Source organism: Peribacillus frigoritolerans, from assembly GCF_030676415.1.
GTDB classification, from domain to species: domain Bacteria; phylum Bacillota; class Bacilli; order Bacillales; family DSM-1321; genus Peribacillus; species Peribacillus frigoritolerans_A.
In genome coordinates, this window is the sequence record NZ_JAUUTW010000001.1 from 173,015 (window position 1) to 400,083 (window position 227,069).

Annotated in this window: 229 protein-coding genes, 1 tRNA gene, 1 rRNA gene, 1 other RNA gene, 6 pseudogenes and 4 riboswitches (1 of these 242 cut by a window edge); of the genes and pseudogenes, 156 read left to right on the forward strand and 82 right to left on the reverse strand. The window is 41.5% G+C overall.

Annotated features, from left to right (window positions below):
• From rnr to Q8G36_RS00790, 4 genes are all read left to right on the forward strand, one after another.
• On the forward strand, positions 1 to 1,350 hold the 3' portion of the coding sequence (rnr, locus tag Q8G36_RS00775) for a ribonuclease R (RefSeq protein WP_305158528.1). Its footprint begins 1,008 nt before the window's first position; only the last 1,350 of its 2,358 coding nucleotides appear in the window; its start codon lies off the left edge, out of view; it ends in the stop codon at positions 1,348 to 1,350.
• A gap of 67 nt (positions 1,351 to 1,417) precedes the next feature.
• The gene (gene smpB, locus Q8G36_RS00780) at positions 1,418 to 1,885 is read left to right on the forward strand and encodes an SsrA-binding protein SmpB (protein ID WP_305158529.1); all 468 of its coding nucleotides are present in this window, start codon (positions 1,418 to 1,420) and stop codon (positions 1,883 to 1,885) included.
• A 123-nt stretch (positions 1,886 to 2,008) separates the two neighbouring features.
• Positions 2,009 to 2,370, forward strand: a transfer-messenger RNA (tmRNA) gene (gene ssrA / locus Q8G36_RS00785).
• A gap of 355 nt (positions 2,371 to 2,725) precedes the next feature.
• Entirely contained in the window at positions 2,726 to 3,472 is a 747-nt protein-coding gene (locus tag Q8G36_RS00790) for a nuclease-related domain-containing protein (protein ID WP_370694009.1), read from the forward strand.
• Positions 3,473 to 3,759: 287 nt separating this feature from the next.
• Here the strand turns inward: Q8G36_RS00790 and Q8G36_RS00795 are convergent, their stop codons facing one another.
• Together Q8G36_RS00795 and fdhF are read right to left on the reverse strand one after the other, a co-directional pair.
• Positions 3,760 to 4,236 (reverse strand): DUF1641 domain-containing protein, encoded by a 477-nt coding sequence (locus Q8G36_RS00795; RefSeq protein WP_305158530.1) that lies wholly within the window; start codon positions 4,234 to 4,236, stop codon positions 3,760 to 3,762.
• Between the two features lie 18 nt (positions 4,237 to 4,254).
• Positions 4,255 to 7,194: a formate dehydrogenase subunit alpha gene (gene fdhF / locus Q8G36_RS00800; RefSeq protein ID WP_305158531.1), complete on the reverse strand. Its 2,940-nt coding sequence runs from the start codon at positions 7,192 to 7,194 to the stop codon at positions 4,255 to 4,257.
• A gap of 335 nt (positions 7,195 to 7,529) precedes the next feature.
• On the opposite strand from fdhF, the gene Q8G36_RS00805 reads away from it, so the two are divergent.
• From Q8G36_RS00805 to Q8G36_RS00885, 17 genes are all read left to right on the forward strand, one after another.
• Positions 7,530 to 7,892, forward strand: coding sequence for a DUF2294 domain-containing protein (locus tag Q8G36_RS00805; RefSeq protein ID WP_063234138.1), 363 nt, complete (start codon positions 7,530 to 7,532; stop codon positions 7,890 to 7,892).
• A 55-nt stretch (positions 7,893 to 7,947) separates the two neighbouring features.
• Positions 7,948 to 8,745, forward strand: a complete 798-nt coding sequence (gene fdhD / locus Q8G36_RS00810; RefSeq protein ID WP_305158532.1) for a formate dehydrogenase accessory sulfurtransferase FdhD — start codon at positions 7,948 to 7,950, stop codon at positions 8,743 to 8,745.
• A gap of 147 nt (positions 8,746 to 8,892) precedes the next feature.
• Positions 8,893 to 9,765 (forward strand): LysR family transcriptional regulator, encoded by an 873-nt coding sequence (locus tag Q8G36_RS00815; RefSeq protein ID WP_305158533.1) that lies wholly within the window; start codon positions 8,893 to 8,895, stop codon positions 9,763 to 9,765.
• Positions 9,766 to 9,920: 155 nt separating this feature from the next.
• The gene (locus Q8G36_RS00820) at positions 9,921 to 10,847 is read left to right on the forward strand and encodes an AEC family transporter (protein ID WP_305158534.1); all 927 of its coding nucleotides are present in this window, start codon (positions 9,921 to 9,923) and stop codon (positions 10,845 to 10,847) included.
• Between the two features lie 405 nt (positions 10,848 to 11,252).
• Complete coding sequence (locus Q8G36_RS00825; protein WP_305158535.1) at positions 11,253 to 12,275, forward strand: Bug family tripartite tricarboxylate transporter substrate binding protein; 1,023 nt, start codon at positions 11,253 to 11,255, stop codon at positions 12,273 to 12,275.
• 57 nt (positions 12,276 to 12,332) lie between these two features.
• Positions 12,333 to 12,788, forward strand: coding sequence for a tripartite tricarboxylate transporter TctB family protein (locus Q8G36_RS00830; protein ID WP_305158536.1), 456 nt, complete (start codon positions 12,333 to 12,335; stop codon positions 12,786 to 12,788).
• An 18-nt stretch (positions 12,789 to 12,806) separates the two neighbouring features.
• Complete coding sequence (locus Q8G36_RS00835; RefSeq protein WP_305158537.1) at positions 12,807 to 14,333, forward strand: tripartite tricarboxylate transporter permease; 1,527 nt, start codon at positions 12,807 to 12,809, stop codon at positions 14,331 to 14,333.
• Between the two features lie 79 nt (positions 14,334 to 14,412).
• Positions 14,413 to 16,002: an ATP-binding protein gene (locus Q8G36_RS00840; RefSeq protein WP_305158538.1), complete on the forward strand. Its 1,590-nt coding sequence runs from the start codon at positions 14,413 to 14,415 to the stop codon at positions 16,000 to 16,002.
• On the forward strand, positions 16,003 to 16,710 hold the full coding sequence (locus tag Q8G36_RS00845; protein WP_305158539.1) for a response regulator: 708 nt from the start codon (positions 16,003 to 16,005) through the stop codon (positions 16,708 to 16,710). It begins immediately after the preceding gene.
• A 312-nt stretch (positions 16,711 to 17,022) separates the two neighbouring features.
• On the forward strand, positions 17,023 to 18,075 hold the full coding sequence (locus Q8G36_RS00850; RefSeq protein WP_133351158.1) for a fatty acid desaturase: 1,053 nt from the start codon (positions 17,023 to 17,025) through the stop codon (positions 18,073 to 18,075).
• A 94-nt stretch (positions 18,076 to 18,169) separates the two neighbouring features.
• A complete protein-coding gene (locus tag Q8G36_RS00855) occupies positions 18,170 to 19,291 on the forward strand; it encodes a sensor histidine kinase (RefSeq protein WP_305158540.1) in 1,122 nt (373 codons plus the stop codon).
• A gap of 12 nt (positions 19,292 to 19,303) precedes the next feature.
• Complete coding sequence (locus tag Q8G36_RS00860; RefSeq protein WP_034310044.1) at positions 19,304 to 19,912, forward strand: response regulator transcription factor; 609 nt, start codon at positions 19,304 to 19,306, stop codon at positions 19,910 to 19,912.
• 119 nt (positions 19,913 to 20,031) lie between these two features.
• Positions 20,032 to 20,553 (forward strand): peptide-methionine (S)-S-oxide reductase MsrA, encoded by a 522-nt coding sequence (gene msrA, locus Q8G36_RS00865; RefSeq protein WP_305158541.1) that lies wholly within the window; start codon positions 20,032 to 20,034, stop codon positions 20,551 to 20,553.
• A gap of 528 nt (positions 20,554 to 21,081) precedes the next feature.
• Positions 21,082 to 21,777, forward strand: a complete 696-nt coding sequence (locus tag Q8G36_RS00870; RefSeq protein WP_305158542.1) for a response regulator transcription factor — start codon at positions 21,082 to 21,084, stop codon at positions 21,775 to 21,777.
• Positions 21,774 to 23,129, forward strand: a complete 1,356-nt coding sequence (locus Q8G36_RS00875) for a sensor histidine kinase (RefSeq protein ID WP_305158543.1) — start codon at positions 21,774 to 21,776, stop codon at positions 23,127 to 23,129. The genes Q8G36_RS00870 and Q8G36_RS00875 overlap by 4 nt, the downstream gene beginning before the upstream one ends.
• Before the next feature lie 65 nt (positions 23,130 to 23,194).
• Entirely contained in the window at positions 23,195 to 23,743 is a 549-nt protein-coding gene (locus Q8G36_RS00880; protein ID WP_305158544.1) for a PepSY domain-containing protein, read from the forward strand.
• 315 nt (positions 23,744 to 24,058) lie between these two features.
• Entirely contained in the window at positions 24,059 to 24,541 is a 483-nt protein-coding gene (locus Q8G36_RS00885; RefSeq protein WP_305158545.1) for a tetratricopeptide repeat protein, read from the forward strand.
• 227 nt (positions 24,542 to 24,768) lie between these two features.
• On the opposite strand, the gene shc is transcribed toward Q8G36_RS00885, so the two are convergent.
• The 3 genes from shc to Q8G36_RS00900 form a co-directional block, all read right to left on the reverse strand.
• Positions 24,769 to 26,664, reverse strand: coding sequence for a squalene--hopene cyclase (gene shc / locus Q8G36_RS00890; protein ID WP_305158546.1), 1,896 nt, complete (start codon positions 26,662 to 26,664; stop codon positions 24,769 to 24,771).
• Positions 26,665 to 26,833: 169 nt separating this feature from the next.
• Positions 26,834 to 28,483 carry a M14 family metallopeptidase gene (locus tag Q8G36_RS00895; protein WP_305158547.1) on the reverse strand — a complete coding sequence of 550 codons (1,650 nt, stop codon included), beginning with the start codon at positions 28,481 to 28,483 and terminating at the stop codon, positions 26,834 to 26,836.
• 223 nt (positions 28,484 to 28,706) lie between these two features.
• A complete protein-coding gene (locus tag Q8G36_RS00900) occupies positions 28,707 to 29,048 on the reverse strand; it encodes a DUF1450 domain-containing protein (protein WP_305158548.1) in 342 nt (113 codons plus the stop codon).
• Between the two features lie 271 nt (positions 29,049 to 29,319).
• Here Q8G36_RS00900 and Q8G36_RS00905 point away from each other — a divergent pair, with 271 nt between their 5' ends.
• From Q8G36_RS00905 to Q8G36_RS00925, 5 genes are all read left to right on the forward strand, one after another.
• Entirely contained in the window at positions 29,320 to 30,270 is a 951-nt protein-coding gene (locus tag Q8G36_RS00905) for an ABC transporter permease (RefSeq protein ID WP_252268000.1), read from the forward strand.
• Positions 30,263 to 31,210, forward strand: coding sequence for an iron chelate uptake ABC transporter family permease subunit (locus Q8G36_RS00910; RefSeq protein ID WP_305158549.1), 948 nt, complete (start codon positions 30,263 to 30,265; stop codon positions 31,208 to 31,210). The genes Q8G36_RS00905 and Q8G36_RS00910 overlap by 8 nt, the downstream gene beginning before the upstream one ends.
• On the forward strand, positions 31,204 to 31,962 hold the full coding sequence (locus Q8G36_RS00915) for an ABC transporter ATP-binding protein (protein WP_305158550.1): 759 nt from the start codon (positions 31,204 to 31,206) through the stop codon (positions 31,960 to 31,962). The genes Q8G36_RS00910 and Q8G36_RS00915 overlap by 7 nt, the downstream gene beginning before the upstream one ends.
• 209 nt (positions 31,963 to 32,171) lie before the next feature.
• Positions 32,172 to 33,116, forward strand: a complete 945-nt coding sequence (locus Q8G36_RS00920) for a siderophore ABC transporter substrate-binding protein (protein WP_423806837.1) — start codon at positions 32,172 to 32,174, stop codon at positions 33,114 to 33,116.
• A 1,064-nt stretch (positions 33,117 to 34,180) separates the two neighbouring features.
• On the forward strand, positions 34,181 to 36,148 hold the full coding sequence (locus Q8G36_RS00925) for an LTA synthase family protein (protein WP_305158552.1): 1,968 nt from the start codon (positions 34,181 to 34,183) through the stop codon (positions 36,146 to 36,148).
• A gap of 61 nt (positions 36,149 to 36,209) precedes the next feature.
• Here Q8G36_RS00925 and Q8G36_RS00930 read toward each other — a convergent pair whose 3' ends face one another.
• Both Q8G36_RS00930 and Q8G36_RS00935 read right to left on the reverse strand, forming a co-directional pair.
• The gene (locus Q8G36_RS00930) at positions 36,210 to 36,830 is read right to left on the reverse strand and encodes an RraA family protein (RefSeq protein WP_305158553.1); all 621 of its coding nucleotides are present in this window, start codon (positions 36,828 to 36,830) and stop codon (positions 36,210 to 36,212) included.
• A 548-nt stretch (positions 36,831 to 37,378) separates the two neighbouring features.
• Complete coding sequence (locus Q8G36_RS00935; protein WP_034310080.1) at positions 37,379 to 37,558, reverse strand: hypothetical protein; 180 nt, start codon at positions 37,556 to 37,558, stop codon at positions 37,379 to 37,381.
• 118 nt (positions 37,559 to 37,676) lie between these two features.
• Here Q8G36_RS00935 and Q8G36_RS00940 point away from each other — a divergent pair, with 118 nt between their 5' ends.
• The 7 genes and pseudogenes from Q8G36_RS00940 to Q8G36_RS00970 all read left to right on the forward strand — a co-directional run bounded on the left by Q8G36_RS00940 (position 37,677) and on the right by Q8G36_RS00970 (position 44,659).
• Positions 37,677 to 38,006 (forward strand): DUF948 domain-containing protein, encoded by a 330-nt coding sequence (locus tag Q8G36_RS00940; protein WP_305158554.1) that lies wholly within the window; start codon positions 37,677 to 37,679, stop codon positions 38,004 to 38,006.
• 130 nt (positions 38,007 to 38,136) lie between these two features.
• Positions 38,137 to 38,416 (forward strand): annotated as a pseudogene (locus Q8G36_RS00945) (DMT family transporter).
• A 54-nt stretch (positions 38,417 to 38,470) separates the two neighbouring features.
• The gene (locus Q8G36_RS00950) at positions 38,471 to 39,019 is read left to right on the forward strand and encodes a YhcN/YlaJ family sporulation lipoprotein (RefSeq protein WP_305158555.1); all 549 of its coding nucleotides are present in this window, start codon (positions 38,471 to 38,473) and stop codon (positions 39,017 to 39,019) included.
• Between the two features lie 161 nt (positions 39,020 to 39,180).
• Complete coding sequence (locus tag Q8G36_RS00955; protein ID WP_370694002.1) at positions 39,181 to 40,692, forward strand: spore germination protein; 1,512 nt, start codon at positions 39,181 to 39,183, stop codon at positions 40,690 to 40,692.
• Between the two features lie 23 nt (positions 40,693 to 40,715).
• Complete coding sequence (locus tag Q8G36_RS00960; protein WP_305158557.1) at positions 40,716 to 41,816, forward strand: GerAB/ArcD/ProY family transporter; 1,101 nt, start codon at positions 40,716 to 40,718, stop codon at positions 41,814 to 41,816.
• Complete coding sequence (locus Q8G36_RS00965) at positions 41,813 to 42,895, forward strand: Ger(x)C family spore germination protein (protein WP_305158558.1); 1,083 nt, start codon at positions 41,813 to 41,815, stop codon at positions 42,893 to 42,895. Before Q8G36_RS00960 ends, Q8G36_RS00965 begins: the two co-directional genes overlap by 4 nt.
• Before the next feature lie 84 nt (positions 42,896 to 42,979).
• Positions 42,980 to 44,659: a glycoside hydrolase family 13 protein gene (locus tag Q8G36_RS00970; protein ID WP_305158559.1), complete on the forward strand. Its 1,680-nt coding sequence runs from the start codon at positions 42,980 to 42,982 to the stop codon at positions 44,657 to 44,659.
• Between the two features lie 50 nt (positions 44,660 to 44,709).
• On the opposite strand, the gene Q8G36_RS00975 is transcribed toward Q8G36_RS00970, so the two are convergent.
• Both Q8G36_RS00975 and Q8G36_RS00980 read right to left on the reverse strand, forming a co-directional pair.
• Positions 44,710 to 46,161, reverse strand: coding sequence for an amino acid permease (locus tag Q8G36_RS00975; protein WP_305158560.1), 1,452 nt, complete (start codon positions 46,159 to 46,161; stop codon positions 44,710 to 44,712).
• A gap of 96 nt (positions 46,162 to 46,257) precedes the next feature.
• A riboswitch (Lysine riboswitch) is annotated at positions 46,258 to 46,442 on the reverse strand.
• A 230-nt stretch (positions 46,443 to 46,672) separates the two neighbouring features.
• Entirely contained in the window at positions 46,673 to 47,635 is a 963-nt protein-coding gene (locus tag Q8G36_RS00980; protein ID WP_305158561.1) for a LacI family DNA-binding transcriptional regulator, read from the reverse strand.
• A 742-nt stretch (positions 47,636 to 48,377) separates the two neighbouring features.
• On the opposite strand from Q8G36_RS00980, the gene Q8G36_RS00985 reads away from it, so the two are divergent.
• From Q8G36_RS00985 to Q8G36_RS01005, 5 genes are all read left to right on the forward strand, one after another.
• Complete coding sequence (locus Q8G36_RS00985; protein ID WP_305158562.1) at positions 48,378 to 49,301, forward strand: metal ABC transporter solute-binding protein, Zn/Mn family; 924 nt, start codon at positions 48,378 to 48,380, stop codon at positions 49,299 to 49,301.
• Positions 49,302 to 49,313: 12 nt separating this feature from the next.
• Positions 49,314 to 50,069, forward strand: a complete 756-nt coding sequence (locus Q8G36_RS00990) for a metal ABC transporter ATP-binding protein (RefSeq protein WP_305158563.1) — start codon at positions 49,314 to 49,316, stop codon at positions 50,067 to 50,069.
• Positions 50,070 to 50,079: 10 nt separating this feature from the next.
• Positions 50,080 to 51,003, forward strand: coding sequence for a metal ABC transporter permease (locus Q8G36_RS00995; protein WP_305158564.1), 924 nt, complete (start codon positions 50,080 to 50,082; stop codon positions 51,001 to 51,003).
• Positions 51,000 to 51,863, forward strand: coding sequence for a metal ABC transporter permease (locus Q8G36_RS01000; protein ID WP_305158565.1), 864 nt, complete (start codon positions 51,000 to 51,002; stop codon positions 51,861 to 51,863). The genes Q8G36_RS00995 and Q8G36_RS01000 overlap by 4 nt, the downstream gene beginning before the upstream one ends.
• Before the next feature lie 164 nt (positions 51,864 to 52,027).
• Entirely contained in the window at positions 52,028 to 53,200 is a 1,173-nt protein-coding gene (locus Q8G36_RS01005) for an FtsW/RodA/SpoVE family cell cycle protein (RefSeq protein ID WP_305158566.1), read from the forward strand.
• A 79-nt stretch (positions 53,201 to 53,279) separates the two neighbouring features.
• Here Q8G36_RS01005 and Q8G36_RS01010 read toward each other — a convergent pair whose 3' ends face one another.
• Positions 53,280 to 53,615 carry a spore coat protein gene (locus Q8G36_RS01010; RefSeq protein ID WP_095394034.1) on the reverse strand — a complete coding sequence of 112 codons (336 nt, stop codon included), beginning with the start codon at positions 53,613 to 53,615 and terminating at the stop codon, positions 53,280 to 53,282.
• Between the two features lie 13 nt (positions 53,616 to 53,628).
• Entirely contained in the window at positions 53,629 to 53,907 is a 279-nt protein-coding gene (locus tag Q8G36_RS01015; protein ID WP_305158567.1) for a hypothetical protein, read from the reverse strand.
• 148 nt (positions 53,908 to 54,055) lie between these two features.
• Here Q8G36_RS01015 and Q8G36_RS01020 point away from each other — a divergent pair, with 148 nt between their 5' ends.
• Positions 54,056 to 54,973 carry a proline dehydrogenase gene (locus Q8G36_RS01020; RefSeq protein WP_305158568.1) on the forward strand — a complete coding sequence of 306 codons (918 nt, stop codon included), beginning with the start codon at positions 54,056 to 54,058 and terminating at the stop codon, positions 54,971 to 54,973.
• A 49-nt stretch (positions 54,974 to 55,022) separates the two neighbouring features.
• Here Q8G36_RS01020 and Q8G36_RS01025 read toward each other — a convergent pair whose 3' ends face one another.
• The gene (locus Q8G36_RS01025; protein ID WP_072273724.1) at positions 55,023 to 55,157 is read right to left on the reverse strand and encodes a YuzL family protein; all 135 of its coding nucleotides are present in this window, start codon (positions 55,155 to 55,157) and stop codon (positions 55,023 to 55,025) included.
• A gap of 201 nt (positions 55,158 to 55,358) precedes the next feature.
• Here Q8G36_RS01025 and Q8G36_RS01030 point away from each other — a divergent pair, with 201 nt between their 5' ends.
• The 11 genes from Q8G36_RS01030 to Q8G36_RS01080 all read left to right on the forward strand — a co-directional run bounded on the left by Q8G36_RS01030 (position 55,359) and on the right by Q8G36_RS01080 (position 67,192).
• A complete protein-coding gene (locus tag Q8G36_RS01030) occupies positions 55,359 to 57,749 on the forward strand; it encodes a 3-hydroxyacyl-CoA dehydrogenase/enoyl-CoA hydratase family protein (RefSeq protein ID WP_370694003.1) in 2,391 nt (796 codons plus the stop codon).
• Between the two features lie 72 nt (positions 57,750 to 57,821).
• On the forward strand, positions 57,822 to 59,000 hold the full coding sequence (locus Q8G36_RS01035) for an acetyl-CoA C-acetyltransferase (protein WP_048688201.1): 1,179 nt from the start codon (positions 57,822 to 57,824) through the stop codon (positions 58,998 to 59,000).
• 69 nt (positions 59,001 to 59,069) lie between these two features.
• Positions 59,070 to 60,857, forward strand: coding sequence for an acyl-CoA dehydrogenase family protein (locus Q8G36_RS01040; protein ID WP_305158570.1), 1,788 nt, complete (start codon positions 59,070 to 59,072; stop codon positions 60,855 to 60,857).
• A gap of 139 nt (positions 60,858 to 60,996) precedes the next feature.
• Complete coding sequence (locus Q8G36_RS01045; protein WP_063234020.1) at positions 60,997 to 61,353, forward strand: arsenate reductase family protein; 357 nt, start codon at positions 60,997 to 60,999, stop codon at positions 61,351 to 61,353.
• A gap of 95 nt (positions 61,354 to 61,448) precedes the next feature.
• Entirely contained in the window at positions 61,449 to 61,832 is a 384-nt protein-coding gene (gcvH, locus tag Q8G36_RS01050) for a glycine cleavage system protein GcvH (RefSeq protein WP_305158571.1), read from the forward strand.
• 93 nt (positions 61,833 to 61,925) lie between these two features.
• Entirely contained in the window at positions 61,926 to 62,291 is a 366-nt protein-coding gene (locus Q8G36_RS01055; protein WP_305158572.1) for a toprim domain-containing protein, read from the forward strand.
• A gap of 3 nt (positions 62,292 to 62,294) precedes the next feature.
• Complete coding sequence (locus Q8G36_RS01060) at positions 62,295 to 62,603, forward strand: thioredoxin family protein (protein WP_063596108.1); 309 nt, start codon at positions 62,295 to 62,297, stop codon at positions 62,601 to 62,603.
• A 145-nt stretch (positions 62,604 to 62,748) separates the two neighbouring features.
• Positions 62,749 to 62,855, forward strand: a riboswitch (SAM riboswitch).
• 99 nt (positions 62,856 to 62,954) lie between these two features.
• On the forward strand, positions 62,955 to 64,265 hold the full coding sequence (locus Q8G36_RS01065; RefSeq protein ID WP_305158573.1) for an O-acetylhomoserine aminocarboxypropyltransferase/cysteine synthase family protein: 1,311 nt from the start codon (positions 62,955 to 62,957) through the stop codon (positions 64,263 to 64,265).
• A gap of 117 nt (positions 64,266 to 64,382) precedes the next feature.
• A riboswitch (SAM riboswitch) is annotated at positions 64,383 to 64,495 on the forward strand.
• A gap of 149 nt (positions 64,496 to 64,644) precedes the next feature.
• On the forward strand, positions 64,645 to 65,679 hold the full coding sequence (locus tag Q8G36_RS01070) for a methionine ABC transporter ATP-binding protein (RefSeq protein WP_305158574.1): 1,035 nt from the start codon (positions 64,645 to 64,647) through the stop codon (positions 65,677 to 65,679).
• Positions 65,672 to 66,340 carry a methionine ABC transporter permease gene (locus Q8G36_RS01075; RefSeq protein ID WP_305158575.1) on the forward strand — a complete coding sequence of 223 codons (669 nt, stop codon included), beginning with the start codon at positions 65,672 to 65,674 and terminating at the stop codon, positions 66,338 to 66,340. The genes Q8G36_RS01070 and Q8G36_RS01075 overlap by 8 nt, the downstream gene beginning before the upstream one ends.
• A 15-nt stretch (positions 66,341 to 66,355) precedes the next feature.
• Positions 66,356 to 67,192 (forward strand): MetQ/NlpA family ABC transporter substrate-binding protein, encoded by an 837-nt coding sequence (locus Q8G36_RS01080; RefSeq protein ID WP_305158576.1) that lies wholly within the window; start codon positions 66,356 to 66,358, stop codon positions 67,190 to 67,192.
• Positions 67,193 to 67,306: 114 nt separating this feature from the next.
• Here the strand turns inward: Q8G36_RS01080 and Q8G36_RS01085 are convergent.
• Positions 67,307 to 67,642, reverse strand: a pseudogene (locus tag Q8G36_RS01085) (IS5/IS1182 family transposase); the annotation flags it as partial.
• Between the two features lie 1,038 nt (positions 67,643 to 68,680).
• Here Q8G36_RS01085 and sufC point away from each other — a divergent pair.
• From sufC to Q8G36_RS01145, 12 genes are all read left to right on the forward strand, one after another.
• Positions 68,681 to 69,466 (forward strand): Fe-S cluster assembly ATPase SufC, encoded by a 786-nt coding sequence (gene sufC / locus Q8G36_RS01090; protein WP_034310141.1) that lies wholly within the window; start codon positions 68,681 to 68,683, stop codon positions 69,464 to 69,466.
• 15 nt (positions 69,467 to 69,481) lie between these two features.
• Positions 69,482 to 70,783, forward strand: a complete 1,302-nt coding sequence (gene sufD, locus Q8G36_RS01095) for a Fe-S cluster assembly protein SufD (RefSeq protein ID WP_305158577.1) — start codon at positions 69,482 to 69,484, stop codon at positions 70,781 to 70,783.
• A complete protein-coding gene (locus Q8G36_RS01100) occupies positions 70,783 to 72,012 on the forward strand; it encodes a cysteine desulfurase (RefSeq protein WP_305158578.1) in 1,230 nt (409 codons plus the stop codon). The genes sufD and Q8G36_RS01100 overlap by 1 nt, the downstream gene beginning before the upstream one ends.
• Positions 72,002 to 72,430, forward strand: coding sequence for a Fe-S cluster assembly sulfur transfer protein SufU (gene sufU, locus Q8G36_RS01105; RefSeq protein WP_034310148.1), 429 nt, complete (start codon positions 72,002 to 72,004; stop codon positions 72,428 to 72,430). The genes Q8G36_RS01100 and sufU overlap by 11 nt, the downstream gene beginning before the upstream one ends.
• 55 nt (positions 72,431 to 72,485) lie before the next feature.
• Positions 72,486 to 73,883, forward strand: a complete 1,398-nt coding sequence (sufB, locus tag Q8G36_RS01110) for a Fe-S cluster assembly protein SufB (RefSeq protein ID WP_061465485.1) — start codon at positions 72,486 to 72,488, stop codon at positions 73,881 to 73,883.
• Between the two features lie 192 nt (positions 73,884 to 74,075).
• A complete protein-coding gene (locus Q8G36_RS01115; protein ID WP_305158716.1) occupies positions 74,076 to 74,924 on the forward strand; it encodes a DUF72 domain-containing protein in 849 nt (282 codons plus the stop codon).
• Between the two features lie 84 nt (positions 74,925 to 75,008).
• Positions 75,009 to 75,836 (forward strand): sulfite exporter TauE/SafE family protein, encoded by an 828-nt coding sequence (locus tag Q8G36_RS01120; protein ID WP_305158579.1) that lies wholly within the window; start codon positions 75,009 to 75,011, stop codon positions 75,834 to 75,836.
• A gap of 16 nt (positions 75,837 to 75,852) precedes the next feature.
• Positions 75,853 to 77,238 carry a bifunctional metallophosphatase/5'-nucleotidase gene (locus tag Q8G36_RS01125; protein WP_305158580.1) on the forward strand — a complete coding sequence of 462 codons (1,386 nt, stop codon included), beginning with the start codon at positions 75,853 to 75,855 and terminating at the stop codon, positions 77,236 to 77,238.
• A 61-nt stretch (positions 77,239 to 77,299) separates the two neighbouring features.
• Complete coding sequence (locus Q8G36_RS01130; protein ID WP_305158581.1) at positions 77,300 to 77,602, forward strand: YunC family protein; 303 nt, start codon at positions 77,300 to 77,302, stop codon at positions 77,600 to 77,602.
• A 434-nt stretch (positions 77,603 to 78,036) separates the two neighbouring features.
• Complete coding sequence (locus Q8G36_RS01135; RefSeq protein ID WP_305158582.1) at positions 78,037 to 78,243, forward strand: hypothetical protein; 207 nt, start codon at positions 78,037 to 78,039, stop codon at positions 78,241 to 78,243.
• A 31-nt stretch (positions 78,244 to 78,274) separates the two neighbouring features.
• Positions 78,275 to 78,391 (forward strand): hypothetical protein, encoded by a 117-nt coding sequence (locus Q8G36_RS01140; protein ID WP_305158717.1) that lies wholly within the window; start codon positions 78,275 to 78,277, stop codon positions 78,389 to 78,391.
• Positions 78,391 to 78,675, forward strand: coding sequence for an HD domain-containing phosphohydrolase (locus Q8G36_RS01145; protein WP_305158718.1), 285 nt, complete (start codon positions 78,391 to 78,393; stop codon positions 78,673 to 78,675). The genes Q8G36_RS01140 and Q8G36_RS01145 overlap by 1 nt, the downstream gene beginning before the upstream one ends.
• A 215-nt stretch (positions 78,676 to 78,890) precedes the next feature.
• On the opposite strand, the gene yunB is transcribed toward Q8G36_RS01145, so the two are convergent.
• Positions 78,891 to 79,640 carry a sporulation protein YunB gene (gene yunB, locus Q8G36_RS01150; protein ID WP_305158583.1) on the reverse strand — a complete coding sequence of 250 codons (750 nt, stop codon included), beginning with the start codon at positions 79,638 to 79,640 and terminating at the stop codon, positions 78,891 to 78,893.
• An 86-nt stretch (positions 79,641 to 79,726) separates the two neighbouring features.
• On the reverse strand, positions 79,727 to 80,719 hold the full coding sequence (locus Q8G36_RS01155; protein ID WP_370694004.1) for a M23 family metallopeptidase: 993 nt from the start codon (positions 80,717 to 80,719) through the stop codon (positions 79,727 to 79,729).
• Positions 80,720 to 80,906: 187 nt separating this feature from the next.
• On the opposite strand from Q8G36_RS01155, the gene lipA reads away from it, so the two are divergent.
• Positions 80,907 to 81,821 (forward strand): lipoyl synthase, encoded by a 915-nt coding sequence (lipA, locus tag Q8G36_RS01160; RefSeq protein ID WP_063234033.1) that lies wholly within the window; start codon positions 80,907 to 80,909, stop codon positions 81,819 to 81,821.
• Between the two features lie 39 nt (positions 81,822 to 81,860).
• Here the strand turns inward: lipA and Q8G36_RS01165 are convergent, their stop codons facing one another.
• Complete coding sequence (locus tag Q8G36_RS01165; protein ID WP_305158584.1) at positions 81,861 to 82,523, reverse strand: YhcN/YlaJ family sporulation lipoprotein; 663 nt, start codon at positions 82,521 to 82,523, stop codon at positions 81,861 to 81,863.
• Positions 82,524 to 82,636: 113 nt separating this feature from the next.
• Here Q8G36_RS01165 and Q8G36_RS01170 point away from each other — a divergent pair, with 113 nt between their 5' ends.
• Positions 82,637 to 82,912, forward strand: coding sequence for a YutD family protein (locus Q8G36_RS01170; RefSeq protein ID WP_305158585.1), 276 nt, complete (start codon positions 82,637 to 82,639; stop codon positions 82,910 to 82,912).
• Between the two features lie 30 nt (positions 82,913 to 82,942).
• On the opposite strand, the gene Q8G36_RS01175 is transcribed toward Q8G36_RS01170, so the two are convergent.
• On the reverse strand, positions 82,943 to 83,230 hold the full coding sequence (locus Q8G36_RS01175) for a cytosolic protein (RefSeq protein WP_370694005.1): 288 nt from the start codon (positions 83,228 to 83,230) through the stop codon (positions 82,943 to 82,945).
• A 70-nt stretch (positions 83,231 to 83,300) separates the two neighbouring features.
• Complete coding sequence (locus Q8G36_RS01180; protein ID WP_098371475.1) at positions 83,301 to 83,567, reverse strand: DUF3055 domain-containing protein; 267 nt, start codon at positions 83,565 to 83,567, stop codon at positions 83,301 to 83,303.
• A 418-nt stretch (positions 83,568 to 83,985) separates the two neighbouring features.
• Here Q8G36_RS01180 and Q8G36_RS01185 point away from each other — a divergent pair, with 418 nt between their 5' ends.
• Positions 83,986 to 84,423, forward strand: a complete 438-nt coding sequence (locus tag Q8G36_RS01185) for a DUF86 domain-containing protein (protein ID WP_305158586.1) — start codon at positions 83,986 to 83,988, stop codon at positions 84,421 to 84,423.
• 23 nt (positions 84,424 to 84,446) lie between these two features.
• Positions 84,447 to 85,214, forward strand: coding sequence for a TIGR01457 family HAD-type hydrolase (locus Q8G36_RS01190; protein ID WP_305158587.1), 768 nt, complete (start codon positions 84,447 to 84,449; stop codon positions 85,212 to 85,214).
• A gap of 60 nt (positions 85,215 to 85,274) precedes the next feature.
• Here the strand turns inward: Q8G36_RS01190 and Q8G36_RS01195 are convergent, their stop codons facing one another.
• The gene (locus Q8G36_RS01195) at positions 85,275 to 85,772 is read right to left on the reverse strand and encodes a phosphatidylglycerophosphatase A family protein (protein ID WP_063234039.1); all 498 of its coding nucleotides are present in this window, start codon (positions 85,770 to 85,772) and stop codon (positions 85,275 to 85,277) included.
• A gap of 200 nt (positions 85,773 to 85,972) precedes the next feature.
• Between Q8G36_RS01195 and yutH the strand changes: the two genes are divergently transcribed.
• The 6 genes from yutH to thrB all read left to right on the forward strand — a co-directional run bounded on the left by yutH (position 85,973) and on the right by thrB (position 91,318).
• Positions 85,973 to 86,974 carry a spore coat putative kinase YutH gene (gene yutH, locus Q8G36_RS01200; protein ID WP_305158588.1) on the forward strand — a complete coding sequence of 334 codons (1,002 nt, stop codon included), beginning with the start codon at positions 85,973 to 85,975 and terminating at the stop codon, positions 86,972 to 86,974.
• A gap of 105 nt (positions 86,975 to 87,079) precedes the next feature.
• Positions 87,080 to 87,478, forward strand: a complete 399-nt coding sequence (locus tag Q8G36_RS01205; RefSeq protein ID WP_305158589.1) for a hypothetical protein — start codon at positions 87,080 to 87,082, stop codon at positions 87,476 to 87,478.
• Between the two features lie 117 nt (positions 87,479 to 87,595).
• The gene (locus tag Q8G36_RS01210; protein WP_423806835.1) at positions 87,596 to 87,829 is read left to right on the forward strand and encodes a hypothetical protein; all 234 of its coding nucleotides are present in this window, start codon (positions 87,596 to 87,598) and stop codon (positions 87,827 to 87,829) included.
• A 191-nt stretch (positions 87,830 to 88,020) separates the two neighbouring features.
• Positions 88,021 to 89,319, forward strand: a complete 1,299-nt coding sequence (locus tag Q8G36_RS01215; RefSeq protein ID WP_305158590.1) for a homoserine dehydrogenase — start codon at positions 88,021 to 88,023, stop codon at positions 89,317 to 89,319.
• Complete coding sequence (gene thrC, locus Q8G36_RS01220) at positions 89,316 to 90,377, forward strand: threonine synthase (protein ID WP_305158591.1); 1,062 nt, start codon at positions 89,316 to 89,318, stop codon at positions 90,375 to 90,377. The genes Q8G36_RS01215 and thrC overlap by 4 nt, the downstream gene beginning before the upstream one ends.
• Complete coding sequence (thrB, locus tag Q8G36_RS01225; protein WP_305158592.1) at positions 90,374 to 91,318, forward strand: homoserine kinase; 945 nt, start codon at positions 90,374 to 90,376, stop codon at positions 91,316 to 91,318. The genes thrC and thrB overlap by 4 nt, the downstream gene beginning before the upstream one ends.
• A 196-nt stretch (positions 91,319 to 91,514) precedes the next feature.
• On the opposite strand, the gene Q8G36_RS01230 is transcribed toward thrB, so the two are convergent.
• Entirely contained in the window at positions 91,515 to 91,751 is a 237-nt protein-coding gene (locus tag Q8G36_RS01230; RefSeq protein ID WP_305158593.1) for a NifU family protein, read from the reverse strand.
• 167 nt (positions 91,752 to 91,918) lie between these two features.
• Here Q8G36_RS01230 and Q8G36_RS01235 point away from each other — a divergent pair, with 167 nt between their 5' ends.
• Complete coding sequence (locus tag Q8G36_RS01235; RefSeq protein ID WP_305158594.1) at positions 91,919 to 92,248, forward strand: YuzD family protein; 330 nt, start codon at positions 91,919 to 91,921, stop codon at positions 92,246 to 92,248.
• A gap of 95 nt (positions 92,249 to 92,343) precedes the next feature.
• Here the strand turns inward: Q8G36_RS01235 and Q8G36_RS01240 are convergent, their stop codons facing one another.
• Positions 92,344 to 93,411, reverse strand: coding sequence for an NAD(P)/FAD-dependent oxidoreductase (locus Q8G36_RS01240; RefSeq protein ID WP_305158595.1), 1,068 nt, complete (start codon positions 93,409 to 93,411; stop codon positions 92,344 to 92,346).
• A 286-nt stretch (positions 93,412 to 93,697) separates the two neighbouring features.
• Here Q8G36_RS01240 and Q8G36_RS01245 point away from each other — a divergent pair, with 286 nt between their 5' ends.
• Positions 93,698 to 93,934, forward strand: coding sequence for a YuzB family protein (locus tag Q8G36_RS01245; protein ID WP_305158596.1), 237 nt, complete (start codon positions 93,698 to 93,700; stop codon positions 93,932 to 93,934).
• Between the two features lie 179 nt (positions 93,935 to 94,113).
• Here Q8G36_RS01245 and Q8G36_RS01250 read toward each other — a convergent pair whose 3' ends face one another.
• Positions 94,114 to 94,242: a DUF2225 domain-containing protein gene (locus Q8G36_RS01250; protein WP_336622943.1), complete on the reverse strand. Its 129-nt coding sequence runs from the start codon at positions 94,240 to 94,242 to the stop codon at positions 94,114 to 94,116.
• 201 nt (positions 94,243 to 94,443) lie between these two features.
• Here Q8G36_RS01250 and Q8G36_RS01255 point away from each other — a divergent pair, with 201 nt between their 5' ends.
• Entirely contained in the window at positions 94,444 to 94,806 is a 363-nt protein-coding gene (locus Q8G36_RS01255; RefSeq protein ID WP_305158597.1) for a HesB/IscA family protein, read from the forward strand.
• Between the two features lie 259 nt (positions 94,807 to 95,065).
• Here Q8G36_RS01255 and Q8G36_RS01260 read toward each other — a convergent pair whose 3' ends face one another.
• The 3 genes from Q8G36_RS01260 to Q8G36_RS01270 form a co-directional block, all read right to left on the reverse strand.
• Positions 95,066 to 95,455 carry an NAD(P)H-binding protein gene (locus Q8G36_RS01260; protein WP_305158598.1) on the reverse strand — a complete coding sequence of 130 codons (390 nt, stop codon included), beginning with the start codon at positions 95,453 to 95,455 and terminating at the stop codon, positions 95,066 to 95,068.
• A gap of 36 nt (positions 95,456 to 95,491) precedes the next feature.
• A complete protein-coding gene (locus Q8G36_RS01265; protein WP_305158599.1) occupies positions 95,492 to 95,659 on the reverse strand; it encodes a hypothetical protein in 168 nt (55 codons plus the stop codon).
• Positions 95,660 to 95,862: 203 nt separating this feature from the next.
• A complete protein-coding gene (locus Q8G36_RS01270) occupies positions 95,863 to 96,855 on the reverse strand; it encodes an NAD(P)/FAD-dependent oxidoreductase (protein ID WP_305158600.1) in 993 nt (330 codons plus the stop codon).
• Positions 96,856 to 97,330: 475 nt separating this feature from the next.
• Between Q8G36_RS01270 and Q8G36_RS01275 the strand changes: the two genes are divergently transcribed.
• A complete protein-coding gene (locus Q8G36_RS01275) occupies positions 97,331 to 98,545 on the forward strand; it encodes an NAD(P)/FAD-dependent oxidoreductase (RefSeq protein ID WP_305158601.1) in 1,215 nt (404 codons plus the stop codon).
• On the opposite strand, the gene Q8G36_RS01280 is transcribed toward Q8G36_RS01275, so the two are convergent.
• Positions 98,542 to 98,691 carry a hypothetical protein gene (locus Q8G36_RS01280; RefSeq protein ID WP_305274906.1) on the reverse strand — a complete coding sequence of 50 codons (150 nt, stop codon included), beginning with the start codon at positions 98,689 to 98,691 and terminating at the stop codon, positions 98,542 to 98,544. The genes Q8G36_RS01275 and Q8G36_RS01280 overlap by 4 nt on opposite strands.
• 91 nt (positions 98,692 to 98,782) lie before the next feature.
• Here Q8G36_RS01280 and Q8G36_RS01285 point away from each other — a divergent pair, with 91 nt between their 5' ends.
• The 3 genes from Q8G36_RS01285 (at position 98,783) to Q8G36_RS01295 (ending at position 100,510) form a co-directional block, all read left to right on the forward strand.
• Positions 98,783 to 99,262 carry an NUDIX domain-containing protein gene (locus Q8G36_RS01285; RefSeq protein WP_305158602.1) on the forward strand — a complete coding sequence of 160 codons (480 nt, stop codon included), beginning with the start codon at positions 98,783 to 98,785 and terminating at the stop codon, positions 99,260 to 99,262.
• 107 nt (positions 99,263 to 99,369) lie between these two features.
• Complete coding sequence (locus Q8G36_RS01290; RefSeq protein WP_305158603.1) at positions 99,370 to 99,687, forward strand: YuiB family protein; 318 nt, start codon at positions 99,370 to 99,372, stop codon at positions 99,685 to 99,687.
• 130 nt (positions 99,688 to 99,817) lie between these two features.
• Positions 99,818 to 100,510, forward strand: a complete 693-nt coding sequence (locus Q8G36_RS01295; RefSeq protein WP_305158604.1) for a 3D domain-containing protein — start codon at positions 99,818 to 99,820, stop codon at positions 100,508 to 100,510.
• Between the two features lie 88 nt (positions 100,511 to 100,598).
• On the opposite strand, the gene Q8G36_RS01300 is transcribed toward Q8G36_RS01295, so the two are convergent.
• Both Q8G36_RS01300 and Q8G36_RS01305 read right to left on the reverse strand, forming a co-directional pair.
• Complete coding sequence (locus Q8G36_RS01300) at positions 100,599 to 101,387, reverse strand: cobalamin-binding protein (RefSeq protein ID WP_305158605.1); 789 nt, start codon at positions 101,385 to 101,387, stop codon at positions 100,599 to 100,601.
• A gap of 9 nt (positions 101,388 to 101,396) precedes the next feature.
• Positions 101,397 to 101,879: a divergent PAP2 family protein gene (locus Q8G36_RS01305; RefSeq protein WP_034310222.1), complete on the reverse strand. Its 483-nt coding sequence runs from the start codon at positions 101,877 to 101,879 to the stop codon at positions 101,397 to 101,399.
• A gap of 270 nt (positions 101,880 to 102,149) precedes the next feature.
• Here Q8G36_RS01305 and Q8G36_RS01310 point away from each other — a divergent pair, with 270 nt between their 5' ends.
• On the forward strand, positions 102,150 to 103,655 hold the full coding sequence (locus Q8G36_RS01310) for a leucyl aminopeptidase (RefSeq protein ID WP_305158606.1): 1,506 nt from the start codon (positions 102,150 to 102,152) through the stop codon (positions 103,653 to 103,655).
• A gap of 60 nt (positions 103,656 to 103,715) precedes the next feature.
• Here Q8G36_RS01310 and Q8G36_RS01315 read toward each other — a convergent pair whose 3' ends face one another.
• Complete coding sequence (locus tag Q8G36_RS01315) at positions 103,716 to 104,105, reverse strand: hypothetical protein (RefSeq protein ID WP_305158607.1); 390 nt, start codon at positions 104,103 to 104,105, stop codon at positions 103,716 to 103,718.
• A 250-nt stretch (positions 104,106 to 104,355) separates the two neighbouring features.
• On the opposite strand from Q8G36_RS01315, the gene Q8G36_RS01320 reads away from it, so the two are divergent.
• The 6 genes from Q8G36_RS01320 (at position 104,356) to Q8G36_RS01345 (ending at position 109,259) form a co-directional block, all read left to right on the forward strand.
• Positions 104,356 to 105,105: a GTP cyclohydrolase II gene (locus Q8G36_RS01320; RefSeq protein WP_305158608.1), complete on the forward strand. Its 750-nt coding sequence runs from the start codon at positions 104,356 to 104,358 to the stop codon at positions 105,103 to 105,105.
• A 13-nt stretch (positions 105,106 to 105,118) separates the two neighbouring features.
• Entirely contained in the window at positions 105,119 to 106,213 is a 1,095-nt protein-coding gene (ribD, locus tag Q8G36_RS01325; protein WP_305158609.1) for a bifunctional diaminohydroxyphosphoribosylaminopyrimidine deaminase/5-amino-6-(5-phosphoribosylamino)uracil reductase RibD, read from the forward strand.
• Positions 106,214 to 106,236: 23 nt separating this feature from the next.
• Positions 106,237 to 107,334 carry an FAD-dependent monooxygenase gene (locus tag Q8G36_RS01330; protein ID WP_305158610.1) on the forward strand — a complete coding sequence of 366 codons (1,098 nt, stop codon included), beginning with the start codon at positions 106,237 to 106,239 and terminating at the stop codon, positions 107,332 to 107,334.
• A gap of 15 nt (positions 107,335 to 107,349) precedes the next feature.
• On the forward strand, positions 107,350 to 107,913 hold the full coding sequence (locus Q8G36_RS01335; protein ID WP_305158611.1) for a 5' nucleotidase, NT5C type: 564 nt from the start codon (positions 107,350 to 107,352) through the stop codon (positions 107,911 to 107,913).
• Between the two features lie 128 nt (positions 107,914 to 108,041).
• Positions 108,042 to 108,440: a hotdog fold thioesterase gene (locus tag Q8G36_RS01340; protein ID WP_305158612.1), complete on the forward strand. Its 399-nt coding sequence runs from the start codon at positions 108,042 to 108,044 to the stop codon at positions 108,438 to 108,440.
• Between the two features lie 99 nt (positions 108,441 to 108,539).
• Complete coding sequence (locus Q8G36_RS01345) at positions 108,540 to 109,259, forward strand: MOSC domain-containing protein (protein ID WP_305158613.1); 720 nt, start codon at positions 108,540 to 108,542, stop codon at positions 109,257 to 109,259.
• A gap of 53 nt (positions 109,260 to 109,312) precedes the next feature.
• Here Q8G36_RS01345 and mnhG read toward each other — a convergent pair whose 3' ends face one another.
• The 7 genes from mnhG to Q8G36_RS01380 are packed head-to-tail and all read right to left on the reverse strand — an operon-like array spanning position 109,313 to position 115,041.
• Positions 109,313 to 109,651, reverse strand: a complete 339-nt coding sequence (mnhG, locus tag Q8G36_RS01350) for a monovalent cation/H(+) antiporter subunit G (RefSeq protein WP_048687653.1) — start codon at positions 109,649 to 109,651, stop codon at positions 109,313 to 109,315.
• Complete coding sequence (locus Q8G36_RS01355; RefSeq protein ID WP_370023645.1) at positions 109,635 to 109,907, reverse strand: Na(+)/H(+) antiporter subunit F1; 273 nt, start codon at positions 109,905 to 109,907, stop codon at positions 109,635 to 109,637. Before Q8G36_RS01355 ends, mnhG begins: the two co-directional genes overlap by 17 nt.
• A gap of 11 nt (positions 109,908 to 109,918) precedes the next feature.
• A complete protein-coding gene (locus Q8G36_RS01360; protein ID WP_305158614.1) occupies positions 109,919 to 110,395 on the reverse strand; it encodes a Na+/H+ antiporter subunit E in 477 nt (158 codons plus the stop codon).
• 6 nt (positions 110,396 to 110,401) lie between these two features.
• Positions 110,402 to 111,883 (reverse strand): Na+/H+ antiporter subunit D, encoded by a 1,482-nt coding sequence (locus Q8G36_RS01365; protein WP_305158615.1) that lies wholly within the window; start codon positions 111,881 to 111,883, stop codon positions 110,402 to 110,404.
• A complete protein-coding gene (locus Q8G36_RS01370; RefSeq protein WP_305158616.1) occupies positions 111,876 to 112,217 on the reverse strand; it encodes a Na(+)/H(+) antiporter subunit C in 342 nt (113 codons plus the stop codon). The genes Q8G36_RS01365 and Q8G36_RS01370 overlap by 8 nt, the downstream gene beginning before the upstream one ends.
• A complete protein-coding gene (locus Q8G36_RS01375; protein WP_053536727.1) occupies positions 112,217 to 112,639 on the reverse strand; it encodes a Na(+)/H(+) antiporter subunit B in 423 nt (140 codons plus the stop codon). Before Q8G36_RS01375 ends, Q8G36_RS01370 begins: the two co-directional genes overlap by 1 nt.
• Complete coding sequence (locus Q8G36_RS01380; protein ID WP_305158617.1) at positions 112,636 to 115,041, reverse strand: Na+/H+ antiporter subunit A; 2,406 nt, start codon at positions 115,039 to 115,041, stop codon at positions 112,636 to 112,638. The genes Q8G36_RS01375 and Q8G36_RS01380 overlap by 4 nt, the downstream gene beginning before the upstream one ends.
• 418 nt (positions 115,042 to 115,459) lie before the next feature.
• On the opposite strand from Q8G36_RS01380, the gene Q8G36_RS01385 reads away from it, so the two are divergent.
• Complete coding sequence (locus tag Q8G36_RS01385; RefSeq protein ID WP_305158618.1) at positions 115,460 to 115,651, forward strand: DUF5366 family protein; 192 nt, start codon at positions 115,460 to 115,462, stop codon at positions 115,649 to 115,651.
• A gap of 513 nt (positions 115,652 to 116,164) precedes the next feature.
• Here Q8G36_RS01385 and Q8G36_RS01390 read toward each other — a convergent pair.
• The gene (locus Q8G36_RS01390; RefSeq protein WP_305158619.1) at positions 116,165 to 116,407 is read right to left on the reverse strand and encodes a transglycosylase domain-containing protein; all 243 of its coding nucleotides are present in this window, start codon (positions 116,405 to 116,407) and stop codon (positions 116,165 to 116,167) included.
• Positions 116,404 to 116,649 (reverse strand): transglycosylase domain-containing protein, encoded by a 246-nt coding sequence (locus Q8G36_RS29110; RefSeq protein ID WP_370694010.1) that lies wholly within the window; start codon positions 116,647 to 116,649, stop codon positions 116,404 to 116,406. Before Q8G36_RS29110 ends, Q8G36_RS01390 begins: the two co-directional genes overlap by 4 nt.
• 521 nt (positions 116,650 to 117,170) lie before the next feature.
• Here Q8G36_RS29110 and kapD point away from each other — a divergent pair.
• A complete protein-coding gene (gene kapD / locus Q8G36_RS01395; protein WP_305158620.1) occupies positions 117,171 to 117,794 on the forward strand; it encodes a 3'-5' exonuclease KapD in 624 nt (207 codons plus the stop codon).
• 40 nt (positions 117,795 to 117,834) lie between these two features.
• Here the strand turns inward: kapD and Q8G36_RS01400 are convergent, their stop codons facing one another.
• The gene (locus tag Q8G36_RS01400) at positions 117,835 to 118,221 is read right to left on the reverse strand and encodes a kinase-associated lipoprotein B (RefSeq protein WP_305158621.1); all 387 of its coding nucleotides are present in this window, start codon (positions 118,219 to 118,221) and stop codon (positions 117,835 to 117,837) included.
• 179 nt (positions 118,222 to 118,400) lie between these two features.
• On the opposite strand from Q8G36_RS01400, the gene Q8G36_RS01405 reads away from it, so the two are divergent.
• From Q8G36_RS01405 to Q8G36_RS01420, 4 genes are all read left to right on the forward strand, one after another.
• Positions 118,401 to 118,991 carry a peptidylprolyl isomerase gene (locus tag Q8G36_RS01405; protein WP_305158622.1) on the forward strand — a complete coding sequence of 197 codons (591 nt, stop codon included), beginning with the start codon at positions 118,401 to 118,403 and terminating at the stop codon, positions 118,989 to 118,991.
• Between the two features lie 134 nt (positions 118,992 to 119,125).
• A complete protein-coding gene (locus tag Q8G36_RS01410) occupies positions 119,126 to 119,350 on the forward strand; it encodes a hypothetical protein (protein WP_063234074.1) in 225 nt (74 codons plus the stop codon).
• A gap of 168 nt (positions 119,351 to 119,518) precedes the next feature.
• The gene (locus tag Q8G36_RS01415; protein WP_305158623.1) at positions 119,519 to 119,995 is read left to right on the forward strand and encodes a GNAT family N-acetyltransferase; all 477 of its coding nucleotides are present in this window, start codon (positions 119,519 to 119,521) and stop codon (positions 119,993 to 119,995) included.
• Between the two features lie 40 nt (positions 119,996 to 120,035).
• A complete protein-coding gene (locus tag Q8G36_RS01420; protein ID WP_305158624.1) occupies positions 120,036 to 120,653 on the forward strand; it encodes a PH domain-containing protein in 618 nt (205 codons plus the stop codon).
• A gap of 40 nt (positions 120,654 to 120,693) precedes the next feature.
• Here Q8G36_RS01420 and Q8G36_RS01425 read toward each other — a convergent pair whose 3' ends face one another.
• The gene (locus Q8G36_RS01425; protein ID WP_305158625.1) at positions 120,694 to 121,551 is read right to left on the reverse strand and encodes a manganese catalase family protein; all 858 of its coding nucleotides are present in this window, start codon (positions 121,549 to 121,551) and stop codon (positions 120,694 to 120,696) included.
• A gap of 143 nt (positions 121,552 to 121,694) precedes the next feature.
• Here Q8G36_RS01425 and Q8G36_RS01430 point away from each other — a divergent pair, with 143 nt between their 5' ends.
• On the forward strand, positions 121,695 to 122,450 hold the full coding sequence (locus tag Q8G36_RS01430; protein WP_305158626.1) for a TraR/DksA C4-type zinc finger protein: 756 nt from the start codon (positions 121,695 to 121,697) through the stop codon (positions 122,448 to 122,450).
• 41 nt (positions 122,451 to 122,491) lie between these two features.
• On the opposite strand, the gene Q8G36_RS01435 is transcribed toward Q8G36_RS01430, so the two are convergent.
• Positions 122,492 to 123,667: a MalY/PatB family protein gene (locus tag Q8G36_RS01435; RefSeq protein WP_305158627.1), complete on the reverse strand. Its 1,176-nt coding sequence runs from the start codon at positions 123,665 to 123,667 to the stop codon at positions 122,492 to 122,494.
• Positions 123,668 to 123,769: 102 nt separating this feature from the next.
• Here Q8G36_RS01435 and Q8G36_RS01440 point away from each other — a divergent pair, with 102 nt between their 5' ends.
• Positions 123,770 to 124,030 (forward strand): DUF1871 family protein, encoded by a 261-nt coding sequence (locus Q8G36_RS01440; protein ID WP_305158628.1) that lies wholly within the window; start codon positions 123,770 to 123,772, stop codon positions 124,028 to 124,030.
• 40 nt (positions 124,031 to 124,070) lie between these two features.
• Here Q8G36_RS01440 and Q8G36_RS01445 read toward each other — a convergent pair whose 3' ends face one another.
• On the reverse strand, positions 124,071 to 124,913 hold the full coding sequence (locus Q8G36_RS01445) for an alpha/beta fold hydrolase (RefSeq protein WP_305158629.1): 843 nt from the start codon (positions 124,911 to 124,913) through the stop codon (positions 124,071 to 124,073).
• Between the two features lie 304 nt (positions 124,914 to 125,217).
• On the opposite strand from Q8G36_RS01445, the gene Q8G36_RS01450 reads away from it, so the two are divergent.
• Both Q8G36_RS01450 and Q8G36_RS01455 read left to right on the forward strand, forming a co-directional pair.
• The gene (locus tag Q8G36_RS01450) at positions 125,218 to 125,718 is read left to right on the forward strand and encodes an Lrp/AsnC family transcriptional regulator (protein WP_305158630.1); all 501 of its coding nucleotides are present in this window, start codon (positions 125,218 to 125,220) and stop codon (positions 125,716 to 125,718) included.
• The gene (locus Q8G36_RS01455) at positions 125,715 to 126,884 is read left to right on the forward strand and encodes an aminotransferase (RefSeq protein ID WP_305158631.1); all 1,170 of its coding nucleotides are present in this window, start codon (positions 125,715 to 125,717) and stop codon (positions 126,882 to 126,884) included. The genes Q8G36_RS01450 and Q8G36_RS01455 overlap by 4 nt, the downstream gene beginning before the upstream one ends.
• Positions 126,885 to 127,045: 161 nt before the next feature.
• Here the strand turns inward: Q8G36_RS01455 and Q8G36_RS01460 are convergent, their stop codons facing one another.
• Positions 127,046 to 127,399, reverse strand: coding sequence for a helix-turn-helix domain-containing protein (locus Q8G36_RS01460; RefSeq protein ID WP_305158632.1), 354 nt, complete (start codon positions 127,397 to 127,399; stop codon positions 127,046 to 127,048).
• A 140-nt stretch (positions 127,400 to 127,539) separates the two neighbouring features.
• Positions 127,540 to 128,883 carry a sodium-dependent transporter gene (locus Q8G36_RS01465; protein WP_305158633.1) on the reverse strand — a complete coding sequence of 448 codons (1,344 nt, stop codon included), beginning with the start codon at positions 128,881 to 128,883 and terminating at the stop codon, positions 127,540 to 127,542.
• Between the two features lie 345 nt (positions 128,884 to 129,228).
• Here Q8G36_RS01465 and yugI point away from each other — a divergent pair, with 345 nt between their 5' ends.
• A complete protein-coding gene (yugI, locus tag Q8G36_RS01470) occupies positions 129,229 to 129,633 on the forward strand; it encodes a S1 domain-containing post-transcriptional regulator GSP13 (RefSeq protein ID WP_034310304.1) in 405 nt (134 codons plus the stop codon).
• A gap of 154 nt (positions 129,634 to 129,787) precedes the next feature.
• On the opposite strand, the gene Q8G36_RS01475 is transcribed toward yugI, so the two are convergent.
• Entirely contained in the window at positions 129,788 to 130,021 is a 234-nt protein-coding gene (locus Q8G36_RS01475) for a DUF378 domain-containing protein (protein WP_305158634.1), read from the reverse strand.
• Between the two features lie 207 nt (positions 130,022 to 130,228).
• Between Q8G36_RS01475 and Q8G36_RS01480 the strand changes: the two genes are divergently transcribed.
• From Q8G36_RS01480 to Q8G36_RS01490, 3 genes are all read left to right on the forward strand, one after another.
• On the forward strand, positions 130,229 to 131,392 hold the full coding sequence (locus Q8G36_RS01480) for an iron-containing alcohol dehydrogenase (RefSeq protein WP_305158635.1): 1,164 nt from the start codon (positions 130,229 to 130,231) through the stop codon (positions 131,390 to 131,392).
• 147 nt (positions 131,393 to 131,539) lie between these two features.
• Positions 131,540 to 132,886 carry a glucose-6-phosphate isomerase gene (locus tag Q8G36_RS01485; protein ID WP_305158636.1) on the forward strand — a complete coding sequence of 449 codons (1,347 nt, stop codon included), beginning with the start codon at positions 131,540 to 131,542 and terminating at the stop codon, positions 132,884 to 132,886.
• Between the two features lie 218 nt (positions 132,887 to 133,104).
• Complete coding sequence (locus Q8G36_RS01490; protein ID WP_305158637.1) at positions 133,105 to 133,509, forward strand: YugN-like family protein; 405 nt, start codon at positions 133,105 to 133,107, stop codon at positions 133,507 to 133,509.
• Here Q8G36_RS01490 and Q8G36_RS01495 read toward each other — a convergent pair.
• Positions 133,506 to 134,498, reverse strand: coding sequence for a potassium channel family protein (locus tag Q8G36_RS01495; RefSeq protein ID WP_305158638.1), 993 nt, complete (start codon positions 134,496 to 134,498; stop codon positions 133,506 to 133,508). The two genes, Q8G36_RS01490 and Q8G36_RS01495, sit on opposite strands and share 4 nt — an antisense overlap.
• Before the next feature lie 253 nt (positions 134,499 to 134,751).
• On the reverse strand, positions 134,752 to 136,038 hold the full coding sequence (locus Q8G36_RS01500; RefSeq protein WP_305158639.1) for a glycoside hydrolase family 18 protein: 1,287 nt from the start codon (positions 136,036 to 136,038) through the stop codon (positions 134,752 to 134,754).
• 165 nt (positions 136,039 to 136,203) lie between these two features.
• Here Q8G36_RS01500 and Q8G36_RS01505 point away from each other — a divergent pair, with 165 nt between their 5' ends.
• Positions 136,204 to 136,413, forward strand: coding sequence for an alpha/beta-type small acid-soluble spore protein (locus Q8G36_RS01505; RefSeq protein WP_034310322.1), 210 nt, complete (start codon positions 136,204 to 136,206; stop codon positions 136,411 to 136,413).
• 60 nt (positions 136,414 to 136,473) lie between these two features.
• On the opposite strand, the gene Q8G36_RS01510 is transcribed toward Q8G36_RS01505, so the two are convergent.
• The gene (locus tag Q8G36_RS01510) at positions 136,474 to 137,223 is read right to left on the reverse strand and encodes a glycerophosphodiester phosphodiesterase (protein WP_305158640.1); all 750 of its coding nucleotides are present in this window, start codon (positions 137,221 to 137,223) and stop codon (positions 136,474 to 136,476) included.
• Between the two features lie 147 nt (positions 137,224 to 137,370).
• Here Q8G36_RS01510 and Q8G36_RS01515 point away from each other — a divergent pair, with 147 nt between their 5' ends.
• From Q8G36_RS01515 to Q8G36_RS01530, 4 genes are all read left to right on the forward strand, one after another.
• On the forward strand, positions 137,371 to 138,198 hold the full coding sequence (locus Q8G36_RS01515) for an undecaprenyl-diphosphate phosphatase (RefSeq protein ID WP_101223595.1): 828 nt from the start codon (positions 137,371 to 137,373) through the stop codon (positions 138,196 to 138,198).
• 374 nt (positions 138,199 to 138,572) lie between these two features.
• Positions 138,573 to 139,895: an APC family permease gene (locus Q8G36_RS01520; protein WP_305158641.1), complete on the forward strand. Its 1,323-nt coding sequence runs from the start codon at positions 138,573 to 138,575 to the stop codon at positions 139,893 to 139,895.
• 149 nt (positions 139,896 to 140,044) lie between these two features.
• Entirely contained in the window at positions 140,045 to 141,238 is a 1,194-nt protein-coding gene (locus tag Q8G36_RS01525) for an MFS transporter (RefSeq protein WP_305158642.1), read from the forward strand.
• Positions 141,239 to 141,336: 98 nt separating this feature from the next.
• Positions 141,337 to 141,666, forward strand: a complete 330-nt coding sequence (locus Q8G36_RS01530) for a hypothetical protein (RefSeq protein ID WP_305158643.1) — start codon at positions 141,337 to 141,339, stop codon at positions 141,664 to 141,666.
• Positions 141,667 to 141,773: 107 nt separating this feature from the next.
• Here the strand turns inward: Q8G36_RS01530 and Q8G36_RS01535 are convergent, their stop codons facing one another.
• Entirely contained in the window at positions 141,774 to 141,917 is a 144-nt protein-coding gene (locus Q8G36_RS01535) for a hypothetical protein (RefSeq protein ID WP_305158644.1), read from the reverse strand.
• A 145-nt stretch (positions 141,918 to 142,062) separates the two neighbouring features.
• Here Q8G36_RS01535 and Q8G36_RS01540 point away from each other — a divergent pair, with 145 nt between their 5' ends.
• The 4 genes from Q8G36_RS01540 (at position 142,063) to Q8G36_RS01555 (ending at position 144,453) form a co-directional block, all read left to right on the forward strand.
• Positions 142,063 to 142,926, forward strand: coding sequence for an STAS domain-containing protein (locus Q8G36_RS01540; protein ID WP_305158645.1), 864 nt, complete (start codon positions 142,063 to 142,065; stop codon positions 142,924 to 142,926).
• A gap of 180 nt (positions 142,927 to 143,106) precedes the next feature.
• The gene (locus Q8G36_RS01545; protein WP_305158646.1) at positions 143,107 to 143,544 is read left to right on the forward strand and encodes a hypothetical protein; all 438 of its coding nucleotides are present in this window, start codon (positions 143,107 to 143,109) and stop codon (positions 143,542 to 143,544) included.
• A 316-nt stretch (positions 143,545 to 143,860) separates the two neighbouring features.
• Positions 143,861 to 144,226: a hypothetical protein gene (locus Q8G36_RS01550; RefSeq protein ID WP_305158647.1), complete on the forward strand. Its 366-nt coding sequence runs from the start codon at positions 143,861 to 143,863 to the stop codon at positions 144,224 to 144,226.
• Positions 144,217 to 144,453, forward strand: coding sequence for a penicillin acylase family protein (locus Q8G36_RS01555; RefSeq protein WP_305158723.1), 237 nt, complete (start codon positions 144,217 to 144,219; stop codon positions 144,451 to 144,453). The genes Q8G36_RS01550 and Q8G36_RS01555 overlap by 10 nt, the downstream gene beginning before the upstream one ends.
• Positions 144,454 to 144,527: 74 nt before the next feature.
• On the opposite strand, the gene Q8G36_RS01560 is transcribed toward Q8G36_RS01555, so the two are convergent.
• Positions 144,528 to 144,746 (reverse strand): hypothetical protein, encoded by a 219-nt coding sequence (locus Q8G36_RS01560; RefSeq protein WP_305158648.1) that lies wholly within the window; start codon positions 144,744 to 144,746, stop codon positions 144,528 to 144,530.
• Complete coding sequence (locus Q8G36_RS01565) at positions 144,739 to 145,362, reverse strand: sigma-70 family RNA polymerase sigma factor (RefSeq protein WP_305158649.1); 624 nt, start codon at positions 145,360 to 145,362, stop codon at positions 144,739 to 144,741. Before Q8G36_RS01565 ends, Q8G36_RS01560 begins: the two co-directional genes overlap by 8 nt.
• 156 nt (positions 145,363 to 145,518) lie before the next feature.
• Here Q8G36_RS01565 and Q8G36_RS01570 point away from each other — a divergent pair, with 156 nt between their 5' ends.
• From Q8G36_RS01570 to Q8G36_RS01590, 5 genes are all read left to right on the forward strand, one after another.
• The gene (locus Q8G36_RS01570) at positions 145,519 to 145,683 is read left to right on the forward strand and encodes a YvrJ family protein (protein ID WP_081088496.1); all 165 of its coding nucleotides are present in this window, start codon (positions 145,519 to 145,521) and stop codon (positions 145,681 to 145,683) included.
• Positions 145,684 to 146,097: 414 nt separating this feature from the next.
• Positions 146,098 to 146,925, forward strand: a complete 828-nt coding sequence (locus Q8G36_RS01575) for a GNAT family N-acetyltransferase (RefSeq protein ID WP_305158650.1) — start codon at positions 146,098 to 146,100, stop codon at positions 146,923 to 146,925.
• A 41-nt stretch (positions 146,926 to 146,966) separates the two neighbouring features.
• Entirely contained in the window at positions 146,967 to 147,425 is a 459-nt protein-coding gene (locus tag Q8G36_RS01580) for a DinB family protein (protein WP_305158651.1), read from the forward strand.
• Positions 147,426 to 147,742: 317 nt separating this feature from the next.
• Entirely contained in the window at positions 147,743 to 151,561 is a 3,819-nt protein-coding gene (locus tag Q8G36_RS01585; protein WP_305158652.1) for a bifunctional 2',3'-cyclic-nucleotide 2'-phosphodiesterase/3'-nucleotidase, read from the forward strand.
• Positions 151,562 to 151,976: 415 nt separating this feature from the next.
• Positions 151,977 to 152,840: a DUF4349 domain-containing protein gene (locus Q8G36_RS01590; RefSeq protein WP_305158653.1), complete on the forward strand. Its 864-nt coding sequence runs from the start codon at positions 151,977 to 151,979 to the stop codon at positions 152,838 to 152,840.
• A gap of 45 nt (positions 152,841 to 152,885) precedes the next feature.
• Here Q8G36_RS01590 and Q8G36_RS01595 read toward each other — a convergent pair whose 3' ends face one another.
• From Q8G36_RS01595 to Q8G36_RS01610, 4 genes are all read right to left on the reverse strand, one after another.
• On the reverse strand, positions 152,886 to 154,253 hold the full coding sequence (locus Q8G36_RS01595; protein WP_305158654.1) for an amino acid permease: 1,368 nt from the start codon (positions 154,251 to 154,253) through the stop codon (positions 152,886 to 152,888).
• Between the two features lie 313 nt (positions 154,254 to 154,566).
• On the reverse strand, positions 154,567 to 155,724 hold the full coding sequence (locus Q8G36_RS01600) for an endonuclease (RefSeq protein WP_305158655.1): 1,158 nt from the start codon (positions 155,722 to 155,724) through the stop codon (positions 154,567 to 154,569).
• A 206-nt stretch (positions 155,725 to 155,930) separates the two neighbouring features.
• Positions 155,931 to 156,278: a phage holin family protein gene (locus tag Q8G36_RS01605; protein ID WP_305158656.1), complete on the reverse strand. Its 348-nt coding sequence runs from the start codon at positions 156,276 to 156,278 to the stop codon at positions 155,931 to 155,933.
• A 286-nt stretch (positions 156,279 to 156,564) separates the two neighbouring features.
• Positions 156,565 to 157,455 carry a TetR/AcrR family transcriptional regulator gene (locus tag Q8G36_RS01610; protein WP_305158657.1) on the reverse strand — a complete coding sequence of 297 codons (891 nt, stop codon included), beginning with the start codon at positions 157,453 to 157,455 and terminating at the stop codon, positions 156,565 to 156,567.
• A gap of 583 nt (positions 157,456 to 158,038) precedes the next feature.
• Here Q8G36_RS01610 and katA point away from each other — a divergent pair.
• The 13 genes and pseudogenes from katA (at position 158,039) to rpsN (ending at position 169,495) form a co-directional block, all read left to right on the forward strand.
• Complete coding sequence (katA, locus tag Q8G36_RS01615) at positions 158,039 to 159,493, forward strand: catalase KatA (RefSeq protein ID WP_305158658.1); 1,455 nt, start codon at positions 158,039 to 158,041, stop codon at positions 159,491 to 159,493.
• 418 nt (positions 159,494 to 159,911) lie between these two features.
• A complete protein-coding gene (locus Q8G36_RS01620; protein ID WP_305158659.1) occupies positions 159,912 to 161,105 on the forward strand; it encodes a M14 family metallopeptidase in 1,194 nt (397 codons plus the stop codon).
• 624 nt (positions 161,106 to 161,729) lie between these two features.
• Positions 161,730 to 162,890, forward strand: coding sequence for a phosphoribosylglycinamide formyltransferase 2 (gene purT / locus Q8G36_RS01625; protein WP_305158660.1), 1,161 nt, complete (start codon positions 161,730 to 161,732; stop codon positions 162,888 to 162,890).
• Positions 162,891 to 163,564: 674 nt separating this feature from the next.
• Positions 163,565 to 164,185 (forward strand): annotated as a pseudogene (locus tag Q8G36_RS01630) (alkaline phosphatase); the annotation flags it as partial.
• Positions 164,174 to 164,287 (forward strand): annotated as a pseudogene (locus tag Q8G36_RS29115) (alkaline phosphatase); the annotation flags it as partial. The pseudogenes Q8G36_RS01630 and Q8G36_RS29115, both read left to right, overlap by 12 nt.
• A 51-nt stretch (positions 164,288 to 164,338) precedes the next feature.
• Positions 164,339 to 164,986 carry a DUF4352 domain-containing protein gene (locus tag Q8G36_RS01635; protein ID WP_305158724.1) on the forward strand — a complete coding sequence of 216 codons (648 nt, stop codon included), beginning with the start codon at positions 164,339 to 164,341 and terminating at the stop codon, positions 164,984 to 164,986.
• A 103-nt stretch (positions 164,987 to 165,089) separates the two neighbouring features.
• On the forward strand, positions 165,090 to 165,242 hold the full coding sequence (locus Q8G36_RS01640; protein WP_072272311.1) for a YpzG family protein: 153 nt from the start codon (positions 165,090 to 165,092) through the stop codon (positions 165,240 to 165,242).
• A 193-nt stretch (positions 165,243 to 165,435) separates the two neighbouring features.
• On the forward strand, positions 165,436 to 165,816 hold the full coding sequence (locus tag Q8G36_RS01645) for a nucleotide excision repair endonuclease (RefSeq protein ID WP_305158725.1): 381 nt from the start codon (positions 165,436 to 165,438) through the stop codon (positions 165,814 to 165,816).
• Between the two features lie 166 nt (positions 165,817 to 165,982).
• Positions 165,983 to 166,153: a hypothetical protein gene (locus Q8G36_RS01650; protein WP_179086061.1), complete on the forward strand. Its 171-nt coding sequence runs from the start codon at positions 165,983 to 165,985 to the stop codon at positions 166,151 to 166,153.
• Positions 166,154 to 166,584: 431 nt separating this feature from the next.
• Positions 166,585 to 167,778 (forward strand): GTP-binding protein, encoded by a 1,194-nt coding sequence (locus tag Q8G36_RS01655; RefSeq protein ID WP_305158661.1) that lies wholly within the window; start codon positions 166,585 to 166,587, stop codon positions 167,776 to 167,778.
• Between the two features lie 22 nt (positions 167,779 to 167,800).
• On the forward strand, positions 167,801 to 167,950 hold the full coding sequence (rpmG, locus tag Q8G36_RS01660; RefSeq protein ID WP_034310390.1) for a 50S ribosomal protein L33: 150 nt from the start codon (positions 167,801 to 167,803) through the stop codon (positions 167,948 to 167,950).
• 66 nt (positions 167,951 to 168,016) lie between these two features.
• Positions 168,017 to 169,186, forward strand: coding sequence for a SidA/IucD/PvdA family monooxygenase (locus Q8G36_RS01665; protein WP_305158662.1), 1,170 nt, complete (start codon positions 168,017 to 168,019; stop codon positions 169,184 to 169,186).
• A 39-nt stretch (positions 169,187 to 169,225) separates the two neighbouring features.
• Complete coding sequence (gene rpsN / locus Q8G36_RS01670) at positions 169,226 to 169,495, forward strand: 30S ribosomal protein S14 (protein ID WP_144478004.1); 270 nt, start codon at positions 169,226 to 169,228, stop codon at positions 169,493 to 169,495.
• Between the two features lie 205 nt (positions 169,496 to 169,700).
• On the opposite strand, the gene Q8G36_RS01675 is transcribed toward rpsN, so the two are convergent.
• The gene (locus Q8G36_RS01675) at positions 169,701 to 171,344 is read right to left on the reverse strand and encodes an alkaline phosphatase (RefSeq protein WP_305158726.1); all 1,644 of its coding nucleotides are present in this window, start codon (positions 171,342 to 171,344) and stop codon (positions 169,701 to 169,703) included.
• A 190-nt stretch (positions 171,345 to 171,534) separates the two neighbouring features.
• Entirely contained in the window at positions 171,535 to 171,921 is a 387-nt protein-coding gene (locus Q8G36_RS01680) for a VOC family protein (RefSeq protein ID WP_305158663.1), read from the reverse strand.
• A 323-nt stretch (positions 171,922 to 172,244) separates the two neighbouring features.
• Between Q8G36_RS01680 and Q8G36_RS01685 the strand changes: the two genes are divergently transcribed.
• The 3 genes from Q8G36_RS01685 (at position 172,245) to Q8G36_RS01695 (ending at position 174,781) form a co-directional block, all read left to right on the forward strand.
• Positions 172,245 to 172,514, forward strand: coding sequence for a DUF1292 domain-containing protein (locus tag Q8G36_RS01685; RefSeq protein ID WP_305158664.1), 270 nt, complete (start codon positions 172,245 to 172,247; stop codon positions 172,512 to 172,514).
• A 222-nt stretch (positions 172,515 to 172,736) separates the two neighbouring features.
• Positions 172,737 to 173,165, forward strand: coding sequence for a cell wall hydrolase (locus tag Q8G36_RS01690; RefSeq protein WP_305158665.1), 429 nt, complete (start codon positions 172,737 to 172,739; stop codon positions 173,163 to 173,165).
• Positions 173,166 to 173,311: 146 nt separating this feature from the next.
• A complete protein-coding gene (locus Q8G36_RS01695) occupies positions 173,312 to 174,781 on the forward strand; it encodes a PAS domain-containing sensor histidine kinase (protein ID WP_305158666.1) in 1,470 nt (489 codons plus the stop codon).
• 37 nt (positions 174,782 to 174,818) lie between these two features.
• On the opposite strand, the gene Q8G36_RS01700 is transcribed toward Q8G36_RS01695, so the two are convergent.
• A complete protein-coding gene (locus Q8G36_RS01700; protein WP_305158667.1) occupies positions 174,819 to 175,811 on the reverse strand; it encodes an NADPH:quinone oxidoreductase family protein in 993 nt (330 codons plus the stop codon).
• A gap of 162 nt (positions 175,812 to 175,973) precedes the next feature.
• Between Q8G36_RS01700 and Q8G36_RS01705 the strand changes: the two genes are divergently transcribed.
• Positions 175,974 to 176,414, forward strand: a complete 441-nt coding sequence (locus Q8G36_RS01705) for a peptidylprolyl isomerase (protein WP_063234129.1) — start codon at positions 175,974 to 175,976, stop codon at positions 176,412 to 176,414.
• Positions 176,415 to 176,492: 78 nt separating this feature from the next.
• On the opposite strand, the gene Q8G36_RS01710 is transcribed toward Q8G36_RS01705, so the two are convergent.
• Entirely contained in the window at positions 176,493 to 177,431 is a 939-nt protein-coding gene (locus Q8G36_RS01710; RefSeq protein ID WP_305158668.1) for an oxidoreductase, read from the reverse strand.
• Positions 177,432 to 177,532: 101 nt separating this feature from the next.
• Positions 177,533 to 178,303 (reverse strand): sulfite exporter TauE/SafE family protein, encoded by a 771-nt coding sequence (locus Q8G36_RS01715; RefSeq protein ID WP_305158669.1) that lies wholly within the window; start codon positions 178,301 to 178,303, stop codon positions 177,533 to 177,535.
• A gap of 216 nt (positions 178,304 to 178,519) precedes the next feature.
• On the opposite strand from Q8G36_RS01715, the gene Q8G36_RS01720 reads away from it, so the two are divergent.
• Positions 178,520 to 179,302: a TrmB family transcriptional regulator gene (locus Q8G36_RS01720; protein WP_305158670.1), complete on the forward strand. Its 783-nt coding sequence runs from the start codon at positions 178,520 to 178,522 to the stop codon at positions 179,300 to 179,302.
• A 63-nt stretch (positions 179,303 to 179,365) separates the two neighbouring features.
• On the opposite strand, the gene Q8G36_RS01725 is transcribed toward Q8G36_RS01720, so the two are convergent.
• Positions 179,366 to 179,719 (reverse strand): hypothetical protein, encoded by a 354-nt coding sequence (locus Q8G36_RS01725; protein WP_305158671.1) that lies wholly within the window; start codon positions 179,717 to 179,719, stop codon positions 179,366 to 179,368.
• Between the two features lie 183 nt (positions 179,720 to 179,902).
• Here Q8G36_RS01725 and nagZ point away from each other — a divergent pair, with 183 nt between their 5' ends.
• Positions 179,903 to 181,138: a beta-N-acetylhexosaminidase gene (nagZ, locus tag Q8G36_RS01730; protein ID WP_305158672.1), complete on the forward strand. Its 1,236-nt coding sequence runs from the start codon at positions 179,903 to 179,905 to the stop codon at positions 181,136 to 181,138.
• A gap of 92 nt (positions 181,139 to 181,230) precedes the next feature.
• Positions 181,231 to 181,419 carry a hypothetical protein gene (locus Q8G36_RS01735; RefSeq protein WP_305158673.1) on the forward strand — a complete coding sequence of 63 codons (189 nt, stop codon included), beginning with the start codon at positions 181,231 to 181,233 and terminating at the stop codon, positions 181,417 to 181,419.
• A 480-nt stretch (positions 181,420 to 181,899) separates the two neighbouring features.
• Here the strand turns inward: Q8G36_RS01735 and Q8G36_RS01740 are convergent, their stop codons facing one another.
• Together Q8G36_RS01740 and Q8G36_RS01745 are read right to left on the reverse strand one after the other, a co-directional pair.
• Entirely contained in the window at positions 181,900 to 182,301 is a 402-nt protein-coding gene (locus tag Q8G36_RS01740) for an SET domain-containing protein (protein ID WP_192206858.1), read from the reverse strand.
• Positions 182,302 to 182,595: 294 nt separating this feature from the next.
• Positions 182,596 to 184,221 carry a M4 family metallopeptidase gene (locus tag Q8G36_RS01745; RefSeq protein WP_305158674.1) on the reverse strand — a complete coding sequence of 542 codons (1,626 nt, stop codon included), beginning with the start codon at positions 184,219 to 184,221 and terminating at the stop codon, positions 182,596 to 182,598.
• Between the two features lie 443 nt (positions 184,222 to 184,664).
• On the opposite strand from Q8G36_RS01745, the gene Q8G36_RS01750 reads away from it, so the two are divergent.
• The 3 genes from Q8G36_RS01750 (at position 184,665) to Q8G36_RS01760 (ending at position 188,299) form a co-directional block, all read left to right on the forward strand.
• The gene (locus Q8G36_RS01750) at positions 184,665 to 186,146 is read left to right on the forward strand and encodes an amino acid permease (protein ID WP_305158675.1); all 1,482 of its coding nucleotides are present in this window, start codon (positions 184,665 to 184,667) and stop codon (positions 186,144 to 186,146) included.
• A 243-nt stretch (positions 186,147 to 186,389) separates the two neighbouring features.
• The gene (locus tag Q8G36_RS01755) at positions 186,390 to 187,490 is read left to right on the forward strand and encodes a CaiB/BaiF CoA transferase family protein (RefSeq protein ID WP_305158676.1); all 1,101 of its coding nucleotides are present in this window, start codon (positions 186,390 to 186,392) and stop codon (positions 187,488 to 187,490) included.
• A 284-nt stretch (positions 187,491 to 187,774) separates the two neighbouring features.
• Positions 187,775 to 188,299, forward strand: a complete 525-nt coding sequence (locus tag Q8G36_RS01760) for a hypothetical protein (protein WP_305158677.1) — start codon at positions 187,775 to 187,777, stop codon at positions 188,297 to 188,299.
• Between the two features lie 113 nt (positions 188,300 to 188,412).
• On the opposite strand, the gene Q8G36_RS01765 is transcribed toward Q8G36_RS01760, so the two are convergent.
• Positions 188,413 to 188,574 carry a hypothetical protein gene (locus tag Q8G36_RS01765; RefSeq protein WP_370694006.1) on the reverse strand — a complete coding sequence of 54 codons (162 nt, stop codon included), beginning with the start codon at positions 188,572 to 188,574 and terminating at the stop codon, positions 188,413 to 188,415.
• 28 nt (positions 188,575 to 188,602) lie between these two features.
• Positions 188,603 to 189,706 (reverse strand): 5-methyltetrahydropteroyltriglutamate--homocysteine S-methyltransferase, encoded by a 1,104-nt coding sequence (locus tag Q8G36_RS01770; RefSeq protein WP_305158678.1) that lies wholly within the window; start codon positions 189,704 to 189,706, stop codon positions 188,603 to 188,605.
• An 82-nt stretch (positions 189,707 to 189,788) separates the two neighbouring features.
• Positions 189,789 to 189,890: riboswitch (SAM riboswitch) on the reverse strand.
• 175 nt (positions 189,891 to 190,065) lie between these two features.
• Between Q8G36_RS01770 and Q8G36_RS01775 the strand changes: the two genes are divergently transcribed.
• From Q8G36_RS01775 to glpK, 4 genes are all read left to right on the forward strand, one after another.
• On the forward strand, positions 190,066 to 190,485 hold the full coding sequence (locus Q8G36_RS01775; protein ID WP_305158679.1) for a hypothetical protein: 420 nt from the start codon (positions 190,066 to 190,068) through the stop codon (positions 190,483 to 190,485).
• A 170-nt stretch (positions 190,486 to 190,655) separates the two neighbouring features.
• A complete protein-coding gene (locus Q8G36_RS01780) occupies positions 190,656 to 191,198 on the forward strand; it encodes a glycerol-3-phosphate responsive antiterminator (protein WP_076368048.1) in 543 nt (180 codons plus the stop codon).
• 225 nt (positions 191,199 to 191,423) lie between these two features.
• Entirely contained in the window at positions 191,424 to 192,248 is an 825-nt protein-coding gene (locus tag Q8G36_RS01785; protein WP_305158680.1) for an MIP/aquaporin family protein, read from the forward strand.
• A 21-nt stretch (positions 192,249 to 192,269) separates the two neighbouring features.
• A complete protein-coding gene (glpK, locus tag Q8G36_RS01790) occupies positions 192,270 to 193,760 on the forward strand; it encodes a glycerol kinase GlpK (RefSeq protein ID WP_305158681.1) in 1,491 nt (496 codons plus the stop codon).
• Positions 193,761 to 193,920: 160 nt separating this feature from the next.
• Here glpK and Q8G36_RS01795 read toward each other — a convergent pair whose 3' ends face one another.
• Positions 193,921 to 194,187, reverse strand: coding sequence for a hypothetical protein (locus tag Q8G36_RS01795; RefSeq protein WP_305158682.1), 267 nt, complete (start codon positions 194,185 to 194,187; stop codon positions 193,921 to 193,923).
• Positions 194,188 to 194,245: 58 nt separating this feature from the next.
• Between Q8G36_RS01795 and Q8G36_RS01800 the strand changes: the two genes are divergently transcribed.
• Both Q8G36_RS01800 and Q8G36_RS01805 read left to right on the forward strand, forming a co-directional pair.
• Complete coding sequence (locus Q8G36_RS01800; protein ID WP_305158683.1) at positions 194,246 to 195,898, forward strand: glycerol-3-phosphate dehydrogenase/oxidase; 1,653 nt, start codon at positions 194,246 to 194,248, stop codon at positions 195,896 to 195,898.
• A 201-nt stretch (positions 195,899 to 196,099) separates the two neighbouring features.
• A complete protein-coding gene (locus Q8G36_RS01805) occupies positions 196,100 to 197,554 on the forward strand; it encodes an alanine/glycine:cation symporter family protein (RefSeq protein ID WP_305158684.1) in 1,455 nt (484 codons plus the stop codon).
• 186 nt (positions 197,555 to 197,740) lie between these two features.
• On the opposite strand, the gene Q8G36_RS01810 is transcribed toward Q8G36_RS01805, so the two are convergent.
• The gene (locus Q8G36_RS01810) at positions 197,741 to 199,177 is read right to left on the reverse strand and encodes a 4-hydroxyphenylacetate 3-hydroxylase family protein (RefSeq protein ID WP_305158685.1); all 1,437 of its coding nucleotides are present in this window, start codon (positions 199,175 to 199,177) and stop codon (positions 197,741 to 197,743) included.
• Between the two features lie 116 nt (positions 199,178 to 199,293).
• Positions 199,294 to 199,809 carry a cysteine dioxygenase gene (locus Q8G36_RS01815; RefSeq protein ID WP_305158686.1) on the reverse strand — a complete coding sequence of 172 codons (516 nt, stop codon included), beginning with the start codon at positions 199,807 to 199,809 and terminating at the stop codon, positions 199,294 to 199,296.
• Between the two features lie 262 nt (positions 199,810 to 200,071).
• Here Q8G36_RS01815 and Q8G36_RS01820 point away from each other — a divergent pair, with 262 nt between their 5' ends.
• Positions 200,072 to 200,491 carry an RrF2 family transcriptional regulator gene (locus Q8G36_RS01820; RefSeq protein WP_305158687.1) on the forward strand — a complete coding sequence of 140 codons (420 nt, stop codon included), beginning with the start codon at positions 200,072 to 200,074 and terminating at the stop codon, positions 200,489 to 200,491.
• A 186-nt stretch (positions 200,492 to 200,677) separates the two neighbouring features.
• On the opposite strand, the gene Q8G36_RS01825 is transcribed toward Q8G36_RS01820, so the two are convergent.
• From Q8G36_RS01825 to Q8G36_RS01840, 4 genes are all read right to left on the reverse strand, one after another.
• Positions 200,678 to 201,898, reverse strand: a complete 1,221-nt coding sequence (locus tag Q8G36_RS01825) for a PucR family transcriptional regulator (protein ID WP_305158688.1) — start codon at positions 201,896 to 201,898, stop codon at positions 200,678 to 200,680.
• A 144-nt stretch (positions 201,899 to 202,042) separates the two neighbouring features.
• A complete protein-coding gene (gene putP / locus Q8G36_RS01830) occupies positions 202,043 to 203,509 on the reverse strand; it encodes a sodium/proline symporter PutP (protein WP_305158689.1) in 1,467 nt (488 codons plus the stop codon).
• 163 nt (positions 203,510 to 203,672) lie between these two features.
• Positions 203,673 to 205,214 (reverse strand): L-glutamate gamma-semialdehyde dehydrogenase, encoded by a 1,542-nt coding sequence (gene pruA / locus Q8G36_RS01835; protein ID WP_305158690.1) that lies wholly within the window; start codon positions 205,212 to 205,214, stop codon positions 203,673 to 203,675.
• Positions 205,215 to 205,271: 57 nt separating this feature from the next.
• Positions 205,272 to 206,189 (reverse strand): proline dehydrogenase, encoded by a 918-nt coding sequence (locus Q8G36_RS01840; RefSeq protein ID WP_305158691.1) that lies wholly within the window; start codon positions 206,187 to 206,189, stop codon positions 205,272 to 205,274.
• Positions 206,190 to 206,598: 409 nt separating this feature from the next.
• Between Q8G36_RS01840 and Q8G36_RS01845 the strand changes: the two genes are divergently transcribed.
• Positions 206,599 to 206,763, forward strand: a complete 165-nt coding sequence (locus Q8G36_RS01845; protein WP_305158692.1) for a hypothetical protein — start codon at positions 206,599 to 206,601, stop codon at positions 206,761 to 206,763.
• 586 nt (positions 206,764 to 207,349) lie between these two features.
• Positions 207,350 to 207,775, forward strand: coding sequence for a hypothetical protein (locus tag Q8G36_RS01850; RefSeq protein WP_305158693.1), 426 nt, complete (start codon positions 207,350 to 207,352; stop codon positions 207,773 to 207,775).
• 85 nt (positions 207,776 to 207,860) lie between these two features.
• Here the strand turns inward: Q8G36_RS01850 and Q8G36_RS01855 are convergent, their stop codons facing one another.
• The gene (locus Q8G36_RS01855; RefSeq protein ID WP_305158694.1) at positions 207,861 to 208,091 is read right to left on the reverse strand and encodes a helix-turn-helix domain-containing protein; all 231 of its coding nucleotides are present in this window, start codon (positions 208,089 to 208,091) and stop codon (positions 207,861 to 207,863) included.
• 916 nt (positions 208,092 to 209,007) lie between these two features.
• Here Q8G36_RS01855 and speD point away from each other — a divergent pair.
• Together speD and Q8G36_RS01865 are read left to right on the forward strand one after the other, a co-directional pair.
• Complete coding sequence (gene speD / locus Q8G36_RS01860) at positions 209,008 to 210,330, forward strand: adenosylmethionine decarboxylase (protein ID WP_305158695.1); 1,323 nt, start codon at positions 209,008 to 209,010, stop codon at positions 210,328 to 210,330.
• Positions 210,331 to 210,591: 261 nt separating this feature from the next.
• Positions 210,592 to 211,434 (forward strand): hypothetical protein, encoded by an 843-nt coding sequence (locus Q8G36_RS01865; RefSeq protein WP_305158696.1) that lies wholly within the window; start codon positions 210,592 to 210,594, stop codon positions 211,432 to 211,434.
• 46 nt (positions 211,435 to 211,480) lie between these two features.
• On the opposite strand, the gene Q8G36_RS01870 is transcribed toward Q8G36_RS01865, so the two are convergent.
• The 5 genes and pseudogenes from Q8G36_RS01870 to Q8G36_RS01890 all read right to left on the reverse strand — a co-directional run bounded on the left by Q8G36_RS01870 (position 211,481) and on the right by Q8G36_RS01890 (position 215,798).
• The gene (locus Q8G36_RS01870; protein ID WP_305158697.1) at positions 211,481 to 212,014 is read right to left on the reverse strand and encodes a 1,2-dihydroxy-3-keto-5-methylthiopentene dioxygenase; all 534 of its coding nucleotides are present in this window, start codon (positions 212,012 to 212,014) and stop codon (positions 211,481 to 211,483) included.
• 33 nt (positions 212,015 to 212,047) lie between these two features.
• Positions 212,048 to 212,731, reverse strand: a complete 684-nt coding sequence (gene mtnB / locus Q8G36_RS01875) for a methylthioribulose 1-phosphate dehydratase (protein WP_370694007.1) — start codon at positions 212,729 to 212,731, stop codon at positions 212,048 to 212,050.
• On the reverse strand, positions 212,721 to 213,395 hold the full coding sequence (locus Q8G36_RS01880) for a 2-hydroxy-3-keto-5-methylthiopentenyl-1-phosphate phosphatase (protein ID WP_305158698.1): 675 nt from the start codon (positions 213,393 to 213,395) through the stop codon (positions 212,721 to 212,723). Before Q8G36_RS01880 ends, mtnB begins: the two co-directional genes overlap by 11 nt.
• A gap of 2 nt (positions 213,396 to 213,397) precedes the next feature.
• Positions 213,398 to 214,618 (reverse strand): 2,3-diketo-5-methylthiopentyl-1-phosphate enolase, encoded by a 1,221-nt coding sequence (locus tag Q8G36_RS01885; protein WP_305158699.1) that lies wholly within the window; start codon positions 214,616 to 214,618, stop codon positions 213,398 to 213,400.
• Between the two features lie 64 nt (positions 214,619 to 214,682).
• Positions 214,683 to 215,798 (reverse strand): annotated as a pseudogene (locus Q8G36_RS01890) (pyridoxal phosphate-dependent aminotransferase).
• A gap of 198 nt (positions 215,799 to 215,996) precedes the next feature.
• On the opposite strand from Q8G36_RS01890, the gene mtnK reads away from it, so the two are divergent.
• From mtnK to Q8G36_RS01920, 6 genes and pseudogenes are all read left to right on the forward strand, one after another.
• Entirely contained in the window at positions 215,997 to 217,229 is a 1,233-nt protein-coding gene (mtnK, locus tag Q8G36_RS01895; RefSeq protein ID WP_305158700.1) for an S-methyl-5-thioribose kinase, read from the forward strand.
• Positions 217,219 to 218,280, forward strand: coding sequence for an S-methyl-5-thioribose-1-phosphate isomerase (mtnA, locus tag Q8G36_RS01900; RefSeq protein WP_305158701.1), 1,062 nt, complete (start codon positions 217,219 to 217,221; stop codon positions 218,278 to 218,280). The genes mtnK and mtnA overlap by 11 nt, the downstream gene beginning before the upstream one ends.
• A gap of 113 nt (positions 218,281 to 218,393) precedes the next feature.
• Positions 218,394 to 219,608: a methionine adenosyltransferase gene (gene metK, locus Q8G36_RS01905; protein ID WP_305158702.1), complete on the forward strand. Its 1,215-nt coding sequence runs from the start codon at positions 218,394 to 218,396 to the stop codon at positions 219,606 to 219,608.
• Between the two features lie 812 nt (positions 219,609 to 220,420).
• Positions 220,421 to 220,815, forward strand: a pseudogene (locus tag Q8G36_RS01910) (VOC family protein).
• A gap of 24 nt (positions 220,816 to 220,839) precedes the next feature.
• Complete coding sequence (locus Q8G36_RS01915; RefSeq protein ID WP_305158703.1) at positions 220,840 to 221,211, forward strand: MmcQ/YjbR family DNA-binding protein; 372 nt, start codon at positions 220,840 to 220,842, stop codon at positions 221,209 to 221,211.
• Positions 221,212 to 221,549: 338 nt separating this feature from the next.
• A complete protein-coding gene (locus Q8G36_RS01920; protein ID WP_305158728.1) occupies positions 221,550 to 222,752 on the forward strand; it encodes a PLP-dependent aminotransferase family protein in 1,203 nt (400 codons plus the stop codon).
• 452 nt (positions 222,753 to 223,204) lie between these two features.
• Here the strand turns inward: Q8G36_RS01920 and Q8G36_RS01925 are convergent, their stop codons facing one another.
• From Q8G36_RS01925 to Q8G36_RS01935, 3 genes are all read right to left on the reverse strand, one after another.
• A complete protein-coding gene (locus tag Q8G36_RS01925) occupies positions 223,205 to 223,747 on the reverse strand; it encodes a hypothetical protein (RefSeq protein ID WP_305158704.1) in 543 nt (180 codons plus the stop codon).
• Between the two features lie 302 nt (positions 223,748 to 224,049).
• A tRNA-Ala gene (locus Q8G36_RS01930) sits at positions 224,050 to 224,122 on the reverse strand.
• 333 nt (positions 224,123 to 224,455) lie between these two features.
• On the reverse strand, positions 224,456 to 225,163 hold the full coding sequence (locus Q8G36_RS01935; protein WP_305158705.1) for an MgtC/SapB family protein: 708 nt from the start codon (positions 225,161 to 225,163) through the stop codon (positions 224,456 to 224,458).
• A 145-nt stretch (positions 225,164 to 225,308) separates the two neighbouring features.
• Between Q8G36_RS01935 and Q8G36_RS01940 the strand changes: the two genes are divergently transcribed.
• Entirely contained in the window at positions 225,309 to 226,214 is a 906-nt protein-coding gene (locus Q8G36_RS01940; RefSeq protein ID WP_305158706.1) for a DMT family transporter, read from the forward strand.
• Positions 226,215 to 226,246: 32 nt separating this feature from the next.
• Here the strand turns inward: Q8G36_RS01940 and Q8G36_RS01945 are convergent, their stop codons facing one another.
• Positions 226,247 to 226,432 (reverse strand): hypothetical protein, encoded by a 186-nt coding sequence (locus tag Q8G36_RS01945; RefSeq protein WP_034310479.1) that lies wholly within the window; start codon positions 226,430 to 226,432, stop codon positions 226,247 to 226,249.
• 437 nt (positions 226,433 to 226,869) lie between these two features.
• Here Q8G36_RS01945 and Q8G36_RS01950 point away from each other — a divergent pair.
• A 16S ribosomal RNA gene (locus tag Q8G36_RS01950) occupies positions 226,870 to 227,069 on the forward strand; the annotation flags it as partial.

Below are 227,069 nucleotides of genomic sequence, written 5' to 3' on the forward strand. Positions count from 1 at the left end.
CCACAAGTCGATCGTTTTACACTCTCATGTGAAATGGAAATCACGCCAGATGGCCAAGTCGTCAACCATGAGATTTTTGAAAGTGTCATTAAGACGACGGAACGTATGACATATGGCAACGTGAACAAAATCCTTGTGGATAAAGATGAAGAACAGCTCGAACGCTATGAAGCGCTGGTGCCGATGTTCCAGGACATGGAGAAGTTAGCGGCCATCCTTCGTAAAAACCGGATGAACCGCGGTGCGATCGATTTTGATTTCAATGAAGCGAGAGTCATCGTTGATGAAGAGGGCCATCCGACTGATGTGGTTTTACGTGAAAGGTCGGTTGCGGAAAAGCTGATTGAAGAGTTCATGCTTGCGGCTAATGAAACCGTTGCTGAGCACTTCCACCGTCTAGATGTTCCGTTCATTTACCGTATTCATGAAGATCCCAAGCCGGAAAAACTGCAGCGTTTCTTCGAATTCATTACGAATTTCGGATATATTGTACGGGGATCGGCCAATGACGTTCATCCTAAGGCGTTACAGGAAATCATTGAGGCGGTTGCCGGTAAACCGGAAGAAACGGTCATATCCACCGTCATGCTTCGTTCCATGCAACAGGCGAAATATGATCCGGAGAGCTTAGGCCACTTTGGTTTATCTGCTGAGTTTTATACACATTTCACATCGCCGATTCGCCGTTACCCGGATTTGATCGTGCACAGGTTGATCCGGACCTACTTGGTGGAAGGTAAACTAGATGAAGCTACGAAGGAGAAATGGAATGCCATTCTACCTGAGATTGCCGATCATACATCGAAACGTGAACGTCGCTCAGTCGATGCTGAACGGGAAACGGATGATCTGAAGAAAGCGGAATATATGCTGGATAAAATCGGCGAAGAATATACCGGGATCATTGGTTCGGTTACGAATTTCGGGATGTTCGTCGAGTTGCCGAACACCATTGAAGGACTTGTCCATGTCAGCTTCATGACGGATGATTATTACCGCTTCGATGAGCGTCAGCTTGCAATGATCGGGGAACGTACCGGTAATGTGTTCCGGATTGGCGATGAGATCGACGTACGTGTTTCCAACGTCAATAAAGAGGAACGCGCCATCGATTTTGAAATTATTGGCATGAAGGTAAGCCGTCCGCGTCCATCTGGCGAGAAGAAAATATTCAAAGCCAATTCAGGTGAACGTAAACGCGGCCGCGGCGGCAATGGGGGACGTAACGAAGGAAAAGGCGGCGGCCGTAATGGAGAAAAACCTTCTTCTGAGAGAAAACCGAAAAAGAAGAAAAAATTCTTTGAAAATGCGCCAGCTGCCAAGCGAAAGAGAAAACCAAAAAAGAGATAAAGATTGAGGCGGGGGGATGATCATTTCATCCTCTCGCCGCGATTGGATGTAAAAAGGGGAGAGTTAGATGCCAAAAGGCTCAGGTAAACAACTAGCACAAAATAAAAAAGCTTATCATGATTTCTTTATTGAACAAACATTTGAAGCGGGAATCGTTTTAAAAGGGACCGAAATCAAGGCAATCCGTGCGGCCCGAGTGAATTTGAAGGATGCCTTTGCTAAAATAGAAAATGGTGAAATTTATCTTCATAATATGCATGTCAGCCCTTATGAGCAGGGAAACCAGTTTAACCATGACCCATTGCGGACACGGAAGCTTCTTTTGCATAAGAAGGAAATCAGTAAACTGATCGGTGCAACAAAGGAAACAGGTTACACCATCGTCCCGTTGAAAATGTATTTAAAGAATGGCTTTGCCAAGGTTTTAATCGGACTTGGAAAAGGGAAGAAACAATATGACAAGCGTGATGACCTGAAGAAGAAGGAAGCGAAGCGTGATATTGAACGTGCTTTCCGTGATCGTCAGAAGATGTAGAACTGCCAAGACCTTACAATTGATTTTTTGAACCAATCTGTTATAATTAATCCTGTACCGATGACAATTGAATATCAGCCAACTTGCTGACTATTCTTCTCTCGTACGCTCCATTTCTATCATGGGGACGTTACGGATTCGACAGGGATAGTTCGAGCTTAAGTTGCGAGTCGAGGGGATCGGCCTCGTTAAAACGTCAACGCCTATAACTGGCAAACAAAACAACAACCTAGCTTTCGCTGCTTAATAACAGTCGATAGCTGTTCCTCCCTCCATGGCCCACGTGGTAGGGTAAGGGACTCACTCTAAGTGGGATACGCCGGAATCCACCGTCTGAGGATGAAGGAAGAGACCAATCAGACTAGCTGCTCTGCCGCCTGTCGATAGGCTAATGAGTTCGCGAAATGCGAATATATCGACTACACTCGTAGAAGCTTAAGTGCCGTTATGTCTGGACGTGGGTTCGACTCCCACCGTCTCCACCAATACATATATTGGTGGTTTTTTATTTGTTTTTTTTTCGAAAAATCGGTAAATTGAATAATTCGCAGATAAATCAGGAGTTTTCGCTGATATATCTCCATTTTCGAAGATATATTCCCGACTTCGCAGATAAACTGTACAATTTCCATAATTTGCTGTAGAATCCTTTGGGAGAAACCTAGATTGTTGCGATGAAATTGATTGTAAAAAAGCGAAAAGTTCCTCTTGCCATACGTAAATTACGTGCATTAGCGTGCAGGCTTCCTCCGAATCACCCTAAAATCCCCGTAATCATGAACGATCTCAAAAAAAAGGGAAGCGGGCTATAAAGGGGAATGTTAGCTTAAAAGCTATTTCATCTTCCACGATTTAAGGCTGCAGGGTCAATCACGATTTTTTCAACTGGATACCTTATTAATCTCCAAGAATTATGCGCTTATCATTAAAGTGAAGAACATTGCAGGGGTAATCTATTTTGATCCGCATTTCAATCAGCTCATTCGAACGATAGAAGGAAAAGAGATGGCATTTCCAAATCCCATCATACAAGTCAGCCGCCAGGAATCACAGTTAACGGATTGGTTTTTGAAAAATGGTTTTCCCTCATTACTCATCCTTTCTTTAATTGTCATTAGTAGTCCCCAAACAATCATCCGTACATCTTCTGAAAACCATAAACTCCACTATAAAGTTATCCATCGCGATGCACTTCCCTCTAGAATTAAGCAAATGGAAGATTCCATAACAGACTCCAGTTTTAATGAAAAAGATTTGAAGAAAGCAATTCGCGTAATGAATAAACACCAAATCGATGCGGACTTTTCCATTCTGGAACGATACAATCTTACCGAAGAGGACCTAATAAAAGGAGTGTTTTGCGAGAATTGCAAGGGGAATCAGTCTAGAAGGCATGGCACATGGATTTGCAATCCATGCCAACTATCCAGTAAAACTGCACATATCCAGGCTTTACGAGATTATTTTTATCTATTAGGCACAACTATAATGAATCGGCAGTTGAGGGATTTTCTTAAACATTACCTCTGCATCCAGTGCAACGAGGATCTTGCAATCATTGAATCTGACAAGCCGTGGTGCGAATAAGGGGAGGGTGTAAAGCTTGTTTTTTGATGAGTGATTTCTGGGTGACCTGCCCCTCATCTTATATCATTAGAATAATATCTATTACTGGAGAAATGCCATCAGCTTGATATACTGTTTTCCATGCTAATGCTTCATGTTTAACATTATTTAACATAGGTGTAGATTTATCAATTAAAATACTTTATCCCCATTCATGATCTTCAACGTGTTTCATATGTTAGCATTTCATCCAGTACAGAACAAAGACTCAAAAGAAGCATGACTTCTCTTGAGTCTTTGTTCCGATTCTATTCTTTTAATTCCTTGCCCATTCCCTTTAGGAAGTGGATGCCAAAACCGATCGCCCGGTTTATGTCTGGATCATTCAATGTTTTCATTAAATCCATTACACCGATCTTCTTATCGGTCTGAAGGAATTTGTTTCCTTCATCGATTCCTGCAAGTGCACTGTTAAGCAGTTTCGTGGATTGTGCGGCATCGGCGTTCATCAAGGCTCCTGTTGCCCCCATAAGGGTATTGATCAGGTTTGTGACAGGTTGCCTTGTGATTTGTTGAAGAGCGATTTTCGCAATTTGTTCTTTTCCTTGAAGCATGGAGGCTGCGGCTTCAAATACTCCCGAATCATTCAGTTCATTGACGATTTTAAACATATTGTTTAAGGCATCTTCATTATCGGTGATCAGCGTTTTCAGTTCTTCTAGTTTTTGTAGCTTTATTTCTTCCTCAGTAATGGGATTATGGATTTCCGTAATAGGAGCTGCCATGATCTTCACCCTCCCTGTTTATTTATCCGTTAAGTGAACATACCCTGGACGGGCCCACTTACGTTCAACCTCGACACCATTTTTGGGATGACGTTTTTTGTTCCGTGGATTGGTACCCGGTAATGGGATGTCTCCGCTTGCGCTTAATACTTCCATGCGGACCATTGTCTGTTTGTAAGCAGGCGTGCTTGTGCGTTGATCATAGATAGGACCAGTCAGGAAGTTAATGGCAGAGTCTTTATCGACGGAGTTCATCGGTAAAAATAGCTCATTATTTTTAACACGGTCTGTGATCAGGGCTTTTAATTTAACGGCCCCGAATGGAGACACTAAGCGAACGAGTCCGCCATCACTGACTTTACGTTCTTTTGCAAGTTCTGGTGAAACCTCAACGAAAATATCAGGTACTTTCGATTGGATTCCATTGGATTTGTTCGTCATATTCCCTTCATGGAAATGCTCCAGCATGCGTCCATTATTGATATGAAGGTCATATTCTTCTGGGAATTTATGCGGCTCCACCCAGTCAGCCAGTGCAAATCGCGCTTTCTTATCAGGGAAGTTGAAGCCATCCACATAAAGAAGCGGCGTGTTTGATCCATCATGGCTTCCCCACAGGAAGCTGTTCCATCCTTCCAGCACCTCGTAATTCGCCTGGCTGAATATCGGTGACAGGCTTGCCATTTCATCATAGATTTCACTAGGATGAGTGTAGTTCCAATTTGCACCCAAGCGGTTGGCGATCTCTTGAGTGATTTCCCAGTCCGCTTTAGAATCTCCCATAGTGGGAAGGGCTTTATATAAACGCTGCACACGGCGCTCCGTATTGGTGAACGTTCCGTCTTTTTCAAGAGACGGAGCTCCGGGCAATACCACGTCGGCATATTGGGCTGTCCTTGAAAGGAAAATATCCTGGACAACAAAGAAATCCAATCCGGATAACACTTTATCAACATGGTTTGCATCCGCATCAACAAGTGCCATATCTTCACCTACAAGATACATGGCCTTCATGTCGCCTTTTTCTATCGCTTTAAGCATTTCAATATTGTTCAAGCCAGGTTTGCCATCGATTTTCACTCCATAAGCCTTTTCGAATTTAGCACGTGCCTCGTCATCGGTAACATGCTGATATCCCGGAAGCCATGTTGGAAGGGTACCCATATCGCAAGCGCCCTGTACATTGTTATGGCCGCGAAGCGGATAAGCTCCCGCTCCTGGGCGGCGGTAGTTACCTGTAGCTAATAGCAGGTTGGAAATTGCAGCCGAAGTATCGGAAGCACCGGTGTTTTGTGTAACGCCCATTCCCCAGAGAATGCATGTTCCGTCTGCATCGCGAATGGTCTCAGCTATTTGGATCAATGTTCCTTTTGAAATACCTGTGTTTGTTTCTGCATATTCCAGGGTATATTTTTCAAGTACTTCTTTATAATCATCGAAGAAGTTAACATTCTCATTGATGAATTCTTGATCATGCCAGCCTTGATCAATCATATATTTTGTAACCGCCATCAACCAAACCTGGTCTGTTCCTTGTTTTGGACTGATATGGATGTCGGAACGCTCGGCCATTTCGTTTTTGCGAATATCAGCTACGATCAGTTTTTGTCCGTGAAGCTTGTGTGCCCGTTTAACGCGTGTCGCCAGTACGGGATGGCCTTCTGCCGGGTTGGCCCCAACGATGATGACAAGACCTGCTGCGGCGATATCCTTGATCGTACCAGCATCACCGCCCATGCCGACTGTACGGAAAAGTCCGTCTGTTGCCGGGGATTGACAGTAACGAGAGCAATTGTCGACGTTGTTCGTTTCGAACATTTGCCGTGCCAGTTTCTGAATCACATAGTTTTCTTCATTCGTGATCTTGGATGAGGAAATGAAGCCTACTGAATTTCCTCCGTATTGCTGTTTGATCGAACCGAGTCTGGATGCAACCAAATCAAGTGCTTCATCCCAGCTTGATTCAACGAATCTTCCATTTTTCCGAATCAGGGGCTTTGTCAAACGTTTTTCCGAGTTTACGAAGTCCCAACCGAATTTCCCTTTGACACATGTGGAAATCGCATTGACGGGTGCTTCATGAGTAGGTTGGACTTTAAGGATTTTACGTCCTTTTGTCCAGACTTCGAATGTGCATCCTACCCCACAGAACGTACAGACCGTTTTTGTCTTCTTCGTCCGTGTATCACGCATTGCCGCTTCAATCTCCGAAATGGCAAAAATCCCGCTGTATCCAGGTTCCACTTCTTTAACAAGGTCAATCATTGGTTCAAGCATATCGTTTTTCAAACCTGACATGAAGCCAGCCTCACCCAGCATCGATTTTTCCATTAATGCATTACATGGACAAATGGTTACACACTGTCCGCAGCCTACACAGGATGAGTTATTGATTTCCGTTCCTTCATCCCAGATTACCCGAGGGCGTTCTGCTTCCCAGTCGATGGACAGCGTCTCGTTGACCTGAAGGTTTTGGCAGACTTCGACACATTGTCCGCATGCGATGCATTGATTGGCATCATAGCGGTAAAATGGATGGGACATATCGACGGCGCCCAATTCCACTTTCGGTGTGTAAGGATATTTTTGGTGTTCAATTTCCATTAATTCCGCTGTGTTATGCAGTTTGCAATTTCCGTTATTATTATCACATACAGTACAGTATAAAGAATGGTTTTCCAGGATCCGGTCCATGGCTTCGGTTTGGGCTTCTTTTGCCTTGCTAGAGTCCAAGGCTATATCCATGCCGCTCACTGCTTTTGTCGAACATGATCGGACGAGTTTCCCATTAACTTCGACGATGCATGTGTCGCATGTTTGGATCGGATCCACTTCAGGAACATAACAAATCTGTGGATGAGCCATCTCATTTTGGTTGATGACCTCAAGTATTGTCGCTCCTTCATTAGCGGTATAATCCTTCCCATTGATTTTGATGATGATGTTTGAATCGCTCATTATATTTCCCCCTTTTATAGCCAAAGAACACGCAAAAAAACCACCATGATCACACCTCCGGCTCTGAACGGAAATGTAGGTCATGGTGGAATAGTTTAATAGCAAAGCTTGCCAATATACCAATCCATACCATAATGGATAATTTTAAAAAAGATAGGGACACAACAGTACACTATTATGCTCCCAACTTTCATCATAGATATTATACCTTTAATTAAAAAAAGAAACAATCCTGGAAAGAGGGTATCATTCCCAAATTCCTTTCGTTTTTCTTCGCGTTGATTTATGATAAGAAAATTGAGAACTTAATTTTCTTGAATTGGAGTGACGTAACGGTGTCAAAAGTTATCCATGAATTCAATGATATGATTCGTAAGCTGCGCAAGGAACTATTCGGTAAAGGACCAGAACGCATACACACGGTTTTCGTGGAAAATATGGCCGTTTCTACGTTATATGGGAATTTGACTCCTACGGAAATGTTCATATCAAGATCAGAGGAAGGAAGGGATATGGTCCATTCAGCACGAACCAAAATGGTTCAGGATGTGTATTCGGAGAGTCCTCCTGATGGAATGGAAGAACTGGTTGGAGCTAAACTGGTCCATTTGTTTTCAGACATCAAAATTAAAGAGAACATAGCGATTTCCGTATTCGTATTTGATAAGAATATAGCGGACAAACTCAATGGGCATTGACCATGTTCCTTACATATTGGTCAATTGGCTCCTGGATATTTAAAGGAGTGGGAACATGAAAGCGATTGAAAGCAAGAGGGACATCATCCGGATAAGTAAAGGTGACATCGAGCGGACGGAAGATACGATCGTAACGGAGTATCCCGTTACTGTCAAAATAAATGGCCAGGAATTCGTCACGATGGTTTGTACACCTGAATACATCGAGGATATGGTGATTGGTTATTTGGCTTCGGAAGGAATCATCAAAAATTATGATGAGATAAAGGAAATCTGGGTTCAGGAAAAAGAAGGCTTTGTTCATGTGAAGACAGATAAAGTGAATCCCTACTTCCAGGACTTTCAAAATAAGCGGTATATTACATCATGCTGCGGAATGAGCAGACAAGGTTTCGTCTTTGTGAATGATGCATTGACTGCCAAGAAAATGGATAATGTTTCGGTGAAACTGACTCCTGATGACTGCTTCCGCTTGATGAAGGATTTACAAAATTCCGCTGTCACCTTCCAGAACACAGGCGGAGTCCACAATGCCGCTTTATGTGATGTCGATGGCTTCGTATTAAGCAGGATGGACATTGGACGGCATAACGCCTTGGACAAAATATACGGCCATTGCTTGAAAAATGGTATTTCGATAGAAGGGAAAGCTATCGTGTTCAGCGGCCGGATTTCATCGGAAATTCTCTTGAAAGTGGCGAAAATCGGCTGTGAACTGATACTCTCGAAATCCGCTCCAACCGAATTGGCTTTGGAGTTGGCTGAAGGATTGGGAATCACCACGGTCGGGTTCATTCGTAATGATTCACTGAATATCTATACATGCCCTGAAAGAATTCAATTGAATGACTGAGCATCCTTCGCTTGAAAGATGCTTATGGGAAAGTCCTTGCCGGCATGGCCTGGGCTTTTTTTGTACTTGAAAAAGGATATATCCAACAGGCCTTTTATGGTAAAGTTTTATAAAGCAATCAAGGAAAAGCGTATCGGGGGAAGGGTTATGAATGAAAGGGATTGGCATATTTTAAAGGTTTTGCATGAAAACAAGAATATTACTAAAACGGCGCAAAGTTTATATATCTCGCAACCTTCTTTAACGAAACGGATTCAACAAATAGAGAAGGAATTCAATCTGAAGATTGTGGAGCGGGGAACAAGGGGAGTGCAGTTCACCCCTCAAGGGGAATATTTGGCCATCTGTGCAGATGAGATGCTGATCAGGCTCCGGCAGATAAAAGAGACAGCATTCAATATGGGTCAGGAGATCAGTGGAACATTACGGCTGGGTGTTTCCAACTATATTACGCTGCATAAATTGCCAGGCCTGCTGAAAGTATTTCGTGAGCGATATCCTAAAGTGGATTTTCATGTGACAACTGGATGGAGTAAAGAAGTGCTGAACCTCATTTATAAGGAAGAAGTGCATGTCGGGATTGTTCGGGGGGACTATCAATGGTCAGGGTCAAGGCATCACCTTTTTGAGGAAACGATTTGTATTGCTTCCAAGGAAAAAATCGAAGTCCGGAACCTGCCTTTCCTGCCGAGGATCGATTATGGGACAGATGCCCTTTTGAAAACCATGATTGATAATTGGTGGAGAGACAATTTTTCTGGACCTCCTTTGGTGGGGATGGAAGTGGATAAAGGTGATACTTGCAAAGAAATGGTCAGGAATGGCCTGGGATATGGCATCCTACCCAGTGTTTTATTGGAGAAGGACCAAAATCTCCGTCAAATGGACCTTAAGGATAAGCAAGGTAATCCGCTTATCAGGAATACGTGGATGTTATATCATGAAAAATCGTTGGAATTAAAACTGGTCAAAGAGTTTGTCGAATTTGCCAAAGACGTTGATTTCATGAAAGATATTTAAATGGAAGCGCAGAAACCTCTGTGCTTTTTTTGTCATTCCTTTTTTGAATGGTTAACGATAATTTATTGGTATTTTAATTATGGTTATCCCGGCATTATGATAGATGGGAGATGTAAATCATCAGGAATTTGCCTAAGGAATGGAGATGAAGTCAAGTGAGTGTCCTGTTTCTGATCGTATTGAATGTCATTGTGCCGGTCTTTTTCCTTATAGGGGCGGGGGCCATTCTGCATCGTAAATTCAAGTTGGATATGAATACGCTATCTAAATTGAATCACTTCCTGCTCATGCCGGCCATTAGCTTTGTCAATATCTATCAAAGCAAAATGGGCGGGGGGATGATCGTCCAGATATTCAGTTTCCTTGCTCTTCAAGCAGCAAGCCTCATCATCGTGAGTACATTGATTGCTAAACTTGCCAGGTTTGATCAAAGCCTTTCGGCCACGTTTAAAAATAGTGTTGTCCTGAATAACTCAGCCAATTTCGGGTTACCCGTCAGCCAGATGGTTTTTCACGGAAATCCTCTTGGCCTGTCGATCCAAGTCATCGTGATCATTTTTCAAAACCTGTTGACCTATACCTATGGATTAATGAATTCCGTTTCCGTCCATACAAAAAGTGCAAAAGGTGCCATTCGCGAGTTCTTGAAGAACCCAGTCATTTATGCTTTATTACTTGGTTTTCTATTACAGGCCGCTTCTTTCGACATTCCTCTGTTCTTATGGACCCCGATTGATAATATCGCGAGTGCCTTCATTGCCATTGCCCTGATAACATTGGGTGCACAGAGTGCCTATTTGAAAATGACGCATTTCCCGCTTCCGCTTATCCTTAGCTTGGTTGGAAGGCTGATACTTTCACCATCCATCGCATTCCTGATCATCCTCATGCTGGGCTTGGAAGGGACTGTCGCCCAGGGATTATTTATCGCCAGTTCATTTCCAACATCAAGAAACAGTGCATTATTCGCTTTGGAATATGACAACCATCCGGAGTATGCGGCACAGGCAGTCTTGATGTCGACTTTATTCAGCAGTATAACGGTAACGATGGTCGTATATCTATCAAAAATATTATTCTAGCAGGTCTGCTCAAAATTGCAGTCTCTGACTGTAGACAAACTCGATGAAAATCGAGTTTGTCTACAGTTTAAAGTGTTTGTAAAATCGTGATTGGAACGTAGGGCACTCGCTTTCCGCGGGCGGTACGCCCTCGGCGTTCTTTACGCCTGCGGGGTCTCCCTTGGACACGCTTTTCCCGCAGGAGTCTCGCACCTTCCGTTCCAATCACTTTGTTTAATTTAGATAGAACCCCTTTTGTCTACAAACAGGGACTGCTCTGAAGGAGCAGTCTTTTCCCCCTTTTACTGCGATAAAACTTTATGAACAATATGGAAGTTATGGAAGTTATGCATTTTAGTTGGGCAATCAAATAAAAGGAAGATATTTTTGTAGAATTAAGAAAACGCTTTCAAAAGGGGGATTCATATGTTTTCTCGTAAAAAGATTTCAGCGGTCATATTGGCAAGTTCGTTAGCTTTAAGTTTAGGTGCATGCAGCAGTTCGGATACATCAGGAGAAAAGAAAGAAAGTACAGGTTATCCGAAAAAGGCCATAACGATCGTTGCTCCTTCGGGCGCAGGAGGGGGATGGGACTTAACCGCCCGTTCATTTACAAAGGTCTTGGGTGAGACAAAACTGGTGAACCAGCCATTAACCGTCGAAAACAAACCCGGTGGCGGGGGCGCTGTCTTCATGGCGGAATATGCAACACAGCAAGCGGATAACAATGACATGCTGTTCGTGAATTCACCGCCTGTCATCATCAATAACCTCAAAAAAGAAGGCAACAGTCCTTATGGATATAAAAATACGACTCCTTTGGCGCAGCTGACAAAAGATTACGGGGCGATAGTGGTAAAGGCGGATTCTGAATTCAAGGATTTGAAATCAGTGCTGGAAGCGGTGAAGAAAGATCCGCGTAAATTGACCTTTGCAGGGGGATCGGCTCCGGGATCCATGGATCATTTGATTTCCATTCTTCCAGCCTATGAATATGGCTTGAATCCAACCGAACTTAAATACGTTTCGTACGACGGTGGCGGGGAAGCGATTACGGCATTGCTTGGCGGAAATGCAGATGTGATCGGAACGGATGCATCCAGTGTCAGGGAATTTTTAAAAGCAGGAAAGATTAGAGTGTTGGCCGTAACCTCGACTGAACGTTTGGGTGGAGACCTTAAAGACATACCGACGGCAAAGGAACAGGGTGTTGATGCTGAATTCACGATTTGGAGAGGCGTTTTTGGACCTCAGAATATGTCTGGTGAAGCGAAAACCTTTTGGGACGGAACCATTGCAAAATTAGTAGAAACTTCTGAATGGAAAAAGGAAGTGGAAGTTCAAGGATGGGAACAAGAATATAAAAATAGTGAAGAATTCAGCAAGTTTTTAGCAGAACAGGAGAAACAGGTGCAGCAATTATTAGAAGCTTTAGGCATGGAAAAATAATGGAGAAGAAGGAGGTGCTTTCACCTTCTTCTTATTTTCTGAAATGGAGGGATAAGGATGGACGTGAAATTTGATCGCTTTGCATCTGTAGCCTTTCTGGCTGTCGGAGTGCTGTTTATGATAGGAAGCAGGAAGCTGGCCAGTTCTTCTTATGGAAGTTCGGTAGGACCGGACATTTTCCCTTTTGTACTGGGATTCGTCCTTGCTGTTTTAAGTATTCGCCTGTTCTATGAGGCATTTCGGAGCAAGGTACAGGAATCGGGTAAGGGAAAGCTGGAATATAAACCTTTTATCATCATTTTGCTCTCCACCTTGATTTATATTTTGACATTGGAAACGATAGGATATGTCATTACGACCTTTCTCTTTTTGTTTGTTTGCTTTCAAACGATGGAACGGAATAAGTGGGTGACATCGCTCATCATTTCCGCAGGATTTTCAGGGATCATCTATTATTTATTCGTGAAAGTGTTAAAGGGAACACTGCCGGGTTGGCCAATCTGGTTTTCATAAAAGGAAGGGGGATGTGAAGTGGGCACTTTTGATTATTTAATGCATGGATTTGAAACGGCACTAACTTGGTATAACATTCTTTTTGCATTTGTCGGAGTATTGATCGGTACGGCTGTCGGCGTTTTGCCGGGGATCGGGCCGATGAGCGGTGTGGCTCTTTTAATTCCGGTAACCGCTTCGATTACAGGGGGACTTCCACCAGAGCAAGCGGCAACAAGCGCCATCATTTTACTTGCAGGTGTGTATTATGGAGCGATGTATGGAGGGTCGACAACTTCGATCCTATTGAATACACCTGGCGAATCTTCTTCAGTCGTCACCACATTGGATGGCTACCAAATGGCGAAGAAGGGAAGAGCCGGGAGTGCTTTATCCATTTCGGCAATCGGTTCCTTCGTCGGAGGGATAGTCACCCTTATCGCCATGATTGCTTTGGCTCAGCCATTATCGACGATTGCCATTAAATTCGGTCCGGCTGAGTATTTTTCGCTCATGCTTCTAGGGTTGGCGGCAGTCAGCGGCCTCGCGGGAAAATCCGTAACCAAGGCATTGATCATGACAGTTTGCGGTTTGTTGATCGGGACGATAGGCATTGATAATGTATCCGGGATCGCCCGTTTTACATTCGACATTCCTTGGCTGTATCAAGGAGTCGAATTCCTGACGATAGCAGTGGGTCTATTCGCCCTAGGAGAAGTATTCAAGACAATCTTGGAAAAAGAAGAGGATGATGGGGAAATTGCAAAGATCAATAATTTGATTCCTTCCAAAGAAGAATTCAAGGAATCTGCGGGGCCAATTGCGAGGGGGTCGCTCTTAGGTTTTTTTGTAGGGATCCTGCCGGGTGCAGGGGCTACTCTTGCATCTTTCTTCTCATACCTTATGGAAAAACGGATTTCAAAAAAACCCGAGAGATTTGGTACAGGGGCGATCGCTGGAGTGGCTGGTCCTGAAACGGCCAATAACGCGGCTTCTGGCGGAGCGATGATTCCATTATTGACGCTGGGAATTCCCGGTTCCGGTACAACGGCGATTTTAATGGGTGCGCTCATGATGTACAATGTTCAGCCAGGTCCATTATTATTCGAGGACCATCCTCAGGTGGCTTGGGGACTTATCGCCAGTATGTTCATCGGGAATCTGATGCTCCTCATCCTTAATCTCCCGCTCGTTAAGGTTTTTGCGAAAATCATTGAAACGCCAAAGAAATATTTGATTCCGATCATTATCGCGATTTCCATTTTTGGCGTTTATGCGGTACAAGTATCGACTTATGATTTATTGCTATTACTAGGATGCGGGGTCTTGGGATATTTCTTAAGTAAAAATGATTATCCAATCGCCCCGTTGGTATTAGGACTGGTTTTAGGACCGATGATAGAAAATAATATGCGCAGGGCCCTGACGATATCCGATGGTGATTACAGTTTGTTTTTCACTCGGCCGCTTTCCCTGACCTTCCTGATTGTAACGGCGTTATGGCTGCTCATTCCGGTTTTACTTAAGAAGAGAGGTAAGGATGTTGTCATCAATATTGAAGGTTAACCTATATTTTCTGAATGTTATGAAAAAACCTCTTTTTTCAAGGGGTTTTTTTTTATATGATGTAAGTAGAGGTGATTGAATGCGTTTACACACCAAGTTGATGCTGGGCATCTGTACGTTAATCATCTTAATGGGTGGAATACTTGAAGTTATTTTCATAAATATCCTGGAAAATAACCTGAAGCAGGAAACAGGGGAAAAAGCATTGTCGGTTGCCCAGACCATTTCTTTGCTGCCTGAAATTAAACAAGCATTTCGAACGGATAATCCTTCTGTAATCATTCAGCCCATCGCGGAAAGAATTCGCAGGCAGATCGATGCGGAATTCATAGTAATAGGAGATGAGAATGAAACACGGCTGTCGCATCCAGATTCCAACTTGATAGGCAAGAAAATGGTAGGTGGAGATAATGGCGAGGTTTGGAATGGGAAATCCATCATCACCGAGTCCACTGGGACATTGGGACCTTCCATTAGGGGAAAATCCCCGATAATCGAAAATGAAAAAGTCATTGGTGTAGTCTCCGTTGGCTACCTTCAGGATGATATTGAAAAAGAATTGTCCAGTATACAAAGAAAGATAGTCTGGATCATCTCTTTTATATTAATCGGCGGTTTATTGATAGCCTTTTTCATTTCATTCAATATAAAAAAGGCGATATTGGGTCTGGAGCCGAAAGAGATCGCCTGGATGTTTCAAGAGAAGCATGCCATTTTGGAATCGATTCATGAAGGCATCATTGCCATTGATGTTCATGGGAAAATCACGGTCGTCAATGAAACGGCGCATAAAATCCTTCATATCCCTAAAGAAGTCATGCTTCGCGGGCAAAAAATCGAAGAAGTCATAACGCATACACATTTGCTTGATGTAGTCAGCACGGCACGGGCCGAGTATGATCAGGAATTCATGATTGATGGTGAAGTTTTTTTGGCCAGCCGGATCCCCATTTTGAATGGACAGGGTGAAATCATTGGTGCAGTTGCAAGTTTGAGAAATAAATCGGAACTATCCAATCTCCTTCAGGAACTGTCACATGTAAAGGCATATGCAGAAGGGCTGAGGGCCCAGACACATGAATATTCGAATCGGCTCTATACTCTGCTAGGCTTGATTCAACTCGGTTCACATAAAGAAGCGATAGATTTCATATCGAAGGAAGTGGATGTCACCCAAGGCTTCATTCACTTTCTAATGAAGGAAGTACCTGATCCGATTATTGCTGGGTTCATTTTAGGGAAGGTAAGTTTAGCCAGCGAGCTGAAAATTGATTTTACCATTGATAGAGAAAGCAGTTTTAAGGATATTCCGCCCCAAATAGATCGGGATTTATTAGTGACGATCATCGGCAACCTCATCAATAATGCCTTCGAAGCTGTACGGGAAAACGAAAGGGAGGAAAAAAGGGTATCGTTGTTCATCACGGACTTAGGTAAAGAGTTGATCATAGAGGTTGAAGATAATGGAAAAGGGATGAATTCAGATATTACCGAAATGATTTTCCAGAACGGTTTTACGACGAAAAGCCATCAATCCAATTCAGGTATAGGTTTGAGCCTTGTTCAGGAAGCGATTGATGGATTAGGGGGATATATCACTTTTTCGACGAAAGAAGGGGAATATACGATTTTTACTGTTGCCATACCAAAAAAACAGAGGGGTGATTAAATGATGGCCAATCGTGACATAGAAGTCTTAATCGTAGAAGATGACCTGCGGATTGCCGAGATACAGAAGCTATTCATCGAAAAGCTTGAGGGATTTCAAACAATCGGAATCGCGTCAAGCTATGACGAGGCTAAAAGCTTCATTAAAATCATGCAGCCGGATCTATTGCTGCTCGATATGTATTTTCCGGATATGAATGGGCTTGATATCCTGAAAGAAATCAAGCAGCAAAGCAAACAAATGGATGTCATTATGATAACGGCGGCTAAAGAAATCGAAAAAGTCCAGGAAGCCATCAAGATCGGCATATTTGATTATATTATCAAGCCTGTCGCATTTGAGCGTTTCAAGCAGTCCTTACGCCGATATCAAGAGTATCACAACAAACTGTCTGAATTGGAAAAGGGCAATTTTCCCGTAACGCAGCAACAGGTGGATAAGCTTTTGCGAAAGGAAATGAAAGAAAAAGAGAGGGAACAAACTTCACTGCCAAAAGGGATCGATCGGATGACTTTGGAGAAGGTGATGGTTGTGTTGGGGAAATCCTCCCCAGGGTTAACTGCCGAAATAGTGGCAAAGGAAATCGGGGTGAGCAGGACAACGGCAAGGCGTTATCTGGAGCACTTGATGTCAGAGGAAAAAATTGATGCCGATTTAACATATGGCACGGTAGGACGTCCTGAACGGGTTTATGCGATCAAGTTATAAATGGGTTCGCCAAGTGGCGGATCTTTTTTTGTTTGATCGAATAAATGACAGGCATTTTTTTGGGAATCAGATTGGTGGGAATTCATCGTTTTTTTGAAGTGTAAAAATGATGAATGAGGAAAAAATACGTGTGAGTGTTGAAGCAGACAAGTATATGACAAGTGTCATAGCAGGAAATTGACGTTTATGACTATAGAAGATCGGTTATTATTCCTATAATTAAAGAAGAGATGTTGCCAAAGTTTTTCGAAATATAAAACAAAAACCAATCCATTTAAACACTTCATTTTTATATATTATGAGGAGGAAACCATGAGTAATCATAATCAAAAACAATTGAGAAAAGATATTGCCCCTTTTGAAAAATCCAATACTAAATCAAGTGTGAAACAGCTCATAAATACATTTCCGCCATTTTTCCTGTTATGGTTTTTAGCTTATCAAAGCTTAACCATTTCATACTGGCTGACCCTTGCATTGGCCGTCCTGGCTTCAGGATTCGTAGTCAGGATTTTCATCATTTTCCATGATTGCTGTCATCAATCGTTTTTCAAAAGCAGGAAAGCGAATAGCATCCTGGGTACAATCAGTGGAATCGTTACATTATTTCCATATGAGCAATGGAAGCATAGCCATTCCATACATCATGCAACAAGCAGTAATTTAAACAAACGCGGTACAGGAGATATTTGGATCATGACCGTTGATGAATATATCGCAGCTTCATTCTGGGGGCGGCTGGCTTACCGTTTATATAGAAATCCGATCGTCATGTTTGGATTGGGTCCATTTTATCTATTTCTTGTATCGAACCGTCTGAATAAAAAAGGCGCTAAAAAGAAAGAACGGATGAATACGTATTTGACAAATGCCGCAATCGTGGCAATTTATGGTCTTTTATGCTTGGCTATCGGATGGCAGGCATTCCTGATGATTCAGGTACCGATGCTTTTTGTAACGGGATCACTGGGCATCTGGCTGTTTTATGTACAGCATCAGTTCGAAGATTCTTATTTCGAAGAGGAATCGGAATGGGATTACGTGAAGGCTGCCATCGATGGAAGTTCTTATTATAAACTTCCAAAGGTTTTGCAATGGGTAACCGGTAATATCGGTTTTCACCACGTGCATCATCTTAGTCCAAGAGTGCCAAACTATAATCTGGAAAAAGTCCATGATTCCACCCTGCCTTTGCAGCAGGCAACGACAATCACCCTTAGTTCAAGTTTAAAATCGCTTCGCTTCCGCCTTTATGATGGCGAAAACAAGACGTTTGTCAGTTTTAAAGAGATTAAGGAACGTCTAAATGAAACAAAATCAAAGGTGGAAATCAATAATAAACGTCCAAGTCTTCAAGAAAAATAAATAGTTCATCAAAAAACCATTCAATTTCCATTGGGTGGTTTTTTGATGAAACTCCTTAGTATATACTAGGATAAAAAGAAATAGAGGCGGCGCCATGCAAAGTTGGTATCATATCTTTCCGAAAAACACAGGGCTGAGCCCTTATGTCTGGATCATTTTTTGTATCCTTCCTTTTTATTTCATCTTCAAATCTTCTTCGATGTTGGAGATAGTCTTTGGAATCGTCATGATCATTTTGTTTTTCATATCATATGGTCTATCATTCGTTTCGAAGGGATGGCCCGTATACGTATGGACGGCGATACAAATAGTCATATCCATATCCATGACCATATTTTTCAGCTACATTTACTTTTCACTTTTTTTAGCATTCTTTATTGGGAATGTTCAAAATAAGGTTGGCTTTTTCGTCTTATATTCGATCCAGCTATTGGCTACCATCGTGTCTGTCAATATTGGATTCATCATGAAAGACCCTACGTTCTTTTCGCAATTTCCCTTTATGCTCATTTGTGTGGTAGGCGTGATCCTGCTCCCATTCAACACATATAATCGGAATAAACGGGGCAGGTTGGAAGAACAATTGGAGGACGCACATAAAAGAATTTCGGAGCTTGGCAAAATGGAGGAACGTCAGCGGATTGCCCGTGACTTACATGATACACTTGGACAAAAACTGTCTTTGATTGGCTTGAAAAGTGACCTTGCAGGGAAATTGATCGATTTGAATCCGGATTCAGCCAAGAAGGAAATCAAGGATATCCGTCAAACGGCGAGGACGGCACTCAAGGAAGTACGTGAAATGGTGTCGGAAATGCGCGGGGCCAAGCTAAGCGATGAAATCATCCGGGTCAAGCAAATATTGAAAGCGGCAGAGATAGAATTCAATTTGGAAGGCACCACGGAATTGCAAGATACCCCATTGCTTGTTGAAACGGTTTTAAGCATGTGCTTGAAAGAAGCTGTGACCAATATCGTCAAACATAGCGGTGCCGACTGCTGTAATATCGTCATTGAAGAATTACAAACAGGAGTGACGATCACAGTACAGGATAATGGAGTGGGGCTTTCGCATAGATCAGAGTTTTTTAAAGGCAATGGGCTTCAAGGAATGAAAGAAAGGCTCGAATTCGTTAATGGCAGCCTGGATATTAAATCAACAGATGGAACGACACTTTATATAAGAGTTCCGAATGCTATAAAAAATAATGGATAGGAGGGATTAACATTGATTCGAATCGTAATTGCCGAAGACCAGCGGATGCTGCTTGGTGCGCTAGGTTCCATCCTAGATTTGGAAAGTGACATGGAAGTTGTGGGAAAAGCGAGCAATGGGGAAGAAGCAATGAATCTCGTCAATCAATTAAAGCCGGATATCTGCATAACCGATATTGAAATGCCAGTTAAAACCGGGCTCGATGTAGCGGAGGAGATCAAGGATCAGGGCCACCAATGCAAAGTCATCATTTTGACCACCTTTGCACGTCCTGGGTATTTTGAAAGAGCAAGAAAGGCCGAGGTAGGCGGATATCTTCTCAAGGATAGTCCTAGTGAGGAACTGGCGAACTCGATCCGTGTCATTATGGATGGGCGGCGCATTTATGCTCCTGAGCTGGTGGATATGGCTTTCGAAGAAGAAAACCCTTTGACTGAACGAGAGAGCCAAGTGCTCAAATTGATCGCAGATGGTAAGACCACAAAGGAAATCGCAAGCCAGCTTTATCTGACCAATGGAACGGTCCGTAATTATATATCAGTCATCCTTGATAAATTGGATGTAAGCAACCGCGTTGAAGCGATTGTGCGATTCAAGGAAAAGGGCTGGTCAAAAGATTGATCAAAGGGTAAATCCCTTTTGGCGCATTTAATGGCGGCTTCGCAAATCAAAAAAGCACAGTGTCAGGATTGGAGTATGGTATATTAATTTTTATTACTACAGGAAAGGGGATGACCATTATGCAAAAGGCTACATTTGCTGGAGGTTGTTTTTGGTGCATGGTGACACCATTTGAAGAACAACCGGGGATTGGAGGAATCGTATCCGGTTATACGGGAGGACATGTTGAAAACCCGACTTATGAGGAAGTGAAGACGGGAATTACGGGGCATTATGAAGTCGTGGAAATCACTTTCGATCCTCAGTTATTTCCTTATGAAAGATTGCTGGAACTATATTGGCAGCAAATTGATCCAACCGACGATGGCGGTCAATTCCATGACAGGGGAAGCCAATATCGGACGGCCATCTTCTATCATGATGAAGCTCAAGAGAAACTGGCTCTTGAAGCGAAAGAAAAGGTTGCGGCCAGCGGGAAGTTCCAGAAACCCATCGTAACGGAAATCCTTCCGGCCCAAACCTTTTACCCTGCCGAAGAATACCATCAAGGCTATCATAAGAAAAACAAAGATGATTATAAAGCGGACCGTGCGAAATCGGGACGTGATGAATTCATTGACCAGCATTGGAACGGTGAATGAAATGGATCATTATTAAACGTTTCCGTTGATTTCAGAAATCCGCGCCCATTCCGCCGACTGCCTGCCAAGCCTCATCAAAGCAAGCGTTTGTGGGGTCTCGTCTAGCCAGTATTCGGCATGAGTGTCGCAAATTTCTTCAATCTAGAGAGGGTTTGGATCCCATATATAATAGTAAAAAATTATGGAGTTTCGCGCTTTAAAATCATGGTAATAATTTCTCATTTGGGGATGAGGCCGTCCGAGCCCCATTTTGTCGATAAACTGTGACTATGGAAATTTTCCATAGTCTTTTTTTTATGGTTAACCATTGATATATAGGCTTGTATTATTTAGATTCGGGAAATTCTTACGATTGTATGGAATCTCTGCAAGGTGTCTGGCATGGACTTTACACATCCGGTTCTTTTTTGACCTTTTAAAGGCACAAAAATTAAATTCATTATTTCATGGGATTCTTATGCGGAGGGTTCAATTTCTCATGATATTTTCATATTTCTTCAGTACACTAAGGGGTAGGTGGTGATAATCATGAATAAAAGAATTTTAATAATAGAAGATGAAGAAAAAATTGCGAGGGTTCTCCAACTGGAACTTAATCATGAGGGTTATCAAACAGAATCGGCTTTTACCGGAAAGACAGGTCTGGAAAGGGCAGAAGCCGAAGAGTGGGATTTAATCTTATTGGATGTGATGCTGCCCGAGTTGAATGGCATAGAAGTACTTAGGCGTTATCGGAAAAAGAATGAATCTACACCGGTCATCCTTCTAACCGCAAGGGATGCTGTGCCAGACAAGGTGAATGGCCTGGACCATGGTGCGAATGATTATGTAACGAAACCGTTTGAAATTGAAGAGCTGCTGGCACGGATCCGTGCTTGTTTTCGTACCAATGTACTGGAGAGCAAATCATTAGGGGAAGTGGATGAACTTAAGATCCATGATCTGAAGTTGAACCTTGGTACAAGGGACATTCACAGGCAAGGCAAAAGGATTGAGCTGACCTCCCGCGAGTTCGATTTGCTGGTTTATCTTTTGCAAAATAAAAATCAAGTACTTTCGAGGGAGCAAATCCTTACACATGTATGGGGATATGACTTTGCAGGGGATACGAATGTGGTTGATGTGTATATCCGTTATTTACGCAAAAAAATAGATTATCCCTTTGAGCTGCAGCTCATACATACTTACCGCGGTGTAGGTTACAGCTTGAAGGAGCCAGTATGAAGATTCGGACGAAAATCCAATCGTATTCCAGCCTTTTTTTAAGCGTCATGCTTATATTGTTGAGTATCATCGTTTTAATCGCCTTCCTTTGGATATCGGTAGAGAGAGAACGGGATCTGCTTGAAGATCAAGCTTCATTAATCGAAGAAAGTATCCTGACGAAAGATTTGATTTCCGGTGATTCCGATTTAATGGAGCCGTATATCCCGGACGATGGAATGGTGAGGATATTCGACACTGATGGAAGGTTGGTAAAAACATTTACGGATGAAGAGGACCTTAAGGGGCTTGCGGTTAAAGCCATTAACGAGAACGGGTATGATTTTACCAAAGCTGATGGGGAATATGTATTGACCTACCGTTATCTTTATCCTGATGAAGGGAAGAAGCTAGGGATGATCGAGGTTACACAGCCGCAGGATACCCTCCTTGATAATTTATCGACGCTTGCCCTCGTTTTAGGCGGTGCATCCCTTTTTGTCATTCTTTTATCCATTCTTGCCGGTAAGTGGCTGGCCAATCTGATTCTCAAACCCATATCGATCATGAGCGGAACGATGAAGGATATTGAGAAAAGCGGGGAATTCAAACGGATACCGCTATCGGATCATTCAAAGGACGAGCTGCAGGTAATGGGAGTGGCATTTAACAGGATGATAGAAAGGCTGGAGCGGAATTATAACCAACAGCAGCAATTCCTTTCAGATGCTTCACATGAATTGAAAACACCGATTACGGTCATAGAAAGCTACTCCTCTCTATTGAAACGCTGGGGAATGAAGGATGAGGCGATTCAGGAAGAGGCGGTGGAGGCAATCCATCATGAAGCCGTCCGGATGAAAAAGCTGACGGAACATCTACTGCAGTCAGCTTCCCGAACGGAACCTTCAGCAGATGTAGAAGGGGAAATAGAACTTATTTCGTTTTGTGAAGGGATTGCCCAAACATTCAGGAGGACGGGGAATCGTGAAATAACGATAGAATCAGAGTTTAAGGAAATATATGCAATGGCCATTTCCAGTAAGCTTGAACAGGTGATTGTCATCCTATTGGACAATGCAATGAAATACAGTGAATCAAGTATACAGATCATGATAAAACGGCAGTCCGATGAAATTCACATCGGTGTGAAAGATCACGGCACAGGGATATCACCAGAACATCTCCCCCATGTATTTGAACGTTTTTATCGCGTGGATTCATCGAGGGCAAGGAAAACGGGAGGCAATGGACTCGGGCTTTCCATCGCCAGGACGCTTGTCGAGTCATTCGACGGTAAATTGGAGATTCAAAGCGAAGCGGGAGAGGGAACGTTGGTGACTCTTATTCTTTCTCATCAAATTCTAATCTAACGCTCATGTTCGTTTCATGAAGGGTGCTTATTATTAAGGTAACAACTTAAAGGAGGAATTCATTCATGAAAAAACAGTGGAGTACGATAAAAGAAGGTATCATTCAAAGGAAAAAGGTAATCATGACGGTGTCCATAGCTTCCGTATTGCTTTTCGGCGGTGCGGCTGGAACGGCGGTATATGCAGTCAATAAGGGGAACCTATCCGAGGATGAGGCTGTCAAAATGATTTCAGAAAAACTAGGCGGCGAAGTTACTCAATTTGAAAAGGATTGGGACCAGCCGATGACCTATGAGATGACCGTTAAAACTAAAGAAGGCTATCAAGACGTTGACGTTGATGCTGAAAAAGGAGAGATTCTTTCTCAGGAGATGGAAGACGGTGACGATGAGGATATGAGCACACAACAAGCGGCGGAAATGGCAAAAGTCAGCAGTGATCAAGCTGAAAAGATTGCCTTGAAAGCGGTGGATGGCCAAGTGACGGATGCTGAGCTGGATTCGGAGAATGGCACCCTTGTGTACGAACTGGAAATAAAACAAGGACTAAAGGAATATGATGTAGTGGTAGATGCCACCACGGGAAAAGTATTGAAAAACCAGTTGGATGATTAATCATATGTCACGTCGATAGTAGCCTGTGATATAAAAATGATCTTGAATTGAAGTGTATGAAAGGATTTGCCGAGTGGCAGATCCTTTTTTTAATTACCAAGACAGTTAGGAAGTGAAGCTTCCTCATCCTTAACAATCATGCATAAACTAATTGAAATTCCGCCCATTAAATCACCTCCAGTAACAGCCTATTAATTTCTGCCCGCAATAGTGTTTGGAGATGGTGCTTAGGCTACCATTTACGATTAAGAAGGAATTAAAAGGAGGAATCGCGAATAGGGGCAGTAAGGAATCTTATACAATGGAGGAATGGCGATGGAAAATTTGGAAATGGCACTGTCATTAAGGGGAAAGAAAGAATTCGAAAAATCCAACCGATTATTGATGGATCTGGCAAAGCAAAATCCCGGTGATGCAGTCATACAGTATCAGTGTGCCTGGAGTTTGGATATTCTCGGACTTGAGGTAAAGGCGGTGCCCTATTATGAAGCGGCACTCAAATTAGGTTTGCCTGAGGAGGATGCAAAAGGGGCCTACCTAGGGTTGGGGAGCACATATCGCACCATAGGGGAATATGAAAAATCAAGACAGACATTGGAATCCGGGCTGGCGAAGTTTCCTGAGGATAAGGCTTTATTGGTATTCAGGGCCATGGCATTTTATAATTTGGGCCAACATGATCTTGCAATGGAATCTCTATTGAAGATAATTACCGAAACCTCTAAGGATCAAGAAATACAATCTTATGCTAAGGCCATAGAATTTTATAGTGATAAACTGGATAAAGTTTTCACATAATAGTGATCATCCCCAAACTATCCACAAAGCCTGTATAAAACAAGTCATTCTTACATATCCGAAATGAATGAATCAACAAATATGACTTGAAATTTCTTGCATTTAGCACGTTTACGGATAAATGAATGTGGATAACCTCGGATTGTGGATAACTTTCCGGTGTTATTAACTACTTTTCCACAGGTAATCCACATATTCACCTTTATATGATAAAAAAACACTGGCGATTAAGTCTTCAGGAATTTTTTATTGTAATGACTTAAGGCTAAAAGGGGATAAATATAGCGATAGCTATGATAATGGATATACAAAAAATCTGCCATTCCCTGGCCAGCAGGATAATCATTGGTCCAGCTTTCTTGTTGACCTGCACGGATAAGATAGGCAATGCCTTTTTCGATTTCGGCTGTCGGCTTATCAGATGCCGATATCAACGCATCCACAGCCCAAGCTGTATGTGTCAGTGTACTTTCTCCGAGGGGGATATATCGTTGCTTGGTATCACTGTAACAAGATTCACCCCAGCCACCATCTTCATTTTGAATTTTCTTCAACCAAGTTAAGGCTTTCTGGATGGATGGATGTCCAGTGGCTTGCCCTGCTGCCTTCATGCCGGTCAGTGCAGACCATGTGCCATATAGATAGCAGATGCCCCAACGCCCATACCAGGAGCCATCACGCTTCTGGTCTTCCAATAGCCAATCCACCGCTCTTTTACTGACTTCTTCCGGCTTCTTCATATTTGTATAGTTTCCTAGGAATTCCAACGTTCTTCCTGTCAGATCAGCGGTAGAAGGGTCAGTCAGGAGATATTTCGAACCCTCTATAGGAAGAAGGTGCAGCCATTTATGGTCGTTATTCCGTTCGAAGGCTGGAAATCCACCATCATCATTTTGCATGGATATCGTGAATGAGACACCGCGCTGCCAGCTGTCCCGATTATCCGGTTTTGCTTGCAGTTGCTTAGCCAGCGCCCGAAGTGAGGCGGTCGTATCATCGACATCCGGATTCATGGTATTGAAATCCGAGAACCCCCAGCCGCCTGGAATCGCGTTAGGATTATGGATCAGCCAATCTCCATACATATAATGCTGGCGTGACAGTAAGTACTGATTGGCAGCCTTAACCGTTGGGTCTTTGGAAGGTATGCCCGCTTCTTGAAGGGCGTAGCTTATTAAGGAGGTATTCCAAACATGGGGCGTCGTGAACTGGATATGTGTGTGTCCCTTAATGGAGCAGGCCATCCCCTTCAGACCGGCAATGGCCTTTAGAATCACTGGATCCTTTTTCGAATATCCAATTGAAAGGAGGGCAAAGATCAAGAAAAAGGTAGAACCGAAATAATTGTACAGTGTCCCGTCTGGTTCCAGCCTGTCGAGCATGAACCTTTTCGTTGAATCCAAGGCTAAGGAATGCAAATAATCTGGATAACCGATCAAAGTTTTGACGCCTGTTTGTAGTTTGGAGAAGAAGGAACGATATTCTTCGGTACGATACTCTTCCCACATATGCTCTTCTGAACGGTCCTCCCTTGTTTGAAATAAATCTTTTAAACTTGGCGTGTCCTGGGTCTTGATCTGAAACTTTTTATGGCCAAGCAATAGTATGGGAATCATGTTGACCCGCCCATATACGGAAAGATCATAAATGCTGACGAAAAAGGTCGGAGGCAGTAAGACCACTTCGAGAGGAATGGGGAACAGGAGCGGCCATTGATATTGTCCGGTGACAGTAAGCATCATTTTCGTTAACATTTTGGCCTGTTTGATGCCACCCTTGGAAAGAATGAATTGTTTGGCTTTCCTCATATGGGAATCGTTCTTATTGCGGAGTCCACTAAAAAGAAGGCCATAATAAGCCTCGATCGTAACCGTAACATTGCCGTCCTTCTCGTCTTGGAAAAGTTTCCAAGAACCGTTTTCCGTTTGCTTGCTTTCGATTCTTTTTACTAAAGCCTCTATAAGAGGAGCATCTTCCATATCTAAAATTTTCAATAATATGATCATATAGGCATCTGCCGTTATCCCGGTGTCAAAGGGATAATTCCACGAACCATCAGCGGATTGGTCTTGTTTCAAGCGATGAACAAGGCGATTGATTTCCAATTGTACATGTTGGTTCAATGACTTTCCTCCTCTAAAAAACACATTTTCCGTTTATATGTATATTCAAAACTTGTCGTTGCATTCAAGAAATCATGTCAGGCGCATCGTCCCACATGAATAAAGGAGGGTGGAAACTAAAAACGCTTTGGCAATGAAAGCTGCCAAAGCGTCATTTAGATACTATGCATCATTTAACTGGTAAGGAAGATGGCTGCATATAGCGGTAAATCGGCAGTACTTTTCCTGTGTCAGCCGGGATGAAATTGAATGTCACATAGCTGTCTATGCCTTCAGGTTCGAGGGTTAGGGAGATGAAGTTGGCATCAGGCTGGCCCATGTCGAAAACATAGCTTCCTTTTGGGAAATCCCGAGTTGTTGAAGTAACAGCGGTCGTGACTTTCCTTGTGGAATGTCCGCTTTCCAGTTCAGCGGAAACTTTTAAATCCGTGACCCTATAGTTTTCAACAGCTACTTTCAAAGGTTTTTTTAATTTTTTCACTTCTACTCCCAATAGCTGAAGTTTCTTGGCGATATTTTTATATTCGGGTGGAAGGATATAGGCTGTCGGTCGATCTCTGACAAGGGTAGGGTATGCATCGGTAGAATCCAGCCAATCGATGGAGGCATCGACCATTTTAGCTTTCGCCAAATCGACTACTGTCAATTTTTGATCCTTAACCAATTTATTTTCGCTGGTGATGACAATTTTATCGTTATCATTTGCTTTTCGCCCTTTTTGCACGACTTCAGTTTCTGCCTGATTAACGGCCTTTTTCACTTTACTGGCCTGTTCGGCTGTCGTTTTGATGAATGCTGCCTGTGCTGTGACTTGTGCAAAAACACGTCGTTTAAAATCCGTACGGCCGATATTGATTCCCCTTGTTTCTATTAAATAGGTCATTGTATTTTTCAAACCGAGGGCGTTTCGGCCAATCCGGGCTTCTGTGCTTCCTTCTGTCGCGGTAAGGACTCCATCATCAGAAGTAGCCAGTGTATAGTAATCGTGATAGGAAAACTTTTCTTTTTCCAATGTTTTAAAAACATTAGGTAAAAGCAGTTCATCGGAAGCTTTTCGAAGCTGTTCGGGAATATTTAAATTCTTGGCTGAGGAGATGAGTAAATCATAGGAAGCAATCGATCCATTTGTTCCCACTTTTTTCAGGGGGGCGGGATTCACTGTATATTCATGTACATCCAGAATCACTTCTGGTTCATAATCATCGATTGACTGATGAATCGTCTGTACTTCAGGATACTCCACTTTTAAGTAGTCCCTATTCCCATCCATATCATTTGCGGTATATCGTTTGAAATAATAAGAGCCATCAGGATTGACGCGTGGAACGATGGCAACATTCACTTTATCGAGGACATCACCAAGTTTGCCTTCAGCCAGCCATTGTGCAAGGACTAATGTTGATTCACCTGAAGCGGGTTCATTGCCATGGATCTGAGCTTGAATCCATATCAATGGTTTATGGGAACCCTTATTCAGTCTTTTTGAATCCTTGCTGAAAAGAAGCATCGGGATGTCGCGTCCTTCTGTGGATTTACCTATCGTCTTGACCTGGATGTTCTTGTTTTTATGCGAGAGGGACTTAATATGATCCAACATTTCTTCCTGGCTCGTAAAGGCGATCTTGTTTTGTTTAAAGGCAGGGGTTTTGAAAGATACATTAGGGTCAGGGAAAAGGTGGGAGAGGTTATCTGGTTGAATGTAACTTGGACCATTTCCATAATAAGGGGTGAATTCTTTTGCTTCGGCTATGGGGCCAGGCAATCCCGTGACAAGGCCTAGTGTTACGACTGATACGATGGCAGGAATGATTTTTTTCATGGACGTCCTCCTGTCTATCTTTTTCCATAAATTATCATATATTAAGCTATTTATACAGTGAAAACACAGGAAATAGTGAAAAACAGGAAGTAACGACTAGATTAAGTGATTCCATGGCACAATTCGCAATTCCTTTTAATAGATGTTGTTCATCACCTGTATTCTGTATAATTACAGGAGGAAAGTCAAAATGATACGATTCAAGCAATTTGCTTGGCCCGTATCATTTCAATTCATCATGTAACTGATTTAAAAGATCCTGTGAATCTTCGCCGCTCATTATCTGGCCGTTCACTTTCGCATAGGGGGTTTTCTTACAAAGTTTACACTCACTCAAACATTCATATTCCTTATATTGAATCCTTGGATTCGCTAAGAACTTACCATAATCGGCAACTGTTTGTTCATTAAGGAAGCGGTCAAGATTATTTTGGCAAAATTCAATCTGGATTTTCGCCTTTTTTGAGAATACTTTGGATAGCAAATTTTTCATCATATCGCTTCTTTCATTGGAAGAGTAAATATTTGTTATTTTGATTTTATCACTTCCTGTAACGAAATGCATGATTGGTTCATCCAAATTCATTACAATTTGACTATGCGGAGTTTATCAAAGTAATTCCCTTGTATATATTGACACATGTCTATGAAATGATAGAATAAGAATGACTGATAATGATAATGAATCTCATTATCACGAATGGAAGAACCTTGTAACTATTGCAACTTCATGATTTCCATTTCAATAGGTGACTTTGCGATAGTCTTTATTCAAATATATTTAATTACAAATATTATCGCTGTATTAACTGAGATAGGAAGAGTAGGAAATGTAGATGAAGATAAGATATTTAGTCATGGCGTTAATTGTTTTATCATTTACGTCATTATTCATTGGTGTAAAAGATATTACCCCCCTGGATTTATTGGATCTAAGTGATGATAAAGTGCAAATCATGCTGCAAAGCCGTTTCCCCAGAATGGTGACCATAGTCATTGCCGGTATTGTGATGAGTATAAGCGGTCTGATCATGCAGCAATTGAGCCGCAATAAATTTGTATCCCCGACGACTGCCGGAACCATGGATTCTGCAAGGCTTGGACTTCTTCTGGCCATTATCATTTTTCCATCGGCAGCACTTATTGAGAAAATGGCATTCGCTTTCATATTCGCTTTGGCTGGTACATTCTTGTTCATGAAAATTCTTGATCAAGTGAAATATAAGGATACGATCTTCATTCCATTGGTTGGTTTGATGTTTGGTAATATCGTCGGATCCATCTCGACTTTCTTTGCCTATAAATATGATTTGATTCAAAGCCTGAACACTTGGATGAATGGGGATTTCTCGATGATCATGTCGGGAAGGTACGAACTTATATATTTAAGTATCCCTCTAGTCATTCTCGCATACTTCTTTGCCAATAAGTTCACTGTGGCAGGGATGGGTGAGGAGTTTGCTATCAATCTAGGACTCAATTATAAGCTTATAGTCAATTTTGGGTTGATCATCGTGGCATTATCCTCCACTGTCGTTTTGTTAACGGTGGGAACGATTCCTTTCATAGGATTGATCGTACCAAATATTGTATCCCTTTACCTTGGTGACAATTTGAAAAAGAGTCTTTCTCATACAGCATTGCTAGGGGCAGTATTCCTATTGATCTGCGATATTCTGGGCAGGATCCTCATATATCCATTTGAAATCCCGATCGGACTCGTGGTTGGTGTCATAGGAAGCGCCGTATTTATCTATCTGATACTGAGGAGAAAGGCATATGAATAATAAAATTAGGATCATTATATTGGCTGTTCTTGCAGCAGCTTTAACGGCAGGGTATATCTTTTGGGACCTTGGACCGAATTGGGATTATGCACTGCCGAGAAGGGTTATAAAAATCATTGCCATCATCGTGGTTGGTTGTGCAATAGCTTTTTCAACAGTGATTTTCCAGACGGTCACGAATAATAAAATCCTGACACCAAGCATTTTAGGGTTGGACTCGATGTATATGCTGATCCAAACGGGAGTGATTTTCCTCTTCGGTTCAACGCATATCATGATCATTAATAAAAATCTCAATTTCCTGATTACACTTGCGGCCATGCTTATTTTTTCCAGCCTGCTGTTCAAGTTCATGTTCAAGAAAAACCGTAATATTTACTTCCTATTGCTGATTGGTATCATCTTCGGAACCTTATTCGGCAGCATGTCTTCATTCATGCAGGTATTGATTGACCCGAATGAATTTCAAATCATTCAAAATAAAATGTTCGCCAGCTTCAATAATGTCAATACGGACCTGTTAACGTTAGCTATTATCCTCATGATAGCGGCAATGATATATTTCATGAGATTTTTGAAGTATTTAGATGTCATGTCCCTGGGGAGGGACCAAGCCATAAACTTGGGTGTGGATTATGATTTTGTCACGAAGCGGGTTTTAATCGTCGTTACGGTTTTAATCTCCATTTCGACTGCCCTGATCGGTCCGATCACGTTCCTCGGATTGCTTGTTGCAAATGTGGCTTATCAATTCATTAAGTCCTATCAGCATAAACATATCATCCCGGGTGCAATGCTGATCAGTGTGGTTGCCTTGGTCGGCGGCCAATTCATTGTAGAGAGGATCTTTACGTTCTCCACCACATTGAGTGTCATCATCAACTTTGTCGGCGGTGTTTATTTCATCTATCTTCTATTAAAGGAGAATAAATCATGGTAGAAGTTAAAAATTTATTCAAAAAATATAATAGTAAAACGGTTGTCGAGGATGTTTCCATTGAAATAATGAAAGGGAAAATCACATCCTTCATCGGTCCCAATGGAGCGGGGAAAAGCACCGTCCTTTCGATGATCAGCCGTCTCATTACCCGGGATTCAGGAGAAGTCCTGATCGAGGGTAAGGATATGGGGAAATTCAATAGCAATGAACTTGCGAAAAAGATTTCCATCTTAAAGCAGGCTAACCACATCAATATCCGTTTAACGATTCGTGAACTCGTCGCTTTTGGCCGTTTTCCTTATTCACAAGGCAAACTGACCAAAGAGGATTGGAAATACGTCGATGAAGCGATTGAATATATGGAACTTGCTGACATGCAGGATAAGTTTCTTGACCAGCTTAGCGGCGGGCAGCAACAGCGGGCATTCATTGCCATGGTTATTGCTCAGAACACGGAGTATGTACTTCTTGATGAACCCCTGAACAATCTTGATATGAAGCATTCCGTCCAAATCATGAAGGTATTGAGGAGATTGGCCGATGAATTAGGCAAAACGGTCATTATCGTCATTCATGACATTAATTTTGCATCCTGTTATTCCGACTATATTGTTGCATTGAAGGATGGCAAGGTTGTTCATAATGGACCTACCGAACAAGTCATCAATTCCAATGTATTAAAGGAAATCTATGATATGGATATTGAAATCCAAAGTATCAATGACAATAAAATCTGTGTGTACTTCACGTAAGACAATTCCATTTGGTTTTAAATTACTTCAGTATTCGTAGCCGTCCCAGAATCCCCTCGTACGCTTCTTAGGCAGTTAAGAGTTGGCGGGCGCCCAAGACTTTAGCCGCCTCCTGTTCATATGGCAGGGAAAGTGATGAAGGTGAACTCTGTGAAGGTGAGGATTCAATATGTAATTTTAAATAAAAAATTTTCGAGGTGACCATAATGATTAAGAAATTATCTTTACTGCTTTTGGTTGCAATGCTGGCTGTAGTGGCTGTAGCTTGTGGATCAGATAAGGAAAAAGAAGAATCAAGCGCGAAAAAAGAAAGTGCTAAAAGCGAAGAAATTACAGTTAAGCACCAACTAGGCGAAACGAAAGTAAAAACAAACCCTGAAAAAGTCGTTGTATTCGATATGGGTGCTCTTGATACTCTTGATAAATTGGGTGTGGAAGTGGCAGCTGTCCCTCATGATGGCCTTCCAAAATACCTTTCTAAATATGAAGGTACAACTGAAAATGCCGGCGGATTAAAAGAACCTGACTTCGAAAAAATCAACGAAATCGCTCCTGACTTAATCCTTATTTCTGGCCGACAATCTGAAGCGTATAAAGAATTAAGCAAAATTGCCCCTACTGTTTTTGTGGGTGTAGATACAACAAAGTATATGGAATCATTTGAAGAAAACGTAACACTTTTGGGTAAAATCTTCGATAAAAAAGACGAAGCAGCTAAAGAATTGGCAAGTGTTGAAGAAAACATCAATGCTTTGAAAGAAAAAGCTCCAACTGACAAAACTGGTTTAATCGTTCTTGCCAGCGGTGGAAAAGTAAGTGCTTACGGACCTGATTCAAGATTTGGAATCATCCATGATGTATTCGGAGTACCTGCAGTAGATGAAAAATTGGAAGTATCGACACATGGTCAAAGTATTTCTTTCGAATACATTGCTGAAAAGAATCCTGACTACCTATTCGTTGTAGACAGAGATGCGGTTGCCGGTGATGGAGCTGCAGCAAAAGAAACTGTTGAAAATGACATTGTAAAAAATACAAAAGCATTTAAAGAAGGTAACATCATTTATCTAGACCCTAACTACTGGTACTTATCAGGCGGCGGTTTAGAATCTGTTAACGCTATGGTTAAAGAAGTTTCAGAAGGCATTAAGTAATATAAATATGGTTAAAGGAAATCCTGTCCTCGATCGAGGGCAGGATTTTTTATTTTTTATAATAAAGCTGGATGAAACCAATATACTAACAAAGGGGACTAAAAGAATTCTTATAAAACACAGGTAAGCTTATAAGGCGCCCATAACCCAATTAAGGGGAATGAAAAGGACAAGGGCCATATTCAACACCTGTTGCCGCAGCTATGGCTCATATGGGCTCCTAACGAAAGAATATAACCCTTCAGCCAATATGAAAAAATCAGTTTCTTCCTATTATAATGACAAATGTATGGAAACTTGAGACTTTCCGGTTCCAGGAGGGGTTTTTAAATTGTAATTTAAGTGAAATTTGGTAAATTGAATCTTATATGGATGATAAAAATTATCCTGGAAAGTAAAATATAAAAACATTATGATCATCATTTTCAGAAAAAAATTTTTGAAGGGAATGATGTCGATATTACACGAAACTCATTTGTTATTTTATGGGATTTCAGAGCGGCAGGACGCAATAATAAACGGGTCAAACTTTTGCAGGCTTGGATTTTGAATGGGGTAACAAAAGTGCGGAGGAGAGATGCATCCATGTAACCGGCAATCCATTTACAAATGTCGAATTATCGGGAAAGAAATCCTGGGAATTTCAATAGCCTTCAATAATTTAAGGTTTATATCTTTACATATTTTGTAATGTACTGGTTTTTTTATAAAGAGTCGTTTATAATGGAAAAGGCTCAAGGACGTGAAATTAAAAGTGACTGTCATCCGCAGTCACCCTAAAAAGTTACGGTAATATTTATTGGATTAAGACATGGAGTTCCTATATATTTGTTATAGGTGCGCTGAACATTCGAGACGGGCGAAACTCTGTTGTTTTTTCAAAGGCTTTTTCATAAGCTAAAGAAGTGTTCTGGATATAAGAGTTATGGATGTGACAAAAGGTGGTTTTCACAATCTTGACTATCCAAGTGAAAGAATGCTATTATAAGGGTTCCGATTTTCCGTCTTTTGTAAGTTTGTAAAAATTTATATAAATAAACCACTAGATTAATAGAGGTGAAAGCATGAATAATTTTCTTAAAAAAAGCCGGCATTTATTTGCAGATAATATACTAGGCTTTTTCTTTATTGCAGTAGTCTTGTTTTGGATAAAAACTTATATTGGATATCGAATTGAATTTAACTTAGGTCTTGAAAATGGCCTGCAACAGTTCTTACTGTTCATAAACCCGATTAGTTCAGCCATTTTATTCTTTGGCTTGGCACTATTGGCTAGAGGCAAAAAATCGTTTAAATGGATCATCAGGTTGAACCTATTGATGTCCTTATGGTTATTCTTCAATATTGTATACTACCGTTCATTTACCGATTTCATTACATTGCCAACCTTGACGCAAGTGCAAAATGCCGGGGATTTGGGACCGAGTATTTTAGAATTATTTAAAGGTCATGATGTATTTTATTTCCTTGATACGATTCTTTTGATCGTATTGTATAGATTCAAAGACTTTAAAGTGGAAGACTTCAAAGTCAAACGCCGTACAGTTGGATTGGTTTACCTAGCGGGACTTGCAATTTTCGCCATCAATTTGGGACTTGCTGAAAAGGATCGCCCGCAATTATTATCAAGAACATTCGACCGGAACTATATCGTCAAATATTTAGGCATGTTCAACTATACGGTTTATGATGCCGTTCAGAATACTAAAACATATGCTCAGCGTGCGACTGCAAACAGCACGGATATCGCCGAAGTCGTCAACTATACGAAGGCAACAAGCGCTGAACCGAACCCTGAGTATTTTGGTGCAGCCAAAGGTAAGAATGTTATCTACCTGCATTTGGAATCGATGCAGAATTTCCTGATCGATTATAAGTTGAATGGGGAAGAAGTAACTCCATTTTTGAACTCACTTGCAGCAGATAAGTCAGATTTCATGCACTTTGATAATTTCTTCCATCAAGTAGGCCAAGGTAAAACAGCGGATGCCGAATTCATGCTTGAAAATTCCCTGTTCGGTTTACCACAGGGGGCAGCATTTACAAACCGTTCCCAAAATACGTATCAAGCAGCACCAGCGATTTTAGGACAACAAGGATACACATCTGCTGTGTTCCATGGTAATTACAAATCTTTCTGGAACCGGGATAATATGTATAAGTCTCTTGGTTTTAATCAGTTCTTCGATGCAAACCATTATAATATGGAAAATAAAGAGGAAGTACTAAGTTATGGGTTAATGGATAAGCCTTTCTTTAAGGAATCGATTCCAATGTTAGAAACGCTTAAACAGCCTTTCTATACAAAATTCATAACGGTATCTCATCATTTCCCATATACCATGGACCAGGAAAAAGCAACAATCGGTAAGCATACGACAGGCGATGCTTCCGTTGATAGTTACTTCCAAACCGCACGCTATGCCGATGAGGCGCTTAAAGAGTTTTTCGATTATCTAAAGGAATCTGGTCTATATGATAACTCGGTAATCGTTATGTATGGTGATCACTATGGTATTTCCGAAAACCATAAAGAAGCCATGTCAAAAGTGCTTGGCAAGGATGTTGGTGCATTTGAGAATGCCCAATTGCAACGTGTACCATTGTTGATTCATGTTCCAGGTGTTGAAGGTGGGGAAATGCACCAATACGGAGGACAGATTGACCTTCTCCCGACTTTATTGCATCTGTTAGGAATTGAATCTAAAGATTATGTACAATTCGGTTCCGATTTATTGTCAAAAGATCATAATGAAGTGGTACCTTTCAGGAATGGTGATTTTGTAACACCGGATGTCACTTCCATTAAAGGGAAATACTACGATACGGATACAGGGGAATTGGTCGAGGAAAATGATGCCATCCTCAATTATAAAACGAGAGCTGAAACGATGCTCAATTTATCCGACCAAGTAGTGAACGGCGACTTACTCCGTTTCTATACTCCAAATGGTTTTAAACCGATAGACCCTGCTGATTATGATTACACATATGATGAAGAAGGTTCAAAGGAAGATAAAACCGATAAATAATGCTAATGAAAAGAACAGGCAGGAAGCCATCGCTTCCTGCCTGTTTTTTATATGCGTTAGATCATGCTTTATTGGTCATCATGGCAATATACTTTCTTATTTCATCAGGCTTCCCTGCATATTTTTCAGCACGCTGTTCATCTTTCATGATTTTATCTTTTGCTTTGATCAGGATTTCTTTACCCATTGCTTGTGGCACGACCACGACTCCATCTATATCCCCTATGATAATGTCCCCTGGAAATACGGTGACACCTCCACAGGAAATGGGGATATTGGTTTGGCCAACACCTGCCTTGCCGCTTGAGGCAACAGTTGTCCCTTTGCTGAAAACAGGGAAATTCATCTCTTTAATGGCTTCAAGATCGCGAATGACTCCATCGACAACGAGGCCGCCAATTTCCATGGTCTGCATCATGCCGACAACAAAATCTCCTGCTATAGCCCGGTATGTATCACCCTTGCTGTCAACGACTATTATATCCCCAGGCCTTGCTTCGCCGATTGCTTTTAACACGGCTGAATTATCACCGACGGGCATCTGTACAGTCAAAGCTCGTCCGGCCATATGAAATTCTTCCTTTAAGGGTTTAATCACTGAATCCAGATTGCTCAACCCTTCCATTGCATCTGAAATCGCCGTGGTGGGCAAATTCCTGAACTGTTGAATGAGAGTATCCATGACTATGATTCCTCCTTTAGAGTTAACGAATATAGCCTAATTATACACATTTTTTGTAATTTTCTAATAGTATTCCGTTTGATAAAATGGTAAATGTAGTGTAATCAATATATGAAGGGGAGGGAAGTAAAGTTCTGCTGTCACAAGGGGTTCAAGTCAAATTCCTTTTTAATCAATCGATTGATTAAACTTTATAGATCATCGTTATGAAGAAATTGAAATCCCCTAGCAGTAAGGGTGAAATCCAAGTGGGCACATTATTAAACTGCTATCTCAGAAGAGTGAATATAAAGGTGTAATGGAGTTTATGCGACGGCCTTTTTGCCAGCTTGGTTTCCGTATGTACTTCTATATGATAGTTAGCATAGAAGCAGTCCTAGCAAAATTAATGTTCGAGTCTCCATGGCAGTTTGATCCGTGCAGGAACATTCTTCTAAAGCCAAGAGAAGAATGTTGTTGGATATCCTCGGTGTATTCCAGATCTGGATGCCCAATGATAGCGAAGAAATCGATATCTGAACCAGTGTGCTGGAGGTCACTAACAATCCTCAAAGCAAGAGCAGAATCAAGACGGAGGTTGCCAATGTAAGCCAAAGGGGGCTAAAAACTTCTGGATGAATGATTAAAAAAATGATTCCTGCAATAGTGGCAGCCTGCTGTATGGTCATATGTCTAATGAAGTGGATTCCAGCTTTAAAACAGGCTTTAAGCAGAGGCATTTGATTCATTTTCATTCCTCCTTTTTCTTTCAATAATATGACCAGGCATAAAAGAAAATACATGGGGATTCGTTTTCTGCTCAATTATTACGGGTATAGTAAAGGTAAAATAAAAGGAGGAATCTAGGTGGTCATTGTATATATTAGTCTTGCCCTCTTTATCGGATCGATTATCTATTTAGCGTTTTTTGCTTTTAAAACATTTAAGGATTCCAAACCGACAATTGAAAATGTGACTGAAACCGTTACACGTATCCAGGCTAAAACGGACCAGATTAAATCGGAGACGGACCAACTCGCCATGACACAGCAAGAAATCACTGAAGATGTTCAATATAAAAAAGAAGCCGTACAATATACGGTTGATGCGGCTAAAGAAATACCTGAACCCTTTAAAAATATTTGGTTTTCAATAAAAGGTGACAAGTGGAAGCTTAGAAACAGAAGCGATGCATAAGTGAAGTGTTTGATCGATTTAAAATGTACATGATAGAGTATGGAAATAATGAGTTTCTAGGGTTCCTCGGTTGAATTTTACCGGAATGGTCCAAGAGAAACGCGAATCTGCGTACACGGAGGGAAAAAAGATGGCTTGGATTCAATTGGTGATTGCAGGATTATTTGAAGTGGTATGAGCGACAAGTGTAAAGTATACCGAGGGTTTTACGAAATTAGTATCTTCTATCATCGGCGATAAAAACCCTGCCTATGGGAACAGCTTATGCAATTTGGACCGGAATAGGGGCTCTTGGGGCTGTTCTGGTAGGCATCATCGTATTTAACGAGCCTAAGGATGCGGTGCGTTTGGTATTTGTCAGTATTATTTTGGTTGGAATTATCGGATTGAAGGTCACTTCTTCTGAATAATCTATCCTCTCCTCGCAAATAGTAATGGTAAATGATTTTAGAGGAGTGAAGAAAATGAATTATAAAGCGATAGTATCAAGTGCGATGATGGCTTTAGTGATTACAGGTTGTTCACCTAATGATAACGAAGGTGCCAGTGAAAATCTTGGCTTGAATCGTACCCATCAAGATAATTTAGATAATCCGATGAATGTAAACGACACAAGACAAAATGTTAATAATAACAATAATGCTAATAATAACAACAACAATGATAATGACATAAACGATATAAGGGTCTCCGACGATATCTCAAATCGAGTGGAAGCCTTGAAGGAAGTAAATAACGCAAGCGTCATCGTTACTGAAAATAATGCCTATGTAGGAGCTGTATTAAAAGACGGCGGCGGGGATAGGGATATCTCGAATGACCTTAAAGAAAGAGTTGCTGACACAGTAAGGGAAGCCGATCCATCGGTAGACCAAGTTTATGTGTCGACAAACTCGGACTTTGTTCAAAGAATGGAAGGGTATGCGAATGATATTGAGAATGGAAAACCCGTTGCAGGATTCGCTGAAGAGTTCCGTGAACTTGTAACACGCATTTTTCCAAGCCCAAGGTAATGGGTAATCGTTAAAGAATCAAGACGTTTAAAGACTTATCCGGTGGATTCCGGATAGGTCTTTTCCTATTTTAAGGATATCAGTGAATCATGACTAACTTTAAATAGGGTGGTTACAATAATCGAGTGAACTAAAAACTTTGGACAGTGAATGGGGTGGGAATGGTGAGGTTTTTTAAGGGCAGGAGGGAAACGGATGCAGCACCCTTTCAGGTTACTTCCAAGAATTTTCAGGAACTACTTAAAAAGTTTAAAGCATCTAATGATTTTCTTACTTTCCAATTCCCGAATGATGATGGCTATACCATCTCCTACTTCAATTCACTGGTTAGTGCACAACAGCTCCATGAACAAGTACTGGCTGTCATTTCGAATCAACCAAAGAAGGATCTAAAGCAATTAAAAAGCGATATTCCGATGGAAGATATGAAATTGACGACAGATATAAAAGACATTCAAAGGCTGGTATTGGCCGGATCGGTCATGATTCAATACAAGAAAGATAATGAAATGTGTTTGCTGATTCCATGTGTCCACAGTGTGAAAAGGCAAATTTCCACACCCGAGTCGGAGTATACGGTCGTTGGGTCCAAGGAGGCCTTTGTTGAATCGCTTGATTCGAACTTGAATCTGATCCGTAACCGGTTGCCCACTCCTGAATTACAGTCCAAGGAATTTCGGGTCGGGAGCATCTCGCAAACAAGATTAGCCGTTCTCTACATAGATGGGATTGTAAATCAACAGGTCATTAATACAGTCATGCAGAGAATAGAAGATATTGAGTATGATACGATCGTCGATATTTCGTTTGTAAGCCAGATGATCACGGATAATCGGAATTCGATTTTTCCCCAACTGATTGATACGGAGCGTCCTGATCATCTTGCCAGTGTATTATCGGAAGGGAAAATAGGGATTATGTTAGATGGATCTCCTCATGCATTAGTTGGTCCCAATACCATCATTTCATTCTTTTCGTCATTTGAAGATTATTTTCAAATTTGGAATCTTGGTACTTCATTCCGTTTGATTCGTCTTTTTGCAGTGTTGTTTTCCGTTTTGTCTTCGCCTCTGTATGTTGCTGTTTTAACGTATCATTATCAAGTGATTCCAACGGATTTGCTGCCAATCTTAATATCATCCAGGGGAGTGATCCCTTTTCCGCCGATCTTGGAAGCGATCGTGCTGGAAGGGACGATCGAATTGCTGAGGGAAGCAGCGGTCAGGCTGCCTGCTAAGGTTGGCTCTACCATTGGTATTGTTGGCGGTATAGTCATCGGTACAGCCGCTGTGGAAGCGGGTTTTGTCAGTAATGTCTTGTTGATGCTTGTCGCTTTGGCCGCCTTGGCTTCATTTACGGTGCCGATTTACCAAATCAGTAATACGATTCGCCTTATCCGTTTCCCTTTTCTAATTGCAGCCCAGTTATACGGACTGTTTGGAATAGCTTTATGCAGTGCATTCATTTTAAGTCATTTATTGAAGTTGACTTCGCTTGGCAGTCCTTATTTAGACCCGCTTTACCCGTTAAGAATTCATGACTTTAAAGATAGCCTGATTCGCCTCCCTTTTTCAAAGCAGAAAAAACGCCCGCAATTTTTGCGGACGGAAAATCCACTAAGGATAAGGAAGGAGGCAGAAACAAGAAACTCCCATAGTGATATTGATGAATAAGGTGTAGGAAGCGGTGAGAAGGTATGGAAATCAAACCAAATGAAACTAAACTAATATCTCCATTTTTTGTTTTTTTCCTCATGCCCGGCATGCAGATTGGAGTAGGGATATTGGGGTTTGAACGGGTCATAGCGAAAGAGGCTGGTCAAGACGCATGGATATCTGTCCTCCTATCAGGGTTAATCATAAATGTTCTGCTTTGGATGTGTTTCAAGCTTTTAGGCAGGGGCCCCCAAACACTTGATTTGATTGCCATCCACAAGGATTTGTTTGGTAAATGGGTAGGAAATGCTTTCAATATTTTATTCATCCTCTACTTTATAATGATCTCCATCATTCTTATCAGGACTTATTTAGAAGTCATTCAAGTTTGGATGTTCCCTGGTGTTAATATCCTGATGCTAATAACCTTCATTCTTATTCTCGTGTACAGTTTTGTGACGGGAGGGTTCAGGGTCATTACTGGTTTTTGTATAATCGGGCTTATCATCGGATCGCCATTATTCCTGTTGAATTATTTCCCATTGAAGTATGCCCACTTTGAAAATTTGGGCCCTTTTCTTGATCATTCCTTTTTGGAAATCATGAAGGCCTGTAAGAAAATGACTCTGAATTACCTTGGTTTTGAATTACTCCTGATTTATTACCCATTCATTAAAAACCGTGAAAAATCGCAAAAGTGGGCCCAATTAGGGGCGTTATTTACTATGTCGATATATTTGGTATCGATTATTGTTTCATTAGCCTACTATCATCAAGATCAGCTGAAAGATGTAATTTGGGCAACTTTGACGTTATGGAAAATTGTGGACCTTCCATTCATTGAAAGGTTCGAATACATAGGTATTTCCGTTTGGCTGTTCATGGTGCTGCCGAATGTTTGCATAGGGGTTTGGGCAGCAAGCAGGACAGCGAAAAGAGTATTTGGATTTAGACAGAAAAAAGTGTTGGTTTTCATTCTGCTTATCATCTTAGTTTCCTGCATTTTTTTGGATAACCGCTATAGAATCGATAAGTTTAACACGATTAGTTCGCAAATAGGTTTTTATATCATTTATTTATATCTTCCTCTCTTATTCATATGGCAGTCTATCGTCTATAAAGGTAGGGGTCATAAATCATGAAAATCAAACTCATCTTGATTACATTTGCTTGTTTCTTGATGACAGCTTGCGGCGTGGAAAAGCAAATATTAGAAGATATTTTAATTGCTGAAGTCGTAGGTTATGATGATGCCGGAGACAAAAAAATCAAAGGTACGGTCGTTGTCGGCGTTCCCCAGCCTGGGGAGGAAGCAAATTTAGGTAAAGAAGTATATGAAGCGATCTCCCATGATATAAAGGCGGCCCGCCAGCAAGAGAATGCAAAAACACCATACCCGATTGTTGGCGGGAGACTGACAGTCATACTCTATGGTGCAGAATTGGCAGGTGATGGGTTGAATGATTATGTCGATACATATAGGCGTGACCCAATGGTGGGAAGGGATTTGTATTTAGCGGTCGCTCATGGCAAAGCGGAGGATGTAGTTAAAATGGAGCCGAAGTTGATTAAAACTCCAGGGGTCCAAGTGAAAGAGCTGATTGAACAGAATATAAGGACTAATTTGCCTGATGTAGATTTGCACAGGTATTTATATGCGAGTCATGGTAAAGGAATCGACCCGGTCTTGCCCTTATTGGAAACGGCAGAAGGAAAAATACGGGTAAAAGGGATCGCCTTGTTTAAAAAGGATCGTTATATCGGTAAATATATCCCTTATGAGGACGGATTTTTATTTAAAGTCCTTAGTGAAAACTTTAAGCTGGGGAGTTATGAAATTAAATGGAAGGAAAATGATTTTACGGATATCAATAACGTGGAGTCACGTGTCCATTATCATATCTCGAATGCCAATCAAGACCCCAAGGTCAGGATTGAAGTGAAAATGAAAGCGAGTCTGCTAGAGGTCCAAGGCTATGACTTGGGCAAAGCGGTCGACCTGAATAAAATAGAGGCCAGGGCCGAGCATGTCATTGGTAAAAAGTTAAATGAGATGGTAACCATGTTTCAGGAGAACCATATAGATCCGCTTGCACTCGGTGATCACGCTAAAAGTAAAACAAGAAATTTCGATCTAAAACATTGGGAGAAGGCATATCCCGATATTCCAATCGAGGTCGATCTGGATATTGAAATGATTCAAACGGGAATAGCCGAATAAAAGTAGAATATTCTGGAGTTTTCCCCTTTATAATAGGGTATTGGTGTAATGATTGTGTCAATGCGGCTAAAAAGGGGGAAAAGCATGGACAAAGTATGGTGGAAAGAGGCAGTTGTGTATCAAGTGTATCCAAGGAGTTTTATGGATAGTGATGGCGATGGTATTGGTGATATAAACGGGATCTTGATGAAGCTCGATTATTTACAAGAGCTGGGTGTCAACGTGATATGGCTATCCCCCGTTTATCAATCTCCCAATGATGACAATGGGTACGATATCAGTGATTATAAAGCAATCATGACTGAATTCGGGACCCTGGCTGATTTTGATAGGTTGTTGAAGGCGGTTCATGAACGTGGAATGAAGATCATGATGGACCTGGTGGTTAACCATTCTTCAGATGAACATCCGTGGTTCAAGGAATCCCGTTCCTCAAAAGATAATCCGAAACGTGATTATTATATTTGGAAACCTGGCAGGAATGGAAAAGAACCAAATAATTGGGAGTCCATTTTTAAAGGTTCAGCATGGGAATATGATGAAGGAACCGATGAATATTATTTACATTTATTCAGCAGGAAACAACCGGATTTAAACTGGGAGAACCCTAAGCTCCGTGAAGAAATCTACAACATCATGACTTGGTGGCTGGATAAGGGTGTCGATGGCTTCCGGATGGATGTCATCAACTTCCTTTCAAAAGATCAAAGCTATTCAGATGGAGCCGTTCATCATGAGAAGCAGTATGGTGATGGAAGCCCCTTTTTCCTGAATGGCCCGCGCATACATGAGTTTTTGCAGGAAATCAATCAACGGGCACTTTCTGGACATGACGTGATTACGGTTGGGGAGATGCCAGGCGTCACACCGGAGGAAGCACAATTGTTCACAGGTAAAGATCGTGGTGAGCTACATATGGTCTTTCAATTCGAACATATGGATTTGGGGAGCGGACCAGAAGGGAAATGGAGTAACGATAAATGGAAGCTAACCGATTTAAAGCGAATTCTCTCCAAGTGGCAGACTGGTTTGGAGGGGGATGGCTGGAACAGTTTATACTGGAACAACCATGATCAGCCCCGGGTTGTTTCAAGGTTTGGTCATGATGGAAAGTATCGTATTGAAAGCGCAAAGATGCTTGCCGCTTGTCTTCACATGCTTCAAGGTACACCTTATATATACCAAGGGGAAGAACTGGGCATGACCAATGTTGCATTTGAAAGCATTGATGAATACCGGGATATCGAAACATTGAATTCATACGACGAACTCGTCCTTTCACATGGCTGGTCAAAGGAGCGGATGATGTCAGCCATCCACGCCCGCAGCAGGGATAATGCGAGGACACCGATTCAGTGGAATGACTCCCGGAACGCAGGATTCACGAAAGGGACTCCTTGGATTAAGGTTAATCCCAATTTTCCCGAGATTAATGCAGAAATAGCCTACAATGATCCGAATTCCATTTTTCATTTTTATAAAAAGCTTATCCAATTACGCAAGAAACATGAAATAGTCGTTTATGGCCGTTTTGAACTGCTTTGGCCGGATGATGAACGAATATTTGCCTACACGAGATCATTTGAAGAAGAAAAGCTGTTGGTGCTATGCAACTTTAAAGAAGAGCAGGCCTCCTATACTTTGCCTGAAGAGCTGCATGCTCATTCGGCTACAAGGCTGATCGGTAATTATGATCAGGAGGAAGAAGGCATCTCCAGCAAACCCCTGCGTCCATATGAATGCCGTGTTTATCATTTGAAATGAAAAAAAGGACCTGTTCTTCTCCGATTAGAGAAGAACAGGTCCTTTGCGTATTATTTTGATTTAAGGTCACATTCCTCAAGGGGAATGATTTTCGTTTTATGCTTAATTTTATAGCCGAACCATAGGACGAAAAATAGAATCAAGCCAATGTAGGAAACAAACATTGAATTCCAGTCGATCCCATCGCTGCTGAAAGCTTGGTACCCTTGTCCGATGATAATGATTATACAAAGGACAAGGGCGAATATAGGCCCGAATGGGAAGCCTTTTGCCCGGTATGGTAAAGCATTCATATCAAGGCCTTGAGCTGCGTAGGCTTTGCGGAAACGATAATGGGCAATTGCAATCCCGACCCAGGTGACGAACCCCGCCATGCCTGAAGCGTTCAATAACCAGATATAAACGACGCCATCTCCGAAAAACGAAGCTAAGAATGCAACGCAGCCAACTAAAGAAGTCACGATTAGTGCATTTACGGGTACGCCTCTTTTATCTAACTTGCCAAGGAATTTCGGTGCTTTCCCATCACGTGCCAAGTCCCATAGCATACGGGTTGAAGCGTACATGCCAGAGTTACCGGCAGAGAGTACGGATGATAAAATGATCGCGTTCATGATGGATGCAGCAAATGCAAGGCCGGCCCGTTCAAAGACAAGCGTGAATGGACTTACGGCAACATCTTGACTCAATAAACGTGAATCCGTAAACGGAATGATCATTCCAATAACGAAAATGGCAAGGATATAGAACAAGAGGATGCGCCAGAAAACGGATCTGATCGCTTTTGGGATATTTTTTTCTGGATCTTCACTTTCACCAGCCGTCACTCCAAGCAATTCCGTTCCTTGGAATGAAAAGCCGGCAGCCATGAATACGCCTAGAATCGTGAAGAACCCTCCGTTAAAGGGACCTTCGCCCATTGTGAAATTGGAAAAACCAATTGGGTCATTCCCACCCATGATCCCGAGAATGATCAGGACACCCGTGATCAAGAAAATGACGACTGTCACGACTTTGATCATGGCAAACCAGAATTCCGTTTCCCCGAAACCTTTAACGGACATGTAATTGATAAGAAACATAGTGATTAACGCAATGGCACTCCAGATAAATGAAGGGCTATCCGGGAACCAGAACTTCATAATTAAGACAACGGCTGCCAATTCGGCGGCAATGGTGATTGCCCAGTTATACCAGTAGTTCCAACCAATCGCAAAACCGAAAGACGGATCGACGAATTTGGATGCATAGACACGAAACGAACCGGCCACTGGCATGAACGCTGCCATTTCTGCAAGACTTGTCATTAAGTAATAAACCATGATGCCGATTACCGCGTATGCCACCAAGGCACCGCCGGGACCGGCTGAATGAATGGCACCGCCACTTGCTAAAAATAAACCTGTTCCAATCGTTCCACCTAATGAAATCATCATTAAATGACGCGCTTTCAGGCTTCTTTTAAGTTCAGTAGGGCTTGATGCTGATTGTGAATTTGACAATTGATGTTACACTCCTTTTTATTGGAAGGGAACGAAAAATAAAAAAACAGCAGTCGAAAAAGATCGACGGCTGTTTGTAATAAACCCGTTTATCCTTCCGAAGATAGCTCCCCACGCTTTTTGAAAAAACGTGACAGTGGTGTTCCTGTTCGGTAACACCGCCAGCAAGAATATACATGGAATATACCCTAACTTCGGCAACTTATCCTTTCAAACGGAGTCTTTGATTTTCCAGAATCTCGTCCGTCCTACTTTTATAAGCTGCAGCCTCTAACTCATCGGTAAATGAGGAAGTATTCAATTTTCTAATATCGTTGCGTCAGCTTGTAAGTGACGTCGAACGATTATACTCATGAAATCGTAACTAGATTGCTAGTAATTGAGTAAACTTTACTATATCAAAATTATAAAATAACTTCTGTGATATCGCAATGATTATTTTATGTGGTTATTTTTTCCTAGTTAATGAATGATGGCAGTTAGGAAGAATTCAAATGACGATATACAAAAATTAAACGGTCCTCCTTTTTATAAGGGCGTAGTCCAGTTTTACATGTTTGACCACTTCAGGATTCTCAAATAGGTCCACTGCCATTTTCCCAATCCATTCCAGCGGTAAGGAAATGGTCGTAATGTCGAGCATTTCACTCAGGCTATCATTATTGAAACCGAGAATGGCCACATCTTCCGGTACCCTTATACCCGATTTCTTAGCGGTAAGAATGAAGCCTGCCGCGGTGTCATCATTCGTGATGATGAGGGCTTCAGGTTTATCTATCATTGAATTCCATTCCTGAAACAATTGTTCACCGTCTTTGATGTGATAACTGCCTTCAAACAGCCATTCTTTATTGTTTATCAGTTGATGTTTACTCATGATATCGTTAAAGGCCTTTGTACGAAGAGAACTATTTCTGCTCTTTTTACGGCCGAGGCTGTAACCAATTTTCCTATATCCCTTAGCAACCACGTACTCAAGGGCACAGGAGAAAGCTGCATAATGATCAATGCTGATGGATGAGAATTCAGCCTGGGCTGTATCTTCACATAAAATAATCGGTCCGTATTTTTGGTAATCCAAGAGGATTTTCATTTCCGAAATCCTTGAACAAACGATAATGCCATCGAGCTGCTTCATTTGCAGCATATTCAAAGCCTGGACTTCTTTCTCTCTGTCATAATTTGTTTGAAAGATGACGATATGACAGCCAATTGCATTTGCCTGTTTAGTGATTCCGTTAACGATTGCCCCGTAATAGGGGTGATTGTTGAAGGGGATGATGATGCCGATAAGATTTGTTTTGCCTTTTGAAAGATGAATGGCGTTGATGTTTCTCGAATAATTCAAACGATCGATGGCTTCTAAAACACACTTTCTTTTATCGGGGCTTACATAAGGATGATCATTCAATACACGAGACACTGTTGAGACAGATACACCAGCACATTGAGCTATTTCTTTAATATTTGTCATGGTATCACCGTTTTTTCTTTTTTTATATTGTACAGTATGAAACCCATTTCAGGGCAAGAGAACAGTGTGAGGCTGCCGAAGATTTCTTCAAATAAGGTCTTGTTCTGGTATGGGTTTCATCCTTTAAGATTTGTTTAAGTCTTAGAGGAGGAGGAGATCATGATGTTCCAAACTTTATTCACCCTGTTTGTGCTTTGCGGAATCGAATTGGGATTTGCTTACTTGGCCATTTCCTTGAAACAGGAAAAATGAGTGGCAATGCACATGGAATGCCGGTTGCCCGTCAAGAATTCCGCGGCATTACGCGTGAAATCCGCGTTTACTCGTGAATTTTGCCACTTTACTCGTGAAATCCGCGTTTACTCGTGAATTTTGCCACTTTACTCGTGAAATCTGCGCATTTACTCGTGAATTTCCCATCGGCCCGAAATAGCTTCCCTAGTTTATATTCACCATTAAAACTCCGCAATATAAATATAATTTCATCGTTACGTTCCATAGAAATGACTGGCTGTCTGGAAGCTCCCTAGTAGAGATTCCAGACGGTTTTTGTTGTGTATAAAAGTCATTGGCCTTTTTGAAATGTTTAAAAATAGTTGCACTTTTTCCGTATATTTGTGTATAGTATAAAATAAGTTGTGTAGAGGAAACTTTTTAGCATTTACGACAATGTAAAAAAATTTACACTTAGTTTTGCACATGGCAAACTATTTTTGAAAGATGAAAAAGGGAGGGAATATGGATGGGTTTTCTAAAATCTATTGGGGGCGTGCTTGCTGCATTGCTGGTTTTAACAGGGTGCGGCAATGATACGGCCGAAAAGGATAACGGCAATGGCAAGTTGGCCATTGTTACAACGACGGGAATGATTGGGGATTTGGTTGAGAATATCGGCGGTAAACATGTCGAGGTCACCAGTTTAATGGGACCGGGAGTCGACCCCCATCTATATAAAGCGACACAGGGTGATGTGGAGACACTGGATTCGGCTGATATGATTTTTTATAACGGTGTGCATCTTGAAGGGAAAATGACGGATATATTCGAAATGATGAGCAAGGATAAACCGACGATTGCCGTAACGGAGGACTTCAAGGAGAACCAACTTCGCAAAGTGAGTGAAACGGAACATGATCCCCACGTATGGTTTGATGTAAAGCTTTGGATCGTTGCGGCGGAGGCAGTTAAGAAAGAATTGATTGCCAAGGATCCGAAACATGAAGCAGAGTATCGTGAAAATCATGAGGAGTACGTTCTGCAATTGGAGGAACTTGATAAATATGTTCAAGAGGAAATTAATAAAGTACCAGAAGATCAACGGGTGCTCGTTACAGCACATGATGCTTTTGGATACTACGGGCAGTCATATGGCCTGGACGTAAGAGGGCTCCAAGGGATCAATACTTTATCGGAATATGGATCAAAAGATGTGACGGATATGCGGAATTATCTTGTGGAGAACAAAATAAAAGCGATTTTCATTGAGTCAAGCGTACCAAGGAAGGCTATCGAGGCTGTCATTCAAGGAGCAGGTAAGCAGGGCCACAAAGTGGAAATCGGCGGTGAATTGTTCTCGGATGCCATGGGTGAAAAAGGGACGGAAGAAGGAACGTATATCGGAATGGTCCGTCATAATACCGACACCATCGTCCGGGCTTTGAAATAAGGGGGAGAAACTATGAATCAAGCAGCTTTGAAGGTCGAGAATTTAACAATTGCTTATCATAAGAAGCCGGTTGTCGAAGATGTCTCATTTGAGGTGCCGGAAGGGAATTTAATCGGTATCATAGGCCCCAATGGAGCAGGGAAGTCCACTTTGATAAAGGGAATACTCGAATTGATCCCAAAAATATCGGGACAAATCACAATAAAGGGATCTACTTATAAATCGATGAGGAAGAGTATCGGCTATGTACCACAGCGGGAGTCAGTTGATTGGGATTTTCCGACCAACGCACTCGATGTCGTGATGATGGGCAGATATGGTCATCTCGGATGGCTGAAGCGACCAGGTAAGTCCGAAAGGCAGAAGGGGATGGAGTGCCTGGAAAAGGTGGGGATGGCTGAATACGCTAACCGCCAGATCAGCCAGCTATCAGGTGGACAGCAGCAACGGATATTCCTGGCTCGTGCATTGGCACAGGAAGCGGATATTTACTTTATGGATGAACCGTTCGTAGGGGTGGATGCCGCAACAGAGAAAGCAATCATACAATTGCTTATGGAATTGAAGGAAAAAGGCAAAACCGTTCTTGTTGTGCACCATGATCTATCCACCGTGAAGGAATATTTCGACTGGACGATGTTATTGAATAAAAAGGTGATGAAAATAGGTCCGACAGATGAAGTGTTCATTCCCGAATACTTACAGGCAACCTATGGAGGCCGCCTAGCGATACTATCAGACACTAAGTCCGGCCTTTTATTAAAATGAGGTGTACACGATGAACATACTGGATATTATTACTGATCCAAATACAAGGTGGATATTGCTTGGCACGATGTTCCTCGGATTAAGCAGCGGGGTCATCGGCAGCTTTGCCTACCTCAGAAAGCAGTCTTTGCTTGGCGACACGCTTGCACATGCAGCGTTACCCGGTATCTGTGTCGCCTTTATGTTAACTGGAGTGAAATCTACTTCCTACTTTCTAATAGGTGCTGGCCTGGCTGGCTTAGTGGCTGTCTTCTTGATCAGTGTGCTTACGAGATACAGTAAGATCAAGCAGGATGCGGCCTTGGGAATCGTCTTATCTTCTTTCTTTGGCTTCGGAATTGTCATGCTTACGCAGATCCAGCAGAGCGAGTATGGAAACCAGAGTGGATTGGATACGTTTTTATTCGGGCAGACGGCGTCAATGGTCATGTCCGATGTATATATGATGATGACGGTTTCCTTTATTCTCATTTTCACTTGTACCGTATTTTTTAAAGAATTCAAATTACTGTCCTTTGACCCTGGGTTTGCTAAGGGGATGGGATTGCCGGTTGTTTTTCTGGATTATTTCATCATGATGCTGATCGTGGCAGCTGTGGTGATCGGTATCCAGGCGGTAGGCGTCGTATTGATGGCATCTTTACTGATCACGCCTGCGGTTTCTGCGAGGTATTGGACGGAGCGGCTGCATATCATGGTCATCCTGTCTGGTATATTCGGAATGTTGAGCGGTGTGTCTGGAACGTTGATCAGTACATCGGTCAATGATTTGCCAACAGGACCGTTAATTGTCTTATCCGCGACGGTATGGTTTTTCTTTTCCATGCTTTTTGCACCTAAACGTGGAGTGCTTTCATCTATATGGAGAAGGGTATCGACGAAAAAGAAATATTCTCTCGAACAGGATAGAAGGAAAGGGAGCCACTCATCATGAATGATTTTTGGATTATCTTAGTCGGAGCATTAGTGGCGGGTTCTTGCAGTGTATTAGGATGCTTTTTGATAGTCAGGAAAATGACGTTGATTGGGGATGCCATCAGTCATTCCGTTTTGCCGGGAATCGTACTGGCATTTTTAATAACAGGGACCCGTGACTCTGTTCCAATGCTTATCGGTGCTGCTGCGCTCGGTTTGCTTACCGTATTCTTGATCCAGCTTTTCCAATCGTCAGGCGTTCAATCTGACGCAGCGATCGGGATTGTATTCACTTCCCTTTTTGCAATGGGGATCGTACTCGTGAGCTTGTATACGCAACAAATAGATTTTGACCTGGAACATGTCCTTTATGGTGAAATAGCCTATACTCCCTGGAACACGATGACAATCGCGGGAATCGAAGCTGGACCAAAAGCTGTTTGGATAGTTGGCAGTTGTTTTATCCTGAACCTCATACTGATCTTCCTTTTCTTCAAACAGTTTAAACTCGTGTCATTTGACCCATCACTTGCGGCTGCAATGGGAATTCCTGTCCTGTTCTTTCATTATTTATTGATGAGCCTCATTTCACTTACAACTGTAGCTTCTTTTGATAGTGTAGGTTCCATTTTAGTAGTTGGAATGCTCATCATACCTGCGGCAACGGCTTATCTGCTGTCAGACCGTTTAAGCCGCATGATATTGGTCAGTATCGGGGTCGGGGTGCTAAGTTCCGTCACCGGCTATTATTCAGCCACCATTTTGGATGCCTCGATATCAGGTTGCATGGTGGGTTCGGCTGCCATATTATTCGGATTGGCCTTTCTCTTTTCCCCGAGCCATGGATTGGTCAGCAGAATGTTGAACCGGAAAAAATAAAAGGAATCATATGCATAGCTCCCCCTGCCTACAGGCTTCATGGAAATAACTCCATGAAGCCTGTAAACTATTCTTCTATATAGTTGTGATTTTATTTGTTTAAAGTATAATGAATAAGTGTATTTATAGATGTATCGCAGGAGCCTTTTAAGGGAGAGTTAAGTATGGAAGAACAAAATAAATTTTCATCACGAATAGATTTTTCTTTGGTCACAATATTGCTGTTATTATGCGTTGGAAGTTGCTTAGCAATCTATAGTGCCCAAACGACTGGACAGTACGCTGAAAACTTCTTAATTAAACAAATTTTTTGGTATATAGTAGGAATCGGAATCGTATTGGGGTTCATCACCTTGGATTCGGACCAACTAAAAAAAATATCTTGGTATGCCTATGGCTTCGGATTATTTTTGCTTTTTTTGCTGATCATTATGCCAGATTCCATCGTTCCTGTCCGGAATGGTGCGAAAAGTTGGTTCATCATTCCGGGAATCGGTTCGATTCAGCCGTCGGAATTTATGAAGGTTTTCCTGATCTTGGCTTTGGCAAATGTTATCTCAAACCATCATCTCAAAAACACGCTGAAAACGATTCAAACGGATATCTGGCTGCTTATTAAAATCGGTCTTGTGACTGGTGCCCCCTTATTGTTAATCATGCAACAGCCGGATTTGGGTACCTCGCTTGTCATCATGTCAATCATGCTCGGAATGATTTTCATATCAGGGGTATCATGGAAAATCCTGTTGCCGATCGTTTCGGGAGGAATTGTCGTCGCTTCAGTGGTCCTATACTTTGTACTTTGGAAGCCGGAATTCCTGGAAAAATACCTAGGGGTAAAATCCTATCAATTCGGCCGTATCTATTCTTGGCTGGATCCATATAATTATGCCAGCTCCGAAGGGTATCACTTAACCAAATCCTTACTGGCTATCGGCTCCGGCCAGACCACTGGCAAGGGAATCGGTTCGAGGGAAGTGTATTTGCCTGAGAGTCATTCGGATTTCATTTTCAGCATCATCGGTGAAGAATTCGGTTTCATCGGATCAAGCATCATTATTTCCTTGTTTTTCCTATTGATTTACCACATAACAAAAACGGGAATGGACACGAAAAATAACTTCTATACATATATCTGTGTTGGCGTAATAAGCATGTTGACGTTCCACGTTTTTCAAAATATCGGCATGACTGTAGGCCTTTTGCCGATTACGGGGATTCCGCTTCCATTTGTCAGTTATGGAGGAAGTTCGCTAATGGGGAACATGATGGCCATGGGCTTAATATTCAGCATTCGGTATCACTATAAGAAGTATATGTTTTCTACGGATATCTAAATATAAAGCCGGCCCCCATGGGCCGGCTTTTTTTGTAGCACAAAAATAAAAGGAGCAGAATCCCCCCCAGAATGTTTGCTTATTGAATGTTCGTTCCAGATGGAAATTGATTTTTATAACCGGAAAATTGTTGATACGATTGTCCTAAGCTGGTAGCTTGCGCCTTTTCTAAACTATACCAGCCTTTTTCGAACATAAGGTTATAGAGTTCACGCTGCATCTCCTGATTTTCTTTGGAAACGGAGAAAATGTCTTGGAATAATGCTTGGTTACTCATTTCATGCAGGGCAACGGAAAGGGAGTTACAAAAGTACTTTTCAGTTGTAAGCATATCATTTATAAAGTCCCTGTCATTCATTTGCGGTGTCTTTGCCACGGGCGATTCGGGATTTTGGACTTTGTTTTCATTGGGCATCAAGAACCCTCCTTTATTGATATTGTTGTTGACCCTGATTTTGGTCCGGGTTCAAATGTTTCAAAATGGTATCGTAATGGCGTTGATGCATGAGTCCGCACCGATTTAATGCATCAATGATTTGCGGGTCCTTGCATTGCGTGGCAAAAAAATGTGCTTTTTTAACTGCATTCAGATTCCATGCAAGCATATCGGTTAAGTATAAGCTATCTTTCACCGTAACCAATTCCGGCGGCTGTTTCATAAAGCCGGCGGACTGCTGTTGGCTGTTAAACGAATTTTGCTGTTCCATCATTCTACCTCCTTAAGTGTTCTTTAAACGAGCTTAATTTTCCCTTCATGAATTTTTTTATTCTTGATTCTAAATATCTGAAAAATGAATTAAATGGTAAAATAATCTTGTGCATCTATTTTCCAAAATGATTTGGAGGGGAATGCAGATGGAAAGAATATTGAAAAATCTATTCCTTTTTTTATCAAAGAATAAAGGTATGACAAAGGCAGCGAAAAAATACGGGCTGCGGTTTGGAGCATCTCGTTTCGTGGCAGGAGAATCCTTGGATATGGCATGTGAAGTGATTGCGGATCTTAACCGGAAAGGGCTTGCTGTCACCATTGATTATTTAGGTGAATTCATTGAAGATGAACAAGAAGCAGGGAAGATGGCAGATGCGTGCATCGAAGCGATCCGGATGATTGGCACAAATGAGCTCGATTCACAGTTATCCCTGAAGCTGACCTCGATGGGCTTGGATGTGTCCGAACGAGTCGTAATGAATAACATGCGGAGGATCTTAGATGAAGCTAAAGCACATCGTGTTTTCGTGACACTTGATATGGAAGATTTTCCGCGCTGTCAGCCGACTTTGGATGTATTCAAAAAACTAAAGTGTGAATATAATGAATTGGGGACTGTCATCCAAGCTTATCTGTATCGGACTGAGAAGGATATTGAGGAGCTGGATGCATACCATCCGAATCTAAGACTTGTTAAAGGGGCTTATAAAGAACCAAGGAAAGTGGCTTTTCCCGAGAAAAAAGAAGTGGATGAGAATTTCAAGAGAATCATCAAGATGCATTTGCAAAATGGCAATTACACAGCCGTTGCCACACATGATGATAAAATCATAGATTATACGAGGGACTTGGTGAAAGATCAGGGAATTCCCCGGGATCGATTTGAATTTCAAATGTTATATGGCATCCGCAATGAAAAGCAGCTTGAACTTGCTAAGGAAGGATATAAGGTTAGGGTGTATGTTCCTTATGGTACGGATTGGTATGGATATTTCATGCGCCGCCTTGCGGAGAGACCGGCCAATATTGCTTTCGTTTTAAAAGGCCTATTCAAGAAATAGGAAGTGAGAGCCGCCCGGGAAAAGGAACGGCTGCTCAAATTAAGAAGGATTATCTTTTGAACTGATTGTTCTGGCTGTTCACTTTATTGATTCCATGTTGACGTTCAGCTCCAGGGCCGGCATTGCCTTTAACGCTTGCTGCGCTTACAGCTGCTTTAGAAGGATTATCTTTACGCTTCATTATATAAGTCACCTCCTGCCCGATTATTTTTTACTGAATGGAGGAGAAATAACCAAAGGAATTCGGAGAAAAAAATATTTTTTTCCTGTTTAATCATTGCGGAATTTCCAAATATATTCTATATTAGTAATAAGAAAAAATATTCAAAATTTTTTTGAATTAAAAATGAATGAACATTCATTCAATAAATTGCGTAAGGGGGATATGAACTTGGTTCGACAAATACGAAAGGCTGCTGTTCTAGGGTCAGGAGTTATGGGATCAGGGATTGCTGCACACCTTGCTAACATCGGCATTCCGACTTTATTATTGGATATTGTACCTCGTGAACTCACTGAGGATGAAAAGAAAAAGGGATTGACATTAGATAATAAACAAGTGCGTGACCGTATCAGCCAAACTGCGATTACGAAACTTTTAAAACAGAAACCAGCTCCGCTTTCGGCTAAGGGAAACATTGCGTTGATCGAGGCGGGAAACCTGGAAGATGATATAAGTCGTTTAAAAGATGTCGATTGGATCATCGAAGTGGTCGTTGAGAAGCTTGAGGTTAAGCAAAGTGTGTTTGCCCAGGTGGATCAGCATCGTAAACCAGGAAGCATCGTTTCATCGAATACATCCGGAATTTCAATCGAAGCGATGGCAGAAGGCCGTTCGGAGGACTTTCAAAAGCACTTCCTGGGAACCCACTTCTTCAATCCGCCGCGTTATCTAAAATTGTTGGAGATCATCCCTACTAAAGCAACTTCACCAGAAGTGCTCGAATACATGAAAAGATTCGGCGAAGATGTACTGGGAAAAGGTGTCGTCGAAGCTAAGGATACCCCTAACTTCATCGCAAACCGCATTGGAACTTATGGTTTATTGGTCACTCTGCGGGAAATGCAAAAAGGCGGATACAGTGTTGGTGAGGTCGATTCGGTTACAGGTCCGTTGATTGGAAGGGCAACCAGCGCGACTTTCCGGACACTTGATGTAGTTGGATTGGATACCTTTGCTCATGTTGCCAGAAACGTATATGACCAGGTGGACGGAGAAGAAAAAGAAGTTTTCAAAATACCTGATTTCATGCATGAAATGCTTAAGAATGGGTGGCTTGGAAGCAAGTCAGGCCAAGGATTTTTCTTGAAAAAAGGCAAGGAAATCCTTGAACTGAATCCCGAAACCCTTGAATACGATGCACGAAAAAGATTAAAAACGCCTTCCATCGAAATGGCTAAACAGGCCAAGGGCTTGGAAAATAAAATGAAAGCGCTTGTTTATAGCGAAGACCGTGCCGGCCAATTACTTTGGAATGTTTTGAATCCGGCGCTTGTGTATTCTGCCCAGCTGCTTGGGGACATCGCGGATGACATCGTGGCGATCGATCAAGCGATGAAATGGGGCTTCGGATGGTCCACAGGTCCTTTTGAAACCTGGGATGCGATAGGTGTAGAAAAATCGGTAGCCCGAATGGAAGCGGAAGGCATCACCGTTCCGAAATGGGTGAAGGATATGCTCGCTAAAGGCATCACTTCTTTCTATAAAGAAGAAAATGGCATAGTTCACTTTTATGATAATGGTGAATATAAAGAACTTGTCGAAAATCCTAAAGTGATCAATCTTAAAGCGATCAAAAAGCAAAAAGGCGTAATCAAGAAAAACAGTGGTGCAAGCTTGATGGATATCGGCGAGGGAGTGGCTCTTCTTGAATTCACTTCACCGAATAATGCAATCGGTCTGGATATCATACAAATGATCAATGCGTCGGTTGACGAAGCGGAAGCGAATTTTAAAGGCCTGGTCATCGGAAACCAAGGAAAGAATTTCTGTGTAGGCGCCAATATTGCAATGATGCTGATGGAAGCGCAGGATGACAATATTTTTGAACTCGATATGGTCATCAGCCAATTCCAAAAGGCGATGCTTAAGATTAAGTACAGTGCAGTTCCTGTAGTGGTTGCCCCGTTTAATATGACGCTTGGCGGGGGGGCTGAAGTGTCCCTTCCGGCAGCGCGCATCCAGGCAACGACTGAAACGTATATGGGACTAGTGGAAGCTGGTGTAGGTTTGATCCCAGGCGGTGGCGGGACTAAAGAACTTTATGTGAAGACGTTGAGGAATATGCCGAAGGGTGTCGACTTCGACTTGCAGAAAGTCGCCAACCAAGTATTTGAAACGGTCGCCATGGCAAAGGTTTCGACCTCCGCTGAGGAAGCAAGAGGGAATAATTTCCTTAATTCAGCTGATGGAATAAGCGTGAATGCAGATCATCAGCTATATGATGCGAAACAGGCGGTACTTTCCATGCATGAACAAGGGTATACCGCTCCAGCCCGCACAAAGATCCCGGTCGTAGGTGAAACTGGATATGCCGCACTTCTATTAGGGGCGGAATCCATGCGCCTTTCAGGATTCTTATCAGATCATGACCTTGTCATCGCCAAAGAGCTTGCATACGTCCTGGCAGGGGGGAAACTCCCATTTGGCACGGAAGTAGATGAACAGTATATCTTGAACCTAGAAAAACAGGCATTCCTAAAACTGATCTCGACTCCGAAATCCCAGGCAAGGATGCAGCACATGCTTGTTAAAGGTAAACCACTCCGTAATTGATGGATAGATGAAGATATGGCCAAAACGAAGATTAATAGATTGATAGCTTAAAAATGAGTAAGGGGGATCCTCATGAAAGAAGCGGTAATAGTTGCTGGAGCAAGGACTCCGGTAGGAAGAGCGAAAAAAGGTTCTCTTGCCAGTGTACGTCCTGATGATTTAGGGGCTCTTGTTGTAAAGGAAACGTTAAAGCGTGCAGGGAATTATGAAGGCACCATAGATGACCTGATTATCGGTTGTGCAATGCCTGAAGCGGAGCAAGGATTGAACATGGCGCGTAACATTGGAGCATTAGCAGGATTGCCTTATACAGTACCGGCCATAACGATTAATCGTTACTGTTCAAGCGGGCTGCAAAGTATCGCTTATGGAGCGGAAAGGATCATGCTTGGCCAAAGTGATACAGTCATTGCAGGCGGAGCGGAATCCATGAGCCTTTTGCCAATGATGGGCCATGTAACGCGTCCGAACGCGAGACTTGCGGAAACGGCACCGGAATATTATATGGGTATGGGTCACACTGCTGAAGCCGTTGCAAAAAAATACGGCATTTCCCGTGACGATCAAGATGCTTTTTCTGTTAGAAGTCATCAAAAGGCGGCTAAGGCCATTGCAGAAGGAAAGTTTTCCGATGAGATCGTACCGGTTGACGTAACCCTTCGTTCAGTGGGACCAGATCTTAAGTTAAAGGAAAAATCATTTACTTTTACACAGGATGAGGGCGTTCGTCCAGGCACGACTGCTGAAGTGCTAAAAAAACTAAGACCTGCATTCTCTGTTACAGGATCCGTAACAGCAGGGAATTCATCACAAACGAGTGATGGTGCAGCCGCGGTCATGGTCATGGATGGGGAAAAGGCCTCTTCATTAGGGATGAAACCGATGGGGAAGTTCCGTTCCTTTGCTGTAGCAGGAGTACCGCCTGAAATCATGGGCATTGGACCGATTGCAGCCATTCCTAAAGCTTTGAAGCTAGCCGGTCTTGAGTTATCGGATATTGGTTTATTTGAATTGAATGAAGCCTTTGCTTCCCAATCCATTCAAATCATTCGTGAGCTCGGATTGAATGAAGAGATTGTCAATGTAAATGGCGGAGCCATCGCCTTAGGCCATCCACTAGGATGTTCGGGAGCAAAATTGACATTAAGCCTGCTTCATGAAATGAAGCGCAGAAACCAACAGTTCGGAGTCGTGACAATGTGCATCGGCGGCGGAATGGGTGCTGCTGGGGTATTTGAATTAATGGCGTAATCCCACCCCTCCCGGAAGCTGTCATGCTTCCGGAGGGTTTACTATCTTAAACACATAGGAGGAAATGACATGTCCAATCAAACTACAGATAACCTCATTAAAGGCGGAGCCTTTTTAGTAGAAGATATTACGTATGATCAAGTGTTTACACCGGAAGATTATTCTGATGAGCATAAAATGATTGCCAAAACTGCCGAGGATTTCGTAGTGAATGAAATTCTGCCGCAGGTTGAACATTTAGAAAACCATGAATTTGACCGTTCCGTTAAATTACTGAAGCATGCAGGTGAAATCGGTTTACTTGGTGCTGACGTTCCTGAGGAATACAGCGGATTGGGTCTTGATAAAATCAGTTCGGCATTGATTACGGAAAAAATGGCACTTTCAGGCGGCTTTGGAATTACGCATGGTGCACATGTAGGTATCGGATCTTTGCCGATCGTATTATTCGGGAATGAAGAACAAAAGAAAAAATACCTCCCTTTACTGGCAACGGGTGAGAAGATTGCTGCGTATGCCTTAACGGAACCAAGCTCAGGTTCAGATGCCTTGGGAGCAAAAACGACAGCGAAATTGAATGCCGAAGGAACACACTATATTTTAAATGGTGAAAAACAGTGGATTACAAATGCAGGTTTTGCAGATGTCTTCTGTGTATACGCCAAAATCGACGGCGAACAATTCTCCGCTTTCATTGTTGAGCGTGATTATGATGGCGTATCAACTGGTGCTGAAGAGAAGAAAATGGGAATCAAAAGCTCATCTACACGTACATTAATCCTTGAAGATGTACATGTACCAGTCGAAAACCTTTTGGGTGTAGCCGGAAAAGGACATGTCATCGCTTTCAATATCCTGAATATCGGCCGTTATAAATTAGGCGTCGGCGCTGTCGGCGGATCTAAACGTGCCCTTGAGATTACAGCAGCTTATACGAATCAACGTCAACAGTTCAAAACGAAAATTTCCGATTTTAACTTGACGAAAGAAAAACTTGCAACAATGGCATCCAAAATTTATGCAGCAGAAAGCTCTGTATACCGTACCGTTGGCCTTTATGAACAAAGGCAAAGCAAATTGACGGATGAGCAAGTGAAAGATGGGAAATCAATGGCGGCTGCAATCGCTGAATATGCCATTGAGTGTTCATTGAATAAGTTCTTCGCTTCAGAAGTGTTGGATTATGTTACGGACGAAGGCGTACAGCTTCATGGAGGCTATGGTTTCATGCAGGAGTATGAAATTGAAAAAGCATATCGCGATTCCCGGATTAACCGGATCTTTGAAGGTACAAATGAAATCAATCGATTGCTTGTCCCTGGAACTTTCCTGAAGAAAGCACTTAAAGGGGAATTGCCGCTTCTTCAAAAGGCTCAAAGCCTGCAAGAGGAATTAATGATGATGATGCCGGAAGAACCTGGCGATGAGCCATTGGCACAAGAAAAAATGCTTGTTAGAAACGCTAAGAAAATCGGGATTCTGGCAGCTGGCCTTGCTGCACAGAAATACGGCAAAACTCTTGATCAAGAACAAGAAATCCTGTCCAACATTGCTGATATCGCATCCCTTGCCTATGCAGCTGAATCCGTGGTATTGCGTACGGAAAAAGCCATTGCGGCTACAGGTCTGGAGAAGAACAAACAAAAAGTGCTTTACACTGAAATCTTCGTTCAGGAAGCTTTCAATGAAATAGAACAGCACGCAAAGGAAACGTTAATCGCAGTGGAAACAGGCGATACTCTTCGCATCATGCTTGCGTCGCTCCGCAAGCTGACAAGACATAATCCAATCAATGTCATTGCGAAAAAACGTGAAGCTTCCGTCAAGGTAATCGAAGCTGAAAAATATGCTCTTTAAGCAATGAATCAAAATCAGTAAAGGGAATGCCCGTAAAGGCATTCCCTTTATTTCCTTTGATGAAATCATTGGGAATTCAAAAGACATTTCGTTGTATTGCGTGCTGAAAACGGGTATTCTATTGATAGGTGGTGAAATGATGGGCTTAACATTATATTGGTACCCAAAATGCGGCACATGCCGTAATGCGAAGAAGTGGCTGGATAATCATGAACTGCAATATGAAGCGATCCATATAGCGGAAAATCCGCCTTCGCGAACTGAAATAGAACAACTATATAAAATCAGCAATTTGGAATTGAAGAAGTTTTTCAATACTAGCGGTCAAAAATATCGGGAGCTGGGCTTAAAGGATAAGCTGAAAGAAGCTTCTGAAGCAGAGATGCTTGATATATTGTCCACAGATGGCATGCTTCTGAAAAGGCCGATTGTTACGGATGGCACCAAAGTGACGGTAGGTTTCAAAGAAGAGCAATTCGAACAGGTTTGGAACTGAAATTTCACAAAATATTTGGTTAATTCCTTACTTAAACAAACAATCTACCTTATAATGGAATAGATAAAATAAGATGTACATATGGAGGGTTAATAATGACAACAACACCAAAAGAACTTCGTTACACTAAAGAACATGAATGGGTCAAAACGGAAGATGGAACAGTGCGCATTGGAATTACAGCTTTCGCACAGTCCGAGCTTGGGGACATCGTATTCGTTGAGCTTCCGGAAATCGGCGATGAACTGAAAGCGAACGAACCATTTGGAAGTGTTGAATCCGTTAAGACGGTTTCAGAACTTTATGCACCTATCAGTGGCAAGGTTGTTGAAGTAAACGAAGATTTAAGTGACAACCCTGAATATGTAAATGAGTCTCCTTATGAAAAGGCATGGATGGTCGTGCTTGAACCAACTAATGGCAGTGATATTGAAAAACTGATGAGTGCTGAAGAATATGAGAGTTTAATCAACGGTTAAAAAGAAGGAGAGGGGGGGACTGAAAAGGCCTGCTCTCTTTTTCATTTTGTACAGTGGCAGTTGCGCACATAATTCGTGAGATGGAGTGATGACATGGAGTGGGGCGAATTCGATAAAGTGATCATTGTAGAAGGCAGTTCCGATAGAAGAAAAGTTGCCTCCGTTTTAAATGAAGATGTGGAAATAAGATGTACCAATGGGACCATATCATTAACTAAGCTGGATGAAATAGTGGATGAATTGATGGACCGTGATGTTTATCTCCTTTTTGACGCAGATGAATCAGGAGAAAAGCTGCGGAAGCAATTCCGAAGGGAAATGCCCGAAGCGAACCACCTGTATATTAATAAAATGTACAAAGAAGTGGAAAGCTCACCCGAACATCATATCGCAACTGTGCTTCTATCTGCTAATATGAATGTGAAAATGAAATTTTTAAGTCAAAGGGTGAACGACTAATTGATGCAGGAATGGAAAGAAGAAGAGTGTAAGCTTGCTGTTGAAAATGGGGAAACCTTTTGCTTATATTTATATACGCCTTTATGCGGCACTTGTCAGGTTGCCTCCAAGATGCTGACGATATCCTTGGAGCTATTCCCGGAATTGAAGGCAGGCAAAATGAATATGAACTATGTCCAAGCAATTGCTGAATCATATGAAATCGAGAGTGTTCCTTGTTTATTGCTTTTCAAAGAAGGACAGCTGCACAAAAAAATATATGCCTTTCAATCCGTTCCTTATTTGTACGGATTGCTTAAGGAAATCAGCTAAGAAACCAATCAGAACCGTGGTTGGTTTCTTTGTTGCGGACATTTGAAAGTGAGATTGAAATTAAACAAAGAATATTCTAACAATTCATTGACTGATTTATTCTAAAATGCTATATTTTGAATTAAGTAACGGCAGAATTTAATAGTTCTTATCAAGAGTGGCGGAGGGACTGGCCCGACGAAGCCCGGCAACCGGTATAAATTTTATATACGGTGCTAATTCCAGCAGAGTGTTGGCTCTGGTAGATGAGGTGTGTTCTTGAAACCTCTTCTTATTGAAGTGGTTTTTTTGTTTATAAAGGCCAGATATCATATAATTCCAACTAAATCCATAGAAAAAGAGGAGAATCATATGTCAGAGAAAAAGTTGCGTTTCGAAACATTGAGTGTCCATGGCGGTCTGCAAGCTGATGAAACAGGTGCCCGTGCAGTTCCTATCTACCAAAGCAATGCGTACTTGTTTAAAGATACCGACCATGCAGCGAATTTATTTGGTCTAAAGGAGAATGGCTATATATATTCACGACTTCATAATCCCACGGTCAGCGTTTTTGAGGAAAGAATGGCCTTATTGGAAGGCGGTATCGGCGGATTGGCAACGGCAAGCGGAATGGCGGCCATCTCACTTTCAATCCTGAATATTGCCGCTGCAGGGGATGAGATTGTTTCAGCCTCTACCTTATATGGCGGTACGTATAACCTTTTTGAAAATACTCTTCCTAAATATGGGATCAAAGTGAAGTTCGTTTCTCCCGATGACCCTAAAAATTTCAAAAGGGCGATAACGCCAAGAACTAAAGCCATTTTTGCTGAAACGATCGGAAATCCAAGTTTGAGGGTGCTTGATATTGAAGCGGTAGCGAAAATCGCCCATGATGCCGGAATACCTTTGATCATTGATAATACCTTTGCGACACCGTATCTATGCAGACCAATTGATTTTGGAGCGGATATCGTCATCCATTCCGCTACAAAATGGCTTCTGGGAAATGGAACCACGCTGGGCGGTGTCATCGTGGATGGAGGGAGATTCGATTGGAACTCGCCAAATTACCCTGGCTTCACGGAGCCTGACCCAAGTTACGACAATCTGGTATACGCCGAGGCAGTTGGACCTGCCGCATTCATAACGAAAGCCCGAGTCCAGTTACTCCGCGATTTAGGCCCTGCGCTAAGTGCCCAAAGTGCATTCCAGTTTACGCTTGGACTTGAAACGCTCCATGTAAGGATGAAAGAGCATCTATCAAACACCAAGTCTGTCATTGAATATTTAAAAAACCATCCTGCGGTGACTTGGGTTTCACATCCCGGTGATGAGGATCATCCCGATAAAGCCCTTGCGGATAAATATTTGCCAAAGGGAGCTGGATCTGTCGTTACATTTGGGATACAAGGTAATCGGGAAGCTGGGGCAAAACTTATCAATTCTGTGGAATTATGGTCCCATGTAGCCAATGTTGGGGATGCGAAGAGCTTGATCATCCATCCAGCCAGTACGACCCATCAACAATTGAATGAGGCGGGTCTTGCGAAAGCGGGTGTGCGTGCTGACCAAGTCCGTTTATCCATTGGGATTGAAAATGTAGACGATTTAATAGAAGATTTGGAGCAGGCAATTGAAAAAGCGACGAATATCGTCTCCTTGACATCCAAAACGGTTTAAGCAAAGTTTCTGTTCATGCTTGTACTAGAAATATTATACATTGCGCTCCTTTTTTATCTATGATAAAATTTCTCCATACTAAAGAACTTAATGTTGTACAAATATTCTATATATTAGCTCTTATCAAGAGAGGTGGAGGGATGTGCCCGATGAAACCCGGCAACCGACAAGGAGATTTCCTTGGAAAGGTGCCAATTCACACAAAGTTTAATCACTTTGGAAGATGAGAGGAAGGCCTGTTTCTTCACCTGCCTTTCTGCTCATGCAGAAAGGTTTTTTCTATTTTAATAGGGAAAAATGATATGAGAAATAGACTAATAATGTAGAGAAATCAACTAAGTTCATAGGTTTTATTGGATAAAAAAAGAGGTGAGGATTAATGATTACATTGACGAAAGTCAGTAAGCTGTTCCGTACAGGAAAAGGAAACAGTGAGACGATCAAGGCTGTAAATAATGTGAATGTTGAAATAAATAAAGGCGAGATTTTCGGTATCATCGGTTACAGTGGGGCGGGGAAGAGTACTTTGATCAGAATGCTCAATGGATTGGAAACACCCACAGAGGGATCCGTTGTGGTGGCTGAAAAGGAAATTTCAAAAATTAAAGGGGCTCAGCTCCGTAAGGCCCGTCAAGAAATCAGCATGATTTTCCAACATTTCAATCTATTATGGTCAAGGACCGTTCAGGAAAATATTTCTTTCCCGTTGGAAATTTCAGGAATTTCTAAAACTGAACGAACCAAGCGTGTGAATGAATTGATCAAGTTAGTCGGACTGGAAGGCAGGGAAAAGGCCTATCCTTCACAATTAAGCGGAGGGCAAAAGCAAAGGGTGGGGATAGCCAGGGCTCTGGCAAATGATCCTAAAGTGCTGCTTTGTGATGAGGCGACTTCTGCATTGGATCCACAGACTACCGACTCCATACTCGAATTGCTTGTTGACATCAATCAGCGCCTGGGATTGACGATCGTTTTGATAACACATGAAATGCATGTAATACGTAAAATCTGTCATCGCGTCGCCGTGATGGAAAGCGGGCAAGTTGTTGAACAGGGTCCTGTCCTGGATGTTTTCAAGAATCCTAAAGAACAAATGACGAAGCGTTTCGTGCAACAAGTAACGGAACCGGAAGAAACGAAAGAAACGATGGACCATTTGCTCGAACGCTATCCTGCAGGCAAAGTGATTCAATTGACCTTTGTAGGTGATCATGCAGAAAGCCCGTTGATCACCAAGCTTGTACGGAACTTCGAGTTGGATGTCAATATCGTTCAAGGTAAGATATCCCAAACAAGAAGCGGTTCATATGGAACATTGTTTATCCATCTTGATGGCACAGAGGATGAAATGCTCCGCGCAATCGAATTCATTAAAGCACAGCAGGTAGGCGTGGAGGTGATTACTCATGCTTGAAGAATTATTGCCGAATGTTGATTGGGAAGACATTATTGAAGCAACGAAAGAAACGCTTTACATGACAAGCGTCTCTGTAGTGGCAACCTTTTTTATAGGCATAATATTAGGATTGATCCTGTTCCTGACAGGGAAGGGGAATATGTGGGGAAACCGGGCAGTCAACGGGATCATGAGTGCTGTCGTCAATATATTCCGTTCCATTCCATTTCTTATTTTAATCGTGCTGCTCATTCCTTTCACTAAAGCGCTTGTCGGTTCCATGATCGGACAGAACGCTGCACTGCCGGCACTTATTATCGGTGCGGCCCCATTTTATGCACGTATGGTTGAAATCGGCCTTCGTGAAATCGATAAAGGTGTAATTGAAGCCGCTAAATCGATGGGGGCAAAAACGAGCACGATCATTTGGAAGGTCCTTCTTCCAGAGTCGATGCCTGCCCTTATTTCAGGGATTACGGTAACATCGATTGCATTGGTTGGATATACCGCAATGGCCGGGGTCATAGGCGCAGGCGGGCTTGGTAATCTAGCCTATTTGGACGGTTATCAAAGAAATCAAAATGACGTTACGCTTGTAGCGACTATCGTTATTCTCATTATCGTCTTCATAATTCAAATTATTGGAGATGTGATTACATCTAAATTGGACAAAAGATAAGGGGAGATGAATAGGATGAAAAAGTTTTTAGGATTTGCATTAATTTTAGTGTTATCGATCGCTTTGGCTGCTTGTGGAAGTGAAAAGGATAAAAGCGGCAGTGATACGGAGAAAGAATCGAAGAAATTAGTTGTAGGGGCATCCAATGTTCCGCATGCTGAAATCCTCGAGGAAGCTAAGCCGCTTCTTAAAGAAAAAGGAATCGAATTGGAAATCGAAACATTCCAGGACTATGTTTTACCGAATAAGGCGTTGAAGGATAAGGAATTGGATGCTAACTACTTTCAACACATTCCATATTTAGAAGGCCAAATTAAAGAAAATGGATATGACTTCGTCAATGCTGGCGGAATCCATATCGAGCCGATTGCTCTATATTCACAAAAATATAAAAGCATTGATAAACTTCCGGAAGGCGCAACAATTATTATGAGCAGCTCTGTTGCTGATCATGGACGCGCTTTATCCCTTTTGGAAAAGAATGGCCTGATCACTTTGAAAGAAGGCATCGATAAAACGACGGCTACAACTAAAGACATCGTTGAAAATAAGAAAAACCTTAAATTCGATGCCGATTATGAAGCGGCCCTGCTTCCTAAAATTTATGAGAGTGGCGAAGGCGATGCAGTCTTGATCAACTCCAACTATGCAATTGACGCCGGGTTGAATCCGCTTGAAGATTCGATTGCGATTGAAGATTCGGAATCACCATATGTGAATGTCATTGCCGTAAACAAAGGTGACGAAAATAAAGAAGCAATAAAAGCGCTTGTAGAAGTATTGCATTCTAAAGAAATTCAAGATTTCATTCTTGAAGAATACAAAGGTGCAGTTGTACCGGCGGATAAATAATTCAAGAATGGCGACCTGATTCAATTTTGGCCACAGTTTGTAAAAAAAAGGTTTCGGAATGTCTCATTCCGAAACCTTTTTGATTTTTTATTGGATTTGAAGCAGTTAAAGCAATTTGTACTCACGATAGCCCTCTTTATTCTTTGTTGAGTGCTTTAAAATATCGCCTATGGGCAGAGATAACAATCAAAACGTTCATATTACATATAGTCATGATTGCGGAAGAATTCTTCTTTTGTTCGAGGACGTGTATAGGGTAAAGCTGGTGTTTTGCAAGTTGCATCTGCGGCAACAGCTTCAGGTTTTCCAACTTTCTCAATCACTTGTTCAACCAGAGGCTCTAGGATACGACTACCATGAGTATTTCCGTCCCCTACATAAATCCGTTCCGGTCTGCTGCCTTATGAAATGAATAGGCAAACTGTTTGTTCTTTCATCTTTCACATAATGCTTCGCTCATAATTTTCCCCGAACCTAGAGAAAGTGAGGCGCTTTATTGGGAACCGTAACCTAAAAACCAACGGTATCATGCTGATTTCAACTTCTTCAATCGTTTTACGCATGGAACGAATAAAGACTGTAGATAAATGTGGTTCTATCTAATTTTTAATATTAGTGGATTGGAACGGAAGGTATGGCACTCCTGCGGAAAAAGCGAGTGCCTAAAGTGGAAAGTAACGTTCAAATTTAAAAAACCTAAAACTGTAGACAAACTCAATTATCATCCGGTTTGTCTACAGTGTGATCCTGATTTAATTCAGGTCGTTTTTTCATGTTTAATCATGAAAGTGAAGGGTATAGAGAAAATGAAGGTAATAAAATGATACACAAATTTGAAAGGATGGTTCACTATCAATACTCTAGATTTAAATGTAACAAGCGAAATGGAAAAGGCGATGCAGTCTTCACATGGGATTGGCTACAGTGAGTACAGTCGAAACTTAGACCTACGTATCGAGGTTGAGAAAGAACGGGATAGGGAACATGTAAAGTGCAACAAAATGGTCAAGGACCTACAACGCAAAATTCACGGCTAAGCATATAAAAGAGTTCTTTAAAAGATCGGTCTGTAGAGGTAAAATGGAAAGTGGTCCATAAAATAAGGGTTTCCTTATTGGATAAACTTACATAATGCCTGGCAGTCCGATCTTTTTCTTTTTGAAGCGGAACGTTCATACCTTGCAATCGAATTCTTTGAACATATATTAATAAGGAAGAAGATTTGCCGAATAATAAGATAATTTTAACAAAAGCTAAAATAAGTATGATTATGCAGTAAACAGGCTATATCTGTTAGTATTGAAAGAATAGGACAGGTTTTTAACATGGAAGAAGTAGAAACCTCTATCTATTTAGTTGATTCCAAATTGGATTTGTTATAAAATTGGAATGAGAATAAAGTGAGAATGCTTTTACGTAAATTATAGTAAAGAAAGTAATCTTTACTTTCTGGTAATAAAAATGGAATTAGTTCACGGAGGTATTATTATGTCAGCTTCTACATTAACGGTTAAAGATCTTCACGTATCAATTGAAGGTAAAGAGATTTTAAAAGGGGTAAACCTTGAAGTCAAAGGTGGAGAAATCCATGCGATCATGGGACCAAATGGAACTGGTAAATCCACTTTATCATCAGCGATCATGGGTCATCCTAAATATGAAGTAACTAGCGGAAGCATCACATTCGATGGTGAAGATGTATTGGAAATGGAAGTCGACGAGCGCGCTCGTGTCGGTCTATTCCTAGCTATGCAATATCCAAGTGAAATCAGCGGTGTTACAAATGCTGACTTCTTACGTTCTTCCATTAACGCACGCCGTGAAGAAGGCGATGAAATTTCATTGATGAAATTCATCCGTCAAATGGACCAAAAAATGGAATTCCTTGAAATGGACGAAGATATGGCGCAACGCTATTTGAATGAAGGTTTCTCTGGCGGAGAGAAAAAACGCAACGAGATTCTTCAATTAATGATGATCCAACCTAAAATTGCAATCTTGGATGAAATTGATTCAGGTCTAGATATCGATGCACTTAAAGTCGTTTCAAAAGGAATCAATGAAATGCGCGGAGAAGACTTTGGATGCTTGATCATCACTCACTACCAACGTCTATTAAATTACATCACTCCTGATTTTGTACATGTTATGATGCAGGGACGTGTCGTAAAATCAGGTGGTCCTGAACTTGCTGCCCGCTTGGAAGCGGAAGGTTATGACTGGATTAAACAAGAATTGGGCATTGAAGACGAAACTGTTGGCGAAGAAGCGTAAGTAGGAGGATTTGCAATGACTACAGAAACGAAATTACCGTTTGAACAAGAGGATATAAGCTCCTATTCAACTAAAAATAATGATCCAGCTTGGCTATCCGAGCTTCGGATTCAAGCGTTTTCTGAATTAGAAAAGCTCCCGATGCCAAAGCCGGATAAAACGAAAATCGATAAATGGAATTTTACTTCTTTCCAGACTCATACGGTTGAAAGTGAAGCTTTTGCCTCTTTAGAGGAGCTTCCGGAAGAAATTAAATCCATCATTGAAGAAAATGGAAACTTATACATTCAACGCAATAATACGCCGGCACATATCAATCTGTCAGCAAATGTGAAAGAACAAGGCGTCATTTTCACGGATATTTTAACAGCGGCTCGTGACCATGCTGAGCTCGTGCAAAAATATTTCATGAAAGACGGCGTTAAAATAGATGAACATCGTTTAACAGCACTTCATGCTGCATTAGTTAATGGGGGAGCATTCCTTTATGTTCCGAAAAATGTAGAAATCAAAGAGCCGATTCAATCGGTATTCCTGTTGGATAATCCAGATACTACACTTTTCAACCATGTCTTGATCGTAGCGGAAGATAATAGCTCTGTCACATATGTAGAGAACTACTTCTCAACCGTTGAGTCTAACGAAGGGATTGCCAACATCGTAACGGAAGTAATTGCAAATGCGAATGCGAAAGTCGAATACGGAGCGGTCGATACCCTTTCAAAAGGCTTCACGACATATGTTAACCGCCGTGGAGTGGCAGGACGTGACGCTCGTATTGAGTGGGCACTTGGCCTGATGAACGATGGAAATACGATTTCAGATAATACAACATATCTAATGGGCGATGGCTCTCACGGTGATACTAAAACCGTTGTAGTCGGACGCGGGGAACAAAAACAGAACTTTACGACAGCCATTATTCATTTTGGTAAACGCTCTGAGGGCTATATCCTTAAGCACGGTGTCATGAAAGACGCCGCATCCTCCATTTTTAATGGAATTGGGAAAATAGAGTATGGTGCAACAAAGGCTAATGCCGAACAAGAATCACGCGTATTGATGTTAAGTGAAAAAGCACGCGGAGACGCCAATCCAATCCTCTTGATTGATGAAGATGATGTAACGGCTGGTCATGCTGCTTCCGTCGGTCGTGTTGACCCGCTTCAACTGTATTATTTAATGAGCCGTGGTATTACAAAAAAAGAAGCAGAAAGACTTGTCATTCACGGATTCTTGGCCCCTGTTGTTAACCAGCTTCCAATTGAGGGAGTTAAAAAACAATTAGTAGCGGTCATTGAAAGGAAAGTACAGTAATGAACCCATACGAAATTCGTAAGCTTTTTCCAATATTAGATCAAGAAGTCAATGGTCAGCCATTAGTTTATTTAGATAGTGCTGCAACCTCTCAAAAACCGGCTGCAGTGATTGAAGCGATTGAGCAATATTACCGCGGATACAACTCGAATGTTCACCGCGGGGTGCATACACTAGGAACAAAAGCTACGGATGCGTATGAAGGTGCACGTGAAAAGGTACGTAAATTCATTAATGCTACTTCTACAGAAGAAATCATCTTTACCAGAGGCACAACGACTGCTTTAAATACTGTAGCAAAAAGTTACGGTGGTGCAAATGTTAAAGAGGGTGACGAAATCGTCATCTCTTACATGGAGCATCACAGTAATATCATCCCGTGGCAGCAGCTTGCCAAAGAAAAAGGCGCTGTACTGAAGTATATTCCGCTTCAGGAGGATGGAACGATTTCCCTTGATGATGCGAGGGCTACAATTACGGATGCAACGAAAATCGTTTCCATCATGCAGGTTTCGAATGTACTTGGTGTTATCAATCCTGTGAAGGAAATCGCAAAAATTGCCCATGAACATAATGCTGTAATGGTAGTTGACGGGGCACAAAGCACGCCGCACCTAAAAGTGGATGTCCGTGATTTGGATTGTGACTTCTTTGCCTTCTCAGGTCATAAAATGGTCGGTCCAACAGGTATCGGCGTATTATATGGCAAGAAAGATCTTCTTGAAAAAATGGAGCCGATTGAATTCGGCGGAGAGATGATTGATTTTGTAGGTTTGTATGAGTCTACATGGAAAGAACTCCCGTGGAAATTCGAAGGCGGTACCCCAATCATTGCCGGCGCCATCGGCATTGGTGCTGCAATTGATTTCTTGGAAGAAATCGGCTTGGATAATATTGAACGGCATGAACATAAGCTCGCTGCTTATGCAATGGAAAAAATGTCTGCAGTTGAAGGGCTGACCATTTACGGTCCTAAAGATGCAGAAAAGCGTGCGGGTGTAATAACCTTTAATATTAATGACGTACATCCACATGATGTCGCTACCGTTCTTGATGCAGATGGAATTGCTGTCCGTGCCGGTCATCATTGCGCACAGCCATTAATGAAATGGCTTGACGTATCATCGACAGCAAGAGCAAGTTTCTATCTATATAACACGGAAGAAGATATTGATAAGCTTGTGTCCGGGCTTGTTAAAACGAAGGAGTATTTCAGTAATGTCTTTTGATAATCTAGATACACTTTACCGTCAAGTCATTATGGATCACTATAAGAAACCGCGTAATAAGGGCATGCTAGAAGATGGAAGCATGACAATCGATATGAATAATCCAACCTGCGGCGATCGGATTCGTTTAACGATGAAGATTGAAGATGGCAAGGTCAGCGATGTTAAATTCGATGGTGATGGATGTTCGATATCCATGAGTTCGGCTTCCATGATGACTCAAGCCATTAAGGGCAAAGACGTTGATACTGCTCTAGCGATGTCCGAGACTTTTTCCTTAATGATTCAGGGAAAAGAATACGACGATGAGATGGACCTTGGGGATATTGAAGCCCTTCAAGGTGTTTCCAAATTCCCAGCCCGAATCAAGTGTGCGACCCTAGCTTGGAAAGCCATGGAAAAGGGATTGAAGGAATAATTAAATTAAAATGAGCTGTTGTAATTCAGCCATTTGAAATGGAGGAATACGAGCTATGGCAAAGAAAATGCCTGAAATCGGCGATTATAAATATGGCTTTGCGGATAAAGATGTTTCCATCTTCCGTTCAAAGCGTGGTCTGACAAAAGAAATCGTGGAAGAAATTTCTCGAATGAAGGATGAACCGCAATGGATGCTTGACTTCCGTTTGAAATCATTGGAGCATTTCTACAACATGCCAATGCCTCAATGGGGCGGCGACATGCAGAGCCTGAACTTTGATGAAATCACATACTATGTTAAGCCTTCGGAGAAATCAGAGAAGTCTTGGGATGAAGTTCCTGAAGAAATCAAACAGACTTTTGATAAATTGGGAATTCCAGAAGCCGAACAAAAATATCTTGCCGGCGTATCTGCTCAATATGAATCAGAAGTGGTTTACCATAGCATGAAAGTGGAATTGGAAGATTTGGGTATCGTGTTTAAAGATACGGACTCAGCACTTCGTGAAAATGAAGATATTTTCCGTGAGCATTTTGGAAAAACAATCCCGCCCACTGACAATAAATTCTCGGCATTGAACTCAGCAGTTTGGTCAGGTGGATCTTTCATCTATGTACCAAAAGGCGTTAAAGTGGATACTCCGCTTCAAGCTTATTTCCGGATTAACTCTGAAAACATGGGGCAATTCGAACGTACGCTAATCATTGTTGATGAAGGCGCATCCGTTCACTATGTAGAAGGTTGTACAGCTCCTGTTTATACAACTAACTCCCTTCATAGTGCGGTTGTTGAAATCGTCATCAAGAAAGATGCTTACTGCCGTTACACGACAATCCAAAACTGGGCAAACAACGTGTTTAACCTGGTTACGAAACGTGCGGTTTGTGACGCTAACGCAACAATGGAATGGATCGATGGTAACATCGGTTCCAAATTGACAATGAAATATCCAGCTGTCATCTTGAAAGGTGAAGGTGCCCGCGGTATGACATTATCCATTGCCATTGCCGGCAAAGGCCAACACCAAGACGCTGGAGCAAAAATGATTCACCTAGCGCCAAATACATCTTCAACGATCGTATCAAAATCAATTTCTAAACAGGGCGGTAAAGTAACATACCGTGGTATCGTTCATTTCGGACGTAAAGCGGATGGAGCTCGTTCCAACATTGAATGTGATACATTAATCATGGATAATCAGTCTACATCTGATACAATCCCTTACAATGAAATCTTGAATGATAACATTTCCCTTGAACACGAAGCGAAGGTTTCCAAAGTATCTGAAGAACAGTTGTTCTACTTGATGAGCCGCGGAATTTCTGAGCAAGAAGCAACGGAAATGATCGTAATGGGCTTCATCGAACCGTTTACAAAAGAACTTCCAATGGAATATGCGGTTGAAATGAACCGTCTGATCAAGTTCGAAATGGAAGGCTCCATCGGATAATAACCGACTGGCCGGCCTGTAAGGCGATTTAGATAACCATTCATACAAAAGCCTGCCGGGTCTGACTGGCAGGCTTTTTGTTTTGATATTCGGCACCCTTAGTCCAAAGATTAGATATGGCTCAATGAGGGTAAAAAAACAACAAAAGAAGAAGTCAGAAATGGGGCCTGTCCCGAAGGAGTGATGATGCAGATGATTTATGTTGGTGTGACCGGTTGGGGTGATCATGATAGTTTGTATCATGGCGGTGTGTCCCAACGTGATAAACTCAAAGAATATGGGGCTCATTTTCCCGTTGTGGAGGTGGATGCCTCATTTTATGCAATCCAGCCAAAGAGGAACAGTGAAAAGTGGGTATCCGAGACGCCAGCATCATTCCAGTTTGTCGTTAAAGCCTATCAAGGGATGACAGGACATCAGCGTGGGGAAATCCCATTTGAAAGTAAGAAGGAAATGTTCAAGGCATTTCGCGACTCTCTGGAAGCTTATCAGAAGTCCGGCAAGCTCGCGATGGTCTTATTTCAGTTTCCGCCATGGTTTGATTGTAAACGTGAAAATGTGAATTACCTACGGTGGTGCAAAGCTGAAATGGCCGATATTCCAGCTGCCATAGAATTTCGGAATCAAAGCTGGTACAGACCCGGCGTAGTCCAGCAAACTTTGGACTTTATCGAAAAGGAAGGCTGGATCCATACTGTATGCGATGAGCCGCAGGCTGGGGAGGGATCCATTCCTGTCGTTCTGCATGCCACCGATAAAGATAAAACCCTGATACGCTTTCATGGGCGTAACCTGCATGGTTGGCAAAGGTCTTCTTCGGGGGATAATTGGCGTGAGGTCAGGTACTTATATAGATATAATCAGCAGGAATTGATTGAATGGGTGGAGAAAATCAGGATATTGGAAAAGGAGTCCAAGGAGATATATGTCCTGTTCAATAATAACTCAGGCGGAGATGCCGCTGATAATGCCAAACAAATGATTGAGTTACTTGGTATAGAATATGAAGGACTGGCTCCTAAGCAGCTTGGTTTGTTTTAAGAGGAATTATATAATTAATAAATAGATGATGTGACAAGCTAGTAGAGGTAATATCCTCACAAACAGGTAAAGGCGGATTTCTTCATGGTATGGTTAGTATTAGTGGGTATTGGATTATTAGCGGGATCAATCGGCGCTCTTGTCGGTCTGGGCGGCGGCATCATCATTGTGCCTTCTCTTTTATATTTAGGTACATCTACAAATATTATCGATGAGCTGACTCCTCAGGTCGCCGTAGGTGTTTCAACCGTAATCATGATTTTTACCGGCTTATCTTCCACTTTATCTTATTTAAAACATAAAGTGGTGGATTATAAGGCCGGCTTAATCTTTTTTATTGGCAGTGCACCTGGTGGAATAATAGGGGCCTATGTGAATAAAAACCTTAACGCCGAAGCTTTTTCATTGTACTTTGGAATTTTCATGGTGTTCATGGCTATCGTGTTATTAGTGAAAAATCGTTTGAAGCCAATGCTTTTCAAGCCTGGAAAAGGAAAGATAGTGAAAACGTATAAAACTGAAAATGGACATTCATTTTCCTATGGTTACCACCCCTTGTTAGCGGTATTGATATCTTTTGTCGTGGGATTCAGCTCCGGGTTATTTGGAATTGGCGGTGGTGCCTTAATGGTTCCTGTCATGATGCTTCTTTTCTTCTTCCCTCCGCATATGGCTGTAGCAACTTCGATGTTCATGGTATTTCTATCTTCCATCACTAATTCGATTACGCATATTTCCCTTGGAAATGTAAATTGGCCATATGCTTTTGCCCTGATTCCTGGTGCATGGTTCGGTGCTAAATTGGGCGCATTAATAAATACGCGCCTAAAGAGTTCGTCGTTGGAAAATATGTTGAAAATAGTGCTGATAATCATTGGTTTACGTCTTATATATCAAGGTATTACAGGATAAACGAGGAGGAGAAATGATGTCAGAAATCATTCATTTATATCACACCAATGATCTCCATAGTCATTTTGAGAATTGGCCTCGTATTGATAAGTTTCTTAAAGAAAGAAGACAACTTCATCAAGAAACGAGAGAAGAAGCGATCATACTGGATATAGGCGATCATGTGGACCGCTGGCATCCATATACAGAAGGTACATTGGGTAAAGGAAATATTGAACTGCTGAATGAAGCGGGCTACCAATATGTGACCATCGGCAATAATGAAGGGATCACTTTACCTCATGATGCGTTAGACTCCTTATATGATCAGGCAAGGTTCAAGGTCTTGGCAGCCAATATTTATTACGGCAATAATGAAAGGCCGGAATGGGCGCTGCCATATTGGATACATACAACGGTAAAAGGCACCAAAATCGCGATGATAGGTTTGACTGCCTTTTTTCAAAAGTTTTATTCTGCGATGGGCTGGGAAATTACAGAACCATTCGTGGAGTTAAAGGCACAGCTCGAAAGGGTCAAAACAGAGGCGGATGTTATCATCATCCTTTCCCACCTGGGCATCCATGATGATGAGAGGATGGCAGAGGACTTTCCGGAGATTGACATCATACTTGGCGCGCATACCCACCACATCCTCCACCAGGGTAAATTGATAAATGATACACTCCTTTGCGGTGCAGGGAAATATGGTTTCTTTGTTGGACAGGTGGAAATGGCCGTCAATCAGGAAAAGAAAATTACCCAGAAGAGTGCCATTCTTTATGATACCAATGACTTTTTGGAATTGGAGAATGAACGGGCATGGATTGAAGAGATATACCAGGCAGGGGGGGAAACGCTAAAACAGGTTGCAGTGGACTTACCAATAGCGCTGGATAATGATTGGTTCAAAGGAAGTCCTTTGACGGAAATCCTTGGGGAGGCCCTAAGGGAGTGGAGTCAGGCGGATTGTTCCTTTTTGAATGCCGGTCTTCTGCTCGAAGGGCTGCCGAAGGGACCTGTCACAAAAGGGGATATTCACAGAATCTGTCCACATCCCATCAATCCTTGCGTCGTTGAAGTTAATGGGAATGAATTAAAGGAAATCTTAATGCAATCGAGAAATGAGGAGTGGCCCCATATTCAGGTGAAAGGTTTCGGTTTCCGCGGAAAAATCATGGGAGTCATGCGTTATGATCAAATTGAATTTAATGAAATGGAGAATGGAATCGTAAAAGGGATCTTTATAAAAGGAGAGAAACTGCAGACGGATAAGTCCTATAAACTGGCCATACCTGATATGTTCACGTTTGGGCACTTCTTTCCTAGTATCCAGCGCTCCAATCGCAAGAAATACCTATTACCGGAATTCTTACGGGATATCCTTTTATGGAAGCTGAAAAAAATATACACAAACGCCTAACGCTAAATCACGGTTTCGCCCTTTTTCTCATAAAGTATGGGGAAGAAAGGGGCGAAACCAATTGATTAACATGATACCAATAATTCTTGATAATCATACATTCCTAGCCATTTCTGTCCGACTTCCCAAAACGAATTTACTTGCTGTCGCGTCTGAAAAAGGGTATATAATGTGCGGTGCGTTAGATGTTGGACTGCTGAATGATAAATTGAGAGATCGTAAAATCCTTGCAGGGAGGGCCATAGGAGTTAAATCGATTGAAGAGCTATTGGAAGCGCCGCTTGAATCTGTTACCTGGGAGGCTGTGGAAAAGGGCATTCATCCAGGAATGATTGGTAAAGAGGCATTAATCAAAATGATTTGAAAAGGCGGGCTTTCTTTTTCCCAGAAGGGGGCCTTATTTTTTTATCAAAGAAAATGCTGATATTTTTTCAATAAATATGTACAAACAGATCCATTTATAAAGATATTTTCCGATAATCCTTATAAAGGAAATAAACGGTTTGATTGATTTACAAATATTGAATGGGTAAATGGAGTACAAGTATGAGGCTAGCTATTTCAAAGTCCCTAAGTTCTGGAGCAAGGCTCGGTAAAAACTTCTTTAATGAGCGGGGCCATATCCTATTGTGCGAGGGTCTTATATTAACGCAGAAAATGATCAATCGACTGGTGTCCCTTTGTTTACATTCAAGATTCCAGGACGGATGACATTATTCCAATGCCCCCAGTGTCGGAAAACTAAGAAGATAAGCCACTAATACAATTGAAACCACTTTCCTGGACATGAAAAACAAAATGAACCTTGATGGATCATTCACGATAGAGCAGGCTAACGTCAAGTTCACTCAAATAGATCGGAACATTATGGACGAGCTGAAAAGGAATAAAGAGTTAATGACTTTATTGGCCAACGTTTATATATACGATGACTTTATCTTTACCCACTCCTTCAATGTGACCTTATATACCCTGGCGATCGGGATGGAATTGAATATCAATTAATAAGAATCTCGAAGTTCTTGCGCTGGGAGCGATTTTACATGATGTCGGCAAAATGCTCGTGCCTTTGGAAATCCTCCGTAAACCCGGTAAGCTGACGGAAAAGAGTTTGAACAAATCCAAAAACATGCCGATTACGGATTTCATCTAATCAAAAATGTTCATACCGTTTCACTTTTAGTTGCGAATTGTGCCAATCAGCATCATGAAAGGTTAGATGGATCTGGATATCCCCGTGGGTTAAAAGGGGATGAATCCATTATTTCGGCAAGATCATTGCCGTTGCCGATGTGTTTGATGCCGCTACTTCCAATCGGGTTTACCGTAAGTCCATGCTGTCGCATCAGGGATTGGAAGTCCTTTATGCGGAGTCGGGAAAAAGTTCGACAATACGATCATCGAGGCTTTCCGCAGGGCGATTGCCATTTATCCTAATGTTCTATCCGTAGAATTGAATGATGGGAGGAAAGGGGTAGTATCCGCTCAAAATGAGGGGATAGGAGACCGCCCCATGATAAGGATAATTGAAGAAGATGGGGAGCGGATAAAAGAGCCCTATGAAGTGGACTTGAATAAAAACCTGCATTTGCTTATCATGAAATGTCTCAATATACAAGAACCAGCCTAACCTCAAGGATAAGCTGGTTTTTTCATTCCTTGTTTTCCTTCATGATGGCAGGTGCCACCGAACCGTTTCCGTTACTAAAATAACTTGGAACATCACCTTCGATCAGCAGACTTCCGACTGTCACTTCCTGACTCACCTTGGTCTCCTTGGTGAAAGAGGGGATGACGATTTGAATATTGACATCAAAATCCACAATCAATTCATAATAAACATTATTGATGCCTGCGTTTGTCAGTTTTGTCCTCAAATCCGATTCAACATTCCCGATGACTGACATTTTCACTGGGATTTCAGGTCCGTAATTGGAAAGAAGGTTATTCCCGGTTACTACACCAAATGGTATATAATAGACCACACTTTTATATTGTTCATCATTTATTTTGGCTGAACCTGTTTTAAAAGGGTTTCCCTGTTTGATGCCAAGCTTCTTTTGAATATCCTTCGTAATGTTAGCCCGCAATTCACTGTATATGACCGGATTGAAGCTATAGGAAGAACTGGAGTCCTTACCACCCTTGTTGTTGGTGATGATTTTGTTCATATCAACCTTGGCTATATTCTCATCAACCGATTCATGAATCGTTTCCGTTGCAATCCGTTTGATTTCATATTCGGCTACACTCATGATCACGGGTTCGATTGATTTGTCCACGTACCAAAGTGTCATGATGCTGGATATGATAAATAGGATAAATGAATAGAGAAATACTTTTCGGGTGGGAAGGGGCCCCTTTTTTCGGAATTTCTTCGATCGAAATCTTTTTCGGAACACGCTTTAACCCCCTTTACTAATAACTATGCATCAAGTTCAGGGGTTTATGTTCGAATCAAAAAAAAGCAGCGTAAAATTCACGCCGCTCACTTTTGCTTTTTAGCCAGATCTTTCCTTTCCCACAATCTTAAATAGGGGTAAGGGTCAAAGCTCCATTCTGTTATTCCGTTGTCTTTGTACATTCCGTAATGAAGATGAGGAGGGAATTTTCCGGAAGTTCCAGGAGGACCGTAACCCGTACTGCCGACACCTCCGATGACTTGTCCGGGCTCGACGATTTGTCCGACTTTCAACCCTTTGGCAAAGCCGCTTAAATGGGCAAAGTAATGATAGGTATTATTTAAATCCCGTATCCCAATCCTCCAACCGCCGAATTTATTCCAGCCTTTCATTTCAATGATTCCATAGCTAGTGGAACGAACGGGAAGGCTATAATCCGCAAAAATATCAGTGCCCTCATGGATTCTCCTTCCTCCCCATCCACGAGCGCTTCCCCATGTATTTAAGTACGTATAATGGGTCCGTACTGGAACCGGGAAGGCCTTTTCATGTAGATCCAACCGGCCATATTTCTTATAAATCTCGGCATTGCCGATAATGATGCTAACGGCTTTATCTCGTTTATAATAATCCCACAAGCCGATACGGATATTATCTTCATCTGCACCATAAGATTGGAGATGCTTCGAAAAAGCATACAATCGATCGGTATCATTGGTGATATCAGCTTTGCCATCACCATTGCCATCCTGGCCCAGCCCATCAAAAAATGTGATCGTGAACGGGTTCACGTCGTTTAAGTCAGGATTGAGAGCCCCGCTCCACTTTGAAGGCTCGATGTGGATGCCTATTAAACCCTTTGCCGGCTCTAAATCCCTTCGTGCAGCCCTGAGGCTGTGCTCATATTGATCAGCCCCAGCAAGGTAATACCATGGGATTTGGAGGGCAGCCTCCATATTTTTATATAGCTCCATTCTCCCGGCAAAAGCATCTGTGGAGGTATCAGCAGCATTAGCCACTTGGCCTGGTGCATTCAAAATAAACAAACAAGTTATGGTAAGAAGGATTAATTTTTTCAACGGGGCACGCTCCTTTCATGACACTCTCCGTATTTAAAAGACATCAGTCCATCCATCTTTTATAGTTTTGCTGATTTAGCTAGAAACATGAAAAATAAATAATGGGAAACCAACTATAACTTGTATAAATGCTTTTTTATTGTTAAAGTAGGGTGTGTTAATTTCTATAGAATGGAGTGGCATTTTCATGTCTTCTACAAATAAAGAAATTCTTCGTAAACCAGATTGGTTGAAAATAAAGCTTAATACTAACGAAAATTACCTCGGTTTAAAAAATATGATGCGCGAGAAAAATCTTCATACTGTCTGTGAAGAGGCAAAATGTCCGAATATTCACGAATGCTGGGCAGTGAGGAGAACGGCTACTTTCATGATCTTAGGTGAAATCTGTACAAGGGCTTGCCGTTTTTGTGCTGTTACAACCGGACGTCCGAATGAATTGGACTGGGCTGAACCGGAGCGTGTTGCCGATTCCGTTGTTTTGATGAATTTAAAGCATGTCGTCATTACAGCTGTTGCCCGTGATGATTTAAAGGATGGAGGCGCTGAAGTTTTCGCTGAAACGGTCCGTGCCATCCGACGCAAAAATCCATTTACATCAATTGAAGTATTACCGTCTGATATGGGCGGGGTATTTGAAAATATCAAGACTTTGATGGATGCTAAACCAGATATCCTGAACCATAATATAGAGACTGTCAGAAGTTTATCCGACCGTGTACGGGCTCAGGCCAAGTACGAACGTTCATTGGAGCTTTTAAGAAGAGCCAAGGAACTGTATCCGGAAATTCCGACAAAGTCCAGTTTAATGGTAGGTCTGGGTGAAACGCGGGAGGAAATCCTCGAGACCATGGATGACCTAAGGGCTAATAATGTGGATATCATGACGATTGGCCAGTATTTGCAGCCGACTAAAAAGCATTTAAAGGTGCTGAAATACTACACGCCTGAGGAATTTGCCGAACTGAAAGAACGTGCATTGGAAAAAGGCTTCAGCCATTGTGAATCCGGTCCGCTTGTCCGTTCATCCTACCATGCGGATGAACAGGTTAATGCTGCGGCAAAACATAAGCAAAACAAAGGTGAAGAATTATTGAAATAGAGTGAAAAAAAGGACCGAAAAAATTCGGTCCTTTTTTATTCAAGGGTTATCCATTTTTTGATGGATGTTATCGTGATGATCTCTTTTATCGTTAACCATTTCTCCGTTTTCATTTTCTTCGTCACTCATTTTGTATCCTTGAGGCGACTTCAGCATTCTTTTGATGGTTTGTTCGATCGTATAGTCGATCCCTTTGCTGCCGGATTTCAATGTAGAGAAATTCTCGACATCTTGGGCAAGGTTTTGATAATCATCACTGACGTAGACATGATAGTAGCGAGGCACGATGGACATGGCAGTACGTTTAACTTGGTCTGCGGTTTCCGTCCGATCCTTGGTATTGGTATCGTATACGACAAGAACTTCCTCATCAGTAACGAGGGTAGCGGCATCATTGACATTTGGAATCTGAACACTCAGTTTAGAAATGACATCAGAAAGTTGTTCACGGTCAATGGAAGCAGCTTTGTTGGAAATGTTACGGCCGTCAATGGTTGCACTATTGGTGCGGGTAAAACCGAAATCATCACTTTTATTGTCGTTATTACGATAATCCTCATCATAATATTGAGTTGGATTATTTACGTTTGTTGGGTTACCGGCATTGTTTTTTGCACCGAGTCCCTGATCTTCTTCTTTATCAGCACATCCGGTTAGTGCAATAATCGAGCTTAAACCTATCGTTATTATCGTTTTTTTCATCAATAACACCCCCGTAACTTTAGGATGAACATATTTCTCTATTTTTCGCTTAGTAATTGATGGGGAATCAGTTATAATTTAAAGAAGGAATGTATATATGAGAGGTGAAAACAATGATTAACATCAATAACATGACCTATGAAATAATTGAGAATGAAAGGGAAGGCTATAACGAAGAAGCGTTTAAAGCCAGATACAGTGAGATTTTAACGAAGTATGATTATATAGTAGGGGATTGGGGTTACGGGCAATTGAGGCTGCGTGGATTTTTTGATGATTCTAATCAGAAAGCGACTTTTGATACGAAAATAAGCACGCTTAGTGAATATTTATATGAATACTGCAATTTTGGCTGTCCTTATTTCGTCGTGAAGAAAATAAAGAAATAAAAAGGCCAGAATTCACTCTGGCCTTCCATGTTAAGAGTTACCATATCCTTTATATGGAGGCTGTTCATCTTTTTCTGAATCATCATGTGTCGGATGAGCACCAGGATATTGCCGAGGTAAACCTTCATGCAACGATTTATTTTCATAATTAAAGGCACTTTGATATCGTTGCCCTTCCTGCCACGGTGTGTTTTTATTCTGAACTGGTGCAGCTTTTGCTATGGGTGATCCAAAAGGTCCTTCGGGAAATTCTTCAGGAATTAAATAATCCCTCTGTTTTTCGACATTGGAAAAATCGTGGTATTCTTCTTTGTCCAAGATAATCCCCCCTCATGTAATCGATCTTACATTCAGTAGGTTTCCCGTTTAAGATAAAAAACTTCAGCACTCAGACGATTTCCATTAAAAAGTGACGAAGTTCTTCGGCTTCCGCTTCTGACAACTGAAAGGCATGCTCAAGATAGCCTTCCTCTTCTAAATCATCAGGCCCAATAATCGCGAAACGGTTACTCTGCATATTTAAAACAAGCTTCTTTCCATAAAAACGATCGGTAGTCGTAATGGCCAGATCGAATCTTGATTCCTCTCCCATGAAGCTTATGAACCGGGTTTTTGAATCAACGACGTCATTGTATAAATAAAAACGATCTTCCATAGTATCATTCCCTTCTTATCTTCACATTTGTAGTTCCATCATAACAAAGTGACTTCAATAGGGGAACAGACATTTTTACTGGCTTAAGAACCTCGTCCCTCCTCATGAACCTAAAGGAACCTCCAGTAATCATGGCGTTCATCGATTAAATGAAAATGGTAAGAATATAAATGGGATCGTGAATTGGTTTTCTTGGAGTGGACGCCGGGAAATGCCTCCCGTAGGAAAGGCGATGTGTAAGTCACCGCTTCTGTTAGTAATTGGATGGTACAATGGTTGTGGTTGAAGGAATTGAGAGTAAGGGATAAGCTATGGTATTATCAAGGAATAAGGTTGGTTCGGCACAGGGTTTTAACTATGCTGCCCATTCAACCAATGGTTCCCTATATCATCTTAGATCAGAAAGGATCTGGAAAAAATGTACTTTGTAGACCGCCAAAAGATTGAACAAATATTAGTTTTTCTTGAAAAGCAGCTTGGACTTTTTGAAGGGCATGATAATTGGGATGGAGACCTTTCGGAACTTATCGCTGAAAGGCTCATACAAACTTCCATCGATTCCGTGTTGGATGTAGGAAATGCGGTAATTGATGGTTTTATTATGCGTGATCCAGGAAGTTATGAAGATATTATCGATATCCTTCAAGATGAAAAAGTGATTTCAGAAGAAAAAGCGATACAATTCAAAAAGGTTTTGCCATTAAGGAAAATGCTGGTTCAAGACTTCATTGAAGTGGATCACAAAGAACTGCATGCCGTATTTTCAGAAAATATCGAGGCATTCAAGCAATTCCCTGAGTTGGTGAGGAACTATTTAACAAATGAGTTGGGACCTGTATCAGCTTTTAAAAACTAGCAGCGTTAGGAAGGCGAATTCAAATGAAGTCGTATAAAGGATATTTAATTGACTTAGATGGCACCATGTATCGCGGAACTGAACAAATTGCGGAAGCGGCAGGGTTTATTAATGACCTGAGGAAAAGGGATATCCCTTATTTGTTCGTCACCAATAATTCATCCCGGACTCCGGCACAGGTAGCGGATAAATTGAGAAGCATCGGCATATCGACGGAAGATGACCAGGTTTTCACGACAAGCATGGCCACTGCCAATTACATAGCTGAACAAAAGATAGATGCATCGGTCTATGTGGTGGGTGAAGAAGGCATCATCGAGGCTCTTAAGGAAAAAGGAATGAAGCTTGTGGAAGAGCATCCAGACTTTCTGGTAATGGGCATCGACCGCGGCGTCAATTATGAAAAGTTGTCAAAAGCCTGTCTTGCTGTAAGAAATGGCGCTGTTTTCATTTCGACCAATGGTGATATTGCCATTCCTACTGAGCAAGGCCTTTTGCCCGGGAATGGTGCCTTGACCTCCGTTGTTTCCGTTTCGACTCAGGTACAGCCGATTTTCATTGGAAAACCTGAATCCGTCATAGTGGAGCAAGCTCTAAGAGTATTAGGGGTACCTAAAGAAGAGACGATCATGGTTGGAGATAACTATGATACGGATATCCTTGCCGGCATTAATGCAGGAATCGATACACTGCTTGTACATACTGGCGTAACGACCAAAGAACGCTTAAAGCAATATAAGGAGCAGCCTACGCATGTGGTGGACACCCTCGACTTATGGCGCTTCGAATGAAAAAAACCAGGCCTGCGAATGCAGCCCTGGTTTTTTTATGTCGTGAATATCATAAGCGTACTATTCCGCATTTTCGGTCCTATGGGCAAGCCGGCTTGAAGCGGCAGCTGCAATTGCCCCAACGATATCATCTAAAAAGGTGTTCACCTTACCTGTGCTTTTATCGTTTAAATATTTTAAGATACCCGGCTTTTGTTTATCGATGAAACCATAATTGGTAAAGCCGATGGATCCATAAACATTCACAATTGAAAAAGCCAATATTTCATCGACCCCATAAAGGCCTTCATCTATTTCAATGATGCTCAGCAGAGGCTCCTCGAGCAGTTTTTTCTCAGCTAGAATATCCAACTGTATGCCGGTAAGGATGGCATTTTGGACTTCGCGTTTTGAAAGGACCCGTTCGACATTGTGAAGGCAATCGGACATTTGGAGATTTTCATGGTAGCCAGATTGTAAATACATGACAAGCTCAGCGATATCCTCCAATTTCACTCCTCGTTCAATTAGCCATCTTCGAGCCGTTTTTTCAGACATTGATTGTTCAATATTAGCCATGTCATCACCCATTTCTCTATATTTTAAAGGGATAGTTCTAATGCAGGTAGTTTGATTTGATTAAACTGAACACCCATGATGTTGATTGGAATTTCTAATAAGGTTTCGATAATCATTCAGAAAACGGGTTATTCCACATATATATAAGTATATGATGTCCAATATTTCTATTATATCCATTTGATGAAGGGGGCCATTCCATGATAGAAGAAATCATTTTTAATAATTATGGCATACAGGTGGAGCTTGAAGAAGCCAATATCAGGTTTCCAAGCTTCCGTTCAGGGAATATGGTGTACAGTATCGTTCCCATTGAAAATATGGAGCAGGAGGAATTAGTGGAACGGTATAAAATGTCTCAACATCTGATTTCACAAGGTGATCGTCACGTATCCGCCTTTGTCCTTGCCAATCATGGAAGTTATGTTTCGGAAGCGGATGAACAATTATTTATCCTTCTTGCCAATCAGGCATTGGAAGGTCCTAAAAATTTCAACCCAGGAAGACATCTGGCAAGATTCCATCAGCGAGGAAGAACGATTAATGAAACGATTCGAACATGTTCAAGGATCGGTAAATGGAAAGAACTCTGGGAACAAAGGATCGATCAGTTAGAAAAGATTTGGCGGGATAAGCTCAACGCCCATCCTGATAACCAGTTTGAAAAATTATTTATAGAAACCTTTCCCTATTATATGGTCCTGGGTGAAAATGCGATTCAATATTTAGTCGACACGGAAATTGATGATACCCCGCAAATTGTCGATAGTGGAACGGTATGTTATGAACGTTTTTTACATGATACCTGGAAAAGCAATAAGTGGATGAAAAATCCGTTCGATTGGGTATTCGACCACGGAACCAGGGATGTTGCGGAATGGGTGAGGGAACACTATTTTCAAAATGTGCATACCCATCAGCGGGGCATTGGCCATTTTTTTCACGAATATCAATCCATAGAACCGTTCTCCAGTTTTTCAGCCCGGTTGTTATATTCGAGGATGCTGTTTCCCATTCATTATTTTGAAACTGTGGAAGAGTATTTTTCAAAAACGACGGAATCAAGGTCGAATGAATTGGAGGATAAAATATTTTCGATCACGAAATCCTCCCAACAATATGAGTCCTTCCTTAAACATTTTTATGAATTGGCAGAGGTCCCGGCCAAGCAATATGATTTGCCTAAAATTGACTGGATTTAGATAAAAACGGGAAAGAAATATGATTCATCCTTACTTACTATGTTATGATAATAACAAGATTTTTTAGAATAATTAGATATTTAATCACTACGGAAGGATGGGATCATGAAAAGATTGATGATGGCCGCCCTTTTAGCCCGTTTAATCATACAAACGACAAATCTTGTGAAAGCTGAAACGAAAACAAGTTGCGAAACAACTCCATTCAAGATTGTCATGAAGTCTGCTGCGGATGTGAAAGAAAAGGCTTCATCTTCAAGCAAAACATTAAAAACTTATAAGAAAAGTAAAGAATTATCGGCAAGCGGGAGAACTGGAAACTGGTATAAAGTCTGCCAGTCAAAAAAGACTGCATATATCAATATGGCAGATGTAAAAGAGGTTTTCAGTACCGATGAAAAAGCTCTTCTGAAGAAATCCATTCCCCTTGTTTCTTCTCATAAGTTTGAATCTTGGTACGGCCTTTGGAAGCGAAACGAAGCCGGCCGGAATGAAAATGAGTGAGGGTGATGGGAAATCCACGGTTGGAGTTTATTCATTGATGATCAGGCATCCAAGGATTATAACAAGTGGAAAACCTATAAAGGAAATCCTTCAGTTAAATGGAAGTCTTTCGAAAGGATGAATCATGAACTTTATAAGTATGGGGCGGTCATCAATTATAATACGAATCCCATCGTTAAAGGAAAAGGGAGTGCAATCTTTCTTCATATATGGAGAGGGAGTACAAAGCCGACGGCTGGATGTGCAGCCACAGCCGAAAAGAATGTCCTCAGTTTACTGAAATGGATGGATCCCGTGCAAAAGCCACATATTATCATGGGTACAAATGATTCATTGAAGAGCGTTAAGTGATATTCACCAAAATGGTTTTCCCATAAAAAAATTAGCTTTACCCGTTCTTACTCGTTCAAGGGATGAACGAAAAAAGTTCGTGCATCCATCTTTTATAACTATTGATAATTATATGAATTAAACTTATAATGTCTACTATACAAATACAAATGTTTTCTACAGACAAACAGTTTTTAAGGGGGAACCAAAATATGAAAGCCATCTCGATCGGTTTATTGGGGTTAGGTACAGTTGGATCAGGAGTCGTACAAATCATTGAAAGCCATCAGGACAAGCTCATGCATCAAGTGGGCTGTTCCATATCCATTAAGAAGATACTAGTCAAAGACACGACGAAGGAGCGGCTTGTCGAGGTCGATAAAGGTATGTTAACTGACAATCCTGAGGATATCCTTTCGAATCCCGAGATTGATGTTGTAATAGAAGTGATGGGTGGAATCGAAGAAACACGCGGTTATCTGATGGAGGCAATAAAAAATAAAAAGCATATCGTTACGGCCAATAAAGACCTAATGGCTTTATATGGACCGGAATTGCTGGAATTGGCCACCGAGAATCAATGTGATTTGTTCTATGAAGCAAGTGTTGCAGGGGGAATTCCGATTTTGCGCGGTCTTGTCGATGGATTATCTTCTGACCGCATCACGAAAATGATGGGAATCGTCAATGGAACGACAAACTTCATTTTAACGAAAATGAGCAAGGAAGGCAGAGCTTATGATGACGTATTGAAGGAAGCTCAAGAGCTGGGATTTGCTGAAGCCGATCCGACAGCCGATGTAGGCGGATTGGATGCGGCCCGTAAAATGGCGATCCTATCAACGCTCGGGTTCTCAATGAACATTGGCTTGAATGATGTTGAGGTACAGGGCATTACCAAGATATCCGAAGAGGATTTGAGATATAGTAAGAAGCTTGGTTATACAATGAAATTGATCGGCGTCGCTTCCAGGGCAGGGGATAGGGTCGAAGTAAGTGTCCAGCCTGCACTTCTTCCGGAAGCACATCCGTTAGCATCAGTAAATAATGAGTATAATGCTGTATACGTTTATGGGGAAGCTGTAGGGGAAACGATGTTTTACGGACCGGGGGCTGGCAGTCTTCCTACTGCGACTGCAGTCGTTTCGGATATGGTGACGGTCATCAAGAATATGAGGCTGGGCGTAAATGGCCGCAGTGCCGTTTCACCTCAATTCCCGAAACAATTAAAAGATGCCACTGAGATTTTCGCTAAGTTCTTCATTCGATTACATGTTCAGGATGAAGTTGGCGTTTTAGCCAAAATCACGAATTTATTTGCCGAGCATGGGGTAGGATTCGATAAAATCCTTCAATTGCCTCTGGATGAAAAGGAATCTTCCGAAATCGTATTAGTTACGCACACTGCCACAAAGGCTGCATTTGAGCAAATAATACAGAAATTACATGATTACAATATGGTAAGAGAAGTGAAAAGCACATACAGAGTTGAAGGAGAGGACATCAAATGAGCTGGCAAGGACTTATAAGCACGTATAAAGACTTTTTACCCGTTAATGAAAACACACCTGCTCTAACCCTTTTGGAGGGTAATACACCTTTAATCAGACTGAATCGATTATCCGAAGAGTGGGGAATCGACTTACATGTAAAATATGAGGGGGCAAATCCAACTGGGTCGTTTAAAGACCGCGGAATGGTCATGGCCGTCGCCAAAGCTATAGAAGAGGGCAGCGACACGATCATCTGTGCTTCCACCGGGAATACATCAGCAGCTGCAGCAGCTTATGCGGCCCGTGCCAACCTGCGCTGTATCGTTGTCATCCCGGAAGGTAAAATAGCCATGGGCAAGCTTGCCCAAGCCGTTATGTATGGAGCGGAAATCATCTCGATCGAAGGGAACTTCGACCAGGCTTTAAAAATCGTCCGTTCACTTAGTGAGAACTCACCGATAACTCTTGTGAATTCGGTCAACCCATACCGGATTGAAGGGCAGAAGACAGCGGCTTTCGAAATTTGTGACGCTCTCGGCTCTGCACCGGATATTTTGGCGCTACCAGTCGGGAATGCAGGTAATATAACTGCTTACTGGAAAGGGTTTAAAGAATATAACGAATCGAAACAAACGGGCCTTCCTGAAATGAGAGGGTTCGAAGCTGAAGGTGCGGCTGCAATTGTCCGGGATAGCATTATTGAAAATCCAGAAACGATTGCAACAGCCATCCGGATTGGAAATCCTGCCAGTTGGAACTTTGCTGTGGAAGCAGCAAATGAATCCAAAGGCAAAATTGATGAGGTGACAGATGAAGAAATTCTGGAAGCCTATCATTTCCTTGCTAAAAAAGAAGGGGTATTTGCAGAGCCGGCATCATGTGCTTCCATTGCAGGTATCTATAAACAATTAAAAAGCGGTGAAATCAAAAAAGGAAGTAAGATTGTTGCTGTATTGACTGGAAATGGATTGAAAGATCCGAATGTGGCAGTCAATACAAGCACGATTCAACCGACATTGCTGCCAATGGATGAAGAAGTCATTTTAGAACATCTGCAGGGTGTGAAACAGGCATGAGTGCAGAATCAGAGATGTTCTTGATCCGTGTACCAGCAAGTACGGCCAACTTAGGACCAGGATTCGATTCCATAGGCTTGGCGCTAGGACTTTACTTGGAAATACACGGATCTTCTTCAGATCATTGGGAAGTCGTTCCACTTTCAGAGGAAATGTCTGTTTTTCCAAGGGATGATCGTAATTACATCGTCCAAATTGCCAAGGAAACGGCGGCTTCCTATGGAAAGGAACTATCCCCATGCCGGCTATTCGTCTCTAGTGAAATTCCACTGGCGAGGGGGCTTGGAAGCAGTGCCTCTGCCATTGTGGCGGGGATTGAATTGGCGAACATCGTTGGTGAACTTCATTTATCCGATGAGGAGAAGAATAGGCATGCTTCCCTCTTTGAAGGGCATCCGGATAATGCTGGGGCATCTGTGTATGGCGGATTGGTTGTGGGCCTTCATACGGAGGAAAGGACGGATGTCGTGTCGTTTCCGATCGAGGGAATTAAGATGATTGCTGTCATTCCCAGCTTTGAATTGCTTACTGAGGATTCAAGAAATGTCCTTCCGAATTCGCTTTCCTATAAAGATGCGATAAGCGGAAGTGCAGCAGCAAATGTTTTGCTGGCAGGAGTTCTATCGAAAGATTGGAAGCTTGTTGGTGAAATGATGCAAAGTGATCGTTTCCATCAACCATATAGAGCGGAGTTGGTCCCTCATTTAGCGCTCATAGAAGAAGTTGTCCTTAATGAAGGCGGATTTGGTGCAGCCCTAAGCGGAGCAGGACCAACTGTTCTATGCTTGGCATCCGCAGAAAAAAGTGAAAGTTTGCTCACTGGATTGAAGGAAAGATTTCCGGAATTTCTTGTGAAAGAATTGGAAATCGATAATGATGGCAGTTATACGGCAATCCTTTCGGAACAGGAAAAAAAGGAATTGAAATTTTTGAAATCGTGAGCCGTGTTTCATTCACTGCCCATATAAAAAAGCTGACTCGCGTCAAGCCGTATCAATTCATTTGATAGGGCAAAAGCCGAGTCAGCTTTATTTTTATTACACAGTCCAGAAAAGGTTCCGGCCTGCATGAAAAAGGTTGAACGTTTATAGATGAAGTGATCCTTCATCCATACGCTGCATGTTATTTAAAGGGCTATTAGAAAACTTGTTCAACTTCCACTACACCAGGAACTTCTTCTAGAAGGGCGCGCTCAATCCCAGCTTTTAGCGTAATGGTCGAACTTGGACAGCTTCCGCATGCTCCTAGTAATCGTAATTTTACAATTCCATCTTCTACGTCAACTAGTTCACAGTCACCGCCATCACGAAGAAGAAACGGACGAAGCTTATCTAGGACATCTTGAACTTGAACTTCCATTGTTTGTTCAGACATTGCAATCGACTCCTTTCCTACTCATATTATAATGCGAAGGTAGTAAAAAATCCAACTGTAACTTTGCGGAAATATAATCTATATTATTCTGGTAAGATGGAAACAGGTGATTGTTTCTAAAAAGTATTCAAAATGAAGCAAATATACTAAAATGAAGGAGGAAGAGTATGGTTATGAAAGAAATTGAGATAGAAGTGTATGGAGCGGAGCAAATTTGCGCGAGCTGTGTGAATCTCCCCTCTTCGAAAGATACCTGCGAGTGGCTTGAAGCCGCTTTAACGAGAAAGTTTCCTGAGCAGAAGTTCAAAATATCCTATATAGATATGTATAACCCTCCAGAAACGTTGAAGCAAAAGAGCTTTGCTGCGAAGATGATCGAAGATGATTTATTTTATCCACTGGTCCTCATCGAAGGGGAAATCATTGCAGAAGGAAATGTGCGTCTCAAAAAAGTGGTGGAAACTATGGAAAAATATGGATATATTATTCAAGCGTGATATATAATGAAAGAAATAAGAAAAACTGACCCATGAATGAGCTATATGCAGCTCCATGGGCCAGTTTTTAAAAATGTAACATAAATGGGTTGGAATTAACCGTTATGGTATTTATACATCCAAAGAATGCCTGATTTCATCAGGCGTGCCACTCTACCGGTGATTGGACGATTTGCAACGAGACCAAAACCTTGTTTCTTCCCGAGGGAACCTAATGTTCCTTTTAATTTCATTGTAGGGAAGCTTTCTGGAAGTGGTTCATTTGCCCATCTCTTCACAAGAACTTGGACTATTTGCTCAGCTTGGGACTCCGCTAATTGAGCACTAGGTGCATGAGGCAGGCTCGCACAGTCGCCGACCACAAAGATGCTGTCATCATTAGGAAGGAAATGCTGAGGAGTCAGAACAGCTCTTCCTTGACGGTCTTTTTCAATATCCATATCGCGGATGATCTTACTTGGCTGAATTCCAGCTGTCCATACGATGACGTCGCTTTGAACGGCTTCGTCGCCATTATAAAGAAGGTTTGGCTCAACTTTCGTTATATTTGAATGATGGACGATTTCGATTGTATGTTTATCGAACCATGATTCGACAAAGGTACTTAATCTTTCTGGGAAAGCAGATAGAATATGCGGTCCACGGTCGAATAGCTTAACGTTTAAGTCTGAACGGCTTTCAATCAATTCACTTGCAAGCTCAACACCACTCAGTCCGCCACCAACGATAGAAACGGTTGCACCGGCACCTAAATTATTCAAAGCAGAATATGTGCGGCGTGATTTATCGATTGTTTGGATACTGTAAGTGTGTGTGTCTGCACCAGGAATATTGTGGTATTTATCTTCGCAGCCAAGGCCAATGACTAAATCATCATAAACGACAGGATCTTGATTTTCTATAATGACCTGTTTATTTTCCATATCGATGGAAAGTACTTCTCCGTATACGTTCTTCAAGCGAGGATGTTCAGGAAATGCAACACGGATGTGCTGATCTGGAATGGTACCTGCTGCTAAAGCATAATATTCCGTTTTTAAGCAGTGATAAGGATTACGGTCGATAAGCGTGATGCTCACATTTTCAGGAAGCTGATTAGGCAGCAATCTTTGCAACATGCGCATACCACCATACCCGCCACCAAGTATGACTAGATTCTTCATATGATTTTTCCCCTTTATTTGATCTCTTGAAAAATTTGACTAGCTTTTACTATAGGATTCCCCCAAATGGTCCCCTTTAAAGTTTAATTAAATATATATACCCCAATTAGTAGTAAGAATAAAAAATTAGATAATTTTCTTTTTTTACGTACCCCGACAAAAGTATAACGAATATAAAAGGAAATCACAACCGATATCTTGAATTCGGCTGATTTTTTATGCGTAAATATTGACTGTAAATGGGAAAAGTAATAAGATGGTTTGTTAGTAACTGTGAGGTGAAACAATGTACCCGATTATTGAATTTTGTGTAAGCAATCTTGCCAGCGGCGCTCAGGAGGCTCTGGAAAGATTGGAGCGGGATCCGAATTTAGATATCATAGAATATGGTTGTCTGGGATATTGCGGCAAATGCTCCAGTAACTTATATGCGCTTGTAAACGGTGAAGTGGTTTCCGGTGACACTACGGATGAATTGGTAGATAAAATATATAAGTACATTGATGAATTTGAAATGTTTTAATCATCAACGGTGAATACAAAGGCTGTTCCTGAAAGGAACAGCCTTTGTATTATCAGTCGGGAGCTGACTTTTTCCATAATGATTCCCATTGTAGTGGTGTGGGAGTACCGGGAGAAACCCTCGGAATAAGAAAAAATATTATAGTAAAGTGCGTTAACGGCTGAATTAGCATGAAGCGGTCAAAAGTCCGTGTCATATTTAGCTGCTTTTACAAAACGCGACCGTACCTTTTTAGTGGTTGATTTTTGTTTGCATAAAAGGCATTCCATGCTTTTGTCATATAGAGGATGGATACCTTCGATGGAGATTACCCCTTACTGTAATTCGGGATTGGGTCTAATGGAACGGCTCGTTTTACCTATATCTATTATAAAGTAATTTTTGTTGGTAAAATAGGTGGGGGTATATGAATTTTTTCAAGCTGGAAAATTGAGCGTGGGAATTTCTTTGGTATATACTATAAAGAGAAATAGTTGTATCTCACATATCAGAAGAAGGAGGGATTTATTGTGAGTGAAGTTGTTCAAATAACGGAAGCTGCCGCTTTTCAGATAAAAGAAATGATGAAACAAAATGGTGAAGAGGGTTCCTTTTTAAGAGTGGCCGTTAAAGGCGGAGGCTGCAGTGGATTATCCTACGGAATGGGTTTTGAACAAGAGCCCGGAGAAAAAGATAGCCAGCTGGAACAGTTTGATATTAAGATCCTTGTTGATGGCGAGGATGCAGATATATTGAATGGAACGGTAATTGATTATAAACAAACGATGATGGGTGGAGGCTTTACGATCGAAAATCCAAATGCCATCGCTTCATGCGGTTGCGGGTCTTCCTTCAAAACGGCAAAAAACGCCGGTACGCCGGAGAACTGCTAAGAAACTCTAATACTTTAGAAAAGGGGGGCACTTTAACTAGTGCCCTCCTTAGTTTTTAGGAAAAAGGAGTTCGGAATTTTCTCATCCCGAACCATGATCAAGACTAGGTTAGTGAATGGTCGGAATAGTGCTCCAGATGAAAACGATTGGAACGTTTTTTAAAGAAAAAACTGTAGGCAAACTCGCTTTCTTCGAATTTGTCTACAGTCTAGGGAGCACTTTAACAAGTGTTGCCTTTTACATGCTTATATTTGCTGCCTTAAATATTGTTCAGGGCCTCTTTGATTCGGAGGGTGCCACTGAAAATCTTGAATGTTTTATTGAATGTTTTTTCCTCTATGACTGATTGGGCAAGAACGGCGGCGACATCGGTTCTTGGAATGGACTTATTAGTATGATCCACTTTCTCATCCGCAAAGATTTTTCCTATGGCTTGTTCATTTGTCAAAGTAACCGGCCGGACAATTGTGTATGTCAGCTCGCTTGCTTTTAAATATTCATCGGCATCATGCTTTGCTTCGAGATAATGGCGCATTCCTTCTTGGGCTTGTTCCGGATTATCAGAACCGAAAGAGCTTAACATGACAAAACGTTCAATACCATTCTTCTTGGCGGCATCAACCAGTTTAATGGCTCCATTCTTATCCACAGCTGTCGTTTTATCCGGCCCTGTTTTTGGTCCAGATCAGCCGGCAAAAATGTTGGCTTCCATGTTATCCACTGCTTTATCCACATTTCCCTCTAAATCTGCAAGGATTGGATGTCCGCCGAGTTCTTTTATCGTTTGAGCCTGTTCCTCTTTCCGGATCATCCCGTATACAGTCATTTGCGGATTTTTTTGATAATTCCCCAATGAGCTTCTTTCCGGTCGTTCCGTTGGCTCCTGCAATTAAAATGTTTATATAGGTGCATTCCCCTTTCATGGCTTCTCCTACTCTTTACCCTTAGAATGACTAGGGTAAGCACTGTGGATAACTAATGAGAAAAAGTTATCCACAATCATCGGATTGGGGACAACAAAAAACCCGGCTATGAAAGCCGGGTTATTGCGTGATTTTAAAACATGGAAGAACTGTGCATCGGCTGAACTTTTGCTTTTGGGTCAATATATTGTTTGGCGTGATTGACGGCAGTGGGTGCCTCACCAAAACCACTTGCAATTAATTTTACTTTGCCATCATATGTTGCAATATCACCTGCTGCATAAATTCCCGGGATATTCGTTTCCATTCTGGAATTCACCAAAATACTGTTCTTCTGGATATCAAGTCCCCATTCCTTAATGGGACCAAGAGAAGAAACGAAGCCATAATTGACGATGACTGCATCTACCTCCATGGTCTCTGTATCTTCACCATTTGTATCCTTGATGACAATTGTATGAATCCGTCCGTCGGTACCAATCAACTCTGAAGGTATGTAAGGAGTCTTTATTTCAACTTTTGAATTTTTAAGTGTTTCTACACTATGTTCGTGGGCACGGAATTTATCTCTTCTGTGAATGATGCTCACTTTCTCGGCGATCGGTTCCAGCATTAGGGCCCAGTCCACTGCTGAATCCCCACCTCCGAAGACCACCACTTTTTTGCCGGCAAAATGATTGAGGTCGTCGATGAAATAGTGAAGGTTGCCGCTTTCATATTTTTTTGCATCATCAATTTCAATCCGGCGGGGTTGGAAAGCCCCATTTCCAGCTGTGATGATAATCGTTTTGGAGTAATGGATTTCTTTATCGGTCGTTAATTTGAAAACTCCATCGGCTTGCTTTTCGACTTCTTGAACGGCTTGTTCCAGGACAACATCCTGTTCGAACTTTGCCATTTGTTCTTTCAAATTATTCACTAGCTCCTGAGCGAGCACTTTGGGGAAACCAGCGATATCATAGATGTATTTCTCAGGATAAAGGGCCGACAATTGTCCGCCTAATTGTGGTAGGCTCTCGATGATTTTTACGGATGCCTGCCTCATTCCTCCATAAAATGCAGTGAATAATCCAACTGGGCCTCCGCCAATGATGGTAATATCATAAACTTTTTCATTAACTTCCAACGTTATCCCTCCGATATACTAGGTTTGCTGAAATTTATCTTCTTATTTTAACATAGATGATCTTTTAAAAAACGGATAAAGTTTGAAAAATGAGAAAGTTTTGACTATATATGGACAGTTTCATGATGAATGTTCTTTATCCTCTTTCAAAAGTGGGTGAAATTACGGTTTACCAATGTTAAGCATATCGTATAAATATGGTTCGGAACTGGGTGAAAAATACCGTTTTTCGGCTTTATTTTAACCTGAAAAAGTTCGGTTTGTTACTTGAAAAAGGTATGGAAAAAGACTAATATTTACTTAGACATCATTTGGTAAAATTTTTATGAATTTTTTATGACATTTACGAAGTGTTACGTGAAATACGTCACAAATGTATAAGAGTGCTTTTTATAATGGAAATTAATAAGATAGACAATATATTTTAGTTATGGAAAGCATCACAAGAAAATATCGTAAAGGTGGAAGAATACTTTTGAAAAAGCCAACAATCGTTGTTTTAGGAGCAGGTTATGGTGGATTGATGACTGTTACTCGCTTACAGAAGGCATTAGGTCAAAATGAAGCAGAAATCGTATTAGTTAACAAAAATGATTACCACTATGAAACAACATGGCTGCATGAGGCATCCGCTGGAACGCTTCATCATGATCGTGTCCGCTACCCAATCAAAAGTGTCATTAACAGCAAAGTTAAATTCATCCAGGATTCTGTTTTGGAAGTGAAAACAGAGAACAAAAAGGTCATCCTTGAAAACGGCGAAATTTCTTATGATTATTTAGTGATTGGACTTGGACCTGAATCGGAAACATTCGGAATCCAAGGGCTAAAAGAATATGCTTTTTCTATCTCTAACGTGAACACTGCACGAAAAATCCGTGACCATATCCAATTGCAATTCGCTACGTACAGTTCTGAGGTCGAGAAGAATGAAGACCGCTTGACGATCGTTGTTGGAGGAGCAGGATTTACGGGTATCGAATTCCTTGGCGAATTGGCTAACCGTGTCCCTGAACTTTGTAAAGAATACGACATCGATTTCCAAAAGGTCCGTATGTACTGTGTGGAGGCAGCACCAGCCGTCCTCCCTGGCTTCGATCCGGAATTGGTGGATTATGCAGTATCTTACCTTGAGAAAAAAGGTGTGGAATTCAAAATCGGTACACCGATCAAGGGGGCGACTCCTGAAGGCATCATCGTGGCAAAAGGCGAAGATGAAGTGGAAGAAATCAAGGCGGGAACTGTTGTATGGGCAGCTGGCGTACGTGGTAACTCCGTGATAGAGGCTTCCGGTTTTGAAGCTATGCGCGGACGTATAAAAGTGAACCTAGACATGCGGGCTCCGGGTCATGACGATATTTTCATCGTAGGGGATTGCGCTTTGATCATCAACGAGGAGATTAATCGTCCATATCCACCTACTGCACAAATAGCTATGCAGCAAGGTGAGGTCATTGCGAAGAACCTGACTAAATTGGTTCGTAACGAAAGCGACCTTGAAACGTTCACTTTCGAAAACAAAGGAACGGTATGTTCACTCGGTGAAGACAACGCGATTGGTGTTGTATTCGGCAAGAAGGTTACAGGTAAGACTGCATCATTCATGAAGAAAATGGTTGATAACAGAGCATTGTTAATGATTGGCGGAGCTTCCCTTGTTGCTAAAAAAGGTAAATTCAACGTCCTTTAATTTTTCGATAGATCAATAATGGCCATTTGGGGATTGTCCCCGAATGGCTTTTTCATTGGCATTCTCATGCTTGTTGGGTGTGCCATTCGAGGGGAGTATGCACTTTTCTTATGCGGAATATAATGGGGATGACGAAGCTTAATCAAGGAAAGGATCCTTAATCTTTGGCATCATCTTATGCTTTTCTGCTGGTTGGAGTTTACACTAATTATAAGGAATGTAGGGGAAGTGGGTTTTGTGGAACGATGCAAAAATGTTTGGCTGGCAGTGTCCGGCCTTGTGATATCTGAAAATGGTGAGTGGCTGGTCGTGAACAAAAGGTATGGCGGATTGAAAGGGCAATGGTCGCTTCCGGCAGGTTTTGTAAAAAATGATGAAACCGTCGATGAAGCTGTCGTAAGGGAAGTGTTGGAGGAGACGGGGATTCATACAGAAATCGAAGGCATTGTGGGAGTGAGAAGCGGAGTCATCAAAGGGGATATAAGTGATAATATGTTGATATTTTTACTTAAACCGATCAGTTTTGACGTAACCGCTCAATTGGATGAATTATATGAAGCTAAATTTTATGACCCTGATTTACTCATACAGGAGGGGAAGCAATCCTTATTATTGGAACAGCTTTTAGCTTTTAAAAAGGAAAGAATGCAGACGATGCTAGACGGGTTGAACCCGGGAGACCAATTTGGATATACATCATATAAATTATTCATGTGATTTGGGTAATTATCTTTTCTTCGGTATTATTTGGAATAAGTCGTTGACGCAGCAATTATTTTTTCAGTAAACTAAAGATGTCGCTTTTAAGGAGGGTCAAGAATAACATGCCATTGCCTGTTTTAATTATCTCAATACTCTTATTTTTCATATTGTTTTTCGGAATTGGCTTTTTGCTGAATATGCTCTTTCGTTCTTCGTGGATCATGGTCATCTTATTTCCACTCGTCTTCATCATCATTGTCAATGAAACAAAGCTCATAGAATATTTTAGAAATCCGGGAATCTCTTTTTCTAATCTTGGAACGAACCTTACATCCTTGCATACGGCAGACATCATCATTTTATCAAGTGGGCTGCTTGGCGCGGTTTTAGCTGGAGTGGTCATCAGGATTCTAAGGAATAAAGGATATCAAATGTTTTGAAAGTGGGAAGGGCCGTCAATTATGGACGGTCCTTTTTTTGTAAGGAAAATTGGATCTTTTCATGCTTCATGAATACTTTCACTCTGGAAAGGGAACAAATATCCTTGTGAGAGGAGTGGAACTAATACATATGAAGATTGTAAAGGCATTATTTTTGAGGGTTGCTATTATCATATTATTTATCTTGGCCATCGACTCAACCTTAAATCATGTTTTTGGGGCTGTGCTTGAAGATCATCCTTTTGAAGAGGCAATGAGACAACATCGAATGCTTGGTCTCGAATATAAAGCGATCCATAGTGGAGGTCAAGTGGCAACGCTAATGGCATCGGCATCCACTAGCAATGGTCCCACGACGATAGCGGAGGCAATCGAACTCTCGAAATACCCGAAGCATGAAGTTTTGGCTACGGGATATACAGCAGGGTATGAGTCAACCGGAAAGTACCCGGAAAGCCCATCCTATGGAATCACATATTCAGGGGTGAAGGTGAAACGGGATCTGTTTTCCACCATTGCCGCCGATCTTGCCGTATTCCCTCTCGGAACCATCCTTTGGATTCCGGGCTATGGATATGGGGTTGTAGCCGACAAGGGTGGTGCGATCAAAGGGAACCACCTGGATCTATACTACGAAACGGTACAAGATGTGTATGAGAACTGGGGAAAGAAAACCCTTGAAGTATATATTGTCCAAAAAGGGAACGGGGAGTTATCCGAAGAACAGTTAAGCAAGTTGAATGAAACCAAGATCAGGCAGGTATTCAAGCCGAAAATCGCTGAGAAAACACTGAACGAGAATGTATCTTCCTTTGCTTTTTAATGATTGATAGGCAAATCGGAGAAAGTGAAGGTGAAAGGCTGCCTCAATTAAGGCAGCCTTTTTGATTGTCTGTTTCATTGGAACGCCCTTAGGCCATGCTTTTGTAGGCTTCAGGATGCAAGGTCTTTGCCAATTTGGAAAGCCCATCCAGTAAACGCGGGGAAGGCCGGCAGAATAAAGGTTCTTCCATGATGTGAATATTGTTATTCCGGACCGCCTTCATATCGGTCCACCCTTTCCGTTTCTTGACCAGTTCTGGGTTTACTTTTCGTAAAGGGACACCGACCCAAGCTAAGCAAATATGGTCGGGATCCTTTTTTTGGACCTCTTCGGAAGTGACTTGGATGCTTGCCATGTCGACATCTTCGAAAAGGTTATATCCTCCTGCAAGCCGGCTGATCTCGGATAACCAATTAACTCCCCCTGGGCTGAATAAGGGATTAGGCCACCATTCCCAATACAGGGACGGCTTTGTTTCGATTTTGTCGGCGACGTTTTTATATTGAAGGATGGCCTCACGGAATTTGGCAGCCTGTTCCTCTGCTTTTTCCTTAAGATCCATGGCCTCGCCCAAGGTCAGTAAATCTTTTGCGATATCTTCAAGTGATTGCGGGTTGAAGATGATATGAGGGATGTTCCGTTCTTTTAGCCCCTCAACATTTTTTTCCATGCCCGGTACACTCAGTGAAGCCAGCACCAAATCGGGTTTGAGTGATTCTACATGATCAATATCAATCGATAAATCGGGCCCCACCTTAGGAAGGTGCTGTATGGTTTCAGGCCAATCAGAGTAGTCATCGATGGCGATCAGCTGATCTTCAATCCCTAGATATGTGCAAAGTTCCGTATTGCTGGGGCAAAGAGAGATTATTTTCAAATTGAACACCTACCCTTGAAAGATGAAAAAGTGAAGTGCCAGTGCAATGAATACTCCGGTCAAGGCTCCGAAAAATACCTCGATTGGCTTATGGCCCAACAGTTCCTTTAATTGTTGCTGTTTCTGTTTATCTGCTTTTTTCTGCCAGTTTTTTGCTTGCTCGACAAATGTATTGAAGTCGGTAACGAGCTGGTTCAAGACGGCTGCCTGTTCTCCTGCCTGCCGTCTCACTCCTGTCGCATCGAACATCGTGATGATTGCAAAGATCGCGGCAACTGCAAATACAGGGGAATCCATTCCGGTTTCGATCCCTACCGCTACGGTTAGGGCTGACACGGCCGCAGAGTGGGAGCTTGGCATACCGCCTGTGGAGTTAATGAGTGACCAGTTCACTTTACGAAATGCTATGAAGTGGATGGGCACTTTAATGAATTGAGCAAAGAAAATGGCAATCAATGCTGCGATTAAAGGGAAGTTGAGTAATAATTCCAAGAGTATCAGCCTTCTTTCTAGTTATAAGTAAAGATGAAATCCATATATGGGTAAATGCATCCTGCTCGGAATAAGGCCCTTATTATTAGTTCCATTCAGTCCTGTCGATTCCCTGCTGGCATAAGTATAAATATGATCTTTCTTATACTATTACTCTAAAGTCACCCATTCTAAACTATATCCCTTGTTATTATTATTTTCGCGGGCCTTATTCGAAAATTTTTGAAGATTTCGTTATAATGAATGTAATCGAATGGAGGAGGTAGCAGAATGTTCTTAGTAAAAGATTCCTTGAATATAGATTTGATTGACGAATGCTTGATTCTAGGCGTATTTGACAGACCCGTAAAATTTACAGGGATAGGAAAAGAAGCGGATGAACGATTGGACGGCCAGCTAACAGAGTTAGTGAAAGCCGGAGAAATCTCTTCCAAGAGAAAAGCAGTGGTCAAAATACATACATTAGGTAAATTAAGCGTAAAGAGGTTGATTTTTGTAGGGTTGGGCAAGGAAAAGGAGCTATCCTTTGAAACCCTCCGCGAAGCGTTGGGAAAAGCGCGTAAGACGATTAAAGAATCCAAGATTACGACTCTTTCGATCGCTTTGGATACATTCACGACCGAAAACCTGGATGCATTGGACGCAGCGCATGCTTGTTCCGAGGCTTTCGAACTTGCTTCCTATAAATTTGACGGATACAAGCAAAAATCGAACCAGGTCGAAAAAAGCCTTGAATCGATTACGGTTTACAGTGAATTTGATCAAGAAGAGGTCGGTGCCGCGCTTCATGTAGGGAGAATCTTCGGAAGGGCGACGAACTCAGCCAGAACATTGGTCAACACACCAGGCAATTTGTTGACTTCCACGGATATGGCGGATTATTCATCTGCCTTGGGCGAACGTTATGGTTTTGAAGTGGAGATACTCGAAAAGGAAGATATGCTCAAGTTGGGAATGGGCGCACTCCTTGCTGTCAATAAAGGTTCGGTCGAGCCTCCGAAAATGATTGTCCTGAAGTATCAAGGTAAGGATGAATGGAAGGATGTTATCGGGTTGGTCGGTAAAGGCATCACATTCGATACGGGTGGATACTCATTGAAAACGAAGGCTGGAATCGTTGGAATGAAGACGGATATGGGCGGTGCGGCAGCTGTTTTAGGTGCCATGGAAATTATCGGCGAATTGGGACCGGACCAAAATGTCGTGGCTGTCATTCCTTCCACTGATAACATGATCAGCGGTGATGCATTCAAGCCGGATGATGTGATCACTGCCATGAGCGGCAAGACGATAGAGGTATTGAATACGGATGCGGAAGGCCGTCTGGTTTTGGCGGATGCCATGACTTACGCTAAACATCATGGTGCTGACTATCTTATTGACGTTGCCACTTTAACGGGTGGTGTCATAACGGCGCTGGGCATGGATATGACAGGTGCAATGACAAATGACACGGAATTCTATGAACAAGTGGTCAAAGCCTCAGAGGAGGCCGGGGAGCCCATTTGGAGATTGCCGATTACAGAAAAGGATAAAGAGCGGGTACGCAATAGTAAAATAGCGGATTTGAATAATTCACCTGGAGGGGCAGGACATGCGATCATGGGCGGGGCCTTCATCGGCGAATTTGCCGAAGACACTCCGTGGGTACATCTGGATATTGCTGGAACATCCACAACCTCGAGCAGCTCCGAATTGTGCACGGCAGGGGCTACCGGTGTCATGGCACGGACGCTTGCACTATTGGTTGAAACCTTTGAATCGAAAACAAGATGAACCCAAATATCCGAAGCCGAAAAAAAGGCTTCGGTTTTTTTACCAAAAAGGTGTTGGACGTTATGCATCCCTCCATTTCAAGCTGACGATGATATGACAATTTTCTTCCCCTGCTTTAGGATAGAAATCAAAACGAATCCCATCGGGGTTATACGTGATATCAGGTTCGTTCTTAATTCCTATCTGTCGGATCATATCGATCACGACACTCGTTTTCGATGCTTGGGCAGCAGTCATCAACCGGTTCGAGAAAGGCTTGGATGTGGCTAAAGTATCCATGACTTTTTTTACATCAAGCATTAAAGATTGCGAGGTCTTTGCCGATTTAACTAGCAGATCTGGATTGGTTGCCGAGTAGGGACGCAATGTTCCTTCCCGTTCCCGATTCATTACGCCGGCGTGAGGAGGAAATAGGATAGGGTCATATAAAAAATAAGGGAAATCCTCCAAAAGGTTTCCCTCCTTTCCTTAAGTCTGTCTATAGACACATTTTCGTCATACGTTAAAATATGTATAAAGGCCAGCCGATATGATAGCGTGAATGACCTTTCTTCTGCAAAAAAACTTCTTGAAAATTATGATCAAAGACACACTATTGTTTGTAAACTGCTTCATTGACAGGTATAGTGTATAGTAATATACTTACTTACCTAAAGTAAGGAGAAGGCACACTATAAATTATAAAATAGGTGATGTTAACATGAAAATAACCCAGGAAACAAAAGACCTTTTAATAGATAAAATGAATATCATCAAAACCCCGGGGAAAGCTGATATATGCCTTGTCGGGCCTGTGAACCTGCCTGTTGAACAAGGAGATTTCTCAACGGTTTTCCAATGGTATACATGGCTTCAGCTTGACGGCGCGGATAATGACAAGGAGGCGGTGCTTGATTCGCTTTCGGAAGCCAACCTCGCTTTTGGACAACAATCCTCCGTCTTGGTGTATGGTGATTTTAAAAAGTCGGAGGATGCACTTGTCCGGATGCATAGCATCTGTCACACAGGTGATATCTTCGGCAGTAAACGCTGTGATTGCGGCTACCAGCTCCACCAATCGATGAAGATGATTGCCGAGCATGGGTGCGGGGCCATTTTTTACCTTGCGGACCATGAAGGAAGGGGGATTGGCCTATTTTCAAAATCACTTGCCTATTTGCTTCAGCAGGAAGGTTATGACACGGTCGAGGCGAATGAAGCTTTAGGATTCCAAGACGATACGCGATCTTACGAGGGAGCCATTCGCGTGTTAAGGGAACTGCGCGAGGATCCGGTGACTTTAATCACGAATAACCCCAAAAAGCTGGATGCCCTCATGAAGCATGGACTTGCGGCAAAGGACCATATCCCGCTTTGGGGCGGTTTGACGGAAGATAATAGTTTCTATCTGGATACAAAGGTTAAGAAGTCTGGACATATTCCCCAAAAGAAGCCAACTTTGATTGTATAAGGAGAGCTATAGTATGAATGATGATCAATATTACATGAAGCTGGCACTGGATTTGGCGGCCAGTGCAAAAGGAAAGACGAATCCAAATCCAGTGGTCGGTGCAGTCATAGTCAAAGACGGTGTGATAGCCGGGACAGGAATCCACCGTAAAGCGGGTGAACCGCATGCGGAAGTACATGCTTTCAAAATGGCGGGTGAGTATGCAGGAGGTGCAACGCTATATGTGACTCTTGAGCCTTGTTCCCATTATGGAAAGACACCTCCTTGTGCAAATTTGGTGAAAGAATCAGGTGTCCGGCGGGTTGTTGTGGCTACTCAAGATCCGAATCCGGAAGTAGCCGGCAGAGGGATATCGATCCTAAAGGATGCTGGCATTGAAGTGGAAGTTGGCGTCCTGGAAAAGGAAGCTCAAAGGCTGAATGAGCGTTTTATTCACAATATGCTGACGAATCGCCCATTTGTCATATCGAAGTATGCGATGACGCTCGATGGAAAACTTGCAACCCACACAGGCCATTCAAAATGGATAACAGGAGAAGAATCACGTCATTCCGTTCATTTGCTTCGTGATGAGGTGGATGCCATTCTAGTTGGTATCGGGACTGTGTTGGCCGATGATCCATCACTCACGACCAGACTTCCGGAGGGCGGAGGGAAAAATCCGATCCGGATCATTTTAGACAGTGAATTACGGGTTCCCTTGGATGCCAATGTTGTACAAGTATCAGATGCGAAAACCTTGATCGTAACGCAGGAAAATGCACCTGCGGATAAAATGGGCCTTTTACGTGAAAAAGGGATCGAATTCATTTTCGTTCCCAAAAACGAGACGGGACTGAATCTAAGGGCTTTGATGGAAGAGCTGTATAAAAAGGGGATTACGGATGTCTTGCTGGAAGGCGGAAGCGAAGTTAATGCCTCTTTCCTTAGGGAAGGGCTCATTGATAAATACTTGATTTATATAGCCCCTAAACTATTGGGCGGAAGAAACTCACTAACACCGTATACTGGAATGAATGTGGATACGATGGATGAAGCGATGGATGTTTCCTTCTCTGGCGTGGAAACGTTTGGTGAGGACATACGCATCACGGCTTATCCTAAATAAAAATAGACAACAGGTGAAGAGGCATGTTGGTTAAAACAGATGTATGCATAGTCGGATCAGGTCCTGGGGGAGCCCTGCTGGCTTACCTATTGGCCAAGCAGGGCATTTCAGTCGTTTTGCTTGAAAGGCATTCTGAGGTTTCAAGTGAGTTCAGGGGCGAGTTCTTGAACGATGAAGGAGAGGGCATTCTTAAAAAGCACGGTTTATTCGAGAGTGTGGAAAGACTTGGCTTGCTTAGGATGGAACAAATTGAATATTGGAATGACGGCCACATATATAAAAGCATTTACCCTGAATGGCCTGTCGATCATGTTGGGATACATGTCCCTCAAAATCATCTGCTTACAGCTATATTGAATGAAGCCGAAAAGCTGGACTCTTTTCAATTGATGATGAATACGAGGGTTACGGACTTGATACAGAATGAAATGGGCCGTTTTACGGGTGTCAAGGCTCGAAAAGGCGGAAATGACCTGGAAGTGCAAAGTTCATTGATAATCGGAGCGGACGGCAGATTTTCCATCGTTAGAAAAAAAGCGGGAATCCCAGTAGTGATTAAAGATCATGGCTATGATTTACTGTGGGCAAAAATTCCTGCTCCGGAGGGGTGGAAGCCTTCGATCAAGATGACATTGGTAAATGGCTCACAGGTTGCCCTCTTCACTCAGGCTGGAGGTTACATCCAAATTGGCTGGAATATAGAGCATGGTTCATTTTCCCATTTGCGAAAACAGCATTTTGATCCATTCATTGAAGATTTGCTTTTTGCCTTTCCTGAATTAAAAAAGGTTGTGTGTGAAAATATCCGCTCTTGGCAGGACTTCATTTTATTGGATGTTTACAGCAGCTATTGTGAAACGTGGACAAAGGATGGCGTTGCTTTATTAGGTGATGCTGCCCATACGATGACACCTACAGGTGCGTTCGGCCTCAATTGTGCCATGAAGGATGCCGATATATTAGCCGAGCTTATTTCTGGATGCATCCGGCAGGAGGATACTGGCTTCCTTGGACTGAAAATGGCTGAGCCGGAAAGAAAAGCCGAAATTGAAAGATTACAGGCCATTCAGGTGGACAAGGAAATTTCCTTCGCATCACAGTTTGCCGCAGCTTATGTTTAAATAGGAGTGAAGGATATGAAATTCGGTTTTGATATTGACGATACCCTTATTAACTTGAGGGAGTTCGCGTTCCATCTTTATAATGAAAAGCTTAATACGAACATAGAGTTAACGAAATTCAGAGCTTTAAAGACGTTGGAGATCCATGAAGCTTTCGGGCTTGATAAAGAGGCTGGGGGCGAGATGTGGAACAGCCTTGCCGATGAAGTGTACTATTCATCATGTCCAGCCTTCGAGGGCGCAGTGGAAACGCTGCAGGAGCTTGAACGCGATGGCCATGAAATCTACTACATCACCGCCAGAAAAGCGGAGCATGGTGAACGGACGAAGAAATGGCTGATTGAAAATGGCTTTCCGGTTAAGGATGACCATTTTTACTGCGGGATGAAGGATCATGAAAAAATTGATACGATCCGCAAATTGGAATTGGATTATTATTTTGATGATAAACCGGCAGTGTTGGAAACTTTATTGGATATTCCAACGAAAGTGTATGCAATCGATAACTCCTATAACAGGGAATTGGATATCCCAAGACTGACAAGCTGGTTTGAATTAAAAGAAATCCTCTCCAAATAATACAATTCACATTATTGACGGATGACTTGATAGACTTGGGTCATCCTTTTTTTGTATACTAATATGAATAGTGATTCATTTTGTTGATGTAAATAGCAGGAAAAAACATGAGAGTTGGGGGTATTGGGATGGAGAGAAATATTGAAAAGTCATTGATAGGCACGCTGGGGATAGAAATGAAAGAAGTCGGTGATGGGAAAGTCATTGCGACGATGCCGGTGGATGAACGAACTAGGCAGCCGTATGGTTTGTTGCATGGGGGAGCGTCCGTTGCCCTTGCGGAATCTGTTGCAAGCTTTGGCGGAATGCAGCTGGTAGATAGCACAAAACAAGCTGTCGTCGGCCTTGAAATCAATGCCAATCATGTAAGGGGCGTCCGTTCCGGTTTTGTTACCGCTGAAGGGAACATCATCCATCGCGGGAAGACGACGATGGTGTGGGACGTGAAAATCCGTGATGAAGAAGATCATCTTATCTGCATTTCACGCTGTACATTGGCCGTTATCGACTTATCAAAGTCAAAGTGAATCAAAAGAACAATCGCGGATAAAGTGGCGTAATGATTCTACAGTGTCAGGTCTAAGTATAATATGGCAGTAGACTATTGTATGAAAAGAGGTTTTTTTATGCTGGTGGGTCATATACAAGAAATCACCCGTCATCCTGTAAAATCATTCACTGGTGAACAGGTACAGAAAACGAAGGTGATGGACTATGGACTATATGGAGATCGCAGCCATGCCTTTAAAGACAAAAATGGGAAGTTCCTGACGATAACCCAAGTACCGGAAATGGTCCGTTATCAAGCTGTTTTTTCTGGAAAGGAAACGCTTGACCAATATCCGGAAATCAAAGTGAAGACCCCTTCAGGAAGCGTACTGACATGGGGAGAGGAAGCCTTTCAGGAGGAAATGGAACGGTTGTTAAAACAGGAGGCAGTACCCGTTGTTTATCACCCTGCACATATTCCTTTAGGTGCGATTGAAGAAGAAAACATCCTGCTTGTCAGTGATGCTTCGATTGGAGAATTGACAAAGCTTTGGGGAAAAGAACTGGATGGCAGGAGATTCAGACAAAATTTAGTGCTATCCTTAGTGAACAAAACGCCCTTTTTAGAAGAGCAATGGTTCGGAAAAAGGATGCTAATCGGAAATGAAGTAGAATTGGAGATCAAAAGGTATTGTGAGCGTTGTATGATCATAACTGTCGATCCAAGCGACTCCCAGAGAGATCCATCACTCCTGAAAACTGTCGTCAAGGAAAGGGAAAATCATTTTGGCGTATATGCCTCGGTCATGCAAACAGGTGAAATCAGAGTGGGCGACCAGGTATTTTTAAAAGATTGAAACAGAAAAGAGCTGCTCCTGTAATCAGGGCAGCTCTTTTGCAATGGCAGGGATCACCGGGTTTTCTTTAAATCATCCTGGACACTCCGATCCCACATTTTTACGCCAGTATGATAAGCCGAGCGCATGATTAAATGTCCGGCAACAGGACTGGTCATGAAGATGAAGATGATCGCGAGCACGACCCGGAAATCGAAATGGCTATGTTTATAATAAAAATATAACAAGGTGCCGATCAGGATGAACATGATTCCAAGTGTCGAGCTTTTTGAGGCAGCGTGATTTCTTGTATAGACGTCGGGCAGCCGGATGATGCCGAAAGCCGAGACTAAAAAGAGAAAGACTCCCATTAATAGGAATAGGGCCGATAGGATTTCAACGATTGCGGTCATCTTCGATTATCTCCCCTTTCTCAAGGAATTTGGCGAAAGCGACCGTTCCGATGAAAGATAGAATTCCGAGCAGAAGAATAGCTTCCAGATATGCGCTTGTATCCATGACAATGGAGGCAAGTGCAACGATTGCGATAAGATTGATTCCCATTGCATCGAGTGCGATGACCCGATCCGGCACGGAAGGCCCTTTGATTAAACGGTATAAGAATCCAATCATGGAAAGCGAAACACCGAGCAACGCGATTTTAAGCATTAGATCGAACATTATTTGCCCACCTCCATAATCGCTTTTTCAAATGTATTTTTAATGCTGTCAACAGCCTCTTCCTTGTCGGCAATATCCATCGCGTGGATATAAAGAATCCGATTATCTTCCGATACTTCAACGACAAGTGTTCCTGGTGTCAGTGTAATTAAATTCGATAGTATCGTAATTTCCCAATCCTTGGTCAGCACGGTTTCAAATGCGAATATGCCAGGCCTCATATCCAGACTCGGTTTAAGCACGGCCTTAAGGACGCTAATGTTGGAAAGTATGAGTTCCCTTGCGAATATGAGCAGCAATAGAACGACGGCATTCACCCTTTTCAAGTAAAAACGATCATTGAAAAAATGACGGAAGACGAACATGATGCCGAGCCCCAATATATATCCGATGATAAAAGTGCTCCCGTTAAACTCATTTTTCAAAAACATCCAGATAACCGCAAGGAACACATTCAGTAAAATTTGGAATGACATCAGGCACTACTCCTTTAAAACCGCTTTGTTATAAATTTCGGGATTCATTAATGCATCTACAGCTTGTGTAATGAATGGGTAAATCGATTCTGTTCCTACTCCGAATAAAATGGAAATGATCACGAGGAGGGCAGCAGGAACCAGCATTTTATTCACCGTTTCATTAGGTAAGGCATAATCAGCTTTTGGTGTTCCCCAAAAGCCATTCATGAATATTTTCATGACGGAATATAGGACCATCAAGCTTGAAAGCAAGACAACGGCCATTCCGAAGTAGGCTCCTTTTTCTGCAGCTCCTTGAAGAATCAGGAGCTTGCCGGCAAAACCGCTGAACGGGGGAATCCCCGCCAATGATATGGCAGCTATGAAGAAGGTCCATGCAACGGCCGGATATTGCTTGATCAAGCCGCCCATGTCCCGCAAATCATCCGATCCGCTGATTTTGATCATGATGCCAACGAGCAGGAAGAGTGCAGCCTTGATGAGCATGTCATGAATGATATAGAGAATGGACCCCGATAAGCCCTGTTCATTCATGATGGAGATTCCGAATAGGATAACCCCGACGGCGATGATGATATTGTAAATGATGATTTTTTTAACATCCCAATAGGCTATCGCACCAATGACACCGATGATGATAGTCAAGATTGCAAGTATCGCAAGGAAAGTATGGGTGAAATCCTGGTCATGATAAAACATGAGTGTATAAGTCCTGAAAATGGAATATATCCCGACCTTTGTCAGCAATGCCCCGAATAGAGCCATCACTGGAATGGGCGGAGCATAATAGGACCCTGGCAGCCATTGGAAGAGCGGGAAAATGGCTCCCTTCAAACCGAATACGATCAGAAATCCAATCGCTATTACCGAGATGATTCCAGGTTGGTTGACTTCCGTTATCCTTTGGCTGATGTCCGCCATGTTCAATGTTCCTAGAACTGAATAAAGATACGCCACCATGATGACGAAAAAGGAAGAGGAAAGCACATTGACGATAATATACTTCAATGATTCCCTCAGTTGGATTTTCGTCCCTCCCAGTACCAGCAGCACGTAGGAAGCCATCAGCATGACTTCGAAGAATACGAATAGATTGAAAAGATCCCCCGTAAGGAAAGCACCGTTTACTCCAATCAGCAAAAATTGAAATACAGGATAATAATAATGTCTTTCACGTTCTTCCCCTATGGAGTAAAACGAGTAAAGCAGTATAGCCAATCCAATGACATTCGTGGTCAGTACCAGCAGCGAAGAAAGCATATCTGCGACGATCACGATCCCGAATGGCGCCTCCCAGCTGCCGACACCTAAAGTCAAGATCCCTTGAGTATGGACCGTAAACACTAGATAAAGGGAAATTACAATTCCGATAAGAGAGGAAGTAAGGGATATCCCTCTTTGCAGCTTGACTTTTTTTGCAAAGAAAATGAGCAGGATGCCTGTAAAAAGCGGCCATAAAACAGGCATGAAAGTAAGATTATTCATTCGTCTCAGTACCTCTCATTTCTTCCATGTCATCCGTACCAAGTTCCTGGTAGGTCCGATAAGCGAGTACCAGCAGAAATGATGTGACTCCGAAACTGATGACGATCGCCGTCAAGATAAGTGCTTGCGGAAGCGGATCGACATAAGATGCTGCTTTATCACTTAGCAATGGAACGGAATCGCCTTTCAAACCGCCCATCGTCAAAATCAAAAGGTGGGCGCCGTGACTGAGCAGCCCTGTACCGATTATGATTCTTAAAATGCTTTTTGAAAGCATTAAATAGGTCGCACACATAAATAGTATTCCAATCACAATGGCCATTAAAAGTTCCATTATTCACTCTCCCCTATCGTTTGAATAATGGTCATCGTTACACCAACAACCACAAGATAAACACCCAGATCAAAAAGTACCGCAGTATGAAGCGAGATGTGCCCAAGAAGCGGTAAATCAACATATTGATAAACATGTGTCATGAGGGGCACCCCGAAAAATAGCCCGCCGGCTACGGTCAGGCTTGATATGAACAAGCCTGACCCGATCATTAATTTATAGTCAATCGGCAGGATGCCGGTGACGGTTTTAATGTCGAAAGCGAGCAACAGCAGGACAATGGCGGCCGAAGTCATTAAACCGCCGACAAACCCGCCTCCTGGCGAATAATGCCCTCCTAAAAAGATGGCTACCGCAAACAGCAAGATAACAAAGGCGGCGACTTTCGTAACCGTTTGGAGAATCAGGTCATTTTGCTTCATGATTTATCTTTTCCCCCTGTCAAACGCAATTTGATCATCGCGAATATTCCGAGTGCAGCGATGGAAAGGACACTGATTTCAAACATCGTATCAAGTCCGCGGAAGTCAACAAGAATGACATTTACGACGTTTTTCCCGCCTGCTTCCTTATAAGCATTTTCAAGATAGTAATTGGATATGGAATCAAATAGTTTATTGCTATGTGCCGATAAGGCAATCAATGTCACGATGACTCCTACACCAATGGATATCAGGGCATTATTCAACTTGAATGTCATCCGTTCTTCCTTTCTGCTTGCCATTAACGGAAGGTGGAAGAAACAGAGCAAAAACAGCGCTACCGAAATCGTTTCGATGACTAGTTGAGTCAGGGCTAAGTCCGGTGCCCGCAGCAAAACGAAAAATAAGGAAATCGTATAACCGACGGCTCCTAAGATGATAATGGAAGTTAAACGGGATCTTGCAAACAGAATGGCGATCGAGCCAATCACGATGATCGCAGCCAATACCAATTCATATATGCCGATCGGGGCAAAATTCCCTGTATCCAATTTAAATGCATCCTTCCAATAGAGCGTAAAGCCCAAGGAAAGAATGAAGAAAAGGAAGATTGAAAGCAGATACGTCCGAATCGAACCTGTCATTAATACTTTCATGACGGAGGAAGCTGAGCGTTCGAGCCCTCTTACCCCGTTATCATACAAAGCATTCAGGGATATACGTTCAGGAATCCACTGAGTGATCTTCTGCCACTTCGGAAGCATCTTGTATAAAAGAATTCCAAATGCTATGATGCCGATGGTCATCCATACTTCAGGTTGGAATCCATGCCAGAAGGTGATATGGACTTGGAAATCCGGATCCACCAAGCTTGGCTGTATGCCGGCTACCGCAGGTTTAATGATCGACGAAGATAGCAAGTTTGGAAAAATACCGAAAACGATGACCAACGAAGCAAGGATGATCGGAGAAATTAACATTCCGATCGGTGCTTCATGGGGCTTCTTGTCCAATAGGTGTAACTGAAGTTTGCCTGTAAAGGGTTTGAGCACGACGATCATGCTATAAATAAACGTGAATACACTGGCAACCCATGCCAGCACAGGGAACAGCACGCCCCATGTCTCCATATTGAAGATATTCAGTTTCAGTACATCCACCATGCTGGCCAAGAACATTTCTTTACTTAAAAAACCATTGAAGGGCGGAAGGCCGGCCATTGAAAAAGCACCTATTACGGCGACGGTGAAAGTAATCGGCATCAACTGCATCAATCCGCCAAGCTTTCTGATATCGCGCGTACCAGTTTCATGATCAATGATGCCTGCAACCATGAAAAGGCTGCCTTTAAAGGTCGCATGATTAATCAAGTGGAATACTGCTGCAACCGTGGCTGCCAAGTATATATTTTCCCCCAACGCTTCATAGTGGAGTGCCGCCGCACCAAGTCCCAAAAGCGACATGATCAATCCGAGCTGACTGATGGTGGAAAAAGCGAGAATCCCCTTCAAATCAGTCTGCTTGATTGCAGAGAATGAGCCCCAGAACAGGGTGATCAATCCGACGATTGAAACGAGCCAGAACCATAATCCTGATTCCGCAAAAACAGGGCTTAATCGGGCAACCAAATAAATACCAGCCTTGACCATTGTGGCGGAATGAAGGTAAGCACTGACGGGTGTAGGGGCTTCCATCGCATCAGGAAGCCAGATATGGAACGGGAACTGTGCGGATTTAGTGAACGCACCAAGCAGCACAAGCAAAAGTGCAGGAATGAAGAGCGAGTGGTCCATAAGTTCCCCGCTTTGGGCAATCAATTCACGTATGCTGAATGTGTTCCCCATAATGGAAAGGAGAATGATGCCCCCAAGCATGCTTAAGCCTCCAAGCACAGTGATCAGCAGGGATTTCTGTGCTCCATAACGTGAACGCTCCCTTTCATTCCAATATCCTATCAATAGAAAAGATGATAAACTCGTGAATTCCCAAAACGAATAAAGGACAATTAGATTATCGGATAGGACGACACCAAGCATCGCTCCCATGAATAGTAAAAGGAAGACGTAAAATTGGTTCAGCCTTTCTTTCTCTTTCGATAAATAGAAAATTGAATACAGAACGACGAGTGAACCTATACCTGTAATGAGCAAGGCGAACAAAAGCCCCAGTCCATCGACATAGAAATCAATATGAATTCCGAGAGAAGGAATCCATGTTGCCCTTTCCGTAATGATATCCCCTTGTTTGGTCAAGGAAATGATCCTTGAAAAATAGGTGAAAAGGATAATCGGTAAAATCAATACAAACCATCCTGTATGTATTTGTCGAAATAGTTTGTACAATATTGGTACAATAAGTGCTAATAGAAACGGTGATAATACCGCCCAATGAAGTAAAGACATAAACTCCCCCCTTTTTTAAACGAAGTCAGTCGTCTTATTATGCATTTTTCGCGCAATCCTAGACGTTAGGAAATCTTCGTTGAATATGTATTTTTTTATCGAATACTTGTCTCGCTTAAAAGTATAACGCAATTTATGTGGGTTTGCATGGCTTTAAAAACGGTGAAGGCCAACTTGAATGATGTTTATATATAGGTAGAAAAGTAGGGGGAAACGTCCTGAAAAAATTATTAAAAAAAGTTTTTCAAGGGTGAATTAGAGTATCCATTGTGGAATGGTGGATTATCTTGCATTGCATTGTATAGGATAAAAGACCCGTGGATGGAGAAATCATGAAAAACACATATGTACTTAGCTATTTACCAATCATTCCAATCCTATTATTCAGCCTCTCCTTTTCCATTTATGGGAAATGCAAATGCTCAAGTTATTTGGAAATTCGGGAATCTGCCAAGGGATGCTGGAGTTTTTTTCTGAAACCGGCATCAAGCTGGCGCTGCTGATCGTATTGCTCCTATTATTCTTCATGGTTTTTACCGTATTGAAGCTGATCTCTGATACGATATTGGAGCTTTCTTTATTATTATTTTCCAAGGGATCCGGAGGGTAAAGCCCTGAAAAGTGTAAGTAAGGGATCTGTCATATATGTGATTGGCAGTGCCTGTTCATTGTTAAGTGAGCTGCAATAGCTTGCTCCGCTAATGGGCTGATCAAGGTCAGCATCCCTTTCTTCTAATAGGGGGCATAATCGAGTAGCGGCTTAATGGCTGACCCTGGCTGACTATAACTTTGGTATGCCCGATTGAAAGAATTTTTTTTATAATCTTTTCCCCCAATCAAAGAGACAAGCTCGTGCGTATGATGCTGTATAACCACTAAAGCTCCCTCGATATCATTGACACCGATTTTTGATTGTACAGCAGTCTTTGACTGTGTTTGCAGCTTAGTATCGAGTGCGGTATGTGGTTACACCGGAATTCAAAAGCTTTTCGACCTTTTTATCCAGCTCAGCTTCCTCCTTCTTACGTATAGCTACATCAGGCGTTTGCAGAGATTTGTCGAGACCTTCAGAGGATGCCACCAGGTTTTTCAATTCCTGGTGAACATCCGTCACGTAATCGGGTTATAAGTCGACCGGGCTGGACAAGTCTAATTTAATCGTACTTTTGATAAGCTTTTCGTACTCGGCCTGTTCTAAATCACCTTCGGCCACCATTTGTTTCAGTAATCTCTCCTGACGCTCTTTCGTCGCATCGAAATGTTTAAGAGGATTATAGTATTCCGGATTTTTAGGGATTGAGGCCAGGAAGGCAAGTTCTGCATTGGATAACTCTCCAGTCGGTTTACTGAAATATATGGCATTCAAATACAGCTCCATGATTTCCGGTTTTGATTTTTTTCACTCATCTGATAGGCGTAAATGAGTTCACTGGGTTTTCGGTTATACGTCCTATCATGTAAGAGATGAACATTCCTGGCCAGTTGCTGGGTAATGGTACTGCCGCCTTGTTCGATTGTTTTATTTTGTGAATGGATAAGAAGCGCCCTGCTTATGCCGGATAGGTCAACGCCTGCATGATCATAAAATTTCTGATCCTCTGTAACGATGAACGGATTTCCAGGAAAAGGGGGATGTCTTCAAGTTTTAGGTAAGTCCGTTTCTCACCAGTGGAAATTTAACTGATGACCTTTCCATTTGCGGACATCATGTAACTATTCATTCTATCGATTCAATGGGAATTCGCTTGTCGAGTACATGATAGGGAGATTGCGCTAAGGATCACTCCTGATAGGAAAGGAAAATGAAAAGGATCAATACCGGAACTAAGAGGAAAATCGTGATATAACCAAGATACGTGCGCATAGTTCAACTTCCTACCTAATATATTTTTAGTATGTCCTTGGATTGAAGGGATGAAAAATGGTACTTTTGGTCCATTCATCCATCCAAATAGGGTAGACAATAAATGATTTTGGGTAAATTAGGTATGACGGCCAGGAGCCGTATCCGAATGGTGTGTAACGATCCTAAGAAAAAAACTTTCTAAATCTTCTGTTATAATATTCTCGTGAGAAAAAACCACTTTTGTTTATATGTTGATGTCAGGAATATAAAGGGGGTCATAAAAATGGAGGAACAACAGCAATATGTATTCATTGATTTTGAATTTACGATGCCGGAAGGAAAAGCCAATCCAGTAGGGTTTTATCCGGAAATCATTGAGGTTGGTTTAGTCACCGTCATTAATGAGACCATTCAGGAACAATTCTCATCTTTTGTTAACCCATTGAAATTTCCGGTTTTAACGGGAAGATGCAAGAAGTTCTTGAACATTACCCAGGATCAAGTGGACCGGGGGATTTCATTTGAAGAGCTGGTTACTTTATTGAAGAAAATAGATGAGCAGCACCCGACGACGATTGTTACCTGGGGAAATATGGACATGAAGGTGCTTCGCCAGAGCTGTCAGAAAGCAGGATTGGATTTCCCTTTTTCAGGGAAACAAATTGATCTTTGCCTGGAGTATAAACGCTTTTTCGGGGATCAAAATCAAACCGGACTTTGGAAAGCTGTACAGGCCTATGGCAAAGAAGGGACAGGCAAGCATCACAGGGCGCTGGATGATGCGATTACGACATATAATATCTTTAAGTTAGTAGAGAAAGATAAAAGTTATATGAAAAATCATGAACCGACGACAATTGGCGATCGCATTGATTTATCAAAGGTATTGAATCATTTAGCGTTATAAAAGCCAAATCATTTACTACTGATTTGGCTTTTATCATGCTTTATTTGAAATAATCTGCCGCTAGATCTTCAAGCAACTGTAAGCTTTTATCATTCCACTCTGTTTGTCCTTCGCTTAAAGTGCCTTTCATTTTCTCAACGGCTTCTCTTAAGGATTCCTTATACTCAGGAATCTCCTCATCAAAGTTCCTTACCATATTCTTTGGTACATTGGTTTGCTCCCGGAATGCTAGAGCACGCCGTTGATGGAACATCGACACTTCCGTTTGCTTCGGGTTATGAAGATCTCCCTGCATGGGATGCTTCAAGACAGCCAACACTTTAACAAGATATGCAGCAGGTCTGATATCGGTGACTTCCCCGATGTATTTTCCAGTTTTATATATGGCGGTAACCTTATCGCCGATTTTAAAATCCTGTTCTGACATTTCCCTACCACCTTTCTTTTAACTTCCTTCATGATACAAAAGAACAACGATTTTTCACAGCGAATTTGTTCAATTTCGTAAAGATGCTTTTTTTATGAAAATCGTGTAAAGTGTAAAAATGAAGATGGAAAATGGTGTTTCATGCCATTTTTATTTTAAAAAGAAAGAGGTTATGTACAATGACAAACTTTCCACAATTAACAAGTGAAGTTTTGGAAAATGAAAAAGCGGTCATCATGCAAACGACGATGGGCGATATTAAAATTAAACTATTCCCGGAACTGGCTCCAAAGACAGTGGAAAATTTCTTGACACATGCTGAAAATGGTTACTACGAAGGAATCATCTTCCACCGTGTCATCAAGGATTTCATGCTTCAAGGCGGAGATCCGACAGGGACTGGAATGGGTGGAAAAAGTATCTGGGGAACTCCATTTGAGGACGAGTTCTCCATGCAATTATTCAATTTGCGTGGAGCTCTTTCCATGGCAAATGCAGGCCCGGGAACAAACGGGAGCCAATTCTTCGTCGTACAAGCCCAGCATGTGGACAGCAGGATGAGTGAGCAAATGAAGCAAGCCGGTTATCCGGAAGAAATCATCAGTGCTTATATGGAACAAGGAGGCACACCATGGCTGGATCATAAACACTCTGTTTTCGGACAAGTGGTCGAAGGCATGGACGTTGTTGATACGATTGCTAACGTAGAGACAGTTGCGGGAGACAAGCCAGCAGTGGACGTTGTCATTAAAGGGATCACCATTTTATAAATAAAAGAGAAGCGAGGGGCTTAGTGCCTCTCGTTTTTTTAGATTTTAGTGGATTAGGCCCACTAGTGGATTGTTCTGGTAATTGATATAATGGGATAATGCAGTTTAATTCCCTATCAGGAAGGATGTATCGGATGGACTTTCTCAATCATGCTTTACTAGGTTTGTTTCTTTACTTTCCAGAAGACAAGACTGAATATATCTCGGCTGGTATAACTTGCTTCATTTTTTTAGTGGCAGCCGTTTTTACGATGAGGGCAATTATAAGATATTCAAAGAAGGAAGAAATGAAAACCAAGCAATTCGAAGATGAGGTCACCAAAAGGAACCAGCGTATAAAGGATGATACTATTTCTTGATCCCGGAAGATGCCGTGCATCGCGAGCCCCGTTTTTTGATATTGATCATCTGAATATGATTGGTATTATGTTTTGTTAGAAGGTCGTAAAGAATAAAATGTTCCCTTATCAGCATAAGCATTTTATACTATAAGCATAGAGATAGAAATTTTGGGGGCGTAATTGGTTATGCAAATCGTAGCGAAAAGAATGATTGCGGCAGATACGGTTAAGGATTTTTTCATTCAGCACTGGGAGACGACTCAAGTCGTTTTTTCAAGAGGTTTGTTTCATTATGCGGAACTTGAGGGTTTTGGGGTGATGGACGAGAATGAAAAAATCACGGGGTTGGGAACATACAAATTCTCCGACCATGTATGTCAGATCATCTCTTTGAATAGTGAGCATGAGAATCAAGGTGTGGGCTCATCATTGCTTTATGTGATGGAGAATATCGCAAAGGAAAAAAATTGCCATACTATTAAAGCGATTACAACGAACGATAATTTACAGGCATTGAAGTTTTTTCAAAAGCGTGGTTATGTCATTTCGGAAATCGTTAAAAATGCCGTTGAAGAATCACGGAAAATCAAGCCTGAAATACCATTTTACAGTTTTGATGGAATTCCGATCAGAGACGAGATTATACTGGAGAAATACTTATAATAAGGTGAAATTCACCTGGATTTTGATAGGGGGAATAGGAATGTTTAAGAAAATGGCGGCTGATGCCCTTGGCCTTAGTGATATTGGAAGTGTGATTAGTCCTGCAGATTATGACAAGGTGGATGCAGATGACTATATCATGCATGAAGATGGGGAAAAAATTTATTTCCTGATTAAATCGAAAACCGATGAGTACTGTTTCACGAATCAAGCGTTCATACATTTGGACGGCACAAGTGCCATAAGCAAAAAGCGTACACTTACAAGATATAGCTACAGCCAGTATAATATTTCCAACGCCACGCTTGAAACCGCAGGGACCGTGGATTTGGATGCTGAAATTAAATTTTCGATCGGTGGTGCAAAGACCTTCTCCATTGATGTCCATAAGAAATTCATTGAAGAATTAAAAGACTTGTTCAAATCACTCGTGAAAATCTCGGAAATTTGCCATGAGAATGAGTATGCCCTTCAATATGCCCAGCAAAGCGTAAACCTTGCTTCTAGCACTTTGAACCAGGTTCGCACTGATGGAAGCCAAATGGCTGCAAGTTTCAAGGAAATTAATTCTGCAGCTTTCGAATGGTTGATGGACAGCCGGAAAAAGTACCATGTTAAAGATTTTGGCTTTGTTTTTGAGAAATATATCAATAATTAAAAAAGGAGGCGAACACAGAATGTTGTGTCCGCCTTCTTTTTTAATTGTTCAAATCACTCAAGCCAGGGCTATGTTCATTTGGCATATCCGGCATTTCAGGGACAGGGAATCCTTTCGGCGGATCGGTAACGGCGAGGTTTCCGCCATTTCGGCTCGGTGTCTCCCCTTGGAAAATTTCGCTGATTTGAGTTTGATCCATCCTGAAATTGAATTGGGCATTATGATAGCCTAAATCCACATATTTGCGGCATTCAGGATATTTGTTCAGATCATAATTAGGGATAGGGAAGATTTTCCCCCAGTTGACCCCGAGTGTTTCCAATGCCTTGGCAAATGCATTTTGATGGGCATTGTCGCGGATCATTAAAAATGCCAGTGTTTCACGCATTGATTTATTGGAACTCATTTCATAAATCCTCGATTTTTGCAGGACACCCGTGGATTCGAGGATGACATTATTCAAAAGGTTCGCCACAAGATTACCGTGATCATAAACCCATGATCCATTCCATGGATTGCCGCCAGCATCGACGGGCAGGGACGCTTTCGCACCGATGATGAAATGATGGGGGTTTGCACCGCCTTTGATGACATCATCCAATGGGGCGCCATCGAGACTGGAATTTCCGGGCATATCACCACCAGCGCCATTCAGAAGCTGGTTGATGGTTGATTGGACAAGTTCAACATGGCTTAGTTCCTCTAAGAAAACACCACGGATTAAATCACGATATTGTTTAGCTTTGCCGCGGAAGTTGGCACTTTGGAAAGAATATTGCATCATCGTCCGCATTTCACCGAATTGCCCTCCAAGCGTTTCCTGAAGTACTTTTGCTGCATTCGGGTCAGGCTTATCCGGAACGATCATATTGATTAAATCTTCTTTATAGAAATACAAATGGACGCCCTCCTTAAATTAAATATTTCTAAGTTAGCTTCTGTTAACAGAATTAAATTATTCCTAAGGTAAAAAGTACCTTTATGGAATGACGGGAAGAGAGAAATACTAGAGGGAAGAACGATTTTGAAAGGATGTTGCACATGCTATCCAATCAGCAGCTTAAAGAATTTCAACAGCAATTGCAGCAAACGAAGCAAGAGTTGAAAGAGCGATTAAATGATCAAGGCGACCACGATTTAAGAAGAAGCATGGAGGATTCGACAGGTGAATTATCGAATTACGATAATCATCCCGGCGATCAAGGAACCGAGTTATATGAACGGGAAAAGGATTTGGCCCTTTCCGAGCATGATCGGGATGAAATAAGGGATATTGAACGGGCGCTTTCTGCCATCGAGGCAGGTGAGTATGGAAAATGCGAAGTTTGTTCAAAGGAAATACCTCTTGAACGTTTGAAAGCCGTCCCTACTACGACTTATTGTGTCGAGCATACCCCATCACAGGAAACTTCGGACAATCGGCCGGTGGAGGAGGAAGTGCTGGGACCCCCATTTGGAAAGTTTGATTATGATGACCGGCACGAATCGGTTGCATACGATGCGGAAGATTCTTGGCAGGATGTTGCCAGTTATGGAACATCTGAATCACCTTCCGATTTTGTAAATCCGCCAAACGAATACGAAGATATGTATGTCGAGTCCGAGGAAAATATCGGATATGTCGAGGATTATGAAAATTTCGTTGGTGTGGATATATACGGTAAAGAGATAACGATTTATCCGAACTCCCAATATGAAGAATTGAAGGAAGAACTTTTTGAAGAAAATATTCAAACCTCGTTTGGGGATTTACCTCGATATGAGCATGATCCTTATGTGGATGAAGAGAAAGATTGAAAAAGAAGAACCAGGATTCTAAACCTGGTTCTTCTTTTTATTTATAAAAAAGCCAATTTCAAACGGTTTAGCCCTTCCATCAGGACGCTGCGAGAACAACCGAGATTCATTCGAACGAAACCTTCTCCGCCAGGTCCATATTTTGAACCAGGCTCCAATGCGAGCTTCCCTTGATGGATCAGTCGATCCTTAATTTCCTTGTCGGTCAATCCAAGATCACGGCAGTCAATCCATAAAAGGTAAGAGGCTTCCGGATGCATGACATGCAGTGAAGGAATTTCAGCAGCAATGAATTCCTCTGCCACTTTTATATTCTCCTCAATGTAGCCAATCATGTCTTCAAGCCATTCCAAGCCCTCCCGATACGCGGCTTCCATCGCTGTTAAGGCAAAGATGTTAAGACCATGGAAGGCCAGTTTCGTTTGCGCCTTTTGCAATTGCTTCTGTAATTTTTCATTACTGGCGATCAGGAATGAAGCCTGAAGGCCGGCAATATTGAATGTTTTGCTTGGCGCCATCAATGTAACGGTTATGTCCGCTAATTTTTCTGAAAGCGAGCCGATCGGATAATGCCTTGATGTTGTATGGAATAAGTCAGCATGTATCTCATCACTGACGATAACTACATCATATTTTTCACATAACTCCCCGATTCGTAAGAGTTCGTCCTTTGTCCAAACGCGTCCGCCAGGGTTATGCGGACTGCAAAAAAGGAATAGCTTCACTCCGCTTTTCAGCTTGTCCTCAAAATCGGTGAAATCAATCTCAAAGCGGTCCTTTTCCATGATAAGGGGACTATTGACCACTTCCCGGTCATTATTTTTGATCATATCAAAAAATGGGGTATAGACGGGAGATTGTAACAATATTTTATCGCCCGGGTTCGTGAATGCTTGGATCGTTGTACCGATTGCTGATACGACACCGGAGCTGAATGAGATCCACTCTTTATCGATTTGCCAGGAGTGCCGGTCTCTAAGCCAGTTTTGAATTTCGGTGAAAACCGTTTCAGAAGGGACGGTATAACCGAAAATCGGATGATTCAAGCGTTCCATCAATGCCTTTTGAATGCCCTCTGGAGATGGGAAATCCATATCGGCAACCCACATTGGCAGAACATCCTCGCGCCCGTACAATGATGTGAGCGAGTTTTTATCCCATTTTGCAGACCCTGAATTTTCCCTGTTTATTTGTTCTTCAAATATTGACTTGTTCAAAATATCCACCACCGAATAAAAATTTGTCGTCTTCGCGATAAGCCTGTTGTTATGATACTATGATATCATGTTCTTTGAAAATATTGAGCAGGTGATGATTATATGGATACACAGCAAATGAATATAGCGCTGGTTGCCGTTTTGCAAGAATGGGATCCATTCAAGATAGGATGGGATTTATATGAGCCGGAAATTGCAGATACCGTCGTAGCAATCCGGGATATAGATGACCCAAAGGAACTGGCGGAAAAAATAAAATCCATTTACGAGTTCGCGTTCGATGAATCCGTTCAGATGGAAAAGTGCCTGGAAGTTGCACAAAAGCTGCTCATCATAAAAAATGATGCCAGCTGTTCGATCTAAAGGTGAAAAAGGGTGTACCCAGAAATCAGGGGCACCTTTTTTACGTTGGGGTGGCTACTCCAATAAACCCCTTAATTAATTGATAAACTTCTTCCGGTTTCTCCTCTGGAAGAAGATGCCCGGAATCTTCAATCACAACAAGCTCGGAATTAGGCAGGTCTTCATGGAGCCTTTGGCCAATATTCAATGGCACCACTCTATCATGCCTCCCCCAAATAAGCAGGCATGGTGTATGAATATCACTAAGGTCCTCCTTCAACAAATCGACTTCCTTATCCCGAAGCATCCTCCCCAATGCCCGGAAAATATCATGCTTCTTTATGAATGGCCCTAGATATCCCTGCCGCATTTCATCGTCAATCATGGCCGGGTCATGGACGACATTTTTCAAGTTCTTTTCGATACCTGATTTTTGTAGATACCGCTTTATCCCGAATGAAAAGAAAGGCAGGTAACTGACCATCTTCATTTTTTCCGAATAACCGGGCTGATAGCCTGAACCGGCAAGAAGAATGGCATGGTCGACAAGATCAGGATATGATTTGATGAGCTGCAGGGAAATCTGCCCGCCCATGGAATGGCCGATGGTACTGAATTTCCTGATGCCTTTTCCCTCTAAGAACATAACGACGGATTTAGCGATGTTCCGGAATGAATATGTATATCGATAATCTTTTCCGCTTTGCCCGAATGGCGGGAGGTCTATGGAGATCACATTGTATTCCTTGATTAAATAGGGCACTAATTTACGGAAACTGAAGCTCGATGACAAAAATCCATGAAGCAGGACAAGGGTGGGGAGGGAATCATCGATACGGTCATATTCAAAATAGATTTCCATATTACCCACCCGTTCGACACCTTTGATTGTATGACTTTCCATAAAAGCTCCTCCTCCGTTATTGGTCAATGATAAAAATCCATGTTACCCTGAATATTCCAAAAAAGGTCCTTTAATACTGTTGCATAACAGTAATTGTAATAATAACGATGAAAAAAGACAATTACTATAACAGGTCACCAATCAATTTTGATATAATAGTGTAAGTTTATCCTGACAGAATAGGACTTATTAAATTATATTGTCATATAGGTTTTTAAAAAAGTCTAATAAGGTAATTCGTGAGACTATCTGCCAGCCAAACCATCACATCTAAATTAGTGAATTCCAAAAGGGGGGTTTTCCAATGCACTTGAATGAAGAGGAATTGGAAGTCTTGAGAATCATTGAAAATAACAGCCGGATTGATCAGAAGGATTTGGCTAAAATGACCGATCAATCAGAATCGGACATTGAAATAACATTGAAGAAATTAGAAGATATGCGGGTCATTGTACGTTACTTAACAGTCATTAACTGGGCTAAAGTGGATGAATACCATGGTGTCACAGCGATGATCGATGTAAAAGTCACTCCAAAACGCGGCGTCGGTTTCGATGATGTTGCAAAAAGGATTTACAAATTCAAAGAAGTCGAGTCCGTTTATTTAATGTCTGGGGCTTATGATCTTTCAGTCATTGTCGAAGGACGTTCGATGAACGAAGTGGCAAGCTTTGTTTCGGAAAAACTTTCGACACTGGATTCCGTCATTTCTACGACGACTCACTTCATAATGAAAAAATACAAGCATGATGGCACCATTTTTGATCAAACTGAAGAAGATAAGCGGATAGTGGTGTCACCATGATTAAAACGAGTTATGTTTCAAAAACGATTGCAGAGCTTAAACCATCTGGCATCCGCCGCTTTTTCGACTTGGCAGCCAATTTGGAAGGGGTCGTCTCGCTTGGTGTAGGTGAACCGGATTTCGTTACATCTTGGGCAGTAAGGGAAGCGGCGATCAACTCCCTGGAGGAAGGGTATACCTCTTATACGGCCAATGCCGGATTATTTGAATTAAGGTCGGAAATAAGCAGGTATATGGAGAAGCAGTTCCATGTTTCGTATAGACCTGAGGATCAAATCATTGTCACGGTCGGAGCAAGCCAGGCCCTCGATATTGCCCTGAGGACCATCTTGAATCCAGGTGAAGAAGTCATTGTCGTCGAACCTTGTTTCGTCGCCTATGCACCGCTTGTGACCATGGCAGGGGGAATACCGGTCACGGTCCAAACATCCAAGGAAGATGATTTTAAGTTGACTCCCCAACAACTCGAAGCGGCGATCACGCCTAAAACGAAGGCCGTTTTAATCTGTTCACCGAATAACCCGACGGGAACCCAGCTTGGGCAGGAAGAATTAGTAATGCTTGCTGACATCGTTAAAAAGCATGACTTGCTGGTGATTTCCGATGAAATCTATGCCGAACTTGCTTATGATGAGGAATTCACTTCTTTTGCTGCCATTGACGGCATGCTTGAGCGGACAATTGTCATCAATGGGTTTTCGAAAGGGTTTGCGATGACTGGATGGCGTCTTGGGTTCGTTTGTGCACCTAAGGAAATTTCCGAAGCGATGCTTAAGATTCATCAATATGCGATGATGTGTGCGCCGACCGTTGCGCAGCATGCTGCATTGGAAGCGTTAAAGAACGGTATGCAGGATGTGGAAGAAATGCGTCGGAGTTACCGGAGAAGACGAAATTATATCGTGAAATCATTTAATGAGATAGGTCTTGATTGCCATAATCCTGGCGGTGCTTTTTATGCTTTTCCATCAATCGAGAGAACGGGGATGACTTCGATGGAATTTGCTGAAAAACTTCTGACGGAAGAACTTGTAGCCGTTGTACCGGGTGATGTGTTCGGGGAAAGCGGTGAAGGTCATATCCGCTGTTCCTATGCATCCTCCATGGAACAGCTTCAAGAAGCGCTTAAAAGGATGGAACGTTTCATGAAGAATCATTGCCAATAAAAGCAAAAAAATAGGGATCCGGCCGTTTTAAGCAGCCGGATCCCTTTCCATAGGGGGAATTAGAAAAAAGAGTTAATCTAATGGATTAACATAGAAAGTGTTAATCATAGTATATCCAGTACCCTGAAAAAAAATACATATACTATGACCAATTTTTTGAATTAAGCTTGTGTATTATATAAAGTATGCATAACATTCAGAATTTGTTCTTCGCTAAAGTCCTTAGCTGTTCTTAGAATGAGCTCCGCTTTTTTGGTTCCGATTTCTTCAATCAGTTTTTTTATGTCCTCGTCAATACCAGAGGCGTTACCGGTTTGGGCATCCTTCAGGAATTCTGAAGCCGGAATGTCAAGAACGGTGGAAAGCCGTAAAATGGTTTGTGTATCAGGAACCGATTCACCCGATTCATACTTTTCAATTTTCTTCGTGCCGATTCGTAATTTCAAAGCCAGTTCCTGTTGAGTAAGGTTGTGATCTTCTCGGTATTGCCGGATATTCTTCGCGATATTTGACATAGTCAGACACTCCTTTTTCAGGAAATATATTTTCTTTATGTAATTATTTTACCATATTATTACTTGAGGTAAGGAGCTTAATATGTAGGTTTTGTGAAAAAAAGGCCGCATCGAGAAATATCGAAACGGCACCTTGAGTGTTAAATGAGATTAGTTGACTTAAGGAATACGAGTATGATCATGATCGGCACGATGTAGCGAATCAGGAAGTACCAAAGTTTAAAAATTGATCGGCCGGAATCAGCGCCAGATTCGAACTCCTTTTGTACCTCGATCCTTTTCATTTGATAGCCGATGAAAAGGGATATGAACAAGGCGCCGACTGGCAGCGCGATATTGCTTGTCAGATAATCAGCGAAATCGAATATGGATAAATTGAAAATCTTCACATCCGAAAGCACCCCGAAGGATAATGCGCTTGGAATCCCAATCAGGAAAACGGTGATACCAGCTATCCAAGAAGCCTTCTTACGCTTTGCAGTATCCCCCTTGATCATGGCTGCAACGACGATTTCGAGAATGGAGAATGCCGTCGTAAGGGTGGCAAATAATAATAATATGAAGAAAATGAACATGAAGATCCCGCCAAGCGCCATTTCATTGAAGACGGCAGGCAATACGACAAATACTAGTCCAGGCCCGCTTGAAGGGCTGAAACCCAGTGCGAAAACAGCCGGGAAGATGACCAAACCTGCCAGCAAGGAAATGAAGATATTCAGTCCAACTACCGATAAGGCCGATTTTGTAATATCTTCTTTTTTACTTAAATAGGATGCGTAGGTTACCATCACGGATACACCGACACTTAGTGCAAAGAAGGATTGGCCCAGTGCCAATAGGATCGTTTCCCCCGTTAATGCGGAAAAGTCCGGTTTCAAGAAGAATTTAACACCTTCCATCGCTCCATCCAGAGTCAGGGATCGGATAAGAAGAATGATGAAAAGAATGAACAATGAAGGCATCATATATTTATTAGCCTTTTCAATTCCCTTGGAAACGCCGCCTTGCACGACCCAAATGGTAAAGACCATGAATATTAATTGAGCGATAACCGTTTCATAAGGATTACTGATTACCTTATTGAAGAAGTTCCCATATTCTTCTTGCGTCAAGTTTGAGAGAGAACCTGTAAAGCTTCTTGCTAAATAAGAGATGATCCAGCCTCCAACAACACTGAAGAAGGAAAGAAGAATGATTGAAGCGACGACACCGCCATATCCAATCAATGCCCAAGGCTTTCCAGGGGCGATATGTTTATATGCGCTAATGGCATCTTTCTGTGCATTGCGGCCAATCGTGAATTCCGCTATTAATATCGGTGCCCCGATAAGCAGGGTGAATATAATGAAGAGCAGGAAGAAGACCCCTCCGCCATTTTCCCCAGTCATATATGGGAGCTTCCAGATGGCGCCCAATCCAATAGCGGATCCCGCGGCTGACAGGATGAACCCAAGTTTTGAAGTCCATTGATCTTGTTTTGACATGATGGAAAAACTCCTTTAGATGTAAAGAATATCTAGCTGTATATTACTTTTTTAAAACATTTTCTCATCTTACTATGATTACGGGGAATTGAATAGTGTTTTAATATTACAATCTTTAGAAAAATGAGTAAATATCTTAAGGGAAATAGAGGTTATTTGCAAATTTTTAGGTTAAGTTATATATAAAGATCTTATAATATTTATTATTTCCAAAAAACAAACATTTTTAATGAGTAAAATCCCAAAAAGTATGGTATACTTAACTTTGATTATTTTCCAATTATGTGATATAATTTTTTATTGCGTGAAAAGACGAAAAAATATATATAAAATAGGAGTGTTACCATGTCTGAAAAATTCGAAATTGGTGCGGTAGTTGCTGGTAAAGTTACTGGTATTCAACCATACGGTGCATTTGTTGCTCTAGATGAATCAACTCAAGGTTTAGTTCATATTTCTGAAATCACTCACGGCTTCGTTAAAGATATCAACGAACATTTAAAAGTGGGCGATGAAGTGAAAGTTAAAGTGCTTTCCATCGATTCAGCTGCTGGAAAAATCGGCTTATCGATCCGCGCTACAGAAGAAGCTCCTGAGCGTACTGAAGCTCCGAAAAAAGCTCCGAAAAAACGCCAAGCATCTGTTAAAGCGACATCTCACATCGAATCTACTGAAGGTTTCAACACATTGAAAGACAAACTTCAAGAGTGGATTGAACAATCTCAACGCGAAGACCTAATCAAAAAATAATTTTTTGGAACCGGCAGATCTTTTGATCAGTCGGTTTTTTTTGTCCATTTCATGGCCGGTAATGGGGCATTTGAAAGAAATAAAGCCGGGTCATGTGTTTATCCATGGTCCGGCTTTATTTTATAGATCATAAACAATGTCCATGTTCATGACATCAACGAGTAGGTTTAGTTTCAGGCGCTCTGGAAATTTCAGGACTCGGTTTAAAGAGAAGACCAAGATTAATGAGACCGGCAATTCCAACCAACCCATAAACGATACGGGCCAATCCAGCATCTTGCCCTCCGAAAATCGAAGCGACCAAGTCAAATTGGAAAAAACCTATTAAACCCCAGTTGATTGCCCCGATTATTGTAAGAACAAGTGCCGTTCTTTGTATTCCACTCATTGTACTGCCTCCTTTTTTTGAGAAAAATCAGTTCTTTACTTATCATGCTTTTTCATCATGTAAATATACATCACCACAAATGTTCCGGGCGGATATTTTGTATTTAAATGGAACATTGGTCATAATGAATAAAAGAAAAACTAACCATTGGCACTGTGGACAATTCAAAAACGGCGTCAATGTAGCATTAAAGGAGAGAGAGATCCATTGGAGAATTTCACTTATAAAAATCCTACTAAAGTAATTTTCGGGAAAGGTCAGCTTGAAAGCTTAAAAACTGAAATTCCTGCGTATGGCGATAAAGTTTTACTTGTATATGGTGGAGGAAGCATAAAGAAAAATGGCTTATATGAAAAAGTAATCAATACCTTGAAAGTGATCGATGCAGAGGTGCACGAACTTCCCGGGGTTGAACCGAATCCACGCATCTCAACAGTCCGAAAAGGTGTTGATCTTTGTAAAGAGCATGGTATCGACTTCGTCCTTGCTGTTGGAGGAGGGAGCGTTATAGATGCTACAAAGGCCATCGTTGCGGGTGCTAAATATGAGGGGGATCCATGGGATCTTGTCATTAAGAAGGCACCAGTCGAAGAGGCCCTTCCATTCGGAACGGTGCTGACTTTAGCTGCAACAGGCTCTGAGGCGAATTCCGGATCTGTCATAACAAACTGGGAAACGAAAGAGAAATATGGATGGGGCAGTCCATTGGTATTTCCGCAATTCTCCATTTTGGACCCTGAAAATACTTTTTCAGTACCAAAAGACCAGACGGTATACGGAATGGTCGATATGATGTCACATGTATTCGAAACGTACTTCCACCCGGAAACGCATGCGCCGCTGCAAGACCGTTTTTGTGAATCGCTGTTATCGACGGTGATTGAAACGGCACCAAAACTATTGGAAGACCTGGAGGACTATGAGCATCGGGCCACTATCCTGTATGCCGGAAACCTGGCCTTGAATGGGTCGCTTGGGGTTGGTTACCGCGGTGATTGGGCAACGCATAACATTGAACATGCCGTTTCAGCTGTTTATGACATCCCGCATGCAGGAGGGTTGGCCATCTTATTCCCGAATTGGATGAAGCATGTGCTCCATGAAAATGTCGCACGCTTTAAACAAGTTGCAGTCCGTGTATTCCATGTAGATCCGGAAGGTAAATCGGATGAGGAAGCGGCCCTTGAAGGCATTGAAAGACTTAGGTCATTTTGGAGCAGCTTAGGGGCGCCGACCAATCTTTCGGATTATGGCATCGATGACTCACAATTGGAAGTCATGGCTGATAAAGCGATGAGCAGAGGGGAATTTGGACGATTCAAAGTCCTTAACCGTGAAGATGTCCTTGCCATTTTACGGGCTTCCTTATAAACAAGTGATATGATCCGCTCTCCCGCCTTGCCAGGTGGGAGATTGCTTTATATGCATAATTCATCATTTACTTGATCGATTTCTTGATTATGAGAATTACATCAGATAAAGTGAAAGGGAAACTAAAGAATTCAAGGAGGAATTTGAATGGCCCATATTCGTTTCGATTATTCAAAAGCCCTGCCGTTTTTCGGGGAGCATGAAATTACCTATCTACAGGATGCTGTAAAAGTGGCACACCATTCCCTGCATGAGCAGACAGGGGCAGGCAATGAATATCTTGGCTGGCTTGATTTACCCGCCAATTATGATAAAGAAGAGTTTTCAAGAATCAAAAAAGCGGCCGCGAAAATAAAAGAAGATTCAGAAGTGCTGCTGGTTATCGGAATCGGTGGATCATATCTGGGAGCACGAGCAGCGGTTGAGATGCTTCAACATAGTTTTTATAACATTCTACCTTCGGATAAAAGGAAAGCACCGCAAATTTTATTTGTCGGTAATAATATAAGCTCTACATATATGCAGGACGTAATGGACCTATTGGAAAATAGGGATTTCTCGATCAACGTCATCTCTAAATCCGGTACGACCACTGAGCCTGCACTGGCCTTCAGGATTTTTAGGAAACTGCTTGAACAAAAATACGGCGTTGAAGAAGCCAAGAGCCGCATTTATGCTACGACTGATAAAGCGAAGGGCGCATTAAAAACGGTAGCAACGGAGGAAGGTTTCCAAACCTTCGTCATTCCCGATGATGTTGGCGGACGTTACTCGGTCTTAACGGCGGTAGGGCTGCTTCCGATTGCAGTCAGCGGGGCGGATATCGATCAAATCATGGAGGGAGCCGAGCGTGCTAGGGCCGACTTCAGTTCTTCCGAGCTAGGGGAGAATCAGGCATACCAATATGCGGCGGTTCGGAATATCCTTTACAATAAAGGGAAAACGATTGAAATGCTGATAAACTATGAGCCTGGACTCCAATACTTCTCTGAGTGGTGGAAACAATTATTTGGGGAAAGTGAAGGAAAGGATCAAAAAGGGATATTCCCTTCATCGGCTAACTTCTCGACGGACCTGCATTCATTAGGGCAGTATGTTCAGGAAGGACGGCGTGATCTTTTTGAAACGGTCATCAAAGTGGAAAAGGCCCGTCATGAAATCTTGATTGAAGAAGCGGCCAATGACTTGGATGGCCTGAATTACCTATCAGGTGAAACGGTGCAATTCGTGAATAATAAAGCATTTGAGGGTACGCTGTTAGCCCATACGGACGGCGGCGTTCCTAACCTGATCGTAACGGTTCCTCAGCTCGATGCTTATACTTTTGGCTACCTTGTATATTTCTTCGAGAAAGCTTGTGCAATGAGCGGATACTTACTTGGTGTAAATCCATTTGATCAGCCTGGAGTGGAAGCCTATAAGGTGAACATGTTTGCTCTTTTAGGCAAGCCGGGTTATGAAAAGAAAAAAGCGGAGCTCGAACAGCGCTTATAATAAAAGGCATCAAGCTGGAATGACATCCGGCTTGATGCCTTTTTTGTTGAAAGCCAAAGCAGTGCCATCAAGGAAACGATGGAAATTTCACAAAAGCGTAAGGCTGGCTTGGAAGCCAAATTCCTTATGCCAATCGAGGGAACAATGGAGTCATTCCAGGTTTTTTTTAAGGTACTTTGGTTAAGCTAATAGAAAATTAGCGAAAGAGGTTTTATACAATGATTAAAATTTCTTCTCAGTTGGAAGGGAAAACATTCGGTTTGTTCGATCTGGAGACGAAGTTAAAACCGGAAGGATATGTGATAGGCGGAGGATGGGATTATGACCACGGGTCTTTTGATTATAAGATTGATGACAGTGATGGCTACCAATTCTTGCGGGTCCCTTTCAAGGCTGTTGATGGTTCACTCGATATGGATGGGGTAATGGTCGAACTTTTACAACCGTTTTTGTTATCTCATAAGTACGAGGACGGGATTGACGATGAAGGAAATATCGGAAACCTCTCCGCTTCCTTCAATCAGTTTGCCGAGCCTGAGAATCCGGATGCCGAATTTCCGGAAAACTATATCTCATTAGGAAAAACGCTTGTCCGGGATTTGGAAAAGCTTTTATTACATTAATCTTCAATGATGAGCAGGGTGTCATCACGATGTATGATTACATCTCCAGGGGGCTTGATTAATGTCTTGCCTCCTGAAATGATGCCGACCAATAAAATGTCTTGATCGAATAGCTTAACGTTCAACTGTTTAAACGTCAACTCCACCCAGTCATCCTGGATGGGCAGCTGTTTGAGGCTCAATCCATTCCGCTCATTTTGTTCTCTGACTTCCGTAATGATCCCCTTCGATAAGCAATCCTGCATATATTCACTCGCGAATTTATTCGTTTCGACTATGCCGTCCGCCCCAGCACGTAACGCATTTTCCTTTTGTTCATGCGTCAATATTTCCACAAGACAATACACATGCGGATTCAGCCCTTTGACAGCCAGTAACGTTAAAATCGAGAACATATCCGTTTGCAGCTCGTCTTGCTTAAGGTCAGCCGTAATTAGAACGCGTATGGCTTGTTTTATATTAGCTTTTTGTAAAACGGAATCCAATGTAGCTTTTCCTTGTATAAAGTGGATATTCGTTCTTGGAAGCGGGTGCTTTTGCAGCGTATCATCGATAAGGACTATGGATTGATGATGTTTGCGATCATGAATGTTTTGGATGATTCTCTTGGAACGGCCATTCCAGCCTACAATGATGATATGACCGCTGCCGCCGAATACTTTCTTTCCTGTTAGAAATTGCTGTTCATTGGAAATGGAAATTTTAGCGATGTACGCAAAATAAGAGGTAATCAGGCCGGCGCCTGACAAAATGAGGACCATCCCAATGACTTTTCCAAGATTTGTAACGGGAGTGAAATCTCCGTAACCCACCGTTGACATAGTGACGATTGCCCACCAGATGCCATCAAGTAAAGTGGGGAATCTCTTCGGCTCCACAATGTGGATCAAGACCCCGAATGAAAGTAAAAATAATGCGATGATGGAAAGCAATCTGATGAAACGCGGAAATCTGGGAACGGTGCTGATATATGGACCGATTCGAATCATGTTTTTCACACCCCTTAAGCTGTTCCTTTTAGTATGGTCAAAAAAGGCTTGGCTCATAAGGGTGCCGACAGACAAACTTTGAATGGAATATCGGCATCTTACCTGGAAAGTTGCCATTCGATTTCGGGTGAATGATAAAAGCCTTCCGGTGATATCGGAAGGCTTTTAGTGCTGAGTCACGTATCCTGAATGGACTTCATGCTCGATAAATGATTATATGCCCGTTTGCGTTTCAGTATTCCTTAATCTTCTCTTAAACCCTTCTCCGTACGTTAAAGTTATCACTGATGAGCAGCCAGTTTTGAGGGAAGGCTAAGCCGAGCTTCCAATAACTCATTCCCCTTAGATTCAGTTCTTTAATTAAATCGAATTTTGCCTGAATGGATCTGGCATCTTCAAACCACACCTCATGCTGCCTATCCTCTATATCGGTATAGTTGAAGTGCGGGGCCTGTGCGGTTTCATCATATTCGATGGAAACATTATTGTCCGCCGCAATCTGGATGGCCTGCTGCGGACTCACCGCCCTGGCGGTGGATCCCTGTACAAAAGGCAGGGTCCAATCATAGCCATATAGATTCTGTCCCATCAGGATCTTGTTGGAGGGAATATCGGTGACGGCATATTCGAGAACTTCCCGAACAGGTCCAATAGGGGAAACGGCCATTGCCGGTCCACCGCTATATCCCCATTCATAAGTCATGATGATAACGAAGTCGACGATTTCACCATGTGCTTTATAGTCATGGGCCTCATACCAACGGCCTTTTTGCTCAGCACTTGTTTTAGGGGCAAGTGCCGTGGAAATGAACCATCCTTCCTTCTTGAAGCGATCCCTGGCCTTTCGGAGAAATTGATTATAGGCTTCTTTATCAGCCGGCCTTAAAAACTCAAAGTCAAAGTGGATATCCCGGAATCCATATTTCTTTGCCGTTGTAACGATATTGTTCAGGAACTTATTCTGAACGGAAGTATTCGTTAAGATGATTCGTCCGAGTTCATCGCTGAATTGGTCATTTTCCTGATTCGTGATCACCATCATCAGGACATTTTTATTTTCTCTGGCGATGGCAGGGAAGTCATTGAGTAATGGCTCTTTTAAGGAGCCATCTCGAAGCGCTTGGAAGCTGAAAGGGGCTAAGTAGGTTAAATAGGGCGCAGCTTCCCTGGCAGCCGTTTCAAGGGCCGGTGCAACCGTCGTTCCCCTCGGCTCGACATAGCCGTTGAATTCGGCGGTCCTTTTCCTCCGTGCCGGAATATAGAGCCGGTATCCAACGGATAGGATTTGATTTTCGGAAATGCCATTTATATTTGCCAATTCTTGAACAGGGACATCAACTTTTTGAGATATCGAATATAAACTATCACCCGGTTGAACGAAATAATAACTGCCGACGATTGGAATGACAAGGGCCTGCCCCGAAACAAGATTATTTGGGTTAGGGATCTTATTTGATTCGACGAGCCTGTCAACGGTTACGCTGTATGTCTGGGCGATGCCATATAACGTCTGGCCTGGCCTAACCACATGAATTTGCAATTCTTTTCCCTCCTACTGAAAGTTTCCTAACAGTTTATGAGCATAAAAAGAAATTCATGATAAAGAGCTTGGGATTAAGAGAAACGCAAACAAAAAAATTCAATAAATTGGCAATAATAATTTAAGCTTAAAATGCTAATTAATATTAGTAGGAGGTGAAAACACATGGCAAACAACAATAACAGCAATCAACTTTTAGTATCTGGTGCAGAACAAGCTCTACAACAAATGAAGAATGAAATCGCTAGTGAATTTGGTGTAAACCTAGGTGCTGACACTACTTCTCGCGCTAACGGATCTGTTGGTGGGGAAATCACAAAACGTTTGGTTCAAATGGCTGAACAACAATTAGGTGGTTCAAACTTTTCTCGTTAATTAATTGAATAAATATGGATTTGAAAGAGAAGGAGTATCGCTCCTTCTCTTTCGCATTGTTCAGCCATGTGACTGCCAAGCTTTTAAAACCTTGATTGCCTTTTCAGGGAAATCGGTCATGATGACGTCGACTCCCAACTCTGCCAGCTTGACGATGTCGGCTTCATCATTGGCGACCCAAGGCCGGATTTTATATCCAAGTTTTTTCGCTTTTTCACTAACTGCTGGAGTCAGGCTGTTTTTATCTGGATGGAAACCCGATTCTTTTTTATCACGTAAAATTTCTTCGAAGTTTTCAGGAAGCCCCTCGAACAATAATGCACGTTCAAGGTCTGGGGCAAGCATCTTCGCTTTTTCAATGGATTGATGGTTGAAGGAAGAGAGGATCACCCGATTTTCCATTTGATATTGACGAATTAAATCAATGATCTTCTGTTCAATTCCTTCGTAGGCGAGTTTATCCGTTTTGATTTCGATATTCATCAATAAAGCATTTCCCTTTGCCCAGTCGAAAACTTCCATTAAAAAAGGAATCCTCTCCCCAAGGAATTCACTGGAAAATTTGCTCCCGGCATCAGCCGTTTTCAGTTTTTGTGCCGAGTGATCTTTTACATAACCAGTAAGGGTGGTCGTTCGATCAAGTGTTTCGTCATGGATGATGACCAATTCCCCGTCAGAACTGAGATGGACATCGAACTCGATCCCCTCGGCCCCGATTTCTGCCGCCTTTTGAAATGCTGCCATGGTATTTTCAGGATGCGTTCCCTTGGACCCCCTATGAGCGAAAATCAGTATGTTTTGCAAAATCATCACTTCCCCTTTAAACTTTATCTTGAACCCTATCATACATGTACGCTTGAATTGTTTCAGCAATGTTTAATAGACAATATTTTAAACAACGAGTAAAATACATATGATATTTCCATAAATAGGTGTTCGAAATATGAGGTGAATAAAATGAATATGTGGGAAATTTTTGTTGCAGTTATCCTTGGTCTTGTAGAAGGATTAACTGAATTTGCTCCTGTATCGTCTACAGGGCATATGATTATCGTTGATGATTTATGGCTGAATTCGAAAGAACTTTTCGGGAGTGAAGTGGCCAATGCCTTCAAGGTGGTCATTCAGCTTGGTTCGATACTCGCCGTTGTCGTGCTCTTCTGGGGGCGATTCATGGACTTGCTTGGTTTAAGGAAGCTGAAAGGCACATCCGCTGTGAACGGCCAAAAGCTTAACCTATTGCAGATCATTGTCGGATTGTTGCCGGCGGGCGTTTTAGGTCTATTATTCGAAGATTATATTGATGATCATTTATTTACGATGAAGACGGTTATCGTCGGATTGTTCTTAGGCGCGTTTTTGATGATTGCTGCGGATAAATTCCGTCCAAAGCTGACTGCAGAGACGGTTGACCAAATCACTTATAAACAAGCCTTCGGTGTAGGGTTAATTCAATGTTTGTCACTATGGCCGGGATTCTCGCGTTCAGGCTCGACCATTTCCGGTGGAGTGCTTTTGGGTATGAGCTACCGGGCGGCTTCCGATTTCACGTTCATCATGGCCGTGCCGATCATGGCTGGTGCCAGTTTGTTGAAAATCGTGAAGTACTGGGAAAGCTTCACACCTGAAGTTCTGCCGTTCTTTATTGCAGGTTTCATCAGTGCATTTATCTTTGCGTTATTCTGTATCCGCTTTTTCTTGATTTTAATCAATAAAGTTAAATTGACTCCTTTTGCCATTTACCGGATCGTCTTGGCGGTTGTGCTTCTATTCATTATTTGGTAATACGAAATGAAGCTTGAAAGAGGAGAGGGATCACCCCGTTTGATTAGGGGTGGTTTTTTTTTGTCCGAAAAAAAGCAGGATTCACAGAAAAATAAGCACGAATGATAATTGGACTTTATAGTTTTTAATTCGTTATTACGGAGTGAAATATCAATAAATCTTTCTTTAATAAAAAAATATTCGGTTTTTAGTGCAGTTCCAGACATAATCAGTAAAAAAAATATAAATATAATAAAGCCCCCTGAGCGTAATGGTACCAACGTGTTTCATTATTTATTGTAATATTCAAATGATTGCATAAACTATTCTCGTATAATTTATATGATATAATTTTAGTATAAATAAAATACATGTGTACACCTGGGGAGGACAACATGAGAAATGACCAATTGAAGAAAACGGTTGGCTTTTGGGTTGGAACATCTATTGTAGTTGGTACAGTTATCGGTTCTGGTATTTTCATGAGACCTGGTGACGTGCTTGAATTAAGCGGGAATTCAACCATGGCCTTGTTAGCTTGGCTGATAGGTGGTCTGATTACCCTGGCAAGCGGGTTGACGATTGCGGAAGTGAGTACACGGATTCCTAAAACCGGAGGCTTATATGTTTATATGGAAGAAGTGTACGGAAAAGCATGGGGATTCCTATGCGGCTGGGTTCAGACATTGGTATATGGGCCTGCAGTCATGGGCGCACTCAGTTTATACTTCGGGTTATTAGTTGCAGGGATATTTAATATCGCTTCAGGCTACACTTTGGCGATAGGGATTGTTACGATCCTATTTATAGCAGGCATGAATCTGCTGGGGACAAAATACGGCGGTATCATCCAAACCTTATCGACCATTGCTAAATTGATTCCCATCATTTTCATAGCGGTGTTCGGTATCGCACAAGGTGATATGCCTGTATTCAATATCAATAGTGAAAGTTCAATGAAAATCAGTATGGCCGGTGCGATTTTGGCTACGCTCTGGGCGTATGATGGCTGGATGAATGTCGGCTTCATGGCAGGGGAAATGAAAAACCCGCAGAAAACGTTGCCGCGGGCAATCATAACGGGATTAGTCGTGGTCATGGTCTCTTACTTGGCTGTGAACCTTGCCATGCTTCATGTATTGGGGGCGGAGGGAGTCATAGCCCATGGTACGAATGCGGCGAATGTTGCGGCAACGATGCTATTCGGTGAATTGGGCGGGAAATTGATATCAATCGGAATAGCGATTTCAATCTTCGGTTGCTTGAACGGAAAGCTTTTGACCTTTCCGCGCATTACCTTGGCGATGGCGACTGATAAAATGATGCCAGGCCATAAACAAATCGGAAAGATATCGCCTAAGTTTAAAACACCAATAAATGCGACGGTATTGCAAGTGATCATTGCAATCATCATGATGGTTGCAACAGACCCTGACAAACTTACCAATATGGCTGTTTTCTCTGTCTTCTGTTTTTATGGATTAGCCTTCTTTGCGGTCTTTATCTTACGCAGAAAAGATCCGGATGCAAAAACGTATAAAGTGCCGTTTTACCCATTCATCCCCATCGTGGCGATTGCTGGTGCAATATACATTGTTTTAAGCACATTAATCCAAACACCTTTAAATGCCCTGTACTCGGTGATCATCCTCATTATAGGTATGCCTGTGTACTGGCTGCTTAAAAAAAGTGAGCGGAATGATAAACGGTCATATTAATGGAAAACCCTTCACTGCATGCAGTGAAGGGTTTTTTTATAAATTGCAGGAACAAAATTTCCTTTTGGACAAAAGTGACGAAATAGACAACTCGGGAAGTTCGTATTAACATAGGGGGAAAGTTAAAAAAGTGAAGGGTCTGAAAAAAAGTGAATTATATCGAGCCAGCTGGTAAATCATTCAGGAAAACAATCTTGGCTTTATTTCTTGGCAGCTTTGTAACGTTTGCGGATCTGTATAGTACCCAACCGGTCATTCCGGTTTTCGCAAAGCAATTCGGAGTCTCTCCTGCAATGGCAAGTCTTACATTATCTTTCGCAACTGGAACGCTTGCCATTTGTTTATTGCTTGTTTCCTTTTTCTCAGAAAATATCGATAGGAAAAAAATAATGGGGACGGCGCTCACTCTGTCTGCATTGTTATCCATATGTGTCAGCTTCATTCAGGATGATCTATACATACTTATTGCAATACGGGCGATTCAAGGAGCAGTGCTTGCAGGTTTCCCGGCAATTGCGATGGCTTATATCAGTGAAGAATTTCATCCAAAAAGCCTGGGCTATGTGATGGGGATCTATGTGAGTGGTTCGAGTATCGGCGGATTGGCTGGCAGGCTGATTGTCGGGGTGCTGACCGACCATTTCTCATGGAACATAGCGATTGGAAGCCTTGGGGCTTTAAGTTTGATCATCAGTCTGGCTTTTTGGTGGATGCTTCCGCCTTCGCGGCATGCAGTCCGCGTAGGAGTCTCATTGTCCAGAATTAAAACCTCCCTCATTAATAACTTAAGGAATAACAGACTAGTACTTTTATTTGGTATGGCCTTCCTATTAATGGGCTCGTTTGTTACCGTTTATAACTTTGTGGGTATACCATTAATGGGACCGCCCTATCATTTATCACAGACATTGATTGGCTTCATTTTCATTATTTATCTGGTGGGGACATTTAGTTCTACATGGATGGGGAGGCTTGCCGATCAATATAGTCGGAGGCTTGTACTTCTTTCCGGAATCGCAATCATGATGATGGGGGCCCTTTTAACCTTATTAGATCCGCTTTTGCTGAAAATAATGGGGCTTGCCCTGTTTACATTTGGCTTTTTTGGAGCTCATTCAATTGCGAGCAGTTGGGTCGGAAGGTTAGCTGACAAAAGTGAAAAAGCACTAGCATCCGCATTATATCTCCTGTTTTACTATGCGGGTTCAAGTGTAGTAGGGGCATCAGGCGGAATATTCCTGATGAAGTTCGGGTGGGGAGGGGTCATCTCGGCTGTATCCATTCTGATCCTCTTGGCTGCTGCTTGTGCCATGATGGTTGAAAAAGTGAAAATCGTTAAATAAAATGATCTTTTCTATCATGATTTTCCGAATCCTGAATATAATCTAGTGAAAAGGGATATTGAATAATAGATTGTTAAGAGAAGAGGGTAATAGATAGAGTGAAACGAAAAGCAGTAATTCTCATTGGGTTAATAGCCGTTTTAATTATATTATTCGTTGTATATTTAACAAGTCCGGGCAGATTGGAAAAGGTGGAGATTGTTGAAAAATACTATCCTCATTTCTCCGATGGCAAGGCAGTCGGTTTTAAGACGAACGAAGTCATTAATGTGACGGAAACCGAAGAGGGATCCAATTGCGCAATGAAATTCGACAATGGGAAAACGTACGAAATTGATTGTGACCGTTATTTAACATACAAAATTGATGAAACAGTCTATATTACTACTGAAGGGAACCATGTGAAGGAAATCCGGAGAAAAAGGTAGTGGCAATCAAGGTTTAATGACAGGAGAGCTGAGTTTGCTTAATGAACGAACTCAGCTTTTTTAGTTTATCCATTCAAAAAACCCAGGCCATTTAGGACGGGGCTTTTTCATTTTTTATCTTTGCTTTTACTTTTATCCTTTTTATTACGCCGAAGTACATCCAAGATTCTGCGGCTGTTATTTTTACTGTTTATGAGTTCGACTAAATCGCTCATGTTTTCAGATTCGAAGTCTTTTTGAACTTTTTTCATGGTAATCCCTCCAAGTCATATATCATAATACCCTTATATAGAAAAGGGTAAACGTCTATTATCATATTAGTAATAGAAGGATTTTATATCCCTACCCATTAATTATTTGATAAAATGTGATAAAAGCCCTGTATGGGAGGTCTACATGGAAGAATTAAGAATGATCGGTGAAAAAATTGAAAAATTTAAATATATCTTAGTGGAGCATATCGAGCTGTTTGAAGAAGAGGAACCGCTCTATGATTTTGAAACCAGTAAAGAGGTACGGTCAAAGCTTATTCAAATTCATGCAGATGCCTTGATTCATGGAAAGGCACAAGCGATGGAAAGTATGAAAATAACGGGTATGGAAATAGGTAAGCGTATCGTGGATATGGGCATTCCTTTAGATAAGAATATTGAGGAAGCACAGCTTGTGCGTAACCTTTTCTGGAGTTTCATTGAAGAAGAAGTAAGCAATCGCTATTACTCCATTGAAATTTTGCTAAAGGCAAGCTCGATAATTGATGCAATCCTGGACCAATTCATACACTGTGTGAGTATCAGTTACGTGAATCATTATAAAGAAATGGCGAAAATGGCAAACGATTCTTTGCAGAAGATAAAAGAAAACCAAGAAGTCATGGAAGAATTGTCCACCCCGATTGTTCAGACCGTTTTAAAGGATGTGCTGCTCCTACCGTTGATTGGACGCATTGACGATTGGAGAATGGAGTCGATGCAATCGACGGTCCTGCAAAAATGTGCAGATCTGCATGCGGAAGTATTGATCATGGATTTCTCGGGAATTACTTTTACGAAGGAAAGCAATATGCTCTCCCTGCTGGATCAATTAGTGGGGGCATTGGCGCTGATGGGAACGGAAACGATGTTTGTCGGTTTTAGCCCTGATGTCGCGAAAGAGATCGTCAAACTTGATTTCGTAAATCAGGTAAAAGCCTTTCTATCGTTCAGGCAGGCTCTGGAATATCTGTTTAAACAAAGAGGGCTGGCTCTTCAGCCAGTATGATGGAGGTATCCTTTTTCAGGGTATCTTTTTTTCTATGTCAGGCTAACATTCCTGCAGCTCTCATATCGCCCATCGATATTTCTCCATGTTATATTATAGTGAAATGACGTGGGTGGACATGTTGATTTTCATTTAAATTAAATAGGACATGTAAATTCGTGTAAGGAAGGTGGATGAAGAGTGTTTTTCAAGAAAAATGAAGAACCTGATCATAATGAAAAATGGTATTGTGTAGGAATCATGACGGATAATGGGCTGGAGGATGAAGAATATGATGCTTTGTCCAAACGCATCCTCGACTCGGTCCAAAATGTCTCGGTCATATCGGACTTGGTAAGGGTGGAATGGGATCGGGATAAATTGCGGGCCTTGAACGAACGTTTTCAGGACCCTTCATATTCCGACCCATGTTTTATCATTAATGAATTCATACCAGAGGATATAAAAAAGGAAAGAAAACTTCTGGAGAAAACTCATAAATGGAAGAGGCTCTTTGGACTCCTCTCCCCAATTGAATACATGGAAGCCGAGACGAAGGCGGCCCATGACTTTGATAAAGCTCTCTTTTATACAGACGATGCAGATAAAGTGATTGAATACATTATTGCAAATAGCTAGCATTTCCTGCCACATCGATACATTGTATCGGTGTTTTTGCATTTGATTTAATGTTTATCGAAGCAATTTCGCGGTAGTAATTCGACCAAACGCGGGATGATTCGGCTTTAAACGGTAGTAAATCGACCTTGACCGGAATAATTCGACCATAAGCGGTAGTAAATCGACCTTGCCCGGAATAATCCGTCCTTGCACCTTTCTTCTTTCTTGAAATAAATAGAGAGAATGTAAGGAAGTTGGTAGGAAAGATGGGGATAAACGCGGAATATCTTAAATAGAAAGAAAGAGAGTTTTAAGGGGAGAGGAAGATAGATTGATGGAAGTTGCCGTACGTCAGCAAAAGCCAAAACGGAAGTGGAGAAAGCGGGCGCTATGGAGTTTCGGAATCCTGATTATACTTTTGCTGTCTGTCTTGATTGCTGCAAATGTATTTCTTTCAAGATCCTTGCCGGAAACAAAGGGGGAAATATCGCTTCCAGGTCTTTTGAAACCGGTTACGGTGGTGAGGGATTCAAGTGGGGTCCCGCATATACAGGTGACGTTAACGGAACTGGAAGAATCACAAGGTGACGATATAGCTGATTGGGAATGGGGAGACTATCATAAGGTCAGTTTTAACCACCCGCTATCGAGTGTCGCCCCATTAAATTATTTGTTTAACAGCGGCGCGGAATTCCGGTAGGTGGCAGCAGTGTCACCGTACAGGCGGCGGCATTTTTAGATGATGGAACCGTTAATCATGGTGGCTCCTGGAGATTCGTCATCGACCTAGCCGACATGAATCAAGGGTATCACCTCGTTGGCCCGGGTCAATCGTTAAAAGTGAGTGGTACCATGATCAGCTTGATGATTGGGCAGAAGGTGCTTATCACAAAACCACAATGGACGATCCAAAAGGTGGTAAGTTGACATTGAAACCATCATACTGATATTCAGAAAAAAAGTACCAAGTCCAGCATCCTTGCTCTGGACTTGGTACTTTTTCATTGTTTTTGCTTAGTAAAGAATTCTGCAAGGAACTCCTCAAAATTAGGGGCCTCGATAGCTGCGATTTTTTCATATGATTCAATGATCTTGAGTTTAATTTCTTGCTCCAGATCATTCCGGTCTTGATAGTTCGTATTTTTTAACGATTTTTTTATCTTAGGATTCAAAGAGTCGATTAGATCCATCAATTCATCTTTTGACAGTTTTTTATCCACAATTGCTTTTCTCCTTTCTAACATATACCTCATCCATATAGTGCTTTCGAAGTTTTTTTAGAGCTTGTTTACGGATGCTTGAGATATTCTGTGGCGACTCATGGAAATAGGCAGCGATTTCCTTGTTGGATAGGCCGTAGGAAAAAATCATGGTCAGCACCAGGCTTTGTTTGGCTGTTAACTTCTTCAAGGCCTTTATCATCTCTTCATCACTTATGTGTGAAGCGAGTTCATTCGTTTCCCCCATCTTTTCAAGTTGAACGTCCAAAGTGCCGATTCGATCGATCAATCCGCCAGTATCCCTTGGTGTCGCATCAAGTACCATTCGATAGCGTTCCCGCTGCTTCCGTGCCCTTTTATCATAATCAACAGAGAAAAAGTAAATTAAGGAGCACATGTATTTGTATACTTTAGCCCGGTAATAGAAAATTTTGAAAGTCTCGTTGAGATGACAAATGTTGTGGGAAGAAGGGGAATCAAGAGTTTCAGTGAAAATCTTTAAATGCTCTGGGTTCTGTAAAAATACTTGAATGATCGGTTGTTCAAAGAAAGATGAGTACTGTTGCTGCAGAAACTCCAATGAATGAGAAAAAAAATGAGAAGTTAATTGGTTCATTGTTATCCCTCCTTTAATTAATAAAGTGATAGACAAGGGGAATAAATCAATTATATAGGAACATTCGTTCTTTTTTCCATAAATCAATAGTGCTAGATTGATTTTTTTAAACAAGTTTCACTTTAGATATCAGATACAAGAAAAGGGGTGAAGAGGATGATGATTGAGGATGCTACTATGTGGGTTTCATTAGTTAGCGAATTTGGCTATCCATTCGTCGTTTCTATGTTTTTGCTCTTCCGCTTCGGTAAACAATTAAAAGAACTCACAACGGACGTAGAGAACTTAAAAAAGTCCGCTCATAAAACAAAAAAACGATAACCTCAGGACGTAATGTGCCAGGTGTTAAACACCGAATTTCGGATTCTATTATAAAAAGGGTCCGGAATTCGGGTATAAAGAAATGGGTACCATCTGAAAATCAAGACTTTGTTAAATCCCTCCCTTAAACTCGAATAATATAATGGTAACCCATTATTTGGAATATAGCACAAAATAGGTAAAAAATAATCGTCATTTAGAATCATTTTACTACTATAATTCATCCTTCAATGGAATTAGATAGGAAATCCTCCCCTCGTACGATTTTAGTTTTATGGATTAAAGTGAAAATACTTTTAAAAAAACAACATTCATCAATAAACTTATGGAAATAAGTGGCATCCGGGTAAAAAAGGGTGCTGCTTTTCTTAATTTTTGGTAATAAACTGATAATATGGAAAAGGGGTGGCAAATTTGAAGGATAAACAGCTAGAAGATGTTCGGATCCTACAGCATGAATGTGAACGGGAAGGCTTTACTTTAAAGCTGAATTGGGAAACGCTTCGCAGTCGAAATGGTGTGCATAAGAATGACTTTCTTCACTATGATGGATTGAAACTTGTTGGTTTTCTTGGTCTTTACGATTTTGGTAACAAAGTGGAGATGTGCGGGATGGTGCATCCTGATTTCCGGAGGCAAGGCATTTTTACAAAGCTGATGGAAGAGGCTATAAGGAGTGCCGTGGAGCGCAACTATAAGTTGATTCTCTTGAACTCACCTGCTCAATCCGATTCAGGGATAGGATTTTTGAAACAGCTCCCATGTGAGTTTGCATTTTCTGAGTTTCAAATGAAATGGTCCGAAACGGAGCTTGATGATTATGGTGATGCAGTCGTTCGCCCTTCACGGAGAGATGATGAGGAAACGGAAATTCAGCTGGATATTCAATGTTTCCATTTTACGAAACAAGAGGCGAAGGATTATTATCAGCGAATCCAATATGAGGATACTCTGAAAACCATGATGATTGAAAAGGATGGCCGCGCGGTCGGTAAGGTCCGTGTTGATCAATCAGGCCGGGAAGCGTGGATTTATGGATTTTCCATTTTGCCAAAATACCAGGGAAAAGGGCTTGGCGGAAAGGCGTTGAAAAAGGTTGTAGCCGAACAATGCCAGCTGGGATATGATATTTTTCTCGAGGTAGAGGCGACTAATGAGCATGCTTTAAGACTCTATGAATCTTGTGGATTCAAAACTATTCAAAGACAAGATTATTATCAGTACAAAGGGGTGCAGTGCTGAAGGATACTTTGACGACATTGAGTGTTAGGGGGCTGGGATGGATGTTGACATTATTCAATTATAACTGGCAGGTGCGAAGTGAGTGGTTCAAGTGGTGCCGGTCCTTACCGAGTGAGGAGCTGAAACGGAAGCGCACAGGAGGGATGGGCAATATATTGAAGACACTTGCCCATATTATCGATGTCGAATGCAGCTGGATCAGGGCCATACAAGGGAAGCCTGATGTCGCAATCGATTTGGACGCTTATGATACGATCGGAAAAGTGGAGGATTTATCCAGCCGTTATCACTCTGAGGCCATGGACTATTTGAACTCGCATTCCATTGATGATGAGAATGGAATGATTCAGCCATCTTGGATGGAGGGGACATACGAAAAAGGCAGGATACTGCGCCATCTGATAGCTCATGAAATTCACCATATAGGCCAGCTGTCCATCTGGTCAAGGGAGATGGGCATCGAACCGGTATCCGCCAGTTTAATAGATCGGGCTTTATAGATTTGTAGTTTTCAAAAAGGTTTCCCTGAAATAAAGAGTGTAAGGAACGATCTTTGAGATCCATACGATGTTAGCAGGCTGGTTCTTTTAAATGGACCAGCTTTTTTTTATATTAAACTTTCTCCCTAAGGATTCAATGGGATTCGATGATGATTATACATAATTGAAGGTATATCGATCTATGAATTCTGAATGGGAATGGATAAAAAGTGCCGTTTATTCAAAATTCGTAATATTACGGTAAAATTTGGCGCTTATTCGACAAAATCATGATATATTATTCTAGCATTTTACAAAAAATAGAAGGGTTGTGAAGTATGTCGTTCAAGATGCATGTTAATAAGATGCTCGCCCCGATTCTTGCTGTGAGTTTGATTACAGCCCCATTTACCCTACCGGGGGAGACATCCGCCAAAGAGGCTAATAAGAAACCGGTCACGACTGAACCATTTATCATTTCAGCTCCTACTGTTATTTACACAAAAGGCACCAAAGCGACTGTAACGGTCACACCGAAAAAAGGGAACAAAGGAAATGAAACCGTTGTCTTCCAATTAATGAATGGAACGAAGGTCATTTCTCAGTCTGCCGTTGAGGCGGATATTAAATCGGCCCAAAAGTTCTCAGCGTACTTCAACTCGTACAAATCGGGTTATTGGGTCAAAGTATCGGTTGTCTCCAAGTATAACGGCAATACGAGTAACTTCGGCAACAGCCTGGCAGCCTCCGTTTCGGATGCACCATTTGAACTAAGGATCATGGAAACGACAGATATACACACTAATCTGGTGAGCTATGATTATTATAAGGATGCCGTTTCGGACTCCGTCGGTTTTTCCCGCACGGCAACTTTAATCAAACAGGCACGAAAAGAAGTGAAAAATAGCGTATTAGTGGATAACGGCGACCTTATTCAAGGGACCCCGCTAGGTACGTACAAAGCGAAAATAGCGCCCCTGAAAAAAGGTGAAGTCCATCCCGTCTTTAAAGCGATGAACTTGCTGGACTATGATGTGGCCACATTCGGAAATCATGAATTCAATTATGGTTTATCTTATTTGGACGAGGCCATCAACGATGCGAACTTCCCTTACGTCAATGCCAATGTTTATAAAAAAGATAAAGACAATAATCCAAAGAATGATAAAAATAAATATACTCCTTATAAAATCGTCACGAAGAAAGTAAAGGACATCAATGGAAAAGAGAAATCAGTGAAAATAGGCTACATTGGATTTGCCCCTCCGCAAATCATGGATTGGGATAAAGCGAATCTTGACGGGAAGGTCATTACAAAGGAAATCGTCACAACTGCAAAAAAATATGTACCTGAAATGAAGAAAAAGGGCGCGGATGTCATCGTGGCGCTCACACATTCCGGGTTTAATGGCGATACCAAGAATACCGAGGATGTCATCTATTCATTAAGTAAGGTATCCGGCATCGATGCCATCACGTTCTCCCACACGCATAAGGTCTTTCCGGCACAAGATGAAGCTTCTTTAGACAGCCTATTCAAAGATGGCCAAGGAAAAATCCTTAAAGGCGTGGATAATAAAAAAGGTACCATCAATGGTGTACCAGCCGTTCAAGCTGGATATGGAGGCAGTAATCTCGGGATTATCGATCTTGATATCCAGAATATCAAGGGGAAATGGAAAGTCGTCAATTCCGATTCGTCAACACGGGCAATCAACGACAAAATAACAGGAAAAAAAGCAGCTGAAGATGCATCTGTCGTCAAAGCCGTGAAGAAGGATCACGAAGGAACGATCAAGTATGTTAACATGCCAATTGGAACGACTACAGCTCCAATTCATAGTTATTTCGCCCTTGTGCAAGACGATCCTTCCGTACAGGTCGTGACGAGCGCACAAAAATGGTATGTAGAAAAATACATCCAAAGCAACCGCCCTGAATACAAAGACTTGCCCATTCTCTCTGTAGGAGCCCCTTTCAAAGCGGGGCGCAATGGAGTCGAGGAATTCACTGAAATCAAGGAAGGCGGACTGACCATTCGCAGCGCCGGTGATTTATATTTATACGATAATACCTTGAAGGCAATCAAGGTCAAAGGGTCCGTGGTTAAAGAGTGGCTTGAGATGTCTGCAGGGAAATATAATACAATCGATCCTGCCAAGTCTGAGGAGCAGGAGCTGCTTAATGGAAAGTTTGCCGTCTATAATTTTGATGTGATTGACGGCGTCACGTATCAAATCGATGTCAGCAAGGCTCCGCGCTATGATGAAAAAGGGATAAAAGTGTCGGATTCAAGCAGGATTGCAGATTTGAAATATAATGGTGAACCAGTGGACCCAAATCAAGATTTCATCGTCGTGACAAATAATTACCGTGCTTCGGGCGGGGGGAACTTCCCGGGAGTCAAGGGCAGCGAATATGTAGTTGACTCTGCGGATGAAAATCGCCAGATCTTGATGGATTACATCACACAAGAGAAGGAAATCAATCCAACCGCTGATAATAACTGGTCGATCGCCCCGATTTCAGGCAAGGTGAACGTTACTTTCACCTCATCACCAAAAGGTGCGGAATATTTAAATGAAGACAGCCCGATTTCCTATACAGGGAAAAAGGATGATAAAGGCTTTGGCATTTACAATTTCAATTTGGGGAAAGAAAACGTTAAGGTGCAACTGCTCGGAATCAATGATCTTCACGGCCAGCTTGATACCACTTCCGACTTTGGCGGTACCAAACAAGGACGTGCTGATTATTTAGCTGCGCACTTGAAGCAGCGTAAAGCTGAAAACCCTGAAAATACACTTTTACTTTCGGCAGGCGATGCTGTTGGGGCAAGTGCTCCCGTTTCTTCTTTGATCCAGGACAAACCGACGCTTCAGTTTTTGAATAATATGAAATTCGATGTCGGAACTGTCGGGAACCATGAGTTCGACAAAGGGGTAGAAACCCTGATGGCTCAAATCAATGGCGGAAAGTCGCCAACATCCGATGTGGTATTCGATAAATTGAACTTTCCATATGTAGTAGCCAATGTCGTATATAAAGACACGAAAAAACCGATTTTGGACCCTTACGTCATAAAAAAGGTCGGCGGGGTTGATATTGGGTTCATAGGTGTAGTCACGAATGCTACACCTCAAAAAGTAAGTCCGGATGGCATTAAGAATGTGGAATTCATAGAACAGGCACCTGCCGTAAATAAGGCGGTTAATGAGTTGAAAGAAAAAGGCGTCAAATCGATTGTGATTATCTCACATGACCCAGGCACTGAAAAGGAAGGGATCATCACAGGCGAAGTGGCTGATCTTGCTAATGCCGTGGATGATGAAGTCGATGTGATCTTAGCTGGAGATAATCATGCAAAGGTCAACAACTATGTGGATAATAAATTGATTGTACAAGCTTACTCTTATGGAACGGCTTTTGAAGATGTGGATTTGGAAATAGACCCAAACACAAAGGATATTGTCAAAAAGTCAGCTGAGATTGTCACGGTTACACAAGATGGCATCACACCGGATGCCGGGACGACGAAATTCATTGACGACTATCTAGACATGTTCCCCGAGTTGAAAGCCCCGCTTGGGACAACGGATGAGAAAATCTTAAGGACCAATGCCTATACGCAAGAAACGGGCCTTGGGAATTTAATTGCCGATGCAATGAAGGCAGATTTGAACACCGATTTTGCCTTCATGAATCCAGGTGGAATTCGTGCAGATATTCCAAAGGGGGAAGTCACTTTTTCCGATCTAGCGAAAATCCAGCCGTTCGGAAACGTATTGGTTAAGCTGGAACTTACTGGAGCCGAAGTGAAAACGCTGCTTCAACAGCAATGGATCGTGGAAGGATCTCCGAAAACTTTGCAAATTTCTGGACTGAGCTATACAGCCGACTTCAGTAAACCTGTCACGGAACGTGTCACTTTATTGAAGAAAGCGGACGGAACACCGATCAAGGATACCGAAACATACACGGTGGCCGTCAATGATTTCATGGCAAGCGGCGGTGATAACTATACCGTCCTGAAAGGAAAAGAGCGAGTGTTTGGACATGCTGATCTGGAAGCTTTCGTTAACTATGTAAAAGAAACGTTTAAAGGCGGGAAGATCACGGCAGAAATTGAAGGCAGAATTACGAATATCAATAATTAATAGAGATTTACTCGTGAAAATTGAGCATTTACTCGTGAGTTAAGCGGATTTACTCGTGAAATTAGAACATTTACTCGTGAGTTTTCCACATTTACTCGTGAAACTCTAAAAGAGAGCGCTCCTTAATACAAGGGGCGCTTCTTTATGTGATTAATTGTTTCGGAAAGATGGAAAAGATCAATCCAAATAGCATGGTGACCCATGCAATAAGGGAATGCGGTTTATGTTATCAAGGTCAGCAGTGCAGGACATTTCACTCCGATCACAGGTACCAATACCCTTAGTGCGATTCTCATCTTTTTGGATGTTCTTATACCTTTAGCTTCACATCTGAAATAAAACATGTCCTTTAATCAAGAAGTGTAACTTTCTTCCAAACTTTACGTCGGTACTATTAAGAAAAGGGGGGATACCGATGAACGGTAAAACAATGATGCTTATGTTCTGTTTGTTCCTTTTACTTGCTGGATGCAGCAGTAACGAAAAAGATGATTCAGCATCGGAATCACATGATGAAAAGGCGGACAGTAAAATGGACGCCTCAATTTCTGGGAATAAGGTGCAGGAAGAAGCAGCGGAAAATGAAGGGATGACGGATGAAAGAAAGGTCATCCATCAAGCCCAGCTTGAGTTGAAGGTGAAGAACCTTGAAATGACACAAATAAAGATTGAGAATAAGGTGGCTGAATATGGCGGATATGTTGTCGAGTCCAATATATATAGGGAAGATGAAGAACTGGTGGAAGGAACGATCACTGTTCGGGTCCCCGAAGCCTATTTTCAGGATTTTCTAGCCGATAGCGAGGGCGAGGCTTCAGAAGTGGTCGGAAGGAATGTGACAGGACAGGATGTAACGGAGCAATATGTGGATTTAAAAGCAAGATTGAAGTCAAAGAGGGCAGTAGAGGAAAGGTTACTTGCATTCATGAAGGATGCTGAGAAGACGGAAGATTTGCTGAAAATATCATCCGATCTTGCCGTGGTGCAAGAAGAAATAGAGCAGCTGTCTGGACAAATGAAGTATCTGGAAAACCAGACCTCATATTCGACGGTTACCATCACGTTATCACAGGACAGGATAGTTGTGCCGGGCATTGATAATAAGGAATTGAATACATGGGAGAGAACGAAGAAACAACTTGCAACGAGTGCGAATCTATTACTTAAAGCAGGTTCAGGAATCATTGTTTTTATAATAGGAAACTTGCCTATCCTCATTATTTTAGGCGGAGCTGGTGCGGTGGTCCATTGGGTGATCAAAAGAAGGGGAAAAAGGTGAATGCAGAAATAGAGGGTGCCAATTAGATTGGGCACCCCCTGACATTTATCTTTTCCGTTTATGCAAGCCGGTCACATAATACAGGGCTACCAACAGTAAGATCCAAATCGGACCAACGATTAGAGCTATTCTTGTATCTGCTGAAAAACCGAGTACTATCATTACGAAAACTAAAAAGGCTAAAGTGAAATATGAAGTGAATGGGAAAAGAGGCATTTTATAAGACAAGCCTTGTTTTTCTCCCTGACTCATTTTCCGTCTAGACATAATCTGTGTGACAAGTATGGTTCCCCATGTCCAGAGTGCACCAAATGTTGCGACACTTGTGACGTAAGTGAAAACTTTATCGGCTTCCATATAGTTAAGGTAAACACCGAAAAGAAGCACGATAGCCGAAACGATGATGGCAACGCCAGGAACGCCTGACTTTGTTGTACGTTCAAAACTTTTTGGTGATTCACCTTGCTGCGCTAGGTTGAATAACATTCTTCCTGTACTGAAGATCCCGCTGTTACAAGATGAAAGGGCAGCTGTCAGTACGACAAACTGAATGATTCCAGCTGCGCCTGGAATACCGATTTTATCAAACATCATAACGAATGGGCTGTTTTCTCCATTCATTTCATCCCATGGAGTGATCGATAGAATGACTGTCAGAGCTAAAACGTAAAAAAGTAAAATTCGATAAAACACTGTATCGATGGCTCTTTTTAAAGATTTTTCAGGATTTTTGACTTCACCTGCGGTTACTCCAAGCATTTCAATTCCCAAATAGGCGAACATGACCATTTGGAAAGAGAGGATGACACCGGAAATCCCATTAGGGAAAAACCCGCCATGTTCAACTAGGTTACCGAATCCAACCGCGATTCCGCCGTTGCCCAGTCCAAAGATGATCATTCCGAAACCAAGGACGATCATAAGGATGATAGTAACAATTTTAATAAGGGCGAACCAAAACTCCAATTCACCGTAAGCTTTTACAGCAAGAAAGTTGATCGTTGTCATGATGGCAAGTGCGGCTAACGCCCAAGCCCATTGTGGAGTATCAGGGTACCAAAATTGCATATAGATTCCGACTGCCGTAATTTCAGCCATACAGGTGGCAATCCAAACGAACCAGTAATTCCATCCGGTAATATATCCGGCAAGAGGACCGACAAATTCGCTTGCATAGCGACTGAAAGAGCCTGCGACAGGATTTTTTATCGCCATTTCCCCAAGTGCACGCATGATAAGATAGATCATAAGCCCGCCAATGGCGTAAGAAATGATTATGGCTGGGCCAGCTAATTTTATCGCAGATGCCGAGCCGAGAAATAGACCGACTCCAATGGCTGCGCCAAGAGACATTAATGCGATATGTCTTTCTTCCAAACCTCTATGCAGTTGAGATTCTTTGGAGTTTTGCATAATTTTCCCCTTTTCTATGTTGGAGTTTAATTTTCTCTATCTAGCATTTTATCACTAGTAGAGGAGATTACATATTATTTATTGATTTTTCACATAATATTACAACTAAATAATATATTTTAATAGAAAGAATGTAAAGCGAAAAAATGAAAACGCTTACTATAAAAGTGATCCCATCTTTTTTCATCGTATAATAATCATTCAAAACTAATTATAATGCTATACAAATAAAATTAAATTATGTGATTTTTCTAAAAATTTAAACATTTATCAGTGGAAAAGCTGTCCCCGAGAAAAGGAACAGCTTGTTCGTTCATTGCCAGATGGCGGAGACCCATTCAGGATGATCTATGAAAGGGTTGCGATTATGCTGATATTGATTATAAATGATCTCATTTCGGTTCCGCTCGAAGGCATCTACAGGATCCTGTTCATTCCATTCCAGTAAGACAGACAATTTACCATGATAAGGGGCAGTACCATTGTTCACTTGGTTATTTAACTCTAAATCCACTTCCCCTGCATCACCCTCGTAACGAACCGCCATATAAAACAGCATCCGGGCGACATCACCTTTGACACTATCGCGAGGTTCCCACGAATCAGAATCATAGTAATTTTCTATTGCTTCGGTATGTTCAGAACCTCCATTGTCAAAGTCCAGGTTGTTTCTTGTACTGTTGACAGAGGCATCAGTCGGACGAAGGTGATGCAGATCGGTTCCGGGGCCTAAAGCGGTACCAAAATCACCATGTGATTTTGCCCAAACGTGTTCACGATTCCAATCATTAACACCGGATCCGTTCATCGTTTTTCCTTGAGAACGCCCTGTATAAAGAAGAATGACATTATTGGCGTTATTCGGGTCCTCATCGGTTTTCCGTAAAGCGTCCCAGACATTTGAATACGATATTTCCGTATGGTCATCAATGATTTCATGGAGGGCACTCTTTAGCGGCGATCCTGATTTTCCGCTGGCTGAATCATAGTATGAGCCAACCCCCGGTGTCTCCGGTTCGGGTGAATCATTCCCTGAAAACATGGCAGATACATCTTTTAAGCCTGAATGGGTGAAATAGGCACTCAGTGTACCGGTTACGGTGACTTTTTTTCCTTTTAATGAAGGATTTGTTTTTAACCCAAATTCAGAGCGAAGTGAGGATGGAATCTGAACATAAACCATATCGGCAATGTTTGTTTCCGATGAGCTATCTGCCAATGCTATGGCATAATCATTCGGATAGCCGCTCGTGACGACGGTATTGGCTGAAGTGGGCTGTCCCGTCACATATCCACTGACCGTTTTAATCGTGCTGTCTTGATTCGCAATGGCTTGGGAAACGGAATAAGGAGATGACAAGCTGCCATCGCCAGCCGAGGCTAGTGATGGGGTAATGAAAAGAGCGGGAATAAAGAAAGCAAGCACGAGTAAAATGGACAGGGGAAATCTTGGTTCCTGTTTTGTGAACATGTGATTCCTCCATAAATCGATTCATACCCATTTCCAGAAAAACCGGCATGTATATGTAAAGTTATGGATATTAGGCGCTATCTCCTTCTGGATTGTCAAAAATGAGAGAAAACAGCTAGTGAAGCTTAGCGGAATTTAGGGAAATAGCCCGGGAAATATCGAAGGCTGTTATGGAAATGAAAATGAAACGAAAAACCGTCAGCATGCTACTGACGGTTTTTTTTACTCTGTTTTATAAGAAGACTTTGAATGAAACTCAATAACAATGATCCGATTAAAGCTCCCCAAAAAGAATCTATTACAAAGCCACTGACGGCATAGGAAGTGATTTGGAATGTGAAGGCATTGATAATGAAAGAAAACAACCCGAACGTCAGGATGGTGATCGGCAATGTGATAAGTTGGAGAATGGGTCTAACCAGTAAGTTCATGATCGATAATATAAAAACCGCCAGCAAGGCTGTTCCGTAAGATTTAATCGTGATGGAGTCGAGAAGCCAGTCAATAACGAGCAATACCAGCCCGTTGATAAGAAAACGCATTATTATGTTCATGAAAAACTCCTCCTGAAGTCACTTTACTACAAGTCATTATACTAAAATTTCATGAATTTCAGTTATATGTTTGCAGGATTGTCACAAAAAAAGAGGAATACGATTATGTATTCCCCCAGAATGGAAAGGACCCTTTTTAGGGTCTCACACAGTAGACAGATACGAAGAAAGCGTGTTTGGGTAACAGTTTTTTTCTATAAAAACGATCCAGTTGTTTTCAGAAATCCGCTCGCTTTCCGCCGAAAGAGCCCCATTTGTCTACAAAATGGGATCCATTAGGTTCTATTTAGTTGTTGGCAATGATCTTTTCGAATTCACTTAATTCCAATGTGTTTTTCAATTTTGGATTGGTGTTTAAGGAAAGCAAGGCACTTTCGATGAGAAAGATTCGCGGTTCAACGTTTTGTAATAATTCCTCTTGGATAAAGTGAATCAATTTTAAGTTTTTAACCCGTTCCGCTTCATCATCTTGGCATAGCCTCAAGATCATCTTTTTTAGGTCATTTGCAGAGTGCAGGAGTGCTGTATGAAAATCCTGCTGTGTATGGAAGCACTCAGGAAGCCATTGCTTGATGAGATCGGGTTCCAAAAGCTGTGCATTTGACTTGCTGACATCTTCGAAAATCGATTTAATCCTATCGACACAATAACGAATAACTTCAGTAGGGTTGAAATCGGGCTCTTTAGCCAAGGCATTAAAATGAATTGTTTGATACATCATCCCCGAGTAAAGAATGGCGCAGTCCAAAATATATGGTTTTTTATCAACACCGAAAATGTCCAGAAACCGTTTCGATAGCCAATGGATATGCTGGAATTTAGCATGTGTTATGAAGTTCTTAAGTTCGGTATCATTTGAAATCATCACTTCCTCATATAAGGAAAAGAGTTTATTGCTTTTGTTGGAGTGCATTTGTAATTCGGATTGTTTGATGAATATTTCAATATCTGCAAGGTTTTGCCCAATCAGCAATTCATTCCGCTCTTTTTCGAATTTTTCTTGCGAAGTTAGGAAGACTGCCTTAAGCAATTCGCTTTTAGAAGAAAAATAGTTATAAAATGTTCCTTTTGAAATGCCGCTATAATCTAAAATATCCTGAATGGAAGTTGCTTGATAACCCTTTTCAATAAATAATTGGTGTGCATATTTAACTACCAGTTGTTTGCGCTCATTCATATATATCACCCTTACTCTTATTGGACGGTCATTTTAACGTAATAGTATCTTATTTTCTATACGAACACAAACCAGTATGTTTACAATCTCTCTAGCAAAATAAGGGGGAAGGCCTTTTATTTCAGTCAATTTAAGAGATCAAATATCAGTTTCTATGCATCCTTCTTTTCACCATGTAAATAAAGGCTGAAGAAAAGTGAACAAAGTCACAGGAGAACAATCCGGTTTGTTATAAGATGAATGGAAGGAAATAGGTGAAGTAGCCCAAAGTATCTATGAATATTCGCTATCATTCTCGATTACTATCCCATTGGTAGGAGAAATGATAAAATCACTTGTCATGAAGGAATATTGGTTATAAGGGTCGTATACCATTATTAGGAATCGGATTATGGCAATATGCTGTTCCGCCAACGTTTATACCTTTTTGATTTTCCTTATTATGGGCCACATAGAAGTTATATAATCAACGAAATAATAATGAATTGATTATTATATTAAAATTATTATAAATAAGTATTGATTTTTTTCTGATAAGCTTTATCATTATATACATAAATAATAATGAAAAGGTGGTTCAATTATGTCGAATAAGAAAAACCTTACTACAAGCTGGGGAGCGCCAGTTGGAGATAATCAAAACTCGATCACTGCCGGCGAACGCGGCCCGGTACTCATTCAAGATGTACACTTATTGGAAAAGCTAGCCCACTTCAACCGTGAACGTGTGCCTGAACGTGTAGTTCATGCGAAGGGTGCCGGTGCATTCGGAACATTCGAAGTAACGAATGACCTTTCTCAGTACACGAAAGCTAAACTCTTCAATGGTGTGGGCAAGAAGACAGATCTTTTTATCCGTTTCTCCACAGTTGCAGGTGAATTGGGTTCTGCTGATACAGTCCGTGACCCGCGTGGATTTGCTGTTAAATTCTACACGGAAGAAGGAAACTACGATATCGTCGGTAATAATACGCCTGTATTCTTTATTCGCGATGCGATTAAATTCCCTGACTTCATCCATACACAAAAAAGAGATCCTAGAACTCATTTGAAAAACCCTACGGCAGTATGGGATTTCTGGTCACATTCACCGGAATCTTTGCACCAAGTAACGATCCTGATGTCCGATCGGGGCATTCCTGCTACACTTCGTCATACACATGGTTTCGGAAGCCACACATTTAAGTGGGTGAATGCTGAAGGAAATGGCGTTTGGGTGAAATACCACTTCAAAACAGAACAGGGCATCAAAAACCTTGATGTGGATTTAGCTGCAAAACTAGCAGGTGAAAACCCTGATTACCATACGGAAGATCTTTTCAATGCCATTGAAAAAGGGGACTTCCCTGCATGGAAATTATATGTTCAGATCATGCCTTTGGAAGATGCGGATACATACCGTTTCGATCCATTCGATGTGACGAAGGTATGGTCTCAAAAAGATTATCCGCTAATCGAACTTGGCCGTATGGTATTGAACAGAAATCCTGAAAACTACTTTGCTGAAGTAGAGCAAGCCACGTTCTCACCGGGAACATTCGTACCAGGAATTGAAGCTTCCCCAGACAAGATGCTTCAAGGACGTCTATTCGCATATGGAGATGCACACCGTTACCGTGTGGGTTCGAATCATAACCAGCTTCCGGTGAACCGTCCGAAAGTGGAAGCGAACAACTATCAGCGTGATGGCTTCATGCGTGCAGATGACAATGGCAAGGGATCTGTTTATTATGAGCCGAATAGTTTTGGCGGCCCTGCCGAATCAACGGAAAATAAAGTCACTCCTTTCGAGGTGGCTGGGCAAGCTGCACAAGTTGGTCATAATAGTGATGATCACTACACTCAAGCAGGTGACTTATACCGTCTATTGAGTGCCGAAGAGAAAACTCGCCTTGTTGACACGATCGTGGGCGCAATGAAACCCGTGGAATTGGAAGAAATCAAGCTACGTCAAATCGGTCATTTTTACAAAGCAGATCCAGAATACGGAACGCGCATAGCCGAAGGTTTAGGTTTGCCCGTACCGCAAGAAGCGTAAAATATGGGAATCCCAATCTATTAAATGCAAACAGGCATCCATTCATGAATGGATGCCTGTTTTGTTTGTTTATGAAGGCTCCGTTATATAAATGACACCCGACAAGTTCGATAAGAATATATAGTTATAAGTCATGCTGTCAGCCAGTTACTTTATCGGTAAAGGGCGGAATTAATGACTAGCAAAAAGAATCGGGTTTTAGTAGGCAGTTCAATTTACCAGAAACCAATATTTTACAAAAGTTCCTGCTCTCACTTAAAAGGTTGGATGTGGAGGAATGGAGCTTGGCATTTTCTTCATCGATGAAATGAAGATGAGCGATCAAGCAAAATGCTCGAAGGTTTCAGTCAGGAGCAGAACAATGTCAAAGCAATAATTAAATAGAATCAGCATACATTTGGTTAAGAGGAGGTGCAGTATGGACGTTTTTGTGCGGCAGAATGATTCCTTGTGGTATTATAGCCAATTATTCAAGGTGAATTACCAACTTATCATTGATTCCAATAGTGGGATTGATCCACTTGCACTTATGGTTGGCCAACAAATCAAAATTCCTGGCTTTACGACGACCGGTTATAGAATAAAGCAAGGCGATTCGTTATGGGCAATTGCCAGGTCACGTAATCTTTCATTGGATGCCCTATTTTTGGTTAATCCCAATCTCAACCCGAATGCCCTGCAAGTTGGTCAGACAATTTCTGTGCCATTAAGGATTACGTGGAGGCTAATTCAAGGAAACCGGGAATATGATTATGAGGCGATGATGACCGATGTAAGACGTTTGAAAACTATCTATCCATTTATTAAAACCTCCCCCATCGGGAACTCGGTGCTTGAAAGGGATATCCCCGAAGTGCTGATTGGAAATGGTAACAAACGGGTTCACTATAATGGTTCCTTTCATGCTAATGAGTGGATAACGACGCCTGTGATCATGACCTTTTTAAATGATTATTTACTCGCAATCACGAATCAGGCTGACATCCGCGGTCTGGCTCTGTTTCCCTTTTATCAACAGACGATGCTGTCGATCGTCCCAATGGTGAATCCGGACGGAGTGGAGTTGGTTCTTAAAGGTCCGCCTGCAGATGAGTCATTGAGAGGACGGCTCGTGGAATGGAATAATGGCAGCGAAGACTTCTCTGGCTGGAAAGCCAATATTAATGGGGTGGATCTGAATGATCAATTTCCCGCCAAATGGGAACTGGAACAAGCTCGCAATAATGTAACGGAGCCAGGTCCGGCAAATTATCCCGGGGAGGGGCCGCTTACACAGCCAGAGGCTATTGCAATGTCAGAGTTGACAAAAAAACGTGATTTTGGCAAAGTCCTTGCGTTCCACACTCAAGGAGAGGTCATTTTTTGGGGGTTTGAAGACTTGGAACCACCTGAGTCGGAAACGATAGTCAATGAGTTTGCGAGGGTGAGTGGATATGAGCCTGTCAAATCCGCCAATAGTTATGCAGGGTATAAGGATTGGTTCATTCAGGATTGGCGAAGGCCGGGGTTTACCGTGGAGCTGGGCAAAGGAACGAATCCCTTGCCTATAACACAGTTCGATGAGATTTATCAGAAGTCGCTTGGAATTTTCTTAGCAGGGTTATATATGTGAAATTTGACCAAATGAAAAAGCTCTACTCCGGTTACATGGGGAAGAGCTTTTTAGTCTTATAAACTATTAGACTTGAAACGATGAGGGCTGCTGCAAAAAATAAGTAAAGTTATGCTTTACTTATCGATTGCATGATTAACTCGCTTTTTAGCCTAAAATTAATGGACATTCTCCATGTCCCAGTAATATTGCAGCCCCTACCAAAAGGAATTCTAATAGTTTTACGGTAAAGAAGTTTAACTTCCTCAGCGCTAGTATTGGCCCCACCTACGCCAGATACTGTGACGGCCACGCATGCCATCCAACCTATTTTCATTATAATAGAAAGCGCTTACATTTTCAAAAATAATCGTAATGCAAATTTCGACATTCGCATCATGCTCTCTTTTCAGCAGAAGATAATGGGCATTACCCATTCTTTGCATAGTGTATTTCCCATCATAAATGTTGAATAGGGAGCTCCAGTGAAATGGTCAGCTTATGAGGTGGTTTTAAAAAACTTAAATGAATAGGTTTATTTATATTTATTGATGTAATTCTAAGTGTAAATACGAATAAATATTTATGTTTATTCGTTTATAGTTCGTATATAATGATTTTGAGGAATTAAGGAGGAGAGACTGAATGTATAAATCGAAAAAGATTTTATTATTGGGCTCGGGTGAATTGGGGAAAGAGGTCATACTTGAAGCACAGCGACTTGGGGTGGAGACCGTTGCTGTAGATCGCTATGAACATGCCCCTGCCATGCAAGTCGCTCATCGCAGTTATGTGATCGATATGCTGGATGCAGAACAACTAAGGGGAGTTGTAGAAAAAGAACAACCCGATTTGATTGTACCGGAAATCGAAGCTATCGCTACATCTGAATTAGTCAAGCTGGAAGAGGAAGGCTTTCATGTCATTCCGACGGCAAGAGCGGCTAAATTGACTATGGATCGTGAAGGAATCAGGAGGTTGGCTTCTGAAACTCTGGAGATTCCGACAGCAGCCTACAAATTCGCCGATACATATGAAGAATTTGTCCAAGCTGCAAAGGAAGTTGGATTTCCCAATGTCGTCAAACCGCTGATGAGTTCTTCAGGTAAAGGGCAAAGTGTGTGCCGCACGGAAGGTGACCTGGAGGATTGCTGGAAAATAGCGATGGAAGGCGGCCGGGTTCAAAATGGACGCGTGATTATTGAAGAATTTATCCGTTTTGATTCGGAAATCACGCTGCTTACTGTCCGGGCAGTAAATGGTACCATGTTTTGTGCTCCCATCGGTCACATTCAGCAGGGCGGGGATTATATTGAATCCTGGCAGCCGCATAATATGACAGAAGCGCAAATAATGGAAGCGAAAAGAATTGCCCATGCCATTACGGATGAACTTGGTGGGTACGGATTATTCGGGGTTGAGCTTTTTCTCTCAGGGGATAAAGTTTATTTCAGTGAAGTTTCCCCACGTCCACATGATACGGGTCTAGTGACATTAGTGACTCAGAATTTGTCGGAGTTTGCCCTTCATATTCGGGCAATTCTAGGTTTCCCCATCCCGGAAATCACGCTGATCAGCCCAGGTGCCAGCCGACCATTAAAAGCGCAAGATGAGTTATCGGAATATTCTATAGTCGGTGTTGAACAGGCTTTGGCTTTACCTAATACACAAGTGCGTCTTTTCGGAAAACCTGTTACAAAGGCAGGTAGAAGGGTCGCAGTCGCCCTGTCGTCTGCCGATTCAATCGAGATGGCGAGAGTGAATGCGGCCCGTGCTTTGGAATGTTTAGGTGTAGAGAAAAAATAGTGAAAAAAGCGCTCTTTGAATGGAGCGCTTCAGTTTGCCGATAAAAGGAGGTTCGGAATGGTCTCATCCCGAACCATATTTTTAAAACAAGACTTTGGTTAGGGTTTTATGAAATTTTCATTGGATTGAAGAAATTTGCGACAAAGACGAGACACCAAAGGCGCTTGCTTTGATGAGGCTTGGCAGACAATCGGCGCAAAGAAAAAAACTGTAGGCAAACTCGCTTTCTTCGAATTTGTCTACAGTCTGACTCTGAAGCATCCTGATTGGATGCATTATTTTATTTTCTCCATTAATTTTTTAGCACTTTCAAATTCCTAACAAATTACCCCGATTAGAAGACGTTAGATGAATAGAACTTTGTTCAAGATCACTTACCCACGCTGGTGTTAACCAAATCTTTTTCATTACTCTAAAGCCTGTAAAATGCCCCCGCTACTGATGATTTTCCTGAATGACCAACAACCTTTCGCGGAAGAAGTAATGCCTATGCTCATAAAAGTGACATACAATTCCGTGACATGCTGCCTTTACCTTGTCTTAACAATTATCTTGTTGCTTTTTTACATAGCCTTGACATTGAGTTCATTTTCTTCACCTATAGTTAAATTAAATAGAAAACATTAGGGGGAGGTCATTCATTTGAATCGCCATGGAGTAAAAAGGTTTTACCCATCACGCTCGTTACAATTTTATCATGGTCCGCTGCAGATCGTGTTTTGGCAAAGGGTGACCCAAAAAAAGAATCGGAAATCAAGAACGTAATTTTCCTGATCGGTGGCGGCATGGGTGTTTCCTATACCTCCGCTTACCGGTATTTAAAAGATACCCCTGGTACGAAGGTGGCAGAACGGAAGGAGTTTGATAAATCCTTGGTTGGCCAGCGGATGACTTATCCAGAAGACTCTGCACAAAATATAACGGATTCAGCTTCAGCCGCAATGGCAATGTCAGCCGGAGTGAAGACTTAAACGCTGCCATTGCAGTGGATAATGATAATCTGAAGTCAAAACCGTATTGGAAGCAGCAAAGGAAAAGGAAAAGCGACGGGATTGGTTGCCACTTCTGAAATCACTCATGCTACACCTGCTTAAGGACAAAAATGAACAGGTCCTTGGTTTATTCGCTTCTGAAGGACTTCCGAAAATGATTGACCGTCCAAGTGAAACGCCATCTTTGGCAGACATGACAGGTTCGGCGATCCAGCGTTTGAATAAAGTTAAAGATGGATTCTTCCTTATGGTCGAGGGAAGCCGGTCGATTGGGCCGGACATGAAAATGATATCGTAGGTGCATGGACTACCGGGGGACATACGGGTGAAGATGTTCCGGTCTACGCATACGTGCCATATAAAGAACGTTTTGCCGGGCAGGCCGATAACACGGATCATGCCAAAATCATCTTTGATCTATTTAAAGAAGTAATAAACACTTCACGGAGGGATTCAATGAACAGACTGATGATTGGTGCCCTGTTATTAACGGCATTTGGTGCTCTTAATACCCAACCAGCTTACGAAGAAGAAACGACAGCTTATGAAAAAACAGAGGAAATTGCACGACCACTGGAAAAAAAGGATGTCTATGTTCCGAATCCACAGCTTCCTGATGATATAAACTTGAACCAGATTGGTCAGAACGTTTCCGATGCCAAAGGCGAATTAACTTTGAAGGCCTATAAAAAAGTGAATGAAACGTTGAATGTCGGTCCGATCGAAGTTAAAGTCAAGGAAATGAAAGTGATGCATGCCACTCCGGATTACAGCATGATTGATTTCTTCCACGGCTATACGCATGATGAAGATTTCGATATCGTAAAAGTGAACGTGGAAATCAAAAACAATACGGATAAAAAAATGAAGTTTTCCCCCGTTGCTTTCCTTGAAACGGACAGAGGAGAACATCTGACATGGGAAGATGATATCTACTTAGAAGAACTTACTGGTGAAATAGAAGCAAACGGTTCAAAAAGCGGAAACATTGGTTTCATTCTAAATGATGGAAACATAAAGGGCATATCCGTCATGACAAGTGATGCGGTCGATGAAGAAGGGGAAGTCCTTGCAAAAGGCAAGTCAGCTGAATTCGCTTTTTAAAGAATATGTATAAATGCCTTGGAAAAATAAAATACTAGAACAAGTGATAGGGATTACTATCACTGAACGGAATATCCAAATCCTAATGATGAGGTGACACAGAATGAGCTATAAAGATCAATTAGATCCACATTCTCAAAAGTTTCACCATAATTGGACAAGACCTAAGCGTTCGAAGTCTCAAGTTAATGGCCATACGCAAGAATCGCAAACAAACATTATACTAAGAAGCAATGCAAAGGCTCACAGGTGGTAAAGGATATTCCCGACAAAGAAGGAGGCTCTTAGCGAGTCTTCTTCTTTATATTTAATATAGATTCATCTAAACCAATCGAGGCATACATGGCTTTTCATTCATAATTATGATACCATTTACAGCGATGAGCCTGGTGTGAACCGGAGTTTTGATTCCGATTGAAAGTTCCACCTTATACAAATAGAGGACGTGAATTGTAATGATTAAAATTGAAATCCCTGCAGCGGATATAAGCATCAAACAAAGAAAGCAAGTTATAGAAGGAGACGAAGCTGTCATTCCTGAAATTTACGGGTTTATTGATTTTCATTTGATTCCCCGTGATAAAGGCGGCATCATCTTGTTTTACAATGAAAAAGATGAGCTGATTTTTGTCGGTAAAGCTCGTAAATTAAGACCAAGGGTCAAGAAGCATTTCGAGGATAATGTTTCTCCGATTAAAGACCATCGTAATGAAGTCAAGAAAATTGACATTCTTTTAGTCGAAGATGCTATGGAACGTGAAATCTATGAAACGTACATGATCAATAAACTTCATGCTAAATACAACGTCGACAAAGTGTTTTATAAATAAGAAGTACTTATGAAAAGCTGACTGCATATGCACTCAGCTTTTTTGTGTGGAAACTTAAGTTTAAATATGTACAAAAATAATTTCGTACATTTACAACTGCTCCATGTTAGGTTAACAATGTTGGTTTATATTTAAAGTATTCCAATACATTCTCAGGAGGAAGCTATTGAAGAAAATACTTTGTAAAAAGGTGTTAGTTATCTCAATCGGGACAGTGATTGCCTTTGGGAATTTAACCTGGTCCATGTCACAAGCTTCTAAACTGGCGAAACAGAGAGAGATTGAAACTTTTGAACAAAAGACAGTAAAATCTTCAGGGTGGGAAATGGCGGAATAAGCACAGTGACCAATGATTTTTTCTCGATTTGCAACAAAGAAAAAGAAAAATGTATTGGATAATGAAACAGTGTTGATGATCAGCTGCTTGTCAATATGGAAGTACATTAAATGATAAAACTGCAATGGAGGTTCATTACACATGATGTTATGTGTGATCGGGCTTCCATTTAATTTTGTTTTTAGTTTTATGAAGAATGTCAGCCACCTTTCATATATCCATGCTTGTCCATGCTGCAGTATCGGAGCAATCGTGATTACTTTCGTTCAGGAAAAGTATTCGGAGGCAATTTTGAAAAAAACTTGCAAATAGTAATGATTACGTTTTATTATTAAAGAGTGCTTTTTCGTGAATAATAGCTTTGGTACTTAAATCGTAATGATTTTGATTTATGGAAAGCGATAAGAAATCAGGTAAAGGAGTGATAAGGGATGGAGATGAAGAAAATTCCGGTTACGGTATTGAGCGGATACCTTGGTGCGGGAAAGACGACGCTTTTGAATCATATTCTTGCAAATAGAAATAATCTGAAGGTTGCCGTCATCGTTAATGATATGAGTGAAATCAATATTGATGCTTCGCTCGTCAAACAGGGAGGGTTTACCCGGACGGATGAAAAACTGGTGGAAATGCAGAATGGCTGCATTTGCTGTACGCTTCGTGAGGATTTAATGATTGAAGTGGAGAAGTTGGCGAAACAAGGGGACATTGATTACATCGTGATTGAATCGACTGGGATTAGCGAACCGGTACCTGTAGCCCAAACCTTCTCCTATGTTGATGAAAGCATGGGAATTGATTTATCGGAATATTGCCGGCTTGATACGATGGTTACCGTTGTTGATGGCTATAACTTTTGGCAAGACTTCACTTCCGGAGAAACACTTATTGACAGGAGGCAGGCAACTGATGCTGCGGATGGCAGGGAAGTGGTCGATCTATTAATAGATCAGATAGAGTTCGCCAATGTCATCCTGTTAAATAAAATCGATTTAATGGATGCAGACGCTGTGGAGGAGCTGAAAGCAGTTCTTCATAAACTGAATGCGGATGCGAGGATCATTGAAACAAACCATTCCAAGGTGCCGCTAAAGGATGTATTGAATACACATTTATTTGATTTTGAAGAGGCAAGCCAAGGAGCTGGCTGGATAAAGGAATTGAATGAAGAGCATATCCCGGAGACCCTGGAGTACGGGATTTCTTCCTTCGTTTACAGAAGGAAAATACCCTTTCATCCCGAGAGGCTGATGGAGTGGTTAGAAAACTGGCCCGTACAAGTGGTGAGGGCAAAGGGCTTCCTTTGGCTGGCATCGAGAAATGATACAGCAGGCTTGCTATCTCAGGCAGGGCCGTCATTAACTTTACAAGCAGCGGGTAAATGGATTGCAGCATACCCTGAGGAAGAACAGCGCCAAATTTTAAAGGAAGCTCCTGAATTAATGGAACGGTGGAATGCAGTATACGGTGACAGGATGACGGAGCTGGTGATGATTGGCATTCAAATGAATCAACAGGAAATCGAAAATGAATTAGATCAATGCTTATTGACGGAAATTGAGTTGCAGCAGGATTGGTCTCTGTATGAAGATCGATTGCCTGCATTTACGGAAATCGTTCATTAAAAAACTTTAGGAGGAAACAAAAATGAGAGTAAACATTACTTTAGCATGCACAGAATCAGGGGACCGAAATTATATCACGACGAAAAACAAGCGGAATAACCCGGACAGAATCGAATTGAAAAAGTACTGCCCGCGATTAAAGAAACACACGCTTCACCGTGAAACGAAGTAATTTTGAGGTTTAAATCGTAATGATTATGTTTTATTGAAGAGAATGGATGTAAAAGGAGGGAAGTTCATGTTGGAATGGATCATTATTGGCGGAGGCATTCAAGGTATGACGATGGCTGCATTTTTACTTAAGTCAGGAAAAACGACAGTGGACCAGCTGGCGATTGTTGATAGAAATGAAGAACCATTGGCAAGGTGGAAGCATTGTACGGAAGTCATTTCAATGCCATATTTACGTTCTCCATCCGTACACCATCTGGATGTGAATCCATTCAGCCTGCAGAAATATGTGGAAAAGGCAGACTGGAACAATAACTTTTACGGCCAATATAAGCGGCCATCCCTAAAATCCTTCAATGAACATTGTGTTCACTTGGCTGATGATTTATCCATTAAGCAGGCATGGGTGCAAGGGGAAGTCACCTCTGCCTGCAAAATGGGACAGGGCTGGGAAATCCAATTGCAAAACAAGCGACGGCTTGTAGGGCAAAAACTTGTGATTTCAATTGGTATTGGTGAACAGCCTTATTGGCCTGATTGGGCACAGCAATTAAAACAAGAGCATGAGGGATCCATTTACCACATATTCGATGAAAATATTCCGGAGCTGACACAATTACAAGGACCCATCACGATCATTGGGGGTGGCATATCTTCTGTCCATCTCGCTATAAAGCTAAGTAAGATCTATCCCCATGATGTAACGGTCCTAAAGCGGCATCATTTTAGAATTCATGATTTCGACAGTGATCCAGGTTGGTTGGGGCCAAAAAAACAGCGTCCTTTTCGTGCTATAACAAGCTATCAAAAAAGACGCGAGACCATTATCCAGGCCCGTAATAAGGGCTCCATTCCACCTGACTTACATAAAGCGCTGATGAATCAGGTTAAACAGGGATTATTGCGTGTGATGGATGTTGAAGTGATAAGCGCTGTGTGGAGGGATGGGCATATTAGCCTCAGGGATAAAAACGAAAAGGTCATTCAACAAACAGGGACGATCCTTTTAGCGACCGGCTTTGAGTCTTCAATGCCAGGGAAGGAGTGGCTAACACCAGTCATCCGGTCGCATGATTTACGCTGCGCGGAATGTGGTTATCCAATTGTATCGCAGTCGTTGCAGTGGGGACCTGGTTTATATGTCACGGGAGCATTGGCCGAACTTGAAATGGGACCGATATCCAGGAATATATCGGGTGCAAGACAGGCAGCGGAACGAATTGTGAATAGTTTATAGAATCTATAAAAACAAGATCTTTAAAAAAGGAGAATATAAATGGCAAAAAAATCCAAGGTGATAAAAGCGGAAAAACAGTTGGCAATGGTCGAAAAGTATGCAGAACTTAGAAAGGAATTGAAGGAAAAAGGGGATTATGCCGCATTGGCCAAACTCCCTCGTGATTCCTCGCCGACAAGGGTCCACAATCGTTGTGGAGTAACGGGGAGGCCCCGTGGATATATGCGCAAATTCAACATGTCACGTATCGTTTTTAGGGAACTTGCTCATAAAGGGCAACTTCCGGGTGTCAAAAAGTCTAGCTGGTGAAGCGGGGAGAAGAAAGGTGATTTAAGGATTAAAGTCTTTCATTAGAAGAAATTAAGTACAGCAGAGATCATTCATAAATTGTACTAATCCAAAAAAAACTGTAGGCAAACTCGACTTTCATCGTAGTTTGCCTACAGTCGGAAGTCGGAGCCCGTGTTAAACAAGGGCTCCTTCCTATTCACTCATCATTATAAAAAAGTGATGCTTACTTGACTGCCTTTAATGCTTGTTCAGATATATAGAAGTCTTTTCCGTTATAAACGGTGATAGCATTAATTTCCTTTTGTTTAGTGGATTTAGGAGTCTTGCTGATAACGATATTCTTATTTGCAGGCAATTCCACTTTTTGCTGCCCCTTTTTCGCTACGAAAACTGGGTTATTCGGGTCTGTCACATCAATACGGGTTGAATATCCTTTTTTCTCAAAGGAATCTTTAGCATTCATGTATAGTTTATTCGATAATTTTTGTAAATCAAAGCCCATAAATTCGGCCATTTTTTTAGCGAGATCTGTATTCTCCACTAATCCAGTCGGTTTTGAAGGGCCATAAGAATATAGGGATACGTCTTCCCCTGTATGACCGCCTGTTGTAAAGCCAATGTTGGCACGGTTAGCAAGCATCTTTGTCATTTCAGCACCTACGTTTTTAGAAGAGGTGAGTTTTGCTGATTCTTCAGATGTCAGATCATCAAGTCCATACAGTGCTGCTACTTCTTTTAGATTGGAATGATCTGGTTTCAACTTACTTAAAGCTCCTTCAACAGTCAACTTCGCTTTCTTTAATGGATCGATATAAGCTGATACGGGTGTTTCTGGATAGGAGGAGTTCGTGTTTGCGTTACCCATTGTAATTCCGCTGTTCCCATGGTCCGTTACAGCAATGACCATCGTGTTTCCGTCACTTTTTGCAAACTTAAGGGCTTCGTTCACGGCATCATCAAAAGCTAAAGTATCACTAATCATTCCAATCGTGTCGTTTCCGTGAGCAGCCCAGTCAATTTTGCTTCCTTCAACAAATAAGAAGAAGCCATCTTTATCTTTTTTCAAGGTTTTAAGGGCTTTATTGGTCATTTCGGCTAAAGTGGGCTCACTTGGCTTTGATGTTTCACGATCTAAATCATATGCGAGGGCACTTGGTGCGAAGCTTCCCCAAATTTTATTCGATTTAGAGTTTAACAGCTCGTCACGGGTTTCAACAAAATCATATTTTTCTTCATCAAGCACTTCCAAAAGGTTTTCTCCATCAATTCTTGCATTTTTTGTTTTACCTGGTAAAAGGGATTCTTTCCCCCCTCCCAAAACCACGTCAATCCCCTGATAAACCTGCTGTTCCGCAATATCACGGTAATTGCTTCGATGTGTCACATGAGCGGAGAAGCCTGCGGGAGTAGCATGCTGGATTTCAGATGTAGAGATGATGCCAGTAGCTTTTCCCGCTTGTTTCGCACCCTCCAAAACGTTAGCGACTGGTTTATGGGCATTTTTCGGATTAACCGGATCGAGCCCTGGAGAATTAACGATGGATGGCAGGACACCGACAAATTTATCATTGGATTTATTTCCTGTCGCAAGCGCTGTTGCTGCAGGAGCTGAGTCTGTAATGGCTGATTCAGCTGAATATGTACGCATACCGCCAGACAGCATTTCGTCCATGGCTAGATTATCGCCTTTATACCACCTTGAAAGGGTCGTGGCTCCTGTGCTTGTCCCATCCATCACCATCATGATGACGTTTGTTGGTTCTTTTTTCTTGTCTTTTGCCTGAACATCTTCTTTCAATGTTGAAATACCTAGTGATGAAATGGCTACCGCGCCCGCTAACGTAATTCCTGCTACTTTTTTGCTCATTTTCCCCAAAATGATTACCTCCAAAAAAATATACTTAATACATCTTAGGATAAATGTAGTATATTAAGAAATTACTTCGTTTAGGTAAAGAAAGTTTTTTTATCTGTAAATTTTGTTAAACATTGGAGAAGGGGCTTGTGAACGTTAAAAAAAGCAGAAGTCATTAAGACTCTGCTTTTTTAGTTTGCTTTTACCTTTGGAAAAATTCAATCCACTCTTTTTCCGGTCCATATATGTAGAAATAGCGATAACCATTTGGAAGGGTGACTATCTCTTCATCAATCAGCTCGGTGTTATCCAAGCTTTTGATCCGGGCATATTCTGCTTCGATATCATCCACGGTAATGGCAAAATGGTGGATCGTTGCTTCGGAAGGCAGTGTGTCGCTATATCCCTGAATCAATTCTATTTCCGTTTCGTCCGACTCTTCGTAACCCAGAAATGCCAGTTCGATTACCCCATTAGTATGAGGCATGCGTGCTTTTAATTTTAAATCCAGCACATCTTGATAAAAGGCGATGGATTTTTCAAGATCTTTTACAACAACGCCAATGTGATCGACCCTTTTCGCAGCCAAGAAATCTTCCTCCTTCATTATATCCATTTACAATATGCTAATATTAGTATATATAAGATTATTCGGAATTTAATTACATTTTTATAGCCGTTTTTAGATAATTTTTTAAATAATGTTAATAAAGGGAAGGTGTTGGTAAATAATGAAAAATGACAACTGGCGTTATGGGATAATACTTTTCTTCCATAATATCTATTGATTGATTCTTTTCATGGAAAGAATGGAATTTATCATTTTCCAGGGCAAAAATTTGTTTCTAAATGGAATAGTCGATATACTATGGAAACAACTCCATTATTAATGGATAGGAGAGGAGAGGTAGTATGGGAAAAATTCGTGAAGGTGAAGTTTTCACACTTACTGATGACAGTGGTGAAGGCCATGAAGTTGAGGTTTTAGGATCATTGGATGTAGAAGGAACGGAATATGTTGCAGTAGGTTTGCTTGAAGATATTGAAGAGGATACAGATGAAGATATCGATATTTTCTTTTTCAGGGTCGAAGGCGAAGGTGAACTGCTCGATATCGAATCGGACGAAGAGTTCGAAAAGGTATCATTGGCGTTTGAAGCGGCATTTGAAGCAAAAGAATGACAAGATAAAAGACGGCACATGTGTGCCGCCTTTTTTATATGTATAAAGAAAGTATTGGCCCCGCCTTCGCCAAATACCATGATAGCCACGCGTGCTATCCAGCCTTACTTAAGTATAGGGTTGTATTATTGATAGGACGTGTACTCCATATGAAGATTTTGTTAATAAACGGAGTTTTTTTCCATCTCCAAGGCATAGGATAAAAAAAGTGGAGGTGATGGGATGGCTGTTGTAAAGCACACTGAAGCCGATCTTGCCTTATTGGCAAGATTGCTTAGAGCGGAAGGCGAGGGTGAAGGTGATCAAGGCATGTTGATGATCGGCAATGTAGGGGTCAATCGGATTCGGTCGAATTGTTCCGATTTCAAAGGTTTGAGGACGATTCCAGACATGATCTATCAGGAGCATGCCTTTGAAGCTGTACAGAAGGGGTATTTTTATCAGCGTGCAAGAGAAAGGGAAAAAAGGCTTGCACGCCGGAGTGTAAGCGGCGAAAGGCTATGGCCCTCGAAATTTAGCCTATGGTACTTCAGGCCACCGGGAGATTGCCCGGCAACCTGGTATAATCAGCCCCTGGTTGGGCGTTTCAAGCTCCATTGCTTTTATGAACCAACAGGTAAAGAATGTCCAAATATTTATAATACATTTTAAGGAAGTGGCTGAACCTTATGGGGGTTTGGCCTCTTTGTGCATCAATTGTTAACTAAGTAAAAACATATGATAAAACTGGCAAATGATTTACTGATACTGTAAAATTGAGACTGTAAATTTCCGGATAAGAAAGGAATAAAAAATTGATGAGTAAAAGGCTTATTAATTATGGACAAGGGCAAATGGGGGGACAGCCGGAGGATAATACCGAGAAATTTAAGTCTTTCATGGAGAACAACCCGGACGCCATTTCCATTGTTGATCTGGAAGGAAAGACCCTTCAAGTGAATGCAGCTTTTGAAGAGTTTTTCGGTTGGACGAATGATGAGCTCATTGGCATGCCGTTTCCAATTATTCCTGATTTCTTGAAGGAGTCAGTCAATGAATTGCATGACCAGATTAAGGCAGGGGTACAAAAGAAAGGCTTTGAAACGGTCAGGTTAAGGAAAGATGGCCAGTTAATCGATGTAAGCATCTCCCTGTTTAATATCCGCGATAATGAAAATGAGCCGTGCGCATTGGTTTTCGTTTATCGGGATATTACGAATCAAAAACTTGCTGAAGCTGCCTTGAAGGAAAGTGAGCAAAGGTATCGCAGTTTAGTGGAGGTGTCACCTGAAGCGATTTTTGTGCATCGCAATGGGATCATAGAGTATATGAATCCCATGGGGGCAAAAATGCTTGGGATGGATAGTGTGGAAGATATTATCGGTAAATCGGTTTTTCAGTTCGTTCACCTGGAGTCCCGGGAAAGTGTACAAAAAAGAATCGAAATCATGAGGGACGATCATCAGGCGGTTGGTTTACTGGAACAAAAGTTCATTCGACTTGACGGACAAGTATTTTATGGAGAAACACTCGGTCTTCCGATTATATATAATGGTCAACCGGCCATACAGGTATTTTGCAGGGATATTACGGAGCGTAAAAGGACCGAAGAGCTGCTCTGTAAATCCAATATGTTATCGGCGGTAGGACAGATGGCTGCGGGCATCGCACATGAAATAAGGAATCCATTAACTACGGTCAAAGGATTTTTACAATTATTAAGGGAAGACCCTGAGCAAAAGGACTATCTTGAAATGATGGTCAGTGAAGTAGAAAAAATCGAAACCCTGACCAATGAGTTTTTAAGTTTAGCAGAGCCTGAGGCGAAGGTTTGTGAATTCATTGAGCTTAACGATATATTGGACAGCGTGATTACGTTAGCCGAGTTTCAAGCGATATTGAATGATGTTGAAATCATCAAGGAATATAACACGGATTCGGCGGCATTTGTCTTTGGCGAACCGAATCAGTTAAAACAAGTATTCACGAATGTCGTCAATAATGCGATAGAAGCCATGCCGAATGGCGGCAAACTTCATATACAGTTAAAACATGAAGGGGACTCTGCAATGATCCGATTCATTGATCAAGGCTGCGGAATCTCAAATGAGCGCATGAAGCATCTAGGGCGGCCTTTTTATAGCACCTCTGAAAAAGGAACGGGGTTTGGGCTCACGGTCAGTACTAAAATCATCCATGAGCATAATGGGGAAATTCATTTCAGTAGCAAAGTGGGAGAAGGAACGATTGTAGATATCCGTCTCCCTATCAATGAAGGTTCACAATGAAAAGTGACGAGAAGCCATGCTCTCGTCACTTTTTGGTTTATAGCTTAACGATCGTTCTGCCTCTTGCTTCCCCTTTTAATAGGCTAGGAAGGACGTCAGGCAATTCTTCAAGTGTAATTTCCTGTTGAACGAGCTGTTCTAAATGCTTTAGTTTAAAGGCGGTGGCAAGGCGATGCCAAACTTTCAATCTTGTATCCATCGGGCAATTGACCGAATCGATCCCAAGTAGATTAACCCCTCTTAGAATGAAAGGAAAGACGGTGGCGGGAAGGCTTGTACCAGCTGTCAATCCGCTGACCGCGACAGCTCCGCCATACTTGATTTGACTAAGGACCGAGGCTAACGGTTCACCGCCGACGGGATCTACCGCCCCGCTCCACTTCTGCTTGCCCAGTGTCCGCAGCTTGCCATCGTATACATCTTCACGCGATACAATGGTCGCCGCACCGATTTCCTTCAAGTATCCATGTTCAGATTCTTTTCCTGTACTCGCTTCCACGGAATAGCCAAGTTTGGAAAGGATCGAGACAGCAAAACTGCCGACCCCGCCAGTTGCACCAGTGACAAGAACGCTCCCTTGCTCAGGGTTGAGGTCATTTTCTTCCAGTCGCAGAACCGATAGGGCTGCAGTGAAACCGGCCGTTCCGATGATCATCGCCTCTTTCATTGTAAGGCCATCAGGAAGCGGGACGATCCACTCTGCAGGAACACGGGCAAATTGACTATAGCCCCCTGATTGGGAAACGCCAATCCCGTAGGAGGTCGCAATGACTTCGTCTCCTTCTTTAAAGCGGGAATCCTCAGATGAAACGACAACACCAGCCATGTCAATTCCCGGAACGATCGGATAGCTGCTGACAATGTTTCCATTTGGAATGCAGGCAAGGCTATCTTTATAGTTCACACCGGAATAATGAACACGGATGAGCACTTCGCCTTGAGGTAGATCATCAAGCGATAGTTGCTGAATGTTAACGGTGAATTGATCATCTTGCTTGTTCACGACCAATGCATCAAATTGCTGTATCATGGTTCGTCCCCCCTTATAATAATGAATCTACCCCATTATAAAAGAAAAAATATAGGAATGCATAATGATACAATTCGAAATAAGTAGCGCCTGCTTTTCTTTCTGCTTCTAAAAATGGTACTATTAGATTTGATTCAGTTCATATTAAAGGAGATGTTTAACATGGCAAAAAAAGGATACATACTTATGGCAAATGGAGAAAAAATCGAATTCGACCTTTTCCCGAACGAAGCACCGAACACAGTGGCTAACTTCGAAAACTTGGCAAACACAGGATTTTATAATGGCGTAGTCTTTCACCGTGTAATCCCTGGTTTCGTAAGCCAAGGCGGAGACCCAACAGGTACAGGTGCAGGCGGAAGCGGCAAGCAAATTAAATGTGAAACAGAAGGAAACCCTCACAAACATGAGGCAGGAAGCCTATCGATGGCACATGCTGGAAAAGACACAGGCTCAAGCCAATTCTTTATTGTGCATGAACCACAACCGCATCTTAACGGTGTTCACACAGTATTCGGTAAAGTGACATCGGGACTTGAAACAGCCAAAGCTATGAAAAATGGCGACAAAATGGAAAAAGTCGAAGTTTTTGACGCTGAATGATGGAAGCGAAAAGAGGGGGCATTATGCTCCCTCTTTTCTTTTTGCACTGTTCATGAGCGAAAACAGGGGAATATAGAGTCATTTTTGCGTCATGCTTTCAGTGAAACAATATTTTATCTCTGTCATGTTTTCCGAAATATCCCATAATCTTTTCGAAGTTTCTTCATTATATAAGGTATCGATGATATCGTCTTTTCTAGGAAAGCCTTTTCTGCTCTTCTTTCCATCGGGCCCGATATACTCCCCGCCTGTCAATGTAGGCTCAGTTGCGGCATAAAGGGTAGGCAATGCTCCCATACTTGCCGGCTGGGTGATGGTTTTGGAAAGGAAGTGGACGAATCTATTAATGGGTTTGCCCGATCCGCGTGACATGAGATTAGTATGGGAAAGGCCCGGATGACAGGCAACGCTGATCGGGTTTGCACCATGCTGGTTGAATTTGTTCTGTAACTCACGGGCGAAGAGTAGATTGGCAAGCTTGCTTTGCGCATAGTATTTCATTGGTTTATAACCGTTTTCACCATTTAGATTTTCAAAGTCTATATATCCATTGATGGCGGCCAAACTGCTCAATGTGACCACACGCGATTTTGGCGTAGAAAGGATACGAGGAAGAAGGAGACCTGTCAAAGCGAAATGACCGAGATGATTGCTGCCGAATTGCAGTTCGAAACCATCTTTCGTCTTACTGTATGGCGGAATCATCACACCTGCGTTATTGATGAGGACGGAGAGAGAGTCATAGTTTTCCTGAAAGGAAGCAGCAAACTGCCGAATGCTGCTTAAAACACTTAAATCCAGCTGCATCACGCTTACATTTGCCTTAGGGTGGACCGATAAGATTCTATCGACCGCCTTTTCACCCTTTGAAGCATTCCGGACGGCAAGGATGATCACTGCCCCCTTGCCGGCCAGTGCAAAAGCCGTTTCAAAGCCCAGGCCACTATTTGCACCAGTAATCACAATGGTTTGCCCCGATACATCTGCCATTTCTTCGCCATTCCACTTTTCAATCATCCAACCACACCTTTCCACACAGTCTATACCTATCATATACCCAAATAATTCCTATATGTCACATTCTGTGGCGGGAACAGAGTGCTGTATTTTTAAAAAAATTAACCGCCCATTAAGTAATCCATTATATTTTTCATGATCAGAATGACGGTTACTATGATAAATAATACTCTTACATATGCCACTCCCTTCTTAATGGCGAATTTAGAACCGGCCAATGCTCCTGCTATCATGGAGATCCCCATCGGTATTCCATAGGAAAAATTGACGGTATCAAGGAATATGAACATGATCAGTGCTGCCAAATTACTTCCAAAGTTCAAAAATTTGGCATTTCCTGCAGAGTGCAAAAAATCAAAGCCAATCATTAAAAAGGCAAACAAAATGAAGGATCCCGTTCCAGCGCCCAAAAAGCCATCATAAAAACCAATGGCAAATATAGCGAACGCAAATAGTGCAGCCTTTTGCCATGTGAGTGTATGGTAAGTCGATTTCTGTCCCCAGTCCTTTTTAAAAAAGGTATAAATGGCAATAGCTAGTAAAAGAACTAAGATCATAGGTTTTAATAATTCAGGCGAGACGAAATTGACAACCCAAGCTCCTAGCAGGGAACCTATGAAAATCAGTGGGAAAAGTTTGGAAACCAATCGAAAATCAACTTTACCTGAGCGAATGAAGGCAATGGTGCTTGTTAAAGACCCCATGGAACTTGCTAACTTATTCGTAGCGATCGCTGCTGACGGGGAAAGTCCTGAAAATAATAAAGCTGGTATCGAAATCAGGCCGCCGCCGCCGACCACGGAATCAATGAATGCTGCCAAAAATCCGAAAAACATCAGCAGCAAGAGTGTTGAAATTTGTATATCTTCCATCCAAGAAGCCTCCGTATCAATGGCATTATGGCTGAAATGCTTGTTTTGCTGAAGCCATAACCCAAGTTTTTTTGATTAGTCACTATTTAAATAGTAACTAATCGAAGCCGTTCTGTAAATAACAATATGAAGAGTCATACCTTTTGAAATTGAATAGATTTCGTTAAGAGATTTGGTATGATAGGCATATAACTTACTAAAGCACTAGGAGGTACTATGCAAGATATCATTCAGAAACTACAGTCTCTCGGGTTTAGTCAATATGAAGCAAAGGCTTATGTTTCCTTGGTTCGCCAAGGCCCAACCAGTGCCTATCAAGTAAGCAAGGAATCAGGAATTCCAAGGGCCCGTATCTATGAAATATTAAATGGACTGCAAGAAGAAGGAATCGTCTTGAAAGAAGAAATCAATGAATCGATAAAATATTCACCGCTGCCAGTCGATGTGTTTTTGGAATCGGTTCAATCAAAATGGAACAATACCTATCAATCCATCAGCCATACACTGAAGCAATTCGAGAAAATCGAACCGATATCCGACAATCGTGTAATGACGCTTAGGGGTGAAGGGCACATCCTATCCTTCTGCCGTACTTTGATTCATAAGGCCGAGAAAAGGGTGGTGGTTTCCTTATGGGACGAGATGTATGGAAAACTTGTACAAGAGCTAAAAGGGGTCGCCGCGCATTGCACTCTCAAGGGGATTGCATTTCAGGTTGAAAACCCATTATCAGGTATAGATATACATCGCAAAACAAGCTATGTGGAAAATATCGGAGAAAACAAATGGTTCATCTTATCCATTGATGGCAAGGAGACAATTTACGGCCCTTCTCCGGAAACGAGAGAAACGGCGTTCTACACAGATGATCCCATTCATATCAATTTTCTCGAAAATTACATTTGGCATGATATCCTCGTTAACCGCCTGGTTAAAAAAGATGAAGAAGATGCCGAGAAATGGATTTCAAGTGAAAGAGACCGTTTTTTCTCCCTATAAGATTTGAAAAAAGCTGATACCCCATATGCAGGGGATATCAGCTTTTTTATTTTTGTACCAGAGTCATTCGGATAAAAGGGTTTTAGGAAATCTAATGGGCGTGGGCAAGCTGGATTTATCTCGATATGACCTGTAAGACACAATCGTATGATTATGCGCTTGAACATCCAACTGGAGAACCTGTGAGCTTTTCATTTCCAAATAGTACGTAACGTCTTCTTTTTGTAAATGATAAAAAGAAAAAGGTATCCCTAAAAGGTTTTTACTGATTAGTTTTGTTTCAGGCTGATTGATGATGTGCTCACTCAATTCCGCTATCGTAACAGAAGTTGTTCCTGTAATGGCTGTTATTTTTTCTTTTGCATAATCGACTGCATGACTGAAGGTGACGGCAATATTCTTCAAAATTCCGTTCATGGGGGCATCTCCTTTTCATTAGGCTATGTATGTAGTATGGTACATGGCTAATGCTTTATGCAAAAAAAATCGGCAATGATGATATAGAATTGTCACTTTATGAACATGATTAAGAAGTGTGCAACGAAATCAATAAAAGGGCAATCAAGGAAGGACAGAGAAAATGTCAATGAAGGTCAAAGCATGAAGAATAAAAAAATATATATGGGCCTGCTTTTCATCGCAATCCTCGTTTTTTCAGTAGTGTTCATTCAGTTGAATTTGGATGTGAATTCCAGAGCGGAAAAAGGGAAAGACGCCGATGCGGATAGCCATGAGAAAGTAGAAAAATTGCTAAAAAAAATGACGCTTGAAGAAAAAATCGGACAGCTTATGATGGTCGGTTTCAAGGGAACTGAAAAGAGCAGTGAAATTACGGAGCTTATCGAACAAAAACATATAGGAGGCGTCATTTATTTTGACCGCAATATGAAATCACCTAAACAAGTGGCTAGATTATCCAATTCGCTACAGCAAACGGCCGATCAAAGTACACATTCGCTTCCGTTGATGGTGGCCATCGATCAGGAAGGCGGGGACATCATCAGGATGAAGGAAAGGGTATCGCCCCTCCCTGCGCAACAGGATCTTGGAAAAAATGCCTCTACTGAAGACATGTACAAGGTGGCCAAATTGAATGGGACAGAACTGGGCTCCATGGGGATTAACATTAATTTCGCCCCTGTACTTGATCTATCGAAAACGGATAAGCGGTCATTGGGGCAAGATCCGGAAAAGGTCTATCAATACGGAAAGAAAGCCATTGAAGGCTTGAACGATGTATCGATAACTGGTGCATTGAAGCACTTTCCTGGAAACGGACGCAGCGAAATCGATCCGCATGTCGAAACATCTTCCGTGGAGGCAAACCAACTTGATCTGGAAAATTCGGATATTTATCCTTTCAAGCAAATCATAAGTGAAATGGATAACCAAAAGTTTTTCGTGATGGTGACCCACATTAAATATCCAGCCTATGATAAAGAAAAACCTGCAAGCCTTTCTAAAGTCATCATAGAAGACCTGCTTCGGGGGAAACTTAAATATGAAGGACTTGTCGTTACCGACGATTTGGAAATGGGTGCTGTGAACAAGTATTTCTCCTATGAAGAGATGGGGAAGCAGGCAATCCTTGCAGGAGCTGATATATTACTTGTCTGTCATGAATATTCCCATGAGCTTGAGGTATATAACGGATTACTGCGAGCAGTAAAAGCAGGGGAAGTTCCAATGGATAGAATTAACGAGTCAGTGAAAAGAGTGCTGACATATAAACTTTACAATATGAAGCACACGAAAGCTGACCCGGATCAAGCTGAAAAAGTAGTGAAAAACCCTGAAAGCATAAAGTATATCGAAAGCCTGAGCGAGGATAAATAAAAACGAAACCGCCATCTCAAAAGGGATGCTTTTGTTTAAATCAGCTGATAGAGGGAATACTATCTATGACTAACTTGAAGGAGGAAACTAACATGCCATCAAACAAAATGCTTGGAACCGTCCTGATAGGAGCTGCCGCATTTTTAATGCGCAATAAGAAGACCCGTGAAAAAACAATGAGTCAAATAAGATCCCTAGCCACTCCAGAAACCATTGATAAGGTTAAGAGCCAATTCCAATCAATAACCAAAACAAAATCAAGTAACCCAACCGTACGTTAAGGTGAAATAACCCCATTAATTTATTAGACAAATTAGAGAAGAACCAGTTTATCTTCAATTTTTTTTCAAAAAAGTCCCCGCTGATTGAAGAAATCCGCTCCCTTTCCGCCGACTGTCTGCCAAGCCTCCTCGACGCAAGCGTCTGTGGGGTCTCGTCTAGCCAGTTATTCAGCAGGAGTGTCGCAAATTTCTTCAATCTAGAGAGAGTTCCATTCGTATAATCAACAGATAATCAAGTTTTCTTTTAAAATCATGGTTCGGGGTGCGAGCATTCCGAAATCAAATTGACCCCATTAAATTTTTCTTAATGGGGCTTTTTTATTGCTTAATATTCTCTTAGTAAACAACTAAAACGATTTAAAATCACCGTGAAATCTTCAAGCCGGTGAAAGGAAAAATGAAAAGCACTCGTTTCTTTTGAAGACCGTGGACAGGTTTTCAAAAGTACAAGTGCTTTCATGAATGATCAATGATCCATGATCATTCAGCTTCATCTTCACCGTCATCTTCTTTATTGAACCAAAGCGGATCCTCATTATCGACTTCACCATTATAATTAATCAGGATTTCTTCTCCTGCTTTTATGTCGGTGTAAGCAAAGAAATCAAACGTATGATTCTTGAAGTTTATGTCATACGTAGCGTTTGGTGTATAAGAATGATTAAAAAGCATGCCATAACCTAAAAGCATGGCAGTATGGTTAATACCATATTCAAACGCATAATCAGCCAGCAATGTCTTCTCTATGAAAACATGCTCCTCGTTTGGATATGCAATGACAGGTGCCTCATGCAAAAGCTCACCTTTTTTAATATCTCGTGTTGCGAATACGCCTCTATTGAACTCACCATCACTGAGTGTGGAAGTTTTAACTTCAATCATGTTCGTCACCTACTTGTTCTATTCAATATAGTCCAGATCATCTAAGCTTGACAGTTAATAAGGAGAAAAGCAACTATTTTACGGAATTAATCATTTTTAGCAAACGACAAGATTGTTTTTATTGACGCTCTACCTGTACCGTAGGACGGAATTCTTCACATGAAGGCCGAAAAAAGGTAACGAACGGCTGAAATAATCGGGATAGCCCCGTTTGTTTATCCATTACAATATATAAGAAAAAACACCTCCGCTAGAAGTGAAGCTAGGGAGGTGTCTGTCATATAGGCAAATCTCTTAATTAACACCGACAGCTGTAAAGGCATTTTTGACTGCTGTGACTTCTGCACTGCTTAACCCGTATAAATCAGAGGCAGCTTGTATGACTGCCGCTCTGGCTTGTGAAAAAGTCGACGAGGAAGTTAGATAAGTTGTGTTTGCCCGATAAAAGATGGTTCCCAGTTTATCAATGCCGATCCCGGATACACTCACGCCATGGTGAGTTCCGCCTGCAGAGATTAAATAAGCTGCTTTATTAATGATTCCGCTGTTTGTGTGGACTCCGCCGTTATCACCCGTTCCCGTATAACGGTTCGAATAATGGTCAGGGTCACCATTCAATGTAGGGTTAGCCATTGAGCGGAGTGCATCACCGGAAATGTTAGGTGTGTAAATATCTTCTCCGACCAAATAATCGGCTTTGGCACTTTGATTCTTAAATTCTACAACGGTGCCAAAAATATCAGATATCGCTTCATTCAATGCACCGGATTCATTTTGATAGGTAAGGTTCGATTCACTGGAAGTCACGGCATGCGTCAGTTCATGTGCAACGACATCGAGACCGCCGGACAATGGGATGAATGTCGTGCCATCTCCATCACCGTAAACCATTTGTCTGCCATCCCAGAAAGCATTATTGTATCTTGAGCCAAAGTGAACGGTTGATTTCAGGATGGTTCCATTTCCATCATAAGAGTTCCGTCCAAATGTGGTTTTGTAATAATCATAGGTTTTACCCGCATAATAATGGGCATCCACCGCAGCTTTATCGGTAGAAGTAGTAAAAGCATTTGTTGTGTTGGAAAAGAGTATACCAGGCAATCTTGAACGGTTATTGGCATTATAAGTGTAGATGCCTTTGCCGCGTGTATTGTCTTGTAAATAGTATCGGCCGTTGGATAAGGTAGTGTTCAGCGACACGGTATTGTTTAAGACGCCGGTCCCCGTTCCGACGGAATTGGTCCCCGTCACTTCATCTAGTGCATTATATTTATTCAGGATTTTACCCGTTTTGACTGAAATGAAATAATTATGATTTCCAGGTTCCGGACTTAAGAATTTCAAATTGACTTTGTATACATAATCGGCCTTGCCTTCATTTGCGTATACATATAGGTCAGATTCAGGTGATTGTTCGTAGGCGGGAGTGAACCCAAGATCCGCTTCCGCTATTTTGATAGCTTCGGATTTACTGATGCCTTTTTTAGCCTTTTTCCCTAATTTCGTGTTTAGGTTGGCTTCAACCGTACCGGACACGACCGACAATACACCTTTAGCGTCAATCAATACTGCTTGTGTGGAATTCCATACAGGTACGCCTTTATAGGTTTGTTGCAATTTAAGGACGGTATTGCCTAGTTCATCCTTGCTTTCTTTCTGGATCGTGAAGGAGTCTTTCGCCTTTTGCTTTTCTAGCTTGTAAGACTTTTTGTTTTCATCAAAAAAGGTAAGAATGATATCTTCTGCCGTTTGCTTTGAGGGGTCCGTAAGCTTCCCAGACTTGTATTCTAGCGAATCCTTATGCTTATTGTACTTTTCAACACTTAACACATTTTTTGCCGCTAAAGCTTCTTGATGGGGAATAGCAGAAAATAATAGACCGATGGATAGTGCAGTTCCTAGAAATACCTTACCTTTCATAACCTTCAACTCCTTCATGAGAATACCTCATTTTTACATCGTTTCATATTATTATCAAATAGAGAAAACTCGCAAAAAATATGACATTTTAAGGAATAAAATGGAGAATAATGGATTTTATTAGAAATATTCTTTGAATAATATTCTTTTAGTAATATTTGGAATGTATTTAAATTGAACCAAATGAATAAAAGTGCAAAAAAGCATGGCGTAATGTGCAAAAAAACGTGGCGTAATGTGCAAAAAAAATCGTCTATTGAAGGCGTTTTTGTTGATAATTTGTTGAAAATTGCGTTTTGTAAATCTGGCATGAAAATTGCATATATTCAGAAAAGGGATTCGGATTGTAAATTGGATCTATTTGAAAGTCTATGAAATAGGAAAATTTATTAAATGGATTTCCCCATATATGAAAGTGCTTATATAGAAAGGGATGAAAATTTATGATACCAAAACAAGAAAATGACATCTTGCATCCTCCACAGCAAGAAGAACAAGAATTAAAGCGCGGTTTAAAATCCCGTCATTTAACGATGATTTCCATTGGCGGGGCTATTGGCACCGGGCTGTTCCTTAGCAGCGGGGCAGCCATTCATACAGCTGGGCCAGGCGGCGCATTACTTGCATATGCTTTAGTTGGGGCAATGGTGTACTTTGTGATGACGAGCTTAGGTGAATTGGCAGCCTTTATGCCGACAAGCGGCTCTTTCAGTACCTATGGATCGAAATTCGTCGATCCGGCATTTGGCTTTGCCTTGGGGTGGACGTATTGGTTCAATTGGTCGATGACGATAGCGGCAGAGTTGGCAGCCTCGACAATGATCATGAAATTCTGGTTTCCGAATAGTCCATCATTGTTATGGAGTTCATCATTCTTGGTGCTCATTTTCCTATTGAACTATTTATCCGTTAAAGGATATGGTGAAGGGGAATACTGGTTTTCCTTCATAAAAGTAACAGCCATCGTTATTTTTATAATCGTCGGGCTGCTAATGATTGTCGGCATTATGGGCGGCGAAGCAGTAGGTTTTAAAAACTTCACCGTCGATGACGCTCCTTTCCCGGGTGGGTTCATGGGTGTCTTCATCGTGTTCATAGCGGCTGGCTTTTCTTTTCAAGGTACTGAAATTGTCGGCGTTGCTGCCGGGGAAAGTGAAGATCCTGCGCGGAATATACCGAAGGCCATTAAAAGTGTCTTCTGGAGAATCTTGCTCTTTTACGTATTGGCAATCTTTGTAATTGGACTGCTTATCCCTTATACGAACTCAAGTTTACAAGGTGATAACGTCATGGTAAGCCCTTTCACGCTCATTTTTGAAAAGGCAGGAGTGGCCTTTGCCGCTTCGCTTATGAATGCCGTCATTTTAACAGCAGTATTATCAGCAGGTAACTCCAGTCTATATGCATCTACGCGTATGTTATATTCAATGGCAAAAGATGGACAAGCACCTCGTATTTTTGCAAAACTAAATAAACGCGGAGTACCGGTTGCAGGTATGGTTTTAACATGTTCCATCGGCATGCTAGCCTTTTTAGCCTCCATATTCGGTGATGGTAAAGTGTATATTTGGTTAATGAATGCCATTGGAATTACAGGATTTATCTTTTGGCTGGGCATTTCCATCAGCCATTACCGTTTCCGGAAAGCATTCATCGCTCAAGGCCATTCATTGGAGAAGCTGCCATATAAGGCATTATGGTTCCCGATAGGTCCGATCTTTGCCATATTAATTGGCATGATCGTCATCCTGTCCCAAAATATCCAAGCCTTTTTCTCAGACCAAGTCGATTGGGGCAGTGTAATAGCTGCATACCTGGGAATCCCGCTTTTCCTTGGTCTATGGTTCGGCTATAAACTGGTAAGAAAGACTAAATTCGTTAAACTTGATGAAGTCGAATTTGACTTTGACAAAAAATATGAATGAGCAAGCTTAAAGTAAAATCAGCCGGACAATGTAGTTTTACATTGTCCGGCTTTTCCTTGTTTTCTATAGGCTCATTATCAAAAGCTAGGAAGTTGATTCCTAGCTTTTGATTTTTATTAAATGGAAATTTATACAAATATTATGGGGGGTGTTATATGATAATCGTAAACTCTGCTAAATTGCATGTACAGAACGACGGGAAAGCTTTTAATATTTCCAATGGAAAGGGAAGGTGCACGGCTGATGACCTTATTGACTCATTTAAAAGTATTGGACTTTTCAACGTTACTGCCAGGGCCATTTGCCACTTTGATGCTAGCGGATTTAGGAGCGGACGTTTTGAAGGTAGAGAGGCCGGGAGCAAAGGATTCATGGGGTGTGAACCAATATCTTAACAGATCGAAGAAGTCGGTCACACTCGATTTAAAACAATCTGAGTCCATCGAATCCGTAAAAAACCTAGTGAAGGAGTACGATATCGTCATTGAACAATTCCGTCCAGGTGTCATGGAACGCCTAGGGTTGGGGTATGAGGCATTAAAATGGATCAATCCGAAGTTGATTTACTGTTCCATCACGGGCTTCGGTCAAACCGGTCCCTATAAAGACCGACCGGGACATGATATCAATTATATTTCGATTGCAGGCTTATCAGGCTATTCCGGTACGAAGAAGGGCGGCCCGGCAAAAAACGGAACCCAAATAGCAGATCTTGCGGGAGGCTCACTGCATGCTGTTATCGGTATATTATCTGCAGTCATTCACAGGGAAAGAACGGGAGAAGGCCAAGCCATCGACATCAGCATGACCGACTGCAGTTTTGCCTTGAATGCCATATCCGCACCTCTGAATTTACAAGGGGGCCTCGAGCTTGAACCAGAGAAACTGATGTTGAACGGAGGGTCCTTTTATGACTTTTACGAAACGAAAGATGGACGCTATTTTTCGGTAGGAAGCCTTGAGCCCCCTTTTCGAAAAGCATTATGTGAAGCGATCGGTGCACCCGAATTATATGAACTGAGCATGAAAAGCGATGAAGAAAGCGGAATCAGGTTTAAAACGGCCATCCAACTGGCTTTCATTGAAAGAGATTTTCATGAATGGCAGGAAATATTCGCTGATTTCGAGGCCTGCGCAGAACCAGTGCTAACCTTCACTGAAGCGGCCGAACACCCCCAATTGAAGGAAAGGGGAATGATCGTCGAGGTACCTGATGGAAAAGGAAATGCCCAGAAGCAAATCGCCTGCCCGATCAAAACATCGGTTTTCACCCCTGAATATAAACATGCAGGTTTGAGGCCAGGACAAAATAACGCAGAAATTCTTCGCACCCCCAATCGCTAAATAAAGATGTAAAGGCTATCACTTTTCCGAATTTTTTTGGAAGGAGGTAGCCTGTTTTTTTGAAGGCCGGAAAAAGCAGGATGAAGGACGAAATAATTGGTGGAAGGTCGAATAAAGTTGGAAATAACCCAAATTAAGCAGAAGGAGAATAAATTATCCTCTTATCACTTGTGGAAAGCAACATATTACTACTGTGAAAATTTACTAGTTATAACTAGTGTGGGCAGGGTATCAGAGTAGCATCCTTGTAAGAAAATTGCTCTGGTAAGGAGGGTTAGTTAAACATGTTTGGTCTCTCTGATATCATTAAATTTCTATTTTCCTTTTTTTTGATCATGCCTATCGTTACGCTGATACATTTGAGCGGGCATATTTTCTTTGTTACGATCTTTGGGGGATCAGAAAAGAAAATCTTGATCGGTTGTGGTAATAAACTTTTTGCCTTTCGGAACATAGAGGTGAGGAAATATTATTTTTGGAATGGAACTTGCGAGTTCAAGGGATTGAAACATGATAATCGATTGACGAATACGCTGATATATTTAGGGGGGGCTATCTTCAATTTAGTCAGCATGCTGATCATATATAGCTTAGTGTATCAGAATATCCTGGACAGCTCGGTAATCTGGTATCAATTTATCTATTTTTCTTTCTATATTATGTTTTTCTCCTTGTTTCCGATGTATTTCTCGGACGGATCGCCTAGTGATGGGAAGGCTGCGGAATTGGCCTTAAGGAACAAGCTGGAAGATAGGGTGACGGATGATATATATGTGAAGAAAATGGATGATGATGATAGCTGCAAGTAAAAAGGGGACGTGCTGTTGGCCGTTCTTTTTTTGTTTGCTTTCAGCTTAAAGGTTTTATCATAAGGCTAATATATAGCCTTATGATAAATGTTTTTTACACTTTAAATGGCGGTCTAAGATTTTATGGACTCAGCTATTTTACTGTTTTGCGATGAACATGAAAGGACCAGAACAATGACCATGTCAATGGCAACACCTGTTGCAGCGATCCAGGTTATGGAAGCAAGAGAGACTTGTTCGACAATTACACCGCCAATTCCAGCACCGGCAGCCATAATGATTAATAAAGTCTCCGCAAAAAAATCATTCCCATACTTCTTTTGCTACATCAACGACAAATTTCAGCTTTTCCCATTGCTGTTCTTCGGTTAGCTTGTTGCCGTGATGGGTGGAGGCGAAACCGCATTGAGGGCTTAAGCATAATTGTTCGAGAGGAACGAAGTGGGAGGCTTCTTTAATGCGTGCCTTAACAGCTTCCTTGTTTTCGATTTCTCCATTTTTTGAAGTGACGACACCCAGTACGACCCTTGCACCGCCATTTGGAATGTATTCCAATGGTTTGAAACCCCCTGAGCGTTGATCGTCATATTCCAAGAAGAATCCATCCACTTTTTCTTTTGCCAATAATGTTGGGGCGATACGGGCATAGCTTCCTTCAAACGCCCATGTCGACTGGTAGTTTCCACGACATAGATGTGTAGTGACGACAAGGTCTTCTGGTTTGCCTTCCAATGCGCCATTAATTACGCGAAGTGCTAGATCAATTAATTGTTCCCTCGTATATTTTCCATCTTTGAACTGGAAATCTGGAGCTGAAAGTCTGGCAATATATACATCATCCAATTGAAGATAACGCACACCTGCTTCATAAAATGCTTTCAAAGCATGCTGATAGGCTTTGATGATATCATTTGCATAGTCTTCAATATCAGGGTAGATGTCTTCATTATGAATGCCTGCAGCAAATAATTGATTCGGACTGGGAATGGTTTGCTTGGCCAAGGCACGTCCGTTCACGATTTTGTTCAATTCAATGAAATCACGAATGAAGGGATGTTCAGGATTAAATGAAATCTTCCCGGTATTGCGAACGTTATATCTCTCTGTTTCCACACCATCGAATGTGAGACCTTTTTCAGTCACATATCCCTCGATGCCATTTAAATGCTCGAGGAAGTCAAAGTGCCACCATGTTCGTCTGAACTCACCGTCCGTAACGACCTCTAATCCAACTTCAATTTGTTTATCGACAATCCGATTGATTTCTTCGGTTTCAACTTCACGAAGCCGCTCTGCTGAAATGGTACCTTCCTTAAATTGCTTTCTTGCAGTATGTAAACGTTCTGGTCTTAATAAACTTCCGACGTGGTCGGCCCTGAATGGTGCTTTCGTTAATGTGATTGACATGTTGCATTCCTTCTTTCCTTTTAAAAATAAAAAACCTCTTCTTAAAAATAAGAAGAGGTGTTGGCAACAAAGCTATATACTCTTCTTATCTTCAAGTTTTTACACTTCTGGAATTAGCACAGTACATGAATAGTCTGTTGCTGAGGCATCAAAGGGCCAGTCCCTCCACCTCTCTGGATAAGAGTTGTCTATTAAATTAATTATGACTATACAGGTAGTTTTTACAAAGGTCAAGCATTGAAGGTGGAAGATTCCGAATATACCGATTATTGATTCAGGCTGAAATGTTAACGGCATCAGGGAACCCGGCATATGCTATAACCGACGTTTCATATGCATGGCAGGAGGGGAAAGCGAGGATGAGTCCATTCAATAATGGCATACCGATAACGGTAACTGAAGCTATGATAGAGAGTATCATAAAAATGAAATCATATGGTCAGGATATTAAAGTCGAGATTACGCCAAAGCATATCGTCCTTTCCGGAATGATGGAAGTGAAAAAAATGATGTTTAAGAAAAACGTAGCTTTCCGGATTACATTAAGACCGGTTCACGTCGAAAATAGAACAATTTCATTTGAATTAGTGGAAATGGAACCAATTGACAGGAATTTCATTAACCAAAGGATATTTAACAGACCGCCATTTTTTGAATTTGAAAATAGAACGATCAAAATGAATGTTCATGCTTGGAACATTGTGAGAAAAATTCCGGTGGGCACAATTAAATCGTATGAACTCGTCGAAGGTGCATTGAAAATGAAACTTTCTTTATGATTTAAGGGGTATTTTCCATACTTCCTTAGCCGCAATCTATAAAGTGTGTGCCAGGTATGATAGTGTTATGGTGACATTGGCCATAAAAAATGTGTTTGATAAATCAAGCTCTTTAAAATATACTAAATGACTTGAAGTTTTGAGTTTTTCTGGGAATGAGGAGGATAATGATGGATCAGAAGATTTTGCCTGCTTCAGCAAGCATGAAGGATTTCGAAAGATTTTTAGAAAGTTCCTATGAAATAGGTGTGTTTCTTGATTTGCATATATCACAATTGAAAAATGTAAGTATGATGGCAAAGCAGCATAATAAGAAAATGATTTATCATGTCGATTTGATCCATGGCATAAAAAGTGATGAATACGCGACAGAATTCATTTGTCAGGAATATAATCCCTATGGGCTGATTTCGACTAAATCAAGCGTTATATTGAAAGCGAAGCAAAAGGGGGTCATTGCCATCCAACGAATCTTTTTAATAGACTCACATGCGCTTGAGAAAAGTTATAAGCTGGTGCAGAAAACCAAGCCGGATTATATCGAAGTATTGCCGGGCGCTATGCCATGGATGATAAAAGAAGTGAAGGAACGATTGCAGACACCAATTTTTGCGGGCGGCCTCATACGTACTTCGGATGAAGTCCTGAACGCCCTTGATGCTGGAGCGTCGTCAATCACCACTTCCAAAACTGAATTATGGGATATCGTCTAATAGGGACGAATTGAAAAAAATTACAGAAAAATGGATTAATTTTTCATGAAATATTGACAGCGTTTTCATAACCTAGTATATTTTACAGTACAAGTTAATATATGTGACGGAGACTAGGAGATTCACAACAGATCTATTCATAATTTTTTATGAAGATAGTTCTGCTGTGGATCTCCTTTTATTTGTTGGCAAGGTTTAAAAATTTATCAGGGGAGGGGTTTTATCATGACTCCATTTTGGGGAGAAGTGTTAGGCACGATGATATTAGTTTTATTCGGAGCAGGTATTGGGGCGGGTTCATCCTTAAAGGGTTCCTATGCAAAAGATGCCGGTTGGATCGTTATCACGATTGCGTGGGGGTTGGCTGTTACCATGGGTGTTTTTGCAGTGGGGTCCATAAGCGGGGCGCATTTAAACCCGGCAGTCACAGTAGGGTTTGCCATTATTGGAGAATTTCCTTGGAGTGATGTGCCCGGTTACATCGTTGCCCAAATGATTGGCGCAATCCTGGGTGCAACTCTAGTATTCCTGCACTATTTGCCACACTGGAAAGCAACTGATGATCCAGGAGCGAAGCTTGGTGTGTTTGCGACTTCACCTGCGATCCCGCACACTTTTTCAAATCTATTAAGTGAGATGATTGGAACTTTCATCCTTATTCTTGGTTTATTATTTATAGGTGCCAATGATTTTACAGAGGGTCTAAACCCATTTGCAGTCGGGTTATTGATTGTTGTGATCGGGATGTCACTTGGGGGAACGACAGGATACGCCATAAACCCGGCCCGGGACCTGGGGCCACGCATCGCTCACTTTTTGCTGCCGATACCGGGTAAAGGCAATTCCAATTGGGGCTATTCATGGATTCCGGTCGTTGGACCGATTGTTGGGGGTTCACTTGGTGCCGTTTGTTATAAAGCATTCTTTATGGGGGAAATAACAGCAGGATTTTGGTCTGTTTTCGGTGCAAGCCTGGTACTATTGATATTAGCCTATGCTTTTGGTAAAAAACAGTCACATGAATTGGAAAGCAGAAATATCGCCAGTTAATTAAAAGGAGGGGCATACACAATGGAAAAATACATTTTATCATTAGATCAAGGAACAACAAGTTCGCGCGCGATTTTATTTAACGAAAAGGGGGAAATCGTCCATTCCTCCCAAAAGGAATTCACGCAGCATTTCCCTAAACCAGGCTGGGTCGAGCATAACGCCAATGAAATTTGGGGATCGATCTTGGCGGTGATTGCCGGTGTACTATCTGAATCCGGTGTAAAGCCAGAGCAAATTGCCGGTATCGGGATCACTAATCAGCGTGAAACGGCAGTCGTTTGGGATAAGGAAACAGGTACCCCTGTCTATAATGCGATTGTATGGCAGTCCAGGCAAACAAGTGAAATCTGTGATGATTTGAAGGAAAAGGGACTTAATGATCTATTCCGGGATAAAACGGGATTGTTGATAGATGCATATTTTTCCGGAACGAAAGTGAAATGGATCCTCGATAATGTGGAAGGGGCACGACAAAAGGCGGATGAAGGCAAGCTGTTATTCGGTACCATCGATACTTGGCTGATCTGGAAGCTATCAGGAGGCAAGGCTCATGTAACGGACTATTCCAATGCATCCCGGACATTGATGTACAATATCCATGAATTGAAATGGGATGAAGAACTGCTCGAGATATTGACTGTGCCAAAGTCGATGCTGCCTGAAGTAAGACCTTCCTCTGAAGAGTATGCACGTACGATCGAATATCATTTCTTCGGCCAATCAATTCCGATCGCCGGAGCAGCCGGTGATCAGCAGGCAGCATTATTCGGCCAAGCCTGCTTTAATGAAGGAATGGCTAAAAATACGTATGGAACAGGCTGTTTCATGCTCATGAATACAGGCGAAAAGGCTGTAAGTTCCGAACACGGGCTATTGACGACCCTTGCTTGGGGATTGAATGGGAAGGTCGAATATGCACTGGAAGGCAGTATATTCGTAGCTGGCTCCGCCATCCAATGGCTGCGCGATGGTCTGCGGATGCTTCATGATGCCAAGGACAGCGAAGCCTATGCAAAACGGGTGGAAAGTACGGATGGAGTATATGTAGTACCGGCTTTTGTTGGACTTGGAACTCCATATTGGGACAGCGAAGTGCGGGGAGCCGTTTTTGGTTTGACGCGCGGCACATCCAAAGAACATTTCATTCGTGCCACTCTTGAATCACTGGCGTATCAAACGAAGGATGTCCTTGATGCCATGGAGGCGGATTCAGGAATCGAGCTGCAGACATTAAGAGTGGATGGAGGGGCAGTCAAGAATGACTTCTTAATGCAATTCCAAAGCGATTTATTACAAGTGCCTGTCGAGAGGCCGACCATAAACGAAACTACAGCATTAGGTGCCGCATACTTAGCTGGACTTGCTGTCGGGTATTGGAAGGATCAAGAAGAAATCTCCCGGCAATGGGCAGTGGACAAAACCTTTAAACCATCCATGGAAGAGCAAGAAAGTGGAAAATTATACGAGGGCTGGAAAAAAGCTGTACATGCCGCTATGGCGTTTAAATAAAAAACAGATGTATTCTTTCTCAAATGAGCTGGAGTATGCTATAATGAAATCAAGTTAATAACTCGGCCGGAGAACAGGAGAGACCATGAATGCGTTATCGTTAATTCGATAATGTGCATTTATGGTCTCTTTTTTTGTTTTTAATGGCCGATTAGGGATATTAATATCTATATAAACTATGCGAACAAATGAACCAATTGAATATAATGACCGAACTCACGAGTAAATTGTGTGAATTCACGAGTAAAAGTGCAGAATTCACGAGTAAACAGTGTGAATTCACGAGTAAAAGTGCAAAATTCACGAGTATACGTGTGAATTCACGAGTAAACGCAGAATTCACGAGTAAACAGCGATAATTCACGAGTAAAAGTGCAAAATTCACGAGTAAACAGCGATAATTCACGAGTAAATAGCACGAATTCACGAGTAAACGCTGAATTCACGAAAAAAATAGAATGCAATAATTAAAGGAGGAGTCAGGCATGAGGTTTTCAAATATATATCGGGAAGAAACGGTTGAACTTCTGAAAAAAGAGAAATATGATGTGGTTGTCATTGGTGGGGGAATTACCGGTGCAGGGATCGCCCTGGATGCAACGACCCGTGGAATGAAAGTGGCTTTGATTGAAATGCAGGACTTTGCAGCAGGTACTTCAAGCCGCTCGACAAAGCTTGTTCATGGCGGATTGCGGTATTTGAAGCAATTTGAAATAAAAATGGTTGCCGAGGTTGGTAAAGAGCGAGAAATCGTTTATGAAAATGGACCGCATGTGACCACGCCGGAATGGATGTTGTTACCGATGCACAAAGGAGGCACCTTCGGGAAATTCAGTACCTCCATTGGACTTCGTGTATATGATTTCCTTGCGGGTGTTAAAAAGGCTGAACGCAGGAAAATGCTTTCGGCGGATGAAACACTAAAACGGGAGCCTCTCGTTAAGAAAGAGGGACTGAAGGGCGGAGGCTACTATGTCGAATATCGGACAGATGATGCTCGTCTGACGATTGAAGTCATGAAGGCAGCTGTCGAAAAAGGTGCAACGGCGATAAATTATACAAAAGTAGATAAATTGTTATATGAAAATGGAAAGGTGAACGGCGTCAAAGTTGCCGATTTACTTTCAGGTGATGCTTTTGAAATATACGCAGACAAAGTTATTAATGCAGCAGGTCCGTGGGTGGATTCGATTCGTGAGAAGGACCAATCGAAAAAAGGGAAAACGCTGAAGTTATCCAAGGGTGTCCATGTTGTCATCGACCAATCGAAGTTCCCTTTGAAGCAGGCGCTTTATTTTGATACGCCTGATGGCCGGATGATTTTTGCCATCCCGAGAGCCGGTAAAGCTTATGTAGGGACTACGGACACTTTTTATGATGGTGATCCAGCAGTGCCGACCGTTACTTCCGAAGACCGTGCCTATTTATTAAAGTCCATACATTATATGTTTCCGGAAGTGAAAATTTCGGATGATGATATCGAATCAAGCTGGGCTGGAGTAAGACCGTTGATTCTTGAAGAAGGAAAAGACCCTTCTGAAATATCGAGGAAAGATGAAATATGGGAGTCCGATTCGGGCCTTATCACGATTGCAGGAGGTAAATTGACCGGTTATCGCAAAATGGCAAAAACGACGGTCGACCTTGTGTCAGGAAAGCTTGCCCAGCAATCCAATAAAACTTACCCAGCCAGCACCACTAAAGGAATGCCGATTTCCGGAGGGGATGTCGGGGGATCAAGCAACTTCTCCGATTATATCAAGCAACATATTCAAAGGGGAGTTGACTCAGGACTCGCTGTTAAGGACTCCGAAGAGATATTGGCCATGTACGGTTCCAACGCACCTGTGTTATTCGATATCGCAAATAGCGAAGGAGACGGAGGAGCAAGCAGTGGCCTTCCAAAGAAATTGTTCGTACAGCTGAAATACGCACTAGATCATGAAATGGCCGCAACGCCAGTGGATTTCTTCTTCCGCAGGACCGGGACACTGTTATTCGATATCGATTTAGTCCAAACGCATAAACATGCAGTGATCGATTTTATGGCTGGTTACTTTGGATGGACGGAATCAACAAAAATGGAGAGAACCAATCAATTGGAACAGGAAATACTAGGTGCGATTAGCGTAGCTTGACCTATATTCAAACACATGACGCCGGCGGAATCGCTGGCGTTTTTTTTTTGAATTCGGAATGTGAGTATTGGGGCATTTGCATATGAAAAAATAAAAATATTAATGTTAGGTATCCTGACGCGTAAACTATTGTTTAATTCATCCAGATGAAATATAATCATTAGATAAATTAGAATTTTCAAAATATAAGGGGGAGCTTGATTGTCTGATTTTATTACGGCTTTAAATGGAGTTTTATGGAGTTCACCAGTCATTTATATTTTATTGGGAGTGGGTTTATTATTCTCGATTTTAACCCGGTTTCTGCAAGTAAGGCATATTAAGGAAATGGTTGTTTTGATGTTCCAAGGCAAAAGTTCGGAAGCGGGGGTTTCCTCATTCCAGGCTTTATCCATAGCCCTTTCAGGGCGGGTCGGTACAGGTAACATTGCAGGAGTGGCGACGGCTATCGCCTTTGGCGGTCCCGGTGCCGTTTTCTGGATGTGGGCCATCGCCTTCATAGGAGCGGCCAGTGCATTTGTGGAATCAACTTTAGCTCAAATTTATAAAGTCAAACAAGATGGACAATATCGGGGAGGCCCCGCTTATTATATTGAGAAAGGGATAGGGTGGAAGTGGTTTGCTGTTCTTTTTGCATTTGCAGCCCTTATAGCCATGGCCATCCTTATGCCAGGTGTTCAATCCAATTCGATTGCTGCCGGGGTGGAAAATGCATTCGGCATCAAACCGGTTTTCACTGGTTTGGCAATCGTCCTTTTATTGGGTTTCATTATATTCGGCGGTGTAAAGCGGATAGCTAATGCTGCAACCTTAATCGTCCCATTCATGGCTCTTGGTTATATATTGCTATCCGTTGTCATCGTCCTAATGAATATCACTGAATTACCAGGAGTCATCTCTTTGATATTCAGAAGTGCCTTCGGGATGGATTCTGCATTTGGGGGGATCATTGGCATGGCAATTGCTTGGGGAGTGAAACGCGGCGTTTATTCGAATGAGGCCGGCCAAGGGACAGGCGCTCACCCGGCGGCTGCGGCTGAAGTATCACATCCGGCAAAGCAAGGACTTGTCCAAGCATTCTCGGTTTATATCGACACATTGTTCGTTTGTTCCGCTACGGCCTTCATGATTTTATTTACAGGCATGTATAATACACAAGCGGAAAATGGTTCATATATTGTCAATAATTTGGGCGATGTATCACCTGGTCCAGGGTATACACAAGCGGCAATCGATAATGTAATCCCAGGTTTTGGTGCTGGATTTGTTGCAATAGCCCTTTTCTTCTTCGCCTTTACGACGATCATGGCCTACTATTATATTGCTGAAACCAATATCGCCTATTTAATGCGCAACCGGAATGGTAAATGGGCCATGTTCGCCCTGAAGCTCATCATCCTTGCGGCCAGTTTTTACGGATCCGTGCGTACGGCAGAGTTGGCCTGGGCATTAGGGGATGCTGGCTTGGGCATTATGGTATGGCTCAATGTCATTGCCATTTTAATTCTGGCTAAACCGGCGCTTATTGCATTAAAGGATTACGAAAAGCAAAAGAAGGCAGGGGTCGATCCGGTATTCGATCCTAAAGCTTTAGGCATAAAAAACGCCGACTTTTGGGAGCATGAATACACCGGCGACAAGGAAAATGTTTCTTGAAGGAAAATGCCATTAAATTAATTTAATAAACGAAATTATAAACCTTTAGATAATAGGTGAAACATGTAAAAGGAGAGAGGAATACGGCAGACTAGCCGCGTTTCTTCTCTCCTTATCTTATTGAATTTCCCTAACTCAAAAACCGCGTGTGGGTATGAATGTATAGCTGCTCAGCTGTCATCAAATCTATGAATGATCTAAATACTTTTCTAACATTTGTTTAAATCTTTTTTTATCATAATTATTATACTGATTAGCTATATTACGCATTGGATCTCCTGCGTAAAAACGTTCATATAATTCATGCCTCGATCCTAAAGGGCTTCCGACAAGATCCCACGCTAATTTAAATAGTTTTGTTCTCTTTTCTGCTTCTAGATTCGCTCCTTTAAAATATTTTTTCAGCAAATCTGATAAGGGACTTTGAAAATCCTGTACACTTGAGGGGATTTGAATGAATCCTCCTGCTCCTATGAGTTGTAAGAGCTCTATGGCACGGGGATAATATTTGGTCCCGAGGTTTCTGGCTGTTTCAATAAACGTAAAATTTGGGATGAACGTTTGATATTGATCTAGCTTTCCTTCCCTTTCTGAAGCTATCAATAAAGCTCTGATCGTCTCGATTTGGATTAGTAGTTCTCCTATTTTTTCTTGAACATGCAGATAGACATCGGCCCCTATTGCTTCAGCAACTTCACAAGCTATAGCCGTAACGAATTCCAGCTTTGTTAATAATCGAACAATTGCTTGATGATATGCTAAGCCATTTGATGCGGAATTTAATTTAATTTGTAACAAAGCATCTGGGTTGTCGTACAGTAATACACGTTCCCAAGGGACGAATACATTATCAAAAATTAATAAAGCATCCATCTCGTCGTACCTTGAACTTAGAGGGGAATCTACTGTTTTGATTTGATTTGCAGTAAAGGGTTCCCGACAAACCATATGCAATCCAGGAGAGTTGGCCGCAACGATAAGCATGTGAGCTATGGACTTTTCTTCTTTCAGATTTGCGAGGGGATAAACGATTAAATCATTCGAATATGGTGCTGCGGTACCAATCATTTTGGCTCCGCTTAAGAAAACACCATCACTCGTCTTTTTGGTAATTCTTAATAATCCTAGATCATTTATATCTTTGAAAGATTGATTGGCACGATTAATTTGGGGATCTCGTTGGACGACACTTAAAAAAAGATTCTTATCTCTTGCTTCTTCATAATAAGCTTTAATTTTATTGGGAAAGTGTTCATCAAACTTTTTATAGTCCTCTCGCGATGCATACCATCCTGTTAATCTTGATCTTGCATAGTCTGATAAACGGCTCATAACACCATCTGTTGTTTGACTCCAAGTTTCAAAAGCTACCCTCCTCTGCAGTAAATCTTCATAAGAGTGTGGAACTAAAAAGGCTGAATGGACGAACTTTTTCGTTTTGGGGCTAGGATAGCTTACCAAGTTTCTCTTTTGCGGATGATCAATCATATTAAATAAATCGGAAATCGTACTTAATGTACCAATGAAGTTCTCATCGGTTGTGACATCAATTTTTGTTCCATTTAACCAAACACTTCTTCCGTCTTGCAAGCTTTGGATAAATTGATTGCTTTGCGAATTCATAGCATCCTCCTGTGAAACTATGGGAATTTTTTTTGCTTGTGAGAATGACATTCCTATATCTATTAGATTAATTAATACGCTCATATATTTGGGTAATGATGAATCTGGGGATTGTTTCATGGGGAAGGATAAATTGTTCCGCCTTTTAATGGTGGAGTGTAAATATGAAATGTAATAACAGGTGAAGTGGTTGGATTATACATCATGTGGATGGTATCTTCTTTAACAAGGAGGATTTCATTTTGCGAAAACTCCTCGATTTGATCATAAATAGGATAAGATTCTTTGTCTTCTAATTTATATAATATGTTTAGAAAATCTCCAGCCACTACAAAAATACATCCAATAGACAATCCATGATCATGGATAAAAGTTTTGGCCATACTAGGCAAATGAATAACAATTACTTCTACATTTTCGGATCTGTAAATAACATTTCTTCCGTATTCTAAATCCTTCGGTTCAGTAACATACTTAGAAACTTCATTAAAACTTAGATTTAAAGATTGAACGGCTTGGACTAAATTAACTTCATTATATGAGGATAAGTTATCGAAAGTGCATTTGATAGACTCTAAAAAATCCATTCTTCCTGTCTCCTTACAAATAAGATCTCGTTCATTTTTTTCCAATGCTTGTCCCCTTTTATGAAGGGGGCATGTTTTTCTTTATTTTCCTTCTGTTAAATGAAATCCGAAATCTTTACTCCTTTCTTTTAATGATTAAATTGATTCCGAACTAACATGATTAAATTTGTCGACTTTCTGAAATATAGTATGAATAAATTATATGGATGTGCATTACCAAGAATGAAATAGACAAAATTTCCACGTATATAATCTTCAATCATAAAATAGCTTGATATAAAGGGTATTGGCAGGGAGTGATCATCATATGAAGATTTCAAGTAAGGGGGAATATGCATTAAGAGCTTTGATAGCTTTAGCAAAGAACGAAGGGGGACTCATGCAGATAAAAGATATTGCGAATGAGACATTAGTGTCTCCCCAATATCTGGAGCAAATTCTATTACATTTAAAAAGTCATGGTTATGTTAAAAGTAAAAGGGGAGTCCACGGAGGGTATACCTTAAAGGAATTACCTAATAAAATTATCATTGGAAGCGTAATTCGGGACTTAGAAGGACCTCTTGCTCCTATGAGCTGTGTAAGCGTTACAGCATATGAATATTGTCCCCTTGAAGATAAAAACTGTTTATTAAAACCTCTTTGGGCACTGATTAGAGATCAAGTGGCAGAATTGCTGGATCATACCTCTTTGAAAGATCTTTTGGAAGGTAACTTGTATAAATAGTAACCGATTTCTACTAAACATAATAAATGGATCTTTCCATAAGATTATATAAAAACTTAAACTTGATATGGTAAAAGCGTTAAAGAAGTACAACAATGTAAAAGGAGAGAGGAATACGGCAGACTAGCCGCGTTTCTTCTCTCCTTAGCTTATTGAATCTCCCGAACTCAAAAACCGGGACGCTCTTTAAGATCTCTGTTTTATAAGCTGTAAATCGATGTATAGTTGCATTCTCGAATGAAAGTCATCAAAATCGATTGAGGTGAGATCGGTTATTTGATTCAATCTATATTTCAATGTGTTGGTATGAATGTATAGCTGCTCAGCTGTCGGTTTGATCCGGCAATTGTTCAACAGATATATTTCCAATGTTTGAAGGAGTTTCGTCTGGCTTTCCTGGTCCTTCTTTTGAAGAGTCTGTAAATCCATATTGATATAATTCGTTTTAGTATGATGATTGGAGATCATTTCGAGGTAACGGAAAATCCCAAGCTTGCTATATTGGAAAGGAAGCTGTTCAGGTTTACCGATGAACTTCGCTGCATTGATTACTTCCAGGGCTTCGAGGTAGGATTTTCTTAATTGAAGAATCGAAGAATATTCATTTCCGATTCCAGGGAATACCTTTTTGTCATTGAATTGGGAAAGAACCGTGTTCGTTAAATCATTGGCGCTATCGGTAAGCAGGTCTTTCCCTTTTCCGTTGCTGCCAATCAAGACGATGATCTTCAATTGGTTTGTGAATACATGGGTAAAATGATTCAATGCATTGGCGAATAGACTGACTGTATCCGCTAATTCATCGAAATGTTCCGCATCGGATTGAGCGATGGTAAAGACATTGACAAGGAAAGTTTCCGGAATGAGAAGACTCATATTGGCGGCTTCCCATTTTATTTGGTTTTCTGTTTGATAGACTTCGTCAATGACCTTTTGATAAAACTCATTTTTTTCTTCATCTTTTTTTATGTTTATCTGTTTTTTCTGATAAAGGAGCTTGCCGATATGATGGGAAACTTCATGTAAAAATTCCAAGTCGGAATCAGGCATCTCTTCCGTTTCTTGGACCCAAATGAATCCGAAGACCTGTCCTTTGTGAACGGCGCTAACAACGACTCTTTGATTTAATCCGATTTCCTCGATTTGTTTCACCCTAAATGGATGCTGCACCGTTTTAAGCTGTTCGACAATGCCCTCATCCATGAATTTCTCCAAGATTGGAATCGGCCAATGCTTCGTGAAGATGGTTTGCCGATTGGCTTGGTCGAAGTGATCGATATAATATGAACTATATGACAGCAATAAAAATTGGTCATTTTCGATGACGACTGGTTTCTTTAAAAAAGTGCTGACCATATCCGTTATATCGTTGATGTTTGTGAGAGTCAGGATTTTTTCTAATGACATATATGGCCCCCTGTTATTTTTTGAAGTATATGACAACTTAGTTTAATAATACTTTTAAACGGATGATGTGTATAGGGGGAAGAAGAACAAAGAAGGAACGGTATATGAAAAAAATTTCATATACCGTTCCTTTTAGGTGATTTATTATTGTTTTAACGTTCTTTCGAATTCCTCGAATTTCTCTTCTACTTCTTTTGATGGTTTTGCTGTAAGAAGACTGACCACGATGATGGCAACCAAGCTAGCGCCAAAACCAGGGATCATTTCATAAAGCGTATCGGATAATCCGGCCATGGACCAGAAAATGACAGTAGCGGCACCAACGACCATTCCTGCTAATGCACCCCATCTTGTCATGCGTTTCCAGCATAGGCTTAGTAAGACCAATGGACCGAATGAAGAACCGAATCCAGCCCAAGCATACCCGACAAGTCCAAGAATCGTGTCATTCTGCTCCCAAGAGAGAATAAGCGCGATGATGGATATGATCAGTACAGAAAGTCTGCCTAAGAAGACAAGCTCTTTATCTGAAGCGGAACGACGGAAGAAGGTTTTGTATATATCCTCGGTTAAAGAGCTGGCTGTAACCAACAACTGCGAAGAAATCGTGCTCATGACGGCTGCCAGTATTGCTGAAATCAAGAAACCAGTAATGAATGGGTGGAATAGTATTTCCCCTAACTCTATGAAAATCGTTTCAGGATCATCTAACTTCAGGTTGTTCTGAGAAAAATAGGTGATTCCGATAAATCCAGTCAGCATGGCACCGATACTGGAGAAAATCATCCAGCCCATCCCGATATTACGGGCTTTCTTGATTTCCTTAACAGAACTGATCGCCATAAAGCGGACGATGATATGGGGTTGTCCGAAGTACCCCAGTCCCCATGCAAACAATGAGATGATTCCTAAAAAGCTCGTCCCTGTGAAAATATTCAATAGAGCTGGATCAATGGAACGTGGCGTGTCGATCGAAGGACCGAAGCCGCCCACATGGATAAGCGTGACGATCGGTACAAGAACCAAGGCTACGACCATGATGATTCCTTGAACAAAGTCTGTCCAGCTTACTGCCAGGAATCCGCCGAATAAAGTATAGGCGACGACGACACCTGTCAAGATCCATAGACCTGAGTGGTAATCAAGGCCAAATGTACTTTGGAATAAGACTCCGCCGGATACCATTCCGGAAGAAACGTAAAAGGTAAAGAATATCAGGATAACCAAAGCCGAAATGAGCCTTAAGATCCGTGAGCCCTCGCCAAAACGATTTTCCAGGAAAGCGGGGATTGTAATGGAGTTATTGGCGACTTCCGTATAGGTCCTTAATCTTGGTGCAACATACAGCCAATTCGCATAGGCTCCTAACGTGAGACCGATTACGATCCAGATGGAACTTAGTCCTGTTGCGAACATGGCACCAGGCATACCCATTAAAAGCCAACCGCTCATATCGGCAGCACCGGCGCTTAATGCAGTGACAGCAGGACCAAGGCCCCGGTCGCCCAGCATATAATCATTTAAATTGGAAGTTCTTTTGTAAGCGAAGTAACCAATCAAAAGCATGCCAGCCATGTAAATGCTGATTGAAATTATTAATGCGTAATCCATAAAAGACTCCCTTCAGGGTTGAATTTTTTTATTGTTTTAAAAGAGGAAGCAACCTATTTGTCACTTCCTCCATTAAACCTCATTTTGGTTTTCGTATCCAGAATGGAAGATACGAAAACCATAGGGATTTCAAATCATTTTCAAATTGCTTGATCGAACTTTATCAGTACGTTTCTGATGTTGTTTTGGCTTGCATATGAAGCTGCAAGTAGTCCGGTCCGCCTGCTTTGGAATCGGTTCCTGACATGTTGAACCCGCCGAATGGCTGATAGCCTACGATTGCACCAGTACAGCCGCGGTTGAAATACAAGTTCCCCACATGGAATTCTTCGCGTGCTTTTTCCATGTTAAGGCGATTTGTCGTAATGACAGCCCCAGTCAAACCATATTCAGTGTTATTGGCAATCTCAAGAGCTTCGTTAAAGTCCTTCGCTTTTGTGAAGGCAACGACTGGTCCGAAGATTTCTTCTTGCATCAAGCGGGCTTGCGGATCGACATCAGCAACGATTGTCGGTTGAACGAAGTAGCCTTTAGAGCTATCTCCTTCTCCTCCAGTCATAATGCGTCCTTCTTGGTTCCCGATTTCAATATAGCTCATGATTTTGTCAAAAGCAGCTTGATCGATAACTGGTCCCATGAAATGATTTTCTACAGGATTACCAACTGTAAGTTGTTTTGTTAATTCAACAGCGCGATCTAAAACTTGATCGTATACATCTTCTACGATGACAGCACGGGAACAAGCAGAACATTTTTGTCCCGAGAAGCCAAATGCAGATTTCACGATCGATTGAGCGGCCAATTCAAGATCTGCCTCTTTGTCGACGACGATCGTATCTTTTCCGCCCATTTCAGCAATGACACGCTTCAGCCAAATTTGGCCTTCGTTCACTTCTGAAGCACGTTTGTAAATGCGCAGACCTACATCACGTGAACCTGTGAAGGAAATGAAACGTGTTTTTGGATGATCAACCAGATAGTCGCCCACTTCGGCTCCGCTTCCTGGAACGAAATTCAACACACCTGCTGGAAGGCCGGCTTCAAGCATCACTTCAACGAATTTCGCAGCAACGATAGGAGTAGTCGAAGCTGGTTTCAATAGGATCGTGTTACCAGTAACGATAGCGGCAACAGCTGTACCTGCCATGATGGCAAATGGGAAGTTCCAAGGAGAAATGATGATGCCTACCCCTAATGGAATGTAATCATAGCGGTTAAATTCTCCCGGACGGCTTTGAACAGGCACACCATCTTTAAGCGTCAGCATTTGACGGGCATAGAATTCAAGGAAATCGATCGCTTCCGCTGTATCCGCATCAGCCTCATTCCAAGGTTTTCCCGCTTCTTTCGTCAATAACGCAGAGAATTCATGCTTGCGTCTGCGAATGATGGCAGCCGCTTTGAACAAAACGTCAGCACGGATTTCCGGCTTCACTTTTTTCCAGCTTGCAAAAGCGGCAACAGCTTCCTGCATGGCTTTTTCAGCAAGATCCCTGTTCGCTTTCGATACTCGGCCGATGACCTCTTGCTTATCTGCAGGGTTATATGAAACGATTTTCTCATCAGTCGTCACTTTCTCTGCCCCGATATAAAGAGGGTAGTCTTGCCCTAAGTAGCCCTCAACAGTTTGAAGTGCTTCCTGATATGCTTTTTTGTTTTCCTCGTTTGTAAAATCAACAAATGGTTCGTGTTTATATGAAATCATTGATAATCACACCTTTTAATAGATTTTTTGTAGCAATTAATAATGTTGAATGTATATTTAGCTTCTGACCATCCCTTTGAAGGCAAAGGCAATATTGGATGGCCTTTCTGCAAGCCTTCTCATGAAGTATCCATACCAATCCAGACCATATGGTACATAGACGCGCATTTTGTAACCTTGCTTGACCAACTCGTATTGAGTTTTGTTTCTCATGCCATATAGCATTTGAAACTCAAATTGTGTATTTGGGATGTCAAACTTCTTAGCCAGCTCTTTTGTATATTCGATGATTTTGTCATCATGTGAGGCAATGGCCGTATAATTTCCGTTAAGAAGACTTTGCTTGATCAACTTTTTATAGTTTTCATCTACATCATTCTTTTCGGGAAAAGCCACCTCGGGAGATTCCTTGTAGGCACCCTTTACGAGACGCAGGAATGGCTTATATTGGGCAAGGTCCTCCAAATCTTTCTCTGTGCGGAATAAATATGCTTGTAGAACAGTACTTATGCAGCTGTATTTTTCTTTGAACTGTCTAAAAATATCGATTGTCGCCTGACAGCGAACTTCATCTTCCATATCAATCGTGACCATGACTTTATGTTTTTCAGCTGTATCAAGAATTTTCGTCATATTCTCAATCACGAGTTTATGATCGATATCAAGTCCCAAAGAAGTCATCTTCAGAGAAACCTGTGAATCAAGTTTTTCCCTGCTGATCATTTCGATGGTTTCGATGCATTCTGCCGTCCGTTCCTGAGTCACTTCCTTAGAATCAACGAATTCCCCAAGATGGTCAACTGTAACCGACAAGCCGCTATTATTAAGTTGTTTAATGAATTTAATGGAACTTTGGAAATCAGTTCCCCCAATGATCTTTCCAGCAGCAAAACTTCCTCCGCTTTTTTTAGCAATATTATTAAGCAGATTATTTTTAGATAAAAATAGGAAAAAGTCCCTTGTAATGGCTTCCATATAAAGCGCACCCCCTAAGAAGATGTATTTCAATAAATTAAGCTTACGATTTTTCGACAATATTCTCAATGTTCTAAAAAAACAATAATAATACCTTGAATTTGTCGGTTATGGACAAATGAAAAGGTTTACATTCTTTCTTGTATGTTCAGATCAAACGAAGGTTTATATTTTAACTTAAAGAGAAACGCTAGATGTAAAGCGTTTAGCAGGAAGCCATGATGTGGATGACATCAATGAATGCATTTAAAAGTGGAAACTCGACCATAATCACCCAATGCGTTATAATGAACCTTATTTAACAGAATGGGTCAATGTCCAAGAAAAAACGATAAATGAAGCTTTCAGAAGTAAAATGGATGTAAAACGGTAAAATTAAGTCGCATCGGCAAGCCGGGGAGGATAAGGGATGGATGCTGTACTTGAAGAACTTAGAGAAACATCAGGATTGATAATAGGATTAATAATGGCCTTGGTAATATTGGGGCTGATCGGTTATGCCCTTACGAATGTACATGAATCCATTGTGTCACCTGTGGTTCAGTTCATAAAGAAAATGGTTAGTCGAAAGTAGCTCAAGCGGAATACATACCCTTTTGTCCCTAATCAATCAAGCCCCGCTTGAAGAAGGTGCAACCGTGTATGTCTATAATAGTAGGAAGTATGTGAATGAATTTCAAAAAGAAATCGCTATATATGAAGTGTCAAAGCAATAGATACGGCGAAAAATAAGAATGAAATTACGAAAGGGAAATAAATCTTTTCCTTTCAGATTTGAAATCAATAGATAACCTCAACAAAAAAAATCCCTCACTTCTAATTAGAAGTGGGGGATTTTAAATATTAGATTAATAAAGAATCATGATAGTAGTAGAGATAATGGTTTCGAAGAGCTCCTTTGTCAGCTCGCGTATTTGCCTCATCGAATAATGCTGATTATTTTCTTCGGAAGGATCGCGCTTTGGGGCTTGAAGCAACAATCTGTTTTTTGGGGGTTTAAAGCCAACCTCCCAAGCATGGTCACCCAATCCCTTGCTACTGCTGCTAGAACCTGAAAATTTGACCTCGAGGATTCATTTATTAATATGTAATATTTTGTAAATTATTTTATCATATTCCATTTGAATGACCTTATACTTAAAGAAAAGGGAGGCGTTAATATGGGATTTTGGAAGGACACAATGAAACGGAAAATTAGCCTCGATATACTTGCGGGCGGGAACGATTTGAACTTAACGGGTAAGGAAATACCGGCGGGGATTCGCTCAGCTGTAATGATGGAGTCAGACCAGCGCGGCGAGGTAGTCATTAATATTCCTTTCTTATCAAAGGATAAGTGGCGGATTGACGGTATTGAGTGGGAAGAGAGCGCTCGTCGTAGCGGAGGCAAAGCAGCAGGAGGCTCAATCCTCGGAGCGGCTCTCATAGGACCGATCGGCACAATTGCTGGAGCTGTAGTCGGAGGACGTCGTCGTGATAACTCGAAAGCTTACGTTTACCTAATGAATCCGAAGACGAACGAAGAGATCGTCTTGCATATAAGGTGTACCAAAAAACAATACAAAGAAATATCTGCGTTCATGTAATGTAGCAAAGCCCCGACCTTAAGTGGAACCGTCCGTTTGGGTCGGAGCTTTTTTGGCGTATAAACTTCGAATATTCAGCGCATCCTTAAATATTAAAATAGTCATCTGCCTTTGCGTCAGCATCTATACTTCGAACCGCCTTCATGATTTTCTTTAATACTCCGGCTGACGGCACATACTTAGGATCGCTGCAAACCCTGCTTATTGTATTGCGTGAGATTCCAGACGCACTTACAAACTCCTCTTGTGTATACCCGTGCTTATCTATTAATTTGCCGACCTTACTCCGCTGCTTTCCTTTCCCGAATCTAAACATTTCGCGTACCTCCTAGCATTTTTTTACTAGCAGTCTCGTCTATCTTTCACAAAAATATACGCATAGTTTCGCAAATAATTGATATCACGGACAAACGGTAAGTAATATTATTTGGGAACGTAAGGCGTTACGATGACGTAAATAGCACCGTTACGCTGAACGGATATTTAACGTCTGTAAACGTTGGTAAATCTAAGTATGGAGCATAGCGGGATCGAACCGCTGACCTCTACGCTGCCAGCGTGAGGATGAAATTTCCTGTAGTTTCTAAAATGTCCTTACATGTTTTTATATCACGATTTTATGGAGATTATTAATGCTTAAATGAACTGTAGTTTCCGATAGTTTTCGGTGGCGTGTGACCACGATGTGAATAGAGTGTAACCGAATTTTGTAAGAAACCTAGATAAAATTTAATGCAAAATATTAAGAATTTAAGTTGTGATAGTATGTCAAAAAATAATTTCACATTCTTGTTAAATAACTGGAGAAAAATATAAATATGATGGATTTGGACCAATGACAAAAAGAATTTAGTGGTCAAAGTGGTAATCGATTAAATCATGTTTGTTGATTCAAAGAGCTAATATTGAGCTTAGGGGGAAAGATGCCTCTAGGCTATTTTGAATCTAATATCAAGTTCTTATTGCTCTGTCTCCGTTTGAAAACATCTTTACAGCTCTTTGTTTTGTATAGATATTTATCGTATCAAAGTCAAAACAACCTTCATTTTAAATACATTTTATAAAATAAGATATATGCACAAACTCATTAAATTGGATAAACATATAGTATTTATAGAAAGACAAGCACAGAGAAATGAATGAATTTGAAGTGTATGTGGTTTTTATTAGGAGGTTAGAAGCTTATCCCACTATAACAATAATTCTGTTATTACTAATAAGGAAGTGATTTCATGGATACGAAAGGTCAACATCTGATTATCGATGCATTTGAATGTCAGTCTGCTATTCTGAATAATGCAGAACAATTAAAAGAATTACTGACAAAAGGAATTGAACATATAGGGATGGAGATTTTATCAACGCATTTTCATTCTTTTTCACCTCAAGGCGTCACTGGAGTTATTGGTATTTCAACTTCACATTTTTCCATTCATACATGGCCGGAACATGGATATGTGGCATTGGATTTGTATACATGTGGTAATCAGGAGATATGGCCTACAGTAAAGGAAATTCTGAAAAAAATAGAAGCTAAGCGTGTCGAAGTTTACGAGCTCTCTCGTGGAGAAGAATCGAAAAACACTTCTACAATGAAAAAATTAATCCTTACTTCAGACACTGAGACTACCGAAAAGGGGAACTCACGGGAGTTATTACAATTACAAGACGACCGAGGAAACGATTGGGACATGAAGCAGTTAAAAGAAATAATCGCAGGAAAACACGATGTTCTTTATCATGGGTCCAGTCAATATCAAGATATACTATTAGTTAAAGCCAATGATCTTCGCTTGTATTTAGACCAAGAGTTACAGTTTTGTTCCCTGGATGAACGGCATTATCATGAAGCGTTAGTTTACCCGGTAATGGAGATGGCAGCGTCCCATGAACGTATTCTCATTTTAGGCGGGGGCGATGGTCTGGCATTGCGGGAAGTTCTTAAATATCCAAAAGTAAAACATGTTGATTTTGTTGATATTGATCCAATTATCATTCAACTTGCGAAAACTGAACCAGCACTATTAGCTCTAAATAATGGGGCTTTTTTAGATGACAGGGTGCATGTTCATATTGAGGATGCCAAAAAATTTATTACAAGGGAGCTGCAAGCATATGATGTAATTATCATTGACTTTCCAGATCCTGTTAACCCTATCCTTAGTTCATTATATACAGAGGAATTATTTAGCCAGGTGGCTAACCATTTATCGAAAGATGGTGCATTAGTTTGTCAGTCTGGTTCACCGGAGGATGCACCGAAGACATTTTGGAGCATTGCTGAGACCATTAAAAAAGCTGGCCTCATTACTCTGGAATATAATGTGACTGTTCCCTCATTTGGTTTATGGGGATTTCATTTAGGAGCACATAAAAAATTGGCAAAGAAAATACCTCAAATCTCTGTCCCTCATCAAGCACTTCCTGCCAACATGGAACCCTTGTTTAAGATTCCTTCAGAAATTATGTCCGTACGAAAGGATGCGGTTATAAATAGCTTAGATAATCTAAGATTACATGAGTTATATGAACAGGAAATGAAAGATTGGAGTTAAATAGGCTAGTTCTCTATTTTATTTTTATATAAGTTCAGCTTAATTTCTAGACATAACCAATTCTTCTTGCTTAATAAATCAAGGAAGAGGAACAATTCTTATGTCGATTTAATAAGTCCAACAAATATAGATTCCTCGTGCTGGGGGCTTTTGAGTTTTCCCCCTTTTAACTCAGTTTAAGTCATAATATTTATGGTGTTGGAATAATATAAATTTGGAATAATTGTGATTTAAGCCTCTGAGTTAGAAGGTGAAATAATAGTGAAATTAATTAATGAGAAAGGTACACCTTGGGGGGATAAGAAACAAAAAAATAAGACAATAATACCTTTAGATTTTTCTGAAATCCAAGAACAGTCTTTATTTATTGGAGTTAGCTTAGCCTCCAGTTACCATCATAATGAAAGAGATTGTATTGTACTCATGTATAAGGATAGAACAAATTGGGAAATGAAAACGAATAATAACGAAGATGCGTTCGAATTTTTGTACCGTAATATTAAATTTTTTTCTAAAAACAGGTATAAAAAAGTGAAGGGTTCTTTTTTAAAGGAATATCTCATTTTCACGATAGGTGCTTGTTTAAGCACTCCAGTAAAACCGGAATACTATATTCGCGATGTAGATGTGGAAAAAAATGATTGTAATCAGATTAATCCAAGATGGCAGCCAGAAAGTTATCTTAAGATTAGTGACTGGCTAAATCATTTTCCAATATCGGGAGCATCAAAGAGAGTTTATTTAGAAACAAGCCCTCATAAAAATTTTCCGTTTAACAAAAAGGAAATAAGAGAAATGGAAAAAGAAAAGGATTTCTTAGTAGAAGTATGTAAAAAAATCGTTGGACTTTCAAGTTCCATACAAAATATCAAAGGATGGAATGAGGAAAATTTCAAGGATGAATATTATAGGGATGCTTTTGTATCCATGTTAGTATCAATCGCTTATACGAGGTGGAAATCAAACGATAAATCAGGAAGGGATGATTTCTTGAAAGTCATTGTGGATCATGATGGTCTATATTGGCTTCTTGATCACGAATCCCTTAATCAAAAACAAGGTACTATAAATATGGAGAAGCCTCTTTCGGATGAAAGAGGCTAATCACGTATCTTGATTTCTTTGTTTAAAGTCAATATATGAATTTCTATTACGATTTGAACTCGGGATCTTCATAAGAATGAGCAACCCAGCCTGAAGCATCAATAAACAAGCGAACGGCTACAACTTTGCGATTTTCCATTAAAGTAAAGAAATGGGGTATATTTACCGGAACAGAAATCACATCTCCAGCAGATAATTCTACATCGAAATACCCGGAATTCCCCTTGATAGTAAAGATTCCATTTCCTGCTGTGATGGCACGTACTTCATCTTCGGTATGAACATGTACTTTTTCAAACTTCTTTAGGAGTTCGTCTAGATTAGGAGTTGCATCGGACAATGCAACAATATCCCATTCTTTATAGCCACGTCGATTTGCAAGGGACCTAATTTCAGAATCAAAGATGTTAAGAATCTCTTCTTTTTTCTCATAAGACAGTATAAATGTGTCACGTAGATCATTGGGTATTTTTCCTGTATCCCAATGTTCGTAAAGAACGCCTTGTTCATTCAAGAATCTTTTTACCTCTTGTTCTCCTGTTAGTCTTTCATTAGTATTTCGTATTCGAATGTTTGCCATAGTAAAAGTCCCCTTTTTTAAAGTTTATTAAGTTTATTTGAATTTTTTTAGAAAATACATATTGGTTTGATATTCAAATAGAAATTCAAATGCCTCTAAATGACGTTTAGCAGTAAAGTCACTATCTCCCCATACATAGATTCCGTGGTTGCGGATTAATACTCCCGGTACCTCGGGTTGGATTACCCGAAGGATTTCTTCTGCTAATTTAGGGATGCTGGAATAATTTTCTATGACGGGAATTGATATGGAAGCTTCTTCTTCCCAAATATCAAAAGCTTTAATCAGTTCATGGTTTGTAAAGGTAATCTTTCTTTGATCACCGTATAGTTCCGAAATGAGATTATTATATATAGTATGGACATGAAAAACCGCTTTACAATTAGGAATCAATTGATAAATGGAGGTGTGAATTAAAGCTTCAGCAGAAGGTTTTAAATTGGTAGGAAATACAGGGTTTCCATCCGAATTAATTACAAGAAAATCTTCAGGAGTATGAATCGATTTGTCTTTTCCACTAGAGCTTATGGCGATTATTGGCTGGTTATTTTCAAATGAAGAACCTTTTACAAGAACGGATATGTTACCACTCGTTGCTGGAAACCACCCTCTTTCCGATAGGGTTCCTTTAACTTTTTGTAATGTTTTAAAAGCTTGTTGGACTGCTTCAAGGTTAATTTTTTTAAAATCATTTTTGGTTATAGGTCTACACCTCACTAATTGGAATTTGGTTTAAAATGTTTATCACATCGAAAAAGGAATGAAACTCTTTGTAAGGAAGAGAGTGTTCTTTACATTTCTGTAAAAGAAAATCTCTTGCTATGACAAGGTCAGCCATTTTAGCGATGGCCAAATCTGTGATGCTGTCTCCGATGACAATATTCATAGAATCGTTAGTTGAAAGTGAACGGAGAATACTTGGTTTGCACATTCCACAATCATTGCTACATTGTGTATCACAAGAAAAAGGCCATAGAATTTTGATTTGTTTGCCGCTAAAATCACTGGAATTGCAAAAGATGTCATTTTGGGGGATGTGGTATTGCGATAAAATAGGGTAAACGAAAAAGTCAATTCCTCCACTAGTAATAAGTAGACGAATATTGTGATCCTGACAAAATTGAATAAATTTATCAAAACCCGCTCGAATTTTGGCTTGTTTTATAGCGTAATGAACGATTTCTTCTCGGTATGCAGCAGGTAATAATAAAAACATGTGTCCCACTCCTTCTCGGACGCTCATTTTTCCCGCTAAAGTATCATTTTTGATCGTTTCCCATCCAGGCGGATTAAAATATTTCATAATATTGATAATGTTATCATTTATTGTGACTGTTCCATCAAAATCGCAAAATATAACCATTTTTTTGAATGAGTCCATGGTTATAATGCACCCCATTTTTGTATCGCTGAACGAAGCTCAGGAGCGTTTTCTGCTGCTTTCTCCAGAGAAAGACCTAAAACGGCTGCTTGAATCGCATCAATAAAGGCTTTTCCTCCAGCTGAAGTGCCTTGAGGATGTCCATGAATTCCCCCACCTGCATTAATAATGGTATTTTCACCAAAATCTCGATATAGTGCTGGAACTAGACCAGGATGAATTCCTGCAGAAGGTGTTGGAAAAGCGGGACGATGAATATGGTTTGGACATTGTAGTTGTTTTGCTATATCGAGAGCTACATCTTTTGGCATGGCTACAGAACCGTAAGGAGACGGATAAAGAACAATGTCGGCACCGGATAAACGCATTAATTTTCCTAGTAGCAATTGAGCTGAAAGCCCGTAATAAGGTGATTGATAAAAAGCACCGGTAAAGGCAGGGTGGGCTATGATCGGAATATTGACATCAGGATCTGCGGATATCCGGTGGAGGACATCAAATCCATATGGAGCCACATTCAGTAACAAGCATGATGCTCCTGCTTTAGACAATTGTTTTGCCTGTTCAACTAGAAGAGTAACTGGTCCGGTTAAGTTAACGGCATAAAGTACTTTTTTTCCGTTTTTTTCTTCTTGACGTTTATTACATTTTTCAAAAGCTTCTATTCGCTTCAAAACAGGTGCATAATCATCCCGCAAGAAAATCTCGTCATCTTTTACAAGGTCGACTTGTCCATTAATTTGGTTTTGATATTCCCTTTCTAGTTCATGAAGAGGAAGCCCGATACATTGTTTGAAGATACTCATTAATAATGGACGGTCGTGTACGCCTAACAGCCTTCTTATTCCATCAATTCCAAAGCGCGGACCTGGAAATTGGGAGAGAAGAGAATCTGGCAAGTGCAAATCTATTAATTTAATTTGACCGTCCATTGATAATTTACCAAAGACCGTTGTGAGGATAGAGGGTATATCTGGATTCATATTAACAAGGGGGTAACCAATCATTAATAGCGCCTTAGGTATACCATTTGAATCGGGATTTAACACTTTTACTTCGATTACTTTTCCTAAGTGCGGTATCATTTGTTCTTTTTTGGTGGCTGGGAGATCAGTCCAAGTCCCGACAGTAAGTCCTACAGCGATTTCTTCTGCTTTTTTGTGAAATTTAAGATTGCCATGAACTAAATAGGTAGCGATCAGATAATCTTGGTCAACAGTCACAATTGGTTCAACTCCGAATATAAGTTTGTATAGGTCTTTAAAAGATAGACAATTTGGAAATTCGTTACACAGCTTCCCGAATACGTTCCTCTTCAGCAAGAAATCCGATTCGAACATATCCCTCTCCGTGCTTGCCAAATCCGATTCCTGGAGCTACGACAACTTTCGCTTTTTCTAATAGGGTCTCTGCAAATTGGCTTGATGTGTATCCTTGTGGAACAGGAACCCAGGTAAAAAAGGAGCCTTTAGGAACCGGAGTATTCCAACTAAGTTTTTTTAATTCTTCAAAAAGGGCATTGCGTCGTAATTCGTAAGTGGCAACAAGTTCTCGGACGCACTCTTGAGAGGAAGTCAGGGCTGTTATAGCTGCTTCTTGGATTCCACCGAATAGGCTGACAAAATAGTGGTCTTGAAGTTCATTGATTAAGCGAATCAGCTCTTGGTTACCAAGAGCAAATCCAATGCGCCACCCTGCCATATTATAGGTTTTTGACAGCGTGTAAAATTCGAGACCAACATCCTTAGCACCTGGACGGGATAAATAGCTGATAGGTTTGTGCCCGGCGAAACCGATTGCTCCATAGGCAAAATCGTGGGCAATGATAATATTGTTTTTCTTTGCAAAGGAAATGGCTTCATCAAAGGAGGAACTAGTCGCACAAGCTTCTGTTGGGTTTGATGGATAATTAAGAAACATTAATTTTGATTGTTTGCACTGGGAAGATGTAATTTTTGGGAAATCAAAAAAATCCGTTTGGAAAATCTAATGCCATAGGGACCATCTGAGCACCAGCAATAGCAATTCCTGACCAATAATCTGGATAGCCTGGGTCAGGAACGAGAGCCATGTCACCTGGATTGAGCAAAATTTGTGATATTTGTATGTGGCCGGTTTTGGATCCAAACAGTATAGCTACTTCCTTCTTTGGATCCAATGTAACTCCATGTTCGTTCTGATACCAAGTACATATAGCTTCCTTTAGTTCATTTTTCCCGGAAAATGGTGGATATTTATGATTAATTGGATTTTCGGCAGCTTTTTGTAATGAGTGAATAATATGAGGTGGGGTAGGCAGGTCAGGGTTACCTTGTCCAGATTAATAACATCATACCCTGCATGAATAAACCCATTCACTTTCCCAACTAATGTAGAGAAAAATTGATTTGGTAGGCGTTCCATTTGAGTGGATGCTTTGATTATAAATTGGTTATTTTGAATAATTAATCACCTCTTCTTTAAAACAGCATATGATGAGATAACCTTTTTAGTGAATAAACAAACAAAAATCAATTATTTGTCTAACTTTAGTTTATGTCATTGCAAACACATGATCATTTATACTCGTGAAAAAATTGGGGGAAAGGAAAGAGGAACTCAATGTCAAACTCAGGTTATCACGTGCTTAGTGAGCTAGAAACCATACAATATGTTAAGAAGATTCCAGGTTTATTTTCAGAAAATGCTCTATTAACTTGCAAGGAATTGGGGGATGGAAATCTAAATCTAGTATTTCGTATAACGGAACAAGGTTCGTCAGGTAAAAGTTTAATTATTAAACAAGCACTTCCTTATGCTCGCGTCGTAGGGGAGTCCTGGCCGTTAACATTGGACAGGTCCCGTATTGAGAGCGATGCATTAATGATACAAAATATACTTTGTCCGGGCTTAGTTCCAAAAGTCTATCTTTATGATAAAGAAATGGCCCTAACTATCATGGAGGATTTATCGACACATATCAATATGCGCAAAGGACTCATTACTCGCAATCAGTATCCTCATTTTGCAAAACACATAGGCACTTTTCTAGCTAGGACTCTCTTTTTAACTTCAGATTTAGCCTTAGAGCCCCAAGATAAAAAACAGAAAGTCGTGAAATTTATTAATCTAGAATTGTGCAAAATAACAGAAGATCTTGTGTTTACTGACCCGTACTACGACGCAACATCAAATCAATTTAACCCGCTAATGGAGGAAGTAATAAAAGAAATTTGGGATCATGCGGAGCTTAAACTTGAAATTACAAAGTTAAAAGAAAGATTCCTCACTCATGCTCAGGCACTGATCCATGGAGATCTTCATACAGGCAGCATTATGGTCACAGAAAAGGACACGAAAGTAATTGATCCAGAGTTCGCCTTTTATGGACCAATGGGTTTTGATATTGGAAATGTGGTTGCCAATCTATTACTTAATTTTTGCGCACATGAAGGATGTACTCTAGATCAAAAAGAAAGGCTTCAATACCAGGATTATCTATTAAATATAGTAGAGGAAATTTGGACAATCTTTGAAAAAGAATTTAGAGCTTTGTGGAAGGGAAATGAGAGTTCGTTCTATGCGTCCGTACAGGGATATGATGATGATTATATACTGCGTTTACTTCAAGATACTTTAGGATATGCGGGCTGTGAAATGATGCGACGAGTAATCGGTTTAGCCCATGTTCCTGATTTAGAAAGCATAGACGATCCTAAATTAAGAGCAAAAGGAGAAAGATTAGCCCTTGCCATTGGACAACAATTGGTATTGAGACGGGAAACAGTATGGACGATTTGTGATCTCACCGCTTTAGTCAGGTACATTAAAAATAGGGAGGTAGATGAGGATTAAGAAGTTTATTCAATCCATTCAGTGGAAAAAAGACCAACTCATTTTACTGGATCAAACCCGTCTGCCAGAAGAAACGGTGTTTTTGTCTCTATCTACTATAAAAGAGGTTTGGGAAGCCATTCGATATCTTAAAGTACGTGGCGCTCCTGCTATAGGGATGGCGGCTGCCTACGGTCTCTATTTGGGAGTTCAAAAAAGTCAAGAAAAAAGTGTAAATGCTTTCATAACGGATTTAGAAAAAAAATCGGAGTATTTAGCAACAGCAAGGCCGACAGCTGTTAACTTGTTCTGGGCATTGAACCGTTTAAAAGAAAGAGCTTGTCAGGGACAGAAAAAAGGATTAAATGTAGATTTTATTAAGAGAAATCTCCTCGAAGAAGCGTTGAAGATTCAGGAGGAAGATGAGAGAGTCTGTCGACAAATTGGTGAACATGCTCTTAGTTTATTTAAAGACGGTATGGGAATTCTCACGCATTGTAATGCAGGAAGTTTAGCAACTGCTTTATATGGAACTGCAACAGCTCCTTTTTATATCGCTAAAGAACAAGGGTGGAATTTAAAAATATTTGTCAATGAAACTCGTCCTGTTTTGCAGGGGGCACGTCTTACTACATGGGAGTTGCAAAAGGCTGGTATTGATGTCACCCTTATTTGTGATAGTATGGCAGCTGTGGTGATGGCTAATCAGTCGGTACAAGCTGTTATTGTTGGAACGGACCGGGTGGCTGCCAATGGGGATGTGGCTAATAAAATTGGAACCTATACGGTAGCTCTTTTAGCGAAAGCTCATGGAATACCATTTTATGTGGCGGCTCCATTATCTTCGGTTGATTTAAGCACCCCCACTGGAAAAAACATCCAAATAGAAGAACGTTCGGAAGCTGAAATTACGGTTGGATTAGGAAAACGGATTGCACCACAAGGAATTAAAGTGTATAACCCTGCATTTGATATTACGCCTTATTCACTTGTAACAGCCTTTGTGACCGAAAAAGGTATTGTTTATCCTGATGCGGAAGGTCAGTATGACAGTATACTTCGAAATTTATGATAAGTTCCTGATGGAGGAACTTTATATTTGAAACTTTCTATTAAATTGTTGAAAAACTTAGGCATAAAAGATAAATAGTATAAATAATTGTTAGTTTGGGAGTTGAGAAAGTAATGTATAAAAAACAACGGCATCTTTTTACATCAGAGTCGGTTACTGAAGGTCATCCTGATAAAATGTGTGATCAAATTTCGGATGCTGTATTGGATGCTATATTTGAAAAAGACCGAAATGCCCGTGTTGCTTGTGAAAGTTCAGTTAGTTCAGATTTGGTTGTTTTATCCGGAGAAATTACAACGGACTGCGCTGTAGATTTCTTGAAAATAGTAAGAGAAACTATCCGGGAAATCGGTTATACCAACTCTGAATATGGGCTTGATGCTGATACATGTAAGATTTTAATAGCACTGAATAAACAATCTCCTGATATAGCTATGGGAGTTAATCAAGCTCTAGAAGCACGTGAAGGTTTAATGAATGAGGACGAAATAGAGGCAATTGGTGCTGGAGATCAAGGATTAATGTTTGGATTTGCTTGCAATGAAACCGAGGAGTTAATGCCATTGTCAATTTCTCTATCAAACAAACTGGCTAGACGTTTAACAGAAGTGCGAAAAAATGGGGTAATCAGTTATTTGCGTCCAGATGGAAAAGTTCAGGTTACTGTGGAATATGAGGACACAAAGCCTATTCGCGTTAATACAATTGTAATTTCCGCACAACATGATCCTAACGTAGAATTAGAACAAATAAAAAAAGATGTGCAGAAACATGTAATTGCTTACGTGGTACCACCTGAGTTGCTTGACTCTAACACGAAATATTTTATAAATCCGACTGGACGTTTCGTTATTGGTGGACCAAAGGGAGATGCAGGCTTAACAGGCCGTAAAATTATTGTTGATACGTATGGCGGATATGCACGTCATGGTGGCGGTGCCTTTTCGGGAAAAGATCCAACTAAGGTTGATCGTTCGGCAGCCTATGCAGCACGTTATGTAGCTAAAAATATTGTTGCAGCAGGGTTTGCAGACAAATGTGAAGTTCAACTGGCTTATTCGATTGGAGTAGCTTCCCCTGTTTCAATAGCTGTTGAAACGTTTGGTACTGGAAAACTAGAAGAAACAAAAATCGTTCAACTAATAGGTAAATGCTTTGACCTTCGCCCTGCAGGAATTATTAAGATGTTAAATCTCCGGCAACCAATTTACTTTCAAACTGCTTGCTATGGACACTTTGGAAGAACGGATATCAAATTACCTTGGGAAAACACGGATAAGATAGAATTATTAAAAAAAGAGGCAGAAAAAATAATTACAGAGAATTGAAGATTTTTAGACCACTTAGAAAGAAAAAAAGATTGATACAAGGGTTCAATGTGTAGAGAAAGAGGTGCTTTTTAATAACAACCTTTTTTTTACTATGAACTTTTTTAGTGCATTAGGATTTGATCAAATCGTACTTCTACTCCCCACGCTGGGAGCGTAGAGGCCGCGGTTCGATCCCGCTAAGCCCCCTATTCGAAAACCCTTGATAATCAAGGGTTTTTTCTTTTTATCTACCGCTTCTCCTTTAAGGAAACTTTACTTATTAAAGTGATTTATGGTTTCCGATAGTTTTAGATAGTACGTGACCAAAATGTGACCAGAGTGTGACCAGTTTTTTGTGGGAATATGCTATTGCTGTATATAAATTAGTAGGATTGTGAGATGTGATGGTATGCCAAATTAGGTTTATCGCAAGAAAGTATTTTTCTAGGGGAGTAATAGTTGAACGGACACTCCCTATTACCTCCGACAAACATTAAAATGCTGAAGGGGCGGTATAAGACAGAATGCTTCCACAGTCGATTCATGTGGAGTGAGTGTCACAATTAATTTTATTAAAATAATTGTGTAGATATGTAGAAGGGGCTGGGAGCCGATTCTGTTGGTAGGAACTAACTATATTTGAAAAACGGTTCCTTTGGTCTTTCTAAGAAGTTATGACAGGATGTATGATGAGACTCTAAAAATTGATTTAATCTCAACTAAAAATAATATATTCTTATGATAATTGAATTTATTTCCATATCCATTATAATAATTAATGAGAATAATTTAAGGAAATGGTTAACTCTTGTGAAAAATTGGAGGAAATCATGGGAAGGTTAGTTCATTTCGAAATTCATGTGAATGACATGGACCGGGCAAAGTAGTTTTATGGAGAGGTATTCGGATGGTCATTTCAAGATTGGAGTGATTATGCAGGAATGCCTTACTTTGGTAGCGGTAACTGGCGATAAGAATGAACCTGGGATCGATGGTGCTTTGATGCAGCGTCAGTGCTCCGCCGGAAACAAACCAAGCTTTAAATGCATTTGCTTGTACAATGGGAGTGGAAAATTACGATTTAACGGAAGCTAAAATTTTTGAGAATGGCGGCAATGTCGCAATGCCCAAATATGCCCTGCCTGGAATGACGTGGCAAGGGTACTATATTGATACCGAAGGCAATATATTCGGAATTCATCAACCCGATGTTAATGCAAAATAGATTTGATAATAGGTGAATTAAAACATGAAATTACAAGACACGGCAGGCATGCTTGAAAATGTACGCAATATCTGTCTTGCGCTGCCCGAAACTGTTGAACATATTGACGGTTTCGGTCACAATGCTTTTAAAATCAATAGAAAATCCTTCGTGATTTCAGGTGAAAGCGAGAAAGGGTTCAGCTTGTCGTTCAAGTCAGATCGGGAAACTCAAGAATTATTGCTACAGAAAGAGAATTTTTTCAAAACCCCGTATATAGGACATCATGGCTGGGTCTCTATTCAAAACCCGGATAAGGAAAACTGGGATGAATTGACCGATCTAATTCAAGAAGCCTATATACGTGCGGCACCGAAGCGTTTGGTTAAGAAATGGAATGAGTTGCATAAAAAGTGAAGAAAGGCGGATGATCTGCTTTCTTCACTTTTTCGTTCTTTTATCAGCTTTACAGATACTCATAGATAAAAATAAGGATATCATCTATACACACATAGTTTAAAGAAAAAAGTTCCTATTGCATTGGAGCAGCCAAGAGAGTTCAGGAATTTGTAAATTATAAAGAGGAATTGTTGTCTCTCATCTGAGAAAAAAGTTTAAAATCAATTTAAGGGTGTTTCTACAAAAGATTGATGATTATCTGCGGAAGTTTTTGATTTGTCTCATAAAAAAATCAGCAATCTACAAAATTGTGAGAATCAATCAAGGCTCGTTTGAAGGAAAGGTGTATGGTTGAAGTGAATGTTGAATCTTTTTTTTCTGAAAACATTAAAGCGGCACTTAAGAATGATCCTCCCGGTGCATGGATGCCAAATCTGCCAGATGATTGTATTCGCTTGAGTTCAGGCTATCCGGATCCTGCTCTCGTTCCTGCTGAGGAACTCAAGGTAGCTGTAGCCAGACTTCTTGATGAGGAGCAGGATTTACCGCTCCATTATCTCGGAAGTCCACGAATTGCAAGACTAAAACACCAAATCCAGAAAAGATTGGGAGAGCGTGGAATTTGCATTTTGGAAGAACAGCTTTTAATTACATCAGGAGCTTGCCAGGGGATTGACCTTATTGCCCGCATTCTTCTTGATGATAAAGCGGTCGTAGCGGTAGAGTCTCCCACCTATATGGAGGCTTTGGAGATTTTTCAAAACTATACGAAGCAGATTATTAGTATACCTATAGATGAACAGGGACTCCAAACATACCGATTAAAAGAAATCCTGGATGAAAGAAAACGTACAGGTCTAACCCTCCCGCGTTTTCTATATACAATCCCAACCTTTCAAAATCCAACTGGGACGACTATGACAATGGAGCGCAGGAAGCATTTATTGGAGCTTTCCATCGAGTTTGATTTCCTCATTCTAGAAGATGATGCATACGGAGAATTATCCTTCGATAAAAATCCGGTGCCAATAAAATCTATTGATGAATGCGGGCGAGTTCTCCAAGTTGGGTCATTATCCAAGGTTGTTGCGCCAGGAATGCGGATTGGATGGATAGCAGGAGAAAGTGAATTTATTAGGGCGTTAGAGTGGTTTAAAAAAGATTTGGACCATCCATTTGCTCAAAGTACAATGGCTGTATACTTAGAAAACACCGATTTTGAGAAACGACTCGACCTTTTAAAAGATGTGTATCGTTCTAAATGTACTGCGTTAATCCGTTCGATGGAACAATTTCTTCCAGAATCCGTTTCCTGGTATGTACCAGATGGCGGTTACTTTGTATGGGTGAGAATCCCTGGTGCTGATACGTCGCATTTATTACCACAGGCACTAGCTGAGGGTGTTTCATATGTTCCAGGGAAATACTTTTTCTTGGATCAAAACGCTGGAACCGAGTTTCTTCGGCTCTCGTTCAGTTATGCCAATGAGAAAGAAATTATCGAGGGAATTCGAAGACTAGGACAGCTTATCGCATCTTATTTTCATAGATTGTCCTGAAGGATTGTTAGTTAGTTGGTTAATTAATCATTGCAATGGTCAACACTCTAAGCTATTCCGAACCTTTTATTGATAATGAATTTGAAATAATGTGAATGCGCCTACTTCTTTAAAGGAGGTAGGTATTTTGTTAATAAAATGAGCGTTTATGACCAAAGTATGATCCGCGCGTTTATTATTTTTTTAGCCAAAGAAAAAAACCCTTGCTGCACAAGGGTTTTCGGATATGGTGCATAGCGGGATCGAACGGTTGACCTCTACGCTGCCAGTTATCTTCTATTACGAAATTAAGCGTCAAGCCTTTCGAAAGTCAATAGTATCAACGAAAGTCAACGACAAGTCACACGTCTATTCAGTACGATATGTCCAATTATATCGTTAGGAACTGTTAGCTGCAGTAGTATGGTACTTTTATCTCCGATTTATTTGCACCGAAATGACCAATGCCCCAATTATTCGCCCTCGAAATCAGTTACACCCCAAGTTTGGTCATAATCATATCCGTTGAAGTAGATATCCAAATCGTGAAACAATCGGTGAAGTTGAACCATTGCGTCACGATTATCTTCTTTGAATACGACGTTCGCATATTCCTCGATTTTCTTGAAGTCCGCCGTTATTTCTTCGTTCTTCACTTTTGCACCCTTCAACGCTTGAAGCACGTCTTCGGCATTCGCTCGTTGTGACCTATAATCCGCCGATTTAACCCGGCCATATCCAAGCGTATCGTTCAAGAATGAATGAGTGTCCGCAATGAACGTGTGACCGTCCCTGCCGTCCGCCAATGTTACAACGTCCTTTACAATTGGTGTGTTCACGACTTCTTGGTCAACATCTTGGGAGGTGTCCCCTTCGTCCGCCGTCACTGTTTCATGTTTCTTTTCGATCGCTTTATAATCATTGACGTTTTCTAATACTGCGAAAGTTCCCCAAGTACCCAATCCGACAACAATTGCAATCCCCAATGTCCAACTGAGAATTTTTTTCCTTTTCATGCAAATCGCCCCTATGTAATTTCCTTTTTTAACCGTAATATAAATAGATTCATATTTTAAGGAATAATCAAAAAATAAAAAACACGCCAATCTGTTATGAATTGACGCTTTCTTCCCTATATGCGACTAACTTTTCGATAATGGTTTCGACATTGGATTCATTCTTTGCTAATTCGTCCTACGAATATTTATCGTAAAGAAAAGACGTGTTATCGGTTTGTTGGTATAGCTGTTACTCGTTCAAGTCAACGAAAACGAAAAACGCCACGAACGTTGTCGTGACGCTGTTTTCGTATAAAGTATGGAGCATAGCGGGATCGAACCGCTGACCTCTACGCTGCCAGCGTAGCGCTCTCCCAGCTGAGCTAATGCCCCGAATTGAGGTACAATAATTATTTTATCGGATTTTGGTGAAAAGTCAATATAAAATATGAATTTTTGCAAAAATAATAAAAAAACCCGTTTAAGGGCAGTCAAACGGTTTCAAAAAGGTTCAGAAAACGTATCTTTCATCAAATGATATTCCCGAACCAACTGACCCAAAGCAACACCTTCAACTCCTTAGTATGGTTTCTATCTAAATTTTATATCGAAGTTGATTGGAGATGAAGGTGCGAGAGACTCCTGCGGGAAAGCGAGTGCCTGGAGCGGAAATCAACGTCCGAATTATACAAGCCATAAAAAAGCCGTAGTCAAACGGCCTTTTTATTATGCATTTTCGATCTCTACCCTTTCAATCTCCTTAAGGTTGGAGACGGTGTAATACACTTCCGATGTTCTGACTTTTTGATCGACCAGAACTTTAAGTGTCAAAAGGTGGGTGTCATTTGCGACATCTTTGATTCTAAGGTTTTTGATGAATATTTTCTCGTCCTTGATTTTTTTCAGTACAACGGCAATGTCATCTTTATTTTGCACGACCAGCTGCAGAAAGATTTCTTTTTGCCGTAACTTCATCGGTCCGAGCCAGGTAACGATTGCGGGCACCAATTCAACACTTATGATCAATAGGATGACGCCGGCTATGGCCTCGAGAAAAAATCCTGCCCCAACGGCGATCCCGATTCCCGCCGCTCCCCAGATGATGGCGGCTGTCGTTAAACCGGATATGCTGTTGTTGTCCCGCCGGAGAATGACGCCTGCACCGATAAAGCCGACGCCTGAAACGATCTGAGCCGCTAGACGCAAGGGGTCCATTGTGATATTTACGTCGTCGCTTCCCGGGAACTTATAAGCGGATTCCATGGAAACGATCGTTAATAAACAGCTGACGATTGAAATGACCAGGCTTGTTTTTAATCCAACGGGTTTTCGTTTCATTTCTCGCTCTAGTCCGATAATTAGTCCAAGGAGAGCTGAAATCCCCAATTTGATAAGGATTTGCAGTTCCGATTGAGGGTCAAATGTCCATTCCATTTTGTTTCACCACTTCCGAATTATTATCGAAGAATAAGGTCGTCTGTTGCCATATACCCGTTTTTCAAAAAAAACTACCCTAATAATTTTAACATAGTAGAATAGAGTTCAATGAAACGTAATTCCGTTGAAAGGAAGAATTTAGATGCAAATGCCAAAAGTGAATCCCTATGTAGCGTTGGCGGTCGGTGTGGCATCCGTATCGTTTTCGGCCATCCTTGTTAAATTGGCGACCGCTCCATCGGGTGTTATTGCCTTTTACCGTTTATTATTTACTGTCCTCCTTATGTTGCCGGTTTTCTTGGTGAAATACCGTCATGAACTTAAATTCATTGAAAAAAAGGATTGGCTGTATTCGATTGCGGCAGGAGTGTTTTTGGCTTTTCATTTTATTTTATGGTTTGAATCGCTTAATTACACATCGGTCGCGAGTTCAACTGTGCTTGTCACCCTCCAGCCTTTGTTCGCTTTTGCCGGAGCCTACCTGTTTTTTAAAGAAAGATTTTCAATGAAGGCGATATTGAGCGGCATCATTGCGATAGTCGGCAGCCTGGTCATTAGCTGGGGCGATTTGAGAATCAGCGGTATGGCGCTTTGGGGAGATATTCTTTCGCTTATCGCATGTGCGCTGGTAACCGGTTATTTACTGTTTGGTCAAAATGTTCGAAAACGCATCTCTTCTATAACATATACATTTGTCGTGTATGCAATCAGCGCTTTCGCATTGTTTTTCTATGTGATCTTCAAGGGAGAGGCATTGGTGCCTTATCCTGCTTCCGATTGGATCTATTTCGTTTTGCTTGCCATTTTCCCGACTTTATTAGGGCATTCTTTATTCAATTGGTCACTAAAGTGGTTAAGCACTTCGACGCTTTCGATGGGAATCTTACTTGAACCGGTGGGAGCGACAATTCTGGCTTACTTCATATTAGATGAACCGATACTCTGGACGCAGGTCCTGGGAGGTACCATCATATTGGGTGGTTTGATGATGTTCTTGAAGGATGAAAAGAAAAGCAAGGTACATAAAGAAGTGCAAGCCACCTTATAAAAGCAGTAAGTCGGGAGACTTACTGCTTTTATTTAATAGGGGTGAAACAAATAGGTGATCCGTGTGAAAATCAAAGCAAAAGTAAAGCTGAATAAAAACGTCGTACCATTCACCTTGCCTTTTTCTCTGCTGAACTTGATGGCTTCATAAAAAGCGGTACTGAATAAGTAAAGGGCCATACTGTAAGAAATGAGTAATCCGATTAATGGCAGATTCATTGTTTCACCTCATGGAAAAAAAGATATCTATATATGACTATTTGTGTTTCTTTGGAAATATGCTTCGTTTATTCATAAAAAAGGAGCTTGGCCCGGATAGCGGGGGAAAGGGTGTGATGATGATGTGAAGAATATATAGAAAGAGATAGGTGAAAATGTTTTTTTGAAAAAGTTTTAAAAAACGTATTGCAAACATTTTTAGTACATGGTATATTATTTCTTGTCGCTAAGACAGCAACTTAAACAGCTAACAAGCTGTTGAAAACATTTTAAAAAAAGTTGTTGACGAAACGTGACAGAATGTGTTACATTATAGAGGTCGCTTCTGAGAGAAACGACAACAAATTGCTCTTTGAAAACTGAACAAAACAAAGCGCCAACGTTAAATTTTAAGTGAGCACACACTATCAAAAAAGCAAATGAGCAAGTCAAACATTTCTTCGGAGAGTTTGATCCTGGCTCAGGACGAACGCTGGCGGCGTGCCTAATACATGCAAGTCGAGCGAATCGATGGGAGCTTGCTCCCTGAGATTAGCGGCGGACGGGTGAGTAACACGTGGGCAACCTGCCTATAAGACTGGGATAACTTCGGGAAACCGGAGCTAATACCGGATACGTTCTTTTCTCGCATGAGAGA

What these genes read in the sequence shown, in the direction of transcription:
- Q8G36_RS01510 (WP_305158640.1), bottom strand. Translation starts at nt 137,223, where the DNA reads ATGATTTTGCAAAACATACTGATTTTCGCTCATAGGGGGTCCAAGGGA.
- metK (WP_305158702.1), top strand. Translation starts at nt 218,394, where the DNA reads ATGTATAAAAAACAACGGCATCTTTTTACATCAGAGTCGGTTACTGAA.
- Q8G36_RS01855 (WP_305158694.1), bottom strand. Translation starts at nt 208,091, where the DNA reads ATGTTTAGATTCGGGAAAGGAAAGCAGCGGAGTAAGGTCGGCAAATTA.
- purT (WP_305158660.1), top strand. Translation starts at nt 161,730, where the DNA reads ATGTATAAATCGAAAAAGATTTTATTATTGGGCTCGGGTGAATTGGGG.
- Q8G36_RS01840 (WP_305158691.1), bottom strand. Translation starts at nt 206,189, where the DNA reads ATGGAAGCCATTACAAGGGACTTTTTCCTATTTTTATCTAAAAATAAT.
- Q8G36_RS01925 (WP_305158704.1), bottom strand. Translation starts at nt 223,747, where the DNA reads ATGAAAAGGAAAAAAATTCTCAGTTGGACATTGGGGATTGCAATTGTT.
- Q8G36_RS01465 (WP_305158633.1), bottom strand. Translation starts at nt 128,883, where the DNA reads ATGTCAAAACAAGATCAATGGACTTCAAAACTTGGGTTCATCCTGTCA.
- Q8G36_RS01000 (WP_305158565.1), top strand. Translation starts at nt 51,000, where the DNA reads ATGAATGATTTTTGGATTATCTTAGTCGGAGCATTAGTGGCGGGTTCT.
- Q8G36_RS01245 (WP_305158596.1), top strand. Translation starts at nt 93,698, where the DNA reads ATGTACCCGATTATTGAATTTTGTGTAAGCAATCTTGCCAGCGGCGCT.
- katA (WP_305158658.1), top strand. Translation starts at nt 158,039, where the DNA reads ATGTCGAATAAGAAAAACCTTACTACAAGCTGGGGAGCGCCAGTTGGA.
- thrC (WP_305158591.1), top strand. Translation starts at nt 89,316, where the DNA reads ATGAGCTGGCAAGGACTTATAAGCACGTATAAAGACTTTTTACCCGTT.
- msrA (WP_305158541.1), top strand. Translation starts at nt 20,032, where the DNA reads ATGCAAAAGGCTACATTTGCTGGAGGTTGTTTTTGGTGCATGGTGACA.
- Q8G36_RS01810 (WP_305158685.1), bottom strand. Translation starts at nt 199,177, where the DNA reads ATGAATTCGCAAAGCAATCAATTTATCCAAAGCTTGCAAGACGGAAGA.
- Q8G36_RS01720 (WP_305158670.1), top strand. Translation starts at nt 178,520, where the DNA reads ATGCAAGATATCATTCAGAAACTACAGTCTCTCGGGTTTAGTCAATAT.
- Q8G36_RS01570 (WP_081088496.1), top strand. Translation starts at nt 145,519, where the DNA reads ATGATGATTGAGGATGCTACTATGTGGGTTTCATTAGTTAGCGAATTT.
- Q8G36_RS01355 (WP_370023645.1), bottom strand. Translation starts at nt 109,907, where the DNA reads ATGCTTAAAATCGCGTTGCTCGGTGTTTCGCTTTCCATGATTGGATTC.
- Q8G36_RS01450 (WP_305158630.1), top strand. Translation starts at nt 125,218, where the DNA reads ATGCACTTGAATGAAGAGGAATTGGAAGTCTTGAGAATCATTGAAAAT.
- Q8G36_RS01760 (WP_305158677.1), top strand. Translation starts at nt 187,775, where the DNA reads ATGTTTGGTCTCTCTGATATCATTAAATTTCTATTTTCCTTTTTTTTG.
- yugI (WP_034310304.1), top strand. Translation starts at nt 129,229, where the DNA reads ATGTCTGAAAAATTCGAAATTGGTGCGGTAGTTGCTGGTAAAGTTACT.
- Q8G36_RS01690 (WP_305158665.1), top strand. Translation starts at nt 172,737, where the DNA reads ATGGCTGTTGTAAAGCACACTGAAGCCGATCTTGCCTTATTGGCAAGA.
- Q8G36_RS01505 (WP_034310322.1), top strand. Translation starts at nt 136,204, where the DNA reads ATGGCAAACAACAATAACAGCAATCAACTTTTAGTATCTGGTGCAGAA.
- Q8G36_RS01710 (WP_305158668.1), bottom strand. Translation starts at nt 177,431, where the DNA reads ATGATTGAAAAGTGGAATGGCGAAGAAATGGCAGATGTATCGGGGCAA.
- Q8G36_RS00870 (WP_305158542.1), top strand. Translation starts at nt 21,082, where the DNA reads ATGAATAAAAGAATTTTAATAATAGAAGATGAAGAAAAAATTGCGAGG.
- Q8G36_RS01015 (WP_305158567.1), bottom strand. Translation starts at nt 53,907, where the DNA reads ATGGAACAGCAAAATTCGTTTAACAGCCAACAGCAGTCCGCCGGCTTT.
- Q8G36_RS01195 (WP_063234039.1), bottom strand. Translation starts at nt 85,772, where the DNA reads ATGGCTAATATTGAACAATCAATGTCTGAAAAAACGGCTCGAAGATGG.
- rpsN (WP_144478004.1), top strand. Translation starts at nt 169,226, where the DNA reads ATGGCAAAAAAATCCAAGGTGATAAAAGCGGAAAAACAGTTGGCAATG.
- ribD (WP_305158609.1), top strand. Translation starts at nt 105,119, where the DNA reads ATGAATGATGATCAATATTACATGAAGCTGGCACTGGATTTGGCGGCC.
- Q8G36_RS01870 (WP_305158697.1), bottom strand. Translation starts at nt 212,014, where the DNA reads ATGGCAAACATTCGAATACGAAATACTAATGAAAGACTAACAGGAGAA.
- Q8G36_RS01770 (WP_305158678.1), bottom strand. Translation starts at nt 189,706, where the DNA reads ATGTCAATCACATTAACGAAAGCACCATTCAGGGCCGACCACGTCGGA.
- Q8G36_RS01700 (WP_305158667.1), bottom strand. Translation starts at nt 175,811, where the DNA reads ATGATACAGCAATTTGATGCATTGGTCGTGAACAAGCAAGATGATCAA.
- Q8G36_RS01380 (WP_305158617.1), bottom strand. Translation starts at nt 115,041, where the DNA reads ATGTCTTTACTTCATTGGGCGGTATTATCACCGTTTCTATTAGCACTT.
- Q8G36_RS01120 (WP_305158579.1), top strand. Translation starts at nt 75,009, where the DNA reads ATGGTATGGTTAGTATTAGTGGGTATTGGATTATTAGCGGGATCAATC.
- Q8G36_RS01370 (WP_305158616.1), bottom strand. Translation starts at nt 112,217, where the DNA reads ATGGAACTTTTAATGGCCATTGTGATTGGAATACTATTTATGTGTGCG.
- Q8G36_RS01725 (WP_305158671.1), bottom strand. Translation starts at nt 179,719, where the DNA reads ATGAACGGAATTTTGAAGAATATTGCCGTCACCTTCAGTCATGCAGTC.
- Q8G36_RS01520 (WP_305158641.1), top strand. Translation starts at nt 138,573, where the DNA reads ATGAGAAATGACCAATTGAAGAAAACGGTTGGCTTTTGGGTTGGAACA.
- Q8G36_RS01825 (WP_305158688.1), bottom strand. Translation starts at nt 201,898, where the DNA reads ATGTCATTAGAAAAAATCCTGACTCTCACAAACATCAACGATATAACG.
- Q8G36_RS01845 (WP_305158692.1), top strand. Translation starts at nt 206,599, where the DNA reads ATGGATGCTGTACTTGAAGAACTTAGAGAAACATCAGGATTGATAATA.
- Q8G36_RS01765 (WP_370694006.1), bottom strand. Translation starts at nt 188,574, where the DNA reads ATGGCTGCCGGTGCTGGAATTGGCGGTGTAATTGTCGAACAAGTCTCT.
- Q8G36_RS01610 (WP_305158657.1), bottom strand. Translation starts at nt 157,455, where the DNA reads ATGAATGAGCGCAAACAACTGGTAGTTAAATATGCACACCAATTATTT.
- putP (WP_305158689.1), bottom strand. Translation starts at nt 203,509, where the DNA reads ATGGATTACGCATTAATAATTTCAATCAGCATTTACATGGCTGGCATG.
- Q8G36_RS00990 (WP_305158563.1), top strand. Translation starts at nt 49,314, where the DNA reads ATGAATCAAGCAGCTTTGAAGGTCGAGAATTTAACAATTGCTTATCAT.
- Q8G36_RS01190 (WP_305158587.1), top strand. Translation starts at nt 84,447, where the DNA reads ATGAAGTCGTATAAAGGATATTTAATTGACTTAGATGGCACCATGTAT.
- smpB (WP_305158529.1), top strand. Translation starts at nt 1,418, where the DNA reads ATGCCAAAAGGCTCAGGTAAACAACTAGCACAAAATAAAAAAGCTTAT.
- Q8G36_RS01040 (WP_305158570.1), top strand. Translation starts at nt 59,070, where the DNA reads ATGTCCAATCAAACTACAGATAACCTCATTAAAGGCGGAGCCTTTTTA.
- Q8G36_RS01535 (WP_305158644.1), bottom strand. Translation starts at nt 141,917, where the DNA reads ATGAAAAAAGTTCAAAAAGACTTCGAATCTGAAAACATGAGCGATTTA.
- Q8G36_RS01375 (WP_053536727.1), bottom strand. Translation starts at nt 112,639, where the DNA reads ATGAAGCAAAATGACCTGATTCTCCAAACGGTTACGAAAGTCGCCGCC.
- Q8G36_RS01580 (WP_305158651.1), top strand. Translation starts at nt 146,967, where the DNA reads ATGTTGACATTATTCAATTATAACTGGCAGGTGCGAAGTGAGTGGTTC.
- Q8G36_RS01490 (WP_305158637.1), top strand. Translation starts at nt 133,105, where the DNA reads ATGATTAAAATTTCTTCTCAGTTGGAAGGGAAAACATTCGGTTTGTTC.
- fdhF (WP_305158531.1), bottom strand. Translation starts at nt 7,194, where the DNA reads ATGAGCGATTCAAACATCATCATCAAAATCAATGGGAAGGATTATACC.
- Q8G36_RS01550 (WP_305158647.1), top strand. Translation starts at nt 143,861, where the DNA reads ATGGAAGTTGCCGTACGTCAGCAAAAGCCAAAACGGAAGTGGAGAAAG.
- Q8G36_RS00950 (WP_305158555.1), top strand. Translation starts at nt 38,471, where the DNA reads ATGAATTATAAAGCGATAGTATCAAGTGCGATGATGGCTTTAGTGATT.
- Q8G36_RS00985 (WP_305158562.1), top strand. Translation starts at nt 48,378, where the DNA reads ATGGGTTTTCTAAAATCTATTGGGGGCGTGCTTGCTGCATTGCTGGTT.
- Q8G36_RS01800 (WP_305158683.1), top strand. Translation starts at nt 194,246, where the DNA reads ATGAGGTTTTCAAATATATATCGGGAAGAAACGGTTGAACTTCTGAAA.
- Q8G36_RS01685 (WP_305158664.1), top strand. Translation starts at nt 172,245, where the DNA reads ATGGGAAAAATTCGTGAAGGTGAAGTTTTCACACTTACTGATGACAGT.
- Q8G36_RS00930 (WP_305158553.1), bottom strand. Translation starts at nt 36,830, where the DNA reads ATGGATACTCTCATTCAACAGTTCAGGAATTTGCCCACCACGGCGATT.
- Q8G36_RS01475 (WP_305158634.1), bottom strand. Translation starts at nt 130,021, where the DNA reads ATGAGTGGAATACAAAGAACGGCACTTGTTCTTACAATAATCGGGGCA.
- Q8G36_RS01705 (WP_063234129.1), top strand. Translation starts at nt 175,974, where the DNA reads ATGGCAAAAAAAGGATACATACTTATGGCAAATGGAGAAAAAATCGAA.
- Q8G36_RS01345 (WP_305158613.1), top strand. Translation starts at nt 108,540, where the DNA reads ATGCTGGTGGGTCATATACAAGAAATCACCCGTCATCCTGTAAAATCA.
- Q8G36_RS01715 (WP_305158669.1), bottom strand. Translation starts at nt 178,303, where the DNA reads ATGGAAGATATACAAATTTCAACACTCTTGCTGCTGATGTTTTTCGGA.
- Q8G36_RS00815 (WP_305158533.1), top strand. Translation starts at nt 8,893, where the DNA reads ATGAATGAAAGGGATTGGCATATTTTAAAGGTTTTGCATGAAAACAAG.
- Q8G36_RS01170 (WP_305158585.1), top strand. Translation starts at nt 82,637, where the DNA reads ATGATTAACATCAATAACATGACCTATGAAATAATTGAGAATGAAAGG.
- Q8G36_RS01620 (WP_305158659.1), top strand. Translation starts at nt 159,912, where the DNA reads ATGGACGTTTTTGTGCGGCAGAATGATTCCTTGTGGTATTATAGCCAA.
- Q8G36_RS01005 (WP_305158566.1), top strand. Translation starts at nt 52,028, where the DNA reads ATGGAAGAACAAAATAAATTTTCATCACGAATAGATTTTTCTTTGGTC.
- Q8G36_RS01775 (WP_305158679.1), top strand. Translation starts at nt 190,066, where the DNA reads ATGAGTCCATTCAATAATGGCATACCGATAACGGTAACTGAAGCTATG.
- mtnA (WP_305158701.1), top strand. Translation starts at nt 217,219, where the DNA reads ATGAGGATTAAGAAGTTTATTCAATCCATTCAGTGGAAAAAAGACCAA.
- Q8G36_RS01400 (WP_305158621.1), bottom strand. Translation starts at nt 118,221, where the DNA reads ATGTCAGAACAGGATTTTAAAATCGGCGATAAGGTTACCGCCATATAT.
- Q8G36_RS01210 (WP_423806835.1), top strand. Translation starts at nt 87,596, where the DNA reads ATGAATCATGAACTTTATAAGTATGGGGCGGTCATCAATTATAATACG.
- Q8G36_RS01060 (WP_063596108.1), top strand. Translation starts at nt 62,295, where the DNA reads ATGCAGGAATGGAAAGAAGAAGAGTGTAAGCTTGCTGTTGAAAATGGG.
- Q8G36_RS00925 (WP_305158552.1), top strand. Translation starts at nt 34,181, where the DNA reads ATGAATAATTTTCTTAAAAAAAGCCGGCATTTATTTGCAGATAATATA.
- Q8G36_RS01330 (WP_305158610.1), top strand. Translation starts at nt 106,237, where the DNA reads ATGTTGGTTAAAACAGATGTATGCATAGTCGGATCAGGTCCTGGGGGA.
- Q8G36_RS01295 (WP_305158604.1), top strand. Translation starts at nt 99,818, where the DNA reads ATGAAGATTGTAAAGGCATTATTTTTGAGGGTTGCTATTATCATATTA.
- Q8G36_RS01215 (WP_305158590.1), top strand. Translation starts at nt 88,021, where the DNA reads ATGAAAGCCATCTCGATCGGTTTATTGGGGTTAGGTACAGTTGGATCA.
- Q8G36_RS01635 (WP_305158724.1), top strand. Translation starts at nt 164,339, where the DNA reads ATGAACAGACTGATGATTGGTGCCCTGTTATTAACGGCATTTGGTGCT.
- Q8G36_RS01310 (WP_305158606.1), top strand. Translation starts at nt 102,150, where the DNA reads ATGTTCTTAGTAAAAGATTCCTTGAATATAGATTTGATTGACGAATGC.
- Q8G36_RS01460 (WP_305158632.1), bottom strand. Translation starts at nt 127,399, where the DNA reads ATGTCAAATATCGCGAAGAATATCCGGCAATACCGAGAAGATCACAAC.
- Q8G36_RS01230 (WP_305158593.1), bottom strand. Translation starts at nt 91,751, where the DNA reads ATGTCTGAACAAACAATGGAAGTTCAAGTTCAAGATGTCCTAGATAAG.
- Q8G36_RS00845 (WP_305158539.1), top strand. Translation starts at nt 16,003, where the DNA reads ATGATGGCCAATCGTGACATAGAAGTCTTAATCGTAGAAGATGACCTG.
- Q8G36_RS01485 (WP_305158636.1), top strand. Translation starts at nt 131,540, where the DNA reads ATGGCCCATATTCGTTTCGATTATTCAAAAGCCCTGCCGTTTTTCGGG.
- nagZ (WP_305158672.1), top strand. Translation starts at nt 179,903, where the DNA reads ATGAAGAATAAAAAAATATATATGGGCCTGCTTTTCATCGCAATCCTC.
- mtnK (WP_305158700.1), top strand. Translation starts at nt 215,997, where the DNA reads ATGTCAAACTCAGGTTATCACGTGCTTAGTGAGCTAGAAACCATACAA.
- Q8G36_RS00840 (WP_305158538.1), top strand. Translation starts at nt 14,413, where the DNA reads ATGCGTTTACACACCAAGTTGATGCTGGGCATCTGTACGTTAATCATC.
- Q8G36_RS01125 (WP_305158580.1), top strand. Translation starts at nt 75,853, where the DNA reads ATGTCAGAAATCATTCATTTATATCACACCAATGATCTCCATAGTCAT.
- Q8G36_RS01750 (WP_305158675.1), top strand. Translation starts at nt 184,665, where the DNA reads ATGATACCAAAACAAGAAAATGACATCTTGCATCCTCCACAGCAAGAA.
- Q8G36_RS01440 (WP_305158628.1), top strand. Translation starts at nt 123,770, where the DNA reads ATGGATACACAGCAAATGAATATAGCGCTGGTTGCCGTTTTGCAAGAA.
- Q8G36_RS00880 (WP_305158544.1), top strand. Translation starts at nt 23,195, where the DNA reads ATGAAAAAACAGTGGAGTACGATAAAAGAAGGTATCATTCAAAGGAAA.
- Q8G36_RS00960 (WP_305158557.1), top strand. Translation starts at nt 40,716, where the DNA reads ATGGAAATCAAACCAAATGAAACTAAACTAATATCTCCATTTTTTGTT.
- gcvH (WP_305158571.1), top strand. Translation starts at nt 61,449, where the DNA reads ATGACAACAACACCAAAAGAACTTCGTTACACTAAAGAACATGAATGG.
- Q8G36_RS00995 (WP_305158564.1), top strand. Translation starts at nt 50,080, where the DNA reads ATGAACATACTGGATATTATTACTGATCCAAATACAAGGTGGATATTG.
- Q8G36_RS01035 (WP_048688201.1), top strand. Translation starts at nt 57,822, where the DNA reads ATGAAAGAAGCGGTAATAGTTGCTGGAGCAAGGACTCCGGTAGGAAGA.
- Q8G36_RS01020 (WP_305158568.1), top strand. Translation starts at nt 54,056, where the DNA reads ATGGAAAGAATATTGAAAAATCTATTCCTTTTTTTATCAAAGAATAAA.
- Q8G36_RS01695 (WP_305158666.1), top strand. Translation starts at nt 173,312, where the DNA reads ATGAGTAAAAGGCTTATTAATTATGGACAAGGGCAAATGGGGGGACAG.
- Q8G36_RS01165 (WP_305158584.1), bottom strand. Translation starts at nt 82,523, where the DNA reads ATGAAAAAAACGATAATAACGATAGGTTTAAGCTCGATTATTGCACTA.
- Q8G36_RS01565 (WP_305158649.1), bottom strand. Translation starts at nt 145,362, where the DNA reads ATGAACCAATTAACTTCTCATTTTTTTTCTCATTCATTGGAGTTTCTG.
- Q8G36_RS01495 (WP_305158638.1), bottom strand. Translation starts at nt 134,498, where the DNA reads ATGATTCGAATCGGTCCATATATCAGCACCGTTCCCAGATTTCCGCGT.
- Q8G36_RS01590 (WP_305158653.1), top strand. Translation starts at nt 151,977, where the DNA reads ATGAACGGTAAAACAATGATGCTTATGTTCTGTTTGTTCCTTTTACTT.
- sufC (WP_034310141.1), top strand. Translation starts at nt 68,681, where the DNA reads ATGTCAGCTTCTACATTAACGGTTAAAGATCTTCACGTATCAATTGAA.
- Q8G36_RS00955 (WP_370694002.1), top strand. Translation starts at nt 39,181, where the DNA reads ATGGTGAGGTTTTTTAAGGGCAGGAGGGAAACGGATGCAGCACCCTTT.
- Q8G36_RS01385 (WP_305158618.1), top strand. Translation starts at nt 115,460, where the DNA reads ATGCTCAAGTTATTTGGAAATTCGGGAATCTGCCAAGGGATGCTGGAG.
- rpmG (WP_034310390.1), top strand. Translation starts at nt 167,801, where the DNA reads ATGAGAGTAAACATTACTTTAGCATGCACAGAATCAGGGGACCGAAAT.
- Q8G36_RS01065 (WP_305158573.1), top strand. Translation starts at nt 62,955, where the DNA reads ATGTCAGAGAAAAAGTTGCGTTTCGAAACATTGAGTGTCCATGGCGGT.
- Q8G36_RS01055 (WP_305158572.1), top strand. Translation starts at nt 61,926, where the DNA reads ATGGAGTGGGGCGAATTCGATAAAGTGATCATTGTAGAAGGCAGTTCC.
- Q8G36_RS01360 (WP_305158614.1), bottom strand. Translation starts at nt 110,395, where the DNA reads ATGTCATTCCAAATTTTACTGAATGTGTTCCTTGCGGTTATCTGGATG.
- Q8G36_RS01640 (WP_072272311.1), top strand. Translation starts at nt 165,090, where the DNA reads ATGAGCTATAAAGATCAATTAGATCCACATTCTCAAAAGTTTCACCAT.
- Q8G36_RS01180 (WP_098371475.1), bottom strand. Translation starts at nt 83,567, where the DNA reads ATGGAAGATCGTTTTTATTTATACAATGACGTCGTTGATTCAAAAACC.
- Q8G36_RS01365 (WP_305158615.1), bottom strand. Translation starts at nt 111,883, where the DNA reads ATGAATAATCTTACTTTCATGCCTGTTTTATGGCCGCTTTTTACAGGC.
- Q8G36_RS01455 (WP_305158631.1), top strand. Translation starts at nt 125,715, where the DNA reads ATGATTAAAACGAGTTATGTTTCAAAAACGATTGCAGAGCTTAAACCA.
- thrB (WP_305158592.1), top strand. Translation starts at nt 90,374, where the DNA reads ATGAGTGCAGAATCAGAGATGTTCTTGATCCGTGTACCAGCAAGTACG.
- Q8G36_RS00915 (WP_305158550.1), top strand. Translation starts at nt 31,204, where the DNA reads ATGGTAGAAGTTAAAAATTTATTCAAAAAATATAATAGTAAAACGGTT.
- Q8G36_RS01420 (WP_305158624.1), top strand. Translation starts at nt 120,036, where the DNA reads ATGTTTAAGAAAATGGCGGCTGATGCCCTTGGCCTTAGTGATATTGGA.
- Q8G36_RS01540 (WP_305158645.1), top strand. Translation starts at nt 142,063, where the DNA reads ATGGAAGAATTAAGAATGATCGGTGAAAAAATTGAAAAATTTAAATAT.
- Q8G36_RS00900 (WP_305158548.1), bottom strand. Translation starts at nt 29,048, where the DNA reads ATGCATTTCGTTACAGGAAGTGATAAAATCAAAATAACAAATATTTAC.
- Q8G36_RS00885 (WP_305158545.1), top strand. Translation starts at nt 24,059, where the DNA reads ATGGAAAATTTGGAAATGGCACTGTCATTAAGGGGAAAGAAAGAATTC.
- Q8G36_RS01235 (WP_305158594.1), top strand. Translation starts at nt 91,919, where the DNA reads ATGGTTATGAAAGAAATTGAGATAGAAGTGTATGGAGCGGAGCAAATT.
- Q8G36_RS00855 (WP_305158540.1), top strand. Translation starts at nt 18,170, where the DNA reads ATGCAAAGTTGGTATCATATCTTTCCGAAAAACACAGGGCTGAGCCCT.
- Q8G36_RS01915 (WP_305158703.1), top strand. Translation starts at nt 220,840, where the DNA reads ATGAAATTACAAGACACGGCAGGCATGCTTGAAAATGTACGCAATATC.
- Q8G36_RS01100 (WP_305158578.1), top strand. Translation starts at nt 70,783, where the DNA reads ATGAACCCATACGAAATTCGTAAGCTTTTTCCAATATTAGATCAAGAA.
- sufU (WP_034310148.1), top strand. Translation starts at nt 72,002, where the DNA reads ATGTCTTTTGATAATCTAGATACACTTTACCGTCAAGTCATTATGGAT.
- Q8G36_RS01585 (WP_305158652.1), top strand. Translation starts at nt 147,743, where the DNA reads ATGTCGTTCAAGATGCATGTTAATAAGATGCTCGCCCCGATTCTTGCT.
- Q8G36_RS01185 (WP_305158586.1), top strand. Translation starts at nt 83,986, where the DNA reads ATGTACTTTGTAGACCGCCAAAAGATTGAACAAATATTAGTTTTTCTT.
- Q8G36_RS01445 (WP_305158629.1), bottom strand. Translation starts at nt 124,913, where the DNA reads ATGGAAAGTCATACAATCAAAGGTGTCGAACGGGTGGGTAATATGGAA.
- Q8G36_RS01030 (WP_370694003.1), top strand. Translation starts at nt 55,359, where the DNA reads ATGAACTTGGTTCGACAAATACGAAAGGCTGCTGTTCTAGGGTCAGGA.
- Q8G36_RS01595 (WP_305158654.1), bottom strand. Translation starts at nt 154,253, where the DNA reads ATGCAAAACTCCAAAGAATCTCAACTGCATAGAGGTTTGGAAGAAAGA.
- fdhD (WP_305158532.1), top strand. Translation starts at nt 7,948, where the DNA reads ATGAAAGCGATTGAAAGCAAGAGGGACATCATCCGGATAAGTAAAGGT.
- Q8G36_RS00875 (WP_305158543.1), top strand. Translation starts at nt 21,774, where the DNA reads ATGAAGATTCGGACGAAAATCCAATCGTATTCCAGCCTTTTTTTAAGC.
- Q8G36_RS00895 (WP_305158547.1), bottom strand. Translation starts at nt 28,483, where the DNA reads ATGAAAAAAATCATTCCTGCCATCGTATCAGTCGTAACACTAGGCCTT.
- Q8G36_RS00910 (WP_305158549.1), top strand. Translation starts at nt 30,263, where the DNA reads ATGAATAATAAAATTAGGATCATTATATTGGCTGTTCTTGCAGCAGCT.
- Q8G36_RS00850 (WP_133351158.1), top strand. Translation starts at nt 17,023, where the DNA reads ATGAGTAATCATAATCAAAAACAATTGAGAAAAGATATTGCCCCTTTT.
- Q8G36_RS01605 (WP_305158656.1), bottom strand. Translation starts at nt 156,278, where the DNA reads ATGAACATAATAATGCGTTTTCTTATCAACGGGCTGGTATTGCTCGTT.
- Q8G36_RS01820 (WP_305158687.1), top strand. Translation starts at nt 200,072, where the DNA reads ATGAAGATTTCAAGTAAGGGGGAATATGCATTAAGAGCTTTGATAGCT.
- Q8G36_RS01740 (WP_192206858.1), bottom strand. Translation starts at nt 182,301, where the DNA reads ATGATTGAAGTTAAAACTTCCACACTCAGTGATGGTGAGTTCAATAGA.
- Q8G36_RS01205 (WP_305158589.1), top strand. Translation starts at nt 87,080, where the DNA reads ATGAAAAGATTGATGATGGCCGCCCTTTTAGCCCGTTTAATCATACAA.
- Q8G36_RS01675 (WP_305158726.1), bottom strand. Translation starts at nt 171,344, where the DNA reads ATGAGCAAAAAAGTAGCAGGAATTACGTTAGCGGGCGCGGTAGCCATT.
- Q8G36_RS01745 (WP_305158674.1), bottom strand. Translation starts at nt 184,221, where the DNA reads ATGAAAGGTAAGGTATTTCTAGGAACTGCACTATCCATCGGTCTATTA.
- Q8G36_RS01340 (WP_305158612.1), top strand. Translation starts at nt 108,042, where the DNA reads ATGGAGAGAAATATTGAAAAGTCATTGATAGGCACGCTGGGGATAGAA.
- sufB (WP_061465485.1), top strand. Translation starts at nt 72,486, where the DNA reads ATGGCAAAGAAAATGCCTGAAATCGGCGATTATAAATATGGCTTTGCG.
- Q8G36_RS01080 (WP_305158576.1), top strand. Translation starts at nt 66,356, where the DNA reads ATGAAAAAGTTTTTAGGATTTGCATTAATTTTAGTGTTATCGATCGCT.
- Q8G36_RS01945 (WP_034310479.1), bottom strand. Translation starts at nt 226,432, where the DNA reads ATGAATCTGCCATTAATCGGATTACTCATTTCTTACAGTATGGCCCTT.
- Q8G36_RS01240 (WP_305158595.1), bottom strand. Translation starts at nt 93,411, where the DNA reads ATGAAGAATCTAGTCATACTTGGTGGCGGGTATGGTGGTATGCGCATG.
- Q8G36_RS00970 (WP_305158559.1), top strand. Translation starts at nt 42,980, where the DNA reads ATGGACAAAGTATGGTGGAAAGAGGCAGTTGTGTATCAAGTGTATCCA.
- Q8G36_RS01940 (WP_305158706.1), top strand. Translation starts at nt 225,309, where the DNA reads ATGCAAATGCCAAAAGTGAATCCCTATGTAGCGTTGGCGGTCGGTGTG.
- lipA (WP_063234033.1), top strand. Translation starts at nt 80,907, where the DNA reads ATGTCTTCTACAAATAAAGAAATTCTTCGTAAACCAGATTGGTTGAAA.
- Q8G36_RS01880 (WP_305158698.1), bottom strand. Translation starts at nt 213,395, where the DNA reads ATGGACTCATTCAAAAAAATGGTTATATTTTGCGATTTTGATGGAACA.
- Q8G36_RS00830 (WP_305158536.1), top strand. Translation starts at nt 12,333, where the DNA reads ATGGACGTGAAATTTGATCGCTTTGCATCTGTAGCCTTTCTGGCTGTC.
- kapD (WP_305158620.1), top strand. Translation starts at nt 117,171, where the DNA reads ATGGAGGAACAACAGCAATATGTATTCATTGATTTTGAATTTACGATG.
- Q8G36_RS01320 (WP_305158608.1), top strand. Translation starts at nt 104,356, where the DNA reads ATGAAAATAACCCAGGAAACAAAAGACCTTTTAATAGATAAAATGAAT.
- Q8G36_RS01665 (WP_305158662.1), top strand. Translation starts at nt 168,017, where the DNA reads ATGTTGGAATGGATCATTATTGGCGGAGGCATTCAAGGTATGACGATG.
- Q8G36_RS01785 (WP_305158680.1), top strand. Translation starts at nt 191,424, where the DNA reads ATGACTCCATTTTGGGGAGAAGTGTTAGGCACGATGATATTAGTTTTA.
- Q8G36_RS01335 (WP_305158611.1), top strand. Translation starts at nt 107,350, where the DNA reads ATGAAATTCGGTTTTGATATTGACGATACCCTTATTAACTTGAGGGAG.
- Q8G36_RS01075 (WP_305158575.1), top strand. Translation starts at nt 65,672, where the DNA reads ATGCTTGAAGAATTATTGCCGAATGTTGATTGGGAAGACATTATTGAA.
- yutH (WP_305158588.1), top strand. Translation starts at nt 85,973, where the DNA reads ATGATAGAAGAAATCATTTTTAATAATTATGGCATACAGGTGGAGCTT.
- sufD (WP_305158577.1), top strand. Translation starts at nt 69,482, where the DNA reads ATGACTACAGAAACGAAATTACCGTTTGAACAAGAGGATATAAGCTCC.
- Q8G36_RS01010 (WP_095394034.1), bottom strand. Translation starts at nt 53,615, where the DNA reads ATGCCCAATGAAAACAAAGTCCAAAATCCCGAATCGCCCGTGGCAAAG.
- Q8G36_RS00795 (WP_305158530.1), bottom strand. Translation starts at nt 4,236, where the DNA reads ATGGCAGCTCCTATTACGGAAATCCATAATCCCATTACTGAGGAAGAA.
- Q8G36_RS01430 (WP_305158626.1), top strand. Translation starts at nt 121,695, where the DNA reads ATGCTATCCAATCAGCAGCTTAAAGAATTTCAACAGCAATTGCAGCAA.
- Q8G36_RS01515 (WP_101223595.1), top strand. Translation starts at nt 137,371, where the DNA reads ATGAATATGTGGGAAATTTTTGTTGCAGTTATCCTTGGTCTTGTAGAA.
- Q8G36_RS01850 (WP_305158693.1), top strand. Translation starts at nt 207,350, where the DNA reads ATGGGATTTTGGAAGGACACAATGAAACGGAAAATTAGCCTCGATATA.
- Q8G36_RS01135 (WP_305158582.1), top strand. Translation starts at nt 78,037, where the DNA reads ATGAACCTTGATGGATCATTCACGATAGAGCAGGCTAACGTCAAGTTC.
- Q8G36_RS01045 (WP_063234020.1), top strand. Translation starts at nt 60,997, where the DNA reads ATGGGCTTAACATTATATTGGTACCCAAAATGCGGCACATGCCGTAAT.
- Q8G36_RS00825 (WP_305158535.1), top strand. Translation starts at nt 11,253, where the DNA reads ATGTTTTCTCGTAAAAAGATTTCAGCGGTCATATTGGCAAGTTCGTTA.
- Q8G36_RS01115 (WP_305158716.1), top strand. Translation starts at nt 74,076, where the DNA reads ATGATTTATGTTGGTGTGACCGGTTGGGGTGATCATGATAGTTTGTAT.
- Q8G36_RS01410 (WP_063234074.1), top strand. Translation starts at nt 119,126, where the DNA reads ATGGACTTTCTCAATCATGCTTTACTAGGTTTGTTTCTTTACTTTCCA.
- Q8G36_RS01070 (WP_305158574.1), top strand. Translation starts at nt 64,645, where the DNA reads ATGATTACATTGACGAAAGTCAGTAAGCTGTTCCGTACAGGAAAAGGA.
- Q8G36_RS01600 (WP_305158655.1), bottom strand. Translation starts at nt 155,724, where the DNA reads ATGTTCACAAAACAGGAACCAAGATTTCCCCTGTCCATTTTACTCGTG.
- Q8G36_RS00980 (WP_305158561.1), bottom strand. Translation starts at nt 47,635, where the DNA reads ATGACAAATATTAAAGAAATAGCTCAATGTGCTGGTGTATCTGTCTCA.
- glpK (WP_305158681.1), top strand. Translation starts at nt 192,270, where the DNA reads ATGGAAAAATACATTTTATCATTAGATCAAGGAACAACAAGTTCGCGC.
- Q8G36_RS01755 (WP_305158676.1), top strand. Translation starts at nt 186,390, where the DNA reads ATGACCTTATTGACTCATTTAAAAGTATTGGACTTTTCAACGTTACTG.
- pruA (WP_305158690.1), bottom strand. Translation starts at nt 205,214, where the DNA reads ATGATTTCATATAAACACGAACCATTTGTTGATTTTACAAACGAGGAA.
- Q8G36_RS00935 (WP_034310080.1), bottom strand. Translation starts at nt 37,558, where the DNA reads ATGAATCAAATGCCTCTGCTTAAAGCCTGTTTTAAAGCTGGAATCCAC.
- mnhG (WP_048687653.1), bottom strand. Translation starts at nt 109,651, where the DNA reads ATGACCGCAATCGTTGAAATCCTATCGGCCCTATTCCTATTAATGGGA.
- Q8G36_RS01415 (WP_305158623.1), top strand. Translation starts at nt 119,519, where the DNA reads ATGCAAATCGTAGCGAAAAGAATGATTGCGGCAGATACGGTTAAGGAT.
- Q8G36_RS01290 (WP_305158603.1), top strand. Translation starts at nt 99,370, where the DNA reads ATGCCATTGCCTGTTTTAATTATCTCAATACTCTTATTTTTCATATTG.
- Q8G36_RS01735 (WP_305158673.1), top strand. Translation starts at nt 181,231, where the DNA reads ATGCCATCAAACAAAATGCTTGGAACCGTCCTGATAGGAGCTGCCGCA.
- Q8G36_RS01655 (WP_305158661.1), top strand. Translation starts at nt 166,585, where the DNA reads ATGGAGATGAAGAAAATTCCGGTTACGGTATTGAGCGGATACCTTGGT.
- Q8G36_RS01935 (WP_305158705.1), bottom strand. Translation starts at nt 225,163, where the DNA reads ATGGAATGGACATTTGACCCTCAATCGGAACTGCAAATCCTTATCAAA.
- Q8G36_RS00965 (WP_305158558.1), top strand. Translation starts at nt 41,813, where the DNA reads ATGAAAATCAAACTCATCTTGATTACATTTGCTTGTTTCTTGATGACA.
- Q8G36_RS00905 (WP_252268000.1), top strand. Translation starts at nt 29,320, where the DNA reads ATGAAGATAAGATATTTAGTCATGGCGTTAATTGTTTTATCATTTACG.
- Q8G36_RS01405 (WP_305158622.1), top strand. Translation starts at nt 118,401, where the DNA reads ATGACAAACTTTCCACAATTAACAAGTGAAGTTTTGGAAAATGAAAAA.
- Q8G36_RS01780 (WP_076368048.1), top strand. Translation starts at nt 190,656, where the DNA reads ATGGATCAGAAGATTTTGCCTGCTTCAGCAAGCATGAAGGATTTCGAA.
- speD (WP_305158695.1), top strand. Translation starts at nt 209,008, where the DNA reads ATGGATACGAAAGGTCAACATCTGATTATCGATGCATTTGAATGTCAG.